Origin of the sequence: Candidatus Rhodobacter oscarellae (assembly GCF_001078595.1) — a bacterium.
Lineage (GTDB): Bacteria > Pseudomonadota > Alphaproteobacteria > Rhodobacterales > Rhodobacteraceae > Rhodobacter_B > Rhodobacter_B oscarellae.
In genome coordinates this window covers 2,891,882-3,118,708 of record NZ_LFTY01000002.1, presented here as the reverse complement: position 1 = coordinate 3,118,708, position 226,827 = coordinate 2,891,882, and the positions used below count along the sequence as shown (strand labels likewise).

Genomic DNA, 226,827 nt, shown 5'->3' with positions numbered 1-226,827 from the left:
AAGGCGCCCAAAGGCGTCAACGCGGCCCGAACAGAGACGATCGCGGCGGGCGAGGCCCTGACCCGCGACCTGATCAACACGCCGGCCGCTGACATGGGGCCGGGCGACCTAGAGGACGCCGCGCGCGCCCTGGCCAAGAGCCACGGCGCCAAGATGTCGGTAATCCGGGGCGAGGACCTGCTGGCGCAGAACTTCCCCATGATCCACGCCGTCGGGCGCGCCGCCGCGCGGGAGCCGCGCCTGATCGACATCACCTGGGGCGGCAGCGGCCCCGCGCTGACGCTGGTCGGCAAGGGCGTGTGCTTTGACACCGGCGGGCTGAACCTCAAACCGGGCGCCTCGATGGGGCTGATGAAAAAGGACATGGGCGGCGCCGCGGCTGTGCTGGGTCTTGCGCATATGATCATGGCGCTTGCGTTGCCGCTGCGGCTGCGGGTGCTGATCCCCGCGGTCGAGAACGCGGTCAGCGGCGGGGCGTTCCGCCCCGGTGACGTGCTGGCCTCGCGCAAGGGCCTGAGCGTCGAGATCAACAACACCGACGCCGAGGGTCGGCTGGTGCTGGCCGACGCCCTGGCGCTGGCGGACGAGACGCCGCCGGATCTGATGATCTCGATGGCCACGCTGACGGGCGCGGCGCGGGTGGCTGTGGGGCCGGATCTGGCGCCGTTTTACGCCTCGGAACCCGGGCTGGCCGATGCTATACGCGCGGGCGGCCGCGCCGCCGCCGATCCGGTCTGGGAGATGCCCTTTCACGCGCCCTATGAGCCCATGATCGAGCCCGCCATCGCCGATCTCGACAACGCCCCCAAGGGCGGCTTTGCCGGGTCGATCACCGCGGCGCTGTTTCTAAAGCGTTTCGTCTCTGACTCGGCGCAATACGCCCATTTCGACATCTACGGCTGGCAGCCCAAACCCGCCCCCGCGCGCCCGCTGGGGGGCGTTGGCCAGGGCGCACGCGCGGTGCTCGAGGCGCTGCCGCAGCTTCTGGACCTCTAGGTGGACCCGCGCACCACACCGGCCAATGGCCGCGTCGCGGCCAGCCACCTGCGCGGCCTGGTAGAGGCCGAGCACTTCACCGACGGCGTGCCGCGCCAAGTGGCCGTGCCGGTGGTTGATCTGCTGCGCGCACCCGGCGGGCCCCGCGACCGGCAGCTTGTGCAGGGCGACGCCGTCACCGTGTATGACGAGCTGGAGGGCATGCGCTTTGTGCAGGCCGCCAAAGACGGCTATGTTGGCTATCTCCCGGCCGAGGCGCTTGCCGGCCCGGCCCAGGCGACCCATTGGGTCGGAGCACTCGCGGGCCATGCCTACACAGAGCCCGACATTAAGGCCCCGCAGGCGCATCCGCTTTACTTTGGCGCCCAGCTGCAAACCGTCAGCCACATGCCAAAATTCTACGAGACCGCGCAGGGCACCTACGTGCCCAAGCCACATCTGCGCCCGCTGGAGCGCCGCTTTTCCGACCCGGTGACCGTGGCGCAGCTTTTCTTCGGCGCGCCGTATCTTTGGGGCGGCAACACCGTGGCGGGGATAGATTGCTCTGGTCTGGTGCAGGCAGCGTGCCTGGGGTGCGGCATAGACTGCCCCGGCGACAGCGATCTGCAAGAGAACGCCTTCCCGGAGGCCGGAGGCGACCTGGCCCGCGGGGATGCGCTGTTCTGGAAGGGGCATGTGGCGATTGCGGTGGACGAACAGACCCTAATCCATGCCAATGCGCACCATATGGCCGTGGCCTATGAGCCCGCCGAGCAGGCCATCCACCGCATCGAGGCACAAGGCGACGGGCCGGTGACGTCGCGGCGCAGATTGGTTGCGCCATAGAGCGCGCGCTCGATCCTACGTATGAACTCATTGGCTTGGCGGAACCAAATCTCTTGTAAGAGATTTGCCACTTTCCTTTCAAGGAAAGTGCGCCGCGCGCGGTGCAGATCAAAGCGCATTAGGGCGTTGTGGTCGGTGTCGACCCGAAACTCTTGGAAGAGTTTCGCAAATCTCTTGCAAGAGATTTGCCTGCGTACCCCAGCAATGTCTCATTGCAATATATTGAACCGCCGCGCGATCTCGGCCTCCTGTGCGGCGCGCAGATAGCGCGGGTCATGTTGCATAAGAATCTCCCGCGCCTTCGCCTTGGCACGGTCGCGCGCGTCCAATGCCCCGGCCTCCTCCCAGGTGCGCGGCGCCTCCCGGTCGGCCAGGGCGGGGTAGTAATAGTCCCGCTCCATCGCGGCCATCGTGTCCGGCCCGCCCAGGAAATGCCCCTCGCCCAGCACCGCGTCGCGGATCGCGCCAAAATCCAACGCCTCCATCTCGATCCCGCGCAGCACGCGGTAGAGATGCCCGATCATGTCGTTGTCCAGCACGAAGGCCTCAAAGCTGGCGCCCATCAGCGCCGCCATCATGCCCGCGCTCTCATAGATCATGTTGCCGCCCGCCAGCCCCGCGGCCAGCGCCGTCACGCCTTTTTCCATACCGAACTGCGCGTCCGGCACCTTGGCGTCGGTCATCGACGCCGCCACGCCCGAGGGCAGGCCCAACCAGTTGCTGAGCTGCGCCGAGGCAGCATTCATCAAAGCGGTCTCGGCCCCGCCGCCCACGAAGGCCCCGGTGCGCAGGTCGATCACGAAGGGCCAGTTGCCAAAGATCATCGGGTGGCCCGGCCCCATGCACTGGATCATCACCAGGCCCGCCAGGGTCTCGGCCAGGGAATGCGCCAGAAAGTTCGCCAAGGGCGCGGGGCCCGTCGCCCCCGCCTGCGCCGCGATCAGGCAGGCGATGGGCACGCCATGCGCGACACAGGCAAAGGCCACCTCCACCGCGTCCTCGCCGTACCTAAGCGGTGAGATGATCGGCGAGACATGCGCCGTCACAAAGGGCCGCGCCGCGTAGGACCCCTTGCCGCCGCCCGCGATGTCGAACATCTCCACGATGGGCGCCACGTAGTCGCCCATTGTGAACGACATCGCCACGGGTTTCGTCGTGTTGCGCAGCAGGGCGTTGGCGGTGTTCACCTCCAGCTCGAAGTTATCCGCCACATCCGTAGCGATGCAGCAGCGGGTGAACCAGGCGATGTTCTCCAGCTTGTCCTGCAGGCGCGTGAAGTCATGCAGGTCGCGCAGCGTCGAGGGCCTGTACTGCCCGGTCTCCAAGTCCAGCACCTGCACCGCTGCGCCTCCCGTGCCGTAATGCACCGCGTCGCCGCCGATAGTGACCGAGCGCGCGGCGTCTCTGCCATGCAGGGTCACCTTGCGCGAAGTTAGGGCGATACAGTCTCGAACTAGGGCCTCTGGCAGCAGGATCCGGTCGCCCTGCGACCGCGCCCCCTTCGAGATGAGAAGATCGGCCAGCCTATCCGGCACCTCGCCCATGCCCAGCTCTGCCAAGAGCCGCAGGGCCATGTCCAGAACCGCCTGGCAGTCGGCCTCGGACAAAGGCCGGTACTGGCCGCCGATCGGTCCGGGCGGCGCGGGATTGATCACCGGCGGTGCCGCCCGCTGCGCGACCCGCGCCGCGCGCCCGCCGCCCCGCTTTGAAGTTGCTCGTGCCATAGGCCCAGCAACCAGATCGTGGGGCGCGCCGCTATCTCAATTGCGACCTCCCCCTGCCGCAGCCGCGCAGGCCTGGGCATAGGCGGCAGGCGCCTCGTCCCAGACGCATCCTTGGTGATTGCCCTTGGGCGGGTGTGATAACTTGTATGCCGGTCAAGCCGTTGAGGCCGGCGCCGATTTCTTACGAAGAAATCGGAGCGGAAGCTTTCAAAGCTTCCGCCACGCCCAGGCGCCACCCGCACCTTTCCCAAACCCGCTTTTCGCGAAACATGAAACTCGCGCCACGCGTCGCGAACGCGCTTGACCGGGGCGCGAAATTGCAACGTTCTAGGGCGCAGATACGGAGGCTAACGCGATGAAATCCACCACCCGCGCGGTTGTCATTGGCGGCGGAATCGCTGGCTGTTCGACCCTATATCACCTGACTCAGGAGGGCTGGACCGATGTGGTCCTGATCGAGCGGGACGAGCTGACCTCGGGCACCACCTGGCACTCCGCCGCGCAGGTGACCAATTTCGGCATGAACCAGACGATGGTGGGGCTCAAGAGCCACTCTATCGCGCTCTACAAAGAGCTGCGCGACGACCCCGATTACCCGGTGGGCTACAACCACGGCGATGGCGGCATCCGGCTGGCCAATGACGCGCGCACCATGGAGGGGTACCGGCACTTCGCGTCGATGGCCCGCGGCATGGGCGTGGAATACGAGGTGCTTGACGCCGCCGAATGCCAGCGCCGCAACCCTCTGATCTCGACCGAGAACCTCATCGGCGGGCTTTGGGACGGCGAGGACGGGCATATCGACCCCGCGCAGCTCTGCGCCGCGCTGACCCGCCGGGCGCGCAAGGCGGGCGCCGAAGTGGTGCGCCACAACCCGGTAACGGGTCTAACCCAGCACAAGGACCACTCCTGGACGGTGCATACCGAGCAGGGCGATATCGACGCCGAGGTCGTGGTGAACGCCGGCGGCTACCGCTGCAACGAGATCGGCGCGCTGATGGGCGTGCATCACCCCGTCGCCTCGATGGAGCATCAGTATTTCATCACCGACGCCATCCCAGCCGTGCGCGATGCCGGGCATCGCATCCCCCTGCTGCGCTGCCCGATCAGCGATTACTACTGCCGCCAGGAGAAGGACGGGCTGCTGATTGGGTTCTACGAGCAGGACTGCAAGACCTGGGGGATGGATGGCATATCGCCGAGCTTCACGATGGACCTCTGCCCGGACGATTTAGAGCGGGTTAGTGACGTTCTAGAGGGCGCGATTGCGCGGATGCCGGTGCTGGCGGAGACTGGGATAAAGACCATCGTGAACGGCCCGATCACCTACACAATCGACGGCGCGCCTTTGGTTGGCCCCGTGCCGGGCAAGCGCAATGCCTTTTGCATCATCGGGCTGCGCGCCGGGCTGGGCGAGGGCGGCGGGCATGGCTGGCTGCTGGCGCAGCAGATCGTGCATGGCGAGGCGGTCTACGACACCTGGTGCCTCGATCCGCGGCGCTTCACCGGGCATGGCAATCACGAGCTGACCGCGCTGAAGGCGATCGAGGATTATCAGAACGAGTTCCGGTTCCACTTCCCGCATGAGCACCGCCCCGCGGGCCGCCCCGTAAAGACCACGCCCCTGACCCCGGTGCTTGCCGCCGAGGGGGCCGCGTTCACCACCGTGAACGGCTGGGAGAGGGTCGATTACATCAAGCCCAGCGCCGAGTTCTCCGAGACTCACAGCTTCCGCTTTACCGAGGCCTTCGACGTGGTCGCCGCCGAGGTCGCAAACGTGCAGACCAATGTCGGGCTTACCGAGGTGAACGGCTTTAACAGGATCGAGGTCGGCGGGCCTGCGGCGCGCGATTACCTTGAGTATATGATCTGCGGGCGCGTTCAGCACCGCCCCGGACGTGTCGGGCTGGGTTACATGCTGAATGACCAGGGCTGTTTGAAGTCCGAGGTCACGGTCGCGAACCTGCCGGATGGGCGCATCTGGCTTGGCTCTGCCGCCGCCGCCGAGTGGCACGACATGGACTGGCTAAGGGCGCATGCGCCCGAGGGCGTGACGCTTTCCAGCCTGACCAACGACTACACGATCCTATTGCTCGCCGGTCCAGGATCGCGACAGGTCCTGTCGCGCGCCTCTCGCGGGGATTGGTCGGCCGATGCCTTCCCCTGGCTCAGCATCCGCGAGGCCTTCATCGGGATCGCCCCGGCGGTTGTCATGGCGGTCAGCTTTTCGGGTGAGCTGGCCTATGAGATCCACGTGCCCAACAACCAGCTTTACGCCGCCTATCTTGCGCTGCGCGCGGCGGGCAAACCGCTTGGGATGCAGCTCTTCGGTGCCCGCGCGGTGGAGTCGATGCGCCTTGAGAAGGGCTACCTGCATTGGAAGGCCGACATCCTCACCGAGTTCGACCCGTTCGAGACAGGGCTGGAGCGCTTCGTGAAAATGGACAAGGAGTTTCACGGGAAACAGGCTCTAACCAGGCGTGAGAGGGGGAAAAAGCTGGTCACCCTGTCCCTGGACACGCGCGCAGCTCCGGCGCATCCCGGCGCATCCGTGGTGCTGGACGGCAAGGTCGTGGGCACCGTCACCTCCGGTGATTGGGGGCACCGCACGGGGCTGAACCTGGCTTATGCTTTCGTTGAACCGGCCCTTGCGGCGGAGGGCACCGCACTATCCGTGGATGTGATCGGCAGGCAGGTCCCTGCCAAGATCATCGCCGCCGGGCCCTATGATCCGAACGGTATGCTTACCAAATCGTAACCACGAATTGCGATAACCCAGCCCGCGCGCAAAATGACTTTCCGGCCCAAAGACCACCTGATGAAGGTGCAGGGCGGGTAGCGATACGGGGAAAACCACCCCGGACCCATTCAAGGGGCAAGGGCGACCATACCCGGGCCCCCGCGGAGATCTGGCGGCGCCGCCACTTTCAACCAGCAGCGCTTAGTCGACCACCCGCAGCGTGAGATTGATCCGCCCGCCGCCCTGCAACAGGGACGACGAGCCCGGGCGTGTGCGGTCGAGCCCGTGATAGGTCAGCCGCGCCTCCCCACCCATCACCATCACATCGCCAGAGCGCAGCCAGATCGACTCGGTCTTGCCGCCGCGCTCCGTGTTGCCGATGCGGAACAGCCCGTCATCGCCCAGCGAGACCGAGACCACGGGGAAGGAGAAATCCGCCTCGTCGCGGTCCTGGTGCAGGCCCATCTTGGCGGCGCCCCGGTAGAGGTTCAGCAGGCAGCAATCCGGCGCGCGGTCGAGCCCGGTCACTTGGTGCCAAAGCTCCAGGATCGCCGCCGGGATCGGCGGCCACGCGCTGCCCGAGGGGTGGCGCCGCTCATAGCGGTACCCGCGCCGGTCCGAGTACCAGCCGTATTTCCCCGCGCTGGTCATCTGGACGGACATCTTCTTGCCCCAGCGCGTCTCGGGCGAGAAAAGCGGCGCGGCGGCAACCAGCTCTCGCAGGTCCTTGGCCATCGCCGCCTGCGCGTCCGGCAAGATCAGCTCCTGATACAGCGCGAAGCCGCGGATCGTTAGGCTGGGCTTGGGAGTATGTGGGACAAAGGCCATAGAGAGTGATCTAGCGCGCCGCGCCGCGCGTACCAAGGGCAACCTCCGAAACGGGAAGAGCGATATGAAAACATGGGTCACGGTGTTTCTGATCACGGGTGCCGCCGCTCAGGCCCAGGCGGATCCCGCGCGGGTCGGGCTCGGCGCCGCGCTCGTTCCGCAATACGCGGGCGCCGAGGACTACCGCGTCATCGTCACGCCCTCCTTTGCCTTCAGCCTGGGCGAGGTGGAGGTGCAAAGCCGCGGCCCTGCAGTGCAGGTCGATCTGGTGTCACGGCGCGGTTTGGACGCAGGGCCCGTGCTGCGCTGGGATGGCGGTCGGGATCCATCGCGGATTGACAGCGCCGCGGTGAGCGCGCTGCCAGAGGTGGACGGCACGTTGATGCTCGGCGGTTTCGTTGAGCTGGGGTTCCCTGTGGCCGAGGGCACGTTTCTCGGGCCGCGACTGGAGGCGCTGCAAGGCGTCTCCGGCGGGCATGACGGATTGCTGGTCGAGGCATCCTTGGGCCTCACCCGGCTGAGCGGCGACTGGGTGACCGGCGCGCGCGCCTCGGTCGTCTATGCCGACGACGCGCTGATGGACAGCGCGTTCTTTGTGGGGGCTGGCAGCCCCTCTGGCCTTGCGGCCTATAACCCAGGCGGCGGCCTGCGAGACATAGGCCTGTCGGTGTTTGCCAGCTATCAATTGAGCGATGAATGGTCCGTGTCAGGCGCCTTAGGCATCACGCAGCTTGTCGGAGAGGCCGCGGACAGTCCGATCGTGTCCAGCAAGACCCAGGGGGTTTTGAGCTTTGGGCTGAGCTACACGTTCCAGTAGGCAGCGCACCTGTCGGCTGCGATGAGTGGCGGAGGGCTTTGAGACACCCGGCCCGGATCTGATCCGGGGCCTCGCGGTGTAAGCAACAAGCGGGTCCTGCCCGGCCGACGCGCCGCCTCTATCGACGCATAGCTGCAATCGAAACGCGTGATTTGGCGCTCCACGATTTACGCGGTTTTTGCGGCGGGTTTTATTGCAGTGTTTCTTTTTGCTGTGTTTCTTAGGGAAATCTTAGCCCGAATCGGAACACCATAAATGGGCGGTGGTTGGGGAACCGTCTCAAAGAAACGCACCTTCGGTGCCCACCCATTTTCATCTGTCGCGCTCCCCGGTTAATGGTTCGTTAAAATCCACGCAAAACATGTCCTTTCGCGACAATCCGCCCCAGCCCGGTCAGCCGCGCCGCAGCAAAAGCACGTCCCTCAGGATCGACTCGCTCATCCGATGCGCGACCGCGACGGGCACCTCTTCCAGGCCCAGCCCCGAGAAGGCCTCCAGCAGCGCCACGCGCTTTGGCTGGTAGCTGTTGAACGCAATCGCCATGGCCCCGCCGGGTGCCAGGCTCTCCGCCCAGCCCGGCGCGGCCTCGCACAACACCTCCAAAGCGCTGCGCTGGCCCCGCCCCTGATGCTGCACCCCGTAAGGCACATCCGTTGCGATCACGTCGAACCGCTTGCGTTGCAAGAGGTCGCGCGCCGCCACCGTGTCACCGGTGATGAACCGCGCCGAGACGCCCTCGGCCGCGAATTCCAGGTACTTGCCCGCGCCGCGCTTATTCACCTTTTGCACCCAGCCCTCGCTCAGCTTGTGCTTCTGCCGGTGCAGCTTGGTCCATTTCTTCAGCCCGCGCTGGATGTCCACCGGCGCCTGCTTGTCCTGCTCGATCCCAACAGAGCGCATCCCATAGCGCATCGCCCAGAGGCAGGTCGTGCCGCGCCCGCTCATAGGATCGAGGAGCGTCAGCTCCTCCGCCGGGCGGTCCACCTGCTGCAGCGCGAGATTGATCAAGAGCTGCGTGAGCGTCTCGTTGGTTTTGCCGCGATACTTCTCACCCCAGACGAAATCGGGGTGCAGGTGGAAACCGGGCGTCTGCGCCACGGGCAGCATCGCATCGCCTTCGATCGCGAAGGCGCCCTGGGCAAAGGACAGCCGCAGCAGTCCCGGCAGCGCGCCCTCGGCGACGTCCACCACCAAAAAGCGCATGTCACCATGGCTCAGCACCTCCGGCGCCACATCCACGGCCCCGGACAGCTCTGCGAACGCAACCTCGGCGGCCTGGTGGAAGTAAGCGGCCTCGGCGCGCGGCGAGATCAAGAGGGCGTATTTCGGCACGATTCCTTCATCCTTTCTTAATCCTTACTCTTCCAACCCTTAGCGTGCCGTTTCACACATCGCGCTGCGGCGCAAGAACGCCCAAAAAAACACGCCTTTTGCGCCCCCGTGCGGCTTGCAGGGGGTATTTTGCCTCCCTATATACGCCGAGAAGCCTCGCGGGGATGTGATCCTCGCGTAATTGTTGGGATAGGGGCTGGGTGCCGCAACGGGCCGCGCCCCAATGTATCGCCGTTAAGAGAGGACTATACGAATGGCCAAAGTCATCGGGATTGACCTGGGGACCACCAATAGCTGCGTCGCCATTATGGACGGCTCGCAGCCCCGCGTTATCGAGAACGCCGAGGGCGCGCGCACGACCCCTTCCATCGTGGGTTTCACGGATAACGAGCGCCTGGTCGGCCAGCCCGCCAAGCGCCAGGCCGTCACCAACCCAGAGAACACCGTCTTCGCGGTGAAGCGCCTGATCGGGCGCCGCTCGGACGACCCGGCGGTTCTGAAAGACAAAAAGCACGTGCCCTACGAGATCGTAGACGGCGGCAATGGCGACGCCTGGGTCGAGGTGAACGCCGACAAGTATTCGCCCAGCCAGATCAGCGCCTTCATCCTGGGCAAGATGAAAGAGACCGCCGAGAGCTACCTGGGCGAGGACGTCACCCAGGCCGTGATCACCGTGCCGGCCTATTTCAACGACGCCCAGCGCCAAGCCACCAAGGACGCGGGCAAGATCGCCGGCCTGGAAGTGCTGCGCATCATCAACGAGCCCACCGCGGCGGCCCTGGCCTACGGCCTGGACAAGAAAGAGACCAAGACCATCGCGGTCTACGACCTCGGCGGCGGCACCTTCGACATCACCATCCTTGAGATCGACGACGGCCTGTTTGAGGTGAAATCCACCAACGGGGACACGTTCCTGGGTGGTGAGGACTTTGACATGCGCATCGTCCAGTACCTGGCCGACGCGTTCAAGAAAGAGCACCAGGTCGACCTGTCCAAGGACAAGATGGCCCTGCAGCGCCTCAAGGAGGCCGCCGAGAAGGCCAAGATCGAGCTGTCCAGCTCGTCCCAGACCGAGATCAACCAGCCGTTCATCTCGATGGACCCCAACTCGGGCACCCCGATGCACATGGTCATGAAGCTGACCCGCGCCAAGCTGGAAAGCCTGGTGGGCGACCTGATCAAGAACTCGATCAAGCCTTGCAAGGCCGCTTTGAAGGACGCAGGGCTGTCCACCGGCGACATCGACGAGGTCGTGCTGGTCGGCGGGATGACCCGGATGCCGAAGGTGATCGAAGAGGTCACCAACTTCTTCGGCAAAGAGCCGCATAAGGGCGTGAACCCGGACGAGGTCGTGGCCATGGGCGCTGCGATCCAGGCCGGCGTGCTGCAGGGCGACGTCAAGGACGTGGTGCTGCTGGACGTGACCCCGCTGAGCCTCGGCATCGAGACCCTGGGCGGCGTCTTCACCCGCCTGATCGACCGCAACACCACGATCCCGACCAAGAAGTCGCAGATCTTCTCGACCGCCGAGGACAACCAGAACGCAGTGACGATCCGGGTCTTCCAGGGCGAGCGCGAGATGGCCGCGGACAACAAGATCCTGGGCCAGTTCAACCTGGAAGAAATCCCGCCCGCGCCGCGCGGCCTGCCGCAGATCGAGGTCACCTTTGACATCGACGCCAACGGCATCGTGTCGGTCAGCGCCAAGGACAAGGGCACCGGCAAAGAGCAGGTGATCACCATCCAGGCCTCCGGCGGTCTCAGCGACGACGAGATCGACCAGATGGTCAAGGACGCCGAGGCGAATGCCGAGGCCGACAAGGACCGCAAAGAGCTCGTCGAGGCCAAGAACCAGGCCGAGAGCCTCATCCACGGCACCGAGAAGTCCATGGAAGAGCATAACGACAAGGTCGACCCGACCACGATCGAGGCCATCGAGCTGGCCATCGCCGCGCTGAAGGACCAGCTTGAGACCGAGGACGCTGGCAAGATCAAATCCGGCATCCAGAACGTCACCGAGGCCGCGATGAAGCTGGGCGAGGCGATCTATAAATCCGAGCAGGAGAAATCCGGCGCGGCTGAGCCCGAAGACTTCGACGGCGGTGAAGAGCCGCGCGGCGTGGATGACGACATCGTGGACGCCGATTTCGAGGACCTGGACGAAAACAAGCGTGACTAGACGCTGTGAAACAGCCATGGGCCGGTGTGGGGAAATCCGCGCCGGCCTCATGCGTTCCGAAAGGAGCTGACAGTGGCAAAACGCGATTACTACGAGGTCCTGGGCGCCCAAAAGGGTGCCACAGCCGAAGAGCTGAAGAAGGCCTACCGCCGCAAGGCGAAAGAGCTGCACCCGGACCGCAACTCGGACAACCCCAACGCCGAAAGCCAGTTCAAAGAGGTCAACGAGGCCTATGACGCGCTGAAGGACCCCGACAAGAAGGCCGCCTATGACCGCTATGGGCACGCGGCGTTCGAGGGCGGTATGGGCGGCGGGCCAAGGCCCGGCGGGCCCGGGCATGGTGATTTCGCCAGCGCGTTCTCGGATGTGTTTGACGACCTATTCGGCGACTTCATGGGCGCGCGCCCGGGCGGCGGCGGCGGGCGGCAGCGCGCCACGCGCGGCTCGGACCTGCGCTATAACATGCGCGTGTCGCTGGAGGATGCCTACCAGGGCGTCCAGAAGACCATCAACGTGCCGACCTCTGTGTCCTGCGGCACCTGCGACGGGACCGGCGCGGAAGGCGGCGCCGAGCCGACCACCTGCCCGACCTGCTCTGGCATGGGCAAGGTGCGCGCGCAGCAGGGCTTCTTTACGGTCGAGCGGACCTGCCCGACCTGCGCGGGCGCGGGGCAGATCATCTCGAACCCCTGCGCTGCCTGCGGCGGCTCGGGGCGCGTGAACAAAGACCGCGCGCTGAGCGTGAACATCCCCGCGGGCGTCGAGACCGGCACCCGCATCCGCCTCGCCGGGGAAGGCGAGGCCGGGCTGCGCGGCGGGCCAAACGGCGATCTCTACATCTTCATCGAGGTGCAGGAGCACGCGCTGTTCCAGCGCGACGGGCAGGACCTGTTCTGTCATGTGCCGGTCAGCATGGCTTCGGCGGCGCTCGGCGGGGACATCGAAGTCCCGACGATGGATGGCGGTCGCAGCCGCGTGAAGGTCCCCGCGGGCAGCCAATCCGGCCGCCAGATGCGCCTGCGCGGCAAGGGCATGCCCGGCCTGCGCGGCAGCGGGCATGGCGATATGTTCATCGAGCTCGCGGTGGAGACCCCGGTGAACCTGACCACACGGCAGAAGGAAATCCTGCGCGAATTCGAGAAGCTCAGCGAGGAGAACAACCCCGAAAGCTCGACCTTCTTCTCGAAGGTGCGCAGCTTCTTTGACGGGATGACAAGCTAGGCTTTTGGAGGGTTTGTTGCGCCGGGTTTTGTCACCCGGCGCCGCGCCCGCCCTGCGTGAGTGTTCGCCGCGAATCGCCAAGATTCCATTAATTCTCGCGGCGCCTCGCACCCCATCCTGAGAATTTTACCCCCGATTAACCAATTCGGGCGAGGATCGCGGCATGGCACGCCCGCCCGCCTTCAACGAAGCCCCCCTGCCCCTGTTCGAGGGCGAGGAAGCCGTGCGGGCGGTGAACTCCGACCGCCTGCCCTCATACATCAAGGGTCATCGCAAGCGCCTGCGCGAGCGCTTCCTGCAGCGCGGGTCAGAGGCGCTGGCCGATTACGAACTGTTAGAGCTGCTGCTGTTCCGCACGTTCAAGAACGGCGACGTGAAGCCCCTGGCGAACCGGCTGATGCAGCGGTTTGGCAACCTGGATCGCGTCATCTCCGCCCCCCGCGCGCTGTTGCAGGACGTGGACGGCGTGGGCCCCGAGGCCGCAACAGATTTCAAGGTGCTCGAGGCGCTGGCCCGGCGCATGGCCCGCGCGCAGGTGATGCACCGCCCGGTCCTGTCGGGCTGGGACGCGCTGCTTGACTACTGCCACACGGCGATGGCGCATCGCGCGACCGAGCAGTTCCGCGTGCTCTACCTGGACCGCAAGAACGTGCTGATCGCCGACGAGGAGCAGGCCGAGGGCACGGTGGATCACGTGCCGGTCTACCCGCGCGAGGTGGTCAAGCGCGCGCTGGAGCTAAACGCCTCAGCGCTGATCCTGGTGCACAACCACCCCTCTGGGGATCCCACGCCGTCGGATTCCGACATCCAGATGACCATCCAGATCGAGGACGCCGCGCGGGTACTGGGCGTGACGCTGCACGATCATTTGATCATCGGCAAGGAGACCGAGCTGAGCATGCGCAGCGCTGGGTATCTATGACGGAGAGATGCACGCCCAAGGGCTTAGACTGTCTTAAACAGGCCCCCCGTCTGTTGGCGGCGAAAACAATGCAACAACGAAGTTCCGCAACCCCGCCTCAATCGCACCTGCATTGGATCGCAAGAACTTGGATCAGGTTTTTAAACGAAACGCGGCAGAAGCTACTGAAGTTGCGGGCGGTTGCTTTCGACGACAGCGCATTGCCAAAAACTTGCGTCACCACTTTTGGCAGTGCGCCCGCACGATCCAGAGGTCGCGCATGCCCTGGCTCCGGTCTCCGGTCTCCGGTCTCCGGTCTCCGGTCAAAGACGGGACACTTGGATGTTTCAATGCAAACCCGAAACGCTCTGTTTGGCGCGACAAACTGGCCCTGGGCGCGAATTTCTGAACGAAAATTAACCGCCCATTAGAGCGAATCGGCGGACAATATGGGCGGGTGGACGGTGGCATCCCTCGTGGAAAAAACTGAATGCACCGCGCGCTCATTTAACCCAAACTTCAACCCGCCGATTGATCTCTTTGCCCCAGGGATCCTCGTCGCAGGCCATGGGCATGGCTTCTCCATAGGCCTGTGCCATGATCTCTAACCTCTCGCGATCCGCCGCCGGCGCGGCGCGAAGCACGGCGCGCTGCACGGTCACAGCGCGGCGCCGCGCCAGGCGCAGGTTGCCACGCGCGGCGCCGTCACCATCGCTGAACCCCACAAAGAAAAGCTGCCTCTGGTCGAAACGGCCTCTCTCTAACTCGGCGGCGAGAATATCCACGTTCGAGCGCGACTGCGCATCCAGGACCGGTCCGCCCGGTTTGAACCGAAAGCTCAGCGTCAACCGCGAGGTGCCATCCATCGCGGCGACCATCCTCTGCAGCTCTACCAGCGGGACCTCTTTGCCCGCCGCCTGCACCGCATTCGCAAGGCGCTGCCCCTGCTCTGCCAGCGCCACCTGGCCCACGCGAAGGTCAACGAAACCGGCGCGTAGCACCACGGGTTGCGCGGCTGCAGACCGGATATAGGCGCCGAACTCGCGCGCGATGGGTGAGGGTCGCCCGCGCGGTGAATAGACAAATAGCGGCATCGTCAGCGGGTAGTCCTCTGTCTTCAGGCTCGCGGCGCGGGCGGGCAAGCGCTTGCCGCAACTGCCGACGATGTCCACCGGCTTGGCGTTGCCGATATCCGAGAACGCAGCGATCCCCAGCGCATGAGGGTCCCGCTCTACCGCGCTGGCCAGGCTCGCATTGTCGGGGTGCAAAGTGACCCCGGCCGAAAGCAACTCGCGCGCAGGAAAAATCACCCGGCGCAGGAACTCGGCAGCATACCCTGAATCACCGTCCCGCAGATGAAGCTTCAGCGGCGCGGGCGGCTGGCCCAGCGCCTCCCAGCTAATGATCTTGCCCGCGAACACGGCGGCAAGGTCATCCATCGTGATCGCATCCAGCGGGTTGCGCCGCGCCACGATGGGCACAAGCCCATCCAAGCCGACGATCCGCGAGCGCTGCGGCGCGCCCAGATCGCCCAGCCCCGCGGCGCGGCCAAGCCGGCGCTCCTCCTCGGTGACCTCACGCGTCGATAGAACCAGGTCGGCCTCATCTGCGATGAGGTCGGCAAAGCCCTCGGCGGTCGAGGTCACGTTGAACATGACGCGGGTGATCTCTACGCCGGTCTCGCGGTCCTTCAATTCATAGGTAAACGCGGTGTCGCTGGAGACAAGCCGCGCGACGGCGTAGCCCTTGCGCGCCGCGAAGGTCTCGACCAGCGCCGGCATCAGCACCGCGCCCATGGCCTGCGAGCCGGCGATCCGCAGCTCTGACACGAAGCTGGTCAGGTCGGGACAGCCCGGCCCATCGCACAGCACCCCGGCGCCATCCATGGTCAGCGGGCCATGTGCGGTGTCGATGCGGTAAAGCTCGCCGTCGAAGCTCAGCAAGGTCCCCGAGACGGCGACGCTGCCATCACGCGACGTCAAGGTGACGTCCTGCGCAACCGACGCACCCGGGCTGATCGAAACGAGAAGTGCGGCGATGAACGCCGCACAGAGATGTCGCATCAAATGCTGATCCTTGCGCCGTCAGTTTGACGCGATTCTCAGGTCTCTGATCAGATTTTTCAACACCAGAAATTCACCCACCGCATCGCAATCCGGAACAAACAGCGTCACGGCAACGGTTTTGGGCTGGCCGTCAATGCCAGGCTCTACGGTGTGACCGGCAACCTCCGCGCCGCAGTTCTGCGCGGTGACCTCGGCCTCGACGCTGATGCGCACCGTCCCGGCGGCGTCAGCGGTGCTGGCGGGGAAGGTGTAAACCTCGGACATCTGCGCGCCCTCGATGCTCGGGTCGCCCAGGCGCATCAGATAACCAGAGCCCTCGAGCCCTGCCAGAACCGGATCGCCGGGGGCCTCGGCCCAGATATGCCCGGCGGCGCCATATTCGGCACCGAATTCAAGCGCGTGAAGCTGCAGACCTGATTGCGCAGCGGACACGATGGCCACGCGCTCGAGCCCAGAGAAGTTCTCGGCGTCGATGGCGGTGGCGGCCTCGGTTCCGTCCTCGAAGACAACGCTCAGCTCAGTGGCGCCGACCATGGCCGGGACCATCTGCTGGGCGAGGCCCAATTCGTCGGTGCGGATGGAGAATTCCAGCGGGCCATAGCGCACAGCCACGACCGCGTCGCCGCGGCAGGGGGCCATCATCGTCATTGTGAACTTGCCGGTCTCGGTCACGGGCGACGCGGAAAGGGTCGGGCCGCAGCTAATGCCGAACTGGTTGCGCGCGGTATTGTCGATGGAGGGCGCGGCGGGGGGCTCTTGCGTGGCCATGCGAGCCTTCAGGTCCGCGCCGGGATTCGGCAGCGGTGCGGGCATCAGCACATCGGCGGGCGGCGGCGGGAACTCGGCCTCCGCCGCCAGGCTTTCCTGCGCGCGCAGCGTCTCGAGCGGCACGTCAAGCTCGGCCTTGGCCAGCACGGGGCCCGGCGCAGGCGCGGCGCTCCCATCAGCGGGGATTTCAAGGGCGTCGGCGGGCGCGCTTGGTGCGGGCGTCGCCACAGCGATCAGCGTGACGTCATTCTTATCCGCGGCGACAACCGCGGCACCAACGGGTTCCGCGCCCTCGGGCGCGCTGGCAGAAGCGGCGTTGGCCGCGGCCAGGGATGCCACGGACCCAGCATTCACGCCCGGCGTCGCCCCATTGTCACGCTGCATCAAATGCGCGGTCACGGCTGCGGCGGCGATGGTCACGCCCGCGGTTAAAAATCTTTTTTTGCTCGGCATTCGCCCACTCCGTCCAAAGGCGGTTCAGGCGAGGTATCCCGGAAAATTAAGGTAAAGGTATGACCAAGACGCTAAATAGCGCCGCTTTCAGAAAGCAGATTGCGGCCATTTTGCCACAGTAAAGCCATTCGCATCAGAACCTGACACAGGTTTATCGCGATCCGTAGCAGAGACGCGCTGGCCCCTAGGCCAGGCGCCCATGGCAGTGCTTGAACTTCTTGCCGGACCCGCAGGGGCACAGGTCGTTGCGGCCGGGATTGCCCCAGGTCGTCGGGTCGCTTTCGTTGAAACCGGCGATGGCGTTGGGGAAGCCCGGGTTCTCGCCCTCTGCGGCGGCGTCCGCATTTGGCGTCGCCGTGGCCTGCGCCTGTTGCAGCGCGCGTTGCTGGGCGATCATCTGCTCCATCATCGCCTTCTGCTCTTCCTCGGACATCGGGCGGACTTGGCTGAGCTTTTGCGTCACATCCTCGCGCAGCCCGTTCAGCATCGTCTCAAAAAGCTGGAACGACTCGGTCTTGTATTCGTTCAGCGGATCGCGCTGTGCGTAGCCGCGAAAGCCCACGACCGAGCGCAGATGTTCGAGCATCAGCAGGTGCTCGCGCCATTTCGCGTCGATGGTCTGCAGCAGGAACTGCTTTTCGATCGTGCGCATGTTCTCGGGACCGAACTGCACCGCCTTCTGCGCCATCATCTCGTCCGCGGCCTGGCAGAGCCGCTCGCGGATGGTCTCGTCGTCGACGCCTTCCTCTTCGGTCCAGCCGATCACGCCGGTCTCAACGCCGGCCTTCTCGAGCACGGCGGCATAGAGCCCCTCGCCGTCCCATTGGTCGGCATAGGTCTTGGGCGGGATGTAGGTGTCGACCAGATCGTCGATCACCTGGTGGCGCATATCCTCGACCACATCCGACAGGTCCTCGGCCTCCATCACGTCGCGGCGCTGCGAGAAGATCACCTTGCGCTGATCGTTCATCACGTCGTCGAACTTCAGAAGCTGCTTACGGATGTCAAAGTTGCGCCCCTCGACCTTGGCCTGGGCGCGCTCCAGCGACTTGTTCACCCAGGGGTGCACAATCGCCTCGCCTTCTTGCATGCCCAGCGTGGTCAGCATCTTTTCCAGCCGCTCGGAGCCGAAGATGCGCATCAGATCGTCCTCGAGGGACAAAAAGAACGAGGACTTGCCCGGGTCGCCCTGCCGCCCGGAACGGCCGCGCAGCTGGTTGTCGATGCGGCGGCTCTCGTGCCGCTCGGTGGCCAGCACGAACAGCCCGCCGGCGTCCTTGACGGCCTGCTCATCCGCGGCGTGGGCCTCTTCGATCCGTTGCCGGATCTCATCGGGGTTCCCCTCTGGATCGGCGGCAATCGCCTCCATCACCGTGAACTCGACATTGCCGCCCAGTTTGATGTCGGTGCCGCGCCCGGCCATGTTCGTGGCGATGGTGATCGCGCCCAGCTTGCCCGCATTGGCGACGATCTGCGCCTCTTGCTCGTGCTGGCGCGCGTTCAGCACGTTATGCGGCAGGCCGCCCTTGTTCTCGGCGACCTGTTCCAGCGCCTCGGCATCGGCGATCAGCACGGCCTTTTCCTCGGGCTTCTTGATGCCCTCGGCGACGGCGCGCCGCGCGGCGGCGATCCGTTTCAGGCCCTGCACGTCGCCCAGAAGCTGCGACAGGAACTCTGACTTCTCAATCGAGGTCGTGCCGACCAGCACCGGCTGGCCCTTGATATGCGCCTTGGCGATCTCTTGCACGATGGCGTCGAATTTCTCCTGCGCGGTGCGATAGACGGCGTCGTGGTCGTCCTGGCGCGCGATGGGCAGGTTGGTGGGCACCTCGACCACGCCGAGCCCGTAGATATCGGCGAATTCCTCGGCCTCGGTCAAAGCGGTGCCGGTCATCCCCGAGAGCTTGTCATAGAGGCGGAAGTAGTTCTGGAAGGTCACGCTGGCCAGGGTCACGTTCTCGGGCTGGATCTTGCAGCCCTCCTTGGCCTCAATCGCCTGGTGCAGCCCGTCCGACAGGCGCCGCCCGGACATCATGCGCCCGGTGAACTCGTCGATCAGCACGACCTCGTTGTCGCGGACGATATAGTCCTTGTCCTTGGTGAACAGCTTATGCGCGCGCAGGCCCTGGTTGATGTGGTGCACGATGGTGGTGCTTTCGGGGTCGTAGAGCGTGTGCTCCTCGGGCAGGATGCCCGCCACCTTCAGCCGCTCTTCGAGGAACTCGTTGCCCTCGTCGGTGAAGGTCACGTTCCGGGTCTTCTCGTCCAGCGTGTAGTGCTCGTCGGTGACCTCGGGGATGATCCCGTCGATGGTGATGTAGAGGTCAGAGCGGTCCTGCGCCGGGCCAGAGATGATCAGCGGCGTGCGCGCCTCGTCGACCAGGATGCTGTCCACCTCGTCCACAATCGCGTAATGGTGGTCGCGCTGATACATGTCCGACAGCTCGGACTTCATGTTGTCGCGCAGGTAGTCGAACCCAAGCTCGTTATTGGTGGCGTAGGTGATATCGCTGGCATAGGCGGCCTGCTTCTCGGCGTCGGGCTGCTGCGGGTAGACCACCCCGGTGGTCATGCCCAGCGCGCCGAACACCTTGCCCATCCACTCGGCGTCGCGCCGCGCCAGGTAATCGTTCACGGTGACGATATGCACGCCGCGCTTGGTCAGCGCGTTCAGATAGGCCGGGAAGGTCGCCACAAGGGTCTTGCCCTCGCCGGTCTTCATTTCCGAGATATTGCCCTCGTGCAAAAAGATCCCGCCCATCAGCTGCACGTCAAAGGCGCGCAGGCCCAGCGCCCGCTTGGCGCCCTCGCGGCAGTTGGCGAAGGCCTCTGGCAGCAGCTTGTCCAAGCTCTCGCCGCCCGCCACGCGCTCGACGAACTCGGCGGTCTTGGCGATCAGCTCTTCGTCAGAGAGTTTCTCGAACTCGGGCTCCAGCGCGTTGATCTTTTCGACTGTTGGTCGGGTCGCCTTGATCTTGCGGTCGTTCGGCGTGCCGAAGACCTTTTTGGCAAGTGTTCCGAATCCCAGCATCTGCTCTCCGCGCTGTTGCGTCTTCAATAAACATGAGAGACAACTTGTTGCCCCAGGCGGCCTGGCCCCGAATGGGAGGACAGCATCACCTGCGCCCCGTTGCGCCCTTTCGCGATGTAAGGGCCGCCTGGATTAGTGTCAACGTTACCTGGCTGCTTTCGCGCCGGACCGCGCGGGGAATGGCGTGGTTAAAGGCCCGGCGCGGGCCGGCGCGCCTTAGGGCAATGTAAGGAGATAGGCGTGTAGGGTCCCCGCGTGCCGGAATGCGGCACCACAGTGGATAGGAGGACCCTATGGTTTCCATTATTGCAAGCGCGCGCGGGCTGACATTGGGGCTGGCGGCCGCGCTGGCCCTCGCGGGGGCGTCCTGGGCGGCCGACGACGCGCATAAGGACGCGCATGCGCATGACGCCGAGGCGATGACCGAGGCGCCCATGGAAAAGCATGAGATGGCCGGGGCGGAACATGAGATGGCCAAGCCCGGCACGGCGGCCGACACGGTCATGGCCCGGGTCGGGGCCACCGAGATCACCCTCGGTCACATGATCGCGATGGCCATGACAATCCCGCAAGAGCAGACGCAGATCCCGCCGGAACAGCTGTTCGAGGGCATCCTGCAGCGCCTGATCCAGCAAGAGGCCGTGGCGCAGCAGCTTGCGCCCATGCCGCGCATCCTGCAGCTGCAATCCGAGAACGAGCGGCGCTCGCTTCTGGCCAGCGCCGTTGTCGAAGAGATCGGCGCCCGGGTGACCGTCACCGAGGAGGACCTGCGGGCCGCCTACCAGGACCGCTTTGGCGACTTTAAGCCCGCCACCGAGTACAACGCCTCGCATATCCTGGTCGACAGCAAGGACGCCGCGATGGAGGTCGCCGAGGAACTTGCGAACGGCGTGCTGTTTGAGGACCTGGCGCGCGCGCGCTCCACGGGGCCGTCCGGTCCCAATGGCGGCAATCTGGGCTGGTTCGGGCCCGGTTTCATGGTGCCGCCCTTCGAGAACGCCGTGATGGGCCTGAAAAAAGGTGAGGTCTCGGCGCCCGTGCAAACCGATTTCGGCTGGCACGTGATCATGCTTAACGATATCCGTCTACCGAACGTGCCCACCCTGGAAGAGCTGCGCCCCGCGTTGGAGCAGGAAGTCATGAACGAACGCTTTCGCGCCGAGCTGATGGAGATGGTCAACCGGGTGCCCATCGAGCGGGCAAGCCTGGGCGCGGTCGACCCGATGGTGATCTTTGACAGCGAACTGGTGCAATAAAGCAATGACGACCCCGATCTCTCCCCTGGCGCCCGCCGCCTTCCCGGACCTGCCCGAAATCGCCGGCGTGCGCTTTGCGACCGCCGCAGCGGGGGTGTCGGCGGGAGTGAAATACCAAGGCCGCGATGACGTGATGCTGGCGCTGCTGGACGAGGGCACCACGATTGCCGGGGTGTTCACCCAATCCGCGACGCGGTCGGCCCCGGTGTTGGATTGTCAGGCAAAGCTGGCCAAGGCCGGACCAGATGACGACATCGAGCCCGCCGCGATCCTGGTGAATTCAGGCAACGCGAACGCCTTCACCGGGCGCGCCGGGGACGAGAGCGTCGCGCGCCTGTGCCAGGCTGTCTCTGAGGCGGCCGGAGTGCCCGCGGATCGGGTATATACCGCCTCAACGGGCGTGATCGGCGAGCGCCTGCCGGACGAGCGCATCGCGGGCGTGATGGGCGATCTTGTGGCCCGCGCGGGTCAAGACGATGCCGAGGCAGCCGCGCGTGCGATCATGACCACCGACACCTTTGCAAAGGGCGCCAGCACCGAGGTGGACGGGGTTAAGATCATCGGCATCGCCAAAGGATCTGGCATGATCGCGCCCGATATGGCCACGATGCTGGTCTATATCTTCACCGATGCCGCGGTGGAGCAATCGGCGCTGCAGGATATGGTCTCTCGGCTCAACACGGGGACCTTCAACTGCATCACCGTGGACAGCGACACCTCGACCTCTGACTCGCTGATGGTGGCCGCTACGGGCAAGGCCGGTCCCGCGGGCCCGGGGTTCGAGGACGCGCTGCATGGCGTGATGCTGGACCTGGCGCATCAAGTGGTGCGTGACGGCGAGGGCGCAACCAAGTTCGTCGAGATCAACATTACAGGCGCGGCGACCGTTCAGGACGGGCAACGCGCGGCGATGGCCGTGGCGAACTCTCCCCTGGTGAAGACCGCCATCGCGGGCGAGGACCCCAATTGGGGCCGCGTCGTCATGGCGGTGGGCAAATCCGGCGCGGCGGCGGATCGCGACAAGCTTTCGATCCGGTTCGGCGACATCCTTGTGGCCGAGAATGGCTGGGTCGCCGAGAGCTATACTGAGGAGGCCGGGGCGGCCTATATGAAGCGCGACGAGATCACCATCTCGATCGACCTCGGCATCGGCACGGGAACGGGCACGGCCTGGACCTGCGACCTGACGCATCAGTACATCTCGATCAACGCGGATTACCGCTCTTGAGGGGTGGCCGGAAAATTGGAATTTTCCGGACCAGTTTTTTTAAAAAAACTGGCACCCGGCCATGAAGACGGTGCTTGTATCCGCGGTCGCGCTGATCGACCGGGACGGTCGGGTGCTCTTGGCGCAGCGGCCCGAGGGCAAATCCATGGCGGGGCTCTGGGAGTTCCCTGGCGGCAAGGTGGAGCCGGGCGAGACGCCCGAGGTCGCGCTGATCCGCGAGCTTGAGGAAGAGCTGGGCATCAACACCTGGCAGAGCTGCCTGGCGCCGCTGACCTTCGCCAGCCACAGCTATGAGGACTTCCACCTGCTGATGCCGCTGTTCGCCTGCCGCAAATGGGAGGGCGTGGTGCAATCGCGCGAGGGGCAAGCCTTGAAATGGGTGCGCGCGCAGGACCTGCGCGACTATCCCATGCCCGCGGCGGACGTGCCGCTGATCCCCATCCTGCGGGACTGGCTGTAAGGCGATCCCAGGCAACGTGGTTGCCGGTTCTCCGTCCGGCACTGCGCATAGGCAGATGAGCGCGCCAGCGTTGCCTGCAAACGCCCCTGCCGCGCGCAGGTTTAGGAGATTCTAAATCAATGTGAGCGTTAATCCGGGCACGGCATCATCCAATTTCTGGGGAGGGCCACCATGCTCCGTACCATACTTTTAGGAAGTTGCGTCTCTGTGCAGGGGACGTTTGTTAGACAGTTCAGCGATGGGAAAATCGCGGTGCAGGTCGGCAATAAGGTCTTTTCGGGCTACCCGATAGGCGCCCGCGCGGCGTAGCCGCGGCGAGCCGCCCAAGGTAATCTCGACAGACCGACCGCCGCGTGCAGGCCGCGCGCGCCAGCCTTAGGCCAGCGTGCGCTCTACTTCCTCGCGCTCGAAGATCTCGATCACGTCGCCCTGGCGGATGTCGTCGTAGTTCTCGAACGCCATGCCGCATTCCTGGCCGGACTGCACCTCGGGCACCTCGTCCTTGAAGCGCTTCAGCGTCTTCAGCGTGCCCTCGTGGATCACCACGTTGTCGCGCAGCAGGCGCACGCCCGCCGAGCGGCGCGCCACGCCTTCGGTGACCAGGCAGCCCGCCACGTTGCCGACCTTGGTGACGCGGAAGACCTCTTTGATCTGGGCGTAGCCGATGAAGTTCTCGCGCACCTCCGCCGACAGCAGGCCAGAGGCCGCCGCCTTCACATCGTCCACCAGGTCGTAGATCACCGAGTAGTAGCGGATCTCGACGCCCTTCTGGTTGGCGCTGTTGCGCGCCGGCGCGTTGGCCCGCACGTTGAAGCCAAAGACCGGCGCCCGCGACGCCTCGGCCAGGCCGATGTCGGATTCGGTGATCGCGCCCACCCCCGAGTGCAGCACGCGCACGCGCACCTCGTCGTTGCCGATCTTCTCCATCGCTTGCACGATGGCCTCGGCAGAGCCCTGCACGTCGGCCTTCACCAGGATCGGCAGCTCGGCCACGGTCTCGTCGGCCTTGGCGTTCGCCATGAGCTGTTCCAGCGTGGTCGCAGCGCCAGCCGCGGCGCGCTTGTCCTTGGCGGCGTCCTGGCGGTACTCGGCGATCTCGCGGGCCTGCGCCTCGGTGTCGACCACGTTCAGCACATCGCCCGCCTCGGGCGTGCCGTTCAGGCCCAGCACCTCGACCGGCACCGACGGCCCGGCCTCTTTCACGCGGTCGCCCTTGTCGTTGACCAGCGCGCGGACCTTGCCCCACTGTTCGCCCACCACAAAGATGTCGCCCTGCTTCAGCGTGCCGTTCTGCACCAGAACGGTGGCCACGGGGCCGCGGCCCACGTCCAGCTGCGCCTCGATCACGGCGCCAGAGGCGGCGCGGTTCGGGTTCGCCTTCAGCTCGAGGATCTCCGCCTGAAGCGCGATCGCCTCGAGCAGCTCGTTCAGGCCCGTGCCCTTGATGGCCGAGACCTCGACGTCCTGCACCTCGCCGGACATCTTCTCGACCATGACCTCGTGCTGCAGCAGATCGGTCCGCACCTTGTCGGGCTGCGCCGCGGGCAGGTCGATTTTGTTGATCGCCACGATCATCGGCACCTCGGCCGCCTTGGCGTGGTTGATCGCCTCGATGGTCTGCGGCATCACCGCGTCATCGGCGGCCACGACCAGCACCACGATATCCGTCACCTGGGCGCCGCGCGCCCGCATCGAGGTGAAGGCCGCGTGGCCCGGCGTGTCGAGGAAGGTAAGAAGGTCGCCGCCCTGATCCACCTGGTAGGCGCCGATATGCTGGGTGATCCCGCCGGCCTCGCCCGACACGACCTTGGCGTTCCGGATCGCGTCCAGCACCGAGGTCTTGCCGTGGTCCACATGGCCCATGACCGTGATGACCGGGGGCCGCGCGATCAGATCGTCATCGGCGTCCTCGACCGTGTCGATCACGTCCTCGACATCGGCGTCAGACACCCGCTGCACGCGGTGGCCGAACTCCTCGACGATCAGCTCTGCGGTGTCCGCGTCGATCGACTGGTTCTGCGTCAGCATCATGCCGTTGTTCATCAGCGCCTTGACCACGTCGGCCACGCGCTCTGCCATGCGGTTGGCAAGCTCGGAGACCACGATGGACTCGGGCACCTGCACGTCGCGCACGACCTTCTCGCGGTTCTCGGCCCCGCCCATCGCCTTTTGGCGCATGCGCTCTTGCTTACGCTTCATCGCGGCAACCGAGCGATGCCGGCCGTCACCGCCGGTCAGCGCCTGGTTCAGCGTCAGCTTGCCAGAGCGGCGGCCGCCGTCGTCGCCGCGGCCACGGTTGTTGCGGTTGCGGTCGTCGCGCTCGCGCTCGGGGCGCTTGGGCGGCGAGGACGGCTTGTTGGGGCTGCCGCCACCGGCGGGCCCGCGCTTTTCTTCGACCGGCGCCGGGCCGGCCTTTGCTTTGGCAGCGGCCTCTGCGGCGGCGGCCTTTTCGGCGGCCTCGGCCTCTAGCCGGCGCTTGTCCTCGTCGGCCTTGGCCTGGGCGCGCTCTTCACGCTCGCGCTCTTCACGCTCCTTGGCCTCGACCTCGGCGCGGCGGCGGTTGCGCTCTTCTTCGCGCGCGCGCTCGTCGGCGGCGCGTTTCTCGGCCTCTTCGCTTTCGCGCGCCTTCGCAGCGGCGAGCGCCTTTTTGCGGCGCTCCAGCTCGGCCTCGCTAAGCCCGGCGGGGCGCTTGGACGGATCCCCGCCCGACGACGCACCGCCAGATTTCGAAGGGGCACCCGGCTTGGGCACCACAACGCGCTTGCGCTTGGTCTCAACAACGACGTTCTTCGTGCGTCCGTGCGAGAAGCTCTGCTTCACCTGCCCCGAACGGGCGCTGCCACGGAGGCCGAGAGTCTTTTTGCCGTCTGTATCGCTCATGTGGTCTTTCAACCCTTCCCGGCGGTGGGCCCACCGCCATTTTCACGCAAGCCCTTTAGCCGCGTGGCATCCTCTATAACACGTTTGCTGAGTCCACCAGGGCCAAGAGCGCTATGTATCACATGATCGCGCCCGAATGCCAAACCCAATTCATTTGCAGTCAAGCAACCAATGAACTTGCCGTTTTCCGGCGTACTCAGCTTCGATTTTCCTCGACCCGAGCCGTCGATGGCTTGGATCAGAACCTTGGCTTCGCCCTTATCCAGCCAGGACTTTACTTTTTCGTAACCGGCCACCGCGCGGCCCGCCTTTCGGGCCATGGCGATGCCCTCGATCACCCGCTTGGTCAGCTGGCGCTCGATCTCATCGACCAGCGTTTCCGGAACCTGTACGGACTGTTTCGCGGACCGAGAGAATAGCCCCTTCTGCACGGCCTTGTCCAGGGCGGCCCGATCCGCGGCCACCCAGATCCCGCGCCCGGGCAGCTTGCCCAGCACGTCCGGCACGACCGAGTTATCCGGCCCCACAACAAAGCGGATCAGGCCCGCCTTTGGCTGGCTCTCCCCGGTGGCGATGCAACGCCGCTCCGGTTCGGTTCGATCTTTAGGCCTGCCCCCACGGGTCATTGGCACATGCGAGGCCCATCAGGCCTCGCCCTCCTCAGCAGTAGCGGCGGTGGTGGCGGTGGTGGAGTCTTCGACCTGTTCCTCTTCCTCGGCCTCGGCCTCGGCCTCTTCTTCCTCGGTGACCAGATCGTCGGGGTCGACCCAGCCCAGCTGGATCCGGGCGGTCATGACCATGCTCTGCGCCTCTTCCAGCGAGACCTCGAACTTCTCTAGCACGCCGTCATCCTTGTGCCGCTCGCCGTCCACGGTGGTCCAGCCTCCGGCCAGCTCCCAGTCGGCGCAGGTGGCGAAGTCCTCCAGCGATTTGATGTCGTCCAGCGCCAGCGCCTCGACCATCTGCGGGGTGAGGCCCTCGAAGGTGACCAGGCTGTCCTCGACGCCCAGCTCACGGGCATGCTCCAGCGCCTTGCGGTTCAACTCTTCGATGTAGTCGCGGGCGCGGGCCTGAAGCTCTTGCGCGGTGCCCTCGTCGACGCCCTCGATCACGGTCAGCTCGTCCAGCTCCACATAGGCCACCTCTTCGAGGTTGGTGAAGCCCTCCGAGACCAGCAGCTGGGCGAAGAACTCGTCCAGGTCCAGCGCTTCCATGAACAGCTTGGTGCGCTCTTCGAACTCGGCCTGGCGGCGCTGGCTCTCTTCCTCTTCGGTCATGATGTCGATGTCGAGACCGGTGAGCTGGCTGGCCAGGCGCACGTTCTGGCCGCGGCGGCCGATGGCGAGCGAAAGCTGCTCGTCCGGCACCACGACCTCGATGCGCTCGGCCTCTTCGTCAAGCACCACCTTGGTGACCTCGGCGGGCTGCAGCGCGTTCACCAGGAAGGTCGGCGCGTCCTCGTTCCAGGGGATGATGTCGATCTTCTCGCCCTGCAGCTCGTTCACCACGGCCTGCACGCGGCTGCCGCGCATGCCCACGCAGGCGCCGACCGGATCGATCGAGCCGTCATAGCTGATCACGGCGATCTTGGCGCGGCTGCCCGGGTCGCGGGCCACGGCCTTGATGTCGATGATGCCGTCATAGATCTCGGGCACCTCCATCTTGAACAGCTCGGCCATGAACTCTGGCGCGGTGCGCGACAGGAAGATCTGCGGGCCGCGCGGCTCGCGGCGCACGTCCTTGATGAACACGCGGATGCGGTCGTTGGGGCGGTAGCTCTCGCGGCCGATCTTCTCGTTGCGGCGCAGCACGGCCTCGCCGCGGCCGATATCCACGATGACGTTGCCGTATTCCTCGCGCTTGACCAGCCCGTTGATGATGGTGCCGGCGCGGTCCTTGAATTCCTCGTACTGGCGGTCGCGCTCGGCCTCGCGGACCTTCTGCAGGATCACCTGCTTGGCGGATTGCGCGGCGATGCGGCCCATCTCGACCGGCGGGACCTCTTCCTCGAAGAGGTCGCCGACCTTAGGGTCGTCCAGGTACTGCTTGGCCTGCTCGACGGTGAACTCGGCCTGGTAGTTCTCTAGCTCTTCCTCCTCGACCACGGTGCGCACGCGGGTGAAGGTCGCCTTGCCGGTCTTGCGGTCGATGGTGACGCGGATGTCCATCTCGGCGCCGTAGCGGCTCTTGGCGGCGCGGGCGAGGCTTTCTTCCATCGCCTCAACCACCAGGCCGGGGTCGATCATCTTCTCGCGGGCCACGGCCTCGGCGGTCTGGAGCAGCTCCAGCTGGTTGGCGGATGTGATTGCCATGTCTTAGTCCTCCTCGGAGACCGCTTCCTCGGTCTCGATGTCGTCAAATTCCTGCTCGTCGATGATGCCGGCCGCCTTGCGCTGGCGCAGCATCTCCTTGATCAGATCGTCGGTCAGCACCAGCTTGGCCTCGGCCAGCCAGTCGAATTTCAGCCCCACGGTGCCCTCGTCGATATTGACCAGCACCTCGTCGCCCTCGACCCCGGCCAGCACGCCCTTGAAGCGCTTGCGCCCGTCGATCAGCTCTTGCGTCTCCAGCTTGGCGTCGTAGCCCTCGAAGGTCGCGAAATCCTTGAGCCGCGTCAGCGGCCGGTCGATGCCGGGCGAGGAGACCTCTAGGTTATAAGCGTCCTCGATCGGGTCCTCGACGTCCAGCGTGGCGGAAACGGCGGTGGAGATCGCGGCGCATTCATCCACCTCGATCCCGCCCTCGGGCCGCTCGGCCATGATCTGGATCGTGGGGGTGTTGCCGCCCATGTAACGCACGCGGACCAGCTCGAACCCCATGCCCTCGAGCACGGGGGTGATGATCTCGGCCAGGCGGCGGTCGATCTGGGCTTTGGCGATCAGGTCACTCATAGGGTCGGTAGGTCCAAGCACAAAAAAACGGGCGCGCGGCCCGTTGATATTTCCCGGTGGAGCCTTGGGGGTGGAAGCCGAGGCGCCGCTGTTGAGGGGGATATACGTAACATGGGGCGGAACTACAAGGGGTAGATTTGGCTCTTCGCACACCACATATTGTGTTATTAGAAGTTACCCTATCCCACCAATCGAACGCTTCGTCAGAAGTTGTGGACAATATACTTGACTCACACAACAGCACGCGGAATCCTGAAGTGTGGTGACAAAAACGAAATGGACCGCCTAGCGCCAACCAGAACGGTCCAAACTCGTAATCCGCGCCATAGCACGAGGGCCATGCGGATCCCGAAGGTAGTTCGAGTGGAATCCAATTCGAACGGGTTGTCAACGGTCCTCCTAACATAGGAGCCGTTTAGTTATGGCAAACTTTCAAGGTACCTGCGCCTGGCAGGGGAACTCAGGCACAAACTACACATATTGGGTGTATCCGATCCGGACAAGGTTCACCAAAGATCCTGGCAATTACATCTATACAAAGAAAGATCACCTCGGACGTTGGGTCAATGTCTACACTGGGCAAACCCAAGACCTGAGCACACGGTTTGATGATCACCACGCGATGCCCTGCATACTCCGTTGTGGAGCTACGCACATCCACGTTCATCAAAACACGGGCGGCAAGCAGGCTAGGCTGGACGAAGAAACCGACATTCGAAAATATTACGACCCGACTTGCAACAAGCAATAGCCCGGCACGGTCCGCGAAAACAAGTAGGATGGGGTTCAACCCCATCCTACCCCCGTCCCTACCGTTGCATGCAAACTGGCGAGCTGCAGGGCCTCGGGCTGTCGGCGGATGCCTCCGCGGCAAAGGGCAACTGAGCGGGCAGGTTCCGCGCGGCGCTGCTAATCCACGGCCCGGATCAACTTGCGCTCCAGCACGCGCAGCACGGTCTTCAGGTCATGCCCGCGCTTCAGGATCTGCCCATCCATCGCCACCACAGAATAAAGCCCCTGGCGATTTCGAAGCCGGGGGCGTTTTTCGATGCGATAAAGCGGCTGCTCCGCGGTGCGCCGGAACACCGCGAACACGGCGACCTCGCGCAGGCTAGAGATCCCATAGTCGCGCCACTCTCCGGCGGCGACCATGCGACCGTAGAGGCCCAGGATCACGCCCAGCTCTTTGCGGTCGAAATGCACCTGCTCTGGTGCGGCGTTCGGGCGGGGAAATGGGGTCGGCGTATGAACCGTCATGGGGGTAGCTTGGCCGCATCCTTGGCCAAAATCAAGCGCCGCCGCAATTCCGCCCCGAAAAGACCCCGCAACAGACGCGGGCGCTCCCACATCCCGCCGCACGGCAACGCGATAACCGGACCTGTAGCGAAGAAGCTAACTCGGCGCCGCGGTATCATAGCCCCCACCCAGTCCGCGGCGCCGAGATTTTCGCCTCCCCCCCCAAACAGCCAGAGCATCGCGCCTCGGATGCGCGCTTTGCACGGCCTTTGGGCCGCTCTTGGCCCGTCAGGGTTGCGCGCGGCGCGCCAAGCAAGATATGGCGTTCCCGTCCTGCCCTGGCCCGCGCAAGGAGGCTAACGAACGTGACCCGCACCGATTGGATGGCCTCCGGCGGCGTCCTGCTTTTGCTGCTGGTCGTGGCGCTGGCCGTGGGCTTTATGCACGACTATTCGCTTTATCTGCATCAATGGCGCGCGATTCTGGCCGGCGGCGATCCCTGGGCCGCGCAGTTCCAGGGGCGCGAGATCCCGTTCAACGCCTATGGCCCGCTGCACGCGGCGTTCGCCTTGCCCTATGGGCTGCATCCGCTTGCGCCAAAGGCGATCTTTGCCTGCCTGTGCGCGGTGGTGTTCGCGCTGTGCCTAGTCGAGGCGCGCGGTGGCCGCCCCGGCGCGCAGGTCGATCACCGGCGGCTCGCGCTGCTGTTCCCGCTGGCGCCCGCGGTGATCATCGCCATCCCGGCCTTCGGCAATAACGACATCGTCCCCGCCAGCCTTACCTTCCTCGCCCTGATGGCCCATAGCCGCGGGCTGCGGACCGTGGCGGGGCTCTGCATCGGGCTGGGCGCCTTGGTGAAGTTCTATCCGCTGCTGTTTGCGGCCTTCTTCGCGCTGAACCGGGGGCGGCTTGACCTGCGCGTGCCGCTGGTGGCGCTGGGGGTGTTCCTGGCCGGGATGGGTCTGGCCTATGCCGTCTGGGGCGACAGCGTGCTGGCGCCGTTCCTGTTCGGCTCGGGCCGCGAGGCCAAGATGCTGTCCGTGCTGCGGTTCCTGCGCTCTGTCGAGGTCGTCGAGGCCTCGGCGCTCTACGCGCATCTGCTGGACCGCAACGCGCTCTACGCGCTGGGGGCGGTGGCGCTGGTGGGCCTGCACGCCTGGCGCGCGCGCTGGCCGTGGGAGCTGGCGGTGCTGCTGGGCACGCTGAGCGTCTTCGTGACCTATAAGGTCGGGCACCCGCAGTTCTTCGTGTCCTGGCTGGCGGTGCAGGCCTGGATCCTGGCGCGGCGGCCCGACCCAGAGGCGGTGCTTGCGGCGCGGGCCCTGCTGCCGGTATCGGTGTATCTCTCGCTGTTCCAGGTCACCTACCTGGTGAGCCGCCTGGTCGACGGCGCCTATCTGGCGAACGGCTGGTTCTTCGTGCGCGAATACGGGTCGCTACCGTTCCTGGCCTGCGTGGCCTGGGGGCTTTGGCGCGCGCGGGCGGTGGTGTTTCGCCGCTGGCGGCGCCCGGCGGGGTGGTCGCTTTAGGCGCGATGCTTATGCGGCGGCCGGTGGTGGCCCATGCGGGGGCATCAGGGCCTTGAATTTTAGGGAAATCTTAGAGCGAATCAGGGGATAATCGACCCAGGGTGGGCGCCGCGGCGCGCGCGTTCTAGGAAAACGAGCCGTGGCAGAACCAGCCCGACGACAGGGCGCCGCCATGCGCGTAATACAGCCAAAGCCGATCGCCATGCCCCGTTGTCACCTGGTAATAGTCCCGCACGCCGGAGCGCCAGTCCGGCTCGTCCAGCCACCATTCGGGCGAGATCCGCTCTGGCCCGCGCGCCGTCACCACCTCATGCGCGCGCCCGCGCCAGCGGAAGGAGAGCGGCAGGGCGGGCATGTCAGGGCCCTGCACCGGCTCGGGCCGCCAGATCAGCAGCGGGCGCGGCGTGGGCGCGCGCGGCCAGGGCGCCGCGGCGGGCTCTGACCAGGCCGCGGCGAGGCGTTTCGAGGTCTTCTCGGGGATATGGCTGTCGGCGGGGTGCATCCGGGTGATCGCGTCCAGCCCGATCCGGGCGCCCAGCCGCCCGATCAGGTCATCCAGCGCCGTGTTCGCCGAGAGCCGCGCGTTCACCTGCGCCGCCGCGTCCAGATGGCCGCGATGCTGCCGGTCGTGCAGCGGCTCGGTCACATGCGCCTCGATCCGCACGCAGTCGATGCCAAAGCCCGCGTCGATATCGGGCAGCTTCATCAGCAGCAGCGGCTTTATCCGATCCGGGCTGGCCGAGGCGCGCGCCATACCGACCTCGAGCGTCTGCATGGTGCTGTCGGCCCGAAACAACTGGAACTTGACCCGGCGCGCGCCGCGCCCCTTGGCCTTCAGGCGCGCCTCTAGCTCTGGCAGCAGCCGGTCCACCGCCGCGATGATATCCGTGTCGAGCCCGATGGGCTCTGGCAGGGTCAGCCGCACCGCGAAATGCAAGGGCGGCTTGGCGGGCGAAACCGGCTCTGGCTCCATCCCCAGGGCCTGATCCAGCCGCTGCACCAGCGCGCGCCCAAAGCGCCGGGCCAGGGCGGCGCGGGGCGTGCCGCTAAGGTCCCCGATGCGCCGAAGCCCCAGCCGCACCAGGTTTTCCGCCGTGTCAGGGTCGATCCGAAGCGCCGAGACCGGCAGCGGCGCCAGCACCGAATGCGCCTTGCCCGGCGGGGCGATCCGGTTGAGATCCGCCGCCTCCACGCCCGGCTTGGGCGCGGCCCCACCCTTGGTCCAGTGCCGCCGCTTGGCGGCGCGGGCGCGGGTGGCATAGGCCTCTTGGTCGATGGCGTCCCCGGTGCGGCTCATCGCCACCGGCTGCCCGGCATAGCGCGCCAGGGCCCAGGCGGCCCCCACCGTGTCGGCGACCCCCGTTTGCACCGTCAGCCCCAGATCGGCGCAGTCCTCGGCCACCTGGTGCAGCAGCGGCTCCTCGCCGCCGAAGAGATGCGCGCAGCCGGTCAGATCCACCACAAGCGAGGCGGGGGCTTCTTCGGAGACCCAGGGGCTGAACTTGCCCGCCCAGCGCCGCAGCACCGCCAAAAACTGCGCCTCGGCCTGGGGGTTGGCCAGACGCGTCAAGAGCTCGGGGCACATCGCCTGGGCATCCCGCAAGGGCTGGCCGGCTGTCAGCCCCGCCGCGCTGGCCTCGACCGAGAGCGAGGCCAGCACCTGCGTGTTGCGCCGGTCCTCAACCACGGCGAAGGGCTGCGCCAGCATACCGCGATCCAGGCGCAAGAGACGCTCGGCGGCGAGGCGCGGGAACCACAGCGAGAGGATACGACGATTGGGCATACAGACAGCAGATGTTCACACTATGTTCTCATTCCTACTGCGAGTCGCCCAAGCGAGTCGAGTCCTTGCGGGCCCGCCAAACGCGGTTAGACTGCCGGCATGAAACGACTTGCCCTGCTCCTCTGCCTCGCCGCCACCGCCGCCCTCGCCCATCAAGGCGTGCAGAACCCCGCCGTCATGGCGCGCATGCATGCGATGAAGGACATCGCCGGGCAGATGAAGCTGCTGGGCGGGATGGCCAAGGGCGCGACCGCATTCGACGCCAGCGCCGCCCAGGCCGCCGCGGCGGTCATCACCCAGAAGGCCGCGGCCACAAAGGATCTCTTCCGCGCCCAGGAGGACGACCCCAAGTCCGAGGCCCTGCCCGCGATCTGGGCCGACTACGCCGATTTCGAGGCCAAGGCCGACGCGCTCACCCAAGCCGCTCAGGCCGCGACCACCGTGGCCACGGCCGAGGAGCTCGCCGCCGCGATGTCGGCGCTCGGCGCCACCTGCCGGGACTGCCACCGCGCCTATCGCGAGTAGCCGTTATCCAAATGTGCGCTGCCGCGCGCTCTTTTCTCAGCAAGCCCAGAGGCGACGCGAAACGGGACCGCCCGCATGGCGCCAGGGTCGCGCCGCCCGTATTTTTGGCCAAGAAGAAGCAGGGGCTTGATCGGGCAACACATTTGCTGCGAAGAATGCCGCAACAGAATGTTTTCCTCGGGAGGGATAGATTATGAGAACACGCGCCGCTGTTGCCGTCGCCGCCGGCAAGCCACTTGAGATCATGGACGTGAACCTGGACGGCCCCAAGGCGGGCGAGGTCCTGGTGGAGATCAAGGCCACCGGCATCTGCCACACCGACGAGTTCACCCTATCGGGCGCCGATCCCGAGGGCCTGTTCCCCGCGATCCTCGGCCATGAGGGCGCGGGCGTGGTGGTTGAATGCGGGCCGGGCGTCACCGGCCTGAAGCCCGGCGACCACGTGATCCCGCTTTACACCCCCGAATGCCGCGAGTGCGATTACTGCCTGAACCCCAAGACCAACCTCTGCCAGGCGATCCGCACCACCCAGGGCGCGGGCCTGATGCCCGACGGCACCAGCCGCTTTAGCACGCTCGATGGCGACCCCATCCTGCATTACATGGGCTGCTCGACCTTCTCCAACCACACGGTGCTGCCCGAGATCGCCCTGGCCAAGGTCCGCGAGGACGCGCCGTTCGACAAGATCTGCTATATCGGCTGCGGCGTGACCACCGGCATCGGCGCGGTGATGAACACCGCCAAGGTCGAGATCGGCAGCCGCTGCGTGGTCTTCGGGCTGGGCGGCATCGGGCTCAACGTGATCCAGGGCCTGCGGCTGGCGGGCTGCGACCAGATCGTGGGCGTTGACCTCAACGACAGCAAGAAGCCCATGGCCGAGCGTTTCGGTATGACCGACTTTGTGAACCCCTCCGAGGTGGAGGGCGATCTTGTCCCCTATCTTGTTGATTTAACAGGCGGCGGGGCGGATTACACCTTTGACGCCACCGGCAATGTGAAGGTGATGCGCGACGCGCTGGAATGCGCCCATAAGGGCTGGGGCGAGAGCGTGATCATCGGCGTGGCGCCCGCGGGGGCCGAGATCTCCACCCGGCCGTTCCAGCTGGTCACCGGGCGGGTCTGGCGCGGCACCGCCTTTGGCGGCGCGCGGGGCCGGACGGACGTGCCCAAGATCGTGGACTGGTACATGGAGGGCAAGATCGAGATCGACCCCATGATCACCCACACGATGGGGCTGGATGACATCAACAAGGGCTTTGACCTGATGCATGCGGGCGAGTCGATCCGGGCGGTCGTGACCTACTAAGCGGTGCACGGCGGTCCTCTGTCGGGGGGGCCGCCGGACGGTGCCTGGCCACCGAGGCGGGCGGCGGGACAAGTCCCGCCCTACGAATGTGTTAACCCGCCGCGCGGGCTGTGACCGCGAATCGGTCGGTTAACCCCTATTTTCATGGCGAAACCGGTGTCGGCGAAGCGTCGGCAAAACGTCGGACTTCTGTCGGGCACGGGTATGGCAAAGCCCATGGTTAATAGGCCGCGCGGTGGGGTGTTGGGGCGGGCGGTGCGTGCAAGCACTCGCCCGACTTGCGGCTGGAAATCTCGCCAAAGTCTTTACATTCGTTCAGCGTAATTCTTCCACTGAATGCAGAATCCGGACGTTCGTCTCTCTATTCGTGAACCGACAGTCTGTGGGACATTGCTGACATTTAGATCTGAAATCCCAATATCCGCTTCCGATCAACATGGCATGTGGGTCGGCGGGGTCTTATGTTTCTAGTCTCAGCCTTGGAAAAAAGACAACTTTTCCACTCCATTTGCCAAACTTAAGACTTGCACCGTTAGGTGGTGTCGGTTTCAAAAACCTCTAGCTATTTAGACAAAACCAAATCATTTCCGCCCGACGACGCCCGGGCAAATGGCGGTGCGAACCGCGCATAGAGGCGACCTGGCTCAGGAGTCTCTCTACATCGCGATTGCTTCTAATCAATCCTAAAGCGTTTCGACAAAAGTTTGAATCGGTTGGATTCCCACAGAGCTTGAACTGTGATTCACCTTAATAGGGAGGATCACATCATGCCAGCACCATTGTCGACAGAACTGCGCGACCGCTTTGCGCGTTTGATCAGGGAAGGACTGTCCGGGAGAGAAGCCTCACGCCGCCTTCAGGTTTCTGCCGCCACTGGCGCTCGATGGGCCGGTCGAATCCGGAGTACCGGGGCTGCCACTGTTGCACTGATGGGACGTCCTGCGGGATCGGGCAAGCTGGCCGACCATATAGAGTTCTTTAGGGAGTTGGTGACGCAGGACCCGGACATCACGTTATTCGAACTGCGTGATGCACTCGCTGATGCGGAAGGGGTTGCGGTCCATCATTCCGCCATTGCGGGGTTGCTCAAGCGCCTCGGCTTCACGCACAAAAAAAGTCGTTGGTGGCCTCCGAGCGCCGCCATGCCAAGGTAAGGCGACGGCGGGCTGATTGGTTTGCTCATCGCATTCCGGCCGTCGGGGCCTCACCGGATCGTGTTGTCTTCATTGACGAAACCGCCGTGAAGACGAACCTCACGCGGCTACGGGGCTGGGCGTCACGCGGCGAGCGCCTGACCATGGACGCGCCCTTCGGCAGTTGGGGGACGCAGACACTGATTGCCGGTCTGAGCTATGATGCGCTGATCGCACCCTGGGTCATCAAAGGCGCAATGGACGGTCCTGCTTTTGCCGCCTACATCCGCGAAGTGCTGGTGCCCGAAATCACACCCGGCACGGTGGTGATTCTCGACAACCTGGCCACGCATCGCAACAAGGAAGCAGCAGCCGCGCTAAAGGCGCATGGCTGCTGGTTTCTGTACCTGCCGCCACACTCCCCAGACCTCAACCCGATTGAACAAGCTTTCTCGAAGCTCAAGGCCCATCTCCGACGGATCGGAGCACGCTCGTTCACATCCGTCTTCAAAGCCATCGGTGAAATCTGTGACCTGTACGATCCGGAAGAATGCTCGAACTACTTCAAGGCCGCTGGATATGTCTCAAACTAATGTCGAAACGCTCTAAGTTCCTCAGGTTGCGGACCGCAAAGCAGTCCGCCTCTGTCTCGTCTCCACCTACGACTTGATGCGCGCACTCGTGAAGAAACCAGAATTGAGCTGTCAATGGCGGGATCTGGTTAAAAAAAATCGGGTCGATTTGGATCGACGGATTTGGTCCAGTGGTCGATAGTCCAATCATTCCGTGCACGCTCGGATCAATCCAAATTGGCACCTGCTGGCCGAACCTCGAGGTACAATACATCGGAACTCCACCGATGTTGACTGAAGCATACGGGCCCTGCTGCGCCAAAGCTTCATCTGGTTCACCGCCCAAAACCACAGCTACCAACGTACCCAGAAAAATCTTCGAAAACCGTGAAGTGAATGCTACCGAGATACCACTAATATACATCAAAAAAACTCCCTATTCTAGCTATACTTCTTGCAATTTGATTTGACTGGGTTTCCTACCGTAAATAAACAGGTCCGATAACTTCATCTTTAGGCTAGTACGATCTCCTGCACTTGAGAACTATCAAGCTTCCACCTTTATGCGTTTCAGCAGCAGCCTTTCTGAGCCAAACCGTACTACCCTTGTAGGAAGATCTGTTGTCGCCCTCCCAAACAATTTCACCATCTGTGGTTTCGGCATAGAAGTATAGCTCATGATCGCGCCGATGGCAGATAGGGTTTCCACTCGAGAGGAGACGTGTGGTCCTGTCAGTATCGACTGTCCACCATCCACGCGCGCGCCATTCGTCGTAGGATGCGGCATGTTCTATCATTATTCGTATCTCATAGTAGCAGTCATTTCTGACATATACAGCCTCACATCCAAATGACTTGCCTGCAAAGGCAATAAAAAAAGACAGTAAAATCAATTTCATGTAAATTTACCCCCAAAATCCGCCGGTAAAGTAGCCGTTATGTAACTAAATGGAATATAGGGTTCGCACTGCTTTACAGTCAACATTGCTACATCGGTCGTTCCCCTTTGGACAGTCAAAGAGGTTATCGGGCTCACTACCGCCAAACGACGTTATTTGCGGTAGCGTCTGGTGTTGGAGGAGACGTTACAAACTTCGCTGTGCAAGACACAGGGTGAACGATTAGCGGCCCATCAAGAGCGTCCGCACTGTGTGATTTGATCTGCGCGATGGTAATCGGGCAACGCAACGCGCTAGCGATTGGCGGCGTAGCGGGCCAGGAACGTCTCGACGGCGCCGCGGACGATGTGGTCGGTCTCGGCCTCGGTCCAGTCGGTTTTCACGCCCAGCAGGGACTGCACGTGGTGGCCCGCCTTGCACATCTCGATGAACTGATCCGCCGCGAGGTCCACGTCCTGCATCACCAAAGCGCCGGCCTCGGCCTGCTCGACCAGGTAGGACACCAAGGCGTTCCGGGCGATCGTGGGCCCGCCCTCGTAGAAGGCCCGCCCGATCTCGGGGAAGCGCGCGCTTTCGGCCACGGCCATGCGGTAGGTCTGCCGCCCCAGCTGCGACATGAAGAACCGCGCCATGGTGGAGGCCGCCTTGAACAGCACCTCGTCCAGGGGGCCGTTCATCTGCACCTGCTGCACCGCGAGCTCCGCCTGGCGGGCGCATTCCTGCTTGGCCACCTCGATGAACAACAGCCGCTTGTCGGGGAAGTAGCTATAGAGCGTCGCCTTCGAGACCCGCGCCGCGCGGGCGATGTCGTCGACGCTGGCGCCCTCGTAGCCGTCGGCCAGGAACACCTCGCGGGCGCCCTCGAGCACCTGGTCGAACTTGCGTCCGCGCTTGATCTGGGCCTCAACGTTCATGGATGTCCTGCTGCTGCCATAGGCTGACAATATAAACTGTTCAGTTCAGTTTCGGCAAGCCGGGTGATCACGCCCTCCAGGTGTAGAGCGCCGTGACCGCATAGTTCCACGCCGCGCCCACTATGATCCCGGCGATCGCCGACAGGTACCAGACCGTGCTGAGCGACGTGAACAGGTAGACCGCGATGCCCACATTCGCCAGCGCCCCCACCGAGGACGCCGCGCAGAACGACAGCCAGCCCGGCAGCAGCCGCCAGCCCGTCAGCCGCCGGTCGAAATAGGTGAACACGTTGTTGACGAAGAAGTTCGCCGTCATCGCCACCAGCGTCGCCAGCACCTGCGCCCGGGCGAACCCCACCTCCAGCGGCCCGAAGAGCAGCGCCAGCACCGCCATATGCACCACGATGCCCAGCCCGCCCACCAGCGAGAACATCACGAACTTGGTCGGCACGTAGCGACCCAGGGTCTTGGCGATCAGCAGCTCTAGGAACTCCAGCACCACGCGGCTGTCGAGCTTGCTTTCGCCATGCGCGCGCGGCCGGAACGTATAGGGCAGCTCGACGACGCCAAGCTTGGGGCCGCCGGTGGCCAGGATGTCCAGCAGGATCTTATAGCCCGTGCCGGTCAGATCGGCGACGCGGTCGCGCAGCACCTGGGCGCGCAGCGCGAAGAAGCCGCTCATCGGGTCGGTCAGGTCCCCGGCCCTCAAAAGGCGGCTCAATCGGGTCGCGAGTCGAGACTGTTTCAGCCGAGACGCGTCCCAATCGCCGGTGCCGCCCCCCGCGATATAGCGCGAGCCCACCACCAGGTCCGCGCCGTCGCGCAGTGCGGCCAACATCGGCGCGGCCAGCGCCTCGTCATGCTGCAAATCGGCGTCCATGACGATCACGTATTCGGCAGAGGTCGCCTGGATGCCCTCGATCACCGCGGTGGAAAGCCCGCGCCGCCCGACGCGCTCGACACAGCGGATGCGGCCATCGGCCTGGCCCAGCGCGCGCACCGCATCGGCGGTGCCGTCGGGGCTATGATCGTCCACAAAGATGACCTCGTAGGCCTCGCCCGCGAGGGCCTCGCCCAGTCGCTGGGCAAGCTCGCCAACATTCTCGACCTCGTTGAAGGTCGGCACCACAACCGCGACGGCGGGCGCGCCGATAGTGCTGGCGGTATTGATGATAGCCCCTCCGGATCCTCGCAGAAAATGGGTAGAATATTCGCCCTGTCTCGTCCAGAGCGGCTTTCTCTTGCCGGCAATCCGGTGCTAAGGCGTGAATATGGTTGAAATCTTTCTGCAGACGCTGCCCTTCTTCCTGCTGATCGGCGTGGGCTTTGCCGCCGCCGCGACCGGGTTCTTCAGCGAAGAGGCCACCGCCGCGCTGACCAAGTTCGTCTTCTACTTCGCGCTGTCGGCCATGCTGTTCCGGTTCTCGGCGAACCTGAAATTCGAGGAGGTCTTCGACCCGCAATTCATGCTGGTCTATCTCTGGGCCACGGCCTTTGTTTACCTGGTCACCACCGCCGCGGCGCAGCTCAGGGGCATCCCGGTGGCCGAGGCCGCCATCGAGGCGCAATGCGGCGTGATCGGCAATATCGGCTTTCTGGGCATCCCAATGCTGGCGCTGATCATGGGCGAGGCCGCGGTGGGCTATATCATGATGATGCTGGCGGTGGACCTTTTGGTCTTCGGCGTGTTGGCGGTGGCGCTGATAACAGGCTCTAAGCGAGCCGAAGACGGCCCCGGCATGGTGGCGACCGTGCTGAAGGGCATCCTTACCAACCCGATGCTGATCGCGATCTTCCTGGGCTTCTCCTGGTCGGCGCTAGAGCTGCCCATCCCCGGCCCGATCAACGCCTTCGTCTTCTACCTGGGCGCGGCGGCCACCCCTGGCGCGCTCTTCGCCATCGGCGCCTCGCTGGCCAGCAAGTCCGCCGAGCGCATGGCCGTCGCCGGGTGGCTGAGCTTTGTAAAGCTCATCCTGCATCCCGCCGCCATCGCCCTGGCCGCCCTGGTGATCTGGCCCATCCAGCCCTACGCCGCCGCCGTTATGATCGCATCGAGCGCCCTGCCGACCGCCGGGAATATCTACATGGTCGCCGCGCATTACGGCGTCGCACCCCAGCGCGTCTCTGCGACGATCCTGATCTCGACCATTTGCTCGATCGTAACGGTTTCTCTGGTACTGGCTTGGCTTGCCGAGCGGGTCGCCTTCCAGTAGCGCTGGGGGCGACTCAAATTCGGGAGGGACGGCGATGGAAACGGTAGCAGAGAACGCGTGCTTTGGCGGGGTGCAGGGCGTGTACAAGCACGCGTCTAAGGCGACGGGCTGTGACATGACCTTTGGGCTGTTCCTGCCAGAGGACGCAAGCCACGGCCCGGTGCCGGTGCTGTGGTACCTGTCGGGGCTGACCTGCACCCATGAGAACGCCATGACCAAGGCCGGGGCGCAGGCCTGGGCCGCCGAGGCGGGCATCGCGCTGGTCTTCCCCGACACCTCGCCACGGGGCGAGGGCGTGGCCGATGACGACGCATACGATCTGGGCCAGGGCGCGGGGTTCTATGTGAACGCCACGCAAGCCCCCTGGGCGCCGCATTACCGCATGTGGGACTACGTGACCGAGGACCTGCCCGCGCTGGTGTTCAAGAACTTCGCCTGCGACCCCGAGGCCCAGGGCATCACCGGGCATTCCATGGGCGGGCATGGCGCGCTGACCATCGCCATGAGCCTGCCGGGGCGGTACAAGTCCGTCTCGGCCTTCTCGCCCATCTGCAACCCCACCGGGTCGGATTGGGGGCGCAAGCAGCTGGGCGCCTATCTGGGCGATGACCAGGCCACCTGGGCGGCGCATGATTCGAGCCTACTCATGCAGGATGCGGGCTTTGACGGGCCAGTTCTGATCGACACCGGCACCAAGGACCAGTTCGTTGACCTGCTGCGGCCCGAGACGCTGAGCCACGCCATGGCCGCGCGCCGCCAGCAGGGCGCGTTCCGCATGCAGACGGGCTACGACCACAGCTATTTCTTCGTCTCCAGTTTCATGGAGGACCATGTGGGCTTTCATGCCGAGGCAATGAGTAAAGGGTAATACATGGCCGACTACGATCTTATCATCATCGGGTCCGGCCCGGCGGGGCGCTCGGCGGGCATCCAGGCGGGCAAGCTCAGGCGCAAGGTCCTGGTGGTGGATCGGCGCGACCAGCTGGGCGGGGTGTCGGTGCATACCGGCACGATCCCGTCCAAGACGCTGTGCGAGACGGTGCTGAACCTGTCGGGCTGGCGCGAGCGGTCGTTCTACGGCCGCTCCTACCGGGTGAAGGACGACATCGACGCCGAGGACCTGCGCATGCGCCTGCACAAGACGCTCGATTACGAGGTCGATGTGCTGGAGCATCAGTTCAACCGCAACCATGTGGACACGCTGCACGGCGCGGCGAAGTTCGTCAGCGCGACCGAGATCGAGGTCGCCACCGACGCCGGCGACGTCCAGACCCTGACGGCGGATAAGTTCCTGATCGCCACGGGCACCAAGACCTACCGCCCCGACAACGTGCCGTTCAACGGGCGCAGCATCCTCGACAGCGACGAGTTCCTGGCGATGGGGCAGATCCCGCGCTCGCTGGTCGTGGTGGGCGCCGGGGTGATCGGGGTGGAATACGCCACCATGTTCTCGGCCCTGGACGTGCGAGTGACGCTGATCGAGCCGCGCGAGACCTTCCTGGATTTCATCGACAAGGCGCTGATCGGCGACTTCACCCATCAGATCCTGGAGAACGGCGTGGACCTGCGCCTGGGCGCGGCCATCGACAAGATCGAGGACGCGAATGGCCATGTCGAGGTCACGCTGGAGAACGGGCGGCATGTGCGCGCCGAGATGCTGTTATTCGCCGCCGGGCGCATGGGGGCGACGGATAAGCTGAACGTGCAGGCCGCCGGGCTGGAGGTCGACCATCGCGGGCGGCTGAGCGTGGACCGCAAGAGCTATCAGACCAACGTGCCGCATATCTATGCGGCGGGGGACGTGATCGGGCACCCCTCGCTGGCCTCGACCTCGCTGCAGCAGGGGCGGGTGGCCGCCTGCCACGCCCTGGACACGCCGACGCTGAAGGAATCGCCCTGGTTCCCCTACGGCATCTACTCGGTGCCCGAGATCTCGACCTGCGGCATGTCCGAGGAAGAGCTGCAAGAGCGCGGCATCAACTACGAGGTCGGCGTGGCGCGGTTCCGCGAGACCAGCCGCGGGCATATCATGGGGCTCGAACACGGCATGCTGAAGATGCTGGTCAGCCTCAAGACCCGGCGCCTCTTGGGCGTGCAGATCGTCGGCGAGGGCGCCACAGAGCTGATCCACATCGCCCAGGCGGTGCTGAACCTGAAGGGCACGGTGGACTACTTCGTCGAGAACACGTTCAACTACCCGACCCTGGCGGAGGCCTATAAGATCGCCGGGCTGGACGCGTTCAACCGCATGCCGATCCCGCGGGAATTCAAAGCCCCGCCGCCCGCCGAGTGATCTATGTGGACGCAGACGCCTGCCCGGTGAAGGCCGAGGTGGAACGCGTGGCCACGCGCACCAAGACGCAAGTGGCGATGGTGTCGAATGGCGGGCTACGGCTGTCGCAGAACCCGCTGATCGAGATGGTCTATGTGGATCAGGGCGCGGATGAGGCGGATATGTGGATCGCCGAGCGCTGCGGCGCCGGGGACGTGGTGATCACGGGTGACATCCCGCTGGCGGCGAAATGCGTGGGGGCGGGGGCGGTGGTGCTGAAGCCCAACGGAGAGACCCTGAACGCGCGGAATGTGGGCCAGGCGCTGGCCACGCGGGACCTGATGGCGGATCTGCGCGCGGCGGACCCGTTCCGGCAGGGCGGCGGGAAGCCGTTCTCTAAGGCAGACCGCTCGCGCTTCCTGAACGCGCTGGACCGGCTGGTCGCGGCGGCGGCGCGTGCGACATGAAGGCCTGCGATTCTTAACGAAATCTTGGTGATTCCCCCAGGACAATAGTCCTGGGTGGGAGCCGCGGCTTTGCCCCGGGGGGCTCCCACCCACATTTAGGTTGGCGCCAAATTTCACAAAAATTCCTTAAGAACTTCAGCGCTGCGACAATTCGCAACACGGCAGGTCTCCAGGCCCCATCGCGCCGTTTACCGGTTGCACATCAAACCCAGTCTGACACTCTCGCCGCAACGCAAAACCGGAGTGCAAACATGACAATCAAGGCGGTGGTCTTCGACATCGGCAACGTGCTGGTCGAGTGGTATCCCGAGCGGCCCTTTGACCGCATCCTGGGCGAGGCCCGGCGAAAGGAGCTTTTCGCGCAGATCGATTTCGACACGATGAACCTGGAGTCCGACCGCGGCATCCCGATGGCCGAGGGGCTGGAGCGCTTGGTCGACGCGCATCCCGAGCACGCCGCCGAGATCCGCCTTTGGGGAGTGCATTGGCTTGAGATGCTGGCGCCCGATCTGCCGCATTCCGCCAAGCTGCTGCGCGCGCTGCGTGCCAAGGGCATGCCGGTCTACGCGCTGTCCAATTTCGGCGACATGACCTTTGCCATGGCCGAGGAGCGCTATCCGATCCTTAAGGAATTCGACAAGCGCTTTGTCTCCGCCCGCATGGGCGTGATCAAGCCCGACCCGGCGATCTACCAAATGCTGGAGGAGGGCGTCGACGAGGCGCCAGAGGCGCTGTTGTTCATTGATGACCGCGCCGAGAATATCGACGCGGCGCAGGCGCGCGGCTGGCACGGGCATCTCTTTGAGACCGAGCAGGGCCTGGCGGATCGCCTGATGGCGGAGGGCCTCTTGACCGAGGCCGAAGCTGCGCCGTGACAGCCGCGCATCCGCAGGCTAACGTAAGTTAACACCGTTAAGCGCAACAGACCGCGGGCGTAGATGCTCTGGATCCTTCTCCTTCTCATTATGGCGGCCGCTGCGGCGCCATTTGTGTTGGAACGGCGCAAACCGGATATGGACGACATGGTGCGCGGCACCGCGCCCGGGGCCTTCGCGAACCTGTCGGACGGGCACACGCATTATCAGTGGCACGGGCCCGACGACGGCCCGGTGCTGGTCTGCGTGCACGGGCTGACCACGCCCAGCTATGTCTGGGAGCCGCTGCTGCCGGGGCTGACCGAGGCCGGGTTCCGCGTGCTGACATACGACCTCTATGGGCGCGGCTTCTCTGATCGCCCGCGCGGCGCGCAGACCCGCAGCTTTTTCATCCGGCAGATGCGCGACCTTCTGGCCGACCAGGGCGTTGCGGATGGTTTCACGCTGATGGGCTACTCGATGGGCGGCTCGATCGCCGCGGTCTTCACCGCCGAGGAGCCGCAGCGCGCCCAGCGCCTGATCCTGCTGGCCCCGGCGGGGATGGTCCACAGCCCGTCGCGCGTCGCAGATTTCGCCCGGCGCACCCCGGTTCTGGGGGATTGGGTGATGCTGGCCTTTGGCGGCCGCGAGCTGCGTCAGATCGCCAAGCAGATGCCCGCCCCGCAATCCATCCGCAACCGGCTGGGCGCAGAGACGGACTGGCGCGGCTACCTTCCCGCCGTGCTCTCCAGCCAGCGCGATCTTCTGGCCGAGGAGCTGGAAGAGGAGCACCGCGCCATCGCGCAGGCGCAGATCCCCGTATCCGCGATTTGGGGCGCGTTAGACACTGTTATCCCGCCCGCGGCCATCGGCAAGCTTACCGAATGGAACCGCAACACGCACCAGATCTCGGTCCCCGACGCCGACCACGCTCTGGTCATGTCGCACCCCGATGAGGTGCTCGCCGCGATGGCGGAAACGCTGGGCTAGGCCGCCAGAGCGCGCTCGGATAGCGGCTTTTCGCGCACCGGCAGATGCACGATGGCGCTGAACGCCCCCACCGCCACGCCGACCCACCACACCGCCGTGTAGTCGCCATAGGCGTCATACATCCGCCCGCCCAGCCAGACCCCCACGAAGGCGCCCAGCTGGTGGCTGAAGAAGATGATCCCATAGAGCGTGCCCATATAGCGCAGCCCGTAGATATGCGCGACCAGCCCGCTGGTCAGCGGCACCGTCGCCAGCCAAAGCGAGCCCATCACCACCGAGAACAGCACCACCGTTGTGGGCGTGATCGGGAACAGGATGAACATCGCCGCCGCGATGGTCCGCCCGGTATAGATCCAAGCGAGCAGGTACTTCTTGGGGTAGTACTTGCCCAGCCAGCCCGCCGTCAGCGTGCCCGCGATATTGGCCAGCCCGATGATCGAGATCGCCACCGCGCCCAGCGCCGAGGTCGTGGTGATCCCGATCGCCGCCAGGTTGCCCGCGGGGTCCACCGGCCCGCACATCTCGGTGATCAGCGCCGGGAAATGCGCGACCACAAAGCTTAGCTGATAGCCGCAGGAAAAGAAGCCCAGGAAGATCAGCGTGTAGGACGGATCGCGGAAGGCCTTCTTTAGGATGCCGCCCAGCGATTCCTCCAGCTCTGCCTTCGAGGCCGCAGGCGGCGTTTTGATCATCGGCAGGAACAATAGGGCCGCCAGGATCATTGCGGCGAAGACCAGGAAGACCTGCTGCCAGGTCATGATGGTCAGGAGCCACTCCGCGAGGGGCGGCCCCAGGATCTGACCGCCCGACCCCGCGGCGGTGAGGATCGCCAGCGACATAGAGCGATTCTCGTCACTAGAGGTCCGCCCCACCACGGCCAGCAGCACGCCAAAGCCCGTGCCCGCGATGCCAAAGCCCACCAGGACCTCCAGCGCCCAGTGTTGCTCTGGCGTCCAGGCCAGGGACGACACCGCCAGGCCCACCGCGTACATCACCGCCCCGATGAGCAGCGCCTTGCGGTCGCCGATTTTCTCGGCCATCGCGCCAAAGATCGGCTGCCCGATGCCCCAGGCGAGGTTCTGGATCGCGATCGCCATCGAAAATTCGGCTCTAAGCCAGCCGAACTCGTCCGATATCGGGATCTGGAACACCCCAAAGGAGGACCGGATCAAGAAGCTCAGGAGGATGATGAAACAGCCGCCTATCAGGACCGGCGTGATCAGCGAGGCGCGGGTGTCGGGCATGGGTCAGCATTCCTGTCTTACCGCGCCACGGTGTTGCAAATCCCCCGCCACGTCAAATTGATAATTGAGCCCATGCGCATCAGCTTTCCTTATACATTTCGACGCATTATCTCGGCATGGTGAGCAAGACCGTGCAGATGATATACGAGGCGCTGATCGCCGATGGGGCCATCACGCCCGACCCGGCGCAGCGCCGCGTGCTGCCCCTGCTGGAGGAGATCCGCGCGCATTTCGCGAACCCGCCCCCGCCGGGCGGTTTCCTGGCGAATTTCTTCAACAAGCCGCCGGAACCCCCCAAGGGCGCCTATATCTGGGGTGGGGTCGGGCGCGGCAAGTCCTTCCTGATGGACCTGTTCTATGACGCCGTGCCCATAGAGGCGAAGCGGCGGGTGCATTTCCACGCCTTCATGCAAGAGATCCACAGCGGCATGGCAGAGGCCCGCAAGACCGGGGTGGACGACGCGCTAAAGCCCGTGGCTGACAGGGTCGCGTCCGAGGTCGACCTTCTGTGCTTTGACGAGATGCAGATCTCGGACATCACCGACGCGATGATCGTCGGCCGCCTGTTCGAGGCGCTGTTTGAGGCGCGCGTGGTGGTCGTGACGACCTCTAACCGGGTGCCGGACGACCTTTACAAGGACGGGCTGAACCGGCAGCTGTTCTTGCCCTTCATCGCGCTGATCAAGGACAGGATGGTCGTGCACGAGCTGGTCTCGGACACCGACTACCGCCAGCACCAGCTTGAGGGCTCCGAGAGCTACTTTACGCCCGTGAACGAGGCCAGCCGCGCCGAGGTCGAGGCGATCTGGCAAGAGCTGAGCGGCGGGCGCTCGGACCGGCTGTTCTTGACGGTGCAAGGGCGCGAGGTGGAGCTGGCGCGGTTCATGAATGGCGTGGCGCGCGTGCCGTTCTGGGAGCTCTGCGGGAGGCCCCTGGGGGCGGCGGATTACCTGGCCGTCGCCGATGCCGTGAAAGTCTTGATCCTCGAAGACGTGCCGCATCTCAGCCAGTACAACTACAACGAGGCAAAGCGCTTTGTGACGCTGATCGACACGCTATACGAGTCGAAGACTAGGCTGATCGTGACCGCGGCGGATACGCCAGAGCGGCTCTACCTTGAGGGCGCCGGGAATTTCGAGTTCGAAAGGACCGCCAGCCGGCTGCGAGAGATGCAGTCCGAAGGGTGGGGCACATGATCCGGGCCTTTGTGGCGATCCCGCTGCCAGAGGAGGCGCGCGATCAATTAGAGGACGCGCAGATCGGATTGCGGGTCGGACGCCACGTGCCGTCAGAGAACTTCCACATCACGCTGGCCTATCTCGACAAGCAGACCGAGCAGACGCTCGCGCGCGTGGACGAGGTGCTGGGGCAGATCGACCTGCCGGGCTTTTATGTCTCAATCAAGGGCGTGGACGTGTTCGGCGGCGCCAAACCAAGGCTGCTTTGGGCGGGTGTAGAGCCGAATGACGCGCTGTCCACACTTCGAGAACGCGTCCGGCGCGCCGCCATGCGTTCGGGCGTTGAATTGTCGCGCGAGCGCTTCCGCCCGCATGTGACTTTGGCGCGTTTCAAGGAGTCGCGGCGCGGGTCAGAGATCGCCAATGTGCAAGAGTTTTTGACCAGCCAGGCCGGGCTTTGCCTGCCGCCGTTTCGCGCGACTGAATTCCGTCTCTATCGCTCGACCCTGCACCAAAATGGCGCGACCTATGACCCGCTGGTGTCTTATGGGCTGACATAGATGAGGGCGGGACGGGCCCAGCTCGATCACGGAACAGAAAATTCTGCCACTCGGTCAAAAAATTAGCGAAACCTTAGCGATTCGGGCGGAACAATCGAGCTGGGTGGGCTCGCAAGGGCCGCGCCTTTCGGCGCCCACCCAATTTCATGTCACATGAAATTTCTTAACGTTCCGCTAAATTCTAACGTCGTCACAAAATTTGAACCGAGCATGCATGCCCCAAAAACGCGAAACGATCACAAAGCGGCGCCGGACTCCGTGTCGAATAGATGCACAAGCGATGGGTCGACGGAGAAAAACAGGCTCTGTCCCACCTGAAACTCCTCTCTTTCGCGGATCACGGCGACGATCTCTTGCCCGCCGCTGCGCAGCGCCAGGTGGGTCTCGGACCCGGTGGGCTCGATCACAGCGATGCTTGCCGGCAGGCCCGCATCGGAGACCCGCATATGCTCTGGGCGCAGCCCCACGGTCACCTTTTGACCATCCGCCAGCCCCGTCGTCGCGACCTCAACGCGCGTGTCGCCAATCATCACCGCGCCGTCCCGCGCGACGCCCTCGAACATGTTCATCGACGGCGAGCCAATGAACCCCGCCACGAAGGTGTTTGCGGGGCGGTCATAGACCTCCAAAGGCGAGCCGATCTGGCGGATATGCCCGTCCTGCATCACCACCATCTTGTCGGCCATGGTCATCGCCTCGATCTGGTCATGCGTGACGTAAACCGTGGTGGTCGCCAGGCGCTGGTGCAGCTCGCGGATCTCGGTGCGCATCTGCACGCGCAGTTTCGCGTCCAGGTTCGACAGCGGCTCGTCGAACAGAAAAACCTGCGGGTTGCGCACGATGGCGCGGCCCATGGCAACGCGCTGGCGCTGCCCGCCGGACAGGGCGCGGGGGTAGCGGTTCAGGTAGGGCGTCAGGCCGAGTATCTCGGCCGCCTCACGCACGCGCGTCTCAATCTCTGCCCGCGGCATCCGCTGCATCCGCAGCGCGAAAGCCATGTTCGAGGCCACGGTCTTGTGCGGGTAAAGCGCATAGTTCTGGAACACCATGGCGATGTCGCGCTCGCTGGGTGGCTTGTTGTTCACCACGCGGTCCCCTATAGAGATCGTGCCGCTGGTGATGCCCTCTAGCCCCGCGATCATCCGCAATAGGGTCGATTTCCCGCAGCCCGAGGGCCCGACCAGCACCACGAACTCGCCATCCGCGATCTCGACATCCACGCCATGGATCACCTCGGTGGACCCATAGGCTTTGCGAATGTCGCTAATGCTTACTTCGGCCATCATCCCCCCTAAGATTGAATTGGTAGCGAAGCGCCCCTGGCCTGTCCATGCCCTTGGCAAGCGCGAAATTCGATTTTGTTGACTCGTGCACAGCTTCATCCATACTCGGCCCGGTACGGTGTCACATAGCGGCCCGCATGTCATAAGCGATTGAATTCACGGCGCCGCTGTTAGGCCGTTGCATTGATAACAAAATTCTAAGGGAGGAAAGTCGATGAGAGTCGATGTGTTTAATGCGATGAAGCGCGCGGGCAAGATTAACCGCCGCTCGATGCTTAAAGGTATGACCGCCGCCAGCGCTGTTGCTGCAACCGGCGGGGTTTTCACCGGTGCCTCAGTCCGCCCGGCCTATGCGGGCGGGCACGCGGCGCTGCGCGCCGAGATCCTCAAGATCCCCGGCGTGGGGCAGGGCTCGCCCGGCGACGCCGAATGGCAGAAGGTCGGCGAGATGTGCCTGGGGCCGACCAAGGAGGTCGTCCAGGAAGGCGAGTTCGCGGGCGTCGAGCTGACCTTTATGGGTCTAAACAACCAGAACCTACACAATTTCCTGTTCCGCGGCTTCCTAAAGCCCTGGGAGGCCTATACCGGCGCCAAGATCAACTGGATCGACCTCGCCCAAGCCGACTATAACGCCCGGCTGCAGCAGAGCATCGCCACCGGCACCGTCGATTTCGACATCATCGAGATGGGCGCGCCCTTCGAGGGCGACGTGCTGGGCCGCGGCATGGCGTCAGAGATGCCCGACTGGGTCAAGAGCTCGATCGATATGGACGACTATGTCGATTACCTAAAGGCCCCCGTGGGCACCTGGGACGGCAAGACCTACCGGATCTCGATCGACGGCGACTGCCACACCTTCGCCTACCGCACGGATTACTTCCCGGACGGCGCGCCGAAGACCTGGCAGGAGATCAACCAGATCTCGAAGGACCTGATCGGCACCGAGGACCCGCTGACCGGGCTGCCCGCGCATGGCTATTTGGACCCGCTGAAGGGCTGGGGCGGCTTTGGGTTCTACTTCCTGGAGAACCGCGCCGCGGCCTACGCCAAGCATCCCGGCGACATCGCCTGGCTGTTCGACCCGGACACGATGAAGCCGCGCGTCAACAACCCCGCCTGGGTGCAGGCGATCCAGGACGTGCTGGACCTGATCGAGGCCGGCGCCTACCCCGCCGACCAGATCAATGCCGATCCGGGCACCACCGGGTTCCAGCAGTTCCTGGCCGGCACCGGCTCGATGCTGATGTGGTGGGGCGATATCGGCTCTAACGCGCGCACGTCTGACACGTCTTTGGTCGGCGACGTCGTGGGCTTTGGCATCAACCCGGGCTCTGATCGGGTCTATAACGCCGCGGCGGGCGCCTGGGAGAACACCTATAACGAGGCGCCGAACATGGCCTATCTCGGCTGGGGTGTTTACGTGATGGCCACGGTGGACAGCGACAGCAAGCGCCAGAAGGCGGCCTGGTCCGCGGCGGCGCATCTGGGCGGCAAGGACCTGTCGCTTTGGGCCTCGGCCTATCCGTCCGGGTTCCAGCCCTACCGCAACACCCACTTCCAGTATGACGAGTGGGAGGCCGCTGGGTACGACCGCGCGTTCATCGAGGATTACCTCGGCTCGAACGCGGACAGCTACAACCACCCCAACGCGGCGCTGGAGCCCCGGATCCCGGGCATCTTCCAGTATTACTCGGTGGCTGAGGACGAGCTGGCCAAGGGCTATGCTGGCCAATACGCGGGCGCGCAGGAGACGGCGGATGCCATCGCCGCGGCCTGGGAGAACATCACCGACCAGATCGGGCGTGACCAGCAGATCGCGCTCTACAAGGCGTCGTTGGGTCTCTGACCGGAAAAACAAAGGTAGGATGGGGTTTAACCCCATCCTACGCATGTCTGGCTGCCCGGAATTCGCTTCCCTTTTGGCCTTGGCGGGGTAACATCTTTTCATGAGCGCGGAGGGGGATCTTTTGCATGTCGTGACGTCGGACCAGATCGGTCCGGCGCGGGAACGGCTGGGTCGTGGGCTGATCTGGGGCTCGTTCGGTGTGATGGTCCTGGCCTTCGTCTATTGCACCCTGGCGGATAATGGCGCGCTGGGGCTGGAGCTGACGAATTGGCGGCCCGCCTTATACGGCTATCTGATCTGGGCGACCTGTTTCTGCATCGCGCAGGTGGTTCTATATGGCGAGCAGGGCAAGCGGCGGCTGTTCTTGCTGCCCGCCACGCTTTTTGTAGTGGCCATGGTGATCTTTCCGCTGATCTTCGCCCTGGGGATCGCGTTTTCCAACTGGAACCTCAGCAGCCTAGAGGGCCGCAGTTTCAACGGCTGGGACAACGCGCGCCAGGCCTGGGGGGACCCGTTCTACTGGAACGCGCTGAAGAACATGGTCTACTACACGCTGGCGATCCTGGTGGAATACACCATCGCCTTCGGGCTGGCGCTGATCCTGGCCAGCCAGATCCGCGCGCGAAAACTCTTCCGCGTGGCGTTCCTGCTGCCGCTGATGCTGTCGCCCGTCGCCGTCAGCTGGATGGTGGGCAAGTCGATGATGGAGGCGCGGTTCGGCCCCCTGGCGCGCTTGGGGCGCGAATTGGGCTGGGATAGACCCTCTTTCTTCGGCGACCCAGAGATCGCGCGGGCCACGATCATGGTCATGGACGCCTGGACCTTCATCCCCTTCATGATGATCATGATCCTGGCCGGGCTTCAGGCGATCCCAAAGGAGGTGCAGGAGGCGGCGAAGGTCGATGGCGCCAATGGCTGGCGCGGCTTCTGGGAGGTCACCTTCCCCCTGATGCTGCCGGTCAGCCTGACCGCGATCCTGATCCGCATCATCTTTAAGCTCAAGCTTGCCGACATCATCATTAACGTCACCAGCGGCGGGCCGGGGGGCGCCACGGACAGCGTCACCAGTTTCATTTTCCGCGAGTATCGGGACCGGTCGAATGTCGGCTACGGCACCTTCCTGGCGATCCTCTACCTGGTGCTGATCGTGCTGGCGATCACGGCCTTCATGAAGGCCGTCGACCGCTGGATGAACCCGAGGTACTGACGTGGCAGAGCAGATCTTTCATGACCACGAGAGCGACCACGGACACCGCGCCAAGTGGTTCGCGGGGCGCGTCGCGGTCTATGGCATCCTGCTGCTGTGGACGGTGATCTGCCTCTTCCCGATCTACTGGACCATCACCACCAGCTTTAAACTGGCGCCGGACGTGATGAAGGGCAACATGGTGCCCTGGTGGGACTTCACGCCGAAATGGAAGGGCTGGGATTCGCTGGGCATCTCGCCGAAATACTGGGCGGTGGAAAGCACCGTGCGCGAGGAGTTCCTGAAACGCTTCACCAACTCGGCAATCGTCTCTGTTTCCGCCTCATTGCTGGCGGTGGTGCTGGGCAGCATGACTGCCTATGGGCTCAGCCGGTTCCGCTATAAGTTCGGGTTCATGCGCAACCCCGACATCTCGTTCTTCTTCCTCAGCCAGCTGATCCTGCCGCCGGTGGTTTTGGCCCTGCCGTTCCTGGTGCTCTACAAGGAATTGGCGTTGTTAGACACCAGAATCGGGCTGATCCTGCTTTATACGCTGACCGTCTTGCCCATCGTGATCTGGATCATGCGCGACCAGTTCCTGTCGATCCCGGTCGAGCTGGAGGAGGCCGCCCTGGTCGACGGGCTGTCCGTTTGGGGCGCCTTCGTGACGATCATCCTGCCCATCGCGCTGCCGGGCATGGTCGCGGCCTTCATCCTGTCGCTGGTGCTGACCTGGAACGAGTATTTCTTTGCCGCGCTGCTGACCTCGACCGACGCCAAGACCCTGCCGGTGATGGTCGCCTCGCAGACCGGTTCGCAGGGGATCAATTGGTGGTCGATGGCGGCGCTGTCGACGGCGGCGATCTTCCCGTTGGTGATCATCGGCGTGGTGCTAGAGCGCTACATCATCAAAGGCATGGCCGCCGGCGCGGTGAAGTGATCACAGCTCGGCCATAATGTCCTTGGTCTGGGCGTAGAGCCGTTTGAAAAGCGCGTATTGCTTGGCCTGGCTTTCGTGGTTTTCGGGCGAGACCGTGTCGATCGCAGGGTTCCAAACCGCGATGTCGCCGGGCTTGGCCAGCCCAACCGCGCAGGCCGCCAGGAACGCGTCGCCATAGCTGGCGCCCACGGTCTTTTCGCTGACAATCTGCGGCACCTCGGCATAGTCGGACGTCGCCTGAAGCCAAAGCGCGTTCTTGGTGCCACCGCCCACCGCGAGGATCCGCGACGGCGCGGCATCAACGTCGCGGAAGGTCTCGACCACATGCGCGGTGCCCATGGCGATGCCCTCGATCAGCGCGCGGTACATGTCGCCGCGCGTGTGGGTCAGGTTGAGCCCAAAGAAGGCGCCCTTGGCGTTAGGGTCATGGATCGGGGTGCGCTCACCGCTGAAATAGGGCAGCATCAGCAGACCCTTGGCGCCCGTTGGGCTTTCGGCGGCCTCGGCTGCAAGCGTCGGAAAGGCTTCCTCTCGGGTCAATTCCTGGGCGAACTGGTCTCTAAACCAATGCGTCAGCGTGCCGGAGGTCGCGAGCCCCGCCATCGAGGCGTGCTGGCCCTTGAAGAGCCACGGCGCATACCATAGGCGCGGATCGCCGACGCGGACGGCGGTGACCTGGATGATGAAAATGGTCGAGCCATACATCATCATCATGTCGCCGGGGCGTTGCACGCCGACGCTGATCGCCTCGGCCGCCGCGTCAATCGTGCCGCAGAGAACCGGCGTGCCCTCGGCCAAGCCAGTCACCGAGGCGGCCTGCTTGGTCACCTGGCCAGCTATCTCGTTGGACCACATCAGCTCTGGCAGCATATTCGGCGTCGCGATGTCATCGGCCAGGTCCGTGACCCAGTCCAGCCGGTCCACATCGTAGATCGGGCTGAAATTCGCGGCGGTGTAATGGTCGATCACGTAGCGCCCGGTAAGGCGATGGGTCAAAAGGCTGGTCGATGTTAGAATTTTGGCGGTCCTGGCCCAGATATCGGGTCTGTTTCGCCTTAACCATAGGATTTTGGGCCCAACGGATTGCGAGGTCAGGGCGTTTCCGCAGCGCTCGAAGATCACGTCCTCGCCAATCCGCGCGGTCAGCTCTTGGATCTCGGCGCTGGCGCGGGTGTCCACCCCGTAAAGCACGCCGTTCATCAAGGGGCGCCCAGCCGCATCCACGGGCAGCATGCACGGCCCGATGGCCGACGTTGCGACGGCCTTGATCTGGGCGGGATCGACTCCGGATTCCTGAAGGATCGCTTGGGTCACATGCACAAAATCGCCCCACCAATCCTCTTCCGGGCGATGCTCTGCCCAGCCGGGCTGCGGCACGATCATCTCATGCGGGCGGTTTGCTTGGGCGACGATTTCTCCGGCCATGTCGACCAGGACGCCCTTCGTCTCGAAAGTGCCAATATCAACGCCCAGCGTGTAGGTCATGTGTGTGCGTCCCGGTCCAATGTAAATTTGCTGTCAATCGAGGTGATCATCGCCTGCAGAAGCGCCAAAAGCGAGGCTAAGTCGCCCAAATCGGCCATCTCGAGGCTTGAATGGGTGTGGCGGGCCGGAAAGCCAAGATCCAGACAGGCCACGCCCTCGCCCAGCGTCTGCACATAGGACAGGTCCGTCAAAATGCCCGTCTGCGCGCTGCGTTGCAAATCTATGTCGGCGCGCTCCGCGGCGCTTTCAGCAAGCGCAACCATCGCCGGATGCGGAATGACCCCGTTCAGTGTTCCGCGCCCGTGGAATGAATAGAGGCTCATGCCCGGCCCTTGCCCAAGCTGCATGTTGCCGCGTTCCGCCATGTCAGGCGTGTCGCTGGCGAGCATCAAGTCAAGCTGGATCGCGCAATCCGGGTTTAGCCTCTGCGCCAGAGGCACGATGCCGCGCAGATTGAATTCCTCTTGCACCGACCAGGCGATATGCACGGTTGGACCCGAGTTCCCCTTGTTTAGACTCTGAACCAGCGCGATCAGAACCGCACAGGCCGCCCGATCATCCACGCTTGTGCCCGCGATCCGATCGCCAGCCAGCCGCATCGCCTGCGGCGCGTATACGACCGGCGCGCCAATTCTCACGCCGGCCTCTTTAGCCTCTGCCGCGCTGGTAAATCCCGCATCCAGCACCAGATCGCGATAGCTTGGCACCTGGTATTTCTCGGCCACCTGCGTGGCATGGTGGCTTTTGTTGCCAATGATGGCGGGGATGTCGCGCCCCTCGCCCAGCGCGATCACCATGCGCTGCGACAGCAAGGCGCGCTCTGGCACGCCACCAAGCCGTTCGAGCCGCATCGTGCCATCGGGCTCGATCTTGCGCAGGATGAACCCGAGTTGATCCATATGGGCGAATATCAGCAGGCTGGGCAGCGACGGGTCGCCTTCGATGGTCGTCCAGAGATTGCCAAGCCGGTCCGATTGTGTCGCACAGCTCAGCTCGGCGGCGATTGCGCGGCGCACCCGATCCTCATGCCCAGAGAGACCCGGAATCAGCATCAATCTGCGCGTGAGGTCCCAAAGGCGTTCTTTCATCGGGCGGCCCTGGCGCGGGACATGAACTCTTGCGCGCGGTCCGGGTCCACGGGCTTCCAGGTATCCCCGTCCACCTTCAGCGACGACCCGACGATGCAGCCATCCGCGATGCGCAGCACGTCGGCAACGGTGTCATGTTTCACCCCGGTATTCGCCAGCACGGGCGTGTCGGGCAGCGCCGCCTTCACAGCCTCTAGGTCCGACAATGCCGCCGCCTCGCCGGTTATCTGGCCCGAGACCAGCACCGCATCCGGCACCGAGGAGAACACCGCCGAGCGCGCGCGATCAGGCAGCGGGCGCTGGTCCAAGCTATGCGCGAATTCCGCCGAGACGTTATAGAGCAACACCAGGTCATCCCGCCCCAACCGCTTGCGATAGCGCAGCGCCTTGCCCGCATCGGGGGACCATGTCCCCATGTCGCTGGCATAGGTGCCGGTAAAGATCTCTCGGACAAAATGCGCGCCCGTCGCCGCGGCCAGCGCGATGGAACTCATCGGATCCCAAAGCACGTTGACACCGTAGGGCAGCGAGATTTCGTCTCTAACCTTGCCGATTACATAGGCCATTGCGGCGGTGGAGGCCGTGTCGACCTGGAACTCGTAGGGCCGGTCATTCTCGTTTCCGAACATGATCGCGTCGAACTTTGCGTCCTGAAGCGCGCGAATATCCGCGCGCACGCCGTCGACCAAACCCTCTAGCCCCGCGTCCTCGTCAAAGAGCGGCGTGCCCGGCAGCGCCCCGAAATGGACCATACCGATCACCGGCTTGCCGACCCCAAATGTCTTGCTGAATTTGCTCATCCCAATGCCCCATCCTTTGCGCCAGCCTAGCGCCTGGTCGCCCATCGGTGAAGCGCTTTGGTTAGCTGTGCGGCATCGCCTGCTTAACATCTTCCCTGGTCAGGTCGGACCGTTCCGCAATCGGCGTCGCCACAAAGCGAGACGCGGCGGTCTGCGCAAAGCTTAGCGCGTGCTTGAGCGCGGCGCCGGTCATCAACTCTGCCGCAAGCGCCCCGACAAAGGCGTCGCCCGCGCCATGGGTCGAGACGACCTGCACGGCTGGCGCGGGCATCCAGTCGTTCTCGCCATTCTTGGCAAAGGTGTAGCCCTGGTCCCCCAGCGTGACGACGAAGCCCCGCAGACGCAGGGTTTTCAGCGCGCGCACCGCGTCCCAGACGTCCTCTTTGCCGGTCATCTGGCAGGCCTCGACCCGGTTGAGGATCAAGAGGTCGACGCGTTCCAAGAGGTCTGTCGGCAACTCGCGAAAGGGCGCGCCATTTAGGATCAGTGTCGCGTCGTCCGGCAGCGACCTGGCCAAAGCCAGATTGGCGGACTCCGGGATCTCGTTTTGCAGCAGCACATGCGAGAACGTCTCTAACCCGGCACAAATGCCGTCATTGAGCAGGTTGGCGCCAGACACGATGACGGCGCCGTAGTCGCCATTCTTGTCGCTTATTGCCACGCTCATGCCCGTGGGGCTGTCCGTTTCAAGGACCCCGCCGCGCTGGACCCCGGCCCTGTCGAGCCGGTCAAGGATGAATGCTCCAGGCGCGTCCCGCCCGACGCGACCCGCCATGCTGACACGCGCACCGAACTGAGCCGCCATCACGGCCTGGTTGCCGCCCTTGCCGCCAAAGCGGTAATCGACGGCGCTGCCCACCAGGGTCTCGTCCAGGCCGGGCAGCCTGGGGGCGTCGACCACCACGTCATAATGCAGCGCGCCGAGAACGAGCAGCCGGTTCATGAGGCGTATAGCGCGCGGGCCACAATGCGCTGGCTTGCGGCGGCGTCTTGCATTTCGATCGCCCGGGCCAGGTCGGGGTCATTGCCAAGCCGGGCCGCGACCGCCCGCAGCCGCTCTGCCATCTCGACATTCGTACTGGCCTCGGCCACGGGATTGATCCCCGAGTGATCCGGAAATGTGTCGAAATAGATCGCGCCGTCATAGCCGATCCGATCCAGCGCGCAGAACAGCTCGACCGTTGCCACCGGATGCACCGTGCCCACCATCAGCCCGTCGTCGCGCTTGCCGTAGCCGTCGTTCAGATGCACGCCCATAAGGCGCGAGTGCCGGGCGATCAGCATTGCGGTATGCGCGGGCATCTCGTCCGCATAGAGCACATGGGCAAAATCCAGAGTTACGCCTATATTGGGTCGATCTACATCCCGCGTGGCGAGCAAGGTCGTGCCGATATCCGGCATCAGCGCATAGGCGCGGGGCTCGTTCGGCTTGTACTCGATAGCGACATCCACATCGGGGTTGTGATCCGCCACTTCGGCCATCGCGGCGATGGTGTCGTCCCAGGCGCGCGCGTAGTCCATTTGGAACGCGTAATCGAAGCCGTCCTGCCCCATCCACAGCGTCATAAGCGGCGCGTTCAGCGCGGCGCAGTGGTCGATGCCCCGCTTGGTCAGGTCGATCGCCTTGCGCCGCACCGCCCTGTCGGGATGGGTGAACGCGCCCAGCGCAAAGCCCGGGTCCGTGTAGTAGCGCATCGCGAGCCCGTTCAGCGAGATCCCAAGCCCATCCAAACACCGGCCCAGCTCGGCCGCGTTGGCGTCGGTTATCTGGTCTGGATAGTTCAGATCCGCCGCGTTCAGGCCCGGCACTTCGGCCACCTTTCGCAATAGATCCGCAGTGCTTGGCTTTTCGCCGGGAAAGCACGCCTTAAAGGCATTCAGGCGCGCGGCGTATCTTGGGGCGTTGGGTCGTTGGGTGCTCATGCAACCTCTATAGGCAGACCGGGGGTCGCTGTCACTCTTGGGGCCTAGACGCCGCGCGCGCGCCTGCTAAATTCGGGCAAAACCCCCAAACGCGAGGCCGCCATGCTTGTTGTCATATCCCCTGCGAAGCGCCTGGACTGGTCAGCGCGGCCTGAACCCATGACCGAGCCGGTCTTTCTCAAAGAAGCAAGCCGCCTGGCCGGTCACGCAAGACAGCTGACGCTTGCGGGGCTGAAGGGGCTGATGGGTCTGAGCGATGACCTTGCGCGGCTGAACCGTGACCGGTTCCGCGCCTATTCGGACGCGCCAGAGGCCGAGGCGCAGCGCCCCGCGATGTACGCCTTTGCCGGGGACACCTATCTTGGGCTTGATGCCGGCTCGATGGACGATGACACCAAGGCCTTTGCGCAGAACCACCTGCGCATCCTGTCCGGGCTTTATGGCGTTCTGCGCCCGCTGGACGCCATCCAACCCTACCGGCTTGAGATGGGCAGCAAGCTTAAGACCCGGCGCGGCACGAACCTTTACCAGTTCTGGGGGGACGCGCCCGCCAAGCTGCTGAACGCCGCCGCCGAGGAGAGCGGGTCCGACGTGCTGGTGAACTGCGCCAGCCAGGAATATTTCGGCGCGGTGGACCTTAAGCGGCTAAAGCCGCGCGTTGTCGAGCCCGCGTTCTTTGAGGTGAAGGGCGGCACGCCCAAGATGGTCAGCTTCTTTGCCAAGCGCGCGCGCGGCGCGATGGCGCGGTTCATCTGCGAGCAGCGCGTGACCAGCGTGGACGGGTTGAAGGATTTCGACCTTGGGGGATACGCCTATATCCCCAGCAAAAGCACCGATGATCGCCTGGTGTTCGAGCGGCCCGCCGAAGCTGCCATGGCCGCCGAGTAGCTAGGCCGCCTGCTCCGGGAAGACCGGCTCGCAGATGTCTGGCGTCTCGTCGGCGATGCGGGCGAAGATCGCCGCCTTGCGCAGCGGCTTGGTCAGGTAATAGTCGAGCCCGGCGGCGAGGATCCCGTGCTCATCCCCCTCCATCGCGTGGGCCGTCAGCGCGACGATGGTGGTGCGCGTTAGACCCTGTTCCGCCTCGATCTGCCTGATCTGCCGCGTCGCCTCCTTGCCGTCGACCTCTGGCATAGAGATGTCCATGAAGATCAGATCGGGCTGCTGTTCGCGAAAGGCCTCTACCGCCTCGCGCCCATCCTCGGCAAAGGTCAGCTCGATATTGAGCGACTTCACCAGCTTGCTGAACACAAGCCGGTTTGTCTTGTTATCCTCAGCAGCGAGGATGCGCATCGGGCGCGGGTCAGCGGGGCGCTGAGCCGCGACGGGTGTTGGCGCGGTGTCGGGCAGGGTGCAGATCGCCTCTAGCATATCCGCGCGGCGGAACGGCTTTTGCAGCTGCGACGCGACCAGCCCATCTTCAACCTCCCATGGATCCGAGGCGTTTCTGAGCATAATGACCGGCGCGGCGACACCGCTGCCGCGCAAACGCTGCACCAAGGCGACCCCGTCGATATCGGGCAGCATCTGGTCCAAGATCAGCACATCGCCGGGCCCGGGTTCAGCCGCCAGCACATCCGCAGAGTTGGTCGCCTGAACCACGGGCAGGTTCAGGGCCGCAAGCTGCTTGGCCACGATCTGGCGGTTGAGCATCTGGGCGTCCGCGACGATCACCCGCTTGATCCAATCTGGCGGTGGTTCCGGCCGAATTTCCTCGGCGAATGACACAGGCAAGGAAAGCTGAAAACCAAAGCTGGAGCCGCTGCCAAGCTCGCTATCAACCCAGACCTCGCCGCCCATGAGGTGGATCAGGCGCTGGGTGATGGCCAGGCCAAGCCCGGTGCCCTCGAATTTTCGGTTCGACTCGTCCTCGACCTGATTAAACTCGCCAAAGATATGCCCGATCTTGTCCTTGGGGATGCCGATCCCGGTGTCTTCCACCGCGATATTGAGGCGCTGCATCGTTTCGTTTTCATTCATCGACAGGCCGATGACCCGCACGACAACATGGCCCTCGCTGGTGAACTTGATCGCGTTGCCGATGAGATTGATCAGAACTTGCCGAATGCGACCCGGATCCGCCTCGAAATGCGTGGCCAGGAACATGTCGTAATCGACCATCAGATCCAGGTTCTTCTGGCGCACCGAGGGCAGCATCATCACGGCCACCTCATGCACCGTGCGTTCCAGATCGAAAATCTCTGGCCGGATGGTCAGCTTTTGCGCCTCGACCTTGGAGTAATCCAGCACGTCGTTGATCAGCACCAAAAGCGCCTCTCCAGAGGATTTGATCGTGTCGACATAGAGCCGCTGCTCTTCGTCCAGCTCGGTGTCAATCAACAGCTCGGCCATGCCGACCACGCCATTCATCGGGGTGCGGATTTCATGGCTCATATTCGCGAGAAAGGCCGATTTGGCGCGGTTCGCCGCCTCTGCCCTATAGCGCGCGTTCTTTAGCTTTGCCTCGTTGCGGATCGTGTCGGTGATGTTGAGCGCCAAAGACACGGTATCCCCATCGCGCGAGCGCTTGTCGATAAGCTTGACCGAGGTGCCATTCCAAAGCCGCAGCACGCAGGGTTGAATACGCTCGCCGCGCCAGCGCCAGAGCATCTGCTCGACCCAATCATCGCGCTGGCATCCCTCAGTATCGACCAGCCCCTCTTCGACGGCGAACTTAAGCATCGCCTCGTAGCCGATACCCGGCCTGACATCTGTCAGATCCTCGAACGGCAGCAGATAGGCAGAGTTGGCGGCGACCAGAACCTCTTCGGCGTCAAATACCGCAAAGCCGTCTTGGATCGTCTCAACCGAATCCCAAAGCCGCCGCTCGGCGATTTCCATGGCGGAGTTCGCGGTCTCAAGCTCTTCTCGGACCTGCTCTGTCTCGGTCCGTTTTTCGACGATCTCGTCGCTAAGACTGCGCGCGTGATGGGACAGCCTGCGGTTAGCTGTGCCCAGCTCCGCTTGCTTGACCTCCAAAAGGCGTTCGGCGGCCATCCTGGCCCGACGCTCTTTTGCCAGAAGGTCGTTTGGATCCATCGTGTGCTCTCCTAATCGGGGCGTTCATGACAAATGTTGCTGAAAATTGACTTAATCGCCGGGGGTATTCCGTTGCCGGAGCGCCGAAGACATGTCACCATAACGGCATTGATTTTTCAGGAGGCTCGCATGCGTTTCGCCCTTTGTTTTCTTGCTGTTTTTGCGACATTTTGCACCGGAGCGCTCGCAGAGGGCCTGATTCCGGAACGCCGGTTGGCCCTGGTTCGGGACGTGGATTTTCCCGGCGGGGACATTCAATCGATCTTCGACACGACCCTGAACGCCTGCGAGCAGGCCTGCCTGGCGAATTCCCGCTGCGCGGCCTTCACCTATAACACGCGGTCCAATTCCTGCTTTCCAAAGTCAGAGTATGGCGAAAGCGCGGCCTATGAGGGCGCGTTCTCTGGCATCGTTCTGGTCACCGACCCAGCAATCGTCGCGCGCGGCGCGCAGCGCGAAGGCGACCTGGATTTCTTGCGCGAAGGCGATCTGAACGCTGCGCGCGAAATGGCGCTGGACCTGACCAACAAGCACGTGCCGAACGACTGGACCGCCGCGCAGCTGCTGCAATCGGCGACCGAGGCGCGGACGAATGGCAACATCGTTGCCGCCTACCGGTTCACCGGCGCCGCCACGGTGCTGAGCGATGCGGCGGATCATTGGGTCGAATATGGCCGTCTGGCCTTGGCGATTGAGACGGAAAAGAGCTCTGAGCAGCGCAGCTATCAGGGCCGGGCTGTGTCGGCGGCGGTGAACGGCTATTTGCGGGCCGGGTCGCCAGCCATCCAGGCGAACGCGCTGCTGGTCCTCGCCGATGCCTTGCAAAAGCGCGGCCGCGGCGGGGATTCCATCCCGGCGCTGCGGCTGGCGCTGGACCTTGCCCCGCGCCAGGACACCGAGGAACAGCTGGACAAGGCCATCGGCAAGTTCGGCTTCCGGGTCACCAGCCATTCGGTGGACTACAACGCTGCGCGGCCCCGCATCTGCGCCGAATTCAATGAGAACCTGGTGCGGGTCGGCGTCGACTATGCGCCCTTCCTGCAGCTGCCCAGCGCCGAGCTGACCGTGGAGGCCGAGCAGCGCCGCCTGTGCATCGAGGGTGTCGAGCATGGCAAGCGCTATCAGGTGACCTTCCGCGAGGGGCTGCCCGCGGCCTCGGGTGAGACCCTGGCCAAGAACATCGAGTTGTCGATGTATGTCCGTGACCGCTCGCCATCCGTGCGCTTCCCCGGTCGCGCCTACGTGCTGCCCGCCATGGGCGAGGTCGCTTTGCCGATCGAGACGGTGAACGTGACCGAGGTGGAGCTGCTGCTGCGCCGGGTCAGCGACCGCTCGATCCTGCGCGCCATCCAAGATGACTATTTCGGGCGACCCTTGTCGAAATGGGAAGAGGACAACTTTGGCAATGACATCGCCACCGAAGTGTGGTCGGGCGTCGGAGAGGTGCAGCAGGAGCTGAACAAGGACGTCGCGACGCGCCTGCCGATGACCGAGGTCGTGGGCGCGCTTGAGCCCGGCATCTACGCGCTGCAGGCCAAGGTCCCCGGCGCCGACCCCTATGACAACCCCGCCGCCACGCAATGGTTCGTGGTCAGCGACCTTGGCCTGGCGACCATGCAGGGCGAGGATGGCCTGCATGTGTTCCTGCGCGCGCTCAGCAGCGCGGACCCGCTGGCGGGCACGGAAATCACGTTGCTGTCGCGGTCCAACGACGTGCTGGCCACCGCCACGACCGACGTCATGGGTTACGCCGTGTTCGAGCCCGGCCTAACGCGCGGCACCGGCGGCGCCTCGCCCGCGATGGTGCTGGCGCGCACCGAGAGCGATATTACCTTTCTTTCGCTGACCGATCCCGAGTTCGATCTGTCGGATCGCGGCGTCGAGGGGCGCGCGCCGGCGGGCGCAATTGACACCTTTATCACCACCGACCGCGGCGCCTACCGCGCCGGAGAGACGATCCACGCGACCGTCCTGACCCGCGACGCCACGACCGAGGCCATCGAGGGCCTGCCCCTGACCGCGATCCTGAAGCGGCCGGATGGGGTCGAATACTCCCGCGCGCTGTCCCAAAACGAGGTCGCGGGCGGGCATGTCTTTGCCTTCCGCACCACCGGCACCGCGCCGCGCGGGTCCTGGCGGCTGGACATTCACACCGATGTGGACGCGCCCTCCGTCGCCTCGGCGAAGGTTCTGGTCGAGGACTTCCTGCCCGAACGCATTGACTTCGACCTAGAGCTGCCGAAATCGACTCTAAAACAGGACGAAGTCGCGAATATCGGCGTCGATGTGCGCTATCTCTTCGGAGCGCCTGGCGGCGATTTGCCGGTCGAGGGCGAGCTTTTGCTGCGCGCGACGGACACTCTAGAGGCCTATCCCGGTTACCGGTTTGGGCGTTATGACAGCTCGGTGTCGCCCGAGGTCTATTACTTCCCCAGCGACATTCGCACGGACGCCAGCGGGCGGGCCACGATTGGCGCCGAGTTCCCGCAACTAGAGACGAACTTCCGCCCCTTGGAGGCGATCATCGCCGTGCGCGTCTCGGAAGGGTCCGGGCGGCCGGTCGAGCGCAAGATCACCGCGCCGGTGGCCCCGAATGGTCCCGTGATCGGGATCAAGCCGAACTTTGACGGCACATTGGCTGAGAGCACCGAGGCGTCGTTCAACCTGATCGCATTGGATGAGGCGCAACAGAAGACCGAAATGCCCGTGCGCTGGACGATCAACCGCGTGCAAACGCGCTACCAGTGGTACCAATATAGCGGCTACTGGAACTGGGAGCCGATCACCACCCGCCAGCGCATCGCCGAGGGCGACGCGATGCTGGGCAGCGATCCAGTGACCGTGGCCGCCCCCGTTGAATGGGGCCGCTACGAGATCAAGGTCGAGCGCACCGGCGGGGAATACATCGCCGCGTCGTCGGATTTCTATGCCGGCTGGTATGGCGGGACGGATGCCTCTGCGACGCCCGACCTCTTGGAGGTCTCGCTGGACGCCGAGGATTACCGCCCTGGCGACACCGCCAGGCTGCGCCTGGTGCCGCGCTATGCGGGTAAGGCGCTGGTCACCGTGATGTCGAACCGGTTGATCGCCATGAAGGCGGTCGAGGTCGCTGAGGGCGAGAACCTGGTCGAGCTGCCGGTGACCGATGAGTGGGGCGCCGGGGCTTATGTCACGGCCACCGTGATCCGCCCGATGGATGCCGCCGCGGGGCGCAACCCGGCGCGGTCCCTGGGCCTGAGCTATGCGCCCGTCGACCCCGGCGCGCGCAAGCTTTCGGCTGTGTTCGAGACTGAAACGGAGGTCGATCCGCGCGGACCGCTGCCTGTGGCCGTCAAGGTCGACGGCGTTGCCGAGGGCGAGGCGGCCTATGTCACCATCGCCGTCGTGGATGTCGGCATTCTGAACCTCACCGGCTTTGATGCGCCCGACCCCTCGAGTCACTATTTCGGCCAACGCAAGCTGGGTATGGGCATGCGCGACGTCTATGGTCGGCTGATCGACGGGCTGAACGGCGCGATGGGGCAGGTGCGGTCCGGCGGGGATGCCTCGCCCCAGGCCGGGCTGCAATCGCCGCCTCCGACCGAAGAGTTGGTGGCCTATTTCAGCGGGCCTATTCCCCTCGGTCCCGATGGCTATGCCCGCACAGAGTTCCAGCTGCCCTCGTTCAACGGCACGGTAAAGCTGATGGCGGTGGCCTGGTCCAAGACCGCCGTGGGTGAGGCGGCGGCGGACGTGCTCGTCCGCGATCCCGTTGTGTTGACCGCGAGCCTGCCGCGCTTCCTGGCGCCGGGCGATACCTCGCGGATGCTGCTGGAGATCGTGCACGCATCCGGCCCGGCGGGGCGGATTGGGCTTGATGTCCAGGCGCAGGGCGTGCGCTTAAACCGTGCGGTGCCCTCTGGGCTGAACCTGGCCGAGCAGGAAAAGCAGGTGCTGTCGATTCCCATCACCGCCGTGACGGCCGGGCTGCACAAGATCGACGTCACGCTGGCCACGCCGGGCGGCAAGGTCCTGACCAAGACCCTGAACCTGCCGGTGCAGGTAAACGACCCTATTACGGCCCGAACGAGCCGTTTCAGCCTTGCCGCGGGCGACACGTTCACCTTTGACAGCAACGTGTTCGCGGGTCTGCAAATGGGCACCGGGTCTGCCACCCTGGCCGCCGGTCCCATCGCGCGGCTCGACGCGCCGGGGCTACTAGAGGCGCTGGACCGCTACCCCTATGGCTGCACCGAGCAGATCACATCCCGGGCGATGCCCCTGCTCTATCTGGATGACATCGCTAGGGCGATGGGCCTTGCAGAGCGCGAGACCCTGGCCACGCGGATCGACCAATCCATCGAGCGCATTCTCACCAACCAGGCCTCGAATGGCGGGTTCGGTCTGTGGCGGGCCTCGTCCGGTGATCTGTGGCTGGACGCCTACGTCACGGACTTCTTGTCACGGGCCAAGGCGCAGGGCTACGCGGTGCCGGATATCGCGTTCCGTACTGCGCTGGATAACCTGCGCAATCGGGTGAACTACTCCGCCGACTTCGACATCGGCGGTGAGGACATTGCCTATGCGCTTTATGTACTGGCGCGCGAGGGCGCGGCCTCTATCGGTGACTTGCGCTACTATGCCGATGTGAAGGGCACGGGCTTTGGCTCGCCCTTGGCCTCGGCGCAGATTGGCGCCGCGCTGGCCGCTTATGGCGACCCGACGCGGGCGGATCGGATGTTCGGCATCGCCGGCAAACAGATCCGCGGAGAGCTGGCCCGCCCAAAGCGCGGCTCTGTCTGGCGGTCCGACTACGGCACGACACTGCGCGACCGCGCCGCTGTACTGACATTGGCGGTTGAGGCGGGCAGCAACGCCGTGGATCAATCCGCGCTGCTCGACAGCATTGCGCCGGTGCAGGGCGCCAATAGCCGCTCGACCCAAGAGCAGGTGTGGACGCTGCTTGCCGCGCACGCGATGCTGGATCGTGGCAGTTTCGGCAATCTCACGGTGAACGGTGCCGCCGCTGATGGGCCGCTTGTGCGGGTGGTCGAGGATGACACGGCCTTTAGCGCCTTGGCGATCCAGAACACCGGCACCCAGGCCGAGACGATCACGCTGACGACCTTTGGCGTGCCAGAGGTGCCGGAGCCCGCGGGCGGCAAGGGATACGCCATCGAGCGGCGCTATTTCACCCTAGAAGGCGACCCTGTTTCGCCCGAAAGCGTGAAACAGGGCGATCGGATGGTGACGGTCCTGACGGTGAAACCTTTTGGCAAGACCGAGGCGCGGTTGATGATCGACGACCCGCTGCCCGGCGGGTTCGAGATCGACAACCCCAACCTATTGCGCGGAGGCGATATCGGCGCGCTGGACTGGCTCGAACTGCACACCAACACACGCAACACCGAGTTCCGGCAAGAGCGATTCCTGGCCGCTGTCGACTGGCGCTCCGACAAGTCGTTCCGGCTTGGCTATATCGTGCGCGCGGTCAGCCCGGGCACGTTCCATCATCCCGCCGCGAGCGTCGAGGACATGTATCGGCCGGAATTCCGCGCGCAAACCGATGCCGCCCGGGTGACGATCACCGAATGAGGGCGCGCGGGCTCTTTCTAAGCGCGGCCCTGCTTTTTGCGGGCGCGTTGGGCCGCGACGCCTTCGACCGCTGGGTCGACGCGACGGTGGTGCCGCCCTTGGCCGTCGAAACCTCGGTCGAGATGCTGGACCGCAAGGGCGAGTTGCTGCGCGCCTATACCGTGGCGGATGGCAGGTGGCGCCTTGCCGTTAGCCTCGCCACGGTTGATCCCAGCTTTGTCGAGATGCTGATCGCCTATGAGGACAAGCGGTTCTACCGCCATAACGGCGTCGACTTGCGGGCGATGGCGCGTGCGTTTGGCCAGGCCGTCTTTCACGGCAAAGTGGTTTCGGGCGGATCGACCCTAACCATGCAGGTCGCGCGGCTCTTAGAGGACGGGCCCACCGGAACTGCGCAGGGCAAGCTGCGCCAAATCCGCCTAGCTCTGGCATTAGAAAGGCGTGCCGACAAGCGCCAGATCCTAGAGATCTACCTGAACCGCGCGCCCTATGGCGGCAATCTAGAGGGCATCCGCGCCGCAAGCCGCGCCTATTTCGGCAAGGACCCGCGCCGTCTGACCACTGCCGAAGCTGCGTTGCTGGTCGCCTTGCCGCAATCGCCCGAGGCGCGCCGCCCGGACCGCTACCGCGGCAATGCCGTCGAGGCGCGGGGGCGTGTATTGAACCGGATGGTCTTGGCCAGGATCATTGACGACGAAACGCGGGATTCTGCAGAATCAGAGCCTATCTCGCCCAAGCGCCGACCGTTTCCCAAGCGCGCCGCACATCTTACGGACCGCCTGCGAAATGGTGCCGGGGACGTGGCGCATCTGACCTTGGACGCAGAGCTTCAGGACCGCCTAGAGGGCTTGGCTGCCCGCGCGGCGCGTGAGGCTGGCAACAGGCTGTCCATTGGGGTCCTGGTCGCGGATCACCAGAATGGCGAGATCCTGGCCTCGGTCGGATCGGCCTCTTATCAAGCTGGCGCGCGGCAGGGGTTTGTCGACATGACCCAGGCCATTCGTTCGCCTGGGTCGACGCTGAAACCGCTGGTCTATGGTCTGGCCTTTGATCAGGGTCTTGCCCATCCCGAGACGCTGATTGACGACCGGCCCACCAGTTTTGGCACCTATGCGCCGCAGAATTTCGACAACATCTTTCGGGGCACGCTGCGGGTGCGCGACGCGCTGAAGCTGTCGCTGAATATCCCGGTTGTCTCGCTGACAGAGGCGCTTGGGCCGTCGCGGCTTGTGGCCCATTTGCGCCGCGCCGGAACGGAGACGACGATACCAAGGGGCAAGCCCGGCCTTGCCGTCGCTTTGGGGGGCGTTGGCGTCAGCCTTGAGGGGCTCGTGCGGCTCTATGCCGGGTTGGCCAACGGCGGGCGCTCCGTCGATCTGCATAGCCAATTGGGGCACATTCCGGGTGAGTCAGAGACTGTTCTAACGCCAGAGGCCGCCTGGATGGTAGGTGACATTCTTTCAGAGATACCGCCCCCGCCCGGGTCTGGTGTTGCGGGGCTGGCCTATAAGACCGGCACGAGCTATGGCCATCGGGACGCCTGGGCGATCGGGTATGACGGGTGGCATGTCATCGGCGTTTGGCTTGGACGGCCCGATGGCACGCCAGTGCCCGGCGCGTTCGGCGGCGATCTTGCCGCGCCCATCCTGTTCGAGAGCTTCGCGGTTCTCAAGCCAGAGCTTGATCGCCTACCGCCGCCGCCTCCGGGTGCGCTGCTTGTCAGCCATGCGCAGCTGCCCAGGCCGCTGAGGCAGTTTCGCAAGCGAGACGCGGTCTTTTCTGAAAACGGGGGGCCGGAGCTCGCCTTTCCACCGGATGGCGCTCGCATCGAGCGGGTCGTTGGCGGCATCGCCGTTAAGGTGCGCGAGGGCGCAGCGCCGTTTACCTGGCTCGCGGATGGCCGGCCGGTGCTGACGAAAAGCTATGAACGGTCCGCGGTTCTAGACCTTCCCGGCCGCGGTTTTGTCACGCTGTCTGTCATTGACGCCGAAGGGCGCTCTGCGCGCAGCAATATCCGGGTCGATTAGAGCCTTTAGCGCGCCGCGCAGCGGTTCTGCCCTGTCGCAAAGCTCGGTGACGATCTGCTGCTCGTATTGCTGGGCCAGCGGGATGATCTTGGCCACCAGGCCGCGCCCCTTCGTTGTCAGTTCCAGGATCAACAGGCGCGCGTCCGCCGGGTTCGTGGTCTTGGTGATGTAGCCACTGGATTCCAGGCGAGTCGCCGCGCGGCTGACCTTGGGCTTGTCCATGTCAACGCGCTCGTGGATTTCGCGAACGCTCACGCTGCCAGATTGGTTGAGATGAGCCAGAACGCGCCACTCGGCCACGGTTATGCCAAACTCGCGGCGATAGATGCTTGCCAGCTCGCGGCTTAGCCGTTCCGCGGCGACTGCCATTTGGTACGGCAGAAATTCGTTAAGATCAAAGTCACGGTCATCCATGGCAACAGATTACTTGACATCGTTGCAATTGCAACGATATTTGTCCCCATCGTCCCTGGAGGCTGAAAATGAATACTCAGACCGCCCCGCGCGACATGGTCCGCGCCGCGTCGAACATTGGCACGCATGACGGTTACATGCCCGGCTTTGGCAACGATTTTGAGACCGAGGCCCTGCCCGGCGCCCTGCCCCAAGGCATGAACTCGCCGCAGCGTTGTGAATACGGGCTTTATGCCGAGCAGCTCTCTGGCACCGCCTTCACCGCGCCCGGCCCTGAACGGACATGGTGCTACCGCATCCGGCCCAGCGTGAAGCACACGCACCGCTTCACCAAGATCGACCTGCCCTATTGGAAGAGCGCGCCATGCATTGACGACGAGATCATCTCGCTTGGTCAATACCGCTGGAACCCGATTGAGGCGAAACAGGGTCTAACCTGGCTGACCGGCATGCGCACGATGACCACTGCGGGCGACGTGAACACGCAAACCGGCATGGCCGCGCATATCTACCTGGTGACGCAGTCGATGGAGGACGAATATTTCTACTCTGCGGATAGCGAGATGCTGGTCGTGCCGCAGGAAGGCCGCCTGCGGTTCTATACCGAGCTGGGCATTATCGACCTGGAGCCGCAAGAGATCGCGATCTTGCCGCGCGGGCTGGTGTACCGCGTTGAGGTCGTCGAGGGCCCCTGCCGCGGGTTTATCTGCGAGAATTACGGCCAGAAGTTCGACCTGCCCGGCCGCGGCCCGATTGGCGCGAATTGCCTGGCCAATCCGCGCGATTTCAAGACCCCCGTCGCGGCGTTTGAGGACCGCGAGGTGCCCTCTACCGTCACCGTGAAATGGTGCGGCGGCTTCCACCAGACCCAAATCGGGCATTCGCCGCTGGACATCGTCGCCTGGCACGGCAATTACGCGCCCTGCAAATACGACCTGCGGACCTACTGCCCCGTGGGCTCGATCCTGTTCGATCACCCCGACCCGTCGATTTTTACCGTGCTCACCGCGCCCAGCGGGGTCGAGGGCACCGCCAATATCGACTTTGTGCTGTTCCGCGACCGCTGGATGGTGGCCGAGGACACGTTCCGCCCGCCCTGGTACCACAAGAACGTCATGTCCGAGCTGATGGGCAACATCTATGGCATCTACGACGCCAAGCCCGAGGGCTTTGTGCCCGGCGGGATGAGCCTGCACAACATGATGCTGCCGCATGGGCCGGACCGGGACGCTTTCGACAAGGCGACGACCTCGAACCTGGGGCCGGGCAAGCTGGAGAACACCATGTCCTTCATGTTCGAGACGCGGTTCCCGCAGCACCTAACCGAATTCGCCGCCAAAGAGGCCCCGCTGCAGGACGATTACATCGACTGTTGGGCGGATATAGAGAAGAAATTCGACGGCACGCCGGGGCGCAAATGAGGCTTTACACCTATTGGCGCTCGACCACATCGCTGCGGATCAGGGCCGCTTTGAACCTGAAAGGGATCGCCTATGAGCCCGTGCCCGTCGACCTGTTGAAGGGCGCGCAAAACACGGATGCCTTCGGCGAGATCAACCCGACCCACGGCGTGCCGGTGCTTGAGCTGGACGACGGCACCCGCCTGATGCAGAGCCACGCGATTGCCGAGTATCTCGACACTATCTCGCCTGAACCGCGCCTGTTTCCGGCCGATCCGCTGGAGCGCGCCAGGGTTCAGGCCGCGGCCCTCACCATCGCGATGGAGATCCATCCGGTGAACAACCTGCGCATTCTGGGCTACCTCAAGGGCAGGCTTGGGCATAGCCAGGACGAGGCCGTCACCTGGATGCAGCATTGGATGGCCGAGGGCTTTGCCGCGTTCCAAAGGATGATCGCGCCCGACACGCCATTCTGCTTTGGCGACGCGCCGACCTACGCCGATCTCTGCCTGGTGGGGCAAATGGTCAACGCGCGCCGCTGGGGCCTTGACCTTAGCCCCTTTGCGCGGCTTGCTGCCATCGACGCTCACGCGCAAACCTTGCCTGAAATTGCGGCTGCGATGCCCGAGAACCAACCGGATGCGACTTGAATGCCTTTGCTAAGATCCTGGATCGAGACGGCGAACTCCGCCGAGACTGAATTTCCGCTCAACAACCTGCCTTATGGCGTTTTCTCGGTAGGGGATGGTGATCTGCGCTGCGGCGTAGCCATCGGCGACCGCATCGTGGACGCCACGGGGCTGGAGGCCGCGGGTCTGCTGCGCGCGGACCCGGATGCGGACGTGCTGGACGCGCCCTTTTGGAACGACTTCATGGAGCTGGGGACGACCGTCTGGGCCAGCTACCGCGCCGCGCTGACCGAGATGCTGGCCGAGGGCGCCAGCGAGGACGCGCAGGACGCCATCACCACCTATTCGGTGCCAATGGCGGATGCGACCCTGCACATGCCCTTCCGCGTGGCCGAATACACCGACTTTTACGCGGGCCGGCATCACGCCACCAATGTCGGCACGATGTTCCGCGGCGCCGAGAACGCGCTGCCGCCGAACTGGCTGCATATTCCCATCGGGTACAACGGGCGGGCCTCGTCGGTGGTGGTCAGCGGCACCGAGGTGCGCCGCCCCTGGGGGCAGCTTAAGTCGCCCGACCACGAGGTGCCCGCCTTCCTGCCCTGCCGCCGCTTTGATATCGAGCTAGAGATGGGCGCGATTGTCGGCACCGGGTCGGATCGCCCGGTCAGCGTGGATGAGGCCGAGGATATGATCTTTGGCTACGTCCTGCTCAACGACTGGTCCGCGCGAGACATCCAGGCCTGGGAGTACCAGCCGCTTGGGCCGTTCCAGGCCAAGGCGACCGCGACCAGCATCAGCCCTTGGATCGTGACCAAGGCGGCGTTGGAGCCCTTCCGCACCTCGACGCCCGAGCGCGAGAAAGAGCTGCTGCCCTACCTAACCGAGAACAAGCCAGGACTTTACGACATCCCGCTTTCTGTCACGATTCAACCTGAAAACGGCTCTGAAACCGTGCTGGCGCAGACCAACTATTCCGAGATGTACTATTCCAGCGCCCAACAGCTTGCGCATCACACCACCGCCGGATCGCCGATGAACGCGGGCGACTTGCTTGGGTCCGGCACGATCTCTGGCCCGACCAAACCCGAGCGCGGCTCGCTGCTTGAACTCAGCTGGGGCGGCAAGGAACCCATCGAGATCGAAGGCGGAACACGGACTTTCATCGAGGACGGTGACACGCTGACCCTCAAAGGCGCCGCGCAAGGTGACGGCTTTCGGGTTGGTTTCGGTGACTGCACCGGCAAGGTGATCCCGGCGCTCGACGCATCAGACCTGCCCTACAAGACGGAAAGATAACATGGCCAAGGCATTCGCGTCCCAAGGGGACATGGCGGAAAAAGAGATCAGCTTTACCGAGATCGGCGAGGGGCTCTATGCCTTTACCGCCGAGGGCGACCCGAATTCGGGCGTGATCATCGGCGACGACTCGGTGATGATCATAGAGGGGCAAGCCACGCCGCGCCTGGCCCGCAAGGTGATCGAATGCGTGCGCTCGGTGACGGACAAGCCGATCACCCATCTGGTGCTGACGCATTACCACGCCGTGCGGGTGCTGGGGGCGAGCGCCTTTCAGGCGCCGCAGGTCATCATGTCGGAAAAGGCCCGCGCGATGGTCGTCGAGCGCGGGCAAGAGGACTGGGATAGCGAGTTCACCCGCTTCCCGCGCCTGTTCCAGGGGCACGAGGAAATCCCCGGGCTCACCTGGCCGACCACCACGTTCAACGGTCGCATGTCGGTCTATTTGGGGCAGCGTAGGGTCGATTTGATGCAAGTCGGGCGCGCGCATACGGCCGGTGACGCGGTGATCTATGTGCCGGATCAAAACGTGATGTTCACCGGCGATATCGTGGAATACAAATCCGCCTGCTATTGCGGCGACGGGCATTTCCACGACTGGCCGGGCACTCTGGACAATATCCGCAAATGGGATCTGGACGCGATCGCGCCGGGGCGGGGCGACGCTCTGGTCGGGACCGAGATGGTCAACGCCGCCCTGGATTCGACCGCCGATTTTGTGCGCTCGACCTATGCGCCCGCGGCGAAAGTTGCGCTTAAGGGCGGCTCGCTCAAGGACGCTTGGGACGCGGTGCGCGCGGAATGCGATCCGAAGTTCCACGACTACGCGATCTACGAGCACTGCCTGCCCTTCAACGTCGCCCGCGCCTATGACGAAGCCCGCGACATCGACACGCCGCGCATTTGGACCGCCGAGCGGGACGCGCAGATGTGGGAGGCGTTGCAGGGGTGAGAGCCATTCGCCTCATAGCGATCTGGTACGCGGTTTGGACGGTCGCGCCGACACCCATCATGCTGATCGGCTATCTGGTGACGTGATGCCCTATGACTACAAGCCCTTCCCCTATACCGCCCCGCCCGGCCTGACCGCGCCAGAGCCGCGCCACAAGGTGGTCATCGTCGGCGCCGGGCCAATTGGGCTGGCTTTGGCTTTGGAATTGGCGCAGCACGGCATGCGCTCGGTGGTGCTAGACGACAATGACGTGGTGAGCATCGGCAGCCGCGCGATCTGCTGGTCCAAACGCTCGCTGGAGATACTCGACCGGCTCGGCATCGGCGAGACATGCGCCGAAAAGGGTGTGACCTGGAAGATCGGGCGCACCTATCACGGCGACCGCGAGCTGTTTAACTTCGACCTGCTGCCGGAGGAGGGCCACAAGATGCCCGCCTTCGTGAACCTGCAGCAATATTATGTCGAGCAATTCCTGGCCGAGGCCGCTTTGGCGAGCGATCTGATCGAGCTGCGGTTCAAGAATAAAGTCTCTAACATTGCCCAAAACGGGGAATGCGTGACGGTTTCGGTGGACACGCCCGATGGGTCTTACCAAGTCGAGGCCGAGTATTTGGTCGCCTGCGACGGCGCGCGCTCTCCGATCCGGAATATGATGGGTCTGGATTTCGATGGCGAGCTGTTCGAAGAACGTTTTTTGATTGCCGATATCGAGATGCAGGCCGAGACCCCGCCCGAGCGGTGGTTCTGGTTCGAGCCCACGTTCCACCCCGGCCAATCCGCGCTGATGCACAAGCAGCCGGACAACATCTATCGCATTGACCTGCAGCTTGGCTGGGACGCCGATCCCGAGGCCGAGAAGCAGCCCGAGGTGGTGATCCCCCGCATCGAAAAGGTCGTAGGGCACGGTGATTTCCGGCTGGATTGGGTGAGCGTCTACAGTTTCCAATGCCGCCGCTTGGAGAGGTTCGTGCATAATAGGGTCGTTTTCGCCGGGGACAGCGCGCATGTGGTGTCGCCCTTCGGGGCTCGCGGCGGCAATGGCGGGATGCAGGATGTCGACGCCTTGGGCTGGCGGCTGGCGGGCTTAATGCGTGGCGACGCAGGCCTCGCGATCCTAGAGGATTACAACACCGAACGCGTGCACGGCGCCGATGAGAACATCTTTCACAGCGCCGGTGCGACCAAGTTCATGTCGCCCGCGGATGGTCCCGAGCGTGAAGAACGCGACCGCATCCTGGCACAGGCGGCGACCGATCCAGAGGCGCGCAGCCGGATCAACTCGGGGCGGTTATCGGTGCCCTGTGTCTACCCGCTGCAAGGCGCGCCGGATGGTGCAAATCTGCCCGATGCGACCCGTCCCGGCAGTGTCGCCCTGGATGCGCCGCAGGGCGACGGGTGGTTGCTGAACAGGCTGGGCGGCGGGATGAAGCTGCTGTGTATTGGGTGCTCGGTTGAGACTGATGTCGACACCGTATCGGCGGATCTCAACGATTTCGTCGCGCGGCGGTATCTTGGTGAGGCCAAGCAGGCCGTCTACCTCATCCGCCCGGATCAGGTGATCGCGGCGCGTTGGATCGACCCAAAACCAGCCGAGATCGACGCCGCCCTAGCCAGCATTTGGCGCTAGGGCGCGCCGCCCGGCCGCGTCCAGCACCCAACAATCGCGGCCCTCGAAGACTGCGACCGTCAGGGGCCGGCCGTAACCCGCGCCAGTGTCCAGGTTCACGCGGTTGCCGTAATGCGTCGCCCCATCCACCGGCGTGTGCCCGTGCACCACAAGCTTGCCGTGATCCATTGGGTCCACGTGAAAGGGCCCCCTGATCCACAGCAGGTCGTCTTCGGTTTGCTCCGCTAGAGCAAAGCCCGGGCGGATACCCGCATGGGCGAAGAACAGGTGCTCTGTCTCGATGGAGTTCTCCAGCATGCCTAGAAATGCCTGGTGATCCTCTGGGATCTTGCCGCGCTGCGCCCAGAGCTCATCCGGCGTCGCCTCATGCGGGTTCTCGAATCCATAGGAGGCCAGCGTGTCGCGGCCCCCCAAAGGCGCGTGTAGCCAGGTAAAATCCTTGCGCAAGACTGGATCCTGGACATGTGGGTCCGCCAGAAACATCGCGAACATGCGGTCATGGTTGCCGCGCACGCATCGCCAGGGCTGCCCCACCGCGATCCCCGCCATCAGATAGCGGATCACGCCCCGGCTGTCCGGGCCGCGATCCACGTAGTCGCCCAGATGCACCACCATGGCATCCGGGTCGCCGGTGCGGGCGCGGTCCTCTGCGATCCACGCATGGGCGGCACGAAGCATATCGAGCTGCCCATGGATGTCGCCGATCGCGTAGACGCGCATCTAGTTCACCTCGAACTGCAGCGTGCTGATCTGGGTAAAGAGGCCCGTCTTGGCCAGCTCGTCCAGCACCGGCGCGGGCGGCTCGTCATCGAGATACAGCAGCGCAATCGCCTCGCCACCCACATCCGCGCGGCCCAGGGTAAAGTTCGCGATGTTCACGCCGTTGCCCCCCATGGTCTGGCCCAGCGTGCCGATGATGCCCGGCACGTCCTCGTTCGTCGTATAGAGCATATGCGCGCCGATCTCTGCATCAATGTTGATGCCCTTGATCTGGATAAAGCGCGGCTTGCCGTCGCTGAACACGGTGCCGGCGATGGAGCGTTCGCGCTGATCCGTCACGACGGTGATCTTGATATAGGCGTCGAACACGCCGGTCTTGGGCTGCGTCGTGCGGCTGATCTTGATCCCGCGATCCGCGGCGATCACCGGCGCCGAGACCATGTTCACATCCGGGTTCACCGATTTCATCAGCCCTGCGATCACGGCGCAGTTCAAAGCGTCGAGGTTCATCTCGGCCACCGCGCCATCGTAGAGGATGTTCACGCCCTTCACCGGCTCGTCGGTGAGCTGGCCGACAAAGGCGCCCAGATGTCCGGCGAGCTTCACCCAGGGGCCCATAGTCTTGGCCTCTTCGGCGGTCACGGAGGGCATGTTGAGCGCGTTCTGCACCGCGCCGGTCAGCAGGTAGTCCGACATTTGCTCGGCCACCTGCAGCGCGACGTTCTCTTGCGCCTCGGTCGTGGCGGCACCCAGATGGGGCGTGCAGACGACGTTGGGAAGGTTGAACAGAGGGTTGTCGTTCGCGGGCTCGACGGCGAAGACGTCAAAGGCCGCACCCGCAACATGGCCGGATTGCAGCATCTCGGCGAGCGCTTCCTCGTCCACCAAGCCGCCACGGGCGCAGTTCACGATGCGCACGCCGGGCTTGGTCTTGGCCAGGTTCTCGCGGCTGAGGATGTTCCTGGTCGCGTCGATCAGCGGCACATGCAGCGAGATGAAATCGGCCCGCGCGAGCAATTCATCCAGCTCGACCTTCTGCACGCCCAGATCGTCGGCGCGCTCTTCGGACAGGAAGGGGTCATAGGCGACGACCTTCATCTCTAGCCCGCGGGCGCGGCGACAGACGATGCCGCCGATGTTGCCCGCGCCGATCACGCCAAGGGTCTTGCCCGTCAGCTCGACCCCCATAAACTTGGACTTCTCCCACTTTCCGGCATGTGTAGAGACGGAGGCCTCGGGGATTTGCCGCGCAACGGCGAACATCATCGCAATCGCATGCTCGGCGGTGGTGATCATGTTGCCGAAGGGCGTGTTCATCACGATCACGCCCTCTTTGGACGCCGCGACCTTGTCGACATTGTCGGTGCCGATCCCGGCGCGGCCGATCACCTTAAGGTTCGGGGCGTTTGCCAAGAGCTTTTCGGTGACCTTAGTGGCGGACCGGATGGCGAGACCGTCATAGTCGCCGATCACCTTGAGCAGCTCGACCTTGTCCTTGCCCAGCTCGGGGCGGAAATCGACGTCGATGCCGCGGTCGCGAAAGATCTGCACGGCGGTTTCGGAAAGCTTGTCAGAGACGAGTACTTTGGGGGCCATTTTGGCGCTCCTTCAAAGATGGAATTGGAATGTTTAGGCGGCTTGCGTTTGCGCGGCGATCTCGGCCTCAAAGGCCCATTCGATCCAGGGCATCAGAGCCTCAAGATCGCTGGCCTCGACCGTGCCGCCGCACCAAATGCGCAGGCCCGGAGGCGCGTCGCGATAGGCGCCGATGTCAAAGGCGACGCCCTCGGCCTCTAGCCGCTTGGCCACCGCCTTGGCGAAACCCGCGCCGTCCGCGATCCGCGCGTCGGTGAACTTCAGGCAGACGCCAGTGGTGGATTGCGTCGCCGGGTCCTCGGCGAGGTTTGCGATCCAGTCACGCGAAGCGACGAAGCGGTCGATCACCGCGGCATTCGCATCCGCGCGGGCGATCAGCCCCGGCAGCCCGCCGACGGACTGCGCCCAGGCGAGGCATTGCAAGTAATCCTCGACCGCCAGCATGGACGGGGTGTTGATCGTGGCGCCGGAAAAAACGCCGTCGATCAGCTTGCCGCCCTTGGTCAGGCGGAAGATCTTGGGCAGCGGCCAGAGCGGAGTGTAGCTTTCCAGCCGCTCCACCGCACGCGGGCTGAGGATCAGCATGCCATGCGCGGCCTCGCCGCCCAGCACCTTCTGCCAGCTGAACGTGGTCACATCCAGCTTGTCCCAGGGCAGGTCCATCGCGAAAGCCGCAGAGGTGGCATCGCAAAGCGTTAGGCCATCGCGATCCGCAGGGATCGCCGCCCCGTTCGGAAGGCGCACGCCGGAGGTGGTGCCGTTCCAGGTAAAGCAAACGTCAGAATCATAGTCTACACCGGCCATATCCACGATCTTGCCGTAGTCGGCGGTGGTCACCTTGGCGTCCAGCTTGAGCTGTTTCACCACATCGGTGACCCAGCCCGCACCGAAGCTTTCCCAAGCCAGCATCTCGACCGGGCGGTCGCCCAGCAGGTTCCACATCGCCATCTCGAACGCGCCGGTGTCCGAGGCCGGCACAATGCCGATCTTGTAATCCGCAGGCACGCCCAAGATCTCGCGCGTGGTCTCGATCGCGTCCTTGAGCTTGGCCTTACCAATCGCCGCGCGATGCGAACGGCCCAGCGCGGCATCCTTGAGCGTATCAAGCGTGAATGTGGGGGGTTTGGCACAGGGGCCAGAGGAAAAACGCGGATTAGCCGGCCGCGTCGCCGGAGTATTCGTTACCATCAGTGGTATCCTTACAGATATGCGCCCCTCGTTGGGGAGGGGTGTCCCACCACCGCGTTTACCAGACCCATTGGCTTTGACAACCGTCATTTTGTCGCTATAGCGCCGCTTGTTACCTCAAATGCGACCTGTCAGGATGCGTTCATGTTTGTGATCACACTCATTGCCGACCCGCAGCGGCGGAACCTTGACCCCGCGCTGCCGACGTCCCTGCGCAACGCCTGGGGCGGCGGGGACGTGACCTGGCTATCGCCGGACGAAGCGGCGGAGTTCCCAGTCGAACGACTTCCCGGCAACTTCTGGACCGCCTGGGAGGATTGCCGCGAGCTGGGCGTCGATATGGTGCCTGTTCCAGCCGAAAACCGGCGCAAGAGGCTTTTGCTCGCGGATATGGACTCGACCCTGATCCAGCAGGAATGCATTGACGAACTAGCAGCCGAAGCGGGGTTCGGCGAGCAAGTGAGCGCCATCACCGCGCGCGCCATGAACGGCGAGCTGGATTTCGAGCAGGCGATTGACGAAAGGGTCGGATTACTGGCGGGGTTGCCGGTGGATGTGATCACAAAGGTTCTGGCCGAGCGGATCACCTATATGCCCGGCGGCAAGACCCTGGTTGCAACCATGAAGGCCAGCGGCGCCTATTGCGCCTTGGTCTCTGGCGGGTTCACCGAGTTCACCGGCCCCGTGGCCACGCATCTAGGCATGGATGAGCATCGCGCGAACGTGCTTTTGCGGGACGGGGCTGTGCTGAGCGGGGCTGTGCAGCACCCGATTCTCGGGCGCGCGGCGAAGGTTGAGGCTCTGGACCAGATCTCGGCCAAACAAGGCATCACTGTGCAGGACGCCATCGCCGTTGGTGACGGCGCCAATGATCTGGGCATGCTGGGGCGCGCCGGAATGGGCGTGGCCTTGCACGCGAAACCCGCCGTCGCGGCGCAATGCGATATCCGCATCAACTACGGCGATCTGACGGCGCTCTTGTATCTACAGGGCTATAACAGAGACGAATTCTCCTAAAAACCCGCCGCGGGGTGCACGTAGCCGGTCATGATCCCGTTGCGGTTTCGGATCTCAGCATTGCGGCGTTTCAGCACAAGCGGGTCGTCAGGCTCCACCACGCCAAGCCGCACCAGGATCGACGCAATCGCGCATTCGCTGCCGCGCGAGGTGCCGTCTTCGATCTTCAGCGCCACGCCGAGCCGTTTCTCGGGCAGGATCGCAACATACATCGCCTCGGCCCCGCCCTTGATGGCGGCCTTGCCCTTGGCGGCGCGCATCAGCTCGGTGCAGGCGCGGCCCTCGCCGGCGACAAGCTCGGGGTGCAGCATCATCGCCTCGCGCAGGCGGCGCATCGCGCGGGACCGCGCGTCGTCGCCATCCGCGCTGGCAAAGCGCGCCGCGGCGCGGGCGAGACCATGCAAAGAGGTGGCAAAATTCGGGGCAGAGCAGCCATCGATGCCATAGCCGGGGCTTGTCTCGTCCGTGCACTCCTCAAAGGCGGCGCGGATCATTTTCTGCAGCGGGTGGTCCGCCTCGATATACTCGGGCCCGCCGCGAATATGCTGGTTTAGAGACAGAAACCCCGAGTGCTTGCCCGAGCAGTTATTGTGGATCTGGCAGGGCTCTTCGCCCGCGCGGACCATCGCCAATCGCGCATCCATATCGCCGGGGCTCTGCGGGCCGCAGCGGAAATCGTCATCGCTGAGCCCCAGGTCACGCAACCAGAGCGCCACGCGGTCCGTATGGATCGCCGCGGCGTTGTGCGAGGCGCAGGACAGCGCAAGTTGCTCGGCCGTCAGGCCCAGCGCATCCGCGGCTCCGCTTTCCACCAAGGGCAGCGCCTGGACCATCTTGCAGGACGACCGCGGCAGGATGATTTTCTGCGGATCGCCCCAGGCCTCGACGATCTCTCCGCGCTCGTCGCACACCACTGCGTGACCGCGATGCACGGATTCAAGGAACTCACCGCGCCATAGCTCGACCATTGGAATAGCATCTTGCATCCGCGTCTCCCTGAGTCTGCGCGATTTTCTGCCAAGAGGGCTTTGAAACATCGGCATAGTTCCGTTAAACTAGGTAAAGCTGATTGAAAACCGCAAGCTTGCTCGAAAAGGTCGCACGAGATTGACCGTGAGCAGGGAAGAGGCAGTGGCGACCGGAGGCCCAATAACGATGCAGATGTCAATTTTCCGCGGAGCGTTTGCCGCAGTATTCTGCCTCGCCGCTACGGCGGCGGGCGCGCAGGAATCCAACAATCGAGTGGCCGCGCACACCGATTGGAGCGTGTTTGAAGCAGGCGACCCGGCGCAATGCTGGTCCGTTTCAGCGCCCAAGGAAGTGGTGAACACACGCGAGGGGCGCCCCGTGGAGGTGAACCGCAGCGCGACGTTGCTTTTCGTGTCCTATATCCCAAGCTCCAGCGTGGCCGGCCAGGTGTCGTTCACCGGCGGCTACCCGTTCCGGCCGGATTCGACGGTGACGCTGGATGTGGGCGGAACCAAGTTCGAGTTGTTCACCGAAGGCGAGATGGCCTGGTCCGCATCGGATGCAGACGACGCAAAGATCATCACTGCGATGAAGCGCGGCTCTGAGGCGGTTCTTACGGGCATCTCCTCTCGCGGGACACAAACGCAAGACACGTTCTCGCTGTTTGGGTTCACCGCCGCGGTCGAAGAAGCCGAAAAAAGGTGCAGCAGCTAGCGCCCGTGCAACAGCTGACACGGCGGGTCACCTCTGCCCAAGAGACCACGGACATCGCGCAGCGGCTTGCGCCGCTTCTAGGGAATGGCGACACGATCTTGCTGTCGGGCGATTTGGGCGCCGGCAAGAGCCACTTTGCGCGCAGCCTCATTCAGGCGCGCATGGCCGCCATGGGTGCAATCGAAGACGTGCCGTCTCCGACTTTCACTTTGGTGCAGAGCTACGCGCTGCCTGACATTGAGATTTGGCATGCCGATCTCTACCGGCTTAGCGACCCCGATGAGGTGCTTGATCTGGGCCTGGAGGACGCTTTGATGACGGCGCTGTGCCTGATCGAGTGGCCGGACCGCCTGGATCCAGCGCTTGTTAAGGGCGCCGCGACGCTTGAGCTGCGGATGACAGAGCATCCCGGCGAAAGGGATATGCGCGTTTTGGCCGGGGACCCCAGATGGTTGGAAATGTTCCGGGTGGCCTTTGATGGATGAGCGACTGCAACGCGCTAAGTCGTTCCTAAATTCCACCGATTGGGCCGGTATAGAGCCTGTTTCCATGGCGGAAGACGCCTCTACCCGCCGGTATTTCCGGCTGACACACAAAAACGGCCAAACCGCGGTTTTGATGGATGCGGCACCGGAGGCCGGGCAAGACACAGCAATCTTCGCGCGCCTGGGCGCTGATCTGAACGGCAGGGGGCTAAGCGCCCCGCGCGTCTTGGCCGAGGACCATGCGCTGGGCTTTCTTCTGCTTGAGGATCTTGGCGACGGGCTGATCGCGCAGCTTGTCGAAGAGCGCCTGGAACAAGAGACACCTTTATACGCCGCGGCCGTCGACGTGCTGATCGCGCTCGATGGGCAAGCGCCGCCACCGGGGTTGCCTGCGCTGGACCCCGCGACGCTCGGCGACATGATAGAGCCCGCCTACACTTGGTACCGGCGCGCGGTCGCTGGCGCGCCCGGCGGCTTGCTAAGTGCCGCAAGTGGTGAGGTGAAGGCGGTTTTTCAGGATCTACCGAACGGGATCTTCGCGCTGCGCGACTATCACGCCGAGAACTTGATCTGGCTCCCGGATCGGACCGGCAATGCGCGCGTAGGACTGCTGGATTTTCAGGACGCCGTGTGTGGTCCGGTCGCCTATGACCTGGCGTCGCTGCTTTTGGATGCGCGGCGCGACGTCTCGCGCGCGGTCATCGAGGCGATGCTGGACCGCTTCGCAACCGGGACCAATCGGGACAAGGACACCGTGCGCACCGCCTTCGCGGCGGTCGGCGTGCAGCGGAACCTTCGAATCCTGGGCGTTTTCACGCGCCTAGCCCTGCTGCACGGCAAGCCGCGATATTTGGATTTTCTTCCACGCGTATGGCGATATGTTGAGAGCAACTTGCGACACCCGGCCCTGGCAGGACTAGCGGCGCGCGTCCTAGACGACCTGCCGGTCCCCACCGACACCGTGATAGAGGATCTCAAACGCCAATGCGACGCGGCCCGACAGGTGTGATGATTTTTGCCGCGGGGCGGGGCACCCGCATGGCACCGCTCACCGATACGCGCCCGAAGCCGTTGATCGAGGTTGCCGGGCAGGCGCTGCTGGACCACGCGCTGGCATTGACCACGCCGGGCGACCAGGTCGTGGTGAACACCCACTACCTTGCGCCCATGGTCGAGGCCCATCTGAACGGCAGCGGCGCAAGCACTGTCTTTGAGGAGGTCTTGCTTGAAACCGGGGGCGGGCTGCGCCACGCCTTGCCGCAATTCCCCAAGGGGCCTGTGATCACGCTGAACTCAGATGCCGTTTGGCAGGGGCCAAATGTGCTAGAGCTTCTGCGCGCGGCGTGGCAGCCGGACAAAATGGATGCGCTTTTGGCTGTGATAGAGCCTGAACGAGCGATGGGTCACCGCGGTGCCGGTGACTTTGGACTCGGCGCGGATGGGCGACTTAGGCGCGGGCCCGGGACGGTTTATGTCGGCGCTCAGATCCTTAAGACGGACAGTCTGGAGCTGGTCAAGGACGAGGTTTTCTCGCTGAACCTCATCTGGGACCGGATGCTGTCGGAGGATCGCCTTTATGGCATGAGCTATCCGGGGAAATGGTGCGATGTCGGCCAGCCCGAGAGCATCGCACTGGCAAAGGATATGCTGGGTGTTTGAGCCAACCGACACACCGCGCGTCTTTGGCGTACCGCCCGGCGAGGATTTCCCCGCCGCCCTCTTGAAGGGCCTGCGCGACCGGATGGTCGGCCTGCCGCCCGAGGCCTGGCCCGATGTCGAGATCTACGTCAACACGCGGCGCATGCAGCGCCGTTTGAAGGCGCTGTTTGACGCTGGCGGGGCCACCCTTTTGCCGCGCATCCGGCTGATCACCGATTTCGCCCGCGACGTGCGGTTCCCGGACATCCCGCCAATGGTGCCCGCGCTGCGACGTAAGCTTGAACTGGCACAGCTTGTCTCGAAACTGATCGAACGCGAGCCCGACCTGGCGCCGCGCACCGCAATCTACGACCTGGCGGACAGCCTGTCGGCCCTGATGGACGAGATGCAGTCGGAAGGCGTCGATGTCGGCGTTTTGGAGCGGCTGGATATCGCAGAGGTCTCTGGACATTGGCAGCGGAGCCTCAAATTCATCTCGCTGATTCAACCGCTCTTTGATGACGAGGCGCCCACGCCGGAGACACGGCAACGGATGGTGATCAAGGCGGTTAAGGCCCGCTGGTCAGCGGCGCCACCGTCGCATCCGGTCATTGTCGCGGGCTCTACCGGCTCGCGCGGGTCCACCGCAGAACTCATGCGCGCGGTCTGCGATCTGTCGCAGGGCGCGCTGGTTCTGCCGGGTTTCGACTTTGATATGCCGCATAGCGCCTGGTCGCAGCTGGACAGCGCCATCACCGGCGAGGATCACCCGCAGTTTCGCTTTGGGAAGCTGGCCCGTTCGATTGGGATCGACCCGAGGGCTATTGGGTGCTGGTCGGGCGAGGACGTCTCGACACCGCGAAGCAAGCTGGTTTCGCTTGCGCTGCGGCCCGCGCCGGTCACGGATCAATGGCTTGTCGAGGGGCCAAAGCTGGAACACCTGGACGCAGCGACCGCTGATGTGTCGCTGATCGAGGCGCCCTCTGCCCGGATCGAGGCGCTCTCGATCGCGCTGGCCCTGCGGGACGCCCATGAACGCGGCAAGACCGCGGCGCTGATCACGCCCGACCGCACGCTGACACGGCAGGTCACCGCCGCCCTGGATCGGTGGCGGATCGTACCCGATGACAGCGCCGGGCAGCCATTGGCCTTGTCTCCACCCGGGCGTTTGCTTCGGCAGGTTTCGTCTCTGATCCAGCGGAAAGTGACCGGGGACACGTTCCTGGCCTTGCTGAAGCATCCGCTTGTGGCGACCGGTGATGGCAGCCGCGGCGGGCATCTATTGCAGACGCGCGAGTTCGAGCTTTGGCTGCGTCGCCGCGGCCCGGCCTATATCACGCGGCGGGATCTTGAAGCATGGGCCGCGGGCGGTGACGAGGACAGGACCAATTGGGTCGCATGGATCGGCGGCGTGCTGGATGCGCTTCAGCAGCCGGATGGCAGCAGCCTGGACGCCCGCCTTGACCATCACATTGCGACGACCGAGCGCCTTTGCGCCGGGCCGGGCGCCATGGGGTCCGGCGCGCTATGGCTGGAGGCCGCGGGCGTCGCCGCCCTGGATCTGGTTGAATCGCTGCGGTCCGAGGCCGGCTATGGCGGCACCCTAGACGCCGACGAATACACCGCGCTGTTCCGGGGCGTCCTAAACCAAGGCGAGGTGCGCAGCGCAATCCTGGCGCATCCCGACCTGATGATCTGGGGCACGCTCGAGGCCCGGGTGCAGGGCGCCGACCTGGTCATCCTTGGCGGGCTGAACGAGGGAACATGGCCGCAGCCCGCGCGCCCGGATCCCTGGCTGAACCGCGTCCTGCGGCATCAGGCGGGCATGCTGCTGCCGGAACGCGAGATTGGCCTGTCGGCGCATGATTTTCAGCAGGCCGTGTGCGGCCAACGCGTGATCATAAGCCGATCAATCCGCGATGCCGAGGCGCAGACCGTGCCTTCGCGCTGGCTCAACCGGCTGATGAACCTGCTGAGCGGTCTTGGGGACACTGGCAAGTCCGCCCTGAAAGGCATGCAAGACCGCGGTTCGGAATGGGTCCGACTGGCCGAGAACCTCGGAACGCCCACGCAGCACGCCGTCGCGCCCGCGCCGCGTCCTTCGCCAAGGCCACCGGTGGAAGACCGCCCCAGCGAGATCTCTATCACCGAAGTCCAACGCCTGATCCGCGATCCATATGCCGTTTACGCCAGGCGCATCCTGGGGCTGCGGCCGCTGGATCCGCTGCGGCAATCCCCCGACGCGGCGATGCGCGGCACGGTTTTGCACGAGGTGTTCGAGCGTTTCATTTCCGCTCCGCTTTCCGGGTCGCTTGCGGATGACCGCGTCGCGCTTTTGTCCATCGCCGGCGCGGTGCTTGAGAAACGGGTCGGATGGCCCGCGGCCCGACGGCTATGGATGGCGCGGGTGGCCGGCTTGGCAGACTGGTTCGTCGCGGGCGAGTACCAGCGCCGCACACAGCGGGACCCGATTGCCCTAGAGAAAGACGGGCATTTCGACCTGGCAGACATCGGCATGCGCCTCTATGGCAAGATTGACCGGATTGATCGCGGGGCGAGCGGCGATCTTGCGGCCTATGACTACAAGACCGGCCAGATCCCCACGGCGAAAGTGCAGGAGCATTTTGACAAGCAGCTGCTTTTGTCCGCGCTGATCGCCGAGCGCGGAGAGATCATGGACGTCCCCAGAGGCCCCGTTTGCGAAGTCGGGTATATCGGGTTGGGGACAAGCCCCAAATTCGACCCCGTAGAGGCGAATTCGGGCGACTTAGACACTGTTCTGATCGGGCTGCGGCGGCTTTTGGCAGCCTTCCAGGACCGGTCGCGGGGGTACAGCTCTCGCCGCGCCGTGAACCGCCAATCCGTGCAGGGCGACTACGATCACCTTGCGCGGTTCGGTGAGTGGGACGAAAGCCACCCGCCGCAAAACGAGGATGTCGGGTGATGGACGCAGCGACCCTCAGACAAGTGCAGGCGGCCGAGCCCGCCACCTCGACCTGGCTTTCGGCCAACGCGGGATCCGGCAAAACGCGGGTGCTGACCGACCGGGTTGCGCGGCTCTTGTTAGAGGGCGTTCAACCGCAGAACATCCTGTGCCTGACCTATACCAAGGCCGCCGCGTCAGAGATGCAGAACCGTCTGTTCAAGCGTCTTGGCGATTGGTCCATGCGCGACGATGACTCGCTGGCCGCAGAGCTGCAAACGCTGGGCGTTGCGGCGGATGGGCGTCTCAGCGATGCCCGCAGGCTTTTCGCGCGCGCCATTGAGACGCCCGGCGGGCTGCGCATTCAAACCATCCACTCTTTTTGCGCGGGGCTATTGCGGCGGTTTCCTCTGGAGGCCGAGATCTCGCCCAACTTCATGGAGATCGACGAGCGCACCGCGCGTTTGCTGCAAGACAAGGTCGCGGAAGACCTCGCCGAGCGATCCGGCCAGGCGTTCGACGACTTGGCGCGGCACCTGGGCGGCGGCGAGCTTGGCGGTATTCTGCAGGCGATCCTGAACGATCGCGAGATGTTTCACACCCCAGCGGAGCTTGGCGATCTTTTGCAGGCCGTCGGCCTGCCGCGCGATTTCTCTGATGCAGCGCTTTTGAGGGAATGCTTCACCGGGCAAGAACCTCTCTTCATGCCCAAGGTCATGCGCGCTCTGTCCGAGGGCAGCAGCACAGACATCAAGGCGGGGCAGAAGCTGGCGGGGATCGACTGGGCGCAGCCGGGCATCGACGACATCAAAATGCTGGCGGGTGTCTTCCTTTACGGGGAATCGGCCAAGTCCCCGTTTGGCGCGAAACTGGACCGGTTTCCGACCAAGGCCTGTCGCGAAGGCCTTGGCGCCGCGCTAGAGCCATTGCAGCAGTTCATGCAGCGGATCGAAGCGGCCAGGGATCGGCGGAACTGTCTCTATTCCGCCCAAAAGTCCGCCTGCTTGCACCGCTTCGCGGCGCAGTTCCTGGGGCTATATTCCGCCGAAAAGCAGCGGATGGGCTGGCTCGATTTCGACGATCTCATCCTCAAATGCCGCGCCTTGTTGTCAAATGACGCGGTGGCCTCGTGGGTGCTCTACCGGTTGGACGGCGGGTTGGATCACATCCTGGTGGACGAGGCCCAGGATACCAGCCCGGCGCAGTGGCAGGTCATCGAGCGCCTGGCACAAGAGTTCACCGCCGGGCTTGGCGCCCGCGACGATGTGCTTCGCACGATCTTTGTGGTGGGCGACAAAAAGCAGTCGATCTATTCCTTCCAAGGCGCCGATCCGCGCGAATTCGACCGCATGCAGGCCCAGTTTGGCGAGAAACTGGCGCAGATCGAGGCCCCGTTTCAGCCGCTGGAGCTAGAGCATTCCTTCCGCTCGTCGGACGCGATCCTGCGGTTTGTCGACCGGGCCGTCACGATTGACGGGATGCGCCACCGCGCCTTCCACCAATCGCATGCCGGGCGCGTGGACCTGTGGCCGGTGGTGCCCAAGACCGAAGAGCCCGAAAAGAAGGAATGGTACGACCCGGTTGATATCGTCGCCGAGAACCATCACGACGTGATCCTCGCCCAGCGCGTGGCCGAGTTCATGGCCCAGCAGATCGGCAAGCAGACGCTGCCGACACGCGAGGGCGGGCAGAGGCTCATCAGGGCCTCGGACTTTTTGATCCTGGTCCGGCGGCGGTCCAACCTGTTCGAAGAGGTCATCCGCGCCTGCAAGCGCTATGACCTGCCCGTGGCGGGCGCGGATCGGCTAAAGCTTGGCGCCGAGATGGCCGTGAAAGACCTGTCGGCGCTGATGGCCTTTCTCGCCACGCCAGAGGATGACCTGTCCCTGGCCGCCGCGCTAAAGTCTCCGCTTTTTGGCTGGGACGAGGCGACGCTTTATGAGCTCGCCGCAAATCGGGGCCAAACCTATCTGTGGCAAGAGCTGCGCAGCCGCCGCGAGGATTTTGCCGATACCGTCGCGATGCTGGACGATCTACGCGGCGCGGCGGATTTCTTGCGGCCATACGATCTGATCGAGCGCATCCTGACGCGGCACGAGGGCCGCAGGAAGCTTCTTGGTCGGCTCGGGCAAGAGGCAGAGGACGGCATTGACGCCCTTCTATCGCAATCGCTTTTCTACGAACAGGCCGAGGTCCCAAGCCTGACCGGGTTCATCAGTTGGATGCAGACCGACGAGGTCGAAGTCAAACGGCAGCTCGACACCGCCGGGGATCAGATACGCGTGATGACCGTGCATGGTGCGAAGGGGCTTGAATCGCCCATCGTCATCCTGCCCGACACCAACAAGCGGGACCTTCAGGCGCGCGACCAGATCGTGCCGGTCGAGGGTCACGCCTTTTGGAAAGTACCCGCACCGGAACGCCCGGACGGCATGAATTCGGCTCTAACGCGGCGGAAAGCGCGCGAGTTGGAAGAGCAGGAGAGGTTGTTTTATGTGGCCGCCACCCGCGCGGAAACCTGGCTGGTGATTGCTGCGGCCGGGGAAGTGGGCGAGGCGGCGGAGTCTTGGTACGCCAAGTCCAAGGAGTGCCTGTCAGACCTCGGGGCGGTCGATACCGAGCACGGGCTAAGATACGAGCCGCTGGGCTGGGCGCAAGGCGAACTTGAGCAGCCCAAACAGCCCGCAGATCTGGACACCACCATCCCAATTTGGGCATCGCAGGTCGCGGACACCCCTGCGCGACCAGAGGAACCCCTTGCGCCCTCGGGGCTGGGCGGCGCCAAAGCAATCGGCGGGCTGGGCGGCCAAGACGAGGAAACCGCGCTGCGCCACGGTTCCATGGTCCACCGCTTGCTAGAGGTCCTGCCTGAATGCGAGCCGGGGCATTCAGAGGCCGTGGCGCAACAGCTTTTGTCCGCAGAATTCGCCGACGCGCCCCAAACGGACGCGATTCGTGAGGCTATGGCCGTGCTGCAAGATCCCGCGCTTTCTCATCTCTTTGTCGCCGGAACCCAGTCCGAAGTTGACCTGACGGCGTCAATTGCCGCTTTGAACGGCAGGCGCGTTGCAGGTGTGGTGGATAAGCTGGTCGTCACCGGCAGCAAAGTTCTGGCCGTCGATTACAAGACCAACGCGGTTGTGCCGGGCAGCCCCGCCGAAGTGCCAGAGGGCATCTTGCGCCAGATGGGCGCCTACCTTGCTGCTTTGGAACAGATTTTCCCCGACAAACCGGTGGAGCTGGCGATCCTGTGGACGCGCAACGCATGCCTCATGCCGCTCTCACACGACATCGTGAGGAATGCTTTGTCCAGAGCGACTACATCTTGACGCGCCAGCATGGCGCACATAGCTTCGCAACCCAAACGCTTTGCCCAAGGAGAGCAGACATGGCCACCGTCGCCGTCACCGATGAGACTTTCGAAGCAGAAGTTGTGAACTCTGATATCCCCGTCGTCGTCGACTTCTGGGCAGAGTGGTGCGGCCCGTGCAAACAGATCGGCCCCGCGCTTGAGGAACTGTCCGAAGAGATGAGCGGCAAGATCAAGATCGCCAAGATCAACGTGGATGAGAACCCGGATTCGCCCGCCAAGATGGGCGTGCGCGGCATCCCGGCCCTGTTCATGTTCAAGGACGGCCAGCCCATTTCCAACAAGACCGGCGCCGCACCGAAGGGCGCGTTGCAGGACTGGATCGAGTCGTCGATCAACGGCTGATCCTAATCGACGGATTGATTGAGGGCGCTTCGGCGCCCTTTTTCGTTTAAATCTTCCAGCCCCGACAGCGCACCGCCGCTAAAATCTGGGCCTCTGCCTCAGGCGCGCCGCCATTGATCGTGGTTTTCTTCAGGAACCAGTGCAGGTATCCGGCGAAGTCCGGCCTTAGGTCGGGCGCAGACGCGATCGCGGCCTCCGCACCCAGCGCAGAGACATTCGCCGCGATGTGATGAAAGTCGATTTGCGCGAAGAGCACGGCGGGTTTTTCAAAGAAGTAACCGCTCAGCGCGACTGACGAGTTCTCGGTCACCACGTAATCGCAGCGCTGCAACAGTTTGACCATCGGCTCGGATGAAAGCGTTAGCCGCCGGTTCTGATCGGCCAAATCGCGCAGCGCATCGGTTTCCTCGGTCGTGTAGGCCTCATTGGGATGTAACCCGACGACGATCTCTCGATCCTGTTCATGCGCCAAAACGGATCGGATCATGTCCAGCGGGCTTTGCGTTTGGAAAGAGCGGCGGTCCAACAGGCGGCCCTGCAGCGGGATGTAGACCGTGCTGTCGGTTTCGACCTCCGAGATCTCACCAAAGAGACGCTTGCGTGTATTTGCCACAAACCGGTCCGCGGCTTTTCGGTTCACCGCCTCTGGGTCGAATTTTGTCTTCGCGATCTGCCACTCCCAGCGCTTGGCCGAGGACTCGATCCGCCAGAAGGGGTAGAAATAGGCGCGCCGCAGGGTCAGCGCGCGGGAGTGGAACGGATCCTCCATATGAAACAGCGCGTAGCCGCCGCACGCGGCGGATTTGGCGCGCTCGACCGCTGTGCTCTTAACGAATTCCACGCGATACCCGGCGCCCTCGAAGGCAGAGCGTATCTTGTTCATGATATTGAAAGACCCGTCCACCGCGCGGGCAAGGTCGGTCTCGTCAAGATAAACGCGCAGGACTTGGGCATCGGCCATGCGCCTAGCTATGTGCGGCGATTGAAGAGAAGTCAAAGCGGGTTGTTCCGCAGGTCCGAGATAGCCATATAGGCGGTCAATGTAAGGAGAGTTCGATGTCGGAAGAATTCCCAGGCTGGCACGGCACCACCATTATCGGCGTCAAGAAGGGCGGCGAGGTGGTGATCGCGGGCGACGGGCAGGTCAGCCTCGGCCAAACCGTGATCAAGGGCACCGCGCGCAAGGTGCGGCGGCTCAGCCCGGGCGGGTTCGACGTGGTCTGCGGCTTCGCGGGTTCGACGGCGGACGCCTTCACCCTGCTAGAGCGGCTGGAGACCAAGCTGGAGGCCACCCCAGGGCAGCTGCAACGCGCCGCGGTGGAGCTGGCCAAGGACTGGCGCACCGACAAGTACCTGCAAAAGCTCGAGGCGATGCTGATCGTCAGCGACGGCAAGGAGATCTACGTGATCACCGGCGCGGGCGACGTGCTGGAGCCAGAGCATGACGTGACCGCGATTGGGTCAGGCGGGAACTACGCCCTGGCCGCCGCACGGGCATTGATGGACGGCGACCTATCCGCCGAGGAGGTCGCCCGCCGCGCCATGGCGATCGCTGCGGATATCTGCGTTTACACCAACGGCAACCTGACCGTGGAAACCATCGCCGGATGATTGAGCGCAAGGACCTCCAAGCGGCGGTTTCGGCTGGAATCGTGACGGAATCGCAGGCGGCGTCCTTGGCGGCGCTGGCCGATAGCCGCCGCGGCGCGCGCGAGAACCTTGCGCCGGGGGACGAACCCTTTGAGCTGTTCAAGGGCTTTAACGAGATCTTCATCGTCGTTGGCCTGGTGATCCTGGCCATGGGCTGGATCGCCGTGACCGGCGTGTCGATTGGCACCAATCTGGGCGGTACGATGGGGCGCATCACGCTTTATGCGGTGATCGGGGCAGGGGTCCTGTGGGCGCTGGCAGAGTACTTTATCCGCCGCCGCCGCATGGTCGCGCCCGCGATTGCCCTGACCGTGCTCTTTGCCGGGAATGCCGCGGCGGGGCTCAACGCCTGGCTCGCGCAGCCCTTCATGGTCATGCAGAATGACCTGACCAGCATCCCATTGCCTTTGCTGCTGACGACCGCAGCGGTCTTTGTCTTTTGGTTCCGGTTCCGGGTGCCCGTTGCGCTGGCCTTCGTTGCACTCGGGCTTTTTGCCGCCGCTGTGGTACAGTCGGCGGCGGGCGGGGAAGCGCCTGGTGACCTGCGGGACTTCTTTCTGCTGTCTGCGGGCAGCAACTTTGCTTGGCTGACGCTCGCGCTGGGCGTGGCGACCTTTGCCGTGGCGATGATGTTCGACATGAGCGACCCGCATCGCGTGACCCGGCGCGCGGCGAACGGGTTCTGGCTGCATGTGATCGCCGCACCCGCCATCGTGAACACCATCGCGCTGACCTTGCTGTCCTCGGACAGCGCGGGCGCGATGGGGCTTTTGATCGCGTTCTTGGGGCTGATCGCCCTGATTGCCATGATCATCGACCGGCGGTCCTTCCTGATCACCGGCGTGGGCTATGTCGTGGCGGTTGCGACCACCGTGGGCGACGCTGGCGGCACCGCCATGGCGATCCTGATCCTTGGCATCACGCTGCTTATGCTGGGGGCGTTCTGGGAACGCATTCGCGCCGTGCTCTTGCGCGGGCTCGCCCCGTTCCTACCTTTGTCGAAATTGCCTCCTACGGCTTGAATAGAGACTGATATGACCGATCTTACCCCCCGCGAAATCGTCAGCGAGCTGGACCGCTTTATCATCGGCCAGAAGGACGCCAAGCGCGCCGTGGCCGTGGCCCTGCGCAACCGCTGGCGGCGCAAGAACCTGCCCGACGACATCCGCGACGAGGTCTACCCCAAGAACATCCTGATGATCGGGCCCACCGGGGTCGGCAAGACAGAGATCAGCCGCCGCCTGGCGCGGCTTGCCAAGGCGCCGTTCCTAAAGGTCGAGGCCACGAAGTTCACCGAGGTCGGCTATGTCGGCCGCGATGTCGAGCAGATCGTGCGCGACCTGGTGGACGCCGCGATCATCATGACCCGCGAGAACATGCGCGAAGAGGTCAAGGCCGCCGCGCATCAGGCCGCCGAGGAGCGCGTGATCGAGGCCATCGCGGGCAAAGACGCCCGCGAGCAGACCCGCGAGATGTTCCGCCGCAAGCTGAAGACCGGCGAGCTGGACGACCATGAGATCGAGCTAGAGCTAACGGATAGCTCCAACCCGATGCCAATGTTCGAGATCCCGGGCCAGCCTGGCTCGAACATGGGGATGATGAATCTCGGCGACATGCTGGGCAAGGCAATGGGCGGGCGCATGGTGACGCGCAAACTGACCGTGGCCGAAAGCTATGCCGTTCTAATCGGCGAGGAGGCGGATAAGCTTCTGGACGACGAGACCGTGACCCGCGCCGCCATCAGTGCCGTCGAAGAGAACGGGATCGTCTTTCTCGACGAGATCGACAAGGTCTGCGCCCGGCAGGAACATAAGGGCGGCGATGTCAGCCGCGAAGGCGTGCAGCGCGACCTGCTGCCGCTGATCGAGGGCACCACCGTCTCGACCAAACACGGCCCGGTGAAGACCGACCATATCCTGTTCATCGCCTCGGGCGCCTTCCACATCGCCAAGCCCTCGGACCTTCTGCCCGAGCTGCAGGGGCGCCTGCCGATCCGGGTGGAGCTGCGCGCGCTGACCGAGGAGGACTTTGTGCGCATCCTGACCGAGACGGACAATGCTTTGACCCTGCAATACACCGCCTTGATGGGCACCGAGGAGGTCACGGTCTCCTTCACCGAGGACGGCATCGCGGCGCTGGCCAAGATCGCCGCAGAGGTGAACCAATCGGTCGAGAATATCGGCGCGCGGCGGCTCTATACGGTGATGGAGCGCGTGTTCGAAGAGCTCTCGTTCACCGCACCGGACCGCGCGGGCGAGGAGATCACCGTGGATGCGGGTTTTGTCGACGCGAACCTGGGCGAGCTGACCAAGTCCGTGGATGTAAGCCGCTACGTACTCTAAGCGCTTTTCATTCCTGGCATGCTCCGTCACTGATGGCGCATGTCGTTCCCGCAGTTTCTCCGTCAGAACGCGCCATTCCTTGCGGCGGGGGCGCTGCTGACATTTTGCTCCAGCTTTGGGCAGACCTTCCTGATCTCGGTCTTTGCGGGCGAGATCCGCGCCGAGTTCGGGCTAACGGACGGCGATTGGGGGCGGCTCTACGGTATCGGCACCCTGGCGAGCGGATTGGTGATGATCTGGGCGGGGGTGCTGACGGACCACTTCCGCGCGCGCTACCTGGGCGCGGTTGTCTTGGTGCTGCTCGCGCTGGCCTGCCTGGCGATGGCTCTGGCCCCGGCGGCCTGGGCGCTGCCCTTCGTGATCTTCGCGCTGCGCTTTACCGGGCAGGGCATGATCAGCCACATCGCCGTCGTGGCCATGGCGCGCTGGTTCGTGGGCTCGCGGGGCAAGGCGCTGGCCATCGCGTCGCTGGGCTACGCCGTGGGCGAGGCGTTCTTGCCGCTCTTCATCGTCTTCATGTTCGACATCGTGGACTGGTGGGTGCTGTGGTTTGGCTTCGCGGTCTTCGTTTTGCTGATGATACCGCTACTTTCGACCCTACTTCGCCTGGAAAGGACGCCGCAATCGGTGGCAGAGGACAGCCAATCGACCGGCATGCACGGCCGGCATTGGTCCCGGCGGGACACGATCCGACATTGGCTGTTTTGGCTGATGGTGCCCGCGATCCTGGGGCCGTCCGCCTGGATCACGGCGCTCTTCTTCCAGCAGGTGCACCTGGCAGAGACCAAGGGCTGGAGCCACGCCGCGTTGGTCACGCTCTTCCCGCTCTATACCGGGGTCGCTTTGGTCGCGACCCTTGCGACGGGCGCTCTGGTGGACCGGCTGGGATCTGCGCGCCTCATTGCTTTCGCCGGGCTGCCGATCGCGGCGGGGTTCGTGGTGCTCGGGGCAACCAGTTCTTTAGGCGCCGCGGCCATCGGGCTGGCTTTGGTCGCCATCGGGCATGGCGCGAACGCGACAATCCCGAATGTTTTTTGGGCGGAGTTCTACGGCACCCGAAGCATTGGCTCGATCAAGGCGCTGGCGACGGCGGTCATGGTGCTGGGATCGGCGGCGGGGCCATGGATCACCGGCGCCATCATTGATGCGGGTTTGGCGTTTGAGGGCCAGATGTTCTGGATCGCGGGGTATTTTGTGGCCGTTGTGGTGCTCGTCTGGGCGGGTGTGCGGCGTGCGGCTAGGGCGCTGGGCTAAGGTCTTGGCGCGGCCCCATGTCCATTGGAAATTCGGGATATCTTAACGCGAATCGGCGGAAAATGGACATGGGCGGGCAGCGCGCTGCATCTACGTTACTCCGGGCGCAGAACCGGTACCCATAGTCGCAGGAAATTAGCGCCGCCGCTTTAGATACACATAATACGCCCCGCCACCGCCGTGGCGCTGATGTGCGTCGGACACTTGCAGCACCATCAGCGACAACGGGGGCAGACCAAGCCATTGCGGCACGTTGTGCCGCAGCACCCCGCGCGGCGTCGGAATCGGTCCGCCATCGTCGCGGTCTTTGCCTTTTCCGGTGATCACCAGGACCAGCCGCAGCCCACGCGCATGCGCATCCTGGATAAATGTGCTCAACACACCATGCGCCCGCGCCTGGGTCATCCCATGCAGATCGACCCGGGCCTCTGGCTTAAGCTTACCGCGCTTCAGCTTGTCAAAGGACTTCTGATCCATACGCAGCTCTGAGCTGTTTGCCTTCTTTATCGGCGGCACGGCGGTAGCGGTCGAAGGTCCGCTGGACCTGAACTTTGGCTTGGGCATTTTCGGAGGCGGCGGGATTTCTTCCGGCTCAAACATCTCGGGCAACGGCTTAGGTTTGGGGGCACTCGTATGCAGAGGGTTTGCGCTTTGCGCCACTCGGTTCCAGAGCGCGCGGTCGTCCTCTGAGAGACCGCGACGACCGCGTTTCTTGCTCACCCGTCCTGGCCCTCAAAGGCCAAGGCATAGGCGCGCTGGATCGGCATCAGCACGACCATACGCCCCGGGTCGCGGGTCTCACCGGCGCGGCGCCCGGCATAGTCACCCGTCCCATAGAAGATGTCGGCCCGCTGCGCGCCCTTGATGGCGGAACCGGTATCCTGCGCGATCATCAGCCGTCGCATCGGCGTGCTGCCACCCTTCTCGATCCAAACAGGCGCGCCAAGCGGCGTGAATTTCGGGTCGACCGCAATCGACCGTAAGGTCGTGATCGAGCGATTCATGGCCCCAAGCGGACCCTGATCCGCTGGCACGCGGCTCACCTCGCGAAAGAACACATAGGATGGGTTCGTCTGCAAAAGCCTTCGGCCTGCCACTGGGTTCCGCTTCACCCAATTCCGGATCACCTGCGCGGATACCTGGTGCGGCTGGTACACGCCGCGCCGCACAAGCTCTTGGCCCACGGACTTGTAATCATGCCCGTTCTTTCCGCCATAGCCGACGCGCAGGTAGTTTCCGTCCGGCAGCTTCACCCGGCCAGAACCCTGGATCTGCAGGAAAAACACATCAACAGGATCATCAATCCAGGCAATCTCTAGCCCGCGCCCGCTGAGCGCGTCTCCGTTCTCGATCTGTGCCCGGCTTAGCCACTGGATGCCGTTCCTCACCTCCGGCGGCTTTTTATAGAGAGGGTAGCGATAGGTCGCGGTGCGCTGCAGCGAACCGTTCAACTCTGGCTCGAAATACCCGGTAAAAAGCATCGGGTCGCCGTCTTCTACGAGAACCGGCTTAAAGAAGAGCTCGAAGAACGTGCGCGCAGATGTTTGCTCTTGGGCCAAGGAGCACAGCGAGGACCAATCCGGGTCCTTCATATCCATGCAGGTGTTCAGGAAGACCTTCAGCGCGGCGTCGTGATCGTCGCTGCGCCATCCTTTGAGGTCTTCGAATTCCAGAACCTCATAGGACAGGGATTGTCCTGATGCGGCGCCCGACACGCTTAGGCCAATCGCTGCCGCCAACGCATAGACAAGCCGCCTCATTCCCCGGTCGCGACAAGCTTCCAGTTGGGATCGTCGGTTCCCATTTCACGCGCGAAGGTCCAGATATCCTTCTGGCGCTTCACCTCTGTTGCATCGCCTTCGATGATCTCGCCGGCGGCATCGCGAACGACCGAGGTCAGCTCGCCCACAAAACGAACCGTCACTTCGCCCACCGCACTGGAGGGGTCAAAATGCGCGCCCACCAGCGTCAGCTCTCGCACGCCAACAAAATTCGCCTCGATCGTAAGGCCCTGATCTTCGCGGGCGCCGACAACGTCCACAAAGGTCTGATGCACATCCTCGCCCAAGAAGGCCGCGATATCATCGATGTCGCCGCGCTCGAAGCTCATCAGGATCATTTCATACGCCCCGCGCGCGCCCTGCAGGAACTCGCCCACGGCAAAGCTTGGCTCGGCGCGCTTCATTTCGGCCAGGGCTTCGGCCTCTGGCGAGCCCTCTTCGACGTGATCCGTGATGTCCAGATCCGGCCCACCCTCGATCACCTCAAAGCCGCGGCGCATGGGCGCATCGCTGGTCGGAGCCTCGGCGCGCGGCTTCTCGAACCCCTCGCGCGTACCCAAGACGCTGCGCAGTCTTAGGATCAGGAACACGGCGATTCCAGCAAGCACCAAAAGTTGGATGATGGACGAGTTCATTGAGGTCTCTTTTCAGGCGTAAGGTGGCATCAGTGGTCTACCGCGCATATGTAGGGTGCACATGCCGGTGAGTCCACCTTACCACAGCTACGAATAACGAGGATATCATGTGGCTTTTCGCCCTATTTGTCGCAGTTCCGCTGATCGAGATCGCGCTTTTCATCCAGATCGGTGGCGCCATTGGTCTGGGCTGGACTCTTTTGATCGTCGTAATCACCGCCATTCTTGGCACTTGGCTGGTGCGTGCGCAGGGGTTGCGCGCGCTTGCGGACCTGCAAAATTCGTTCCAGCAGCTCAATGATCCGACCGAACATCTGGCCCACGGGGCGATGATCCTTTTCTCGGGCGCGCTGCTGCTAACGCCCGGATTTTTCACCGACACTGTCGGCTTTCTATTGCTGGTTCCGCAGGTGCGGCTGGCGGTGTTCGGCTATGTCCGCGCGAGGGTAAAGGTCGCTCAATTCTCAATGGGATCGGCGCCTCGCCCTGGCACAGGCGCGACGCGGGACGATGTCATTGATGGTGAATTCGAGGAAGTTGCGACGAAACCAGAGGAAGTCGACCGGCCAAAATCTCCAACGCATGGGACTTCTGGCTGGACTCGGCATTGAGGCCCCCTAAGCGACCTGCTAGAGGGGCCCGAACCCAAAATTCCATGCGAGGAAGAGATTAATGGCAGAGAATGGTGGCACCACGCCCGAAGCAACCGAGGCGCAGCCCACGCCGCAACCGCCCAAGATGCAAGTCATGGCGCAGTTCATTCGCGATCTGTCCTTCGAGAACATCATGGTTCAAAAGGGCGTTACCGGTGGCGATGTTACGCCTGAATTCAACGTTCAGGTCGGCCTTGACGCCAAAAAGCGCCCCTCTGGTGACAACCATTACGAGGTGGTCTCGAAATACTCGATCACGTCCAAGAATAAGAACGGTGGCGAGACGCTGTTTGTGATCGAGCTGGATTATGCCGGCCTGTTCATGATCGACAATATCCCCGAAGAGCAGCTTCATCCGTTTCTGATGATCGAATGCCCGCGGATGCTGTTCCCGTTCGTGCGCCGCCTGGTTTCCGATCTGACGCGCGAAGGCGGCTTCCCTCCGCTGAACATGGATGTGGTGGATTTCGTTGCGATCTACCGCCAGCTGGTTCAGCAAAAGGTCGCCGAGGCGCAGCAGCAGCCCAAGAACTAGGGCTTAAGCGTCCAGTTTTTTCCAAATCGCATCGTCGCCCAGCGCCTCGACAAAGGCGTCATGGGCGGCGCTTTCGGCTGGCGTGACCAGCGAGGATAACGGTTCCGGACGCGGCTTTGGTCGCCAGGCATTGCCGTCCGCATTGCCGCCGGAATCCGCCGTTCCGCCCGCCAGCCCGAAATCCGGCTGACGCCCGCCGATCAATTCCAGATAGACCTCTGCCAGAATTTCGCTGTCCAGCAGCGCGCCGTGCAGCGTGCGCGAGGAGTTGTCGATGCTAAAGCGACGACAAAGCGCATCCAAAGACGCGGGCGACCCAGGAAACTTGCGCCGCGCGATGGCCAGAGTGTCAATCGCCTGGTCCATGGGCAGCTTTGGATAGTTCAGCCAGCCAAGCTCGGCATTCAGAAACTTCATGTCAAAGGACGCGTTGTGGATCACCAGCTTGGCGTCGCCGATGAAATCGATAAAGCCCTGGGCGATGTCCTTGAACAGGGGCTTGTCCCGTAGCGTGACCTCGCCCGGTTTCGCCGCGCGTGGCTCGGACAGCAAGTCCGGACCAATCCCGTGCACGCCAAACGCCTCGTCCGGCATACCCCGTTCGGGGTTCACGTAGACATGAAAGGTGCGCCCCGTGGGGATATGGCCCGAAAGTTCGATCGCGCCGATCTCGACGATGCGGTCACCGGTTTCGGGCTCGAACCCGGTGGTTTCGGTGTCTAGAACGATCTCACGCATTGGCGATCCTGCGGCGAATATCAGCAAGGCAAGCTTGCACCGCCGAACGCGCGCCCTCAAGTGTTTGCGTATCGATGATGTAATCCGCGCGCGCGCGTTTCTCGGCATCCGGCGTCTGTTTGGCTAGAATCGTCTCGAAATGCTCTGGCGTCATTCCAGGTCGAGCCAGCACGCGGGCGCGCTGAACCTCGGGCGGTGCACTGGCCACGACAATAGCGTTCATCCCAACATCGCCTCCGGTCTCAAAGAGCAGCGGTATGTCGAACAACAAGATCGCGGCGTCTGAATCGGCAATGAACGCAGCGCGGTCCTGCGCAACAAGCGGGTGCACCGCGGCCTCGATCCTTTTGAGCGCTGTGTCATCTGCCGAGATCCAACGTTTCAGGGCCTCGCGGTCGACCACACCATTGACGACGGCCTTTGGGTAAAGCTCTCCAATCGGGACAACGGCAGCCCCGCCGGAGCCATAAAGCCGATGCACAGCCGCGTCGGCATCCCAAACCGGAACACCTTCGTCGGCGAACATCTGGGCAGTCGTAGTCTTGCCCATGCCGATGGAACCTGTCAGCCCGATCAGGAATGGCGGCTTGCTCACCTCAGCATGACCTGCCGGACCGCGTCATCAACGACCGGGCGCTTGCCGAACCAGCGTTCGAAAGCCGGGGCAGCTTGGTTCAAAAGCATGCCCAACCCGTCCACCACCGTGCACCCGATGTCAGACGCATGCCGCAATAGGTTGGTCTCTAGCGGTGTATAGACCAAATCGGTCACCACAGCGCTTGGCGACAACGCGTCCAAAGGCACACGAAGCTCTGGCTTGCCGGTCATTCCAAGCGAGCTTGAGTTCACGACAGTTGTCGCACCGTCGAGCATGTTGCCGGCCTGCACCCATTCATAGATCGTGACCTTGGCGCCGAATTCCGCGCGTAGGGCATCCGCGCGGGCGCGTGTCCGATTGCTCAGCCGGACCTCGGGAACACCGGTCTCTATCAGCGAAGCCACAACCGCGCGCGCCGCCCCGCCGCCGCCGATAACCGCGGCCGGTCCGGCCTTTGGGTCCCAATCCGGCGCGTTCTGGCGCAGGTTCTCTATGAACCCGTAGCCGTCGGTATTGTCCGCGTGCAGCTTGCCATCCTTGCGAAAAATCAGCGTGTTCGCCGCACCGATCAAAGCAGCGCGGTCGGTGACGAGATCCGCGATGGCCATAACATGCTCTTTATGCGGAATCGTAACGTTCAACCCCACAAAACCAGCCTTGGGCAGGACGCGGATCACCTCTGCCAGATCCGATTGTGACACGTCCATCGGGATATAGGCCCCGGCGATCCCATAGCGCTTCAACCAATAGCTATGGAGGGTCGGCGATCGGCTATGCGCGACCGGCGAGCCAATGACGCCAGCCAGCGGGATGCGTGGAAGTTCGCTCATCCGTCGATGACCCCTTTGAGAGTAAGATAGGACAGCACCTCCAATAGCGGCATCCCAAGCACATGGAAATAATCGCCGTGCACTTTTTGGAACAGCCGGCTGCCTTCTTCTTCGAGCTTGTAACCACCTACGGAGTGCCGGATGCTTTCCCAGTTCCGGGCCACATAAGCATCCAGATATTTGGCAGAGGCGGCGCGCATTGCCATCCGCACCGTGCCGATCTGCCGCCACACAGGTTCGCCATTCTCATAGATCACAGCGGCAGAGATCAGCTCGTGCGTTTGTCCGGATAGGGCGTCCAGCTGCGCGCGGGCTTCCTCTGCCGATTTCGGCTTTGAGAGGATCTGACCTTGAAAATTAAGAACCTGATCACAACCTAAGACCAGGCGGCTGGGGTGTTTGCCCGCGACCTTCCGGGTCTTGGCCTCGGCCAAATGGTCGGCCACGTCGCGCGGCTTTGCCATCTCAATTTCAAGCGCTTGGCGCATCGCGTCTTCGTCAACCCGCGCGACGACAACTTCGAAAGGCACACCCGCATTGCGCAAAAGATCCTGTCGGATCTGCGAGCCAGAGGCGAGGATGATCGGGTCGGGCATGTGGAGAACTTTGTGGGTGTGTGGCTGGGTAAACGTGTTCGTTAAATTTGGGTAAACGTGACCGTCGCGGCTGTCACGGGATAGATTGGCCATTTCACCGGATTTGTTAGAAGTTTTTCCGATGTGGGTATTTCCTCAGATCGGCTGTGAGAAATCGGAAAACCACGAGGATCGCGGCGGAACGCCTTGGTTTACGCACAAGAAATAACCGTATAAGTTTCTGTTTTTAAAAGCATATTTATAGATTTTCACATATGTGGATAAAATTCCCGCGGTTTTTTCACAGGCTGCAAAACCCATTGGATAAAAATTTAATCCCCGTTATCCACAGGACCTACATATTCATCATCCTTTTCTTAATTTAATTATTTTTTAAGAAGGGTTTCTAGAAAGGTCCGGTATGATCACTGAATGGCTCTTAAACGCGTATCCTTGGATAAAGGCCGGGCACATCATCTCGGTGGTCGCGTGGATGGCTGGGATCTTTTATCTGCCAAGGCTGTTTGTCTATCACGTGGAATCCGTCGAGGCGGGTAGCGCGACCGATGAGATGTTCCAGACGATGGAACGCCGTCTGCTGCGGGCCATTATGAACCCTGCGATGATTGCGACCTGGGTGTTTGGGCTGTGCTTGGTCTTTACGCCCGGCGTGGTGGACTGGGGCGCGCTGTGGCCTTGGACAAAGGCCGCGAGCATTATCGCGATGACTTGGTTCCATCATTGGCTGGCGAAACGGCGCAAGGATTTCATTTCTGGCACCAACAGCGTGACCGGGCGTCAGTACCGCATGATGAACGAGCTGCCGACGCTGCTGCTGGTGATTATCGTGGTCTCGGTGGTGGTTCGCCCGTTTTGATTGACTTATCGCAGCCAAGCCCCTAAATGAGCGCCGCGGCCGTCCGGTCGTGAGCTTTCCAGACTTAACACTGACAGAGCGGCGCCGCGCGCCTCTGCAAATGGATATTCCCATGAGCGAAGAACGTTTGAACCTATCTGAACTCAAAGCCACGAGCCCTAAGGACCTTCTGTCCATGGCTGAGGAGCTGGAGATCGAGAACGCCTCGACCATGCGTAAGGGCGAGATGATGTTCCAGATCCTGCGCGAGCAGGCGGAAGAGGGCTGGGTGATCGGTGGCGACGGGGTGCTGGAAGTGCTCCAGGACGGCTTTGGGTTCCTGCGCTCGCCGGAAGCGAACTATCTTCCCGGCCCGGACGATATCTATGTCTCGCCTGAGATGATACGCCAGTACAGCCTGCGCACCGGCGACACCGTCTCTGGCGTGATCCGCGCGCCCAGCGAGAGCGAGCGGTACTTTGCCTTGACCAAGGCGGAATCGATCAACTTCGAGGAACCGGAAAAGGCCAAGCACAAGGTTGCCTTTGACAACCTGACGCCGCTTTACCCCGATGAGCGCCTGAAGATGGAGATCGAGGATCCGACGATCAAGGATCGCTCGGCCCGCATCATCGACCTTGTGGCGCCTATCGGGAAGGGGCAGCGTTCACTGATCGTGGCGCCGCCGCGGACCGGTAAGACGGTGCTGCTGCAGAACATTGCGCATTCCGTTGAGGCCAACCATCCGGAATGCTACCTTATCGTGCTGCTGATCGACGAGCGCCCGGAAGAGGTTACGGACATGCAGCGGTCCGTTAAGGGCGAGGTTGTCTCCTCGACCTTTGACGAGCTGGCGACGCGGCACGTGGCGGTCTCTGACATGGTGATCGAAAAGGCCAAGCGTCTGGTCGAGCACAAGCGCGACATTGTGATTCTGCTGGATTCGATCACCCGCCTGGGCCGGGCCTTCAACACCGTTGTGCCGTCCTCGGGCAAGGTGCTGACCGGTGGTGTGGATGCGAACGCCCTGCAGCGCCCCAAGCGCTTCTTTGGTGCCGCCCGGAACATCGAGGAAGGCGGTTCGTTGACCATTATCGCGACGGCGCTGATCGACACCGGTAGCCGTATGGACGAGGTGATCTTTGAGGAATTCAAAGGCACGGGTAACTCTGAGATCGTGCTGGACCGTAAGGTCGCCGACAAGCGCGTGTATCCGGCGATGGATATCCTTAAATCCGGCACCCGGAAGGAAGACTTGTTGGTCGACAAGATTGATCTGCAAAAGACCTTTGTGCTGCGCCGCATCCTGAACCCGATGGGGACGACGGACGCGATCGAGTTCCTGCTGTCGAAGCTCAAGCAGACAAAAACCAACTCAGAGTTCTTCGATTCGATGAACACCTGAGGTCCAATGGACACGATCTTTGCATTGGCGTCAGCGCGCGGGAAATCGGGCGTTGCGGTGCTGCGGATATCAGGGCCCCAAGCGTTTACGGCTAGTGAGCGGCTGATGGGGTCTTTGCCTGATCCGCATATGGCGCGTGTTCGGTCTATCCGTTCGGCCTCTGGCGATCTAATTGATAAGGCCCTGGCTATCCGGTTCCCGCAAGATGCGAGCTTTACCGGCGAAGAAAGTGTTGAAATTCAATGCCATGGCAGCCCTGCGGTGGTATCGTCAATCCTAAGGGAGCTGTCGGATATGGACGGTCTTCGCCTGGCTGAGCCGGGCGAATTCTCGCGTCGTGCGCTGGAAAACGAGCGTATGGATATCGCTCAGATCGAGGGTCTCGGCGATCTGATCGAAGCCGAGACAGAGGCGCAGCGGCGCCAGGCCTTGCGTGTTATGACGGGCAAGCTTGGTCAGAAGGTTGAGCGTTGGCGAGAGCAGCTCATTCGCGCGATGGCATTGCTCGAGGCCACCATAGACTTTGCCGATGAGGACGTCCCGGTAGACGTGGTGCCAGAGGTGACCCGGCTGTTGACGACCTGCCTTGAAGAGCTGCGCGCTGAAGCAGAGGGTTCTAAGACAGCGGAACGCGTCAGGGATGGCTTTCAGGTTGCCATTCTTGGGGCGCCAAATGTCGGCAAGTCTACGTTGCTGAACCATCTGGCGGGGCGCGAGGTGGCCATTACGTCGGATATAGAAGGTACGACGCGCGATGTGATTTCGGCCAAGCTGGACCTGAATGGATTGCCAGTGGAGTTTCTTGATACCGCCGGGCTACGCGAATCCTCTGATGTGATCGAGAGTATTGGGATCAAACGGGCGCGCCGCGCCGCGGAAGAGGCGGATCTGCGTGTGGTTTTGGTGGAGCGTGAGGGCGAGGAACCTGATGTTGTGTTGGGCCCGGACGACTTGGTTCTGATCGCGAAATCGGATGTTTCCGCACCTAATGGGATTTCTGGGCAGACCGGGGTAGGTGTCAGGCAGATGTTGTCCCATATCACAGAGGTGCTGGAAAAGAGCGTCTCTGGCGTCGGCGTCGCAATAAAAGAACGCCATAGGGTTGCCATCGAAGCTGGTATTTCGTCGATTGATGGTGCTTTGACCGTGCTTAACTCTGGTGAGTTGCGGGCGGAGCTTGCCGCAGAGGAACTTCGAAGCGCGGTTATGGTTGTGGAGTCGCTTGTTGGACGAGTCGATGTAGAGCATATACTAGACGAAGTATTTTCTCGATTCTGTATCGGTAAGTGAGGAATGTTTCACGTGAAACATCGCGACTTTGATATCATCGTGGTGGGGGCGGGCCACGCAGGCGTTGAGGCAGCTCATGTCGCGCATCGTATGGGTGCGCGGGTTGCGTTGATCACTTTGACCCCGGAAAGCGTGGGCGTGATGTCCTGTAATCCCGCGATTGGGGGATTGGGCAAGGGTCACCTCGTTCGCGAAATCGATGCGATGGGCGGCGTGATGGGCGACGCTGCGGATCACGCGGGCATTCAATTTCGGCTGCTGAATCGCCGCAAGGGCCCGGCGGTGCGCGGGCCCAGAACCCAAGCTGACCGGAAGCTTTATAAGGGTGCAATCCAGAGCTGGGTTGAGAAAGCTCAGAAGCTGTCTGTCATCTATGCGGAGGTTTCTGATTTTCTTTTGGACGGCAACACGGTCGTTGGTGTTGCCCTTGGCGACGGATCTGAGGTTAAGGCCGGTGCGGTTGTTTTGACGACGGGCACATTCTTGCGCGGTGTGATCCATGTCGGCGACAAAAGTCACAGCGGCGGACGCTGGGGCGAAAACCCGTCAATTAAGCTCGCCGAGCGATTGACCAGCTTTGAGCTTCCCATGGGGCGTCTAAAGACGGGGACCCCGCCGCGGCTCGATGGGCGCACGATCCGTTGGGATGTTCTCGAAGAGCAACCGGGTGACGAAGCCCCATTCATGTTCTCGTATAGAAACCACGCGCCGATCGCCCGGCAAGTCGCTTGTGGTATTACGCATACGAACACAAGGACCCATGACATCATTCGCGAGAACCTGGGGCGTTCCGCGATGTATGGCGGTATGATCGACGGTGTGGGGCCTCGGTATTGCCCTTCGATTGAAGACAAGATCACGCGGTTTGAGGACAAGGATTCTCACCAGGTGTTCCTAGAGCCAGAGGGTTTGGAGGATCACACGGTCTATCCGAACGGGATTTCGACGTCTTTGCCGGTGGATGTCCAGGAAGCGTATGTGCATTCGATGTTGGGCTTGGAGGAGGCGAAGATCCTGCAGCCTGGCTATGCGATTGAGTATGATTATGTGGATCCGCGTTCGCTGACGTCGGCGCTGATGGTCCGCGACGTCCCCGGGCTATATCTGGCCGGGCAGATCAACGGTACCACGGGATACGAAGAGGCCGGGGCTCAGGGTTTGGTCGCGGGGATCAACGCTGTGCGGTCTGTGCGTTCCGAGGAAGAAGTGATCTTTGGTCGGCGCGATAGCTATATCGGTGTTCTGGTCGATGATCTTGTGACGCGCGGGGTGAATGAGCCATATCGGATGTTCACGTCCCGCGCTGAATACCGGCTGTCCTTGCGTGCAGATAACGCGGATCAGCGGCTTACGCCTTTGGGGATTGAGCTTGGCACCGTGGAGGCGCAGCAAAAGGTGGTCTTCGAAGAGAAAACAAGCTTGTTGGAAGAGGCAACCACGCTGTTCAAGGCCAAAAGCTACACCCCAAAAGAGCTGCGAGGGGCAGGGGTGAATGTGAAAGAAGACGGAAAACGCCGGAGCGCCTACGATCTTTTTGCCTTCCCGGACGTGGACCTACAGACAGTGGTGTCTCTTACCCCCGAAGCGGCTCAGTTCCCGGATAGCGTTCTAGAGCAGGTGAGTTATGACGGGCTTTATGCCAGCTACGTTGCCCGGCAGAACAGCGATGTCGCGGCGCTTAAAAAGGACGAACAAGTTCGCATCCCCGCTGATTTTGACTATCGTCACCTTTCAGGGCTTTCAAACGAGTTGACCGAGAAGCTTCAACGCGCGAAGCCGGAAACATTGTCCCAGGCGGGTCGGATCGAGGGTATGACCGCGGCGGGACTGACTTTGATCTTGGCTCATATTCGCAAACTAGACGGTAAAAAGTCGGCATGAACGAAGAACAGGCGCGCTTTTGCGAGCAGTTCAGTGTTTCACGTGAAACATCCGAGAAGCTGCAGATCTATGACGACCTTCTGAATAAGTGGAACCGCACAATAAATCTGGTTTCCGGAAGCACCTTAGACGCCGCGTGGCATCGCCATATGACCGATAGCGCGGCGGCCTATGCCAGAATTCCGCTGGACGCAAAGAGTTTGGTCGATCTGGGCGCGGGTGGCGGTTTCCCGGGTATGGTGCTTGCCATCATGGCGGCTGGGGAGCACAGGGATATCAGGCTTACCTGCATCGAGGCCGATTTGCGCAAGTGTGAATTTCTTCGCACCGTCGCGCGTGCCACCGAATTAAAGGCCGGTGTCCTGACGCGCCGCATCGAGGACGCGCCGCCACAGAACGCAGATGTTGTCGTCGCGCGCGCACTTTCATCTTTGACAAAACTTCTGACCCACGCGGAAAGGCATCTACACCCGTCCGGGTTTGCGATTTTTCACAAAGGTGAGGGTTGGAAAACCGAGCTTGAAGAGGCACAAGAACACTGGAAGTTCTCTTACGAAACGTCGCCAAGCATGACCCATCCAGAAGCCGTTCTTCTTAGCATCGGAGACATCACGCGTGTCTGACTTAAGCCGCCCACGCCAACCCAAAATAATCGCGGTCGCCAATCAGAAAGGCGGGGTTGGAAAGACGACGACGACCGTCAATCTCGGGGCCGCGCTGGCGAAACTTGGCAATAACGTTCTGATTGTTGATCTTGATCCGCAAGGCAACGCGTCAACCGGGCTGGGCATTGCGCGCCAGGACAGAAACCTGACCACATATGATCTGCTGTTGGACGACGCACCGATCCAAGACGTGTTGTACCGGACTAAGACTGAGGGGCTTTGGCTCGCGCCTTCCACAACGGATCTGTCGTCAGCGGACTTAGAGCTTATCTCCAACGAAAAGCGCACCTTCCTGCTAAGGGATGCGCTGCGTCAGGTGGATATCGACTCCTACGAGCTGGATTTCATCCTCATTGACTGCCCGCCATCGCTTAGCCTGCTTACCGTGAACGCCATGGTTGCGGCGGATAGCATTCTGGTGCCGCTACAGTCTGAATTCTACGCGCTGGAAGGCCTGTCGCAGCTTCTGCTGTCCGTCAGAGAGGTGCGACAAGCCGCGAATCCCGCCCTAAGGATCGAAGGTATCGTCCTGACCATGTATGACGCCAGGAATAACCTTTCGGTTCAGGTCGAAGCGGACGCAAGAGAAAACCTAGGAGATCTGGTCTTTAAGACCATAATCCCCAGAAACGTGCGCATCAGCGAGGCGCCATCCTTTGCGCAATCGGTCTTGGACTATGACCCGATGTCGAAAGGCGCCATTTCCTATACGGGCCTTGCCGAGGAGTTGATCTCGCGGTCCAAGATCTCAAGGGAGAAGTCGATTGGCTGAGAATAAACGGGATAAAAGAGGCCTGGGCCGCGGCCTTTCTGCGCTTATGGCGGATGTTGCCCCGGTCGAAGACCCAAGCACGGATGTGCCAGCCGGGGGTCACGAAACTGTAGTTGCGGTCGAGCTGATTACACCGAACGAAGACCAGCCACGCCGAACTTTCGATGATGAGCAACTCAACGATCTGGCGAACTCGATCCGAGAGAAGGGCATTATCCAGCCGCTGATCCTGAGGCCGCATCCCAGAAAGGCCAACCAGTATCAGATCGTTGCGGGGGAACGTCGCTGGCGTGCCGCACAGATTGCCAATCTGCACGAGCTACCGGCAATCGTTCGGGATTACTCGGAAACCGAGATGCTCGAGATCGCGATCATCGAGAACATCCAACGCGCCGAGCTTAACTCGATCGAAGAAGCGGCCGGATACCGCCAGTTGATGGACCGCTTTGGGCATACGCAAGAGAAGATCTCGGAAGCTTTGGGGAAGAGCCGGAGCCACATCGCGAATTTGTTGCGGTTGCTTAACCTGCCTGATGATGTGCAGGAGATGGTGAAAGGCGGATCGCTGAGCGCGGGGCATGCGCGCGCATTGGTGACCGCGGATAACGCGTCAGAGCTCGCCAGAAAGATCGTCAAAGGCGGGCTGTCTGTGCGGGCGACAGAGGCTTTGGTGAAATCCGGTGGCGGGGCGCGGAAATCTGCACCGAAAGCTGCTCGGGGCAAGGATGCCGATACGACTGCGCTAGAGAATGACCTTTCCGCCGCGACTGGACTGAAGATATCCATTGATCATGGGAAATCAGGCGAATCCGGGCGGGTTAGTATCGATTACCCAAACTTGGATGACCTGGACCGCATCTGTCAGCTGCTGTCTGCATCGCGCTAAAACCCGCTAACCGTCTGTCAAAATATCGCGCAAGATCCGGTTTAGAACGGGGCGCCCGTCAGGGGTTACCCGTAAGCGGTCATGTTCAAGTGAAACCAGACCTATATCCGATAACTCATTGATTTTAATGTGATTAATGCGAGGATCCTTAGTCGCCGAGACCTCAACCCCCTCATCAAGCCTTAGACCCATAAGCATCTTTTCCTGAAAAACCTCTTCAGCACTAAGTGTCTCGCGCTTGGATTCACCGATCCCCGTCAACGCGCTTTCGAGCCAAAGACTGGGCATTAGAGCCGTTTCTGTGGAAATACGTTGTTGATCCACGGTAATGCGACCATGCGCACCCGGCCCAATGCCAATCCAGTCGCCGCTTCGCCAATAGATCTGGTTATGACGGCTTTCTTGTCCTGTTTTTGCGTGATTAGACACTTCATAGGTTGGCAGTCCATGCGCGTTGCAGATCTCCTGCGTGGCAAAGTAGAGATCAGCGCCGAGGTCCTCATCTGGAAGACCCTTTAGCAATCCGCGCGCGTAGCGATCCCCAAAGGCGGTGCCGTTCTCGATGGTAAGCTGATAGAGCGATAGGTGATCAGGTTCCATCGCCAGAGCGCGGTGTAGTTCGTCCTGCCAATCCGAAAGGGACTGATGCTGGCGCGCATAGATCAGGTCGAAACTGACGCGGTCAAAGACGTCTCGTGCCAGTTTAATGGCGGACAAGGCCTCTGACATGCTGTGCAGGCGACCCAATGCCCGCAGGTCAGTGTCATTGAGCGCCTGCACGCCAACAGAGACCCTGTTAACACCCGCATCCCGATAGCCAGAGAACCGGCCAGCCTCGACAGATGTCGGATTGGCCTCCAGCGTGACTTCGACGTCATTGGCCAGCGTCCATTGCGCAGAGATGGCCTCTAGAATAGCGCCGACAAGCTGGGGCTCCATCAAGCTGGGCGTGCCGCCGCCGAAGAAAACCGAACTTACGACGCGACCGGGCAGCTCGGCACCATAGCGCTTTATCTCGGACAGAAATGCGGTCTGCCAGTCAGATTGATCGACCGAGTCCACGACATGGCTGTTGAAATCGCAATATGGACATTTCGCGGCGCAGAACGGCCAATGGATGTAGATGCCGAACCCGGCGCGCTGCCAATTCTCAGGCAAGGCAGCCTTCGACGAGCTTTGCGAAGGCGACCGCACGATGGCTCATGGCGTGTTTCTCTGCGGGGTCCATCTCGCCAAATGTTTGCGATTTGCCCAAAGGCGTGAATATCGGGTCAAAGCCGAAGCCAAACTGGCCGCTCATCGGCCAGGTGAAATGGCCCTCGACCTTGCCCTCGAATATCTCGTCATGGCCATCAGGCCACGCAAGGCAAAGCGTGCAGCAAAACCGGCAAGTGCGCGGGTGCGCAGCGTCAAGTGCCTCCAACTCGTCCCAGGCCCGCGTCATCGCCAGGGTAAAGTCGCGCCCATCCGGCGTTTCGGCCCAATCGGCCGTGTACACACCCGGTGCGCCGCCCAGTGCGTCAATCTCGATCCCACTATCGTCAGAAAGCGCGGGTAGGCCGGTCGCCTTGGCGGCAAAATGCGCCTTAATGCGGGCGTTTCCGATGAATGTGTCTTCGGTCTCCTCGGGTTCTTCTAAGTTGAACTCCGCAGCCGATTTCACAGAATAACCATAGGGCCTTAGCAGCTCGTCCGTCTCGCGCAGCTTGCCCGCGTTATGCGAGGCAAGCACCAGATCCGGACCCGCGAATTTACGCATCTGCGGCGGCCTTTTGCGCGGCGACCAGCTCTTGCACGCCCTTATCCGCAAGCCCGACAAGCTGCGACAGTTCATCGGTCGAGAAGGTCGCGCCCTCGGCGGTCATCTGCACTTCGACCAAGCGCCCGCTGCCGGTCATCACGAAATTGCCATCGACCCCGGCTTCGCTATCCTCGGGATAGTCGAGATCAAGAACCGGCTGGCCCGCGTAGATGCCACAGCTTACCGCGGCGATATGGTCGGTCAGGGGGTCGCTGATAATGTCGCCCGCCTTCATCAGCTTGTTGACAGCCAAGCGCAACGCGACCCAACCGCCGGTGATCGAGGCGCAGCGCGTGCCGCCATCGGCCTGGATTACATCGCAGTCGATGGTGATCTGGCGTTCGCCCAAGGCTACGCGATCCACGCCAGCGCGCAGCGCACGCCCGATAAGCCTTTGAATTTCTTGGGTTCTTCCGGATTGTCCGTTCTTGGCCTCGCGCCGCATCCGCGTGTTCGTCGCCCGCGGCAGCATGCCGTATTCAGCGGTGACCCAGCCCAGCCCAGAATTTTTGAGAAAAGGCGGCACGCGCTCTTCCAGCGTGGCCGTGCAAAGAACATGGGTGTCGCCGCATTTGATCATGCAGGATCCCTCCGCATGTCGCGTGACATTGGGTTCGATCACCACGGGGCGCATTTCGTCTAGGTTTCTGCCGGAGGGTCGCATTTCGGTCCTTTCTAAGGCTTTATTCACTTACCCATCGCCACTAAAGCTGCGCAACCCCGATTGACGCGGCAGGCGCAAAGTCTTTAATACACGCTGCCTTCGCGAGTCTCATCTGATGCCTGACGCAACCAAGATCATGTCCGAAATGAACGAACGCAGCCGCGAGGTTTTCCGCCGCGTGGTCGAGGGCTATCTGGCGAACGGCGAACCGGTGGGCTCGCGCACCCTGACGCGGACGCTAAGCGAGCAGGTCTCTGCCGCGACGATCCGCAACGTCATGCAGGATCTCGAGCATCGGGGGCTGATCGATTCGCCGCATGTCTCGGCTGGGCGCGTGCCGACCGAGCATGGCTTGCGGATGTTCGTGGACAGCATTCTTGAGGTCGAGGATCTCAACACGGACGATCGCGAAAAGATCGATTCGACCCTGGGCCCGAACGACCAGGACGTGACCGCGCGGCTCGATCACCTTGGCTCCGCGCTTTCTATGATTACGTTCGGCGCCAGCCTTGTTCTGACGCCTAAGCATGAGGCCCCGATCAAGCATATCGAGTTTGTCTCTTTGGCGCCGGATAGGGCGTTGGTTGTGCTGGTTTTTGCGGATGGGCATGTCGAGAACCGCGTGTTCGAACCGCCGGTGGGGCAGACGCCCAGCTCGATGCGAGAGGCCGCGAATTTCCTCAACGCGCTGGCCGAGGGCCGCACGCTGTCGGAGCTTCGTGCCGCGTTCGACCGCGAGATCGCCGAGCGGCGCCAAGAGCTTAATCTGCTTGCCAGGGAATTGGTGGAATCGGGCTTCGTGATCTGGGAAAATCAGGGCGAGCCGCAAGAGCGCCTTATCGTGCGCGGCCGGGCCAATTTATTGGACACGGATGCGCAAGACCAGGACATAGAACGCGTGCGCACGCTGTTCGACGATCTAGAGCGAAAGAGGGACATAGCGGATTTCTTGGAGCTCACCGACGAGGGTGAAGGAGTGCGCATTTTTATTGGCTCCGAGAACAAGCTTTTTTCACTTTCGGGTAGCTCTTTGGTGGTCTCTCCCTATATGAACGCTGATCGAAAGATCATAGGCGCCGTTGGGGTCATCGGACCCACGCGCCTGAACTATGGACGAATAGTGCCAATCGTGGATTACACGGCGCAACTTGTCGGGCGGCTGATCGCCGACCGAGGGTAATGAGGACGGATATGTCGGACGAGCAGAAGAAACCAAGCATGCCGGATGTGGACCTTTCGGCTCTGGACGATGGCGAGACCATCGACATCACACAAGAGATCGAAGAGGCCGCCGAAACGGCTGCCATCGACGCCACGATTGAGGCGCTGGTCTCGGAGCGGGACGACCTGCGCGACAAGTTCATGCGTGCACTCGCTGATGCCGAAAACTCGCGCAAACGGTCCGAGCGGGACCGGCGTGAGGCCGAGCAATACGGCGGATCAAAACTCGCGCGCGATATGCTGCCCGTCTATGATAACCTCTCCCGCGCCATTGACGCGGCCAATGATGAACAAAAGGCTGCGGCTGGCGCGATCATGGAAGGTGTCGAACTGACGCTGCGCGAGCTTCTGAATGTCTTCAAGAAGCACGGAATCGAGCCGATTCATCCCGAAGTGGGCGAGCGCTTTGATCCGCAACAGCATCAGGCCATGTTCGAAGCACCGCTGCCAGAGACCAAAGCCGGCGATATCATCCAGGTTAGCCAAACGGGCTTTATGCTGCATGATCGGTTGCTGCGGCCTGCGCAGGTTGGCGTCAGCTCGACGCCTGGGTGACGTTTTGTCTTGGTGGATCTTCACCAAATATTTGTGATTCGGTCGAGATAATGAACCTGGGTGGGAGCCCCCAAAGACGCACCTTCGGTGCCCACCCAGTTTTATCCTTCGAATAAAACCCTAACGTTTCGCTAAATTTTTTCGGGCTGCGTCAATTTCGCGCGTCAGAAAGAGCCTTCAACTCGTAGATCAGCTCAAGCGCATCCCGAGGCGTCAACTCGTCCGGAAGAATCTCGCTCATGCGTTTCTCAACCACATTCTCCGACATATCGGGGGCGGTGGGAGCATTCGGTACGGAAGAGAACAACGGCAAGTCATCCAGAACGGCCAAAGGCGCGGCGCGGCCCTCGCGCGCCCCTGATTCCAACTGCGCAAGGATGTCCCGCGCCCGCTCGATCACCGCGCTTGGCAGGCCCGCTAGACGCGCCACCTGCACGCCATAGCTGCGGTCCGCCGCGCCTTTGCGGACCTCGTGCAGGAACACCACTTCGCCTTCCCACTCTTTGACCGCGACGGTGGCATTGCTGACCCCGTCCAGCCGTTCGGAAAGCTGCGTCAGCTCGTGATAATGCGTGGCGAACAGCACCCGGCAGCGGTTCGCCTCGTGCAGATGCTCTAGCGTGGCCCAGGCGATGGATAGCCCATCATAGGTCGCTGTCCCGCGCCCGATCTCGTCCAGGATCACCAGCGCCGTCTCGTCAGCCTGGTTTAGGATTGCGGCCGTTTCGACCATCTCGACCATGAAGGTCGACCGCCCGCGCGCCAGATCATCAGAGGCCCCAACACGGCTAAAGAGTTGACTGACCAGACCGATATGCGCCGCCCGCGCCGGAACAAAACTGCCCATCTGCGCCAGCACGGCAATCAACGCGTTCTGGCGCAGGAAGGTCGATTTACCGGCCATGTTCGGACCAGTAAGCAGCCAAATGTCAGCGCCGGCGGTGCCCTCGGCCAGATCGCAATCATTGGCGATGAAACCATCGCCCGCGCGCCTCAAGGCGGCCTCGACCACGGGGTGACGCCCGCCGCTGACCTCAAACGCACGGCTCTCGTCGACATTGGGCCGGGCCCAGTCCTCTGTGCGTGCAAGATCAGCAAGACCCGCCATCAGATCAATCTCGGCCAAGGACTGCGCGAGGTTGGTCAGCGCGGCGGCGGCCTCTAAAATCGCCCCAGTTAGGGTTGAATAGAGCCGTTTCTCGATATCAAGGGCATGATTTCCCGCGTTCAAGATCTTGGTCTCAATTTCGCTCAACTCAACGGTTGTGAACCGCACGGCATTCGCCGTGGTTTGGCGGTGAATGAACGTCTCGTTCTGCGGTGCGGACATCATTTTGTCGGCATGGGTCGCGGGTGTCTCGATGAAGTAGCCCAGCACGTTGTTGTGCTTGATCTTCAGGGCGTTGACGCCCGCCAGCTCCGAGTATTGCGCCTGCATCGTTGCGATGACCCCGCGCCCTTCGTCCCGCAGCCGCCGAGTCTCATCCAATTCGGCATCGTATTCCGGCGCGATAAAGCCGCCGTCCCGCGCCAAAAGAGGGGGTTCCGCCACCAGAGATTGCTCTAACAGCTCCAAAAGGGCGTCGTGCCCGATAAGGTCCTTGCTGGCGCGGGCCACGATCTCCGGCGTGTCTGTCGATGCGAGAAGCTCGTGCATTTCCGTCGCCGCGCCCAGTGCGTTGCGGATTGCGGCCAGATCCCGCGGTCCGCCCCGATCCAAGGCCAGCCGCGACAGCGCGCGCGAGACGTCGGGGCATTTTCGCAAGCAATCGCGCAGGCTTTCGGAAAGATCGCGCCGTTCCAAAGCAAATGCCACGGAATCCAGGCGGGCTTGGATCGTATCGACTTGCCGCGAGGGGCTGGACAAGCGCCGTTCTAACAAGCGCGCGCCACCGGCGGTCACTGTGCGGTCAATCACCGACAGCAGCGACCCGTCGCGACCACCGCTAAGCGCATGGGTCAGCTCTAGGTTCCGCCGTGTTGCGGCGTCGATCTGCATGCTGTCCTGGCTGGCCTCGCGGACTGGCCGCTGCAAGAGCGGCAGCTTGCCCTTCTGCGTGATGTCCAGATAGTCGACAAGCGCACCCATGGCGCCCATCTCGGCACGGTCAAAACTGCCAAACGCCTCTGTTGTACCGACCTTAAAAAGCTCACGCAGCCTGGTCTCTGCCGCCGACGAGTCAAAGCTTGCGCGCGACAGCGGCGTGGACGAGGCCCCAAGTTCAGAGACTATTTCGTCCAAAACCGGCTCTCCGGCCTCTGACAGGATGACCTCACTTGGGGCAATCCGGGCAAGCTCGGGCGAAAGCCGCGCCCGCAGACAGGGCATCACTCGGAACGCGCCGGTCGAGATATCGACCCAGGCCAAAGCGCCCTCGTCGCGCACCTCTACGAAGGCCGCAAGGAAGTTGTGCCGCCGCGCCTCGAGCAGCGATTCCTCGGTCAGCGTCCCGGGTGTGACCAGCCGCACGACGTCGCGTTTCACGACGGATTTAGAGCCGCGTTTCTTGGCCTCAGCCGGGTTTTCCATCTGCTCGCAAACGGCGACGCGGAACCCCTTGCGGATTAGCGTCAAAAGATAGCCTTCGGCCGAATGCACAGGGACGCCGCACATCGGAATGTCTTCGCCCAGATGCTTGCCGCGCTTGGTCAGCGCGATATCCAGCGCCGCGGCGGCGGCCACCGCGTCGTCAAAGAACATCTCGTAGAAATCGCCCATCCGATAAAACAGCAGGGCATCAGAATACTGGGCTTTGATCTCCAGAAACTGCGCCATCATGGGCGTTACAGCGGCGTTGGCAGCAGTCACAAAATTCCCCCGGATTTCTCCGGGCGGACAGTACCGATACGGATTTGCGTGTTAAAGCAGGAAAATGCCGGGCCGGAGGATTAGCTGCCCGCGAAAGGCGCGGCGCTGCCCCAAAGAGTTTTGACGCGTGCGTCGCGGCCGCAAGCTTTGCGATAGCGCTTATAGGCGTTTGCCTTGGTCTTTGGGCCAAACCGGGTCAGCACCAGATCCTGCTGCTTGTAGTAATCCTGGTGATAGGCCTCGGCTGGGTAGAACGTGCTGGCCTCGCGCACCACGGTGGCAATGTCCTTGCCCAGCACCAGCATCGCCTCGGCAATCGCGACCTCAGCCGCAGCCTGTTCGGCCTTATTAGAGACGAAAATCGCGGTCGTATAGGTGTGCCCACGGTCGCAGAACTGCCCGCCCGCATCCGTGGGGTCAATCGAGCGCATGAACATATGCAAGAGCTGATCATAGCTCAGCTTGGAGGGATCATATGTGATCTCGACCGCCTCAATATGCCCCGTCCCGCCGCGCACCACCTGCTTGTAGGTCGGGTTCACCACCTCGCCGCCCGCAAAACCAGAGACAACCTCGATCACGCCCGATACGCTTTCGAAATCCTTCTCGACGCACCAAAAGCATCCGCCCGCGACCACCGCCTTGGCGGTCTGCCCGGCCTTCGCCTGCCCGCAGTACACGGCAAACCCCAACAGGATCGCGACGCCTAAGAGCACGGGTTTGATTGATTGGAATGTGATCTGCATAGGTTCAACCTCCGTTCGTAAGGACGTTGCAGATCGCAGCGTGATGGGGCAAGTCACCGGCGCGTGAGCTCACAAAAGGGTGACCGATGCGAGAGGGGAATTCATGAGAATCGCGATGTGGTCCGGACCGCGCAATCTGTCGACGGCGATGATGTATGCCTTCGCCCAGCGCGCGGACTGCGAGGCCGTGGACGAGCCTTTCTATGCGGCTTACCTGGCCGAGACCGGCCTGGACCATCCCATGCGCGCCGAGATCCTGGACAGCCAGCCCAATGATCGGGGCGAGGTTGTCGCCGCGCTTGCCGAGGCGCCAAAGGGCATCCGCTATGAAAAGCACATGACCCATCACATGCTGCCCGGCTGGGACCTTGGCTGGCTGGCGGACGTTGTGAACGTGTTCCTCATTCGCCACCCCGCGCGGGTCATCGCCAGCTACGCGGCCAAGCGCGAGAACCCAACGCTGAACGACATCGGGTTTCGGCAGCAGTTCGAGCTGTTTGAGCATGTGAAATCGCTCGGCCAGACACCCGTGGTGATCGACAGCGCGGATGTTCGAGCGGACCCAGAACAGTCTCTAACCCGCCTTTGCTCCGCTCTGGGGCTTGAATTCGATCCCGCGATGCTGCGTTGGGAAGCGGGCCCAAAACCATATGACGGAGCCTGGGCGCCGCATTGGTACGGTGCGGTCTGGAACTCAACGGGGTTTGCCAGCGTAGAGGGTCCGCTGCCTGACCTTTCCAGTGCGTCAGCGGCGTTGGTAGAGCAAGCGTTGCCCTATTACGAACCGCTGGCCGCGCTAAAGCTCTAGGCGCAGTTCGACCTCGCCGTCGATGATCTGCCCGGTGCGCGCGTAGCCGATGGATTCGTACAGCTTCAGCGCAACAGTGTTCTTCGGAACCGCGGTGATAAGCATCCGCTTGAGACCGCGATCCCGTGCGATCTGGTGGATGCAGGCCATGGCCGCGCGGCCATAGCCCTCGGCCTGATGGTCCGCCCCGATCACCAACCGCCAGACATAACCAGCCTCTGGGTCGTCGTGCTCTTCCAGATGCGGGTAGTCGCGGAAGTCGATCCAGGCGAGCAGGCCCACGCGGGTGTCGCCCGCCCAAATCGCATAGGCCTCGGCATTTGGCTCATAGGCCACCTGCGCCAGCGTTTTTTCGTTCCGCGCTACGAAATCCATCTGATCCTCGGCCACCGTCAGCCGGAAGAGCGGGCCAAGGTCGTCCCGCGTGATGGGTTTGAGCGCGACGCTCACTTCGTGCGGCGGTCCCGCGCGGCGAGCAGCTTGAGGCGCAGCGCGTTCAACTGGATGAACCCGGCGGCGTCCTTCTGGTCATAGGCGCCGGCGTCCTCCTCGAAGGTCACATGAGCCTCGGAGTAGAGCGAGTGGTCCGACCAGCGGCCCACGCAATCCACCGAGCCTTTGTAGAGCTTCAACCGAACAGTGCCGGTCACGTGCTCCTGCGACTTGTCGATGGCGGCTTGCAGCATCTCGCGCTCGGGCGAGAACCAGAAGCCGTTATAGATCAACTCGGCGTAACGCGGCATCAACGAATCCTTGAGATGCCCCGCGCCGCTGTCCAGCGTGATCTGCTCGATCCCGCGATGGGCCTCCAGCAGGACGGTGCCGCCGGGGGTCTCGTAAATGCCGCGGGACTTCATGCCGACAAAGCGGTTCTCGACGAAATCGAGCCGCCCGACGCCGTGTTTGCCGCCGATCTCGTTCAGCGCGGTCAGGATCGTTGCCGGAGACATCGCCTCGCCATTGATGCTAACGGCATCGCCGCGTTCGAACCCGATTTCGATGAATTCGGGCGTGTCTGGCGCCTCTTCTGGGCTGACGGTGCGCTGATAGACATAATCGGGGGCGGCCACAGCCGGGTCTTCCAGAACTTTGCCCTCGGAGGAAGTGTGCAAGAGGTTGGCGTCCACGCTGAACGGCGCCTCGCCGCGCTTGTCCTTGGCGATCGGAATCTGGTGCTCTTCGGCGAAGCCGATCAGCCGGGTGCGGCTGGTCAGATCCCATTCGCGCCATGGGGCAATCACCTTGATGTCGGGGTTCAGCGCATAGGCGCTCAGCTCAAAGCGAACCTGGTCGTTGCCCTTGCCGGTGGCGCCGTGGGCCACGGCATCCGCGCCGGTCTCGGCGGCGATCTCGACCAGGCGCTTGCTGATCAGGGGCCGCGCGATGGAGGTGCCCAGCAGGTACAGCCCCTCATACACCGCGTTCGCCCGGAACATCGGGAACACAAAGTCGCGCACGAATTCTTCGCGCACATCTTCGATATAGATGTTGTCGGGGCTGATCCCGAGAAGTTCCGCCTTGGCGCGCGCGGGCTCAAGCTCTTCACCTTGGCCCAGATCGGCGGTGAAGGTCACGACCTCGCAGCCATATTCGGTCTGCAGCCATTTCAGAATGATCGAGGTGTCAAGGCCGCCGGAATAGGCCAGGACGACTTTCTTGGGCGCGGACATGGGGCTTCCTCGTATGCGTTTGCTATCGCGCGGCGGATAGCGAGAAACGCCAAGGAGGGCAATGGGGTGGTGGGTTTTGGCCTAGTCTAGGCTGCGGCCCCAGTTTCAAGGAACCCCAGCAAAGCGGACTTGGAGTCTGCGTAGATCAAGATCGGATCGGCGACGCAGATCGTTTCTGCTTTGCCGGATGCGGCCAGTTTCTCGGCCTCTGAACAGGCGCGGGCGAATTCGGCGAGCCCCAAGTTCAGCGCCGAGCCTTTAAGAAAGTGAAACTCCGCCTCATAATTCTCTGGGTTGGCGTTGGCGGTTAGCCTTTCGACCACCTCGTCCACCTCTGCCAGGAAAAGCTCTACGACCTCCAGGAAATCCTCTTGTCCGACCTCAGAGCGCAGTTCTTCGATTCGGTCCCAGTCCATCATGGCATTTCCAGTTCTTTAAGCGTTTCGCTTGAAAACCTGATTCAGGTTTTTTGCGACCTGCTTTAGGCCGCGCGGATGAAAGCACGATTTAGAGAAGGCCGGGTAAACGCGCATCGAAGCGGTAGAATAATTCCATAAAAGTTTAGGCTTAGAGACACTTTAACCACTGGATCCTACTAACTAATGATTGTGCCTCCTGAATGAGTTTTGATGCGTTGAGCCAGTTCGCCAAACACCCTTTGCCGCCTCGTTTAGACGAGGCGCAACAAGAGACAATTCTTGTTGTTGATGACAGCCGCGCGCAGCGTCGGCTTGTCAGCGCTCAGCTGGGGCGCTGGGGGTATCACGTTGTCGAGGCCGCGAGCGGTGAAGAGGCGCTGGAGATTTGCCAGGCGGACTGCCCCGATTTTGTGGTCAGCGACTGGATGATGCCCGGGATGTCGGGGCTCGAGCTTTGCCGCCGCTACCGCGCGCTTCGCGGTGATCGCTACGGCTATTTCATTCTACTGACCTCCAAGAGTGAAAAGGGCGAGGTGGCGGAGGGGCTGGATGTCGGCGCCGACGATTTTCTTACCAAGCCGTTCAACGCGGCGGAGCTGCGATCGCGTATCCGCGCCGGGCAGCGCATCCTAGAGATGGAGCGCGAGCTGACAGAGAAGAAACGGCTTGTCACGACAACGCTTGAGGAACTGCGCGTTCTTTATGACGCGATAGATCGCGACCTGGTCGAGGCGCGCAAACTGCAGCAGTCCTTGGTGCCGGATCGTCACTGTGCCTTTAGCGGTGCTGACGTGTCCATGCTGCTGAAGCCCGCCGGGCATGTCGGCGGTGATCTGGTCGGTGTCTTTCCGGTAAGCGAGACAGAGATCGGCATCTATTCACTGGATGTCTCTGGTCACGGGATCGCCTCTGCGCTGATCACGGCGCGCCTGGCGGGCCAGCTTTCGGGGTCCTCGCCAAAGCAGAATGCGGCCATCAAGAGGGGCGCGGACGGCGCGCTGGTGATGCGCTCGCCAGCGGCGGTTTGCGAGACGCTGAACAAGCTGATCCTCGATGAGATCGAGACCGAGCATTACTTTACGATTCTGTTGGGCCGGGTGAACCTGGCCACCGGTGAAGTGACCTTGGCGCAGGCCGGGCATCCGCACCCGGTGATACAGCGCGTTGACGGCTCGATTGAGTTTCTGGGGCAGGGCGGATTGCCAATCGGATTGGTCCCGGGCGCGGAATTCACAGAGTTCGAGGTGACGCTTAATCCCGGAGACCGGCTGCTGCTGGGTTCAGACGGGATAACGGAATGCGAATCCGTGTCGGGTCAAATGCTTGAAGACGAAGGGCTAGAGAGGTTGCTTCGCGCGAACCGCAATCTCAGCGGGCTCAAGTTCTTTGAGGCCCTAATGTGGGATCTTTCCAGCTACGCTGGCGATCAGGATTTTGCAGATGACGTGTCGGCGGTTCTTTTGGAGTATCGGGGTTTGTAACGCCCGGTTTCACAGGCGCCTCGGCGCCCACCCGGCGCCAGTGTCCACCGATTCGCTGAAGAATTCGCAAATTTTCAAAGCCCAGCGCCCTAAAGGCCAAACAGACCCCGCACAAAGTCGCGATCCCCCTCGTTGTGCAGCTTCGTCGCGGCATCCAAGGGGGACATCCAGACCGCAACATGCCCCTCTTCGCTGGGCGGACCGTAGGCGCGAACCGGCCAGGCGCAGTAGATGTGGCAAAGCTTCTCGGCCCACATGTCGTATTCCGGCATGTAAACGAACCGGCGATATGCGCCCAGGCGCTGGGCGCGCCCAATGCGCCAGCCGGTTTCCTCGAAAACTTCGCGGTGCAGGGCCTCAAGCGGGGTCTCGCCGGGGTCGATCCCGCCGCCAGGCAGCTGCAGCTCGAAATGCGGATCCCCCTGGTAGGTCAGCAGCACTTGATCCCCGCGGGGCAGAACCGCATATATGCCTGGCCGATGTTGGTACCGCTGCCCCGCAACAACTGCTTCGCCATAACGCCTGATCATGCCCTGCTCCCGTTGCCCCAGCGCCTGGGGCGCGGTATGCCAGGGCGTCGCCCGTAAAGGAAGACTATGTCGCTCGGAACTCAGATCGCCTGGGATGATACCGTCCTGCCGTTTCAGCTCGATCACGCGGATATTCGCGGTCGGTTCGTGCGGCTGACCCGCAGCCTGGACGAGATCCTGGCGCAGCATGCGTATCCGCCGCAGATCGAAGCACTGCTGACCGAGATGACCCTGCTGACGGCGCTGATTGGCCAGACGATGAGCCTGCGATGGAAGCTGTCGCTGCAGGTCCGGGGCGACGGCCCGGTCAAGCTGATCGCGACGGATTACTTTGCGCCGGCCTCCGAGGGCGAGGCGGCGCGCCTGCGCGCCTATGCCAGCTTTGATGCACAGGAGGTGCAGGATGGTGCGCAGCCCTTCGACCTGCTGGGAGAGGGCTATTTTGGAATCCTGATCGACCAAGGCAGCGGCACCGCGCCTTATCAGGGCATCACGCCGCTTAGCGGCGGATCGCTATCGGCCAGCGCCGAGACCTATTTCGCCCAATCAGAGCAGCTGCCGACGCGGTTTGCGCTCTCCTTTGGGTCGTCGACCCTGCCCGGCCAGAAGGCGGGTTGGCGCGCGGGGGGCATGATGATCCAGCATATGCCGAAACAATCCCCGTTTGCCGCCGGCGCATCTGAGGGCGCCGAGACTTTGCTGACGGCCAAAGATCTGGTCGAAGGGGAGGACGGTGAGAATTGGGACCGCGTGAACATTCTGCTCGATACCATCGACGAGACCGAGTTGGTGGGACCGATTCTGCAGCCAACGGATGTCTTGGTGCGCCTGTTTCATGAGGAACAGCCGCGGATCTTCGACACGCAGCCGGTGAGCTTTGGATGCACCTGCTCGGAGCAGCGCGTGAAAGACAGCCTGGCGGGCACGCCGGTTGACGAGCTGCGGGAGCTGGTAACAGAGACCGGTATGATCACCGCGGATTGCCAATTTTGCGGGGCGCAATATGCGTTCTCGCCCGAATCCGTGGGGGGTGCCTAGCTTGGATTTGCATGCGCCTCTTGCGGCCATTCTGGAGGCGCTTGAAAGGCCAAGCTCTGGGTCATCCGATTTCGATCTGAACCCCGGGGTGGTTCTGCCGGAGGGGCGCAAGTTGCGCCCAGCGGCGGTGCTTGTGGCGTTGATGGAACGGCATGGCGAATTGCAGGTGATCTTGACCAAGCGCTCGTCGGCGCTCAAGCACCATCCGGGGCAGATCGCGTTCCCGGGCGGCAAGGTCGATGCCAGCGACAAGGACGTGGCCGCCGCTGCACTGCGCGAAGCGCGCGAAGAGATCGGGCTGGACCCCGCCAATGTCGAGATACTTGGCGCTTTGCCCAGCCATGAGACCGTGACAGGTTTTGCCGTCACACCAGTTTTGGGGCGCGTTAGAGACGATTTTATCCCAATTCCAGAGCCGGGCGAAGTGGCAGAGATGTTCTTTGTGCCCTTCGCGCATGTCTCTGACCCGGCCAATTTCTCGGTGCAGTCGCGCCGCTGGCGCGGGCAGAGACGGCGCTACTACACCGTGCCCTACGGGCCGTATTACATCTGGGGCGCCACGGCGCGCATCCTACGGGGCCTCGCGGACCGGCTGCCGTGACGCGCGTGTCGGCAGATTGGTTGACCCGACCAGAGGCCCAGGCGGTCTTCAACGCCCTGGACAAGTATCAAGTTTTTGCCGTTGGCGGATGCGTGCGCAACACGCTGCTAGGGGTTCCGGTCGCGGATGTGGATCTCAGCACGTCCGCCAGACCGGACCAGGTGACCGCGGCGGCAGAGCTGGTAGGGCTGAAGGCCATCCCCACCGGCATAGACCACGGCACGATCACGGTCGTCTCGGGCGGCATCCCGCACGAGGTCACAACCTTTCGACGCGACGTGGCCACGGATGGGCGCCGCGCCGTGGTGGCCTTTGCTGACACCATCAAGGAGGATGCGCTGCGTCGGGATTTCACCATGAACGCGCTTTACGCGCAACCCGATGGCACGGTCGAGGACCCCCTTGGCGGGCTACCGGACCTGCAGGCGCGGCGCGTGCGGTTCATCGAGGACGCGGCTCAGCGGATCCGCGAGGATTATCTGCGCATCCTGCGCTTCTTTCGGTTTCATGCCTGGTATGGCGATCAAAGCGCCGGGCTAGACGTCGACGGGCTCGCCGCATGTGCCGCGAATTCCGACGGGTTAGAGACGCTTTCCAAGGAGCGCGTCGGCACCGAGATGCTCAAGCTATTGGCCGCGCCCGATCCCGCGCCCGCCGTGGCGGCGATGGCGCAGGCGGGCAACCTGACGCGCATCCTTCCAGGCGCGGATACCAGCGCCCTGGCGCCATTGGTGCATCTGGAGGACAGGTTTGCGCCGGACCCGATCCGGCGCCTCGCCGCAATTGGTGGCCAGGCTGTGCCAGAAAATCTGCGGCTCTCGAAGGCGGACGCGCGAAAACTGGCCCAGCTGCGCGAGGCGGCCACCAATACCGACCCGCCCGCCATTCTGGGCTACCGGCTTGGGGCTGAGGCGGCGACAGATGCCATATTGGTGCGGCACGCGCTTTTGTCCGAACCTTTGCCCAACAATCTAACCGATCAGATCAAGCGCGGAGCGCAGGCAGTATTCCCCATAAAAGCGGCGGATTTGCACGAAGAAGGGCCCGCGTTGGGCGCGAAACTGCGCGCGCTGGAGGCAAGCTGGATCGCTTCGGATTTTACGCAATCGAAGGCTGAATTGCTTGGTGAATCAAAAGATTAGGGTCCCGCAATCCTCTTGATGCGATTCTCACCCGTGACATTCCCAGCCAGTTCGCGTAGAACGCGACTCATCCAGATGACGGAGGTGCAAATGAAGTATGGGATTCGTGTCCGCTTAGGCTGAGACCGCGCCCGTACTCGCGCGCGGTTTTGCCGATCAAACGCGTGATCATTTGCAACTTTTTCTCTCTCTTAAAGAGCTTCGTCATGTTCCGATTCTTTGAAAATCTCGTCGACCCTTACACGCCGTACAAGCCAACCGATACGCCGCCGACCAAGCTGTTTGCGTTCCTTTGGGACTACTCGCAGCCGTTCAAGCGCGTGTTCATCTACGCTGGGATCATGTCTGTGATCGTGGCGGCGGTCGAGATCGGGCTGATCTTCTACATGGGCCGCATCGTCGACGTGCTGAACGCCGGCGACGCGGCAGAGGTCTGGGCGCAATATGGCACAGAGATCATCCTTGCCGCGCTGTTCATCCTTCTGGTCAGGCCGGTTCTGCAGGTGGTGGACGTGGCGATTCTGAACCAATCGCTGCTGCCGAATTTCGGCACGCTGATTCGCTGGCGCGCGCATGGGCAGGTCATGCGGCAGTCGGTGGGTTGGTTCGAGAATGACTTCGCCGGGCGCATCGCCAACCGCGTCACGCAGACCCCGCCCGCCGCGGGCGAGGCCATCTTTCAGGTCTTCGACGCGATCACCTTTGCGATTGCCTATGTCGTCGGCGCGGCGGTGCTGTTGTGGAATGCCGATGTGCGGCTGATGCTGCCAATGCTCGGCTGGCTGGTGCTTTATGGCTGGTTGCTGCGCTGGACGATCAAGCGCGTGGGCCCGGCCAGTCAGGCCGCGGCGGACGCGCGGTCGAAGGTCACCGGGCGGATCGTGGACAGCTACACCAACATCCACTCGGTCAAGCTCTTCGCGCATCACGACCGCGAAATGGCCTATGCGAAGGAGGCGATCGACGAAACCCGCGAGACCTTCCTCAAAGAGATGCGCATCTACACGGTGATGGACATCTCTTTGGTGACGCTGAACGGGCTCTTGATTGTCGGCGTGGTGGGCTGGGCCATCGCGCTTTGGATGAACGCGGGGGCTTCCGTGGGCGTGGTGGCGGCGGCGACCGCGCTGACGCTGCGGCTGAACGCCATGACCGGCTGGATCATGTGGGCGGTGACGTCCTTCTTCCGCAACCTCGGGATCGTGCAGGAAGGGATGCAGACCATCACGCGCCCCATCGCGTTGGTGGACGCGCCGGATGCCAAGCCGCTAGAGCTGTCGACCGGCACGATTGAGATCGACGAATTGACCCACCATTATGGGCGTGATGTCGGCGGGTTAGACTCTGTTTCGCTCAACATCCGGCCAGGTGAGAAGGTCGGGATCGTTGGGCGGTCGGGCGCGGGCAAGTCCACGCTGGTGAAGCTGCTTTTGCGGTTCTACGACGCGGAATCCGGAACCATTCGCATCGACGGGCAGGACATCGCGCGCGTCACCCAAGACAGCCTGCGCGGGGCGATTGCCATGGTGCAGCAGGACAGCTCTCTGATGCACCGCTCGGTGCGGGACAACATCCTCTATGGCCGCCCCGATGCCACGGAAGAAGAGATGATCCGCGCCGCGCGCCAGGCCGAGGCGCATGCGTTCATCCTGGATCTTGAGGACCCGGAGGGCCGCAAAGGCTATGAGGCCCAGGTGGGCGAGCGCGGCGTCAAGCTGTCCGGCGGGCAGCGCCAGCGCGTGGCGCTTGCGCGGGTGATCCTCAAGGACGCGCCAATCCTGGTGCTCGACGAGGCGACGAGCGCCTTGGATAGCGAGGTCGAGGCCGCGATCCAGGAAACGCTTTATGGCATGATGGCGGGCAAGACGGTCATCGCCATCGCGCACCGCCTGTCCACCATCGCGCAGCTTGACCGGATCGTGGTGCTCGACGCGGGTCGCGTGGTCGAGGACGGCACCCATTCCGAGCTCTTGGCCCAAGGCGGGCTATATGCCAGTTTCTGGAACAGGCAATCTGGCGGGTTCATAGGCATCGAGGAGGCTGCGGAATGAAGCAGACCATGTCGCGGTTCATCGAGGCCGCGGGCAATCAGATCGACACGGAACAGCCCGCGGATGGCCCGCCGCCCGTCGAGCTGCGCCCGTTCATTCTGTGGTGCCTGCGCGGCGGCTGGCGCGTGGTCTGGCTGGGCACCGCGATCTCGGTGATCGCGGGCCTGACCGAAGTGCTGGCGATGTACTTTCTGGGCGCTTTGGTGGATGCGGTCGACCAGACCCCGAACGAGACCTTCCTGGCCGAGCATTGGGGTCTTATCCTGATGTCGATCTTCATCCTGCTGGTGATGCGGCCGCTGTTCTTCGGCGGGTTGGCGCTGACGCAATCGGTGATGATCGGGCCGAATATTGGCAAGCTGATTATGGCGCGGCTCTACCGCTGGACCATCGGGCAATCGGTCACCTATTTCGACAATGATTTCGCCGGGCGGATCGCGCAGAAAAAGATGCAGGCCGCGAACTCGCTGACCGAGATCGTGATCGAAAGCGTGAACGCGATCACCTTTGGGCTGGCGACGGTCATCGGCGCGGCTTGGGTCCTGGGGGCGATGAGCCCTTGGATGGTTTTGCTGCTTTTAGGCTGGTTTTGTGTCTATCTCGCGTTCCTTCGGGTGATGCTGCCGATCATCCGGGTCCGTTCCTCGGCGCGGGCCGAAGCGCGGGCCGGTGTGACCGGGCAGGTGGTCGATACGATCAGCAACGTCAAAACGGTCAAGCTCTTTGCCGGCTCTGCGCATGAGGACCGCATGGTGCTCAACGCCATAACCTCGCTACGCGACAGAGCCTTGCGGTTTGGCGAGGCGCAGACGCTGTTCCGCTTTGGCCTGATCTTCATCGCGGGGCTCTTGCCGGTTGGTATGGTGGCGATGGCGATTGTGTTGCGCGGCAACGGGATCACGCCGGGCGATATCGCCGCCGCGGGCGCGATCACGATCCGGCTCAGCCAGATGACCGGGTGGATCAGCTTCACGCTGATGGCGATCTACAGCCATGTCGGCGAGGTCGAGAATGGGATGCAGACCATCGCGCCCGCGAACCGGATCGAGGACGCGCCGGTTGCAGGCACGCTGGAAGTCAGCCAAGGGGCGATCCACTTTGACAACGTCACCTTCGCCTATGGGCGCGAAACCGGTGGGGTGGACGGCATCAACCTGGCGATTCAACCCGGCGAGAAGGTCGCGATTGTCGGCGCCTCCGGTGCCGGGAAATCGACCCTGCTCAGCCTGCTTTTGCGACTTTATGACACCAAGGCGGGGCGCGTCTTGATTGACGGCCAGGATGTTGCGGGCGTGCGGCAGGAAAGCCTGCGCGCGCAGATCGGCATGGTCACGCAAGAGACCGCCATGTTCAACCGCACCGCCATGGACAACATCCGCTATGGCCGCACCGAGGCCAGCGACGAAGAGGTCATCGCCGCCGCGCGCCGCGCCGAGGCGCATGACTTTATTCTAGAGCTGGCCGACCATCGCGGGCGCAGCGGCTATCAGGCCTTCCTGGGCGAGCGCGGCGTGAAGCTTTCCGGCGGGCAGCGGCAGCGCATCGCTTTGGCGCGGGCGATCTTAAAGGACGCGCCGATCCTGGTGCTGGACGAGGCGACCTCTGCCTTGGACAGCGAGGTCGAGGCTGAAATCCAGGCCGCGCTGGTCGATGTGATGCAGGGCAAGACCGTGCTGGCCATCGCGCATCGCCTGTCCACGATTGCCCGCATGGATCGCATCATTGTGCTGGATCAGGGTCGCATTGCCGAGGAAGGCACCCATGACGATCTGATCGCCAAGGGCGGGTTTTATGCGCGGTTCTGGAACCGGCAGTCGGGCGGGTTCATCGGGCTCACCGAAGCGGCGGAATGAAACGCGTGATGATCATCGGGCAGCCGGGCAGCGGCAAGTCCACCCTTGCCCGCGCGCTGGGCGAGATCACCGGTTTGCCGGTGGTGCATGTGGATCTGATCCACTGGATGCCTGGGTGGGAGGAACGCCCAAAGCCGGAGAAGATCGAGATGGCCCTGGCGGAAGAGGCCAAGCCGGAATGGATCTTCGAGGGCGGGCTGTCGGCGACCTGGGACAACCGGCTGGCGCGCGCAGACACGCTGATCGTGCTGGACATGCCGTTTCTGTTGCGGGTTTGGCGGGTCTTCAAGCGCACGATCCGCGATTATGGCCGCTCTCGCGCAGATCTGCCGGAGGATTGCCCAGAGCAATTCGACCCAGAGTTTTGGGCCTGGATCTGGAACACCCGCAACACAGCACGCGCGCGGATCCGCGCCATGGCAACTGCTGCGTTAGAGACTAAGGACGTGTATCATCTGCGCTCGCCCGCGGATGTTCGCGGGTTTTTGCACGAGTTAGAGACTGTTTATGCCTGAATACACCATCGAACGCCTCGGCCATCACGGCGACGGGATCGCGCCGGGGCCTGTCTTTGCGCCGCTGACCCTACCCGGAGAGGTGGTGACAGGCGACCTGGACAAAGACCGTATCGCCGCGCCCAAGATCGTGACGCCCTCGCCGGATCGTGTCTCGCCGCCCTGCACCCATTTCAAGCGGTGCGGCGGGTGCGCTTTGCAGCACGCCCGCGATCCTTTTGTCGAGAGCTGGAAGCGCCAAGTGCTGACCGAAGCGCTGGCCGCGCACGGGCTGCCCGCGCCGATCCGCGCAGTGCATAGCTCGCCTCGGCAAACCCGCCGCCGCGCCACGTTCTCGGGCCGCCGCACGAAATCCGGCGCCTTGGTGGGCTTCCATGGCCGCGGCTCTGACGTGATCCATGAGGTGCCTGGCTGCCAAACATTGCTGCCAGAGATCACCGCAATGATCCCGGCACTAGACGAGCTGGTCCGCTTCGGTGCCTCGCGCAAGGGCGAGCTGTCCCTGTCGGTGACCTGGTCCGAGGCGGGGGCGGACGTCTCCATCCGCGATGCCAAGGACCTGACCCCGCCGCAGATCCCCGAGGCCACCGCATTGGCGCAGCGCCATAGCCTGGCGCGGCTGACCTGGAACGGCGAGACATTGCTAGAGCGTCACGCGCCGGTGCAGGTCTTTGACGGGATCGCCGTGACCCCGCCGCCGGACAGCTTCTTGCAGGCGACCGCCGAGGGGCAAGATGCGCTCATACAGGCCGTGTTAGAGACTGTTTCCGGTGCCAAACGCATTGTCGACCTCTTTGCTGGGTGCGGTACCTTTGCCCTACCGCTGTCACGGCACGCTGATGTGCTGGCGGTCGAAGGCGAGGCCGAGATGCTGTACGTGCTCGACCGTGCCTGGCGCGCCGCGCCGAACCTGCACCAAGTTACCACCGAGAAGCGCGACCTCTTCCGCCGCCCGCTGGTGCCGCAGGACCTGAATCGCTTTGACGCCGCGGTGATCGACCCGCCCCGTGCGGGTGCCGCGGCGCAGATCGCGGAGATCGCCCAATCTGACCTCGCGACCCTCGCGATGGTGTCCTGCAACCCGGTCACATTCGCGCGCGATGCGAAAACGCTCACCGCCGCCGGATTTGCGATCAATTGGATCGATCTTGTGGACCAGTTCCGCTGGTCGCCCCATATCGAACTTGCCGCAAGCTTTTCCAGGTAGCATAAGGCGCGCAAAACAAGGGGCACGCCCATGCAGGACCGTTTGACCAGCTTTATCGAGCACGACCGAGTGCGCAGCTTCATCATGGCGGTGATCGTGTTCAACGCAGTCATCCTGGGGCTGGAGACATCAAAGTCGGCGATGGCGCAGTACGGCGAGCTGATCCATCTGCTGGACCAGGTTTGTCTGGCGATCTTTGTGATCGAGCTGCTGATCAAATTCGCCGCCTATAGGCTGCGGTTCTTCCGCGACGGCTGGAACATCTTTGACTTCATCATCGTGGGGATCTCTCTGGCCCCGACGGCGCAGGGGCTCTCGGTCTTGCGGGCGCTGCGGATCCTGCGGGTGCTGCGGGTGATCTCGGTGGCGCCGCGGCTGCGTCGCGTGGTCGAGGGGTTCGTGACCGCGCTGCCGGGCATGGCCTCGGTGTTCCTGCTGATGGCGATCATCTTTTACATCGGCGCGGTGATGGCGACGAAGTTGTTCGGCCTGGGCTGCGCGCATTGCACGCCGGAGCAGAACGTTCTGTTCACCGAGTGGTTCGGCACGCTGGGCAAGTCCGCCTACTCATTGTTCCAGATCATGACGCTAGAGAGCTGGTCCATGGGCATCGTGCGCCCGGTGATGGAGGCCTTCCCCTATGCCTGGGCGTTCTTCGTGCCCTTCATCATGGTTACGACCTTCGCGGTGGTGAACCTGCTGGTGGGTTTGATCGTGAACTCGATGCAGGACGCCCATGCCGAGGAAACCAACGCCGCCACCGACAGCTATCGCGACGAGGTGCTGCAGCGATTGGCGGCGATCGAGACGCAGTTGAGAGAGCGGCAACAGTAACGCGCCCGTGAGCGCGGGGCACTTTGTCCACAGGCTGTAATGCGCTAAGGTGTCCGCGAGAGGCAGGACGGTGTAACGAATGAAAATGCTTAAGATACTTGCGCTTCTGGCGTTGGTGCTTGGTGTGTCGGCCTGCTCGTCGAGCAAGTTCAAGACCTATAACGGGCCCGAGGTGACGCGCGTCGTCGTGTGGAAGGACGCGCGGAAGATGCGGCTCTACCACCACGACAAGGTGCTCGAGGAATACGAGATCAACCTCGGCTTCGCGCCTTCAGGGCACAAAAACTTTGAAGGCGACGGCAGGACGCCCGAAGGTCGGTATCTGATCGACCGCCGCAACCCGAACAGCAGGTTCCACCTGTCGCTGGGGATCTCCTATCCGAATGTCCGCGACATCGCCGCGGCACGCGTCGCCGGGAAGGACCCGGGCGGTGACATCTTTATCCACGGGCGACCGAATCCGCTGAAGCGGGACGAGGATTGGAACTGGGGCTGCATCGCGGTTTCGAACCGCGAGATGGAGTGGATCTATGCGATGGTGCGCAACGGCACGGTAATCGACATCTACCCCTAAACGTTGCCCTCTTGCTCGGTGGCGGGGGGGATCACGCCTGGGATGTCCGGTTCCAGCGAGGCCGACGGGGCGGCTTGCGGGATCTGCGCCGGTCCGCCGCCGCCTATGATCAGGGTCCACCAGATCTTACCGCCCGGTTCCTGGAACCAGGAAAAGCCCATATCCCGGCCCTCTCGATCCAGGATGACCTGACGCGTGTCGGGCTGCGCCATCCATGCGGCCAGCGTTTGAAGCTCGGTTTCGAACGTCTCCGAGATGTTCTCCCCCAAAAGGGTCAACTCGTAGCCCGCGCGCTGGACGCGCTCTACCGGCGACGAGCCGTCCGAGCCGAAATGCCAGGGCCGGTTCTGCACGGACATGTCCCGCGAATGGGTCGCGGCGGCGGCGTTAAGCGACGCGTTCAGCTGCAAGGCGGGGGCGCCAGAGGCCTGGCGCAGCGCGTTCACCGAGTCCAGCATCCGGATCTGGATGCGCGATTCATTCGACTTCGAAATGCGGTAGAGCCGCGGCAATGGCTTGCCATCAGCGCCAAGCGGCGCCTCAATGGGCGTGGCTGTGCAGGCGACAAGCGCGAACAACGCGGTGATCAACAGGGCAATGGAACGCATATCTGGTCGCCTATCCTCTTTATTCTCAATTGCCATACCGTCTTGGTGTAGCGTAATCAAATCGTTGCCAGCGGGATACTGCGCGTTGACATTTGTTTGAATTGCGACTGCGGCTTTCTCGCAATAATGTGTAGCCAGGCTGATTATCAGCAGATGGAGAATTTCATGGCTGACGGACTTGAGAATAAAATGAACCGCAGGCTGTTTCTGGGCACCGCGGCGGCAAGCGGACTGGCCGCGCCCGCACTGGCCCAGACCATCGGCGATACCGTCGACATCCAGGGCGAAGAAACAGCGATCGTGCGCCGCAACATCTCTAGCTTCCGCGCGCTGGACTGGCGACCGTATTTCTCGAATACGAAGGGTGGCGCGGTCTTGGTCGATGTCACCTCGCGCGCCTTGCATTACTGGTCCGAGGACCAGTCTGTTTACAAGCTGTACCCGACCAGTGTGCCGTTGAGCGAAGAGCTAACCAAGCGCGGCCGCACCAGGGTTATTCAGAAGGTTGAGGGCCCGTCCTGGCGCCCCACGCCGTCAATGCTCAAGCGCAATCCAGAATGGCCAAGCTTCATCGGGCCCGGCCCGGACAACCCGCTGGGATCCCACGCGCTCTACTTGTCGTGGACCTATTACCGCATCCACGGCACGCATGACACGCGCAAGATCGGTCGGAAATCATCCAATGGTTGCATAGGGTTATACAACGAGCACATCGCCGAGCTGTTCGGCATGACCAAAGTCGGTACGCAAGTGTTGCTTATTTGACGAGATACCAGGGTCGAACGTGCCGCGTTGCAAAACTTGCATTCGCCTTTAACGGTTAATGGTGGTTAGTGAGAATCCTACGGGCGTATGAGTGCGTCCTGTGTCTATTCGATTTACATACCAGAACAAGATACCTGGAGGACCACATGAAGAAAGTCGCAATCGCTGCTCTCATCGCAGCCGCCGCGTCCACAGCAGCCTACGCTGGCACCATTGACCCTGTTGTCATCGAGCCCGAAGTAATCATTGAAGAAGCAGCGTCGTCCTCGTCGGCAGGTCTTGTTGTTCTTCTTCTGTTGGTTGCTGTCGTCGCAGCTGCCAGCTCGTAAGCCGAGCGCCTGGCCGCTTCAGCGGCCTTACACAGAGATAGAAGCAGCGGTGCCGATCCGGCGCCGCTGTTTTTTTGTGGGCTTTCCGTAACCCGCGCGGAACCTACTTGATCCAGCCGCTCAAGTTGTCCTCGATCACCTTGCCCAGCGCTTCGATATGGGCGGGCGCGTCGTTCAGGCATGGGATATAGGTGAATTTCTCGCCGCCGGCCTCTTCGAAGCTTTCGCAGATCTCTTCCTGGATCTCCTCCAAGGTCTCGATGCAGTCCGCCGAGAAGGCGGGCGCGATCACCGCGATGTTCTTTTTGCCTTCCTCGGCGGCCACGCGGGCAACTTCCTCGACCGTATAGGGCTTTAGCCATTCTTCGGGCCCAAAAACCGACTGGAATGTGGTGCGGATCGCGCTGTCTTCCCAGCCCAGGCGTTCCTTCAGCAGGCGCGTCGTTTTCTGGCACTGGCAGTGGTAGGGGTCGCCCTGCATCAGGTAGCGCTTGGGCATGCCGTGATAGCTGACGATCAGAAGGTCTGGCTTGGCATCCAGCTTGGCGTAGCCGGCCTCGACCGATTGCGCCAAGGCGTCGATATAGGCGGGCTCGTCGAAATAGGGCGCGGCGACGCGGGCCACGGGCTGCCAGGTTTCCTTCATCAGGGCGCGAAAGAACTGGTCGTTGGCGGTGGCAGAGGTGGCGCCCGCGTAATGCGGGTAGAGCGGGAAGAACAGGACCCGGTCGCAGCCCTGCTCGACCAGCGCCCGCACCTTTGATTCGGTGGACGGGTTCCCATAGCGCATGCAGAAATCCACGATCACCTCGCCGCCGTAGCGCGCGGTCGCCCACTCGGAAAGGGCGGCGGTCTGGTCTTTGGTGATCGTCATCAGCGGGCTCTCGCCCTGCGCGTGGTTCCAGATGCTTTTGTAAGCCGCACCGCTGGTGAAGGGGCGCTTTGTCAGGATGATGAGCTGCAGCAGGGGCTGCCACTTCCAGGGCGCATAGTCGATCACGCGTCGGTCGCTGAGGAACTCGTTCAGATAGCGCCGCATGGACCAGTAGTCGTAATTGTCCGGGGTGCCCAGATTGGCCAGCAGCACGCCGACCTTGCGCGGCTTCACCCCGGGGTGTTCCGCGGGCAGGTGCGTATTCGCGGTCGCGTTTGTGTCGAGCATGTCTGGGGCCCCATCAATCTGTTCTGTGTTCGACATAAATCCCAATCCTTTCCCGTCAATTGCCCTTGGGCAATTCGGTCTCTTCGGTCCCAAGCGCATCCGCTAGGCGCGCCTTGGCAGAACCGGGTCTCAAGGGCTGCGGCTGGCTGTCGTCCGGCGCCCAACCCGTCAGCGTGATAAGCTCGAAAGTTGCGGTGATCCGCCCGCCATCTGTCGCGTATGCAGCCGCGTAGCGCTGGGCGGCGTCCAGGAAAACGCCCCGCCGCGTGGGGCGCCGCAGACGGGCGGCCAGCGCGTTGGCCTCACCCATCCCGCGCAGCTCCGCCATCAGACGGAACAAGTCGGTATAGGACACGGATAGGCTGTCGGTGTCGGCTACGGGCAGCGCAAAGCCCGCCCGCTGCAACAGCGCGCCGAGGTCGCGGATCTCGGCCATGGGCGCGACGCGCGGGCTCAGCCCGCCGGTCAATTCAGTCTCTGACTCGGCCAAAACGGCCCGCAGCTCGTGCAGGGTCTGGCCCCCCAGGAGGATGCATAGAAAGAGCCCATCGGGCTTCAAGGCACGGCGGCATTGGATCAGCTGCCCAACGGGATCGCTCGCCCAATGCAGGGACATGGCGTGGATCACCAGGTCATGCGACCGCTCTTGCAGGTCCAGCACATCGTCATCCGCGACCACTAAGGCGTTGGGGACCACGGGCGCCCAAATCTGTGGCCATCCGGTCACAACAGCGGGTGCCGTAAATGATTTGTTAACCAACGTGAGTCTTTCCTGAACACTGGAAGCTGCCTCTTCCTGCAAAAACACTACCGGCTCCGCCATCCGCATCGCGCGGGCGCGGTTCCGGTTCAATGCCGTTCGGTCGGTCAGATCGGGTTGGCGCTGCATGGGCTCCTGCCTGTGTCGGCGCCCGTCTTAGGGGGGATATCTCGGAATGCAAAGCCTGCTGCGCCTCGCCTTTCCACCGACATGCCTAAGTTGCGATGAGATGGTGGACAGCAGTTTCGGTCTGTGCGGTCTGTGCTGGCGGGACACGCCCTTTGTCACCGGGCTGACATGCGATGCCTGCGGGGTGCCGCTGCCGGGGGAGAAAACCGACCAGCCGGTGCATTGCGACGACTGTATCGCGATTGCGCGCCCCTGGACTCGCGGCCGCTCGGCGCTGATCTACAAGGGCAACGCGCGCAGGATGGTCCTGGCGCTGAAGCATGGCGACCGGCTGGACCTCGCGCGCCCGCTCTCGGCCTGGATGGCGGGGGTCGGCACGGAGCTGCTCTTTGAGGACACGGTGCTGGTGCCCGTGCCCGCGCATTCGCTGCGGCTGATCAAGCGGCGCTACAACCAGGCCGCGGTCCTGGCCAATGCATTGTCCAAGCATCTCGCGCGCAACACGATCCCGGACCTTCTGACGCGCACGCGCCAGACCAAGTTGCAGGACGGCATGTCCCGAGACGAGCGTTTTGCCAACCTCGCCGACGCCATCCGGCCCGCCAAGCACGCGGCGCTCAAGCTCGCGGGGCGGCCCGTGCTGCTGGTGGATGACGTGATGACCTCTGGCGCGACGCTGGCCGTGGCGGCCGAGGCCTGCCGGGCCATTGGCTCACGCCGGGTTGATATATTGACACTGGCGCGGGTCGCCAAGGATGCCTAAGTTCCCTCGGAACACGTGACCAAGGACATCCCACCCATGCAGCCCGTTGAACTCTACACCTCTCCGCTTTGCGGGTTTTGCCATGCCGCCAAGCGTTTGCTGGACCAGAAGGGCGTCAGCTATGCCGAAGTCGACGTGCTGGCGCAGCCGCATCGCCGGCAAGAGATGATGAAGCGCGCGGGCGGGCGGCACACGGTGCCGCAGATCTTCATCGGGCCCAAGCATGTGGGCGGCTATGATGACCTGGCCGCATTAGAGCGCGCCGGGCGGCTGGACGCGATGCTGGCCGGGTGACGGGGTGACCCGCGCGGCCCTGATCCAGCTTTCCTCCTCGGACGACCCGGCGGCGAACCTGGTCAAAACCCGCGAATACGTCTCTAACGCGGCGCAAATTGCCGATTTGATCGTCACGCCAGAGGTGACGAACTGCGTCTCCACCAGCCGCACAAGGCAGATCGAGGTGCTGCGCCCCGAGGCGGAGGACCCAACGCTGGCGGCGCTGCGCGACGACGCGGCCCGGCTGGGCAAATGGGTGCTGATCGGCTCGCTGGCGCTGAAGACCGACGACCCGCAGGGGCGGTTCGCGAACCGCTCCTTCCTGATCAACCCGGCTGGCGACATCGCGGCACGCTACGACAAGATCCACATGTTCGATGTGACGATCTCGGACACCGAGCAGTACCACGAATCGAAGGGCTATCGCCCCGGTGACCAGATCACCGTGGTCGACACGCCGCTGGGCAAGATCGGGCTGACGATCTGCTACGACATGCGCTTTCCGGCGCTCTACCGCGCGCTGGGCCAGGCCGGGGCGCAGATCATCACCGTGCCGTCGGCCTTCTCGCCTGTGACGGGCGCGGCGCATTGGGAGGTGCTCTTGCGGTCCCGCGCCATCGAGACCGGCGCCTATATCCTGGCGCCCGCCCAGACCGGTCAGCACGCGCTGACGCGCGGTCGGCCGCGCGCCACCTTCGGGCATTCCGTGGCGATAGACCCCTGGGGCGGCATCGAGGCCAAGGCAGGCGCCGCGCCCGGCGTGACGCTGGTCGCGCTTGATCTGGCCCAGGTAACGCTTGCGCGCACCCGCATTCCGGCGCTAAGCCATGACCGCCCCTTCAGCGGTCCTTAAATGAGCGAACAGAACGACAACCTATCGGTCGCGCTTTTCAGCGAGATCTTCATGGCCGATCAGCTTGCGCGCAATCGGCTGAGCAAGGCGTTGCCCAAGGGCATGGAACTTAGCCACTTTTCGGTGTTGAACCACCTGGCGCGCACGAATGGCGAGAAAAGCCCGGGGCAACTGGCCGATGTATTCCACGTCACCCGCGGGGCGATGACCAACACCCTGGCGAAACTCGAGCGCGCGGGGCATGTCCACATCCGGCCCGATTGGGACGACGCGCGGCGCAAATTCGTGGCGATCAGCCCCTCGGGGCGGCAGGCCTGCGAGACCGCGTTCCAAGTGATCGCGCCGATCGTGGCCGAGGTCGTGGCGGCAATCGGCTCGGATAAGGTGCGCGCTGCGTTACCGGTGCTGCGCGAGGTCCGCACGCGGCTCGGAGGCACGTGATGTTCCGCTCGCTAGGGCTGCGGTCCGAGGCGCTGGTGATGGCGGGGCGCAGCACGTTTGAGGACAAGGGCGGTTTCATCGTGCAGCGCACGCCCGCCGAGCCGAGCTTTTGGTATGGAAATCAGCTGATCTACCGCGCCCATCCGCGCGATTCTGATGCGATGCTGCACGCCTTCGCGACGGCCTTCCCCGAGGCAGAGCATATCGTGATCAGTTTCGACACGCCGGGCGAGGACCCGCCCGAAGCGATGCTAGGCCTGGCGGGCATGACCCTGGACCACACGGATATCCTGGCCGCGAATGGCGGCATCGTGGGGCCAGAGCTTCCCCCTGGTCTGACGTTTCGGAGGATAGACTCGGATACAGATTGGGCCGGGTTAGTCTCGCTCCAATGCGAAACCGGGGTGGAGCAGGGCCATGATAGTCCGCGCCACTTGCCCTACCTAGAGGCGAAGTTCGCGCAGGTCCGTCAGGCTTGCGAGCAGGGTCGCGCGGCCTGGTTCGGGGTCTATGAGAGCGACCTTCTGGTCGCGGATATGGGCATATTTTGGGGCGATGGGCTCGCCCGGTTCCAATCGGTGGAGACGCGCAAAAGTCACCGAGGCCGGGGCATATGCGCGGCTCTGCTCGCTAAGGTCAGCGCCTTTGCCCGTGCGCAGCTGCCCGGCTGCATTTTGGTGATCGTCGCCGAAACAGGCTCGCCCGCTGGGCGCATCTATCGCCGCGCGGGGTTCGTTCTAAAAGAGACCCTGGTGAGCCTGCTAAAGCCCGCCTATTAGCCGCAAACCGGGCCGCGGCACATTCGCGCGCTATGGAGATTTCAACGAAATCTTAATGCGTAGGCTGAAACCTAAAACTGGGTGGGTAACCTCCGGTTACGAGCGGCCGCTCCCACCCGGATCTATGATCCGGGCCGAATCACCAAGATTTCGCTAACAGAATCACCTCGGCTGCGGTTTTTTCCCGAAGGCGGCGACCTAAGCCCGGTCCCCGCTGGCCTCATTGGCCGCGCTGATCCATTCCGAACCGAAGTCCACTAGGTCTGGCGCGCTGCACAGCCGCGCCTCGGCCTTGCCGACCGGACCCGTCCGCACTGCACCGGTGTCCTCGAACGCGGCCCCAACCGACGGGAACAGCCGCCCCAAATCATCCGCGACCTCTGGGGATTCGACCCATTTGCCTTCGTGCTTCACACGCCGCGTCTTCACGCGCCGCGGATCGGCCAGCGTTTCAGCGGTGTGCAGCAAGGAGCAGCGGTTCCAGCCCACATTGATCAGCAGCACTTTGGCGTTCGGGCGCCTCAGAAACGCACCAAAGGGCGTGTCCGGCCCGCAGGCCCAATCCAAGGGATGCTGCGCGACGACCTGCTCGGCTCCGGCGCCATGCGCGCAGACCGAGATCGTGGGGTGGCCAGATCGCAGCGTGCCGGGCCAGGTACGGAACCGCTCTGCCAGCACACCCATGCCGTCCGTGGGGCTGGTCTTGGGGTCAAACCCGGGCACGTCGGCCTCGGCCTTTGCGATCTCTGCGGCGGTCATCGCTTCGCGACTTAGGTGTGCCGGAAAATAGGCATCGGTGCTGAAACCAGGCATGGCGACCAGGCCCGCGTCACCGACAGCGGCAAGAAGCGCCTGAATGATATCATCAGGGCCCGCGCCCAGCCCCTTAATCCCGGCATGCACAAAGAGGGCGTCCCCGTCTTTTACGCCAAGCGCGTCAAGATCCTTTTGGATGTTCATGCGCCCGGCTTAACACTCGCGGTCACGTAGTTCACCGACAAATCGCGGTCCGAGATCGACCAGGACCAGCCCAGCGGGTTGAACACGAACCCCTTGCGGTCCACCGGGTCCAGCCCGGCCTGGCGCAGCAGGTCGAAAAGCTCGTCCGGGGTGATGAATTTGGACCAATCATGCGTGCCCTTGGGCAGCCAGCGCATCACGTGCTCGGCGCCGATGATGGCCATCAGAAAGCTCTTGGGGTTCCGGTTCAGGGTCGAGCAGGTCATGATCCCGCCGGGCTTTAGAAGCTGCTGGCAGGCGGTCAGGAACCCCAGCGGGTCGGCCACGTGCTCGACCACTTCCATGTTCAGGATGGCGTCGAATTGCTCGCCATCGGCGGCCAGCGCCTCGGCGCTGGTGTGGCGGTAATCGATCTTTAGCCCCATCTGCTCGGCATGGACCTGGGCCACGGGGATGTTGCCCGCGGCGGCGTCGGCGCCCACGACCGTGGCGCCCAGCCGCGCCATGGGCTCTGACAACAGCCCGCCGCCACAGCCGATGTCCAGGATCCGCAGCCCCTCGAAAGCCCCGCGCTTGGTCAGGTCGCGGTCGAACTCGGAGGCGATCTGAGCGGTAATGTAGTCCAACCGGCAGGGATTCAGCATATGAAGCGGCTTGAACTTGCCGTCGGGGTCCCACCACTCGGCGGCCATGGCCTCGAATTTGGCGACCTCGGCGGGGTCAATCGTGCTTTGCATATCGGCGCCTCGCGGATTTTCATGCGCCCCCCATGGCAGGGACGGCCTGGGCACTATATAGGGCAGATATGGACAAGTCGGCAGATAGACGAAACAGCGCACCCTACCTGCACCCGCCCATCGACCCGTTCGATCAGCGGGTTATGGAGGTCGGCGACGGGCACCGCATTTATGTCGAGCAATGCGGCAACCGCGACGGCATCCCGGTGGTCGTGCTGCATGGCGGGCCCGGCGGCGGCTGCAGCCCGGCGATGCGGCGCTACTTTGACCCTTCTGTCTATCGCATCGTGCTGTTCGATCAGCGCGGCTGCGGGCGCTCGCGGCCCCATGCCAGCGTCGAGGCGAACACGACCTGGCACCTGGTCCGCGACATCGAGGCGATCCGCGAGGCGCTGGACATCGAGCAATGGTGCGTCTTTGGCGGGTCTTGGGGCGCCACGCTGGCGCTGGTTTACGCCGAGACGCATCCCGACCGCGCCGCCTATCTGATCCTGCGCGGTGTGTTCCTGGCGACACAGGCCGAGCTGGATTGGTTCTACGGCGGAGGGGCCGGGCAGTTCTGGCCCGATATGTGGGCGCGCTTTTCGGGCCTGATCCCCGAGGAAGAGCACGGCGACATGATCGCGGCCTATCACAAGCGGCTTTTTTCCGACGATCTGATGCTTGAGACGCGGTTCGCCCGGGCCTGGGCCAGCTGGGAGAACACGCTGGCCAGCATAGAAAACGAGGGCCCCAGCGGCGAGAGCCCCGCCGACTACGCCCGTGCCTTTGCGCGGATCGAGAACCACTACTTCACAAACAGGGCTTTCCTTGAAGAAGATGGGCAGATTCTAAAGCAGGTGGACCGCCTAAAGGGCATCCGCGGCACCATCGTGCAGGGCCGCTATGACATGATCTGCCCGCCCGTCTCGGCGTATCGGCTGCACAAGGCCTGGCCCGGATCGGATCTGCGCATGGTGGGCAAGGCCGGGCACGCGCTGTCCGAGGCGGGCATCAGCGCCGAGCTTATCCGCACGATGCAGCGCATCGCGCGCGAGCCTGCGATCAAGGCGCTGGCCAAATCCTAAACGCGCGAGCTGATAGTGCCAGATTATCGTGCGTTTACGTCCAGCGCGCCCATAAAAAGGAGTCCAACCAATCTCAACGCTTTACATGTGCCCTGAGGCAGGTAGTTTTTTGATGCAGATGGGTAGTGACGCGGGGGGCTCCACGGTTTGAATTCTGTACTCCGAATTATCGGGCAACGGTTATTGCTCGGTTTGGTGACGTTGATCGTAGTTTCTCTGGTGATCTTCATCGCTGTGAACGCGCTACCGGGCGACTTCGCCCAGGCGGTGCTTGGACAGGGCGCGACAGACGAGGCGGTCGCTGCGATCCGTAAGGACCTCGGCCTCGATCAGCCCTATTTCTACCGATACTTCACCTGGCTGGGCGGCATGTTGACCGGCGATCTGGGCGTCAGCTTCGCGCAGATGAACTTTGCCTCCAACATGGGCGGCACGCAGCTTAAGGGCGTGCTAGAGCAGATCGCGCCCCGGTTCATGAACACGATGTTCCTGGCGGGTGTGACCGCGGCGATTGCGGTGCCCTTCGCGGTGATCCTCGGGGTCCTGGCGGCGCTCTACCGCAACTCGGTCTTCGACCGCGCGACGAACATCACCACGCTGACCTCAATCTCATCGCCGGAATTCTTCCTGGCCTACATCCTGATCCTGTTCCTGGCCGTGCTGAACCCGGTCTTCCCATCGCTGTCGAACATCTTCGAGGGCATGGGCTTTGGCGAGCGGCTGGAGAAGACCATGCTGCCCGCGCTGACGCTGACGCTGGTGGTGACGGCGCATATGATGCGCATGACCCGCGCGGCGATCATCAACTTGCTCGCGAGCCCCTATATCGAGATGGCGCGGCTCAAGGGCATCTCGCCGATGCGGGTCATCGTGGTGCACGCGCTGCCCAACGCGCTGGCGCCGATCATCAACGTGATCGCGCTGAACCTGGCCTACCTGATCACCGGCGTGGTCGTGGTCGAGGTGGTGTTCGTCTACCCGGGCATCGGGCAGCTCTTTGTGGATAGCGTCAAGATCCGCGACATCCCCGTGGTGCAGGCCTGCTGCCTGATCTTCGCGGCGGCCTATATCCTTCTGAATCTCACGGCGGACGTGCTTTCGATCCTGTCGAACCCAAGACTGAGGCATCCAAAATGACCTGGTGGCTATGGATCATATTGGGCGCCGTCGTCATTGGCGCCGCGGCCTGGGCCTTCCGCATGGCGGGGCAGCAGGCAACGGGCAACAAGCCGTTCTTTCGCGACATGCCGTTCGGGGTGGCCTTTGGCTATGTGCTGGCCGCGGTCTTGTTGGTGTTCTTCGTGTGGTTCTACTTCCAACCGGCAGAGCTGAACGGCGCCCCGCGGGCCTCGGTGATGTTCTTCCGTTGGGCGATGAACTTCTTTTTGATCTCCGCGGCGGCGGCCTTGGCGTTCAAGTTTCTGGGCAGTTTTGTGGGCACCGAGGGGTCGCGCAAGCTGTTCCGGTCGATGCCGCTTACGGCGAGCTTCGGCCTCTTGGTCATTCTGATCTACACGGTGCTGGCGATCTTCGCGGGCATCATCGCGCCGCATGGCCAGGAAGAGATCTTTGCCCAGGCCAATGTCGTGCCAGGTGGCAACCCCGCGATGGGCGGCAACCCGGACTTCCCGTTGGGCACGGACCAGATCGGCCGCGACATCTATAGCCGGCTGATCTATGGCGCGCAGAACACGGTGGGGATCGCCTTTGCGACGACCTGCCTGGCGTTCTTTCTGGGCGGCTCGCTTGGGTTCCTGGCGGCGACGCTGGGCGGCTGGCTGGACCAGATCCTGTCGCGCCTGGTGGATGTGCTGATGGCGATCCCGGCGCTGATCTTTGCGCTCTTGCTCATGACCATCGCGTCGGTCTGGGCGCCCACGCTGGGCATCCCGCTGACCGTGTTCATGGTGCTGATCATCGCGGTGATCGACAGCACGCGGGTGTTCCGACTGGCGCGCGCCGTGGCGATGAACATCGTTGTGATGGATTACATCGAGGCCGCCAAGCTGCGCGGAGAGGGTCTGAGCTATCTGATTTTCCGAGAGATCCTGCCCAATGCGACCGCGCCCTTGCTGGCCGAGTTCGGGCTGCGGTTCTGCTTTGTGTTCCTGACCATCGCCTCGCTGAGCTTCCTCGGCGTGGGCATCCAGCCGCCGCTGGCGGACTGGGGCACCATGGTGCGCGACCTGGCGCAGTTCATCAACTTCGCCGCCTTCGCGCCGCTTGTGGCCACCGCGCCTCTGCTGGCGGCGGGCGCCATCGCGCTGCTGACAGTGGCGGTGAATTTCGTGGTGGATTGGATGCTTCACAAGTCGTCAGGTCTTAAGGAATGATGAAGGCGCCGATCCAAAATAGCCCTCTCCCTACCGCCCTTTATGGTAAGGCGATTCGGATAACATTCGGTAAAGCGTTGAGAAATGACTGCGGCACCGAACTGTGGAGTGACCGATGAGCGACAGTGACGTCCTTGTAGAAATCAAAGATCTCTGGATCGAGGGCCGCTCGGACGAGACCTGGAACCCGATCATCAACGGCGCCTCGATGACGCTCAAGCGCGGCGAGGTGCTGGGGCTGATCGGGGAAAGCGGCGCGGGTAAATCCACGCTGGGCCTGGCCGCGATGGGCTTTACCCGCGACGGGGTGCGGATCAGTTCGGGCGACGTCAAGTTCGACGGGATCGACCTGGTCAACGCCTCTGCCGCGGTGAAGCGCGAGCTTTTGGGCAAGCGCATCGCCTATGTGGCGCAGTCCGCGGCGGCGTCTTTTAACCCCGCGCATAAGCTGATCGACCAGCACACCGAGGCTCCGGTGCAGCACGGCGTCAGCTCGCGCAGCGACAGCCAGGCCGATGGTATCGAGCTTTATGACCGGCTGCGCCTGCCCAACCCCGACGAGATCGGGTTCCGCTATCCGCACCAGGTCTCTGGCGGGCAGCTGCAGCGTGCGATGACGGCCATGGCCATGGCCTGCCGCCCCGACCTGATCATCTTTGACGAGCCGACCACCGCGCTGGACGTGACCACGCAGATCGAGGTCCTGGCCTCGATCCGCGACATCGTCGAGCAGTTCGACACCGCCGCGATCTACATCACCCATGACCTGGCCGTGGTGGCCCAGATGGCCGACCGGATTAAGGTCCTGCTGAAGGGCGACGAGGTGGAAGAGAGCGACACGCGCTCGATGCTGTTGAACCCGCAGGAGGAATACACCAAGTCGCTTTGGGCGGTGCGCAGCTTTCAGCGCGACCAAAAGCCCGTGGCCGCCACTGACGCCACGCCGGTCATCAGCGTCAAGAACGTCACCGCCGCCTATGGCAAGGTGCCGGTGCTCTATGACGTCAGCTTTGACATCCATGCGGGCCGCACCGTGGCCGTGGTGGGCGAGAGCGGCTCGGGCAAGTCCACGACCGCGCGCTGCATCACCGGGCTGCTGCCGCCGCTGAAGGGGCATATCGAATTCAACGGCGAGACGCTGCCGCTGGACTACCGCAAGCGCAACAAGATGCAGCTGCGCCAGGCGCAGATGATCTACCAGATGGCCGACACCGCGCTGAACCCGCGCAAGAAGATCGGCGAGATCATCGGCCGCCCGGTGGAGTTCTACATGGGGCTCACCGGCGCCAAAAAGCGCGAGCGGGTGCGCGCGCTTCTGGACGAGATCGAGCTAGAGCCAGATCAGTTCATTGACCGCCTGCCCAGCGAATTGTCCGGCGGGCAGAAACAGCGCGTCGGCATCGCCCGCGCGTTGGCCGCCGAGCCGCAATTCATCATCTGCGACGAGGTCACCTCGGCGCTGGATCAGCTTGTGGCCGAGGGCATTCTCAAGCTCCTGGCCAAGCTGCAGGACGAGCTGGACCTGGCCTATATGTTCATCACACACGACCTGGCCACGGTGAAATCCATCGCCGACGAGGTGGTGGTGATGAAGGACGGGCGCGTCGTCGAGGCCGGCCCGAAAGAGGAAATGTTCCAGCCGCCGCACCATGCCTATACCGACCTATTGCTTAGCTCGGTGCCCGAAATGGACCCAGATTGGCTCACAAATCTGCTATCTGAGCGCGGAGTCGAGAACATCGGCGACGCGGCTGTTGATAAAATGTAAGCGAATCGCAATAACATTGATCACCACTTGGCGGGCTTGGCCTGCCGCAAACAAAGAACTTACTGGGAGGTAAGACATGTCAAGATTTACACGACGCGGACTTCTGAAGACCGGCGCCGCTGCCGGTGTTCTGGCCGCAACTGGTGTTCCCGCGGCGGCCATGGCCAAGCGCGGCGGCACACTGCGCCTTGGCATCGCCGGCGCGAACACGTCCGATAGCTGGGATGGTCGGACCCATTCCGACAGCTACATGATCATGCTGGGCCACGGCACGGTGTTTGACTGCCTGACCGAGGTGAACGCCGCGGGCGAGCTGGTCGGCGAGCTGGCCGAAAGCTGGGAGGCCTCTCCGGACGCCATTACCTGGACCTTCAACCTGCGCAAGGGCGTGACCTTCCACAACGGCAAGCCCTTTGGCGCCGATGACGTGATCGAGTCGCTGCAGATGCACACGGCCGAGGGCGCCAAATCCGCCGCCAAGCCGATCGTCGCCTCGATCACCGAGATGAAGAAACTGGGCGAGCACCAGGTGCAGTTCACCCTGGCGGCCGGCAACGCGGACTTCCCGTACCTGCTGTCCGACTACCACATCCTGATGTTCCCGGCCGGCCAGATCGAAGAGGCCATCGCCAAGGGCATCGGCACCGGCATGTACAAGGTCGAGAGCTTTGACCCCGGCGTGCGCGCCGTGGTGAGCCGCGTGGACGGCCACTACAAGGACGGCAAGGCGGGCTGGTTCGACAGCATCGAGCAGATCGCGATCAATGATTCTTCCGCGCGTATGAACGCGCTGATGACCGGCCAGGTCGACGCCGTGAACCGCGTGGACTTCAAGACCGAGGCGCTGCTGAAGGCGAACCCGGGCGTGGAGATCTTCGAAGTGACGGGCAACCAGCACTTCACCTTCCCGATGCTGACCAACACCGATCCGTATTCCAACGTGAACGTCCGCAAGGCGCTCAAGTACGGCATCAACCGTCAGGAAATGGTCGACAAGATCCTGCTGGGCCACGGCGCGATCGGCAACGACCACCCGATCGGGCCCGCGAACCAGTTCTACCACTCCGAGCTGGAGCAGCTGGAATACGATCCGGACAAGGCGTCGTTCTACCTCAAAGAGGCCGGGATGGATTCGATCAACGTCGATCTCTCGGCGGCCAACGCGGCCTTCCCGGGTGCTGTCGACGCGGCACAGCTCTACCAGGCCTCGGCCTCGGCGGCGGGCATCAACATCAACGTGACGCAAGAGCCCGATGACGGCTACTGGTCCAACGTCTGGCTCAAGAAGCCGTGGTGCGCCTGCTACTGGTCTGGCCGCGCCACCGAGGACTGGATGTTCTCGACCGCGTATGAATCCGGTGTGCCGTGGAACGACTCCCATTGGGAGAACGCGCGCTTCCAGGAGCTGCTGATCACCGGCCGCGCCGAGCTGGACACCGACAAGCGTCGCGAGATCTACCACGAGATGCAGGCGCTTATGTCGGCAGAGGGTGGCACGATCGTTCCGATGTACGCCAACTACGTGGACGCGCATTCCACCAAGCTGGCCAACTCGGGCACCATCGGCAACCTGTGGCAGATGGACGGCTCGCGCATCTCCGAGCGTTGGTGGTTCGCGTAAGCGACCCGTCTACGGACCTACCGAAAACAAAGGCGCCCCGGGATCACCCGGGGCGTTTTTCATTGGGCCGGGGCTTCGTGCACAGGGTCTGAGCGCCCATACACTGTCAAAACCCTGGCCTGACGCGCCCCGCGCGCTAAGATCGTCTCCATAGCCAGCGAGGAGACATGATATGTCCAAGCCAGTGATTGAAGAGCGCGAAAACGGCCCCCTTGTGATCAAGGGGCTGACCTCGATGACCGATGCCGCGGGCAACGCGGTAGAGGTCAAACCCGTCATGGCGCTATGCCGCTGCGGTGCGTCCAAGAACAAGCCGTTCTGCGACGGCTCGCATAGCGAGATCGGCTTCGAGAGCCGCGGCGGCGAGGCCTCGGGCAAGGACATTCTCCTGTCCTATCAGGGCGATGACGTCACGGTGATGTATAATCCGCGGGTCTGCTCGCACGCCGCGCATTGCGCCACGCAATTGCCCGACGTGTTCGATCCGCAGTCCAAGCCCTGGTGCAATCCCAACGGCGCGCCCGCCGACAAGGTCCGCGAGATCGTGCGCTCTTGCCCCTCCGGCGCGCTGAGCCTCAAAGAGGACGGCCATCTGATGCCCGGGGACCGGGCCGAGATCACGGTGGAAAAGAACGGCCCCTACTGGGCGCTGGGCGTCGACGTAGATGTCGATCCGGCGGGCGAGGGCGCCACGGCGGACAAGAAGGTTCTGTGCCGCTGCGGCCTGTCTGGCAACAAGCCCTATTGCGACGGCACGCATTACAACCAGGGCTGGAAGGACAGCTGACGCGCTCGAATTCAGCGTAGGATGGGTTTAAAACCCATCCTACTCTTCGCGGCGCGCGGCGTTTACCTAATCCGCTTGCGATAGACGGCCCTGCCACCGGGGCGCTGCCCGCTCTGCTCTGTGGCCCGGGTCTCATGCGTTTCATAGCTCATTTCAATTCCTTACCTGTTGTCGAGTTGCGCACGGACGCAGGTCACGCCCAACCGCGTGGCGCGGTAGGGGCGTCCGTTCTTAGAGTGGATGAACCGGCGCTTCTTGAGCCGGGTGAAGACGTCCAACGTGCAGTCCAGCAGCACGTAGCCTTCGCGGGTGAAGCATTGCACGGCACGTATTTTGCCATTGGGCGTGCGCTCAAAGTGAATCGCGCCGCCCTGCGCCAACGCGTGCAACACGCGCTGCTCCCGTTTAGAGATGTTCATTGGGTTTTCCGAGATATCTACGTCAACGCAACAGTCCGTCCGGCGTCACGCGCGGTCGGTCTGGTGGGTTAGGTCGGCCCAATCACAATGGGCCTCAGTGGCGTGCCACAATCTCTGACATAAAATCTCCATCGCCGGGCACCGGCCCAGCCCGGCCCGGATACCGCAAGCGCGGCCTTAAAACAAGACCGTCGCCCGCAAGGCGCGCGTCCTCTGGCTGCGGGGCTAAGGCCGGATGCACTCCGCGGGCGTGCGGTAAAAGCTGAACGGGTGGCCGCGATAGGCGCCGGTCGTTGGCGCGACCTCGGCGATCTGGACGGATGCGGCGCAAGGCGGCGCCTGTGCCGAGTGCAGCACCAACAGAACCTCGCCGTCCTGACCCTCAAACGCAAATCTCTGCGCGTAATGATGCGGCGGGCGTCCCGCGACGGGCATGGCAAAGACCTGCGCGGGGTGGTCCCGGCCGGTGTAGAAGAGATCGGCCAGAAGGTCTCGATCCCCCGCCACGACCCGGTCCAGCCCGGCATCCTCCGCGGCCTGCAGGATCTGTTGGCTCAGCGCGTGACGCCCCAGATAGCGGTTCAGCAAGGGTTGCCCGTCGCGCGCCAGAAACTCCGGCGCCGTGGTCGCCAAGGGGAATAACAGGCACAGGAACCCGTTCACGGCGAAGCTGGCGATCAGCCAGGGCCGCGTCAGCCGCGGGATCACCACCAAGAGCCCGGCCAGATACGCCGCCGCCGCCCAGTTCGCATAGGCGCGGCTCAGCAAGGCCTGCACGCAAACGATGGCCACGATGGGCAGCGCGAAAAGCAGCAGCATCCGCAGCGGCGGCGACAGCCGCGACCAGCGCAGCGCGGCCCATAGCAGCGCCCCGAACAGCACCGGGCCGAAGACCGCGAATTGCGCAAAGAAGAACTCGGCCAGCCCGCCCGGGTTCAGCCCCGCCCGGGCCGAGGGGTCGCGCACCCAATCGGCGTTGTCCAGCGTGTGCTGCACCGTGGTCAGCCCGTTGGCGATGTTCCAGATCAGGTTCGGCGAAGCGGTCACCAGGAACGCGACCAGGATGGTCGCCGCCCCCCGCCAGGAGGGCCGCGCGCTGGGCACCACCAGGGCCAGCACCGCGCAAAGCACGTAATAGATCGCGGCATATTTCGACAGAAAGGCCAGCCCCAACGCCGCCCCGGTGAGGATCGCGGCGCGCGCGCCGTCGCCCTCCAGCACGCGCAGGTAGCCCAGCAGGGCCAGGGCCAGGAAGGGGAACATGATCGTGTCGGTCGAGATCAACAGGCTGCCCACCGCGACCATCGGCAGCGTCACATAGGCCATCGCGGTCAGGATGGCCGCCGTCCGCCCAAACAGACGCGCCGCCACCGCGCCCAGGATCAGCGCCGTCGCGCCATGGAACAGCGGCCCCGGCAGGCGCACCCAGAACTGCGCGTCCGAGCCGCCCAGCTCGGTGAAGGCCCGGATCACCCAGCCGATCATCGGCGGCTTGGAGTAGTAACCAAAGGCCAGCTCTTGCCCCCAGAGCCAGTATTGCGCCTCGTCGACGAAGAGATCCGTGCGGTTGAGCGCCAGCAGGACCACGCGGGCCAGCGTCACCAGCCCCACGCCCAGCAAAGCGGGCGCCAGCCAGGACCTATCCGTCACGCTGCGCGCCATAGATGAACCAAAGGTTGCGCGCATAGACCACCACGCCCAGCGACTGGCCGAGGATGATCACCAGATCCTGCCGCCAGATCCCATAGGCGAACAGCATCAGCCCGCCCACAATCGACAGCCACCAGAAGGCCACCGGCACCACGGATTTCTTCTCGCGCTCGCTGGCGAACCATTGCACCAGCATCCGCCCGGCGAAAAGCAACTGCGCGGTGAGGCCGAAAAGGACCCAGGCCGCTTCGGTCCCGCTCTCGACCAGCAGCACAGAGAATAAGAGCTCCTGCACCTACAGCTCCTCGGGGTCCAAGGGGCGGGCCTTCTTGCGGCGCCGGATCAGCCAGGCCACGCCTATGAGGTCGTAAAGGCCAACCAGGGCGCGCTGGAGGTTAGAGTAGTTCGACCGCCCGGCCTGGCGCTCACGGTGGCTGACATCGACCAGGGCGATCTCCCAGCCGTCGCGCTTGAACAGGGCGGGGAGATAGCGGTGCATGTGATCGAAATAGGGCAGGTCCAGGAAGCCCTCGCGCCGGAAGCCCTTTAGGCCGCACCCGGTGTCGCGGGTGCCGTCCTGTAACAGCCAGCCGCGCAGCCCGTTGGCGACGCGCGAGGCCAGGCGCTTTGACAGGGTGTCCTGCCGCGCCACGCGCTGCCCGGCGACCAGCCCAAGCTGCCCGGCTTTGTCGGCCAGCAAGGGCCCAAAGAGCTTGGGCAGCTCGGCGGGCGGGTTCTGCCCGTCGCCGTCCAGGGTACAGATGATTTCGGCGTTGGCGGCGCGCACGCCGCTATGGACCGCGGCGCTCTGCCCGCCGGACTGGCCGTGGCGGATGACGCGCAGTGCGGGATGCTCGGACATCAGCGCGAAACCGCGCGCCGCGGTGTCATCGGTAGAGCCGTCATCGACCACGATGATCTCATAGGCGTCCAGCCCGGCGCAGGCCGCGGCGACCTCTGCCAGAAGCGGGCCGATATTGTCGGCCTCGTTCTTCATTGGGATGACAATGGAAACGTCGGTCATGGGCCCTCACACCGGGGGCTGCGTATCCAAACCCTGCGGGCTTGTCTACCGCCGCCTTGGTCCGCGCTTTAGCGTGTCGCCCAGCGCCAGGGTCGGTTTCAGCACGTGGCGCTCGGCCTCGGCGCTGGGATGCCCGGCGTGGCGGGCGATGATCTGCGCCGCCTCGCGCCCGATATCGGCGCGGCAGGCGTCCATGGTGGCCAGGGTCTTGGGCAGGCCCTCCAGCAGGCGCAGCCCGTTGAACCCGGCCAGGCCAATCTGACCGGGCACGTCGATGTCCTGATCCAGGCAGTAAAGCAGCCCGCCCGCGCCGACCATGTCGTTGGAGTAGTACAGGAAATCCAGGTCCGGCGAGCGCGTAAGCAGCGCCTGCGTCATCTCGCGGCCCTTCATGATCGACGACCCGCCCTCGTAGAACTCCTGGTCGGCGACCTCCAGCCCCTCCTTGGCCAGGGCCTCGGTGAAGCCCTCAAAGCGTTTGCGCGCGCGGTGGTCCAGGGGCATCTTGGTGCCCAGGAAGCCGATCTTGCGGTACCCGGCCTCGACGATGGCCTGCGCCATGTGCCGCCCGGCACGGCGGTGCGAGATGCCCACCATGGCGTCCACCGGCGTGCCGTCGCTGTCCATGATCTCGACGATGGGGATCCCGGCGCTGCGCAGCATGGCGCGGCTGGCGTCGGTATGCTCCAGCCCGGCGAGGATCAGCCCGGCGGGGCGCCAGGACAGCATGTCATAAAGGACCTTCTCCTCGCGCTCGGGCTCGTAATTCGTCACGCCATAGACGGGCTGCAGCTCGGTCTCGTCCAGGACCTCGGTGATGCCAGAGAGGACCTCGGGGAAGACCAGGTTGCCCAGGCTGGGCACGATCACCGCCACCAGGTTCACCCGCTGCGAGGCCAGGGCGCCGGCGATCTTGTTGGGCACGTAGCCCAGCGTCTTGGCCGCCTCCAGCACCTTGTCGCGGGTCTTCTCGCTGACGTCGCCGCGGTTGCGCAGCACCCGGCTTACGGTCATCTCGGAAACGCCAGAGGCCTCTGAGACGTCGCGCAGCGTCAGCGGGCGGTTGAGATTGGCAGAGGCATCACTGGTCACGACGGGCCCTCAATTGGCGGCTGTTATGTCTCTGTTACAGGGTCTTGGGCCAAGGTCCAAGGGGCATGGCGGCGTCGCAGCCTGCCGCGCGCTTAGGCACCTGTGCCCAATTCTTGGGCGAGGTGCGGATGGGATTGCGCGCATGCCCAGATTACCGCACTCTTCTATGACACCGATTAGCATCGTGACTAAAGATTCGCCCGTGACGAAGCACCAGACATTCGACGCCCTCGCGGCGCAGCCCCGGGCGGTTGGCGCGGTGGCGCTCTCGATGGGCGCGGGCGGTCTAAAGCACCTGCGGCAACAGGGCGCGATGAAGGCGCTGTTCCCGCGGGTCGATGAGGCGCCGCAGGTGGTGCTGGTGAACTCGGCGGGCGGGGCGACGGGGGGCGACCGCTTCTCGGTCGACATTACGGCGCAGGCGGGCGCGCGGCTGACCGTGACCACGCAAGCGGCAGAGCGCGCCTACCGCGCGCAGCCCGGCGAAACGGCGGTGATCCGCAACCATCTGAGCGTCGCGGACAGCGCGCGGCTGGACTGGCTCCCGCAAGAGATGCTGCTCTATGACCGCTCGGCTTTGGACCGGCGCCTGAGTGTGGATCTGGCGCCCAGCGCCCAGCTGGTGCTGGCCGAGACGCTGGTCTTTGGTCGCGCGGCGATGGGCGAGACGGTGCGCGAGATCAGGATCGCGGACCGCATCGAGATCCGCCGCGACGGCGCGCCGCTCTTTCTCGACCAAACCCGGTTTCAGGGCGATTTAGAGACGCATATGGCGCAGCCCTTCACCGCAAACGGCGCCGGGGCGATGAGCCTTGTCCTGGTGGCGGCGCCTTGGGCCGCGGCGCAGATCGAGCCGATCCGCGCGATCCTTCCCGCCTCTGCCGGGGTGTCCCTGATCCGCGACGACCTGCTCGCCCTCCGCATCCTGGCCGAGGACAGCTTTGCCCTGCGCCAAACCCTTGTTCCGATCCTGCAGCGCCTCTCCGGCACGCTGCCCAAACCCTGGAAGATCTAGACGATGCAACTGACCCCCCGTGAGAAAGACAAGCTCTTGGTCGCCATGGCCGCCGAGGTCGCCCGCAAGCGCCTGGCCCGCGGCGTGAAGCTGAACCACCCCGAGGCGATCGCGCTGATCACCGACGCGGTGGTGGAGGGCGCCCGTGACGGGCGCTCGGTGGCGGATATGATGGAGGCAGGCGGCCACATCGTGACCCGCGACCAGGTGATGGAGGGCGTCGCCGAGATGATCCACGAGGTCCAGGTCGAGGCGACCTTTCCCGACGGCACCAAGCTGGTCACCGTCCACAACCCGATCCGGTAGGATGGGTTTCAAACCCATCCTACGCACAGACGCATCAGGAGCGCATTATGATCCCAGGTGAGTACTTCGTCGCAGAAGGCGACATCACTTTGAACGCGGACCGCGAGGCCGTGACCGTGATGGTGGCCAATACCGGCGACCGCCCGGTGCAGGTCGGCTCGCATTACCATTTCGGCGAAGCGAATACGGCGCTGGTGTTCGACCGCGACACCGCCATGGGCATGCGCCTGGACATCGCCGCCGGCACCGCCGTGCGGTTCGAACCCGGCCAGCGCCGCGAGGTCCAACTGATCCCCATCGCAGGCAAGCGCGAGATCTATGGGTTCAACCAAAAGGTCATGGGGGCGTTGTGAGGATGGAATGGACAGCCGCGACCGACCCTCGGGGTGGGCGCCGCAACATTTCCTTAGGTCGCTTCGACCGTCGCGCGCGGATCGTCGGTTCGGGGCGTGCCCTTGAGAATGCGCCCTCCCCGTGGGGGAGGGTCGGGCGCGGCCCGTCGTTCCTCCGGGAAACCTTCGCTCAACCCGTGTCACCACCAGCCGCGGTATTGACCCAGAATGACGATAATGAAGGTCGTATAGGCAATTGCCTGCAGCCAGAATGCGGTGCTCGACATCTTTCCTACCCCAAAGGTAATTGCTTCTGGCATTTCAATGACAACAAACTGAGTTGTAGGAAAAAGTACTGAATCTGTAGGAAATTCAGGAAAGCCATCGACTGCTGCTCCCAGAACACAGCCAAGAGACATAGACATGCCAGCCACAATCAAACGCACCGACTACGCCGCCATGTTCGGGCCCACCACGGGCGACAAGGTGCGGCTCGCCGACACGGACCTGATCATCGAGGTCGAGCGCGACCTGACCGCCGAGGCCGTGGGCAGCGCGCAGACCGGCGGCGCGGGCCAGAACGCCGCGATCTACGGCGAGGAGGTCAAGTTCGGCGGCGGCAAGGTGATCCGCGACGGCATGGGCCAGGCCCAGACCACCCGCGCGGCGGGCGCCGTGGACACGGTGATCACCAACGCGCTGATCCTGGACCACACGGGCATCTACAAGGCGGATGTGGGCCTCAAGGACGGGCGCATCCACGCCATCGGCAAGGCGGGCAACCCCGACACGCAACCCGGCGTGGATATCATCGTTGGCCCCGGCACCGAGGCCATCGCGGGCGAGGGCCGCATCCTCACCGCGGGCGGGTTCGACAGCCACATCCACTTCATCTGCCCGCAGCAGATCGAGGACGCGCTGCATAGCGGGCTGACCACGATGCTGGGCGGCGGCACCGGCCCGGCGCATGGCACGCTGGCAACCACGGTCACCCCCGGCCCCTGGCATATCGGGCGCATGCTGCAGGCGGCGGATGCCTTCCCGATGAACCTGGCATTCGCGGGCAAGGGCAACGCCTCGCTGCCCGCCGCGCTAGAGGAGCAGGTGAAATCCGGCGCCTGCGCGCTGAAGCTGCACGAGGATTGGGGCACCACGCCCGGCGCGATTGATTGCTGCCTGTCCGTGGCCGACGCGATGGACGTGCAGGTGATGATCCACACCGACACGCTGAACGAGAGCGGCTTTGTCGAGAACACCGTGGCCGCCATGAAGGGCCGCACCATCCACGCCTTCCACACCGAGGGTGCGGGCGGCGGGCACGCCCCGGACATCATTAAGATCTGCGGCGAGGAGCACGTGCTGCCCTCCTCGACCAACCCCACGCGCCCCTTCACGGTGAACACCCTGGAGGAGCACCTGGATATGCTCATGGTCTGCCACCACCTCGACAAGTCGATCCCCGAGGACGTGGCCTTTGCCGAGAGCCGCATCCGGCGCGAGACCATCGCCGCCGAGGACATCCTGCACGACATGGGCGCGTTCTCGATCATCGCATCCGACAGCCAGGCCATGGGCCGGGTCGGCGAGGTGATCATCCGCACCTGGCAGACGGCGGATAAGATGAAGAAGCAGCGCGGGCGCCTGGCCGATGAGACCGGCGCGAACGACAACCTGCGGGCGCGGCGCTACGTGGCGAAATATACGATCAACCCGGCCATCGCGCATGGGATTTCGGGCGAGATAGGGTCGATTGAGCCGGGCAAGCGCGCCGATCTGGTGCTCTGGCACCCGGCCTTCTTTGGGGTGAAGCCAGAGATGGTCTTGCTGGGCGGCTCGATCGCCTGCGCGCAGATGGGCGACCCGAACGCGTCGATCCCGACGCCGCAGCCGGTCTACTCGCGGCCGATGTTCGGCGCTTATGGCCGCGCGGTGGAGCGCTCGGCGGTCACCTTCGTCAGCGCCGCGGCGCAGGCCGAGGGGATCGGTGACGCGCTGGGCCTGGCCAAGGACACTGTGGCGGTGGCCAATACCCGCGGCATCGGCAAGAAGGACCTGATCCTCAACGACGCCACGCCGCATGTCGAGGTGAACCCCGAGACCTACGAGGTGCGCGCCGATGGCGAGCTGCTCACCTGCCAACCCGCCGAGGTGCTGCCCATGGCGCAGCGCTACTTCCTGTTTTGATGCGGCCGCTGGCGATATTGGCCGCCCTGGCGGGAACCCCTGCCCTGGCGACCTGCCCGACCGCTGCGGATATGACGGGCGGTGTGGTGTTCACGCTGCAGGGCGGCGGCACCGAATTGCACAAGGTGATCCGCAAGGACTGGGTGCAGATCCGCGCCACATTCCCGGATGGCGACGCAAGCCAGCTAGAGCTGTTCCACGGGCTATATCTCAGCGCCAGCGTGGCCATCGCGAATGGGATTCCGCAACTTAGCGAGGCCTTCACCTACGCCACCGAGACCGAGCTGCAGCAATGGCAACCGCCGCGGCCAGACGGTGCCTGGGACAACGCGACGGCGGGCGGGGGAACCGCCAAATCTGGTCCGATCCAACCGGTGCAGCTTGGCGACTGCGTATACAATAGCTTCGACGTCGTCCTCACCTACACAAACGACGAGGGCTATGTAGAGACATACCGCTACCTCCCTGCGCTACGGACCGGGCTTCTTGTTGCGGCAAAGGATGAGAGCGGCACGCAGAACTATACCTATACAGACCTGCGCGTGAGCCAATAAACGAGGAACGAATTGTGCGTTCGAGCAGCCGGGAATTACAGCGGATCGTGAAAAACCTGAACCAGGTTTTGAAGCGGAACGCTTTCAGGATGGATAGATCGGAGACCCCCATGCGCCTCGCCTATGGTTTTTGCCTCGCCCTTTGCCCCTCGCTGGCCCTGGCCTGCCCGACGGCGGCTGACCTTGATGCCGGGATTCTTCTGACCGCCAAGACCGGCGATACCGAGACGTTCACCCGCTTCTCCGAAGACGTTGTGCAGTCGATCTACAGCGACGGTGACGGGTTCCAGAACCGGGCGCTGCTGGGACAGGGGGTTTATCTGCTGGAGCTGATGGACCTGGAGGACGGCAAGCTCGTTCCCGATACGCGCATCACCTATGCGTTCCCAGTTGTGCCAGGCGAATTGCCAGAACCGGTCGCTGGCGGGCTCTACAGCGCCGAGATCGCGGTGCAGGATGCCGGTGATGTGCAGCGCGAAGCGCAGCGCTACGAATTCAGCGAGATCACCCAGGCGACATATGCGGACTGCACCTATGATCTGATCAAAGTTGCCGTATCCTACGGCGATTCCGACAACACAATCGACCGGGTGCACTACTTTCCAACGCTGGGCATATCCTACCTGGCGGGGTCAAGCTATGGCATTGGCGCCGACCGGAAGGAGGACCTTTACGAATACGTCGCGATCAAGGCCCTCGCGCCCGCCGCCGCGAAGGGGGACGTCGGCAAGACCGACGCGTCGGGGAATTGATGCGCAAACCGTCTCTAAAACGGCTCAACAAGCACGATATCGTCCTCCCTTTCGGCTTTACCGGCGCGCTCGCGGATCAGCACGGTGCAGGACGCGGTTTCCTTCCAATAGCGCGGGTCGTCCCGGATCGCGGCGGGCAGGCTCTTGGCGTCAAAGCTGCGCCGCGTGCCGCGTCGTATTGTTGCAACGAACCGCTCGCCTTGGATCGGGGCGTTGGCGCGCGCCTCCAACAGCGCCTCGCGCAGGGCCTCCTCGCGCGCCTTCAGTGCCTTCATCTCGGCGCGCACCTGGCCAAGTGCGTCGGCGAGGTATTGGGCTTTGGCGCTGGGCAGGGTCATGGCCCCAGACTTCATACGTAGGGTTGATAAATCATGAACACGGACGCGGGTATTAGGGTGCGGGCGGGAGAAATCCGCCACAAGGACCAATGGTCCAACGCCGCCGACAGCATCGCGCTGGACTACGACGCGCGGTTCCTGCGCCGCAAGGTGCTGAGCACCTCGGGCGGGCTCTCGGTGCTGCTCGACCTGGCGCAGACGACCTCGCTAGAGCATGGCGACGCGCTGGCGCTAGAGGACGGGCGGCTGGTCGAGGTCATCGCCGCGCCCGAGCCCGTGCTGCGCATCACCGGCGACCTGCCCCGGCTGGCCTGGCATATCGGCAACCGGCACACGCCCTGCCAGATCGAGCCCGACCACCTGGTGATCCGCGACGACCCGGTGATCCGGCACATGCTGGAGCATCTCGGCGCCGGCATCACCAGCGTCAACGCGCCGTTCACGCCCGAGGGCGGGGCCTATGGGCACGGGCGCACCCATAGCCACGAGCACGGGCACACCGCGCATGACCATGACCACTGACCTCTTGACCCTGGCGCAGTGGCTCTCGCCCGCCTACCCGGTGGGGGCCTTCGCCTATAGCCATGGGCTGGAGGAGGCTATTTCGGCCGGAACAGTCTCTGACGCGCAGAGTTTGAGCGATTGGGTCACCACCGTGCTGCAGCATGGCAGCGGTTGGAATGACGCGCTTCTGCTGGCGGCGGCGTTCCATGCCGCGATGCCTGACGAGGTCGACGCCACCGCCCGGGCCCTGGCCGCCTCAAAGGAGCGCCTGCAGGAGACCGACCAGCAGGGCGCGGCCTTCGCCGCAACGACAAGCGAGGTCTGGGGCATCGACCTGCCGGACCTGACCTACCCGGTGGCGGTGGGGCGGGCCGCGTCGCTGATGCGGCTGCCCTTGCCGGAAACCTCCGCGCTTTACCTGCAGGCCTTCGCCAGCACGCTGGTCTCGGTGGGCGTGCGGCTGATCCCCCTGGGCCAGACCGCGGGCGCGCGGATCACGCAGCGCGCGGCGGCGCTCTGCGCCGGGATCGCCTCTGACACGCAGTCCGGCGACCTCGACCGGCTGACATCCACCGCGTTTTTGGCCGATATAGGGTCGATGCGCCACGAAACCCTCTATTCCAGGACCTTCCGCACATGAGCATGAACGGCCCCCTGCGCGTGGGCATCGGCGGCCCCGTCGGCGCGGGCAAGACCACCCTGACCGCGCGGCTCTCCGAGGCGCTGAAGCAGACGCACTCCATCGGGGTGATCACCAACGACATCTACACGCAGGAGGACGCCGAGGCGCTGATGCGGATGCAGATCCTGCCGCAGGACCGCATCATCGGGGTCGAGACCGGCGGCTGCCCGCACACGGCGATCCGCGAGGACGCCTCGATCAACATCCGCGCCGTGGCGCAGATGGTCGAGCGGCACCCCGAGGTCGAGCTGGTGCTGATCGAGAGCGGCGGGGATAACCTCAGCGCCACCTTCTCGCCCGAGCTGGCGGATGTGACGATCTATGTGATCGACGTGGCCGCGGGCGAGGAGATCCCGCGCAAGGGCGGCCCCGCGATCACCAAGTCGGACATCCTGGTGATCAACAAGACCGACCTCGCGCCGCATGTGGGCGCCAGCCTGGAGGTGATGGAGCGCGACGCCACCCGCATGCGCGACGGTCGCCCGTTCGTGTTCACCGCCTTGCGCCATGGCGAGGGCGTGGACGCGGTGCAGAAACTCCTGGCCGAGATCGGCGGGCTGTAGGCGCGCGCCAAGAGCATCGCTGTCGCCACATGCACGCGGCGAACGAGGCGCGCTCCGCGGATGACCGCTCCGAGCCCGGACCGGCCACTCCCGACCCCGTAGGATGCTGCGGGCGCAGTTGGCCTCTACCAGCCCGAAGCGGACATGGAGAGATTCGTTGCTTGGTGCTCATTGATCTGTTTCTCTGAGGTGGACAACGATACCTCAGCGGGGAGAATGCTTGTGTTGGTACAGAAAGATGTCCTGGCTTTTTTGATTGAAAAATGCCCTGGGCGCAGCGAGCAACAGCTTTCGGAGGCAATATTCGGCAGTGGCGATAAAGCCTATCAGCAACGAGTAAATCAAGACTGCCGAATGCTTGCTGACCAAGGTGAAGTCGAGAGGCGCGGAAAAGGAGGTTCCGGGGACCCATTTCGCTATTTCCCAGTGACTAGATAGTGACTTGTCTCAAAGCCTCAGGATCACATTTTTTAGCCCTTTTAAGACATTCAAACCATGTGCAGAGGGCATTCCTCTGCGGGGGCAAAAGATCCCGCCGGATTTTCCCGAAAGCGGACATTCCTCTCGACACGGACCATCACGAGCGTGCTAGGTATGAACAACCTATTGAGGCTCTGCAGCTAGGGCGTCTACTCAGGATTATCACTATTTTGTTTAAGGGGTTCGCCATCTGACTGTGGCTCTATCATCTTGAACGTGAAGTTTTTGTTCATTCCGAACACCATAGCTAGTGCACCAAAGTTTATGACGGCCGTTGCTAACAGCAGAAACCACTTCGCGTAAGCATTCCAATCAGAGCTGTAGACCTGCCATGATGCCGAACCTATCAAGGCCAAATGTGTAATTGGCAGAAGCAAAACAACTACAATAGTGATTGTAGTCATGAGGCCAGAAAACACGCTGAAACCCTTTTTGTGTTGGTAAAAGTCTTCCCCCCAAATGTTCAACTTGGGTCGGTATAGCTTGAGAAAAAAATCATAGTGTTTACGAGAAGCGTTGAAGAAGTCAGGATCGATCAGATTGCTATCAACGATACGGTTGCCGAACTGGTCGATGATGCCTCCATAACACTGGCTTGTTACGAAGGCTGCGCACATGAAATAAAATGCCATAGAGGCGCTGAACAAAAGAATTTCTTGGATCGCAGGAATGTCAGATATTTGCACCCCAATGATAGGAATCGTCCAATTTTGACCGTTTAGGATGAGAAACAGCAAAGCGTTTTGGGTGAACAGGGCACGAATTAGTTGGTCTTGCTTCTGCACAGCCTCTCTGTGCCGCTCGATGTATTTTTCGTATGTTTCCCGCCCAAACACTCCGTTTTTGTCTAAATTTAACTCTGCATCGAAGGTCATGTTCATACGAGCAATGGGGGATAAGCGAATTTCGTTATCTTTCAAATCTGACGCTCCTCTATCTCTCGCACTGTTCTGCTGCTCTTGCATGATGTCACGAGTTGAACGGCGTTGACACGCTCAATCGGCATCCTGGGGTTGTTTGCGGGACGGGGCGAAATGACACGCTAAGCCCAGTGCGGATAACATTGCAAACTCCGCTTCCTGCGCGGTTGCGACCTTTGTCGCATGCAAATCGCCGATGTGATGGCGTCAGGCCAGACCAAAGAGCGGGCGTCTGAGTGCTGTTTCGCTGCAGACCTGCTGCCGCACCGCCGCTAGGCAGCTCCGGGCCCCAAGCCGACGGGCAAGCGCCGTTGTCTGAATGGCGTGTCACCGGTGTTTCGGTCGACTTAGGCAGGGCCATGCGTAACGGGCGGCGTCATGCTTGCGTTTGTATCGATCAGTGGCATCCGACGTCACAGAAGAATGCAACATGTGGCAGTCCGCCGGATAGCCGAGCGACTGCTCCACGAACGGACCACGGGATGCGTTCTTGACTTCTACACCGCCCTTGGGCACCCAACCCATTCATACTGCACGGAGTTTGCCATGATAATCAGAGACGCCGTTGTCGGTGACGTGGAACAGATGAGCGCGTTCCTCAAGGAGCTAACCGCGTCCGGAAAGCGCAAGAGCCCGGACGACGAGGCGTTCGTCGCGGCGCACTACATTGATGCCCCCGGAAAGATACGATGCTCAGTTGCTGATGACGAAGGGAGCGTGCTTGGCTTCCAGTCACTGCAGCGCGCCGAGGATGGCAACAAGTGGGGGGTCGAACCTGGCTGGGGCGTCATCGGCACCCACATACGGCCCTCTGCGGCCCGCCGGGGCGTGGGGCGCGCGCTTTTCGCTGTCAGTCGCAAGGCTGCTGAGGTTGCCTCGATTACGGCCATTGACGCGACTATTGCGGCAGACAACCCTGAAGCACTGGCCTACTACGAAGCGATGGGTTTCAGGACCTATCGAACGTCCAGCGGGCTAATCTGCAAGTGTTTCGAAATCACGTGACTGCCGTTCTAGAAGACGAATGGTTCATATCGTCGAGTGGGACGCCGCGCGTGAAATCGGTCGTTGGGTGTTGTCCTCATGGAGCCTCAAGAGATCTTGCGACCGCGCGATTGTGAGTTGTCTTAGAGGGCGAACAAAGCTTTCTGCCTGTAGATCTCAAGTATCGCTGGGCTGAGAAGCTTTTTGTGAGATTGGCCCAAGCTGACATGGACGCAAACCGCGGCGAAATCACCCAATGAGCCCAGAACAACCGTTACTGCGCTTTGCGTGAACGACGGCTTTTTGAGATTACGGCATAACAACTCTCGCGCGAACGAGCTTCGTGCAACAAACACCGTACGTCACACAACGGGCGTTATGTGTTGAACGTTGGGGTTGAAACGGAATTTGACCAAGGGGATGAGCTAAATGTGACAGAAGCTGCATTTTTCACGAGTATTGCCTATTTGGACATCAGACTTTGGACCATTTTTAAAAAATATTTCTAGTGTCTTTACACAGGCCCAGGGCGACGTCATGTTTGTCTCATTGCATGTCAAAATCTTAGAAGCTCTGGTCTTATGGAAGCGATTGCCGAATATGTAATTTCGATCCAAGGCATTATCGGACTTGGCGCGGTTTTGTTTTTGCTTTTGGCTGTGATTTGGTTCCTTCGAGGCAAGTCGCGCTTTGACGCTATCGTTGGCACATCGATTTGGCTTGGCGGTATGGTTTTCGCATTAGTTTTTTATGTATATTACTATGCGGCCAGTTGGCCTCCAAACGCGCAAGACTGCATCGGTCGCGACGACTGCTCTGTGATTGTTAACGGCGGTACGATGGTGGGGGGGTCTTCTTCAGTGTATAAATTTGAAGGTAATTCAACGGACCTTCAAAGTCTTTATCCTGCGGGAACACGTTGCCAAGACATCTCTCCTGGTGCTGGGCAGGTCAAGCTGTCACACCCTTTGCCAGTAATGCTTGTTCGGACGACAAATCCAGGGAGCGTCGAGAATCAAGCAACGTTCTGTGAGTCCAGTGGCCTTAGCGAAAGCTGCGGTTCTGACACGCTCGCGCCAGGCGTTCGTGTCTACTTAATCGCGTGTCATGATTTTTCCGGTACAAGCGGGCAAGGACCAGTTCTACTCGAGTTATTCAATGTGGAGGAAGGCTAAGATGAAGCTAAGTCAATCACTTGTTTTCTTTTTTTGTTCAATAATTCCTGTTTCCGCTCAGTCTCAAGAAGAAAAAATTTCAAATTTTACGATGTGTTCGAGTGCTAGGTTGCTAGACGATCGAAAGACAATCAGACATGATTTTGATTTTAGGTTCGTCACTCCATTCGACACACCGAAACGTGTAGCCCTGATCAGTCTTGACAACAATGACCGTATGTGGCCGCAAGGTGAAGGTGCGCTCGCCTTGAGAAGCTATGTTGAATCGAGACCTTGGCACGTATTCAATACAGCGTCATTTCCATTGAGGCTTTTTTTCGTCCTACCAAACGAAGAGCTGCGCGAGCAATTGGTGTTTATGGGAGCCACGAGTACCGCCATTTCTAGGAGCACCGAGTTGAACGGCTCTAACCTTTACGATGTCATTACCGAAAACCGTATTAGCAATGAGTGTAAGGTGGATCTGGTTGCGTTTGGGGTTACGCGGGTAACCTGCGATAGTGTTGAAACAAGCTGCTAAAGCCTAGAAATCATTCACCATCTGTTAGGCAAGCGCGCTATCTGAATTTTCATTTTCGAATTGTGCGCGTTACTGGCCTCAAAATCCGATAAGGCCTGATATGTTAAGCTTGCGTTCGCGACGCGCCGAAGCTGCTGTTGGCGCAGCCTCAGCGAAACGACAGTTTGTCCGCAAAGCACCATTCGCTCGCCTATCCCCGCTCCGCGCGCATCTCGTCGACCTTCGCCAGCTCCTCGGCCAGCATGTCGTCCAGGCGGCGCAGCTCGGCTATGCGCATCTGTGCGAAGGTCGCCAGGATGCGGTTCATGCGCGCCTGATAGCCGTTGCCCATGGCGCGATAGAATTTCGCCACGCTCTCATCCAGCCGCAGCGTGATCTTCACCTTCTTCTCCTCGACGTCCACGTCCTGCTCTAGCGTGTCCCAGGCCTCGGGCACCTGCGCCTGCACGTGGTACTCGAACACGTCCTCGGATTTCAGATGCGCGGCGTTCAGCAGCAACCGCTCGAAGTATAGGCGCTGGGTCCGGGTCTTGGCGCGGCGCGTGATGCCGGAACGGTGCGGGTTGGTGGGCATGGCAATCTCCTGGGTCAAATCGCCGATATGCTAAACCAGCGGGGTTAAGCGACCCCTGCGGCACCGCGCGGGCGTGCCCGACACAAGTCCGACGTTTTGCCGACGCCTGCCCGACCGCGGTTTTGGCATGAAAACAAGGGCGTTTCGCGGGCGGCGACCGCCAGCGGTCGCGATCCTGCGCGCGCATCGTTAACCCGTTGGAAACGCCACCGTGCGGTCGCATCTGGCCGCGCCGATTGCAAGACGGGCCTTAGGGCAACGCGCTCACGCGGTATGCCGCCGTTTGCTGCTCTAGCCGCTCGACACCGTTCGCGAAGGCGTCCGGCCCGACGAGGCGGTATAGCAATCCGCTTGTGGCCGCTTTGGAAACAAGGCCTTGCGCCATGCCAAGCCCGGCAGGATCGGTCCCGCAGAGCCGCGCGAAACGCAGCGCCATCTCGGCCTGGTTATGCGGCCTGCGGTGGTGCCCCTCCGCGCGGCACAGTTCGAGCCCCGCGCGCATCTCCGCCTCCGACCGTGGGATCTCGCCGGACCAGGTATAGGCCAGAAATCGCGCCTGCTGCTCGAGGGGCGTCGGGTAGCTGCCCGCTTGCGCCCAGAGCCCCATAAAGGCGAGCCCCGGCAGCTCAGGATGCAGGGTAAACGCGTCCAGCTCGATATAGTCTTCGCTGAGCGCGACACGCCCCGTGATGTCGTCGGACAGGAACGGCAAATCCAAGCGGAACCCGGTGCCCGCCACGATGCCGTCGACCTCGATGCCGCTACCGTCCTCAAATTGCACCATAAAGCCGTCGATCCGCGCCGGCCAGGGCGCGGGCGTGACACGGCCTTCAGCGACGAGGTTCAGGTAATGCTGCGAGCCCGTGGCGCCCGCCTTGGCGAAGTCCGAATGCGGCTTGGGCGTGCCGTATCGGCTGGGATCGCCCGCGTGCTCCATGATCTTGGCCTCGCTATCGGCCAGCAAACCGGCCGGGTCATCCAGCGCCAGCCGCCCGCGCTCATGCGTGAACAAGCGGTACTCGATCGGCGTGCCCAGGAACATCTTGGGGTTCACATAGCGCTGGCGGCGCTGGCACAGATGCACCGAACCCGCCCCAAGCATAGAAAGATCCGAGGCGATCTCGAGGGACGAGATTGACCCGCCCAGAACGGCGACCCGCTTGCCTTGATAGGCCATCGGATCCTTGTAGTCGAAGGAGTGGATGACCCCCATCTCGCCGGTGAAACCCTCGGCGCCGGGGATCATGGGGGTCACCGGATCATTGAACCGCCCGGTGGCGATAACGACATGCTCCGCGCGGTCTTGAAACGTCTCTCCATCGGCCTTTAGGGTCAGTTCCCAGCCGGTTGCAGCGCGTTCCAGATGGGTCAGGCGGGTGCCGAAGCGGATCGCATCCAATAGGCCGAACTGGCGCGCGAAATCCTCGAAATACTGCCGTACCATGGCATTATGCGGAAAGAGCGGCGTGCCCGCGGGGAAGTCGAGATCGGAGAACCGCGTGGCCTCAATGAAGGTGTTTGTGACCATCTGAGGCCACACGCCGCTCATCGAATTGGTCCAGGACCATTGCCCGCCGACTTCTGAATGCGCCTCGTAGATCCGCGGCGCGAACCCCCGCGACTTCAGCCAGCGCGCCGCGGCCAGCCCACCGGGCCCGGCGCCGACAATGATCACGTCTGCGGTCATGCCATGGGCGCGCTATGGCACGGCGCGCTTGTCCTGCGACGAATGGCGCGGGGCTGCGTTAGAGGAATATTGTGATTCGGGGCGTCACAATGAGATTGGGTGGGCGGGCGCCTGTGCCTTTCGAAAACGCAGAAGGCGCGCGGGAGCCTGCGGCTCCCACCCATGTTCATTCTCTGGGGCGAATCGCTAATTTTCTTTGAAGTTTTTCGAGCCGGGACGATCCGTCGCAAAGAGTGATTGATCATCGCGACACCCCCTAGTGAAAGTACAACCCGCCGCAGACGTTCAGCGCTTGCCCGGTCACGTAATCCGCCAGGTCTGAGGCAAAATAGACCGCCGCGCCCGCCACGTCGCCCGGATCGCCAAGGCGCTTGAGAGATGTCGCATTCGTCCAGTATTCACGATCCGCGCCGACCAATTTATTCTGCGCCATTTCCGTTAGAATGATGCCCGGGCAGATCGCGTTGACCGTGATCCCATCTTCGCCCACCTCCTGCGCGTAGACCCGGGTCAGCGTCACCACCGTGGCCTTGGTCGCGGCGTAATGCCCCTCGGTCGGGATGCCCTGCCGGGCGGCCAGCGAGGCGATATTGATCACGCGCCCGAACTTGCGTTCCCGCATCTGCGGCAGGAAGGCGTTCGTGCACAGCAGCACGCCCTTGGCGTTGATATCGAAGTGCTTTTGCCAGCTGGCCTCGTCAAGGTCCTCAAGCCGGGATGGCACCAGGATGCCCGCATTGTTGACCAGCACGTCGATCTGTCCGGCCGCCTCGACGGCCGCCTCGACGCTTGCTTTGTCGGTCACATCAATCTCGACGAACTCGGCGCGTTGGCCGAGCTCTGTGATCTTAGTCATGAGCGCCTCGGCGGTGCCGCTCTGCGCTGCGAGGTCGGCGATCACGATGTCCGCGCCGGCCTTGGCCAGGCCCAGGGCGATCGCGGCGCCAATGCCTTGCGCGCCACCGGTCACCAGCACACGTCTTTCGCTCAGCATAGTCATATCTCCTTCACCGGCCAGGCGCCCATCGCCGCATAGGTGCTGTCAAAATCCTTGAGCACGCCCTGCGAGCCCAGCCCCGAGGCCACATGCGCCGCAACCGTATTGGCAAAGCGCGCGGTTTGCCGGATGTCCCAGCCCTTGGCGATCCCGGTGATCACGCCCGCGGTAAAGCTGTCGCCGCAGCCCGTCGTGTCGACCACGTCGATCTGATGCGCGGGCAGATGGAACGCATCGCCCTGGGCCGGGTCCACCCAGACCCCGTCGCCCTCTAGCGTGATCAGCGCGTTCTTCACCCCGCGGGCCTTGAACCATGCGGCGACCTCGGCGGGGGAGCCGCCCCCGGCCATCGCCCGCGCCTCTTCGATGGAGGGCACGAAATAGTCGATATAGGGCAGCAGCGGCTCGACCAGCCGCACGGTCTCGTCATTGGCGAGGATCAGGTCGAACACGGTTGTGCGCCCAAGCGCCTTGGCGCGCTGCAGTAAAGCCAGGGAGGGCGCGCCGTCGAACGCAGCCAAAAGCCCGGTCCCGCCCAGATGCACGATACGCGCGTCGCAGGCCGCCTCGATCCCGGCATCGTCCAGCGTGAATGTGTTCGAGGTGCCCGGCACGAAGAAGGCGCGCCGCGCGCCATCCGGCCCGATAGGCAGCATCGACATGGGCGATTGCACCGCGTCGTTCCGGCTGACCAGGCCGCAGTCGATCCCCGCGGCTTCCATCGCAGAGACCAGCCAGTCGCCCATAGGATCGCGCCCCATCTGGGTCGCCACCCGCACACTTAGCCCCAGCATGGCGCAGTCCAAAGCGGTGGCCCCGGCGGTGCCCGCCACGGTCATGGTCATTTGATCCACAAATGTGGCCCCGCCGCGCGGCGGCATCTGGTCGGCATGGGCGCACAGCGTGTCCAGCACCACAAAGCCGACCGCGGATAGGTCAAACTGCGTCATTCCTCGTCCTCCGGCGTGCCCAAGCCATAGGCGGCATTCTTGTCGATGACCTCTTGCACCTGCGCCTCTGACAGCGGGACCGGCGTGCCGATCTGCAAGCAGCCATGGTAGAGCCGCGCCAGGGTCTCCATCTCTTCGGCGCGCCAGAACGCCTGCTCCACCGAGGAGCCCACTGCGATCATCCCGTGATTGGCCAGCAGCACGCCGTGGCGCCCCTTCATGGCGGCGATTGCCACGTCAGAGAGCTCTTGCGTGCCGTAAAGCGCGTAGGGTGCGATGCGGATATTCGGCCCGCCAAAGATGTTGATCATGTAGCTCATCGCCGGGATCTCATACCCCATCGCGCCCAGCACCGTGCAGAAATTCGGGTGCGCGTGCACAACGGCGTTCACGTCGCGCCGCCGGGCGATGATGTCGCGGTGGAACCGCCATTCCGAGGACGGCGCGAACGGCCCGCTGGCCGCGCCATCGCCGAGCCGCACGAACGCGATCGCCTCGGGCGTCAGCGCGTCATAGGGCACCGATGTGGGCGAGATCAGCATCCCGTCGCCATGCCGGATCGAGATGTTCCCCGACACGCCCTGGTTCAGCCCAGAGCTGTTCATCTTGCGGCAATGGTCGATGATCGACTGCCGCTTTTCGAGTTCTGTGGGCTCTTGCATGGGCTACTCTGCGGCGATTGGCAGGACATCCAGGCCCAGCCGCTCGAATTGCTCGGGCGGGCTGCCCTCGGCCTGCATGCGCTCGACCAGCAGCGCCAGCATCCGGGCGCGCTGATCGGGATGGCTGTGCCAAAGGTTCTGGGTCTGGCCGGGGTCGCTGGCGCGGTGATAGAGGTGGTCCTCGCAGGTGCGCGGGTCGATGGTGATCGGCGTCTTCCACAGCGGGTAGGGCACCGAAGGGTCGAACGGCCCCTGGTCCGCAGGCGCGGTGGGGGCCTTGCCCACGCGCCCGTCCACCGGGTTGTCCACGATCAGCGGCGTGGTGATCATGGTGGAGTACGTATAGAGCGGCTTGCCCTCGACCGGTGACTTGAACAGCGTCCATTCCCCATCCGTGAGGCATATGCCCTGGCCGAACGTGCCGTAGGTGATGGCGTCGCGGGCCCCGGCCGCCTCTGTGATCACCGGCAGGAAGCTTTGCGAGTGGCGCGTCGCCTCGGGCGGGGTGCCGCCGGAGGCATCGATCAGCGTCGAGAACAGATCGACATTCTGCACCAGCGCATCGACCCGGCGGCCATCGCCTGCGTGTTCCGGATGCCAGACCATCAGCGGGATGTTCGCGTGGCTGTCGTAATGCGGGTACTGCTTGCCGAAGCCGCCGCGCTCGCCCAGGTCATGCCCGTGATCGGTGGTGAACACGACCATCGTGTTCTTCCACAGGTCCAGCGCGGTGAGCCTGTCAAAGAGCTTGCCGATCCAGGTGTCGACCATGGTGGTCTTGCCGTAATACTGCGCCCGCAGATAGGCCAGCTCCTCGGGCGAGGTCTGGGCAAAGAACGCGTCCTGGTCGGCATAGACCTGGTAGGGCGGCCAGATGTTGTAATCGCCCGCATCCCCGGGCAGATCGCCGGTATACATGGTGTCGTAGGGCGCGGGCACGTGGAACGGCTCGTGCACGTCAAAGCTTTCGACCTGCAAGAAGAACGGCCCGCGCTCGGCGTATTTCTCCAGCCATTCGCCGGCGGCGGTAAAGGTCTTGGCCGGAAAGAAATCCGCTTCGGTCTCAAAGCCCTTCACGTTCTCGTAATACTGCCGCATGTGATAGGCAGAGCGGAACTCGCTCATCTTCTCGACCCAGGCGGGCACGTCGCCTTCGGGCGGCAGCGTGTGATAGTCGGTCTCGTGACCGCGGATCATCTCTAGGGACATGAAGCCCTGCATGTAGCCGTTCGCCGTCTCTTCCCAATAGTGGTAGTGATCGGTCACCAGCCCGGTATTGTAGCCCTGCTTTTGGATCTCGCGCGGCAGGCGCGGGTCAAAGATCTCCAGCGGGCCCCAGGGCCGCCACAGGAAGTCTTTGCGCCCGGCAGAAATCTCGCGCCGCGCGGGCATGCAGGGCAGGCTTGAGATGAAGTAGTTGTCGAACACATGGGACTTTGCGGCGAAGCCCGCCAGGTTCGGGGTGCGGCAGGGGGTGTCGGGGTTGTAGACCGACAGCGCCTCTTTGTTCAGGCTATCGACCAGGACGAAGATGATGTTCATGATGATCCTCCCACGGGCCGCGCTCGCCGGATCCTCTCGCGACGGGCTGGCCTTTCTTTGGATATAATCAAAAATCTGTCAAGCGTGTTCATATTTTGTGCAGTATGTTGACCGATGTAGGTTCTGGTAGTACCCAGAAATAAAGAGATTCGACCGGGGACCGCCCTGACCCAGCTTAAAGGAGCGCAACCCCGAGTCTGATATGCCCAATGGAGGAGGAGACCATGGCAAATTCGAAAACAAGCTATGTGAATCGCCGCGCGGTTCTACGCGGTGGCGTGGCGGGGGCAGCGGCGCTTGCGGCGCCGACATTCTTCGTTGGCAAGGCCCATGCCGCGAATGAGAAGCTGCGCGTTGGCATTATCCCGGCTTACTCGTTTGGTCTTTACTGGCTGATCCAGGACCAGGGCTTTGCGCCCGGCGTCGAGATGGAGTTCAGCGTGTTCCCCTCTGGCCCCCCGGCCATCGAGGCGATGGTGGGCGGCTCGGTCGACACGATCACCGTGGGCTCGGTCCCGCCGCTGGCGGCGATGCATCGCCAGGTGGCGAACTTCCGCGAGATCTCGATCTGCGGCGACGCGTCCGGCCTGTTCCAGATCGTCGGCCGGCCGGGCATGTCCTCGCTGGCTGACCTAGAGGGCAAGAAGATCGCCGTGACCTCGGGCTCGAATTTCGACTTCTTCCTGGGCGTGGCGCTGGAGAACGAGGGCCTGTCGGATATGCCGCTGACCCGCGTGAACATGGAGCCGATCGACGGCCAATCCGCGTTCATCGCCGGCGCCGTGGACGCGACCGTGCCGCTGGCGACCTCGCGCAAGCTGATCTACGATGCCCTGCCCGATGCCGCCTTGCTGGCCGATGGGTCGCAGATGCCAATCGAAGCGCGCCCCTCGATCATGGACGTGTTCATGTCCACGCAAGAGAATGTCGACGCCAACGAGGCCGCCTATATCGAGATCGTGCGCGCCTTCCACGAGAAAGCCGTGCCGCTGCTGCGCAGCGACAACGCCTTTGTGGTTGAGCGGATGATCGAGTGGCAGTCCGGTATGGGCCGCGCCGCGGTCACCGCCGCGGATGTCGAGCCCCTGCTGAACGGCTACTTCTACTTTGATGCCGCCGAGATCAAGGACGTCTACGCCAAGGGGCAACTGACCGCCGCGCTGCGCGTGCAGTCCGAGTTCCTGGTCGCCAATAAGCGCATCGGCGGCCTGCCGGACCTCAACGCTCTTGTTTCGGACCAGATTGTCGCGCAAATCTAGCGGGCATGGAACGCATTCAAAAAATACTAAGGGGGCGCTTTGTACTGGGCGCCCTCTCTATCGCGGTGGTGCTGGCGGCCTATCAATGGATCACCATGCAGCCGGACAACAACCCCGCGCTGCTGCCGCCGATCCCGAACATCATCGCCAGCTTCTTCACCAATATCGAGGCCGGTTCGCTGCAGACCACGCTGGGCGCAAGCCTTTACCGCATCTTCCTGGGCTTCTTCATCGGCACGACCCTGGCCGTGATCATCGGCTGCCTGGTCGGCTGGTATAAGACAATCGAGTACCTGGTGGACCCGCTGATCGAGGCGATCCGCCCGATCCCGCCGCTGGCCTATATCCCGATCATCATCATCTGGTTCGGCATTGAGGAATTCAGCCGCGTGCTGCTGATCACGATCGCCTGCTTCATGGTCTGCGTGGTGAACGTGATCGCGGGCATGAAGAACGTGCCGCAGGTCTATGTGGACGCGGCCTCGACCATGGGCGCCTCGCGGTTCCAGGTCTTCCGCACCGTGGCGGTCCCGGCGGCCACGCCGTTCATCATCACCGGCTACCGCATCGCGCTGGCGGCGGCCTGGACGACGCTGGTGGCGGCAGAGCTGATCGCCGCGCCAAGCGGCCTGGGCTACATGCTGCAAGAGGGCCGGCGGTACTTCCTGACGGATCAGGTCATGATGATCATCGTGATCATCGGCGCCTGCGCCTTCATCATGGACCGCACCTTCCGCGCGATCCAGAAACGCCTGATGGTCTGGTCTGAGGCGCGCGAGTGATGTCGGAAATCAAAGTAAACAACCTGACCCACACCTTCAGCAAGGGCACGCCAGAGGCGCTGACCGTGCTGGAGGATATCAACCTGAGCTTCCCCTCCGGCAGCTTCACCTCGATCGTGGGCACCTCGGGCTGCGGCAAGTCCACGCTGCTCAAGATGATGGCGGGGCTGTTTGACCCCACCGATGGCGAGATGACCCTGGACGGCGCGGTGATCCGCGGCACCGACCGCAAGCGCGGCATGGTGTTCCAGCAGGACGCGGTGTTCCCCTGGATGACCGTGGCCAAGAACATCAGCTACGGCCCGCGCATCCATGGCGCCAGCAAGGCCGAGCAGCAGGCCGCCGAGACGAAATGGATCGAGGCCGTGGGCCTTAAGGGGTTCGAAGACCGCTGGCCGCGCGAGCTGTCAGGCGGGATGCGCAAGCGCGTCGATATCGGGCGGGTCTACGCCAACGACCCGGACGTTCTGCTGATGGACGAGCCTTTCGGTGCGCTGGACGCGCAGACCAAAGAGCGCTTGCAATCGGACCTGCTGGAGACCTGGCGCCAGACCCAGAAGACCGTGATCTTCGTCACCCATGACCTGGAAGAGGCGATCTTTCTGTCCGACCAGATCGTGGTGATGTCCGCCCGCCCCGGGCGCATCCGGCATATCGAGGAAGTGGCCCTGCCGCGCCCGCGCAGCAACGAGATGCGCCTGACCTCGGAGTTCCTGGATATCAAGCGCAAGCTTTGGAACATGCTGGACCACTAGGGAGGGGGCTGCGCGTTCGTGAACCGGATCAGTGGAAAGCGCAGGTTTGCGGGGCGGCCAAGTTTCGAGGCGTCCGAAGGGCTTGCGCTTGAGAACTTCCGCCGCGAATGCAGCCATGTGTTCCTGTCGCGCGAGGCGCCGCTGCCGCTGTGGGAACAGCTCTATCAGCATCTCGAGAACCTGATCCTCAGCGGCAAGCTGGCCGTGAACAGCCGCATCCCGCCCGAGCCGATCCTATGCGATCTGTTTCGTGTGTCAAAGCCGGTGGTGCGGCACGCGATCTCTGCGCTGGCCGCGAAGGGCCTGGTGCTGAAGCTGCCGCGAAAGGGCATGTTCGTCGCCGAACGGCCCAAAGAGAGCGGGTTCATCACCTCTAACATCAGCCTCTTTGACGACATGCTGGCGCGCGGCGCCACGATCGACACCCGCACATTCGATTTCGTCACCTGCCCCGCGGATGCGCAAGAGCAAGCGGGCCTTGGCCTTTTGGAGACGGACCAGGTGATCCGGATCACCCGCGTGTTCCGGATCGACGGCCAGGCGATCACCCATTCGGTGATGTCGTTCCCGGCCGCCGCGCTGCCGGGCTTCACGCGCGACAGCTTTCGGGGCACGTCGATCCAGGGCGTCATCCGCAGGGAATACGGGCTCAATATCGTGCGGGCTGATCGCTGGTTGAACGCCGAGATCCCGCCGGGCCTGGTGCTCGACCGTATGGGCATCGCCGAGAAACGCTCGATGATCTTCATCGAATCAACGGGCTATGCCGAAACTGGCGAGCGGTTGGAGTATTATCGCGCCTATTACGACTCTTCGGTCGCGCGCATACGCCTGTCGGTTTCCGATTAGTTATATGCGACCGTTCGGCGGTCTCGATCTTTCAAGCCGAGCCTCAAGAACCAGAACCGAGCGCCCGCGCCGCCCGCCTCCAGGGCCTGCCGGCGCGTCGTAAGCTTGTTGGAAACTCTCCTGCGCGCGCAGCGATCAGGGTGTGGCCTCTGCCCCGGACTATGGTATTCATCACCGCAAGGGCCCCGTAGCTCAGCTGGATAGAGCGACCGCCTCCTAAGCGGTAGGTCGCAGGTTCGAATCCTGCCGGGGTCGCCATTGACTGAGGCTGAAAGGGGTCAGGGCAGGCGTGTCGATACTGGGTAGGTTGCTTGGACGGCGCGCGCGGCGCGACGCGGCCTATGTTTCGCGCTTTTCGGCGCCCATTAAGCCGGAGGCGCCCTTCTTTGCCATCGGCGATATCCACGGGTGCTTTGATCAGATCCAGCGCGCGATTGCCCGCATCGATGCCGAGCATCCGAGCTCTACAATCCTATGCGTCGGAGATTTCGTGGACCGTGGCGAGCAATCGGCAGAGGTGTTGACCTACTTGCATGGCCTTCAGGCAGAGCGCGGTGCGCGTTTGATCTGCTTGATGGGCAATCACGAGGAGATGCTGCTGAAATTCCTTGATGACCCCGAAGCTCGCGGGCCGGGGTGGATGCGCCATGGCGGGCTGCAGACCTTGGCCAGCTACCGCGTGGCTTTGGACAGATCCGATTTTACCGTGACGAGGGATGCCTTGGCCGAGGCGATGGGGCCGACGCTTGTAGCCTGGCTCCGCGCATTGCCGACCTCCTGGCATAGCGGCAATGTCTGGGCCGTCCATGCCGGTGCCGACCCCGCGTTACCAATGGAGCATCAGGGACGCGACACGTTGCTTTGGGGGCATCGCGACTTCGGCCGGGTGGCGCGGAGCGACGGGCAGTGGGTCTTGCACGGGCACACGATCCGCGACGCGCCCCAGGTCGAGGCCGGCGTGATCAGCATTGACACCGGGGCCTATGCGACCGGGCGCCTGACGGTTGCTCATATCCAGGCGGGTGACGTCGAGTTTTTCATGGCTTAACCCCGTCCGAACCGCGCGCAGCCTGGCGCAGGCTTAGCCTATGCGCGGCGATGTAAAGCACCGCGCCGCAGCCTGCTAAAACGACCAGGCAGGCCAGCATCATCGCATAGCCTCCCAGGGACCATAGCAGCGCTCCCAGGAAGGCCGACAGGGCCGAGGCCGCCTGGTACATCGCGGCCAATCCCCCTGACTTTGCTCCGAAATCGGCCTCTCCCATGAAATCGCGCGCGATCACCGGTCGCAGGATGCTGACCGTGCCATAGGCGCTGCCGAAGAGCAGTATGAAGAGCGCAATGATCGCGACCGACCCGCCCGCCACCAGCAGCGCCAGGACGGATCCGCCCATGCAGACAAAGGCGATCAGCGCGAAGGCATGTGTGCTGAGCCGATGCTGGGTGGCGACCATGCCCAGACGGCCAACAATCTGCATCGGCCCGATACAGGCCGCCAGCACAACCGCCGTTGCATCCGTGACGCCGCGCTCTGCCAGTAGCGGCAGGAAGTGGTGCAGCGAGGCACCGTGCACGATCGCGCTCAGGGCAAAGCCCAGGCCAAGCAGCCAGTAGACCGGCTGGCGCAGAAACCCGTAATCCGGCTGCGCCATCCCCTCGGCAGGCCCTGCGGTCTCGCCAAGAGCCTTGGCTCCGGCCCATAGCAGCGGCGCGACGATCAGCGCCACGAAAGCGCCGATCAGGGCCGTGCCCATCCGCCAGCCAAAGGCCTCGGCCAGCAGATGCACGGTGGGGAAGCTCACCGTCCCCGCGAAGCCCGCCACAAGCGTCACCCATATGATCGCGCTCTTGGCTTTTGTGCCCCGCGCGCGGGTGATCATGGCAAAGCAGGGCTCGTAGAGGCAACCGGCAAAGCAGGCGCCAATCCCCAGCCACAAGAGGTAGAACTGCCAGAGATGCGCGACCTGGCTGACGCCGATCACGCAGAGCCCCGCCAATGCCGTCGCACCCGCCATCTGAGCCGCGCCATGCCCCCGGTCGATCAGCCGCCCAGCAAAGGGCGCCGCCACGGCAGAGGCGAGAACGGCGATCGTGATCCCCAGCGTGAGCTCTGCCTTCGACCAGCCCAGAGCGGCTTCCCACCGCACCAAAGACGCAGGAAAGAGATAGAACGCCCCCGCCCAGACCAGTGTCTGACCGATAGCCAGCAGGAGTATGGCGTTGTCCCGTAGCATCTAGCGGCCCAAAACGCTTTCAAGCGTTTTGCAAGGCTCTTTCAAGAGCCTTGGTTTCGCGCGCAACAAGCGACGCACCATGGCGCCGCACTTAATGCTCGCGGAACAAACTCGCTTGGAAGCGAGTTGCAAATCTCTTGCAAGAGATTTGCTTGCACCAAGATCAGCCGCCCAGGAACAGTCGCCCGACGTCCGGGTTCTCCAAGAGCTCATCGCCAGGCCCTGCAATCGCCAATTCGCCCGACACCAGCACATAGCCGATATCGGCAAACTCCAGGCCCTTCTTAGCATTTTGCTCCACCATGAGGATCGTCTTGCCCTCGTTGTGCTGCAGATCGTGCAGGATGTCGAACACCATGTCGATGAACCGCGGCTCTAGCCCGATGGAGGGTTCATCCACCAGGAGAATCTCGGGGTTCATCACGAGGGCGCGCGAGATCTCCAGCAGGCGGCGTTCACCGCCGGACAGCACCTTGGCCTGGTGCTTGCGGCGCGCGGCCAGGCGCGGGTATTTGTCAAAGACCTTCTCGGCGGCCTCTTTGGCTTGCTTGGGCTCGTCTTTCAGGAACCCGCCCATCCAGAGGTTTTCCTCGACGGTCATGCCGGGGAAGACCGATTTGTCCTGAAGGATATAGGCGATCCCGGCCTCTTTGAGCTTCATCTGCGCGCTGAGCTTGGTGATGTCGCGCTTGGTGTCGCCGTCGCCCACCTTCACCGATCCCGAGAAGACGTTGTTAAAGCCAAAGATCGCGTGCAGGATGGTCGACTTGCCCGCGCCGTTCGGACCGATCAGACACAGCGATTGCTGCCGCGCCACGGCCAGATTGATGCCGTGCAGGATCTCCATCTGGCCGTAGCCGGCGCGCAGGTCCTCTAGCACGATATAGGGGTCGTTCTTGGCCAGCGCCATCAGGTCGCTGGTGGCCACCTGGCCGCCGATGGCCTTGGCCTGGGCGTTCACTGCCTCGACGGAGATCACCGTGTCGACGGACCCGCCGTGATAGCCCGTGGAGCGTTGCTTTTCGTCAGCCATCAATGTGCCCCCAAATATGCGTCGATCACGCGCTGGTCGTCCTGGATCTCGGCCGGGGTGCCCTCGGCCAGCATCTGCCCATGCGCCAGGCAATAGATGTGGTCGGCCATGTTCATGATCACCCGCATGTTATGCTCGATAATGAAGAGCGTGATCCCGAACTCGGTATTCGCGCGCTTCAGCCGGTCGATCAGCCCATTGATCAGCGTCGGGTTGATCCCCGCCGTCGGCTCGTCGAGCAGCAGCACCGTCGGCTCGTTCATCAGCGCCATGGCGAACTCCAAGAGCTTCTGCTGGCCGAAGGACAGCGACCCCGCCTGCAGATAGCGCTTCTCGTAGAGCCCGACGAATTCCAGCAGATGCTCGGCCTTGTCGGTGTCCGCCTTGGTGTTGCGCCGGAACGCGTCCATCAGCGACATCTTGCGGTGCGGCATGCTGATCAGCATGTTCTCGACACAGTTCATCTGGCTGTAGATCCGCGTTTGCTGAAACGTGCGCAGCAGGCCCAGGCGGGCGATCTCTGGCACCAGCATCTTGCTGATCTCCTGGCCCTCGAACTTGATCGAGCCCTCGTCAATCGGGTGGTAGCCCACGATCGAGTTGAACATGGTGGTCTTGCCGGACCCGTTCGGGCCGATCAGCCCAGTGATACCGCCCTTCTTGACCGTCAGCGAGATGTCGGTATTCGCCTTCACCCCGCCATAGGATTTCGAGACGCCGTGGGCTTCGATGATATTGCTCATGCCGCGGCCTCCTTGTCCTTAGATTCGACCTTTATGCCGAACCACTCCGGCCTGCGGTGCTTGAGGTAGCCCATCAGCCCGTCCTGGAAGAACACCACGATGATCACGATCAAAAGCCCCAGCGCGACCCATTGCCCGCCCAGGAAGTAGTTCCAGGTGACCTCTTTGAAGACGTGGAACAGGATCGCCCCGATCACCGGCCCCCAGAGCGTGCCCTTGCCGCCCAGCAGCACGCAGACCACCATGAAGATGCCGAGGTTGATCGTCTGATAGGCGGTCTCCAGCGGCTCGAAATGGATCAGCTGAAACGCCGACACCGCCCCCGCCGCGCCCACGAACACCGCGCTGATCGCCCAGGTGATCGTCTTGTAGCGCAGGGTGTGGATGCCCATCGCCTCGGCCTTCTCCTCATCGTCGCGGATCGCGTTGATCGCGGCGCCAAAGCGGGTCGAGTAGAACCACTTGCAGAAGATAAACAGGACCACGCCCAGCCCGGCGAAGAGGAAGTAGATCAGCACCTTCTCGAAATCCGGGTGCAGCGGCGAATGCGGCATCGAAATGCCCTGACCGCCGCCCAGCCATTCGATGTTGGACACGATCTCGCCCGCCGCAATCGCCAGGCCCAGCGTGCCAATGGCAAAGTAGGGCCCGCGCAGCCCGAAGAACAAAGGCCCGATGATCAGCGCGCAAAGCCCGCAGAACAGCCCCGCGCCGATGATGCCCACCACCATGCCGGTATAGTACTGCCCGGCGGTGAAGCTGAAGATCTCGGACCGCGAGGCGTCGGTCCACTCGCCCACGTTATAGTAAAGCCCGATGGCGAACACCGCGCCCGCATACATGCCTGTCCCGTAAAAGAAGATGTTGCCCAGCGAGTTGTACCCCATCTGCCCGCCGGTCATGTCCCAGGCCTGGGCCACAACGATGAACAGCCACAGCGTTGCCAGGAACGCCGTGTAGCTGGGAAAAAGGAATGGCGCGGCGACCGTGATCGCCAGCAGCGCGATGTAAAGGATCCAGTTCTTTGACATATCCCCGCCCCCCTTAATTCAAGGCCTGCCGCTTCCGGCGCTGCTGGAGCAGGCGGAAGAACAGAACGATCAGAAGAAGCGTCACGGCGATGGCCTGTTGGTAGCCAATGCCGAAGATATGCGCGCCGTATTGCTCGGCGGCGCCGATGCCCAGCCCCGCCGCGATCACGCCCGGCAGGTTGCCCAGCCCGGCGGCGGTGACGATCACGAAGGCGCGGACCGAGTAGGTGATGCCGTAGAAGGGCTGGATCACCCAGACCATCACGATGATGGCGCCCGCGGCACCGCAGATGGCGGCGTTCAGGCTGAAGGTGAAGGCATAGACCTTCTCGGTGTCGATCCCCATCACCCGTGCGGCGCGGCTGTCCTGCGCGGTTGCGCGGATCGCCTGCCCCATGCGCGAGCGCTTCATGAAGATGATCACTGCGACGGCGAGCCCCGCGGCCATGCAGGTGCCGATCACCTTCGCCATTGGCAGGTTGATGAACCCGCCAGCGAAACTGTAGGTCTTGTAGTCAAGCTGCAGCGACTGCGTGTCCGAGCCGAACATGAGGTTCAGGATCTGCGCCATCATGATCGCCAGGCCGAACGTGGCCAGCAGCGAGGTGAAGAGGTCGCGCTCGATCACCCGCGTGATGATCAACTTGTAGGTCATCCAACCGATCCCCCACATGACGACAAACGCGATGGGCACCCCCAGCAGCGCGACGGCGTTGTCTGATAGCCCGATGGATTGCAGCCAGCCGGTTTTTACCAGCCACCAGCTGCAATAGCCGCCGGCGATCACGAAATCGCCCTGCGCGAGGTTCTTGACGTTCATCACGCCCCAGACCAGGGCCAGCCCATAGGCGGCCAACGCAAAAAGCGACCCGATCATAATGCCGTCGATGATGAAGGCCAAATTCAGGACCGGATACTGAAACAAGTAACCGGTGTTCGTTAAAATCTGATCCATGTAACCCTGGACGCTCCCCTGCGTCGCCGGATGAAACCGGTATTCTCTGTGCTGTTTGGAAAAAACGCCGGGCGGTCTGATCGCGCCCGGCGTAGGATCTGTAGGATGGGTTTCTAACCCATCATCCGCTTAGTTCCGCGGCCAGTTCACTTCGTGGCTCGCAAACGCGCTTGGCGCGACCACGTTGTACTTGCCGTCCTGGATCTGGCGCAGCACCATCGGCTTGGCGATGTTGTTGCCAGCCTCCGAGAACTTGATGTCACCGTAGAAGGTCTTCAGGTCGGTCTCGGCGATGGCGTCGCGCACGGCGTCCTTGTCCAGCGTACCGGCGCGCTCGAACGCGTCCTTAAAGACATACACAGCGGCCGAGGCCTGTGCGGTCTGATAGGGCACGGTCTTTTCAGCGTACTCGGTGTAGTTGGCCTTGAACTCCTGCTCGTAATTCGCGGCGGAGCCAAAGATCGGATCCTCGTAGGTCAGCGTCTCGGCCCATTGCGTCGAGCACAGGAAGTCCTCGGCGTTCTCGCCAAAGTTGCCAACCACATCGGCGGCTTCGCAGTGGGTGATCGCGATCATCGGAACCTTAACGCCCTGCTCGCCGATCTGGCGCACAGCGGTCGCGGCGCCCTTGGAGTGGCCGGACACCACCAGCACGTCGGGCTTAACCAGCTTCACCTTGGTCAGGATCGAGGTCATGTCCGAGAGGTCGCGCGGCAGCTTCTCGTCCACGACGATCTTCATGCCATAGCGCTCGGCGTCCTCCATCACACCCGCGCGGATGTCGAGCGAGAACGGGTCGTTCTCTACCGCGATGGCCACCGTCACGTCAGAGGCGGCTCTGCCTTGTGCTTCGGCCTTCTCAGCGGCCAGGGTGATGGCGGATGCCAGGTACTGCTCGGACGTGGACAGCACCGCAAAGAGGTACTTGTAGCCCTGGTTGAACAGCGAGCGTGACGCGCCCTCGGCTTCGACCATTGGGATCTGGTACTTCTCAGTCACCGGCGCGATCGCCTTGGTCAGGCCCGACGAGTACGGCCCAAGCATATACTGGACGCCGTCCTGCTGGATCAGCCGCTCTGCCAATGTCGCACCGCGGTCGCCCTTGCTCTCGTCGTCGTAGTAGATGACGTTGAAATTGTAGCACTGGTCGTCGACCATGATGCCGCCGTTTTCCTTGATCTTGGTGATTGCGAATTCATAGCCGTTCTGCGCGTGCACGCCGTTCGTGGCGTATTTTCCCGTCAACGAGATGGCCGCGCCAAGTGTAATCGTTTCGCAGTCCATCGCAGCGGCCGAGGTGCCCATAGCGACCCCCGCCACAGCTGCCATCGAAAGCATAGTGGTCTTGATATTCATAATTTCCTCCCAATCGAACGCATCGTTTTCGACCTTGTTCGTTCGAGAAGTGAAACATAGGACCCTTGATAGATCAAGCTTGCTGAATCGGCGTGTGGATAGGCGTTCTACAAGCGCAGATTTTGCCCTGGACCGGATTGCGTTTTTTTTCGCGCGCGCTACTTTTCTAGAAACTGAAACGATCCTTTGCATTGTTTAATGGTCTAAGTCTTTATTTTTGATCGTTTTTCGATGAAGGAAACCATGTGGAAATATTACACGCGGCAGAGATATTAGATCGCACCAACACCAAGCCTGAACTTGTTCCGGCCGCCCATCAACTAGATATGGACGGCATCATTGCACAACTCACCCCTGAGGGCTTTCTCGCTTTACCCGCAGGAGATGAAACAGAGGGCCTGGCGCGAGCCCTTGATAGCGGCGAAGTGACCCGCGGGGCGAGCGGCCGAATCTGGCACACAGAGATCTATGAGCACGCGCGCAAGATCTATGACTTTGCCGCCAAGCATCAGCCCCGGATGTTAATCGGTCACGGTTTGGGCGCGGGCGCCGCGCAGATCTTGTCCACGTCCCTCGACATCCCGGCGATATGCTTTGGCTCGCCGATGTCACTGCGCGGGCGAAGGTGGGTGAAGGGCGAGAACAAGGTGCTGAACATCTGCCGAAGAGACGACCTTATCACGCGCTTCCCACCGGTTTGGCTAAAGTTCCGCCATGTTGGAAAGGTGCATTGGATCAGCACGGGCAACCCAAAGCCCAAGACAGGCCATGAGATATCCGACTACGTGCATGCGATAGAAACCGGGCGGGTCAGGCCCTCGCTGCCGGTGTCCTGGATATAGCCTAAACCGTTCCGATTTTGATCTGATAGAGCAGCCAAGGGCTGGTCGCGCGCGACCTCTGGATCGTGCGGGCGCACTGCCAAAAGTGGTCACGCTTGTCTTGGGCAGTGCGCTGTCGTGGAAAGCAACCGCCCGCAACTTCAATAGGTTCTGCCGCGCCTCCCCTTGAAAACCCATACAGGTTTTTGCGATCCGCCTTAGGCGGCAATTGCTCGGGTAAGGTATTCCATAATCGGCGGAAAAACCCTTGCGGGAATCGCGGTTGCAGGATTACCCTTCTTCACGAAATGTTTACGTTTGGGCAACTTGCCCTTTTGATTGCCTAATTCCGAGCTTTGTTTGCCAGGGGAAAATAAATTGCTTGATGACACCGGCCCGACCTCGCCCAATAGCGACCACACCCACGAAGACAACGCAGACGTCATCTTTAACCCGCTGACATTCCGAAGCGGGCTGGGCGAACTCAAGAACCGCATCATCCGGTCGAACATCTCTGGGATGTTTGACGACTATAACGGGCATGGCGGCAATGCGCGGGTGAACTGGGAGACGAAGTTCGCAAAGGGCGGCTGCGGGGCGATCATTTCCAGCTACACGCCGGTGACGGTGAAGGGCCGCATCCTGACGCGCTACGCGATGATCGACGACGACGACAAGATCCCCTTCTGGGAGATGGTCGGCAAGTCGGTCCACCACCACGGCTCAAAGTTCATCATGCAGCTCAGCCATTCCGGGCGGCAGCAGGATCTGTCGGGGTTCGAGAACATCCACCACAAGGTGCTGAGTTCCACCAACCACAAGGACTACTTCCACGGCATCCTCTGCAAGGCCGCCACGCAGGACGAGATCAAAGATCTGGTGCAGCTCTTTGCGAACGGCGCGCGCCGGGCGCAGCAGGCCGGACTGGACGGCGTCGAGCTGCACGGGGCGAACGGCTATCTGATCACCCAGTTCCTGTCGTCGGGCATCAACGACCGCACCGACCGCTACGGCGGCGACTGGGAGGCCCGCGCGCAGTTCGTGCTAGAGATCATCCGGGCGATCCGCGAGAAATGCGGCCAGGAATTCCACGTGCAGATGAAGATCAACGCCGTGGACTTCAACTCTTGGCTCTATCCCTGGCAGAAACCGGGCAACACGCTGGATGAGACGGTCAATATCTGCAAGCTCTTGATGGATGGCGGCAAGGGGTTTGACGCGTTCCACGTCTCGATGGGCTCGACCTTCCCGCATCCCACCAACCCGCCGGGCGATCTGCCGATGCAGGACGTGGTGCGCTGGTATGACGTGATGCTGAACCAGGGCGTGCGCGCCAAGATGAACTATCGCATCTTCTCGAACTGGTTCGGGCGCTGGTTCTTCCACCGCTATTGGCTTTGGCGGCGCGGGCCCAAGGTTGAGGGCATCGGCGAGGATTACTCGGCGGTCATCAAGAAGGCGGTGCAGGAGGTCGACAAGGACATCCCGGTGATGGTCACCGGCGGCTGGCAGCACGCGCACCGGATCGCCGACGCCATCCGCAGCGGGCGCTGCGACGCGGTCACCATCGCCCGCGCGCTGATCGCAAACAACGACCTGCCGCAGATCCTGCAGCGCCAGAACGCCCCGGACAAAGGCAAGGAATGCACCCACTGCAACAAGTGCCTGCTGAACGACCTAGAGAACCCGCTCGGCTGCTACGAGATGAGCCGCTACGACGGCACAACCTTCGAGCAGAAGTACGAGGCGATGATCAAAGAGGTGAACTCGGTCTACTACCCGCCGACCTACCCGTACCACGATGTGAGTGAAGTCTGATGTCAAACGACGAATTCGACTATGACCGGCCCACACCCATAGAGGCCTACGAGAACACGCGGCGGTGGTGGTGGCGCCTGGTGTGGTTCCTGCTGATCGCCCTGCTGCTGATCTGGTTCTTCAGCAAGGAATGGGTGATCGCCTATGACGACGAGGTGGAGCATTTCAAGTATGGCTCCATCGGGTCCGAGGGCAACCAGGGCCTGCCGACGCCGATCCTGCAAGCCCTGCCGGTGATCTATAAGGACGAGCTGGGCGATCAGGGTTTCGCCAAGTTCGGCCTGATCCAGGAAGAGGGCCACGACCTGCCCATCGGCTTCTCTAAGCGGATCGTGGGCGGGATCGAGCGCGCTTGGCTGAACTGCTCGGTCTGCCATTACGGCACCTACACCCTGCCGGGTGAGACGACGGTGCACACCCTGCCCGGCGGTGCCTCCAACGACCTCGACCTCTTCGCCTTCATTGAGTTCTTCACGCGTGTCGGCAAGGACCCCGGGTTCAACACCAACACCGTGATTGCGGCCATCAACTCTGACGAGGTGCCCGGAAACCTAAATTTTCTTGAGCGCCAGCTCTACCGCTTCGCCGTGATGCCACTGGTGAAGAAAGAGATGCTGGCGCTATCCAATCAGCTGGAATTCGTGGCCCGGCAAGAGCCCTATGGCCCCGGGCGCGTGGACACGTTCAACAGCTACAAGGTCTTGCAGTTCGGCTTCCCGATGGGGCCGCATGACATCTCGGATGTCGCTTTGAATGGCTCGTCCGACTACCCGTCCATCTGGATGCAGCGGCCCCGGGCGGGGATGAACTTGCATTGGGACGGCAACAACGCCAGCGTGACAGAGCGCAACTTTTCCGCAGCACTTGGCGCGGGCGTGTCGCCGGTTACGGTGGATGCCGAGAGCCTGTTTCGCATCCGCGATTGGATCGACACGCTAGAAGCGCCCAAATTCCCCGGCGAGATCAACATGGCCTTGGCCGAGACCGGCGCGCCGCTTTTTGAGACGCATTGCGCCGCCTGCCACGGAATGGGCAACGCGGATTACGACGAGCAGCTTGCGGCCTACGAGGTGGCGATGGCGGCGAAGGAGACTGGCGAGGACCACGCCGCCGAGGCCCTGATCAAGCCGACGCGCTATGACTATGACACCGGCAAGTACCCCTATCTGGGCCAGGTTGTCGGGCTGGAAGAGATCGGCACTGATGTGGGGCGCTGGGCGTCCTATGACCAGGATTTTGCGGCCGCGCAGATGGGGCTTTATGCGGGCACGCCCTATCGCTTCAGGCATTTCAAGAAGACCGACGGCTATGCCAACCACCCGCTGGACGGGATCTGGGCGCGCTCGCCCTACCTGCACAATGGCTCGGTCCCGACGCTGCGCGACCTGATGAACACCGCCGCCGAGCGCCCCAAGACCTGGCTGCGCGGCGCGCGCGAGCTCGACCTGGTCAAGGTCGGCTACCGCAGCGACGCCAGGTCCGGCGGCACCTTCACCTATGACACCAATGTCCTGGGCAACGGCAATGCGGGCCACGAATACGGCACCTCGCTAAGCGACGCCGAAAAAGACGCCATTGTTGAGTATATGAAAACGCTATGACCCAAGCCTCCAAAGCCCTTGTGAACTGGAAGTATCGCCACGCGGTGGTGACCTGGATCGGCATCGGGTTGAACCTGATCGTGGCGATCCCGTTCTTTATCGCGCCGCTGTGGTGCCTGGAGATCCTGAACATCCCGGCGGTGGACCCGATCTGGCCGCGCGTGGGGGCGGGGCTGTTGCTGATCATCACCACGTTCTACGTGCCGATGACGCTGGACATCGACCGCTTTCGCATCTTCTGCTGGCTGTCGATCCTGCCGTCGCGGACCTTTGGCTCGACCTATTTCATCACCATGGTGGTGGTGTTCGGCTACGCGCCGGGATTCCTGAGCATCGCGCTGATTGACGCCGCCATCGCCATCGCCTGGCTCTATTGCATGATCAACATCGTGCGGATCGAGCAGGCCATCGCAACCGGGCAGGTGGCGGCATGATCAGGTTCTGGATATGGCTGCGCAACATTCTGATCGCCGTGGTGGTGCTGGGGGTCGGCGGGTGGCTCTTGCTGCTGCGCGAGGTGCCGCAGCCGATCAACAACGATCCGGCCTTCGCGTTCAACCACGGCTCGATTGGCAATGAGGCGGCCCAAGGCCTGCCCGAATGGATCTGGCGCGTGCTGCCGATCGTCTTCCCCGAGCATCTGCCGGGCGATCAAAAGGGCTGGTCGGCGCTGGGCGTGGCCTGGCGGTCGGGCGACGAGCTGCCGATTGGGTTCTCGAACAAAACGCTGGGGGTGATCCCGCGCATCGCGCCGAACTGCGCGTTCTGCCATCAGGGCACCTACCGGTTGAACGCTGAGGACCCCGAGACCATCGTCAGCGCCGGCGCGGGCACCCGCGTGGACGTGCAGGGCTTTATCAAGTTCCTGATCGCCGTGGGCCAGGACGACAAGTTCAACGCGCGCAATATCATGCCCGCGATCAAGTCTCGCGTGGACATGCCGCTGTGGGAGCGGGTGATGTATCGCTTTGTGCTGATCCCCGGCGTGCGCTTTGCGCTGAAAGGCCAGGCCGAGACATTCGCCTGGATGCAGGACAATCCGACCTGGGGCATTGGCCGGATCGACCCGTTCAACCCGGTGAAATACACCGCGTTGGAGCTGCCGGATGACGGCACCATCGGGAACTCTGACATGATGCCGCTGTGGGATCTGCAGGCCGCGCAGCCCACCACGCATCGCCGCTTCTCGGTGCATTGGGACGGCTTGCTGAGCGACGTTCACGAGACCGTCGTTGCGGGCGCGATTGGCGACGGGATGACTTACAAGTCCTTCCCCGGTGCCGAGGAGAACCTGAAGGTGATCGAGGATTTCTCGAACGTCGCGATGCCGCCGAAATCGCCTTTCTCCAGTGACCTGGACCCGGGCGATCCCTTCTATGTATCCGCCGAGGCGGTGGCGCAGGGGGCAGAGATCTATGCGGGCCTCTGCGCGGATTGCCACGAGCCCAGCGGTACGCGGTTCCGCACGCCCATCCCGATGGTCGAGATCGGCACCGACCGGCACCGCCTGGACATGTGGACGGCTGAGGCCGCGCGGCGCTATGGCAACTACCAAGAGGACTACGCCTGGAACTTTGAGTTCTTCCACAAGACTGATGGCTACAACGCCGTGCCGCTGGTTGGGCTCTGGCTGAAGGGACCGTACCTGCATAACGGCTCGGTGCCGAACCTGGCCGCGCTGCTGGAGGCGCCAAAGGATCGGCCGACCGAGTTCTGGCGCGGCTCTGACCTGGTGGACCCGGTGAATGGCGGGTTCGTGAGCGGCGAGGATGACGACCCGCTGCGCCGCAGCTGGAAGGTGGACACCAGCGTGCCGGGCAACGCCAATACCGGACATACTTGGGGCACCGATCTCGGCCAGGCCGAGAAGGGCGCCCTGCTTGCATATCTAAAAACGCTTTGATCGGAGACTGAAGAACATGGCCTTGTCGTATTTCGTGCGCTTGCTGGGGCGGCTGATCAAATGGGTGATCTATGTCGGCCTCGCGCTGACGGTGGTTGTCGCCGTTGTGGGCTTTTTCGTGATCCGAGCCCTGATCTTGCCGGATGCGGATAAGTTCGGGAATGTGGATGACGAGGCCAAGCTTGCGGGCATGACGGTCGATGACATGCCCGGCGCCGACGAGGCCTATTTTCAGGACATGGACCACGGGCTGCTCAAGAAGCCCGCCAATGGCGCGCCCTATCCCGACGAGATCCTGCAGGTCGCCAATGATCTGGGCATGGACCCCGAAGAGGTCCGCACCCGCGCCATCAAGGGCCAGAACATGTGGATCGTCTGGACCGGCGGCAACGACAAGTTCTGGGACTTCGCGGCGCTGAACACCATTGGCGCGTTTGATTTGCTCAAGCTGATCTCGAACGACCCGAACGCGGCCTATGGGCGGCACAACCGCTTTCGCTATAACGGCATGATCAACGAGCCCTGCTTTGAGAAAAGCGAAGAGCCGGATCCGGATCGCTTTGGCCTCATGCTGGACCGCCGGATCGAGGGCTGCGGAGGCGGGGACTACACCGCAGATCCGTTTGCGGATGATCAGAAATACAAGGGTGCCGCCTATGGCAGCCGCGGCGACACGATCGAGGTGGGCAGCTACTACGGCGAGCCGAGCGGCGTGATCGGGCTGCGCCTGCTGCCGAACCCGGATTTCGACGACGCCGCGGCCAAGCGCTGGGACGCCGAGAAGTACTATAACGACCCCGATTACTACAACGATGCGGACCTTGTGCGGCCCTATCGCGTGGGCATGTCCTGCGCCTTCTGCCATGTGGGGCCGAACCCGCTGAACCCGCCGGAGAATGTCGAGGAGCCGAAATTCTCGGAACTCACCTCGAACCCCGGCGCGCAGTATTACTGGGTGGATCGCATCTTTGTCTGGGATACCGAGCCGCGCCCGGACCCAAGCACCCCTGCCAAGCAAGAGCGCAACTTCCTCTACCAGCTCTTCCACACGAACCCGATGGGGACGCTGGACACCTCGCTGGTCTCTACCGACTATATGAACAACCCGCGGACCATGAATGCGGTGTACGAGACCCGCTCGCGCTTCATGCAATCGCTTCAGACCGGCTGGGAGACGCTGGAGGGCGGCGAGCGCGACAACAAGCAGTTCAACGACTATCCGGCCTTTGCGGCGCTGAACGCTGCCTATGACCCCGAAACGGGCGCAAGCGCGTCCATGCGGGTGCTTAAGGACGGCGCGGACAGCGTCGGCGCGCTGGGCGCGCTGAACCGGGTGTATCTGAACATTGGCCTCTTCTCCGAGGAGTGGTTGCTGCATTTCCGGCCTTTCGCGGGCGGGCAAAAGATCAGCCCGATCAAGATCGCGGATGCGCAGAAGAACTCTGTCTATTGGCAGGCGACTGAGGCGCAGAGCATCGACATGGCGGTGTTCTTCCTGGTGACCACGCGGGCCGATAAGCTGGAGGATGCGCGCGGGGGCGAAGAGATCCTGGCCGCCGATGACAGCGCCACGGTGGAACGCGGCATGGAGGTCTTTGCCGAGACCTGCGCCGCCTGCCATTCCGATGGTGAACACCAGCCGCCGATCCCAGATTCCTATGGCGTCGACATGGGCATCTGCGAAGGCGGCGGCGCTGGACCGAACTACCTGGAGTGCTGGGCCCGCTATTGGCAATGGGCGCAATCGGATGAGTTCAAATCCGCGATGACCGACAAGGTGAAGGACCCGGACTTCTTGCAGGGCAACTACCTGTCCACCGAGCGGCGCGTACCGATGGACCTGCTGGGCGTGAATGCCTGCTCGCCCACGGCCACCAACGCGCTGAAGGGTGACATCTGGGACAACTTCTCGTCCACGACCTACAAAGAGCTGCCGCCGGTCGGTCCGGTCACGGTCGAGCACCCGGTCTCGGGCGGCGACAGCACCTGGCAGGCGCTGGGCAATGGCCGCGGATACCTGCGGCCCGCCTCCCTGGTCAGCCTCTGGACCAGCGCGCCCTACATGCTGAACAACTCGGTTGGGTATGAAAAGCACTATTACGGCCCGGACTATTACGCGGCGGTGGACCCGGCGCAGGCGGCCACGGACGATTACGCCAGCGACGGGGACGCGACAGAGACCGCGGCCACCGAGGGCGATGAGGGTGCCGCGCAAGAGCCAGCCGCGCCCAGCTATGACTACGCGAGCTACGAGGACCGCTATTCCAGCGGCTACGCGTACCCCGCGCATGTCTCCTGCCCGTCGGCCTATCCGGATGATCCGTATATGCCCTGCGTCGAGAACCGCGTGGTCAATTTCGAGCGCTCGATCCGCAAGATGCTGAACCCAGAGACGCGGTATAAGGACCAGCTGACCCAGGCGCCGGTCGCGGGGCAGATCTATCGCACCTCGGCGCCCGCCTGCCTGATCGTGCCGCCGGGCTTCTCGCCGCCGATCGTGCAGGGCTGGAAGGGCCTGCTGCATCGCATAGCGCCCTGGGCAGTGACCGAGGAGGGCGGGATCGAGGTCGGTCCCTTCCCCGCGGACTTCCCGATCAACGCCCTGCTGAACACCAAGCTTCTGCCGGATAATGACGAGGACGTCTCGCTCTTGTCCCACGGCTGGCAGTTGGCCAAGGCCGGGCCGACGCTGATCAGCGCGGTCAAGCAGCTCGGCGGGCAATGCTCGCCCGAGGAGGTCGCCGACCCGTCCGTGCAGGCCCTTGCGCAAGAGGTCGTCACCGATACCGGTCTGGTGGACACGCTGGTGGGGCTGTCGAAATGCCCTGACTATGTGGTGAACAAGGGCCACCATTTCGGGTCCGACCTGAGCGACGCCGACAAGGACGCGCTGATCTCGTATCTCAAGCGGTTCTAGGCGGGTGCGGACTACGCGGTCATATGACGTGATCGTCGTCGGCGGCGGGGCTGCCGGCGGCGTGCTGGCCGCGCGGCTGGGCGAGCAGGGCAAGCGGGTGCTGGTGCTGGAGGCCGGGGGCGACCCGCTGGAGAAGTCCAGCCAGGTGCCCGGCACGCGCGATCTGGAGGTGGATTACCAGGTGCCCGCCTTTCAGGCCTTCGCCAGCGAGAACCCCGGCATGACCGATGACATCTGGGTGCGGCACTACGAGGACGACACTCAGCAAGAGCGCGACTGGAAGTACCGCAAAGAGCATGACGGCGTGCTTTATCCCCGCGTGAAGGGGCTGGGCGGCTGTTCCAGCCACAACGCGATGATCATCATCAAGCCCAACGACCGCGATTGGAACCACATCGCGCAAATCACCGGCGACACATCCTGGGCCGCGGCGAAGATGCAGAACTATTGGGAGCGGATCGAGCGCTGTCGGCATCGCATGCCGTTCTGGCGCTGGCTGCAAAAGCTGACCGGGTGGAACCCGCTTGGCCATGGCTGGTGGGGCTGGATGCAGACCGAGATCGCCGTGCCCTTGTCCGTGGTGCGCGACCGGGTGCTGCGCCGCGATATCATCAAGTCGATGGGCGCCGCCGCGGCTGCCTATCCCGGCAATGCGCGGGATTTCGAGATGACGCGGCTCGATCCGAATGACCGCGACCTGTGGAGCCCGAACGGCTCTGGCGTGCGCATCCCGCCGATGTCCACGAAGAACAGCACGCGGGTGGGCGCGCGCGACCGCCTGCGCGCGGCGATGCGCAACGGGGCCAGCGATATCGACCTGATCCTGCACGCCTCGGTCGAGCGCGTGGAGGTCGACGAGACCAAACGCGCCCGCGCTGTGCATTACCGCGACAAGACGGGCGCTGTGCATCGGGTGGAGGGGCGCGAGATTGTGCTGTGTGGCGGGACGTTTCGCACGCCGCAGATCATGATGCTCTCGGGGCTTGGGCCGCGGGACCACCTGGACGCGATGGGCATCGAGACCAAGCTGGACCTGCCCAATGTGGGTGCCAACCTGCAGGACCGCTACGAGCTGGGCGTCTCAAACCGGATGCGCGACGACTGGCGCGCGCTGAAGGGCGTGGAATTCTCGATCCACGACAAGCCCTACCGGCGTTGGAAGAACTGGCGAATGGGCACCTACAAGAGCAACGGCACGATCTTTTCGGTCGAGCTGAAGTCGAAGCCCGAGCTGCAGGTGCCGGACCTGTTCCTGTTCTCTCTGCTGGTGGATTTCCAGGGTTATTATCCGGGCTATTCCGAGGACACGCGCCCGCCGAACTACCTCACCTGGGCGATTCTCAAGGCCTATACCAAGAACAGCGCCGGCACGGTGCGGCTGCGCTCTGCCGACCCGGCGGCGCCTTTGGATGTGAATTTCCGCTACTTTGACGAGGGCAATGGCGACTGGGAGGACGACCTGGACGCGGTGGTCACCGCGGTGCGGTTCGTGCGCCAGATGGGCGAGGCGATGGGCGCGCAGATCGAGCGCGAGATGGCCCCCGGGCGGCAGCTTTCGAGCGACGCGGATCTGCGGCAATACGTCAAGGACAACGCCTGGGGGCATCATGCCTGCGGGACCTGCGCGATGATGCCGAAGGATGAGGGCGGCGTGGTGGACAGCCGGTTCAATGTGTACGGCGTGGCGGGGCTGCGGGTGGTGGACGCATCAGTGTTCCCGCGCATCCCGGGCTATTTTCTGGTAAGTGCGGTCTATATGATCGCCGAGAAGGCCGCGGACACGATCCTTGAGGATTTGCACGCCTAGGCGGCCCGGCGCCGGTGCCGTAGATGTTTATGACAATTGTAGGTTAAATTGACGCAGGTTTCGGTGTATGCAAGGCAGAAAGCCGAACCAGGTAATCGGGGCAGAGCATGAAGATCGCAGTAATTGGTACGGGCTATGTGGGCCTTGTCTCCGGGGTGTGTTTCTCGGATTTCGGGCATGACGTGGTGTGCGTGGACAAGGATCCGGGCAAAGTCGCGATGCTAGAGCGGGGCGAGGTTCCGATTTACGAGCATGGTCTGGACACGCTCATGGCCAAGAATGTCGAGGCCGAGCGGCTGACCTTCACCGGTGACCTGCCCGCGGCGATGGAGGGGGCCGAGGCGGTGTTCATCGCGGTGGGCACGCCCACCCGGCGCGGTGATGGGCATGCGGACCTGACCTATGTGATGGCCGCCGCCGAAGAGATTGCCGCAAACCTGACCGGCTACGCCGTGGTGGTCACCAAGTCGACGGTGCCCGTGGGCACCAACCGCCAGGTCAAGCAGGTGATCCGCAAGGCGAACCCAAAGGCCGAGTTCGACGTGGCCTCGAATCCCGAATTCCTGCGCGAGGGGGCCGCGATCGACGACTTCATGCGCCCCGACCGCGTGGTGGTGGGCGTGCAGAACGACCGTGCGGCGGATGTGATGAACGAGATCTACCGCCCGCTCTTCCTGCGTGAGTTCCCCGTTGTGGTGACTGACCTGGAAAGCGCCGAGATGATCAAATACGCCGCCAACGCGTTCCTGGCTACCAAGATCACCTTCATAAACGAGATCGCCGCGCTCTGCGAGCGCGTAGGCGCCGACATCAAGCAGGTCAGCAAGGGGATGGGGCTGGATGGCCGCATCGGCAACAAGTTCCTGCATGCCGGGCCCGGCTATGGCGGCTCGTGCTTTCCCAAGGACACCAAGGCGCTGGCGCGCATCGGGCAGGACCACGCCATGCCGATGCAGATCACCGAGACGGTGATCAAGGTGAACGAAGAGATCAAGCGGCGCATGATCGACAAAATTGTGGACCTCTGTGATGGCTCGCTGAACGGCAAGACCGTGGCGGTGCTTGGCGTGACGTTCAAGCCCAACACAGATGACATGCGCGACGCACCGGCGCTGACCGTGGTGCCCGCGCTGGTCGGCGGTGGCGCGAAGGTGCGCGTCTGCGACCCGCAGGGGCGGCACGAGGGCGAGGCGCTGCTGCCGGGCGTGCATTGGGTCGAGGACCCCTATAAGGCCGCGCAGAAGGCGGACGTGCTGGTGATCCTGACGGAGTGGAATGAGTTCCGCGCGCTGGACCTAAAGCGCATGGCGCGCCGGATGGAAACGCCGCGTATGGCGGACCTGCGCAACATCTACTCGGCCAAGGATGCCAAGCGGGCGGGGTTCGAGGCCTACGAGGCCGTGGGTCGCGCCTCGCAGATCAAGCTGTTCGACGCGGTGGACACGGCCGCTGAGTAGGAGAAAACGCGCGCCGGATCACAAACGCGCCCTCTTGTGATTTACTGAATTGTCAGGGACGTTTCCGCGGAAAGATCACCCACGAAGCGGGTCAATAATGTTCAAATCTCAAGACCGTTGGACGTCCGTGTTTCACATCGGGGCGGGGAAATGCGGAAGCAGCAGCCTTCAACGAGCTCTGTCTTTGTCACCGCGATTTTCGTCCAAGGATCGACGAAGGTGGTACCGCTACTGTGTGATAACACCAAATTCCATCCATGCACCGTGGTGGGTTTCGCGCGAAATGGCGACGGGGCGCCACAAAGGTATTCCCTCGCATGCGTTCAAAGACATATTCTTCGACGCCGTGGACGGAACGCAGACAGCACTCAAAGCTGAACGTGTCAAAGAAACCCGCAGATTCATCGCTTCTCGAGTAAGGTTCAATTTCACCCCGGTGTTTTCCAGCGAAAGCACGGTGAATTTGTTGACGCAGGACAGTGGCGCGCGCCTATTCAAAGCTCTAGGTGTTCGTCCGCTGCTCATGTTTTATGTGCGCCCACAGGTCGAGTTTATCAACAGCTCTTGGTGGCAATGGGGTGTCTGGGGCAATATGCCATTCGAGCAATGGTACAAACACAGACTTCGAGAGAGCAAATGGGACGAGATGCTGGTGGCGATGTCCGCCCTCCCGGTTGAACACGAACTTCACATCGGAACCTGCTCAGAGAACGTAGTTGCGGATTTTTACGCCAAGCTGGGCGTCGATCCCAAACCCGAATTGTTGAATGCGCGGACCAATGAAACCCTAAGCACCGCGGCCATTTCCTTTTTGCTTCGAAACCGCAAGTACCGCCCAACGCCGCACGCCAACAAAGCGGACGTCATTCTGGAAGATTTCGCGCCGTTCAAAGCTGCCCCGAAACCCTGGTGCCTTCAGCCGCACCTGGTCGAGGAGGTCATCGAGAGAAATAGAGAGAGCAATCTGCGGCTACTTGAGCTTGTTCCAGCGCATGTCGCCGAGCAGATCGCCGCGGACCCGCATTGGTGGGACCCCAATGCTTACGCCGACAAACGGCACTGGGATTGGACGGATCCCGGCATCCTTGCCGAAGGGCACAATGACGCTGATGCGCTCAGGCGTCTAAGCGAAAAAGGGATGGCGTAGCTGGTCCCGAGGACATTCCGCGCGCGCGCCCTTTTTGATCTTTTGAGCACCGCCAAAAGTAGTGAGTCAGGCTCTTTGGCCCTCGCGCCGGCAGAACGGATCAATTGATCTCCGGCTCGGGCACAGGCGCGCCAAACTCGGTGCGCAGGAAGTCAAAGTCACAGCCCTTATCCGCCTGCTCGATATGCTTTGAGAACATGAAGCCATAGCCGCGTTCATAGCGCGGCGCGGGCGCGACCCAACCAGCGCGGCGCTGGGCAAGCTCCTCATCCGTGAGGCGCACGTTCAGCGACCGATTCGGGATATCGACCTCGATCACATCCCCCGTCTCGATCAGCGCCAGCGGCCCGCCGATGAACGCCTCCGGCGCGACATGCAGGATGCAGGCGCCGTAACTGGTGCCCGACATCCGCGCATCCGAGAGCCGCAGCATGTCGCGGTGACCCTGCTTCAGCAACGCCTTGGGCATCGGGATCATCCCCCATTCGGGCATGCCCGGCCCGCCCTGCGGCCCCGCATTGCGCAGAACCAGCACATGGTCGGGGGTCATGGGGTAATCCTCGTCGTTGATGATCTCCTTCAGCGCGGCATAGCTGTCGGCCACAATCGCTGGCCCGGAATGCGTCTGATACCGCGGGTCCATCGCCGCGGGCTTGATCACCGCCCCGTCCGGCGCGAGGTTGCCGCGCAGCACCGCCAGGGAGCCCTCATGATAGACAGGGTTCGCGAGCGGCCGGATCACGTCGTCCTGATAGTTCTTCGCCTCCGCGATCTCTTCGCCCATGGTCTTGCCACTGACCGTTAGCGTGGACAGATCCAGCTTGTCGCCAAGCTCCACCATCAGCGCGCGCAGGCCGCCCGCGTAGAAAAAATCCTCCATCAGATAGTCTTTGCCCGAGGGCCGGATGTTGGCGATCACCGGTGTGGTGCGCCCGATGACGTCCAGGTCGTCCAGCCCCAGCGGGATGCCCGCGCGCCGCGCCATGGCGATCAGATGGATGATCGCGTTGGTCGAGCATCCCGTTGCCATGGCCACGGTCACCGCGTTGCGGGTGGAGGCCTCGGTCATGATCTTGTCGGGCGTCAGGTCATCCCAGACCATGTCCACAATGCGCCGCCCGCTCGCCGCAGCCATGCGTTTATGCGCGGCGTCCGGCGCGGGGATCGAGGACGCCCCCGTCAGGCAGAGCCCCCAGCCGTCCGCGATGCTCATCATCGTGGACGCGGTGCCCATCGTCATGCAGGTTCCATAGCTGCGGGCGATCCCGCCCTGCACGCCGTCCCATTCCGCCTTGCCAATGGTGCCCGCGCGCCGCTCGTCCCAGTATTTCCAGACATCCGTGCCCGAGCCCAGCTTTTCGCCCGCATAATTCCCGCGCAGCATAGCGCCCGCGGGCACATAGATGAACGGCAGCCCCATGCTGACCGCGCCCATGATCAGGGCAGGCGTGGATTTATCGCAGCCGCCTAACAAAACGGCGCCGTCCACGGGATGCGAGCGCAGGGCCTCCTCGACCTCGATCGCGCCCAGGTTGCGGTAGAGCATCGAGGTCGGCTTTAGCATCTGCTCGGCGAAGTCGCTCACCGGCAGCTCGGCGGGGGTACCTCCGGCTTGCAGGATGCCGCGTTTGACCCATTCAGCCCGGTCGCGCAGATGATGGTGGCAGGGCGACAGGTCCGACCAGGTGTTGATGACCGCGATGATCGGCTTGCCGTGCCAGTCCTCGTCGGTCCAGCCCATCTGCATCGCCCGCGAACGGTGCCCCATCGAGCGCAGATCATCCGGCGCGAACCACCGCGCGCTGCGCAGGTCTTCATAGCTTTTTTTCATGTCTGTGGCCTCCCGCCGGAACGATACGCAGATTTCCGGCGCGCCTTGCCGTCTGTGTCGCTGCTTATCGAGAATTACACGAAATCTTCACCGAATCGGCAAACAATAAAGGGCGGTTGGGAGAGGGATGTTAACGCATCGACGCGTTAAGGTCTCATTCATCCATTTCGACCCCGTGCCAGAAACTTTTGCGCCCTGGATGTTTGCTGCGCAACCGGCGGGCATAGGCCTCGTGGCTGGGCAGTCCTTGATAATCCGTGATCTCTAGATCGGCGCGCGCGCAGGCCTGAAAATGCCCAATCGCATAGGGCATGCGTTTGGTTTTGTTGTTCTCGAGGATGAAAGAAATCATGGCGCGCCAGCACAGAACCGCGGCGAGCGGCTGATCCGCTTGCAGCGCCTGCGCGGCAGGGGTCAGGAAATAATACATGTCCCCATCCAGCTCATCGTGGCGCTCCACGATCAGCCGCGCGGCCTGCGCGTGGGCCGGCCAATCCAAGAAGAATTGAAGCGCCGCGTCTATGTCACGATGGGTGCGGGCGATTTTCATGCCCTGCTCTTCGGCCTCCATGTCATCGAAATCTGGCAGTGCCTTGACGATGTCGCGCAGCGGCTTGGCCTGAAGGGTGTTGCGGAAATGCGCCCAGCGGAAGGCCTGTAGCGCCCTGGTCCATCCTAACGCCTCGAGTGCGGCGCAATACGCCGCGTTCCATTCCTCTGGGATATAGCGCGTGGTTGGCGCGTCGCGTGCGGCCTCCAGGCGCAGGATCGCCTCCTTTGCGCGGCCATCGGCGATCAGTCGCGTCGCCAATTGGGCGGCAACGGCAGGGACCAAAAGCTGTTCTTGGTCAAGTTCGGCGCGATACGCATCCGCGTCGCCACGCAAATCAGCGATGGCTTTGCGCCAGGCCTTGATCTGCATCGCTTTCTGTTCTTTCGGCCAATCGCGATCAAGGGAATAGCCATACCGCCCATCGCCGAGGCGGATGGCGTAGGCGTCGGAATCGGATGCGGGCGGAAGCGGCTCCGCCTCGAACGTATCAACAAGCGCGGACAACCGATCAACGGCTTCCTCGGTCAGGACCGGCGCCAGCGCGTCAAGAAGACCGTCCCATTCCCCATAGCCGTTTTCAGAGAGCGCCTCGTATATCCGCTCCGCCAGCGGTTCTGGGCGCAACTCTGCGCGCGGCGCGATCTCGCCCAGCTGTTCCAACGCACCTTCAAACGTGGCGTTCAGATCGCCACTGCGGTCATAGAGCCGCTCATGTACGCCGGGTGCAAGCTCGATGAACTGCCAGGTCAGTTCGAAGGCTTCGGCGGGATCCTCCGGTGCGATCCTCTCAACAATCATCTCTAGCTGTGTTTCGAGGTCCTTCAGAAAAGTCTTCTTGCGCCGCCAGCTGACATTGCCCTTCGCGCGCCGGATCGCCGCGAAACGCTTGCGGACCTCGTGGGCAAGGGCTGCAACACCCGCTTCTTGTGTAAGCTCCAATCGAAGGCGCCGCTTTAGATCAGCGCTGCCGGCTGCAAGCTCGAGGCAAAGCGCGGCGAGACGTTCGGCGCCCAGCGCGGCAAGGTTCTTTTGATTGAGCGTGTTGCGTGCCATCGGTGCACAGAAAACCCTAGTTTAAACAGAACTGCCAGAGCGCGATTACGCGATATTCACAGGAGACGCTCTTTGGCCGGGGCTTAGGCTCAAGCTGCTCGGCTGCTGCAGCGGCCTGGTCGCCTCTTCATTAGATCTTCACCGAATCGCCGAACAATAAAGGGCGGTTGGGAGAGGGAAAATACTCGGTGCGCGCGATTAATGACTTGTTAAGTTGGTGGGCCGGAAACAAGCCGTTCTAATTCTCCGAAAGATGCTGAAAACTGTTGGCTTGCGGCCACTCAGGCAAGGTTAAGACGTCCGCGCCTCGTCGCCCCCGGCGAACCCATCCAGCAGCACCGCGACGTTGGCGGCAAGCCAAGCGTCGGCGAAGCTCTCGTCATTCAAGACATTGGGTTCGTCGTCCGAGGAGGTGGCGGCATACATCACCTGATTGCCCAGGCGGTCGAGCACCAACCCGGTGATCAGTTCCACTTTCAGCGCCGGGTTCAGGTACCCGGCCTCCTGGCCCGCCCTTAGATACGCCGCTAGCCCTTCGTGGAACCGCGACATGCTGACAAAGCTTTTACTCTCGCGAACCATGATGCGAAAGACCGGCGCCTGGCCGAGCAGCGCCCGGAATGTCTCAGAGATGAACATCTCCAACCGAAGGCGGTATTCCTCCGCCGTCTTGGGGGGCTTGGCGATCAGTCGCAGTGGCACATCGAAGGTCGTCGAGGAGAACTCGTTGAGGATCGCATCCAACAGCCCCTCTTTGTTGCCGAAGTAGTGGTGGATCATCGTCGCGCTGGCATCCGCGGCCTTGCAAATGTCGCGCACCGAGGCCCCGGCATAGCCCCGGTCCGCAAACAGTGTCTTGCCGGCCTCGATCAGACGGGTCTTGATGGATGCGTCCGTGATGATCGGCCCCCCAACACTCATGCCGCGGCGAGCGCCGCCTCGGACTTGATCTTTTCGATCTTGCGCGGATGCGGCTCGCCCGTCTCCAGCATGTGCTGGATTTCTTCTAGACTGCGGATAAAGCCCGCATCAAGACCTTTGGTAAGCTGCCCCCGCATCAGCTTGCCGAACCATTTCGGGGTGGCGTCGCCGATCCAAGTGACAGTGCAGTTTGCCGCATCAATGGTCTTGATGATCACCGTGGCCGTGTAGCCGCGCATCGGCACCAGACGGCCGAGGTTGTGCAAGGTGACGTCGACGCTGATGGTCGTGTTCGCGGGGTCGTAGGAGGTCAGGACCTCTTCCTGATAGATCGGCTCGAACTTTTTGATCAGGTAAGAGTATCGCCCGCGCGCCGGAGCACCGGGCAGGGCGGGACCAGGGATAGGCTCGGCCCTTGGGATCGCGGCCATCCAGCGGTCCACGCGAACGAAGTCCTCGCCAATCAATTTCCAAGCGGCTTCGGCAGAGGCTTTCACGGTTACAGTGTTCTTAGAGGTCATGGTATGTTCCATCCGATATGTATTATCTAGCGAATGTTAGATAAGGGGAAGCGCTCGATTTGTAAAGGGCCCGATGCGAAATTGCGGCTTGGGCGCTGGCCTGACGCTATGTCTGGGCGCACAAAAAAGCCCGCGCCGGATCCCGGCGCGGGTGAATTCTCATCAAAGTTTCAGACGGTTAGATCTCGGCAAGCTCCTGCTTGAGATCGCCCAGCTCGGCGCCGCCGGACATCAGGCGGCGCATCTCTTTGTCGGAGATATCCGCAGCCACGCCAGAGCCGATCACCTTGCCCAATGCCAGGAAGGTGAAGCGGTCACCCACAAGACGCGAGTGGATCTCGTTATGCGTGATGAAGATGATCGCGATATCGCCACGCGCACGCACCCGTTTAACCGTCTTCAATACGCCCATCTGCTGGACCTGACCCAGTGCCGAGGTCGGCTCGTCCAGGATCAGGACCTTGGCGCCAAAGTAGATCGCGCGGGCAATCGCCAGCGTCTGGCGCTGACCGCCCGACATGGTGCCCACCGCCTGCGTCGGGTCGGAGAAGTCGATCCCGATCTTGAGCATCTCGTCATGGGCGATCTGGTTCATCTCGTCCATGCGCAGGGTGCCTAGGGGCCCCTTCAGCTCGCGGCCCATGAAGAAGTTGCGCGTCACCGACATCAGTTGGTTCAGCGCGAGGTCCTGATACACCGTGCCGATGCCCGCCGCCGAGGCGTCGCGGGGCGAGCGGAAGTTCACCGGAGTGCCCTCCATGTAAAGCTGCCCCTCGGTGGGTTGGTGCACCCCCGCGAGCGTCTTGATCAGCGTCGACTTGCCCGCACCGTTATCGCCCAGCAGGGCGTGGACCTCGCCGGGATAGACCTCTAGATCCACCCCGCCCAGGGCCGTGAACGGGCCAAAGCGCTTAACGAGGCCTTCAACCTTTAGATATGGCTGTACCATTTAGATGCCCCCCGTAATGCGTTTACGGATGCGCTCGTTGGCGAATACCGCGGCCAGAAGGATCGCGCCCACGAAGACACGGAACCAGGCGCCGTCGATGGTCGGGATGAAGAACACCGCGTTCGACACAAGGCCCACGGTGACCGCGCCGAACGCGACCCCCACGACCGAGCCGAACCCGCCCGTCATAAGCGTGCCCCCGACCACCGCGATGGCGATGGCGAAGAGCTCCATCAGGTTGCCCTTGGCCGCGTCCGCCGTGTTGGTGTCGAACACCTGGCAGGCGGCAAACATGGTCGCGCAGAAGGCGGTGAACATGAACAGGCCGATCTTGACGCGGTTCACGGGAACGCCGTTGGCGCGCGCGGCGTCCTTGTTGTCGCCGGTCGCGTAGATCCAGTTGCCCAGCTGCGTGCGGCTCAGCACGAAATAGGCCACGGCAGAGATCACCAGGAACCACAGGAACCGCGCGTCAAAGCCGTCGACCCACTGCGTGCCGCGGCGGTTCAGGTTGCCGCCCAGGGTGAACCACTGGTCGGTGCGATCAATGCCCTGATCCACGAAGAACTGCCCAATCGCGAACCAGATGTCATAGAACCAACCAAAGACCTTGCCGCCGAGCAGGTCGGCAAACCAGCTCTCTTGTTTGAAGTCCTGCAGGCCAGAGACCTGCGTGGACTTGTTGATCAGGCGGAACCCGACCTCGGTCGCGCCGCGCAGGAAGAACAGGAACGCCAGGGTCACGATAAAACTCGAGAGCCCGGATCGGACCACCACCGTGCCGATGAACCAGCCCAGCGTCAGCGTCATCGCCAGCGTTATGATGAAGGCCAGGAACGGCGTGGCCTCGCCCAGCCCAAAGGGCAGCCCCCATTTCAGCATGAGCGCCATGGACATGCCCGCAAAGCCGATCATCGACCCTATGGAGAGATCGAACTCCCCGGCGATCATCAGCAGGGCCGCGCCCATGGCGATGATCCCGAATTGCGAGATAATCTTGATGTTATTCTTAAGGCCCAGCGCGTTGAACGCCTTGCCATTGGACATGATCAGCAGCGCGAAAATAATCACGATCATCACGACAAAGGCCCCGATCTCGGGCCTGCGTATCGTACGTTGGAACCATGTTTCTTGCTGAAGTCTGTCAGACTCGCTGAGATCGGCCATTACCGCTCATTTCTCCTACCAAAACCCTAGTTGTGAAACAGGCGGGGACGAACCCCGCCTGCTTCCGCGTGTTATGCTATAGCAGCGACCTTACCGGTCAACACCTGCCAGCGCTTTGACATCTGCGGCGTTGGACGCATCCACAAAGCCAGGGCCCGATGGGATGTTCGCGCCAGGCAGTAGGCCAGCGTGGTTGTTGTACAGGTGCAGCACGATGACGGGCATGTAGCCCTGCAGGCGCTGCTGCTGGTCGATGGTGAAGGCGGCGTCGCCGGCTTCGATCATGTCCATCACGCCAGGCGAGAGGTCAAAGCAAGCCAGGTGCACTTCGGCGCCCACGGCCTTGATTGCCTTGCTGGCGGCCTCACAGACGTGGGGACCAACAGCCAGAACGCCGTCGATGCTCTCGTCAGCTTCCAGGGCGGCGGCGGTACGGGTCTCGATCTGAGCCACGTCGTTGGAGACGTCGATCATGTTGAGATCGCCACCGAGGCCCGAGAAGTAACCCTCGCAACGGTCAACAAGCGCGGTGTTGAAGGCTTCCTGGTTCAGGCAGAGACCGTTGGTCACGCCTTCTGCCTTCGCACGACCACCAGCAGCTTCACCGGCCAGACGCTCGGGCTGACCCACATGCATCAGGGCGCCAAGCTCTGCCGAGGACTCAAGGCCAGAGTTCATGGTGATGACCGGGATACCATCCGCAACCGCCGACTTGATCGCCGGGCCAAGCGCCGCCGCGTCAGGAAGCGATACGATGATGCCATCGGGCTCGGAGGCCGCGGCGGTCTCGATCAGAGCGGCCATCGCTGCCATGTCGCCGGAGACGTCAAAGTTGTACTCCAGCGTTGCGCCAACAGCGGCGGCGGCGTCGCGGCCACCCTTCTCAACCACCGGCCAGAATGGGTCGGTGCCCTGAGTGTGGGTGATCATGACGTAGCGCTCGCCATGCCCATCGGCATAAGCAGCGCCGGCCACCATCGATGCAGCCATGGCCGCTATAATTGTCTTCTTCATCTTCATCCTCCCATTGGATTTATGAAATGCGCCGCATCATGCGGCAAATCGATCCGATCTTATGACCGGATTCCCAGCATTGCGTTTGGTTAACCGTTGCACGGTTTGCGCCCCGCAATTGCATCTTTTCGAAATCCCTCCCCCTCGTCGGTTGATTTCGATGTCTCCTCTGTGCCCGCCATCATTGCCCATCCAACCCTATACGCGTCAAGCCGCAGCACGTTGTGTTGGAACATTTCCGGGGTCTGGGGAAAACTCAACAGACAGCTTCTCGCATTTATGATGTAATTTGCTGGCAGCCCCAGCCAGGCAAGCCAATTTATGCAGGAAATGATAGCATTCCCCGCATCAATCTCATCATTGATGTGATGTTTTTGGTGCCTCCGAACGAGACTGTGGGCGGAACGGGCTGGCCGAAAAATGTGTAACTTGCGACGATTCTCTGCGCGCGTGGTTCGCGTGCTTGGGCTCCGGCTTGCCGCAAAGACCATAAAATCTTCCCTGGTGACTAATTACACGTGGCTTCCCGGTTATGCTGGCGCAATTCTCTTCGGAATCAAAGGGATTTCCTGCCCCCGGCGCCAAAATGGGTTCTTAAAGACCAATCGCGTAGGCTTGCATTAAGCGTGGCGTCGCCGCGGCCGATACAGTCCCACCCTGACCGCAGCGCACGGCGCTCAACCGCTTCAATGCGTCGAGGCGACCATGCCAAACGTGCCGGTCAGCTCGGGGCGGGTGGTACAGCTCACGCGGATTTCGCAAGCGCCACCGGCTGCCCCGTCATGGCAAGCGTGCTGACCCGCAGCGTTTGCAGCCGCGCCATGAAGGCGTCGCGGGAGGGCGCGTTATATTTGGCGGATTTTGCCGTGGCATAGAAGAATTCTGCAAAGGCCTCTGGCGTGGAGCCGTTTGAAAGGATGGCCGCACGGTGGGGCTCTAGCGCCGCGGCGATCAACGCGCCCCATTTCGAGGCCAACTCTTCCAGCTCTGCCTTGGCGGCGCCTGTGAAGCCCTCCAGCAGGCCCTCAGCGTCCGGCGCGGCCTCGATCATGTCGTACCAGGTGATGGGCCCATGGGCGTAGAAGATGTCGATTTTCGTGGGCAGGTCGGCCGCGTTTTCCCAGGCCGCGCGCACCTGCTCAAGCGTTTCATTGCCGCCCAGACGCACCACCGCACGGAATACTTCGTCTTTTCCGGCATAAGCGTTATAAAGGGTCTGACGCGCAACCCCGGCCTCGCGCGCGATGTCGTTCATCGTGGTCTTCGAAATCCCGTAGCGAGAGAAGACGCGCCACGCGGCTTCAAGGATCTGTCGGTTGCGGTCGTTCATTTGGGCACTGTTTTCGTACTTGCGTTCCGTTGTCAATTTGGACATATTGACCAAAATAGTCTAAAAGTCCAGAGCATACCCACTAAGGAGGTCGCCATGGAATTCACCGTAAACGGAGAAAAGCGAGAGGCAGACGTCGAATACGACATGCCGCTTCTTTGGGTTCTCAGAGACGAACTTGGCCTAAAGGGAACGAAATACGGCTGCGGGGTCGCGCAATGCGGCGCCTGCACTGTGCATGTGGACGGGGTCGCCGTGCGCTCCTGCCAGCTGGCCGCCGGCGAGGCCGAGGGCAGCGATATCACCACGATCGAGGGGCTGGGCACGCCAGAGACCCTGCACGCGGTGCAAGAGGCCTGGGTCGAGCATCAGGTCGCGCAATGCGGCTACTGCCAGTCCGGTCAGATCATGCAGGCCGCGGCGCTGCTGGACCAGGACCCCGAGCCCAGCGACGAGGTGATCGACATCGTGATGAGTGGCAACCTCTGCCGCTGCGGGACCTACCCGCGCATCCGGGCCGCGGTGCACACCGCCGCCAAGAAACTGCAGGAGGCTTGATCCATGGGACGTTTGCGTACAATCGGTCGCCGCTCTTTCCTAATCGGGTCCGCCGCCGTCATGGGCGGGGTCGCCTTTGGCACCTACATGGTGCAGGCGCCGCATGATAACCCGCTGGCCAAGGATCTGGCCGAGGGCTCTGCCACCTTCAACCCCTGGGTCCTGATCAGCCCCGAGAAGATCACTCTGATCGCGCCGCATGCCGACAAGGGCCAGGGCGTAAGTTCGGCCCAGGCGGCGCTGATCGCCGAGGAGCTGGACGTGGAGTTCGGGCAGTTCGAGGTGAGCTTTGGCAAGCCTGACCCGGCCTATTGGAACCACGCCATGTCCGAGGAGGGGCTGCCCTTTAAGTCCACCGACGATCGCTGGGCCGTGGAGCGCGCGCGCGCCACGATGGGCGGGGCGCTAAAGGTCATGGGCATGCAGGGCACCGGCGGCTCGACCGCCATGGCCGACAGCTTTCACAAGCTGCGCGAGGCCGGCGCCGCCGCCCGTGAGACGCTCAAGCTGGCAGCATCGAACCGCACCGGCGTGCCGGTCAGCGAGTTGAAGACCGCAAACGCCGCCGTTCAGCTGCCCGACGGCACCGAGATCAAATACACCGAGCTGGCCGGCGAGGCCGCGCAGATCGAGCCGGTGCGCTTCGTCAAGCTGCGCGATCCGTCCGAGTGGCGCCTGATCGGCAAGCCGATGCAGCGGCTGGATATCCTGGGCAAGTCCACCGGCACGCTCGACTACGGCATCGACGTAGAGATCGAGGGCATGGTGCACGCGACGATCTGCGTGAACCCGCGCCAAGGCGGCGTGATGAAGGGCTACAAAGAGAACGGCGCGCGCGAGATGCGCGGCGTGATCGACATCGTCGAGATCACCAACGGCGTGGCCGTGGTGGCCGACAACACCTGGCGCGCCTTCCAGGCCATCAACGCCATCGAGTGCGACTGGGGCGACGCGCCCTATCCGCATGAGCAGGCCGACCATTGGACCGCCATCGAGGACAGCTTTGTCGAGGCGCAGCTGGATGACGAGTGGCGCAACGATGGTGACGTCGACGCGGCCAGCGGCGAAGAGATCACCGCCGAGTACCGCTCGCCCTACGTGGCGCACGCGCCGATGGAGCCGCTCAACGCCATCGTGCAGGTGACGGACGCGCGCGTGGACATCTGGACCGGCCACCAGATGCCGATCATCCTGGAACAGCAGATCGCGGCGCTCACCGAGCATGACGTCGAGAACGTGCATTTCCACAACCAGTGGATCGGCGGCAGCTTTGGCCACCGGCTGGAGCTGGACTACATCAAGCAGGCGGCCGAGATCGCCAACCAGATGCGCGGTACGCCGGTCAAGATGACCTACACCCGCGAAGAGGACTTTGCCCACGACTTCCCGCGCCACATCGCGATGGGTCGCGCTTCGGGCAAGGTCGCGGATGGCAAGGTCGTGTCGATGTCGCTGGACATCGCCGCGCCCTCGGTGCTCGGGTCTCAGATGAGCCGCGTGGGCATAACGGTTCCGGGCGCGGACGCGCAGATCCCCGCCGGGTCCTGGAACAACCCCTATGCGCTGGCCAACTTCCGCATGCGGTCCTACCGCGCGCCAGAGCTTGCGCCGGTGTCCTCCTGGCGGGCCGTGGGCGCGCCCGGGGCCGGGTTCTTCTTTGACAGCTTCCTGGACGAGCTGATCCACGCGGCGGGCGCCGACCCGATGGAAGAGCGCCTGCGGCTGATCAACCACAAGCCGTCGCGCAAGGTGCTGGAAGAGGTCGCCGCGCTGTCGAACTGGGGCTCTGAGATGGGCGAGAACCAGGGCCGCGGCGTGGCCTTCATCGAAAGCTTCGGCGCGCCCGTTGCCGAGGTGATCGAGGTCACCCAATCCGATGCGGGCATCAAGATCGACAAGGCCTTTGTCGTGGCGGATGTCGGCACGGTCGTGGACCCGATAAACTTCGAGAACCTGGTGATGGGCGGCGCGATCTTTGGCATGGGCCACGCGATGAACTGCGAGATCACCTATTCCGACGGGATGGCCGAGCAGTCCAACTATCACGCGCACGAGGCGATGCGGATGTATCAATGCCCCGAGATCGTGATTAAGGGGCTCGAGAACGGCCACAAGATCCGCGGCATGGGCGAGCCGACCGTGCCGCCCGCCGCGCCCGCGCTAGGCAACGCGATCTTCGCGGCGACGGGGCAGCGCATCCGCGAAATGCCGTTCCACAAGCATATCGACTTCGTTTAGGGGCGAGGAATTATGAAGCTAACATTCGTAAGCCTGAGCCTCGCCTTAGGGTTGGTTCTGACGGGGCCGGTTTTAGGCGCCGGTGACAATGTAGAGATCAACCCGCCCGCGGAGGGTTCGGTTAACCGCGAGGACGGCCTGGCCGCCTGGGATCGGATCTACGAGGTCGCCTCGCATCCGCGCTGCGCGAACTGCCATACCGGGGCGGACAACCGGCCCATGTGGTCGGGGCCCAGCTATGGCCGCGCCCGCAAGCACGGGATGAATGTCAACGCGGGCGAAAGCCGGATCGGGGCCGAGTTCGTGCTCTGCTCCACCTGCCACGCCTATCGCGAGAACCTGCATGACGTGCCCCACGCGGCGCCGCAGGTGGCGATGAACTGGCAGCTTGCGCCGGTAGAGGCGGAGTGGTTCGGCAAGAGCTCGGAATATATCTGCAACCAGCTGCGGGACCCCGAGCGCAACGACGGGCGCGACTACCTGGCCCTGGCAGAGCACCTGGACCACGACCTGATCCTGCACTGGGCCTGGAACCCCGGCGGTGGGCGCGAACCCGCGCCCTATGACCTGCAGTCCCATGTGAACGACATTCTGGTGTGGGGCGTCGCGGGCTACCCCTGCGTGAACGACTAAGGAGCGGCGAAATGCGTGGAATCAACTCTCTGGTCGATGTCTCGGGCTATCTCTTGATGCTCTCGGGGCTGATGCATTTGGTGGCCTTTGCCTGGTCGGGGCTCTCCTACGGGGTCTATGGGTTTCTGCCGGTGGGCGTGGCGCTGGTGGTGATCGGCTACGCGCTGCAGCGCACCGAATGGCGCTGGCTGGCCTGGATCGCCTACCTGGTGATCGGCATCGCGGTGTCCTTTGTGATCCGCGATTTCTACGTCACCTCCGGGGCACCAAGCTGGTGGTTCTCGGCGATGCTGGTGGTAGACGCTTTGGCCGTGCTGGTGCTGTTCATGTTCCTCTGGCGGTCGCCGAGACCACAGGCGGCCTAGCGTCGGCTACGGGGCGCGTTGCTTTGGGATGACGAGCGACGGCCTCTGCGGCACTTCCCCGCGGCGATGGAAATCTTTGCGGTTTCTTAACCTGGGAGCGAAACGCTAAATTTGGGTGGGAAACCTCAGGTTTCGAGCCGCGGCTCCCACCCGGATCTATGATCCGGGACGAATCACCAAGATTTTCCTAACAAATCAGAACACCGCGGTGGTTTGTCGCAAACAAAGACCTAGGCGCGTTATCGGGTCATCGTCGCCAGCAGACGATCCATAAACTGATCGCAGGCCACGAGCTGGGACAGGTCTATGCCCTCGTCCGGCTTATGGCCGTCGCGCTCCATCGAGCCGGGGCCACAGACCACCGTGGGGATGCCCAGACCATCAAAGAACCCCGCCTCGGTGCCATAGGCGACTTTGCAGGTGTCGGTGTGGGCTAGGTCCTGCGCGATGCGGGTTATCTCGGCGTCTAATGGCGTGGAAAGGCCTGGGTAAGCGAACGCGTTTTCGATCTGAATGGAGCCTATGTCAGCCGAAATCGCTTCTATCGCGGCGCGAAGCTCTGCGGGATCGTCGCCCGCCAGATGGCGGAATTCGAACAAGAGCTCGGCCCGCTCTGGCACCATGTTCAAGGCGGTTCCGCCGCTCATCGTGCCGACATGCAAGGTGGTGTACGGGATGTCATATGCGGCGTTTCGGGCGCCGGTCTTGGCCAGTCGATCCTGCATTGCTCGCAGGCCGGCGATAAAATCCGCCGCCAAGTGCAACGCGTTGCGAAACCGCGGCGCCAGCGCGGAATGCCCGGCCTCGCCCTGGCAGACCGCGCGGAACGCGGCCTTGCCCTTGTGGCCGATGGCGACGCGCATTTCCGTGGGTTCGCCGACGATACAGGCACGGGGTTGCCCCAAGAGGGGCGTAAGCCAGGGCAGCATCTCGGCGATCCCGATGCAGCCGACCTCCTCGTCATAGCTGAACACCAGCTTAAGCGGCTCTTTAAGGTCATCCGCCTCCACGCGATCCGCCAGGGCCAAAACCGAGGCCACAAACCCCTTCATGTCGGTCGTGCCGCGTCCAAACACGCGGTCGCCCGCGCGGCGCAGCTTGAACGGATCCCCGGTCCAGGGCTGACCTTCGACGGGCACCACATCCGTGTGGCCTGACAGCAGCACGCCGCCCTCGCCCTTGCCGATCTGCGCGAATAGCCCGGCCTTGTCACCAGATGCGTTGGGGAGGCGCTGGGTCTGGAAGCCACGCGCCCGAAGATAGGCTTCGACCCAGTCTATCAACGCAATATTGCTCTCGGCGCTGACGGTCGGGAAGGCAACGAGCCGCTCTAGGATGTCCAGTGTCTTCACGTGAGCGTCTCTAACACGGCCAAGATCTCCTTTGGATCTGTTGTCGGGTTGACGATGCAAAGCCGGAACACCTTGCGCCCGCGCCAGGTCGTTGGCAGGCACAAAAGCGCGCCAGAGCGGCGATGCGTCTCGGCCCAGACCTCCATCTCGGCGTCGCTCATCGCATGGGGACGGAACAAGATCACGGTCAATTGCGGCCCCAGGGTCAGCTCCAGCCCCGGCATCGCGTCGATGCCTTCCGCAATGTCGCGGGCAATCCTGAGCGTGGTGGCGATGGCCTCGCCATAGGCGCGCGACCCGTGCGTGGCCAGCGAGAACCACAAGGGCAGCCCGCGCGCCCGCCGCGTCAGATGCAGCGCGTAATCCGAGGGGTTCCAGGCCGCCTGGTCGACCGCATCGAGATAGGCCGCACGCTGCCCATGCGCCGCCGCACCCCAACGCGCGTCCCGATAGACCAGCGCGCAGCTGTCATAGGGCGCAAACAGCCATTTATGCGGGTCCACGATAAAGCTATGCGCGCGCTCGATGCCCTCGAAGATCGCGCGCGCCTCTGGGTCGGCTATCGCCGCCAGCCCATAGGCGCCGTCGAGATGCAGCCATAGACCCTGCTCTTCAGCCAGATCCGCCAGACCCAAGATGTCATCAACAGAGCCGCAATTCGTGGCCCCCGCATTGGCGACAATCGCGCATTCCCGCCCGGTTAGAGCCTGTTTTGCGGCCTCCGCTGACATCCGGCCGTTTGTGTCCGTCTCAACCAGGATCAGATCGACATCCATCACATCGGCGACCGCCTTGATGCTGGAATGCGCCTCGACCGAGGCAAGGATCGCCCAGCGTTCGGGGCGCTCGCGTTGGGCGGCGGCCCAGTTCCGCGCGGCATGCAAGGCCGACAGGTTGCCCAGAGTGCCGCCGGCAACGAAAACGCCCCCGGCCTTGCCATCCCAACCGGCCAGCCCGGCCAGCCAGGCGAGGGCCTGGTTCTCGGCATGGACCGCCCCGGCGCCGCCATCCCAGTTGCCGGCAAAGATCTCGGCTGCGCCTAGCACGGCGTCAAAGCTCAGCGAGGCGGTGCTGGGTGCGGCCGCCACAAAGGACAGGCTCGCCGGGTGATCATAGGGCCGCGTCGTGGGCACGATAGCGTCGGTAAAAAGTCGGAACGCGGCCTCTGCGCCAATGCCATTCTCGGTGACCGAGCCGCCAAGAACAGGCTCTAACGTGGCGAAATCGCGGGCACCGGCCTTGGGGTCGGGCCCGTCCTCGATACGCGCGCGGGCCCAGTCCAGCATCCGCGTGGTCTGCGCGGCATCAAAGGGAAACGGGCGTGGCGTTTTGGGGCGATCCGTCATTGTGGCGCAAGCCCCGCAATTTCGCGCCGGAAGGGCAGCGCGTCGCCAAGGTCTGGCGCGTCCAGCTCGCGGGCATAGCGGTGCCCGGCATAGGTGGCCCAGGCGATCGGGCCGGGCGCGTTGGCGTCGCCGATGATCTTGACCGAGCGGATGCCTGAATCCGCCCAGCTCTCTTCCTGTGACTTCAGGTCACGGAAAACGCCGCTGTTCTCTAGTTTCGAGTCCACCATGACGACAGCATCGCATCCGATGCTCTCACGCCGATCCGTGTAGCTGCAATTCATCTCTATATCGCCCGAATTCACCTTGATAAGACCCGCATTCGCCCGCACCGCGACACCCATCTCCAGCAAACGCCGCTGTATCTCGTGTTGCTCCAACGTGTTCACCGCCCATTGACTGACCATCGGCGCCGGGGTCACCAGAGTGACCTGGCAGCCCTGCTGCACCAAAAGCTCTGCCAGCACCCCGCCCATATAGTAATGATCGTCGTCATAGAGCACGACATGCCCGCTGGGCAGGCGCCCGTCCATCAGATCATCCGGCGTGAAAACGGACATGTTGGGGTCGATTTCAACAGGCGTTACATGCTGACGGGCCACCCCGTCACCGCGCCAACGCGCGCCGGTGGCGATGCAAATGTTCTGGAACCCGAACTCGAGGATCTGAGAGGCGTCCAGAGCGCTGTCGAAATAGGTCTCTACATTGGGTTTCTGGCTGAGCTGGTATTCGCGGTAATCGGCGACGCGTCCCCAGGCGCTGAGGCCCGGCAGATTGCGTTCGCGCGCCACGCGCCCGCCTATGCTGGTCCCCGCCTCGGCCAGGGCAACGTCATAGCCACGATTGGCGCAGGCCAGCGCGGCCTCCAGCCCCGCCGGGCCGCTGCCGACGACCAGAACAGTATCTGAATCGCCTCGTTTAGAGATCTTCTCCGGGTGCCAGCCCTTGCGCCATTCCTCCATAAAGGTCGGATTCTGCGTGCAACGGCTCAACGACATGGTCATGTCGCCGGTGATGCAGATATTGCAGCCGATGCATTCGCGGATGTCCTCGATGCGGCCCTGTTCCACCTTCGCGGGCAGGAAAGGATCAGCGATCGAGGGCCGCGCGGCGCCGATGAAATCCAGCGTGCCCGCGCGCACCAGCCGCGCCATCACATCGGGCGAGGTGAACCGCCCCACGCCCACCACGGGCCGGTCGGTCATCTCGCGGATGCCCTGCACCAAAGCCTCCTGCGCGGCCTCTTCCTTGAATCGTGACGGGCCCGAGCAATCCTCCCACGTGCCATGCGCCAAGTCCCACAGATCGGGCAGGTTGCGGTTCATCTCGATGAATTCGCGCAGCTCGGCGTTCGAGAACCCCAGCGCGCCCAGGCTCTCATCCAGCGAGACGCGCATCGTCAGCCCCATCGTGTCACCCACCGCGTCGCGGATATCGGCCACGACCTCATTCGCGAAACGCGCGCGGTTCTCAAGGCTGCCGCCGTATTCGTCAGAGCGGTGATTGGTGATCGAGGACAGGAAGTGCTGGAAGATCCCGAACCCATGCGCGCCGTAGAGGCAGATCAGGTCGAACCCGGCGAGTTTGGCACGCTTGGCGGCGTTCACGAACCAGCGCCGCAGGTCGCGGATGTCGGATTTGTCCATGCCGCGGGCCTGCACCGGGTCGGGGGTGAATGTCCGCACCGGCTGCGGGCTGACCGCCAGCGGCACCTCGCGCGTGTAGAGGTTCGGCCCGTTCACGCCGGAATAGGCCAGCTGGATGCCCGCCAAGGCGCCGTGCGATTTCATCGCCTCGGCCATGCGGGCAAACATCGGGATGTCCTGATCCTCCCACAGGCGCAGCTCGATATAGGGCGTGATCTCGGAGCTATGGTGCATCTCGGTCTGCTCGGTAAAGATCACACCCCAGCCGCCCTCGGCCTTCATGCCGCGCATCGCCGCCGCGGCAGAGGGGTCGCGGTATCCGCCACCGTTGCAGTGGGGCACCTGGTAGAACCGGTTCTTGGCCGTGACCGGACCGATCTGCACCGGCTCGAACAGGATATCATAGCGCGGGTCACGCATTTTAGGTCGTCCTTGAATTGGTCGTTTCTGGCTTGGTTTGGCTCGAATCTGGCGGGATGGGCAGGCCGGGATAGCCCCATTCGCCCATCACCGCCTCGACATGGCGCGCGAAGGCCTGGACGGTCTGCACCGTCTCGGCGCCCTGCGGCAGCACAAGGCCCAAACGCATCGGTCGCACGCCGCCTTTCAGCGGCACGAAATGGATCCTGCGCCCGTCTGGGGCCACGTCAGCGCGCGGGCGGATATTGGCGATGCCATACCCGAACCCGTTCGCCACCAGCGAGCGCATCACGGCGATGTCCTTGGTGCGCTCGGCGATGACGGGGCGCAGCCCGCGCTGCTCGAAGACGCCGAGGAAGTAGTCGGTGGACAGCGGCAGGTCGAGCAGCACCATGTCGTGATCGGCCAGCTCTTCAAGCGTGACCTGAACGCGGTTGGCCAGGGGGTGCCCCTCGCCCACCATCGCATAGGGCGGCAGCTCTCGAAGCGGCTGGAACTCCAGCTCGGGCGGCAGAGCGAGGTCGTAGGACAAGGCGAGGTCGATCTGCGCGCGGCTTAGCCGGTCGATGATCGCGGCATGATCAAGCTCGTGTTGCAACACCCGCACATCGGGGAACTGGTCCTCGAAGCCGCGGCGCAGGGCGGGCAGGATCAGCTGCGCAAAGCTCACCAGGCAACCGATGCGCAAAGGGCCCTGCACCTGGTCTGAGATCGCCCCGCCAAGCCGGTTCAACTCGGCGGCCTCGGCCAGGACGCGCTGCGCCTGCGCCATGAATTGCTGCCCGGCGAGGCTCAGCGCCAGCCCATGGGCGTGTTTGCGCATGAACAGAGCCTGTCCGAACTCCTTCTCAAGCTGCGTGATCGCGCTAGAGATCGACGGCGACGAGACATTCACCCGGTCCGAGGCGCGCGAGATGCTGCCCTCTTCGCCCACAGCAACGAAGTATTCCAACTGGCGCAGGGTGAAGCGCAGCGTCATGGCGCCGCGCGGTCCTGCTCGGCCAGCCAGAGGTGGAAGTCGCGGATCGTGCCCTCCATGTCCGGCCCGGCCAAAGGCCCGGGTTTGGCATGCACAGAGCCGAGCCCGATATGCTGTCGTTCTAGCTTTTCGCGGTCCTCGGCGTTCACCTGCTCCCAGAGGCCGATGCGCTGCCGGATCGTGTGCTCGTCCAGGTCGTCGCCATAGGTCGAGAGGGTCCATTTCACCCGAATGCGACCCGAATCCACCGGAAAGATGCACAAGGACGCCAGCAGGGTGGCCGCCTGGCTGGCCACATGGGTGGGGAAGTTGGCGAAAAGGGTGGACCGCTGCCGCTCTGCCGCGCTGAGCCCAGGCGCGCCTTGCCCCCGCGCCGTGCCATTGGGGTAGTTCGCGGCGTAACTGGTGTACCCGCCGCCGCCTCCCAGCTTGCGCGACAGGCCCGTGGGCGTATAGCTGTGCAGGGTCTGCGGATGCACCACGGATAGGTGGTAGCCCTCCATGAAATTCTCAACGAGGCTCTTCCAGTTGCAGGCCCAGTCCTCCTCGGCGACATGCACCAAGCGGAAGCGCTCGGTCTCATAAGGCGCGAGCAGCGCGTCCAGCTCTGGGTGGTGGAAGGGTGCGGCATCGCCCGTAAGGTTCACATAGATGAAGCCGTTCCAAAGCTGCACCAGATGTTCGGGCAATCGGCATGATTTAGGGTCGAATCCGGCGTTCTTCATGCGCGGCGCGCGCATCAGCGCGCCGTCCAGCCCGTAGGTCCATGCGTGGTAAGAACAGACGAAACGCTTGGCGTTGCCGCTGCCCTCGGCCAGGGGCATCCCGCGATGCTGGCAGACATTCGCAAGCGCATGAATGCCGCTCTGACCGCGCACCACCAAGAGCGGCTCGTTCAGAAGCTGGATGGTGAAGTAGTCGCCCGTGTCTGGGATCTCATCCACCCGCCCAACGCAATGCCAGCCGCGCCTGAGAACGGTGGCGGATTCATGGGCGAATTGCTCTGCCGCGGTGTAGAACCCGCCGGTCAAGCCCATGGGCCGATCCTCGGGCAGAGCCGCGACGGATTGCAGGGTGTCGCGCAAGGTGGTCATTCGTCCCCCGGCACGCCGTAGCTGGGGGCGGCGGATGGGTCGAGCGCGCGGGTGACGTAATCCATCATCTGGGGCTCGTATTCCGTCCAGAGCATCCGCAGCCGCGTGACGGGCGCGTCGTCCCAGTCCACGCGTAGATCCACCAAGGGCCAGGGGGTCTTGTCCGCCACCAAAAGGCACGCGGAATGCACCGGGCCCTCCTCGCCGCCGCCCTCCGTCAAACCGGATTCCAGCGCGCCCAAGAGTCGCTCCGCCAGGTGCAGATCGGGCGTGGATTGAAAGCGGTCGACCATGACGCTGGGCAGGCGCTCTTCGGCCAGAAGGTTGCCGGCGGCGATGCAGTCGTCCCCAACCGCCTCGGCGTGACGGCCCAGGGTGCTTTGGCCCGAGAAGATCGCACAGCCCTTGTGGCTGACCACGGCGACCTGGCGGAAATCGGGATGCTTCTCGGTGGCCATGACGGCGGCCAGGGCGGTTTCGGCATCTGCGCCGCGCGCGATCTGGTCCAGCACGTCATTGCCGATGGAGGGCATGGTGACATTCTGCGTGGCCACCGCGCCGACGCCCGCGCGCACCCAGGGGCAGCGCGCGCCCACCGCGATAGAGGAGGTGGTGATGGCGACGCCAAACATGCCAGTGCGGTTGCAGCGCCCGGTGATCGAGAAGGTCATGGCATTGGCCCCCAATGCGCCGCCGGGGCGGCAAAAAATTTGCTGGTTGTTAAGGCGAATCGTGCGACCCTCGAGGGTGGGTTCGGGGCCCGTATCGGGAAAAATTTTGCGGCCATTGCCCCGCGCAGCTTCTCCTGCGCGGGGCCCCAAACCCTCCCACGATTGTGGTGCGATTCGGATTTCGGATTTCTTAATTTCAGGCGATTTAGTCTCGATTTTGTCGCCGCCCGAGCCATTCCCAACGCCTCACACCTCATCCGGGATCACCGCCGTCGCCTCGATCTCCACAAGCCATTCCGGTCGGGCCAGCGCGGGCACCACGAGCCCCGTGGACACCGGGAACACGCCCTTGAGCCAGCCGCCCATCTCGCGATAGACCGCCTCGCGGTGCCGGATGTCCGTCAGGTACACCACCACGCGGCAGACATGCGCCATCTCGCCCCCGGCCTCCCGCATCAGCAGCGCGATGTTCTCCATCGCCTTGCCCGCCTGGGCGCCGGGATCGCCCACATGCAGGCTCTCTCGGGTCTCCAGGTCCTGGCTGACCTGCCCGCGCAGGAACACCGTCTGCCCGCGTGCGACAACCGCCTGGCAGAGGTCGTTGTCCAGGTTCTGCTCGGGGTAGGTTTCCTTGGTGTTGAACTTGCGGATGCGGGTATGGGCCATGGGCGGTCTCTCAGTGGTGAAGGTCGAAGTAATCGCGGCAGAACCAGATGAACTGTTCGGCGGCGCGGGAGGGCGGCAGGCCCGTCCGGGTGGCCAGCACCACGCGGGACGGCTCTGTTTCGGCCAAAAGCGGGCGCTCCACCAGGGCGGCGCCATCATAGGCGACCTGCGCGGCGGGGCGCGTCGCCAGGATCGAATAGCCCAGGCCCTGCCCGACCATGCCGCGCACCATCTCGAGGTTCGAGGTGCGGTAGACCACGCGGGGCTCGACCCCCGCCTCGCGCATGATGCCAAGGAAGTAGTCCCGGCTGGGCGGGGCGTGCAGCAGGATCATCTGCTCTTCGGCCAGGTCCTCGGGCCGTAGCGCCTCTTGCGCGGCCAGCGGGTGATCCGCGGCCAAGAGCACATAGGGCTGCAGCCGGGTCAGCACCACCTTGTCCAAACCATCCGCCAAAGCGATGTCATAGAGCAGGCCCACATCCGCCTCGCCCGCTAGTAGGCTCTCCTGCACGCGGCGCTGGTCGCCCTCGATTAGGTCGATCTGCAGCTCCGGCGCCTCGTCGCGCATCCGCCGCATCATCGCAGGCAGGATATACGGCCCGAACGTGTGAAAGCAGGCGACACAGAGCCTGTTCTGGGCAATCCGCTGCCCGGCGGCGACGCTTTCGGCCCCCTCAATCCGCGCGGTCGCGCCATAGCCGCGGTTGGCATAAACCAGGGCCGAGCCGCGCCCATGCACATAGACGTCCTCCACCTCGCCGATGAAGACGTGATGGGTGCCGATGCGCCGCGCCTCTTGTATGGTGCAGTCAAACGCCACCAGAGGATCGCGCACCCGTGGTGCGCCGCTGGTCATCGCTTCCCACTCGGCGCAGTCGAACTTATCCGCCAACTGGTCCTTGAACCGCCCCGCGAAGCTGTCCGAGATATAGCTCTGGTCGTCGCGCAGCACGTTCACGCAGAATACGCCGTTCTCGATCATCTTCTCAGCGGCGGGCGACATGTGGTGCACGCAGACCAGCAAGGTGGGCTTTGGCCCGTCCGCCGAGACCGACGACATCGCTGACACCGTCACGCCGGCGCGCCCCGCCGCGCCATCCGTGGTGATCACATTCACCGTGGCCGCGGCGTGGCTCATGCCCGCGATGAACTTGTCGCGGAGCTCCATCGTCATGCGCATCCAGCCTCGATCCGCCGCATCAGATACTGCGCGAAATCGTAGTTCGGCCGCTCCAGGTGGCTCAGGTGCCCAGGCGTCGCCGCGTCCGAGCACAAACCGGCATAAACCTTCTCTGTGCAACCCCGATCCTCGATATTCACCCGGTCCAGCAGGTCCTTGAGATCGACGAAATTCTGCTGCGCGTCGGGATCCTGGGCATAGTCATCCGACATGCCGCCGCCGTATCGGATATGCACTTGGCCCGGCGCCACAGGATGCAATGAGAGGTACCAGAAATACCCCGGCGTCAGCGTGATCAGCAGGCTGGGATAGATCGCCAAGAGGAAAGTCGTGCGCCGCTCCTCGCCCTGCAACCGGTCATTCGACGGATGCGCCAAAGCGATGCGCAGCGTGTCGTCCTTTAGGATCGTGTGGTAGTTGAATGCGGGCAGCCCGGGCGGGCAGATCATGTCCTCCAAGCGGCTAAGCCCCCCCACCGTCGCCGCGTGGCAGACCGGCAGATGGTAGCTCTCCATGAAGTTCTCGGCCAAGACCTTCCAATTCGTGTCCCAGACATGTTCTTCATAGAAGGTCTCGGTGTAGTTGGTCATGTCATAGCCGCTGACCAGCTTTGCCACGCCAGACAGCTCCTCGGCCACGGGGCGCGCTTCGGGGTTCAGCGTCACAAAGACCCAACCGAGCCACTCCTCGCAGCGCACCGCGGGCAGGCAGTAATCGCCCCTGTCGAAATCCTCGTTCAGCCCCATCGCGGGGGCGCCGCGCAGCCGCCCGTCGGTGGCATATGTCCAGGCGTGATAGGGGCAGACGATGGTCTTGGTGTTGCCGCGCCCATGCAGCAGGGTCGACATGCGATGCAGGCAGACGTTGGACATCGCGCGCAGCCCGTCCTCGGCCCGGATCACCAGGATTGGCTGGCCGGCGAGCTTCGCCGTGGTGTAGTCGCCCGGCTTGGCCAGCGCGCTGGCCCGCCCGACGCAGTACCAGTCCTGCGCGAAGATATGGCGCAGCTCCTCCTGCATGAACGCATCCGTGGTGTAGACCTCCGGCGGCATCGCCTTGGCGCGCTCGAAGGGCACCGCCGTGTTCTGGCGCAGGGCCTCGACCGGATCGACAAAATCCTTCATTCAGCGGCCTCTTTCGTCTCTACAGCGCCTGAAAACCACGTATTGATAGCACCATCGCCCAAGGCGAGGTCCTTGCCGCCGGTGACGCGGTCCGACAGGTTCGCGCCCTCCTTGACGAAGGCCATCGGCCCGTCGAAGTCAAAGTTGCGGTAGACGGCGGCCAGATGCGCAAAGGGCGGCGACTGGGCGAAAAGCTGAAAGGTCAGCCGGTGCCCCGCATAGTCACTGTTCAAAAGGTCGCGGCCATAAGCCAAGAGCTTGCGGCGATCCTCGGCCACCCAATCCTCGTTGATGGAATAGAACTTATCCATCCAGGGCTTGGTGTCCGGGGCCTCGAACTCGGCGACGTTCGGCGTCACACAGATCTGCCCGCCGCAGAGCTCGCGCGCCAGATGCACCATCTCTGGCAGATTGCTGATCGCGTGGACCCGACCGGTCATCAACAGGCTCTGATTAGGCATTAAAAGCCCCGCGGGGGACTTCTCGGCCAGCGCAATCGCGGCCGTTAGATGCGCGTTGATCCCCTCGCGCCAGACCGCCAGGGTCGACAGCTTTTCCTGCACGGCGGGCTGCTTGTCCAATCCGGTCTGGCGGGCGTTGAACAGCGCGGTGCCGATCATCTGGTCGGCCTGTTTCAGGGTGCGCTGCACATAGGCGAAGGCCGAATACCGATGCAGGGTCGCCCGGATGAACGTCGCCGCTTTGGTGTGGCGGTAGAACAGCACGTTCTCCCAGGGGATCAGCACGTTGTCGAAGATCACCAGCGTGTCGACCTCGTCGAACCGGCTCGCCAACGGATAGTCCCGCGCGTCCGAGCGCGGGCAGCCGCCGCGCGCGCCCGCAAAACCGGCGCGGCAGATGAACTTCATCCCCGGCGAGTTCAGATCGCAGATGAACCCCACCGCGTAATCGCTCAGCGCCTCGTTCCCCCAATTCGCAATCGTGGGCTTGGTGAAAGCCTGATTGGCATAGGCGGCGGCGGTCTCGTACTTGGCGCCGCGCACCACGATGCCCGCGTCGGTCTCTTTGACCACATGCAACAGCATGTCTGGGTCTTGGTCCTGCGGCGCCTTCGACCGATCCCCCTTGGGGTCGGTATTGGCCGAGACATGGAAGGGGTCGCCCTGCAGCACCTGATGGATATGCGTCTCTATATTGGCCGAAAACTGCGGATCGACCTCGTTCAGCACGTCTTGGCCGTCAAACAGAGACCACATCTCGCCCACGGTCTCGTCGCCCACGCGGGTGACCACCCCGCCGATCTCGTTCATCATGTGGTCGGTGGCGCGGCGCTTGGCCCACCAGTCGTCCTGGGTGTAGGGCAGGGCGTTGCCGATGGCGTTGACCTCGTCGCCGTCGCGCACGGTCATCACCGGCGCGTGCTCGGCCTCGTGCTGCATGTCGTAGATGCGGGCGCGGATATCCACCAAGGGCTTGAACGCCGGGTGGGCGGTGACGTCCGTCACCTTCTCGCCATTCATATAGACGTCGCGCGTGCCGCGGATGCTGTCGCGGTATTGATCGCCGGTGCGGATCATGTTGGGCCTCCCATGGGTGCTGCGCGCAGATTAGCCAGTGCCTAATCCCTAGGCCATATGGCTTAGCGTAGACTTTTTCGAAGCCAATGATAGGGTTTTTCGAATTTTGCCGCTCTGCTGCACATCATAAGCTTTCCTTGCGGTCTGGAATGCGTAAGCTGCCGTGGAATATCCTAGGGGGCACTGCGTGAACGACGTGGCAAGAAAGAGCTTTTAATGGCCGGGGGCGCGACCACCGGCGGCGCCGCGCGGGCCGAGACCTATGCGGGCGTGCGAAACTGGCTGCTGCTGCCGTCCTGGCTGGTCCTGTGCATCCTGGTGCTGGCCCCCATCGGGATCATGCTGGTCTATTCCTTCCTGACCAAGGAGTTCCGCGGCGGCGTGATCTGGGAGTTCTCGCTGGCCGCCTATGATCAGTTCTTCTGCGACCGGGGGCTCTTTGGCGACGAGCCCTGCTCGATCGAGTGGACCTATATCACGATCTTCTGGCGCTCGATCTGGCAGGCGGGGGCGGCAACGCTGCTGGCGTTGCTAATCGGCTTCCCAACGGCGTTCTTCATAGCAACGCGACCGGAACGGTCGCGCCCGCTTTGGGTGTTCCTGATCACGGTGCCCTATTGGGTGAACCTGCTGATCCGGACGGTGTCGATGAAGTTCCTCTTGCGCGACAACGGCCCGATGAATGACGCGCTGATCGGGATGGGGGTGATCGCCGAGCCGATCACGATCATCAACACCAATCTCGCGGTGCAGATCGGGCTGTTCTACAGCTACCTGCCCTTCATGGTGCTGCCGATCTATGCCGCGGTGGAGCGCTTTGACTTCCGCCTCAGCGAGGCCGCCGCCGATCTTTATGCCTCCAAATGGGTGACTCTGCGCCGCGTGGTCCTGCCCGCGGTGCGGCCGGGTGTGATCGCGGGCTGCATTCTGGTCTTCGTGCCCTCGCTGGGGGCGTTCCTGGCGCCGGACCTGCTGGGCGGGGCCAAGAATTTCATGATCGGCTCGTTGATCGAGGAGCAGTTCAAGGGCAGCGCGGGCAACTGGCCCTTCGGGGCGGCGGCGGCGATGATCCTGCTGTCGATGGTGCTGGTAATCCTGCTGATATCGGCGCGGCAATCGCAAAGGTCCTCGGCATGAGGCGGGGCTTCGACATACGCGCCTATCCGGGCTTTGGCGCGCTGACGGCGCTCTGCCTGGTGATCCTTTACGCGCCGCTGCTGGTGGTGACGGTCTATTCCTTCAACGCCTCGCAATCGATCACGATCTGGGAGGGGCTCAGCCTGCGCTGGTACGCCGATGTCTTCACCGGGCCGGAATCGGCCACGTTCAAGAAGGCGGCTTGGAACAGCTTCACCATCGCGATCATGGCGGCGACCGTGGCGACGGCGATCGCGACCTCGGCGGCCACGGCGATTGTGCGCGGCGGGCGCTACCGGCTGCGCACGCTCAGCTTCGGCCTGATCAGCCTGCCGCTGATGGTGCCAGAGATCGTGACCGCGGTGGCCACGCTGATCTTCTTCTCGGCCATCGGGTTCACGCGCGGCTATATGACGATACTGCTGGCGCATACGGCCTTTTGCATCCCCTTCGCCTATATGCCCATCGCGGCGCGGATGCAGGGGATCGGCCCGGCCTTCGAGGAGGCCGCGTTGGACCTTTATGCCACCCGCGTGCAGGCCTTCCGGCGGATCCTCTTGCCGCTGATGATGCCGGGGATCATCTCGGGCTTCCTATTGGCGTTCATTATCTCGCTGGACGACTTCATCATCACCAATTTCTTGAAGGGCGGGGGGGTGGAAACGCTGCCCACGGCGATCTTCGGCGCGGTCAAGCAGGGCATAAAGCCCAACATCATGGCGATCTCGACGATGCTCCTGGTGGTCTCTATCGTGATCGTCACGCTCAGCTACTTTGTGAGTAAATCAGACAAAACAGACTAACCAACTGGGAGAATACAAATGAAACGACTAATGACGACGGCGGCTGCGTTCGCGGTTTCCGCCACGGGCGCGATGGCTGAAGGCGAGTTGGTGATCTATCACTGGTTCGAATACATCCCGCAGGACCTGCTGGAAAAGTTCACCGCCGAGACCGGCATCAACGTCACCATGGACACCTATGACAGCAACGAATCGATGCTGGCCGCGCTGAAGGCCGGCGGTATGGGGACCTATGACGTTGCGGTGCCCAGCGACTACATGGTCGACATCATGATCGGCGGGGGCATGCTGGGCGAGATCGCCGAGGGCGAGTTGGCCAATGCGGGCAACATGCAGGCCGCCTGGGCCGACCCCAGCTTTGACCCGGGCCGCAAGCATTCGATCCCCTATCAGTGGGGCTCGACCAGCTTCTCGGTGAACCGCGACGTCTATCAGGGCGAGATCAACACGACCGATATCCTGTTCAACCCGCCTGCGGAGCTTTCCGGCAAGATCAACATGCTCGACAGCCAGGGCGAGGTTCTGGCGATGGCCTCGATCCATCTCGGCATCCCGCAATGCTCGACGGATCGCGAGCAGCTCAAGGCGCTCAACGACATGCTGCAGGGCGCCAAGGCGCATTGGGCCTCGTTCAACTCGGACAACTCCAAGGACATCCTGGTCAGCGGCGATGCCGCGGTCAGCCAGATCTGGAACGGATTTGGCGCCAAGGCGCGCAACGAGGGCGCGAATATCGAATACGCCTACCCGAAAGAGGGCTACGTGGTTTGGATGGACAGCGTGGTGCTGCTGAAGGACGCACCGAACCGCGACAGCGCGATCAAGTTCATGGACTTCCTGCTGGAGCCCGAGAACATCGCCGCGGTGACGAACTTTGCGCAATATTCGGCGGGGGTCGAGGGCGTCTCGGATCTGCTCGAGGGCGACTTGGCCACCCAGCGCGAAAGCAACCCGCCCGCCGATGCGGGGCCGGGCGTTTTCGTGCAGGTCTGCTCGGAAGAGGTGCAGGTGGTCTACGACCAGATCTGGACGAACCTTAAGAAATAAGCGCTTCAGGATCGCCGGGGGCCCTCGGCGATCCACCCCGCCCATCGGCAATCGCACGCCGCCGCGCATCTGCGGGCTTGCCGAAGCCACCCCCGTTCCCGATATAAGTAAGGCAGAACAATAAGCCCAGAACGGGTCCGAGCGCATGGTTTTCGATGACAACAGCTATTCCCGCCTGGTGGCGTGGCTCAAGGTGGTGCTGCCGCTCGCCGCGCTGGGGCTGTTGTCGACGCTGTTCCTGGTGGCGCGCACCGTGGACCCGGCGCAGCAGCTTCCCTTCGCCGATGTGGACGTGGACGAGATCGCGCGCGAGCAGCGGATCGGAAAGCCCAAATATAGCGGCATGACCTCCGAGGGCGCCTCGGTGTCGCTGGCCGCGCAATCCGCCTCTCCGGCGCCGGATGACGCCAATCGGATCAGCGGAGAGACCGTGGATGCCGAGGTGGCCCTGCCAAATGGCGAGGTGATCGACATCCAGGCGGATCACATGCAGCTGGACTATGCGGCCGGGCTTGCCAGCTTGCGCGACAGGGTGCGCATCCGCACCACCAGCGGTCTCGAGATGCAGACCGGGAGCTTAGATGTAAGGCTGGACCGAACCTCGGTGCGCTCTGACAGCGTGACGACCGTCACCGGCGGGCTGGGAGAGCTGGTTGCAAATAGTTTCGAGCTTAAACCTCAAAATGATGAGGCTTCGCACTATGTGTTGGTTTTCAAAGGCGACGTAAAGCTGGTATATCGGCCAGGAAGATAAGGATCTGGTATGACGTTTTCAAAATCCCTTCCGGCGATTGTGCTGGGGCTGTTTCTTTCTGGGGCGCTCGGCGCGGCGGGCGCCATGGCGCAGACCACCGCTGTTTCGATGGGGCTGCAGAACCATAACAGCGACAGCCCGATGGAGATCACATCCGAAGAGCTGTCCATCGACCAGGAGGAAAGCGTCGCGGTCTTCGAGGGCAACGTGCTGGTGCGCCAGGGCGAGCTGACGATGACCTGCGCGCGTATGGTGGTCGAGTACGGGCCCGACGAGAACGGTAAGGACGAGATCAAGATCGTGCGCATGTTCGGCGGCGTGACCCTGGCCTCGCCAGAGGAAACGGCCGAGTCGGATCGCGCGGTCTACACATTGGCAGTCGAGAAGATCGTGATGCTGGGCGACGTGTTGGTGACCCAGGGGGCGACCGCGATTTCGTCCAATCAGCTGACCTATGATCTCGACACCGGCGACGGCCTCTTGGAAGGCGACGTCAAGACCGTGCTGCAATAGGGGGGCGGTCGCAGATGGAAATCGAACCACGCCTCACGCTGACCCAAAGCCAGTCCGGCCTGCGGGTCTTCAACATCCGCAAGAGCTACCGCAAGAAGACGGTGATCCGCGACGTGTCGCTTGACCTTGGGCGGGGCGAGGTCGTGGCCCTGCTTGGGCCGAACGGCTCGGGCAAGACGACGACCTTCTACGCGGTGGCCGGGCTTGTCAGCCCCGAGGGCGGGCAGGTCCTGATCGACGGCAAGGACGCGACGTTCCTGCCGATGTATCGCCGCGCCAAGCTGGGCATCGGCTATCTGCCGCAGGAGGTCTCGATCTTCCGCGGGCTCAGCGTCGAAGAGAACATCTCTGCGATCCTCGAGATCTCGGTGCCCAACAAGGTCCGGCGGCGCGAGCGGCTGGAGGAGCTGCTCAGCGAGTTCTCCATCAGCCACCTGCGGCGCGCCTCGGCCCTGTCGCTTTCGGGCGGCGAGCGGCGGCGTGTCGAGATCGCGCGCTGCCTGGCCGCGGACCCGAAATACCTGCTTCTGGACGAGCCCTTCGCGGGGGTGGACCCGATCGCCGTGGGCGAGATCCGCGCGCTGGTGGCGGACCTCAAGAACCGCGGCATCGGCGTTCTGATCACCGACCATAATGTGCGCGAGACGCTCGAGATCGTGGACCGCGCCTATATCCTGCATGACGGCCAGGTCCTGATGAGCGGCACGACCGAGCAGGTGATCGAGGACGAGAACGTGCGCCGCGTTTACCTGGGCGAGACGTTCCGCATCTCCTGACCGGCGCGGGCCGGTCACACGCGAACGTGGCGCGACGTGACCGCGCAACCCCGCGCCTAGCTGTTGACAGAACGCCCCTTGATGCCGCCAAATGGGGGCAATGCTGATGCAAGTACTTGGCGCGCCCGCGCCGTCCAGCTTTTACCCGTTATCAATCCCGCCAGGGCATGACCGCTGGCGACGCAGATTCGCAGGCGATCTGTAGGGATTTCTGTATTTTCTTTGTGTCTTCGTGAAAGGAGCCTCGATGCACTACCAGATCACCGGCAAGCAGATAGATATCGGCGAATCACTGCAGGAGCGAACGCGCGTGCAGCTGGATGCGACGCTGGAGAAATACCCAGGTCGCCCAACCGACGTCACGGCAACCTACTCGCGCAACGGGCACGTGTATGCCTGCGAGGTTGTGGTGCATCTATCGACTGGCTTGACGGTGAACGCGCGGGGCCAAGACTCTGAAATCTATAGCGCTTTGGACAATGCGGTCGAGAAAGTCGACAAGCAACTACGGCGCTACAAGAGGCGGCTAAAGGACCACCATCGCGTGCGCGAGACCCCGGTTGCACTCTCTGGCGGTAGCACCTATATCCTCGCCGCACGCAAGGAAGAGCAAGAGCCAGAGCCGGACACATTACAGCCGATGATCGTGGCAGAGATGGAGACTAAGATCCCGTCGCTGTCGGTCGGAGAGGCGGTAATGCAGATGGAACTCGCGGGCGCTCCGGTACTGGTGTTTCGTAAAGAGGGCGATGACCGCTTGAATGTTGTCTACCATCGTGAGGATGGCAACATCGGCTGGATTGACCCTGGACATTGATTTAGATCGCCGGCCGCGCCCCGTGGCCACGCCGGCGAAACGAGGAAAACGAGCTTAATGGAGCTTTCGTCTATTCTGAGCGCTGAGGCCATTCGGTCGATCAGCGCGGTCTCCAGCAAAAAGCGCCTGCTTCAAGAAGTTGGCGAGCTTACGGCAGCAACCTACAATCTAGAGGCCGACATCGCGGTCGAGGCCCTGCTCGAGCGCGAGGCGCTTGGTCCCACCGGCGTCGGCAAAGGCATCGCGCTGCCGCATGCGCGCCTGCAGGGCCTTGAGAGCGTGATTGGCGTCTTCCTGCGCCTGGAAAAGCCCATCGACTTTGATAGCGTGGACCGCCAGCCGGTTGACCTGGTATTCGCCCTGTTCGCGCCGCCCGATACCGGCGTCGAGCACCTCAAGGCCCTGGCCCTGGTGTCGCGCACGCTGCGGGATGCGAATGTCTGCGCCAAGCTGCGCAGTTCGGCGGACGCGGCGACGTTGCACGCCGTCCTGACCGAGGCGACGACGTCAGAGGCCGCCTAGCGCGCCCCGAGGCGCGGCGGCAATGTCAAAGCCGCAGCGCCTTGAAACCAAACATCATATAGTCTTTCTGATAGGCGCTGCGCACGGCGTCCTCGATCTCGCGGTCATAGATATCGGCCAGCGTCACGGGTCCTTTGTCGGGCGCGGGGGCAAAGTCTGGCGCCGCGACACCGGCCTGCGCGGC

207 protein-coding genes, 1 tRNA gene and 1 pseudogene (2 of these 209 only partly in view) are annotated in these 226,827 nt (G+C 63.2%); 119 read left to right on the top strand and 90 right to left on the bottom strand.

The window, feature by feature from the left end; translation table 11 throughout:
* On the top strand, positions 1 to 996 hold the 3' portion of the coding sequence (locus AIOL_RS19590; protein WP_049644529.1) for a leucyl aminopeptidase family protein. 390 nt of this gene lie to the left of the window's left edge; the window shows 996 of its 1,386 coding nt (coding positions 391-1,386); the start codon falls outside the window, past its left edge; the stop codon is at positions 994 to 996.
* On the top strand, positions 997 to 1,821 hold the full coding sequence (locus AIOL_RS19585; protein ID WP_049644528.1) for a C40 family peptidase: 825 nt from the start codon (positions 997 to 999) through the stop codon (positions 1,819 to 1,821).
* A gap of 209 nt (positions 1,822 to 2,030) precedes the next feature.
* Here the strand turns inward: AIOL_RS19585 and AIOL_RS19580 are convergent, their stop codons facing one another.
* Positions 2,031 to 3,545 (bottom strand): trimethylamine methyltransferase family protein, encoded by a 1,515-nt coding sequence (locus AIOL_RS19580; RefSeq protein WP_049644527.1) that lies wholly within the window; start codon positions 3,543 to 3,545, stop codon positions 2,031 to 2,033.
* A gap of 355 nt (positions 3,546 to 3,900) precedes the next feature.
* Here AIOL_RS19580 and AIOL_RS19575 point away from each other — a divergent pair, with 355 nt between their 5' ends.
* Positions 3,901 to 6,303 (top strand): GcvT family protein, encoded by a 2,403-nt coding sequence (locus tag AIOL_RS19575; protein ID WP_049644526.1) that lies wholly within the window; start codon positions 3,901 to 3,903, stop codon positions 6,301 to 6,303.
* A 183-nt stretch (positions 6,304 to 6,486) separates the two neighbouring features.
* Here the strand turns inward: AIOL_RS19575 and AIOL_RS19570 are convergent, their stop codons facing one another.
* Entirely contained in the window at positions 6,487 to 7,113 is a 627-nt protein-coding gene (locus AIOL_RS19570) for an alpha-ketoglutarate-dependent dioxygenase AlkB family protein (RefSeq protein ID WP_049644525.1), read from the bottom strand.
* A gap of 64 nt (positions 7,114 to 7,177) precedes the next feature.
* Here AIOL_RS19570 and AIOL_RS19565 point away from each other — a divergent pair, with 64 nt between their 5' ends.
* Positions 7,178 to 7,930, top strand: coding sequence for a MipA/OmpV family protein (locus AIOL_RS19565; RefSeq protein ID WP_082152696.1), 753 nt, complete (start codon positions 7,178 to 7,180; stop codon positions 7,928 to 7,930).
* Positions 7,931 to 8,323: 393 nt separating this feature from the next.
* On the opposite strand, the gene AIOL_RS19560 is transcribed toward AIOL_RS19565, so the two are convergent.
* Complete coding sequence (locus tag AIOL_RS19560) at positions 8,324 to 9,262, bottom strand: TRM11 family SAM-dependent methyltransferase (protein ID WP_152912604.1); 939 nt, start codon at positions 9,260 to 9,262, stop codon at positions 8,324 to 8,326.
* Between the two features lie 253 nt (positions 9,263 to 9,515).
* Here AIOL_RS19560 and dnaK point away from each other — a divergent pair, with 253 nt between their 5' ends.
* The 3 genes from dnaK to radC all read left to right on the top strand — a co-directional run bounded on the left by dnaK (position 9,516) and on the right by radC (position 13,584).
* The gene (dnaK, locus tag AIOL_RS19555) at positions 9,516 to 11,441 is read left to right on the top strand and encodes a molecular chaperone DnaK (RefSeq protein WP_049644522.1); all 1,926 of its coding nucleotides are present in this window, start codon (positions 9,516 to 9,518) and stop codon (positions 11,439 to 11,441) included.
* Positions 11,442 to 11,513: 72 nt separating this feature from the next.
* Positions 11,514 to 12,662: a molecular chaperone DnaJ gene (gene dnaJ / locus AIOL_RS19550; protein WP_049644521.1), complete on the top strand. Its 1,149-nt coding sequence runs from the start codon at positions 11,514 to 11,516 to the stop codon at positions 12,660 to 12,662.
* 163 nt (positions 12,663 to 12,825) lie between these two features.
* Positions 12,826 to 13,584, top strand: coding sequence for a RadC family protein (gene radC / locus AIOL_RS19545; protein ID WP_049644520.1), 759 nt, complete (start codon positions 12,826 to 12,828; stop codon positions 13,582 to 13,584).
* 482 nt (positions 13,585 to 14,066) lie between these two features.
* On the opposite strand, the gene AIOL_RS19540 is transcribed toward radC, so the two are convergent.
* From AIOL_RS19540 to secA, 4 genes and pseudogenes are all read right to left on the bottom strand, one after another.
* Positions 14,067 to 15,626, bottom strand: a complete 1,560-nt coding sequence (locus tag AIOL_RS19540) for a phosphate ABC transporter substrate-binding/OmpA family protein (RefSeq protein ID WP_049644519.1) — start codon at positions 15,624 to 15,626, stop codon at positions 14,067 to 14,069.
* A 21-nt stretch (positions 15,627 to 15,647) separates the two neighbouring features.
* Complete coding sequence (locus tag AIOL_RS24010; RefSeq protein WP_053101315.1) at positions 15,648 to 16,850, bottom strand: hypothetical protein; 1,203 nt, start codon at positions 16,848 to 16,850, stop codon at positions 15,648 to 15,650.
* A gap of 184 nt (positions 16,851 to 17,034) precedes the next feature.
* Complete coding sequence (locus tag AIOL_RS26450; RefSeq protein WP_449240104.1) at positions 17,035 to 17,247, bottom strand: SEC-C metal-binding domain-containing protein; 213 nt, start codon at positions 17,245 to 17,247, stop codon at positions 17,035 to 17,037.
* Positions 17,248 to 17,252: 5 nt separating this feature from the next.
* Positions 17,253 to 19,881 (bottom strand): annotated as a pseudogene (gene secA / locus AIOL_RS19530) (preprotein translocase subunit SecA); the annotation flags it as partial.
* A gap of 293 nt (positions 19,882 to 20,174) precedes the next feature.
* Between secA and AIOL_RS19525 the strand changes: the two are divergent.
* The 3 genes from AIOL_RS19525 (at position 20,175) to mutT (ending at position 22,825) form a co-directional block, all read left to right on the top strand.
* Positions 20,175 to 21,137: a peptidylprolyl isomerase gene (locus AIOL_RS19525; protein WP_049644517.1), complete on the top strand. Its 963-nt coding sequence runs from the start codon at positions 20,175 to 20,177 to the stop codon at positions 21,135 to 21,137.
* A 4-nt stretch (positions 21,138 to 21,141) separates the two neighbouring features.
* A complete protein-coding gene (gene argJ, locus AIOL_RS19520; RefSeq protein ID WP_049644516.1) occupies positions 21,142 to 22,365 on the top strand; it encodes a bifunctional glutamate N-acetyltransferase/amino-acid acetyltransferase ArgJ in 1,224 nt (407 codons plus the stop codon).
* Positions 22,366 to 22,426: 61 nt separating this feature from the next.
* Positions 22,427 to 22,825, top strand: coding sequence for an 8-oxo-dGTP diphosphatase MutT (gene mutT, locus AIOL_RS19515; protein WP_049644515.1), 399 nt, complete (start codon positions 22,427 to 22,429; stop codon positions 22,823 to 22,825).
* A gap of 375 nt (positions 22,826 to 23,200) precedes the next feature.
* Here the strand turns inward: mutT and infB are convergent, their stop codons facing one another.
* The 5 genes from infB to AIOL_RS19490 form a co-directional block, all read right to left on the bottom strand.
* Positions 23,201 to 25,705 carry a translation initiation factor IF-2 gene (gene infB / locus AIOL_RS19510; RefSeq protein WP_049645560.1) on the bottom strand — a complete coding sequence of 835 codons (2,505 nt, stop codon included), beginning with the start codon at positions 25,703 to 25,705 and terminating at the stop codon, positions 23,201 to 23,203.
* Positions 25,706 to 25,713: 8 nt separating this feature from the next.
* Complete coding sequence (locus AIOL_RS19505; protein ID WP_049644514.1) at positions 25,714 to 26,331, bottom strand: RNA-binding protein; 618 nt, start codon at positions 26,329 to 26,331, stop codon at positions 25,714 to 25,716.
* An 18-nt stretch (positions 26,332 to 26,349) separates the two neighbouring features.
* Entirely contained in the window at positions 26,350 to 28,017 is a 1,668-nt protein-coding gene (nusA, locus tag AIOL_RS19500) for a transcription termination factor NusA (protein WP_049644513.1), read from the bottom strand.
* A gap of 3 nt (positions 28,018 to 28,020) precedes the next feature.
* The gene (gene rimP / locus AIOL_RS19495; protein WP_049644512.1) at positions 28,021 to 28,596 is read right to left on the bottom strand and encodes a ribosome maturation factor RimP; all 576 of its coding nucleotides are present in this window, start codon (positions 28,594 to 28,596) and stop codon (positions 28,021 to 28,023) included.
* 909 nt (positions 28,597 to 29,505) lie between these two features.
* Complete coding sequence (locus AIOL_RS19490; protein WP_049644511.1) at positions 29,506 to 29,853, bottom strand: DUF2794 domain-containing protein; 348 nt, start codon at positions 29,851 to 29,853, stop codon at positions 29,506 to 29,508.
* 344 nt (positions 29,854 to 30,197) lie between these two features.
* Here AIOL_RS19490 and AIOL_RS19480 point away from each other — a divergent pair, with 344 nt between their 5' ends.
* A complete protein-coding gene (locus tag AIOL_RS19480) occupies positions 30,198 to 31,361 on the top strand; it encodes a glycosyltransferase family 87 protein (RefSeq protein ID WP_049644509.1) in 1,164 nt (387 codons plus the stop codon).
* Between the two features lie 124 nt (positions 31,362 to 31,485).
* Here the strand turns inward: AIOL_RS19480 and AIOL_RS19475 are convergent, their stop codons facing one another.
* Positions 31,486 to 33,144, bottom strand: coding sequence for a Y-family DNA polymerase (locus AIOL_RS19475; RefSeq protein ID WP_049644508.1), 1,659 nt, complete (start codon positions 33,142 to 33,144; stop codon positions 31,486 to 31,488).
* Between the two features lie 99 nt (positions 33,145 to 33,243).
* Here AIOL_RS19475 and AIOL_RS19470 point away from each other — a divergent pair, with 99 nt between their 5' ends.
* The 3 genes from AIOL_RS19470 (at position 33,244) to AIOL_RS24610 (ending at position 36,701) form a co-directional block, all read left to right on the top strand.
* A complete protein-coding gene (locus AIOL_RS19470; RefSeq protein WP_049644507.1) occupies positions 33,244 to 33,669 on the top strand; it encodes a cytochrome c in 426 nt (141 codons plus the stop codon).
* 193 nt (positions 33,670 to 33,862) lie between these two features.
* Positions 33,863 to 34,975: an S-(hydroxymethyl)glutathione dehydrogenase/class III alcohol dehydrogenase gene (locus AIOL_RS19465; RefSeq protein ID WP_049644506.1), complete on the top strand. Its 1,113-nt coding sequence runs from the start codon at positions 33,863 to 33,865 to the stop codon at positions 34,973 to 34,975.
* Between the two features lie 767 nt (positions 34,976 to 35,742).
* Positions 35,743 to 36,701 (top strand): IS630 family transposase gene (locus AIOL_RS24610; protein WP_152912289.1). Its coding sequence is split into 2 segments (ribosomal slippage): positions 35,743 to 36,084 and positions 36,087 to 36,701, totalling 957 coding nucleotides; the frame shifts between segments, so codons are not numbered across the junction.
* Here AIOL_RS24610 and AIOL_RS26015 read toward each other — a convergent pair.
* The 3 genes from AIOL_RS26015 to AIOL_RS19445 all read right to left on the bottom strand — a co-directional run bounded on the left by AIOL_RS26015 (position 36,673) and on the right by AIOL_RS19445 (position 39,646).
* On the bottom strand, positions 36,673 to 37,104 hold the full coding sequence (locus AIOL_RS26015; protein WP_235439101.1) for a hypothetical protein: 432 nt from the start codon (positions 37,102 to 37,104) through the stop codon (positions 36,673 to 36,675). The two genes, AIOL_RS24610 and AIOL_RS26015, sit on opposite strands and share 29 nt — an antisense overlap.
* 768 nt (positions 37,105 to 37,872) lie before the next feature.
* Complete coding sequence (locus AIOL_RS19450) at positions 37,873 to 38,493, bottom strand: TetR/AcrR family transcriptional regulator (RefSeq protein ID WP_049644505.1); 621 nt, start codon at positions 38,491 to 38,493, stop codon at positions 37,873 to 37,875.
* Positions 38,494 to 38,560: 67 nt separating this feature from the next.
* Entirely contained in the window at positions 38,561 to 39,646 is a 1,086-nt protein-coding gene (locus tag AIOL_RS19445; RefSeq protein WP_268760237.1) for a glycosyltransferase family 2 protein, read from the bottom strand.
* 118 nt (positions 39,647 to 39,764) lie between these two features.
* Between AIOL_RS19445 and AIOL_RS19440 the strand changes: the two genes are divergently transcribed.
* The 6 genes from AIOL_RS19440 (at position 39,765) to AIOL_RS19415 (ending at position 45,289) form a co-directional block, all read left to right on the top strand.
* On the top strand, positions 39,765 to 40,706 hold the full coding sequence (locus AIOL_RS19440) for an AEC family transporter (protein ID WP_049644503.1): 942 nt from the start codon (positions 39,765 to 39,767) through the stop codon (positions 40,704 to 40,706).
* A gap of 34 nt (positions 40,707 to 40,740) precedes the next feature.
* A complete protein-coding gene (fghA, locus tag AIOL_RS19435; RefSeq protein ID WP_049644502.1) occupies positions 40,741 to 41,574 on the top strand; it encodes an S-formylglutathione hydrolase in 834 nt (277 codons plus the stop codon).
* Positions 41,575 to 41,577: 3 nt separating this feature from the next.
* Complete coding sequence (sthA, locus tag AIOL_RS19430) at positions 41,578 to 42,999, top strand: Si-specific NAD(P)(+) transhydrogenase (RefSeq protein WP_049644501.1); 1,422 nt, start codon at positions 41,578 to 41,580, stop codon at positions 42,997 to 42,999.
* Complete coding sequence (locus AIOL_RS19425) at positions 42,996 to 43,445, top strand: YaiI/YqxD family protein (RefSeq protein WP_049644500.1); 450 nt, start codon at positions 42,996 to 42,998, stop codon at positions 43,443 to 43,445. The genes sthA and AIOL_RS19425 overlap by 4 nt, the downstream gene beginning before the upstream one ends.
* 251 nt (positions 43,446 to 43,696) lie before the next feature.
* Positions 43,697 to 44,320, top strand: coding sequence for an HAD family hydrolase (locus AIOL_RS19420; protein ID WP_049644499.1), 624 nt, complete (start codon positions 43,697 to 43,699; stop codon positions 44,318 to 44,320).
* Positions 44,321 to 44,434: 114 nt separating this feature from the next.
* Complete coding sequence (locus AIOL_RS19415; protein ID WP_235439097.1) at positions 44,435 to 45,289, top strand: alpha/beta fold hydrolase; 855 nt, start codon at positions 44,435 to 44,437, stop codon at positions 45,287 to 45,289.
* On the opposite strand, the gene AIOL_RS19410 is transcribed toward AIOL_RS19415, so the two are convergent.
* Complete coding sequence (locus AIOL_RS19410; protein ID WP_049644497.1) at positions 45,286 to 46,533, bottom strand: MFS transporter; 1,248 nt, start codon at positions 46,531 to 46,533, stop codon at positions 45,286 to 45,288. The genes AIOL_RS19415 and AIOL_RS19410 overlap by 4 nt on opposite strands.
* A 116-nt stretch (positions 46,534 to 46,649) precedes the next feature.
* On the opposite strand from AIOL_RS19410, the gene zapE reads away from it, so the two are divergent.
* Positions 46,650 to 47,729 carry a cell division protein ZapE gene (gene zapE, locus AIOL_RS19405; protein ID WP_049644496.1) on the top strand — a complete coding sequence of 360 codons (1,080 nt, stop codon included), beginning with the start codon at positions 46,650 to 46,652 and terminating at the stop codon, positions 47,727 to 47,729.
* Positions 47,726 to 48,271, top strand: a complete 546-nt coding sequence (gene thpR / locus AIOL_RS19400; RefSeq protein ID WP_049645559.1) for an RNA 2',3'-cyclic phosphodiesterase — start codon at positions 47,726 to 47,728, stop codon at positions 48,269 to 48,271. The genes zapE and thpR overlap by 4 nt, the downstream gene beginning before the upstream one ends.
* 236 nt (positions 48,272 to 48,507) lie before the next feature.
* Here thpR and AIOL_RS19395 read toward each other — a convergent pair whose 3' ends face one another.
* Positions 48,508 to 49,554: an ABC transporter ATP-binding protein gene (locus tag AIOL_RS19395; RefSeq protein WP_049645558.1), complete on the bottom strand. Its 1,047-nt coding sequence runs from the start codon at positions 49,552 to 49,554 to the stop codon at positions 48,508 to 48,510.
* Positions 49,555 to 49,768: 214 nt separating this feature from the next.
* Between AIOL_RS19395 and AIOL_RS19390 the strand changes: the two genes are divergently transcribed.
* From AIOL_RS19390 to AIOL_RS19380, 3 genes are all read left to right on the top strand, one after another.
* A complete protein-coding gene (locus AIOL_RS19390) occupies positions 49,769 to 51,400 on the top strand; it encodes a substrate-binding domain-containing protein (RefSeq protein ID WP_049644495.1) in 1,632 nt (543 codons plus the stop codon).
* A 100-nt stretch (positions 51,401 to 51,500) separates the two neighbouring features.
* Complete coding sequence (locus AIOL_RS19385) at positions 51,501 to 52,607, top strand: carbohydrate ABC transporter permease (RefSeq protein WP_049644494.1); 1,107 nt, start codon at positions 51,501 to 51,503, stop codon at positions 52,605 to 52,607.
* 1 nt (position 52,608) lies between these two features.
* The gene (locus AIOL_RS19380; RefSeq protein ID WP_082152693.1) at positions 52,609 to 53,526 is read left to right on the top strand and encodes a carbohydrate ABC transporter permease; all 918 of its coding nucleotides are present in this window, start codon (positions 52,609 to 52,611) and stop codon (positions 53,524 to 53,526) included.
* Here the strand turns inward: AIOL_RS19380 and AIOL_RS19375 are convergent, their stop codons facing one another.
* The 5 genes from AIOL_RS19375 to AIOL_RS19355 all read right to left on the bottom strand — a co-directional run bounded on the left by AIOL_RS19375 (position 53,527) and on the right by AIOL_RS19355 (position 58,822).
* Entirely contained in the window at positions 53,527 to 55,011 is a 1,485-nt protein-coding gene (locus AIOL_RS19375; RefSeq protein ID WP_049644493.1) for an FGGY-family carbohydrate kinase, read from the bottom strand.
* Entirely contained in the window at positions 55,008 to 56,063 is a 1,056-nt protein-coding gene (locus AIOL_RS19370) for a M20/M25/M40 family metallo-hydrolase (RefSeq protein WP_235439095.1), read from the bottom strand. The genes AIOL_RS19375 and AIOL_RS19370 overlap by 4 nt, the downstream gene beginning before the upstream one ends.
* A 32-nt stretch (positions 56,064 to 56,095) precedes the next feature.
* Positions 56,096 to 56,899, bottom strand: coding sequence for a BtpA/SgcQ family protein (locus AIOL_RS19365; RefSeq protein ID WP_049645556.1), 804 nt, complete (start codon positions 56,897 to 56,899; stop codon positions 56,096 to 56,098).
* Positions 56,900 to 56,960: 61 nt separating this feature from the next.
* Complete coding sequence (locus AIOL_RS19360) at positions 56,961 to 57,842, bottom strand: PfkB family carbohydrate kinase (RefSeq protein ID WP_049644491.1); 882 nt, start codon at positions 57,840 to 57,842, stop codon at positions 56,961 to 56,963.
* Entirely contained in the window at positions 57,839 to 58,822 is a 984-nt protein-coding gene (locus tag AIOL_RS19355) for a sugar phosphate isomerase/epimerase family protein (RefSeq protein ID WP_049644490.1), read from the bottom strand. The genes AIOL_RS19360 and AIOL_RS19355 overlap by 4 nt, the downstream gene beginning before the upstream one ends.
* Before the next feature lie 102 nt (positions 58,823 to 58,924).
* On the opposite strand from AIOL_RS19355, the gene yaaA reads away from it, so the two are divergent.
* Entirely contained in the window at positions 58,925 to 59,710 is a 786-nt protein-coding gene (gene yaaA, locus AIOL_RS19350; RefSeq protein ID WP_049644489.1) for a peroxide stress protein YaaA, read from the top strand.
* Here yaaA and AIOL_RS19345 read toward each other — a convergent pair whose 3' ends face one another.
* Entirely contained in the window at positions 59,711 to 61,861 is a 2,151-nt protein-coding gene (locus AIOL_RS19345; RefSeq protein WP_049644488.1) for a response regulator, read from the bottom strand.
* 129 nt (positions 61,862 to 61,990) lie between these two features.
* Here AIOL_RS19345 and AIOL_RS19340 point away from each other — a divergent pair, with 129 nt between their 5' ends.
* Both AIOL_RS19340 and pbpC read left to right on the top strand, forming a co-directional pair.
* Positions 61,991 to 67,435 (top strand): alpha-2-macroglobulin family protein, encoded by a 5,445-nt coding sequence (locus tag AIOL_RS19340; RefSeq protein WP_049644487.1) that lies wholly within the window; start codon positions 61,991 to 61,993, stop codon positions 67,433 to 67,435.
* Positions 67,432 to 69,462 carry a penicillin-binding protein 1C gene (gene pbpC / locus AIOL_RS19335; RefSeq protein ID WP_049644486.1) on the top strand — a complete coding sequence of 677 codons (2,031 nt, stop codon included), beginning with the start codon at positions 67,432 to 67,434 and terminating at the stop codon, positions 69,460 to 69,462. Before AIOL_RS19340 ends, pbpC begins: the two co-directional genes overlap by 4 nt.
* Here the strand turns inward: pbpC and AIOL_RS19330 are convergent.
* Positions 69,376 to 69,831 carry a MarR family winged helix-turn-helix transcriptional regulator gene (locus tag AIOL_RS19330; RefSeq protein ID WP_235439093.1) on the bottom strand — a complete coding sequence of 152 codons (456 nt, stop codon included), beginning with the start codon at positions 69,829 to 69,831 and terminating at the stop codon, positions 69,376 to 69,378. The two genes, pbpC and AIOL_RS19330, sit on opposite strands and share 87 nt — an antisense overlap.
* Positions 69,832 to 69,944: 113 nt before the next feature.
* Between AIOL_RS19330 and hmgA the strand changes: the two genes are divergently transcribed.
* The 5 genes from hmgA (at position 69,945) to AIOL_RS19305 (ending at position 75,783) form a co-directional block, all read left to right on the top strand.
* Positions 69,945 to 71,297, top strand: coding sequence for a homogentisate 1,2-dioxygenase (hmgA, locus tag AIOL_RS19325; RefSeq protein ID WP_049644485.1), 1,353 nt, complete (start codon positions 69,945 to 69,947; stop codon positions 71,295 to 71,297).
* The gene (maiA, locus tag AIOL_RS19320; RefSeq protein ID WP_049644484.1) at positions 71,294 to 71,926 is read left to right on the top strand and encodes a maleylacetoacetate isomerase; all 633 of its coding nucleotides are present in this window, start codon (positions 71,294 to 71,296) and stop codon (positions 71,924 to 71,926) included. Before hmgA ends, maiA begins: the two co-directional genes overlap by 4 nt.
* The gene (gene fahA, locus AIOL_RS19315) at positions 71,927 to 73,204 is read left to right on the top strand and encodes a fumarylacetoacetase (RefSeq protein WP_049644483.1); all 1,278 of its coding nucleotides are present in this window, start codon (positions 71,927 to 71,929) and stop codon (positions 73,202 to 73,204) included. It begins immediately after the preceding gene.
* Between the two features lies 1 nt (position 73,205).
* Positions 73,206 to 74,156 (top strand): MBL fold metallo-hydrolase, encoded by a 951-nt coding sequence (locus tag AIOL_RS19310; protein WP_049644482.1) that lies wholly within the window; start codon positions 73,206 to 73,208, stop codon positions 74,154 to 74,156.
* Positions 74,157 to 74,241: 85 nt separating this feature from the next.
* Positions 74,242 to 75,783: an FAD-dependent oxidoreductase gene (locus AIOL_RS19305; protein ID WP_049644481.1), complete on the top strand. Its 1,542-nt coding sequence runs from the start codon at positions 74,242 to 74,244 to the stop codon at positions 75,781 to 75,783.
* Here the strand turns inward: AIOL_RS19305 and AIOL_RS19300 are convergent.
* The 3 genes from AIOL_RS19300 to AIOL_RS19290 are packed head-to-tail and all read right to left on the bottom strand — an operon-like array spanning position 75,763 to position 79,287.
* A complete protein-coding gene (locus AIOL_RS19300) occupies positions 75,763 to 76,503 on the bottom strand; it encodes a metallophosphoesterase family protein (RefSeq protein WP_049644480.1) in 741 nt (246 codons plus the stop codon). The two genes, AIOL_RS19305 and AIOL_RS19300, sit on opposite strands and share 21 nt — an antisense overlap.
* Complete coding sequence (gene serA / locus AIOL_RS19295; protein WP_049644479.1) at positions 76,504 to 78,099, bottom strand: phosphoglycerate dehydrogenase; 1,596 nt, start codon at positions 78,097 to 78,099, stop codon at positions 76,504 to 76,506.
* Between the two features lie 33 nt (positions 78,100 to 78,132).
* Entirely contained in the window at positions 78,133 to 79,287 is a 1,155-nt protein-coding gene (locus AIOL_RS19290; protein WP_049644478.1) for a phosphoserine transaminase, read from the bottom strand.
* Between the two features lie 144 nt (positions 79,288 to 79,431).
* On the opposite strand from AIOL_RS19290, the gene serB reads away from it, so the two are divergent.
* Positions 79,432 to 80,304, top strand: coding sequence for a phosphoserine phosphatase SerB (serB, locus tag AIOL_RS19285; RefSeq protein WP_049644477.1), 873 nt, complete (start codon positions 79,432 to 79,434; stop codon positions 80,302 to 80,304).
* Here the strand turns inward: serB and AIOL_RS19280 are convergent.
* Entirely contained in the window at positions 80,301 to 81,290 is a 990-nt protein-coding gene (locus AIOL_RS19280) for an asparaginase (protein WP_049644476.1), read from the bottom strand. The two genes, serB and AIOL_RS19280, sit on opposite strands and share 4 nt — an antisense overlap.
* A 169-nt stretch (positions 81,291 to 81,459) precedes the next feature.
* Between AIOL_RS19280 and AIOL_RS19275 the strand changes: the two genes are divergently transcribed.
* The 7 genes from AIOL_RS19275 (at position 81,460) to trxA (ending at position 90,748) form a co-directional block, all read left to right on the top strand.
* Entirely contained in the window at positions 81,460 to 81,987 is a 528-nt protein-coding gene (locus AIOL_RS19275; RefSeq protein WP_049644475.1) for an invasion associated locus B family protein, read from the top strand.
* Between the two features lie 5 nt (positions 81,988 to 81,992).
* Positions 81,993 to 82,472 (top strand): tRNA (adenosine(37)-N6)-threonylcarbamoyltransferase complex ATPase subunit type 1 TsaE, encoded by a 480-nt coding sequence (gene tsaE / locus AIOL_RS19270; RefSeq protein WP_049645554.1) that lies wholly within the window; start codon positions 81,993 to 81,995, stop codon positions 82,470 to 82,472.
* A gap of 64 nt (positions 82,473 to 82,536) precedes the next feature.
* The gene (locus AIOL_RS19265; protein WP_049644474.1) at positions 82,537 to 83,481 is read left to right on the top strand and encodes an aminoglycoside phosphotransferase family protein; all 945 of its coding nucleotides are present in this window, start codon (positions 82,537 to 82,539) and stop codon (positions 83,479 to 83,481) included.
* Positions 83,457 to 84,131 (top strand): nucleotidyltransferase family protein, encoded by a 675-nt coding sequence (locus tag AIOL_RS19260; protein WP_049644473.1) that lies wholly within the window; start codon positions 83,457 to 83,459, stop codon positions 84,129 to 84,131. Before AIOL_RS19265 ends, AIOL_RS19260 begins: the two co-directional genes overlap by 25 nt.
* Positions 84,124 to 87,054, top strand: a complete 2,931-nt coding sequence (gene addB, locus AIOL_RS19255) for a double-strand break repair protein AddB (protein ID WP_049644472.1) — start codon at positions 84,124 to 84,126, stop codon at positions 87,052 to 87,054. Before AIOL_RS19260 ends, addB begins: the two co-directional genes overlap by 8 nt.
* Positions 87,054 to 90,362, top strand: a complete 3,309-nt coding sequence (gene addA / locus AIOL_RS19250) for a double-strand break repair helicase AddA (protein WP_049644471.1) — start codon at positions 87,054 to 87,056, stop codon at positions 90,360 to 90,362. Before addB ends, addA begins: the two co-directional genes overlap by 1 nt.
* 59 nt (positions 90,363 to 90,421) lie before the next feature.
* Positions 90,422 to 90,748, top strand: coding sequence for a thioredoxin (gene trxA / locus AIOL_RS19245; protein ID WP_049644470.1), 327 nt, complete (start codon positions 90,422 to 90,424; stop codon positions 90,746 to 90,748).
* Between the two features lie 46 nt (positions 90,749 to 90,794).
* Here trxA and AIOL_RS19240 read toward each other — a convergent pair whose 3' ends face one another.
* Positions 90,795 to 91,709 (bottom strand): capsular polysaccharide export protein, LipB/KpsS family, encoded by a 915-nt coding sequence (locus AIOL_RS19240; protein ID WP_049644469.1) that lies wholly within the window; start codon positions 91,707 to 91,709, stop codon positions 90,795 to 90,797.
* Between the two features lie 95 nt (positions 91,710 to 91,804).
* Between AIOL_RS19240 and hslV the strand changes: the two genes are divergently transcribed.
* The 4 genes from hslV to AIOL_RS19220 are packed head-to-tail and all read left to right on the top strand — an operon-like array spanning position 91,805 to position 95,994.
* Positions 91,805 to 92,359, top strand: coding sequence for an ATP-dependent protease subunit HslV (gene hslV, locus AIOL_RS19235; RefSeq protein WP_049644468.1), 555 nt, complete (start codon positions 91,805 to 91,807; stop codon positions 92,357 to 92,359).
* Positions 92,356 to 93,420 carry a hypothetical protein gene (locus AIOL_RS19230; protein ID WP_049644467.1) on the top strand — a complete coding sequence of 355 codons (1,065 nt, stop codon included), beginning with the start codon at positions 92,356 to 92,358 and terminating at the stop codon, positions 93,418 to 93,420. Before hslV ends, AIOL_RS19230 begins: the two co-directional genes overlap by 4 nt.
* 12 nt (positions 93,421 to 93,432) lie before the next feature.
* Positions 93,433 to 94,740 carry an ATP-dependent protease ATPase subunit HslU gene (hslU, locus tag AIOL_RS19225; protein ID WP_049644466.1) on the top strand — a complete coding sequence of 436 codons (1,308 nt, stop codon included), beginning with the start codon at positions 93,433 to 93,435 and terminating at the stop codon, positions 94,738 to 94,740.
* A gap of 39 nt (positions 94,741 to 94,779) precedes the next feature.
* Positions 94,780 to 95,994: an MFS transporter gene (locus AIOL_RS19220; protein ID WP_049644465.1), complete on the top strand. Its 1,215-nt coding sequence runs from the start codon at positions 94,780 to 94,782 to the stop codon at positions 95,992 to 95,994.
* Between the two features lie 135 nt (positions 95,995 to 96,129).
* On the opposite strand, the gene AIOL_RS26260 is transcribed toward AIOL_RS19220, so the two are convergent.
* From AIOL_RS26260 to AIOL_RS19205, 3 genes are all read right to left on the bottom strand, one after another.
* Positions 96,130 to 96,471, bottom strand: coding sequence for a Smr/MutS family protein (locus tag AIOL_RS26260; RefSeq protein ID WP_326973157.1), 342 nt, complete (start codon positions 96,469 to 96,471; stop codon positions 96,130 to 96,132).
* A gap of 239 nt (positions 96,472 to 96,710) precedes the next feature.
* On the bottom strand, positions 96,711 to 97,754 hold the full coding sequence (gene mltA, locus AIOL_RS19210) for a murein transglycosylase A (protein WP_049644463.1): 1,044 nt from the start codon (positions 97,752 to 97,754) through the stop codon (positions 96,711 to 96,713).
* Positions 97,751 to 98,410: a Tim44/TimA family putative adaptor protein gene (locus AIOL_RS19205; protein WP_049644462.1), complete on the bottom strand. Its 660-nt coding sequence runs from the start codon at positions 98,408 to 98,410 to the stop codon at positions 97,751 to 97,753. The genes mltA and AIOL_RS19205 overlap by 4 nt, the downstream gene beginning before the upstream one ends.
* 107 nt (positions 98,411 to 98,517) lie before the next feature.
* Here AIOL_RS19205 and AIOL_RS19200 point away from each other — a divergent pair, with 107 nt between their 5' ends.
* Together AIOL_RS19200 and secB are read left to right on the top strand one after the other, a co-directional pair.
* A complete protein-coding gene (locus tag AIOL_RS19200) occupies positions 98,518 to 99,021 on the top strand; it encodes an FxsA family protein (protein ID WP_049644461.1) in 504 nt (167 codons plus the stop codon).
* A gap of 61 nt (positions 99,022 to 99,082) precedes the next feature.
* Positions 99,083 to 99,598, top strand: coding sequence for a protein-export chaperone SecB (gene secB / locus AIOL_RS19195; RefSeq protein WP_049644460.1), 516 nt, complete (start codon positions 99,083 to 99,085; stop codon positions 99,596 to 99,598).
* A 3-nt stretch (positions 99,599 to 99,601) separates the two neighbouring features.
* Here the strand turns inward: secB and dnaQ are convergent, their stop codons facing one another.
* From dnaQ to AIOL_RS19175, 4 genes are read right to left on the bottom strand one after another with little or no spacing between them, the layout of a single operon-like run.
* Positions 99,602 to 100,336 carry a DNA polymerase III subunit epsilon gene (gene dnaQ / locus AIOL_RS19190; protein ID WP_049644459.1) on the bottom strand — a complete coding sequence of 245 codons (735 nt, stop codon included), beginning with the start codon at positions 100,334 to 100,336 and terminating at the stop codon, positions 99,602 to 99,604.
* The gene (gene coaE, locus AIOL_RS19185; protein WP_082152690.1) at positions 100,329 to 100,931 is read right to left on the bottom strand and encodes a dephospho-CoA kinase; all 603 of its coding nucleotides are present in this window, start codon (positions 100,929 to 100,931) and stop codon (positions 100,329 to 100,331) included. The genes dnaQ and coaE overlap by 8 nt, the downstream gene beginning before the upstream one ends.
* Positions 100,928 to 101,764, bottom strand: coding sequence for a shikimate dehydrogenase (locus AIOL_RS19180; RefSeq protein WP_049644457.1), 837 nt, complete (start codon positions 101,762 to 101,764; stop codon positions 100,928 to 100,930). Before AIOL_RS19180 ends, coaE begins: the two co-directional genes overlap by 4 nt.
* The gene (locus tag AIOL_RS19175) at positions 101,761 to 102,360 is read right to left on the bottom strand and encodes a Maf family protein (protein ID WP_049644456.1); all 600 of its coding nucleotides are present in this window, start codon (positions 102,358 to 102,360) and stop codon (positions 101,761 to 101,763) included. The genes AIOL_RS19180 and AIOL_RS19175 overlap by 4 nt, the downstream gene beginning before the upstream one ends.
* 400 nt (positions 102,361 to 102,760) lie before the next feature.
* Between AIOL_RS19175 and hemJ the strand changes: the two genes are divergently transcribed.
* The 7 genes from hemJ to AIOL_RS19140 all read left to right on the top strand — a co-directional run bounded on the left by hemJ (position 102,761) and on the right by AIOL_RS19140 (position 110,094).
* Complete coding sequence (gene hemJ / locus AIOL_RS19170; protein WP_049644455.1) at positions 102,761 to 103,216, top strand: protoporphyrinogen oxidase HemJ; 456 nt, start codon at positions 102,761 to 102,763, stop codon at positions 103,214 to 103,216.
* Positions 103,217 to 103,328: 112 nt separating this feature from the next.
* The gene (gene rho, locus AIOL_RS19165) at positions 103,329 to 104,600 is read left to right on the top strand and encodes a transcription termination factor Rho (RefSeq protein ID WP_049644454.1); all 1,272 of its coding nucleotides are present in this window, start codon (positions 103,329 to 103,331) and stop codon (positions 104,598 to 104,600) included.
* Positions 104,601 to 104,606: 6 nt separating this feature from the next.
* The gene (mnmE, locus tag AIOL_RS19160) at positions 104,607 to 105,890 is read left to right on the top strand and encodes a tRNA uridine-5-carboxymethylaminomethyl(34) synthesis GTPase MnmE (RefSeq protein ID WP_049644453.1); all 1,284 of its coding nucleotides are present in this window, start codon (positions 104,607 to 104,609) and stop codon (positions 105,888 to 105,890) included.
* Positions 105,891 to 105,893: 3 nt separating this feature from the next.
* Entirely contained in the window at positions 105,894 to 107,771 is a 1,878-nt protein-coding gene (gene mnmG / locus AIOL_RS19155; protein ID WP_049644452.1) for a tRNA uridine-5-carboxymethylaminomethyl(34) synthesis enzyme MnmG, read from the top strand.
* The gene (rsmG, locus tag AIOL_RS19150; RefSeq protein ID WP_049644451.1) at positions 107,768 to 108,394 is read left to right on the top strand and encodes a 16S rRNA (guanine(527)-N(7))-methyltransferase RsmG; all 627 of its coding nucleotides are present in this window, start codon (positions 107,768 to 107,770) and stop codon (positions 108,392 to 108,394) included. The genes mnmG and rsmG overlap by 4 nt, the downstream gene beginning before the upstream one ends.
* Positions 108,387 to 109,208, top strand: coding sequence for a ParA family protein (locus AIOL_RS19145; RefSeq protein ID WP_049644450.1), 822 nt, complete (start codon positions 108,387 to 108,389; stop codon positions 109,206 to 109,208). Before rsmG ends, AIOL_RS19145 begins: the two co-directional genes overlap by 8 nt.
* Positions 109,201 to 110,094 carry a ParB/RepB/Spo0J family partition protein gene (locus AIOL_RS19140; protein WP_049644449.1) on the top strand — a complete coding sequence of 298 codons (894 nt, stop codon included), beginning with the start codon at positions 109,201 to 109,203 and terminating at the stop codon, positions 110,092 to 110,094. The genes AIOL_RS19145 and AIOL_RS19140 overlap by 8 nt, the downstream gene beginning before the upstream one ends.
* A gap of 6 nt (positions 110,095 to 110,100) precedes the next feature.
* On the opposite strand, the gene hemW is transcribed toward AIOL_RS19140, so the two are convergent.
* From hemW to rph, 3 genes are read right to left on the bottom strand one after another with little or no spacing between them, the layout of a single operon-like run.
* Positions 110,101 to 111,252 (bottom strand): radical SAM family heme chaperone HemW, encoded by a 1,152-nt coding sequence (hemW, locus tag AIOL_RS19135; RefSeq protein ID WP_049644448.1) that lies wholly within the window; start codon positions 111,250 to 111,252, stop codon positions 110,101 to 110,103.
* Positions 111,245 to 111,853 carry an RdgB/HAM1 family non-canonical purine NTP pyrophosphatase gene (rdgB, locus tag AIOL_RS19130; RefSeq protein WP_049644447.1) on the bottom strand — a complete coding sequence of 203 codons (609 nt, stop codon included), beginning with the start codon at positions 111,851 to 111,853 and terminating at the stop codon, positions 111,245 to 111,247. Before rdgB ends, hemW begins: the two co-directional genes overlap by 8 nt.
* Positions 111,846 to 112,559 (bottom strand): ribonuclease PH, encoded by a 714-nt coding sequence (gene rph / locus AIOL_RS19125; protein ID WP_049644446.1) that lies wholly within the window; start codon positions 112,557 to 112,559, stop codon positions 111,846 to 111,848. The genes rdgB and rph overlap by 8 nt, the downstream gene beginning before the upstream one ends.
* Before the next feature lie 115 nt (positions 112,560 to 112,674).
* On the opposite strand from rph, the gene hrcA reads away from it, so the two are divergent.
* Together hrcA and AIOL_RS19115 are read left to right on the top strand one after the other, a co-directional pair.
* Positions 112,675 to 113,739, top strand: coding sequence for a heat-inducible transcriptional repressor HrcA (gene hrcA / locus AIOL_RS19120; protein WP_049644445.1), 1,065 nt, complete (start codon positions 112,675 to 112,677; stop codon positions 113,737 to 113,739).
* Positions 113,740 to 113,750: 11 nt separating this feature from the next.
* Complete coding sequence (locus tag AIOL_RS19115) at positions 113,751 to 114,335, top strand: nucleotide exchange factor GrpE (protein ID WP_049644444.1); 585 nt, start codon at positions 113,751 to 113,753, stop codon at positions 114,333 to 114,335.
* A gap of 151 nt (positions 114,336 to 114,486) precedes the next feature.
* Here AIOL_RS19115 and mutS read toward each other — a convergent pair whose 3' ends face one another.
* Positions 114,487 to 117,114, bottom strand: coding sequence for a DNA mismatch repair protein MutS (gene mutS / locus AIOL_RS19110; RefSeq protein WP_049644443.1), 2,628 nt, complete (start codon positions 117,112 to 117,114; stop codon positions 114,487 to 114,489).
* 110 nt (positions 117,115 to 117,224) lie between these two features.
* The gene (gene msrA, locus AIOL_RS19105; RefSeq protein ID WP_049644442.1) at positions 117,225 to 117,890 is read right to left on the bottom strand and encodes a peptide-methionine (S)-S-oxide reductase MsrA; all 666 of its coding nucleotides are present in this window, start codon (positions 117,888 to 117,890) and stop codon (positions 117,225 to 117,227) included.
* 103 nt (positions 117,891 to 117,993) lie between these two features.
* Here msrA and AIOL_RS19100 point away from each other — a divergent pair, with 103 nt between their 5' ends.
* Complete coding sequence (locus tag AIOL_RS19100) at positions 117,994 to 118,698, top strand: sulfotransferase-like domain-containing protein (protein WP_049644441.1); 705 nt, start codon at positions 117,994 to 117,996, stop codon at positions 118,696 to 118,698.
* Here AIOL_RS19100 and AIOL_RS19095 read toward each other — a convergent pair.
* The 3 genes from AIOL_RS19095 to AIOL_RS19085 form a co-directional block, all read right to left on the bottom strand.
* On the bottom strand, positions 118,687 to 119,148 hold the full coding sequence (locus AIOL_RS19095) for a GNAT family N-acetyltransferase (protein ID WP_049644440.1): 462 nt from the start codon (positions 119,146 to 119,148) through the stop codon (positions 118,687 to 118,689). The genes AIOL_RS19100 and AIOL_RS19095 overlap by 12 nt on opposite strands.
* On the bottom strand, positions 119,145 to 120,368 hold the full coding sequence (locus AIOL_RS19090; protein ID WP_049644439.1) for an argininosuccinate synthase: 1,224 nt from the start codon (positions 120,366 to 120,368) through the stop codon (positions 119,145 to 119,147). The genes AIOL_RS19095 and AIOL_RS19090 overlap by 4 nt, the downstream gene beginning before the upstream one ends.
* Positions 120,369 to 120,454: 86 nt before the next feature.
* Complete coding sequence (locus AIOL_RS19085) at positions 120,455 to 120,784, bottom strand: Hpt domain-containing protein (RefSeq protein WP_160314534.1); 330 nt, start codon at positions 120,782 to 120,784, stop codon at positions 120,455 to 120,457.
* Between the two features lie 242 nt (positions 120,785 to 121,026).
* Here AIOL_RS19085 and AIOL_RS19080 point away from each other — a divergent pair, with 242 nt between their 5' ends.
* The gene (locus AIOL_RS19080) at positions 121,027 to 122,268 is read left to right on the top strand and encodes a PP2C family protein-serine/threonine phosphatase (RefSeq protein WP_049645552.1); all 1,242 of its coding nucleotides are present in this window, start codon (positions 121,027 to 121,029) and stop codon (positions 122,266 to 122,268) included.
* An 89-nt stretch (positions 122,269 to 122,357) separates the two neighbouring features.
* Here AIOL_RS19080 and AIOL_RS19075 read toward each other — a convergent pair whose 3' ends face one another.
* Entirely contained in the window at positions 122,358 to 122,798 is a 441-nt protein-coding gene (locus AIOL_RS19075) for an NUDIX hydrolase (RefSeq protein WP_049644438.1), read from the bottom strand.
* A gap of 66 nt (positions 122,799 to 122,864) precedes the next feature.
* On the opposite strand from AIOL_RS19075, the gene hslO reads away from it, so the two are divergent.
* The 9 genes from hslO (at position 122,865) to AIOL_RS19030 (ending at position 132,613) form a co-directional block, all read left to right on the top strand.
* On the top strand, positions 122,865 to 123,836 hold the full coding sequence (gene hslO, locus AIOL_RS19070; RefSeq protein WP_049644437.1) for an Hsp33 family molecular chaperone HslO: 972 nt from the start codon (positions 122,865 to 122,867) through the stop codon (positions 123,834 to 123,836).
* The gene (locus AIOL_RS19065; protein ID WP_049644436.1) at positions 123,802 to 124,437 is read left to right on the top strand and encodes a CoA pyrophosphatase; all 636 of its coding nucleotides are present in this window, start codon (positions 123,802 to 123,804) and stop codon (positions 124,435 to 124,437) included. The genes hslO and AIOL_RS19065 overlap by 35 nt, the downstream gene beginning before the upstream one ends.
* Entirely contained in the window at positions 124,434 to 125,579 is a 1,146-nt protein-coding gene (locus AIOL_RS19060; RefSeq protein WP_049644435.1) for a CCA tRNA nucleotidyltransferase, read from the top strand. The genes AIOL_RS19065 and AIOL_RS19060 overlap by 4 nt, the downstream gene beginning before the upstream one ends.
* A gap of 206 nt (positions 125,580 to 125,785) precedes the next feature.
* Positions 125,786 to 127,630 (top strand): ABC transporter ATP-binding protein, encoded by a 1,845-nt coding sequence (locus AIOL_RS19055; protein ID WP_049644434.1) that lies wholly within the window; start codon positions 125,786 to 125,788, stop codon positions 127,628 to 127,630.
* Positions 127,627 to 129,483 (top strand): ABC transporter ATP-binding protein, encoded by a 1,857-nt coding sequence (locus AIOL_RS19050; RefSeq protein ID WP_049644433.1) that lies wholly within the window; start codon positions 127,627 to 127,629, stop codon positions 129,481 to 129,483. Before AIOL_RS19055 ends, AIOL_RS19050 begins: the two co-directional genes overlap by 4 nt.
* Positions 129,480 to 129,998, top strand: a complete 519-nt coding sequence (locus AIOL_RS19045) for an ATPase AAA (RefSeq protein ID WP_049644432.1) — start codon at positions 129,480 to 129,482, stop codon at positions 129,996 to 129,998. The genes AIOL_RS19050 and AIOL_RS19045 overlap by 4 nt, the downstream gene beginning before the upstream one ends.
* Positions 129,991 to 131,205: a class I SAM-dependent RNA methyltransferase gene (locus AIOL_RS19040; RefSeq protein ID WP_049644431.1), complete on the top strand. Its 1,215-nt coding sequence runs from the start codon at positions 129,991 to 129,993 to the stop codon at positions 131,203 to 131,205. Before AIOL_RS19045 ends, AIOL_RS19040 begins: the two co-directional genes overlap by 8 nt.
* 30 nt (positions 131,206 to 131,235) lie before the next feature.
* A complete protein-coding gene (locus AIOL_RS19035) occupies positions 131,236 to 132,039 on the top strand; it encodes an ion transporter (RefSeq protein ID WP_049644430.1) in 804 nt (267 codons plus the stop codon).
* Positions 132,040 to 132,118: 79 nt separating this feature from the next.
* Positions 132,119 to 132,613: a L,D-transpeptidase family protein gene (locus AIOL_RS19030; RefSeq protein ID WP_049644429.1), complete on the top strand. Its 495-nt coding sequence runs from the start codon at positions 132,119 to 132,121 to the stop codon at positions 132,611 to 132,613.
* On the opposite strand, the gene AIOL_RS19025 is transcribed toward AIOL_RS19030, so the two are convergent.
* Complete coding sequence (locus AIOL_RS19025; protein WP_152912602.1) at positions 132,610 to 133,221, bottom strand: CAP domain-containing protein; 612 nt, start codon at positions 133,219 to 133,221, stop codon at positions 132,610 to 132,612. The two genes, AIOL_RS19030 and AIOL_RS19025, sit on opposite strands and share 4 nt — an antisense overlap.
* A 165-nt stretch (positions 133,222 to 133,386) precedes the next feature.
* Between AIOL_RS19025 and AIOL_RS19020 the strand changes: the two genes are divergently transcribed.
* Complete coding sequence (locus AIOL_RS19020; protein WP_049645550.1) at positions 133,387 to 133,986, top strand: L,D-transpeptidase; 600 nt, start codon at positions 133,387 to 133,389, stop codon at positions 133,984 to 133,986.
* A gap of 146 nt (positions 133,987 to 134,132) precedes the next feature.
* Entirely contained in the window at positions 134,133 to 134,315 is a 183-nt protein-coding gene (locus tag AIOL_RS19015) for a hypothetical protein (protein ID WP_049645549.1), read from the top strand.
* Positions 134,316 to 134,418: 103 nt separating this feature from the next.
* On the opposite strand, the gene hemH is transcribed toward AIOL_RS19015, so the two are convergent.
* Both hemH and AIOL_RS19005 read right to left on the bottom strand, forming a co-directional pair.
* Positions 134,419 to 135,477: a ferrochelatase gene (gene hemH, locus AIOL_RS19010; RefSeq protein ID WP_049645548.1), complete on the bottom strand. Its 1,059-nt coding sequence runs from the start codon at positions 135,475 to 135,477 to the stop codon at positions 134,419 to 134,421.
* Between the two features lie 55 nt (positions 135,478 to 135,532).
* Positions 135,533 to 136,204, bottom strand: coding sequence for a methyltransferase domain-containing protein (locus tag AIOL_RS19005; RefSeq protein ID WP_326973156.1), 672 nt, complete (start codon positions 136,202 to 136,204; stop codon positions 135,533 to 135,535).
* Positions 136,205 to 136,412: 208 nt separating this feature from the next.
* On the opposite strand from AIOL_RS19005, the gene AIOL_RS19000 reads away from it, so the two are divergent.
* The 5 genes from AIOL_RS19000 to AIOL_RS18980 are packed head-to-tail and all read left to right on the top strand — an operon-like array spanning position 136,413 to position 139,478.
* A complete protein-coding gene (locus AIOL_RS19000; RefSeq protein WP_049644427.1) occupies positions 136,413 to 137,129 on the top strand; it encodes a ComF family protein in 717 nt (238 codons plus the stop codon).
* Between the two features lie 36 nt (positions 137,130 to 137,165).
* Positions 137,166 to 137,423: a glutaredoxin 3 gene (gene grxC / locus AIOL_RS18995; RefSeq protein WP_049644426.1), complete on the top strand. Its 258-nt coding sequence runs from the start codon at positions 137,166 to 137,168 to the stop codon at positions 137,421 to 137,423.
* A 4-nt stretch (positions 137,424 to 137,427) separates the two neighbouring features.
* A complete protein-coding gene (locus AIOL_RS18990) occupies positions 137,428 to 138,258 on the top strand; it encodes a carbon-nitrogen hydrolase family protein (protein ID WP_049644425.1) in 831 nt (276 codons plus the stop codon).
* Positions 138,259 to 138,699, top strand: coding sequence for a MarR family winged helix-turn-helix transcriptional regulator (locus AIOL_RS18985; RefSeq protein WP_049644424.1), 441 nt, complete (start codon positions 138,259 to 138,261; stop codon positions 138,697 to 138,699).
* Positions 138,699 to 139,478, top strand: a complete 780-nt coding sequence (locus AIOL_RS18980; protein WP_049644423.1) for a GNAT family N-acetyltransferase — start codon at positions 138,699 to 138,701, stop codon at positions 139,476 to 139,478. Before AIOL_RS18985 ends, AIOL_RS18980 begins: the two co-directional genes overlap by 1 nt.
* 198 nt (positions 139,479 to 139,676) lie before the next feature.
* Here the strand turns inward: AIOL_RS18980 and AIOL_RS18975 are convergent, their stop codons facing one another.
* Both AIOL_RS18975 and ubiG read right to left on the bottom strand, forming a co-directional pair.
* The gene (locus AIOL_RS18975) at positions 139,677 to 140,438 is read right to left on the bottom strand and encodes an aminoglycoside N(3)-acetyltransferase (RefSeq protein WP_049644422.1); all 762 of its coding nucleotides are present in this window, start codon (positions 140,436 to 140,438) and stop codon (positions 139,677 to 139,679) included.
* Complete coding sequence (gene ubiG, locus AIOL_RS18970; RefSeq protein ID WP_049644421.1) at positions 140,435 to 141,175, bottom strand: bifunctional 2-polyprenyl-6-hydroxyphenol methylase/3-demethylubiquinol 3-O-methyltransferase UbiG; 741 nt, start codon at positions 141,173 to 141,175, stop codon at positions 140,435 to 140,437. Before ubiG ends, AIOL_RS18975 begins: the two co-directional genes overlap by 4 nt.
* Before the next feature lie 68 nt (positions 141,176 to 141,243).
* On the opposite strand from ubiG, the gene pip reads away from it, so the two are divergent.
* The 6 genes from pip to AIOL_RS18940 all read left to right on the top strand — a co-directional run bounded on the left by pip (position 141,244) and on the right by AIOL_RS18940 (position 148,751).
* Positions 141,244 to 142,242, top strand: coding sequence for a prolyl aminopeptidase (gene pip / locus AIOL_RS18965; protein WP_049644420.1), 999 nt, complete (start codon positions 141,244 to 141,246; stop codon positions 142,240 to 142,242).
* 147 nt (positions 142,243 to 142,389) lie between these two features.
* Positions 142,390 to 143,379: an ABC transporter permease gene (locus tag AIOL_RS18960; RefSeq protein WP_049644419.1), complete on the top strand. Its 990-nt coding sequence runs from the start codon at positions 142,390 to 142,392 to the stop codon at positions 143,377 to 143,379.
* Positions 143,376 to 144,575: an ABC transporter permease gene (locus AIOL_RS18955; RefSeq protein WP_049644418.1), complete on the top strand. Its 1,200-nt coding sequence runs from the start codon at positions 143,376 to 143,378 to the stop codon at positions 144,573 to 144,575. Before AIOL_RS18960 ends, AIOL_RS18955 begins: the two co-directional genes overlap by 4 nt.
* Before the next feature lie 115 nt (positions 144,576 to 144,690).
* The gene (locus AIOL_RS18950; RefSeq protein ID WP_049644417.1) at positions 144,691 to 146,343 is read left to right on the top strand and encodes an ABC transporter ATP-binding protein; all 1,653 of its coding nucleotides are present in this window, start codon (positions 144,691 to 144,693) and stop codon (positions 146,341 to 146,343) included.
* Between the two features lie 76 nt (positions 146,344 to 146,419).
* On the top strand, positions 146,420 to 147,964 hold the full coding sequence (locus AIOL_RS18945) for an ABC transporter substrate-binding protein (RefSeq protein ID WP_049644416.1): 1,545 nt from the start codon (positions 146,420 to 146,422) through the stop codon (positions 147,962 to 147,964).
* Between the two features lie 172 nt (positions 147,965 to 148,136).
* A complete protein-coding gene (locus AIOL_RS18940) occupies positions 148,137 to 148,751 on the top strand; it encodes a CDGSH iron-sulfur domain-containing protein (RefSeq protein WP_049644415.1) in 615 nt (204 codons plus the stop codon).
* A 161-nt stretch (positions 148,752 to 148,912) separates the two neighbouring features.
* On the opposite strand, the gene AIOL_RS18935 is transcribed toward AIOL_RS18940, so the two are convergent.
* The 5 genes from AIOL_RS18935 to AIOL_RS18915 form a co-directional block, all read right to left on the bottom strand.
* A complete protein-coding gene (locus AIOL_RS18935; RefSeq protein WP_049644414.1) occupies positions 148,913 to 149,170 on the bottom strand; it encodes a YjhX family toxin in 258 nt (85 codons plus the stop codon).
* Between the two features lie 225 nt (positions 149,171 to 149,395).
* Entirely contained in the window at positions 149,396 to 150,820 is a 1,425-nt protein-coding gene (locus AIOL_RS18930; protein WP_049644413.1) for an ArnT family glycosyltransferase, read from the bottom strand.
* Complete coding sequence (locus AIOL_RS18925; protein ID WP_152912601.1) at positions 150,810 to 151,115, bottom strand: lipid-A-disaccharide synthase N-terminal domain-containing protein; 306 nt, start codon at positions 151,113 to 151,115, stop codon at positions 150,810 to 150,812. The genes AIOL_RS18930 and AIOL_RS18925 overlap by 11 nt, the downstream gene beginning before the upstream one ends.
* The gene (locus AIOL_RS18920; RefSeq protein WP_082152686.1) at positions 151,116 to 151,844 is read right to left on the bottom strand and encodes a glycosyltransferase family 2 protein; all 729 of its coding nucleotides are present in this window, start codon (positions 151,842 to 151,844) and stop codon (positions 151,116 to 151,118) included. It lies immediately after the preceding gene.
* Between the two features lie 45 nt (positions 151,845 to 151,889).
* Positions 151,890 to 152,936, bottom strand: coding sequence for a LacI family DNA-binding transcriptional regulator (locus tag AIOL_RS18915; protein WP_049644411.1), 1,047 nt, complete (start codon positions 152,934 to 152,936; stop codon positions 151,890 to 151,892).
* A 202-nt stretch (positions 152,937 to 153,138) separates the two neighbouring features.
* Between AIOL_RS18915 and AIOL_RS18910 the strand changes: the two genes are divergently transcribed.
* The 3 genes from AIOL_RS18910 to AIOL_RS18900 are packed head-to-tail and all read left to right on the top strand — an operon-like array spanning position 153,139 to position 154,610.
* Positions 153,139 to 153,951, top strand: a complete 813-nt coding sequence (locus AIOL_RS18910) for an urease accessory protein UreD (protein WP_235439090.1) — start codon at positions 153,139 to 153,141, stop codon at positions 153,949 to 153,951.
* Between the two features lie 3 nt (positions 153,952 to 153,954).
* Positions 153,955 to 154,257 carry an urease subunit gamma gene (locus AIOL_RS18905; RefSeq protein WP_049644410.1) on the top strand — a complete coding sequence of 101 codons (303 nt, stop codon included), beginning with the start codon at positions 153,955 to 153,957 and terminating at the stop codon, positions 154,255 to 154,257.
* Positions 154,258 to 154,304: 47 nt separating this feature from the next.
* On the top strand, positions 154,305 to 154,610 hold the full coding sequence (locus AIOL_RS18900; RefSeq protein ID WP_049644409.1) for an urease subunit beta: 306 nt from the start codon (positions 154,305 to 154,307) through the stop codon (positions 154,608 to 154,610).
* A 179-nt stretch (positions 154,611 to 154,789) separates the two neighbouring features.
* Here AIOL_RS18900 and AIOL_RS25235 read toward each other — a convergent pair whose 3' ends face one another.
* A complete protein-coding gene (locus tag AIOL_RS25235; RefSeq protein WP_152912600.1) occupies positions 154,790 to 155,014 on the bottom strand; it encodes a hypothetical protein in 225 nt (74 codons plus the stop codon).
* Here AIOL_RS25235 and ureC point away from each other — a divergent pair.
* The 3 genes from ureC to AIOL_RS18885 all read left to right on the top strand — a co-directional run bounded on the left by ureC (position 155,013) and on the right by AIOL_RS18885 (position 158,079).
* Positions 155,013 to 156,773: an urease subunit alpha gene (gene ureC, locus AIOL_RS18895; protein WP_049644408.1), complete on the top strand. Its 1,761-nt coding sequence runs from the start codon at positions 155,013 to 155,015 to the stop codon at positions 156,771 to 156,773. The genes AIOL_RS25235 and ureC overlap by 2 nt on opposite strands.
* Complete coding sequence (locus AIOL_RS18890) at positions 156,770 to 157,327, top strand: hypothetical protein (RefSeq protein ID WP_235439089.1); 558 nt, start codon at positions 156,770 to 156,772, stop codon at positions 157,325 to 157,327. The genes ureC and AIOL_RS18890 overlap by 4 nt, the downstream gene beginning before the upstream one ends.
* Before the next feature lie 89 nt (positions 157,328 to 157,416).
* The gene (locus AIOL_RS18885; RefSeq protein WP_152912599.1) at positions 157,417 to 158,079 is read left to right on the top strand and encodes a hypothetical protein; all 663 of its coding nucleotides are present in this window, start codon (positions 157,417 to 157,419) and stop codon (positions 158,077 to 158,079) included.
* A 14-nt stretch (positions 158,080 to 158,093) separates the two neighbouring features.
* Here AIOL_RS18885 and AIOL_RS18880 read toward each other — a convergent pair whose 3' ends face one another.
* Complete coding sequence (locus AIOL_RS18880) at positions 158,094 to 158,432, bottom strand: hypothetical protein (RefSeq protein ID WP_049644405.1); 339 nt, start codon at positions 158,430 to 158,432, stop codon at positions 158,094 to 158,096.
* Positions 158,433 to 158,450: 18 nt separating this feature from the next.
* Between AIOL_RS18880 and AIOL_RS18875 the strand changes: the two genes are divergently transcribed.
* Genes AIOL_RS18875 through ureG form a run of 3 tightly spaced genes read left to right on the top strand, consistent with a single transcriptional unit; the run spans position 158,451 to position 160,166 of the window.
* Entirely contained in the window at positions 158,451 to 158,939 is a 489-nt protein-coding gene (locus AIOL_RS18875) for an urease accessory protein UreE (RefSeq protein ID WP_049644404.1), read from the top strand.
* Entirely contained in the window at positions 158,929 to 159,561 is a 633-nt protein-coding gene (locus AIOL_RS18870; protein WP_049645545.1) for an urease accessory protein UreF, read from the top strand. The genes AIOL_RS18875 and AIOL_RS18870 overlap by 11 nt, the downstream gene beginning before the upstream one ends.
* Positions 159,558 to 160,166, top strand: a complete 609-nt coding sequence (ureG, locus tag AIOL_RS18865; RefSeq protein ID WP_049644403.1) for an urease accessory protein UreG — start codon at positions 159,558 to 159,560, stop codon at positions 160,164 to 160,166. The genes AIOL_RS18870 and ureG overlap by 4 nt, the downstream gene beginning before the upstream one ends.
* A gap of 629 nt (positions 160,167 to 160,795) precedes the next feature.
* Here ureG and AIOL_RS18860 read toward each other — a convergent pair.
* Positions 160,796 to 161,566, bottom strand: a complete 771-nt coding sequence (locus AIOL_RS18860) for a hypothetical protein (RefSeq protein ID WP_152912597.1) — start codon at positions 161,564 to 161,566, stop codon at positions 160,796 to 160,798.
* A gap of 546 nt (positions 161,567 to 162,112) precedes the next feature.
* Here AIOL_RS18860 and AIOL_RS18855 point away from each other — a divergent pair.
* The 3 genes from AIOL_RS18855 to AIOL_RS25225 all read left to right on the top strand — a co-directional run bounded on the left by AIOL_RS18855 (position 162,113) and on the right by AIOL_RS25225 (position 164,245).
* Complete coding sequence (locus AIOL_RS18855) at positions 162,113 to 162,571, top strand: GNAT family N-acetyltransferase (RefSeq protein ID WP_049644401.1); 459 nt, start codon at positions 162,113 to 162,115, stop codon at positions 162,569 to 162,571.
* Between the two features lie 560 nt (positions 162,572 to 163,131).
* On the top strand, positions 163,132 to 163,725 hold the full coding sequence (locus tag AIOL_RS25230; protein WP_152912596.1) for a hypothetical protein: 594 nt from the start codon (positions 163,132 to 163,134) through the stop codon (positions 163,723 to 163,725).
* Between the two features lies 1 nt (position 163,726).
* The gene (locus AIOL_RS25225) at positions 163,727 to 164,245 is read left to right on the top strand and encodes a hypothetical protein (RefSeq protein WP_152912595.1); all 519 of its coding nucleotides are present in this window, start codon (positions 163,727 to 163,729) and stop codon (positions 164,243 to 164,245) included.
* A 190-nt stretch (positions 164,246 to 164,435) separates the two neighbouring features.
* Here AIOL_RS25225 and AIOL_RS18850 read toward each other — a convergent pair whose 3' ends face one another.
* The 6 genes from AIOL_RS18850 to AIOL_RS18825 all read right to left on the bottom strand — a co-directional run bounded on the left by AIOL_RS18850 (position 164,436) and on the right by AIOL_RS18825 (position 170,657).
* A complete protein-coding gene (locus AIOL_RS18850; RefSeq protein WP_049644400.1) occupies positions 164,436 to 164,819 on the bottom strand; it encodes a BrnA antitoxin family protein in 384 nt (127 codons plus the stop codon).
* A gap of 250 nt (positions 164,820 to 165,069) precedes the next feature.
* Positions 165,070 to 166,506, bottom strand: coding sequence for a flavin-containing monooxygenase (locus tag AIOL_RS18845; RefSeq protein ID WP_049644399.1), 1,437 nt, complete (start codon positions 166,504 to 166,506; stop codon positions 165,070 to 165,072).
* A 256-nt stretch (positions 166,507 to 166,762) separates the two neighbouring features.
* Entirely contained in the window at positions 166,763 to 167,500 is a 738-nt protein-coding gene (locus AIOL_RS18840; RefSeq protein WP_200898770.1) for an SDR family NAD(P)-dependent oxidoreductase, read from the bottom strand.
* Between the two features lie 2 nt (positions 167,501 to 167,502).
* Positions 167,503 to 168,453 carry a carbohydrate kinase family protein gene (locus AIOL_RS18835; protein ID WP_049644397.1) on the bottom strand — a complete coding sequence of 317 codons (951 nt, stop codon included), beginning with the start codon at positions 168,451 to 168,453 and terminating at the stop codon, positions 167,503 to 167,505.
* Positions 168,450 to 169,115: a class II aldolase/adducin family protein gene (locus AIOL_RS18830; RefSeq protein ID WP_049644396.1), complete on the bottom strand. Its 666-nt coding sequence runs from the start codon at positions 169,113 to 169,115 to the stop codon at positions 168,450 to 168,452. Before AIOL_RS18830 ends, AIOL_RS18835 begins: the two co-directional genes overlap by 4 nt.
* Before the next feature lie 3 nt (positions 169,116 to 169,118).
* Positions 169,119 to 170,657: a sulfatase gene (locus tag AIOL_RS18825; protein WP_049644395.1), complete on the bottom strand. Its 1,539-nt coding sequence runs from the start codon at positions 170,655 to 170,657 to the stop codon at positions 169,119 to 169,121.
* Positions 170,658 to 170,881: 224 nt separating this feature from the next.
* Between AIOL_RS18825 and AIOL_RS18820 the strand changes: the two genes are divergently transcribed.
* From AIOL_RS18820 to AIOL_RS18795, 6 genes are all read left to right on the top strand, one after another.
* Positions 170,882 to 171,916 (top strand): ABC transporter substrate-binding protein, encoded by a 1,035-nt coding sequence (locus tag AIOL_RS18820; protein ID WP_160314531.1) that lies wholly within the window; start codon positions 170,882 to 170,884, stop codon positions 171,914 to 171,916.
* 5 nt (positions 171,917 to 171,921) lie between these two features.
* Positions 171,922 to 172,698 carry an ABC transporter permease gene (locus tag AIOL_RS18815; RefSeq protein ID WP_082152684.1) on the top strand — a complete coding sequence of 259 codons (777 nt, stop codon included), beginning with the start codon at positions 171,922 to 171,924 and terminating at the stop codon, positions 172,696 to 172,698.
* Entirely contained in the window at positions 172,698 to 173,453 is a 756-nt protein-coding gene (locus AIOL_RS18810; protein ID WP_049644392.1) for an ABC transporter ATP-binding protein, read from the top strand. The genes AIOL_RS18815 and AIOL_RS18810 overlap by 1 nt, the downstream gene beginning before the upstream one ends.
* A gap of 18 nt (positions 173,454 to 173,471) precedes the next feature.
* Positions 173,472 to 174,302 carry a GntR family transcriptional regulator gene (locus tag AIOL_RS18805; protein WP_049644391.1) on the top strand — a complete coding sequence of 277 codons (831 nt, stop codon included), beginning with the start codon at positions 173,472 to 173,474 and terminating at the stop codon, positions 174,300 to 174,302.
* A 181-nt stretch (positions 174,303 to 174,483) separates the two neighbouring features.
* A tRNA-Arg gene (locus AIOL_RS18800) sits at positions 174,484 to 174,560 on the top strand.
* A gap of 31 nt (positions 174,561 to 174,591) precedes the next feature.
* Positions 174,592 to 175,350, top strand: a complete 759-nt coding sequence (locus AIOL_RS18795) for a metallophosphoesterase family protein (RefSeq protein ID WP_326973154.1) — start codon at positions 174,592 to 174,594, stop codon at positions 175,348 to 175,350.
* Here AIOL_RS18795 and AIOL_RS18790 read toward each other — a convergent pair.
* The 6 genes from AIOL_RS18790 to AIOL_RS18765 all read right to left on the bottom strand — a co-directional run bounded on the left by AIOL_RS18790 (position 175,340) and on the right by AIOL_RS18765 (position 181,654).
* Positions 175,340 to 176,536: an MFS transporter gene (locus tag AIOL_RS18790; RefSeq protein ID WP_049644389.1), complete on the bottom strand. Its 1,197-nt coding sequence runs from the start codon at positions 176,534 to 176,536 to the stop codon at positions 175,340 to 175,342. The genes AIOL_RS18795 and AIOL_RS18790 overlap by 11 nt on opposite strands.
* Before the next feature lie 163 nt (positions 176,537 to 176,699).
* Positions 176,700 to 177,569 carry an ABC transporter ATP-binding protein gene (locus AIOL_RS18785; protein WP_049644388.1) on the bottom strand — a complete coding sequence of 290 codons (870 nt, stop codon included), beginning with the start codon at positions 177,567 to 177,569 and terminating at the stop codon, positions 176,700 to 176,702.
* Positions 177,569 to 178,312 carry an ABC transporter ATP-binding protein gene (locus AIOL_RS18780; RefSeq protein ID WP_049644387.1) on the bottom strand — a complete coding sequence of 248 codons (744 nt, stop codon included), beginning with the start codon at positions 178,310 to 178,312 and terminating at the stop codon, positions 177,569 to 177,571. The genes AIOL_RS18785 and AIOL_RS18780 overlap by 1 nt, the downstream gene beginning before the upstream one ends.
* Positions 178,309 to 179,343 carry a branched-chain amino acid ABC transporter permease gene (locus tag AIOL_RS18775; protein ID WP_049644386.1) on the bottom strand — a complete coding sequence of 345 codons (1,035 nt, stop codon included), beginning with the start codon at positions 179,341 to 179,343 and terminating at the stop codon, positions 178,309 to 178,311. Before AIOL_RS18775 ends, AIOL_RS18780 begins: the two co-directional genes overlap by 4 nt.
* 13 nt (positions 179,344 to 179,356) lie before the next feature.
* Entirely contained in the window at positions 179,357 to 180,298 is a 942-nt protein-coding gene (locus tag AIOL_RS18770) for a branched-chain amino acid ABC transporter permease (RefSeq protein WP_152912594.1), read from the bottom strand.
* A gap of 129 nt (positions 180,299 to 180,427) precedes the next feature.
* Positions 180,428 to 181,654, bottom strand: coding sequence for an amino acid ABC transporter substrate-binding protein (locus AIOL_RS18765; protein ID WP_049644385.1), 1,227 nt, complete (start codon positions 181,652 to 181,654; stop codon positions 180,428 to 180,430).
* 425 nt (positions 181,655 to 182,079) lie between these two features.
* On the opposite strand from AIOL_RS18765, the gene AIOL_RS18760 reads away from it, so the two are divergent.
* The 9 genes from AIOL_RS18760 to AIOL_RS18720 all read left to right on the top strand — a co-directional run bounded on the left by AIOL_RS18760 (position 182,080) and on the right by AIOL_RS18720 (position 195,125).
* On the top strand, positions 182,080 to 182,496 hold the full coding sequence (locus AIOL_RS18760; protein WP_049644384.1) for a lipase family protein: 417 nt from the start codon (positions 182,080 to 182,082) through the stop codon (positions 182,494 to 182,496).
* Between the two features lie 357 nt (positions 182,497 to 182,853).
* Positions 182,854 to 184,293: an NADH:flavin oxidoreductase gene (locus AIOL_RS18755; protein ID WP_049644383.1), complete on the top strand. Its 1,440-nt coding sequence runs from the start codon at positions 182,854 to 182,856 to the stop codon at positions 184,291 to 184,293.
* On the top strand, positions 184,293 to 185,894 hold the full coding sequence (locus tag AIOL_RS18750) for a di-heme-cytochrome C peroxidase (protein ID WP_049644382.1): 1,602 nt from the start codon (positions 184,293 to 184,295) through the stop codon (positions 185,892 to 185,894). The genes AIOL_RS18755 and AIOL_RS18750 overlap by 1 nt, the downstream gene beginning before the upstream one ends.
* Entirely contained in the window at positions 185,891 to 186,328 is a 438-nt protein-coding gene (locus AIOL_RS18745; protein WP_053101311.1) for a hypothetical protein, read from the top strand. The genes AIOL_RS18750 and AIOL_RS18745 overlap by 4 nt, the downstream gene beginning before the upstream one ends.
* Positions 186,325 to 187,797 carry a c-type cytochrome gene (locus tag AIOL_RS18740; protein ID WP_049644381.1) on the top strand — a complete coding sequence of 491 codons (1,473 nt, stop codon included), beginning with the start codon at positions 186,325 to 186,327 and terminating at the stop codon, positions 187,795 to 187,797. Before AIOL_RS18745 ends, AIOL_RS18740 begins: the two co-directional genes overlap by 4 nt.
* 16 nt (positions 187,798 to 187,813) lie before the next feature.
* Complete coding sequence (locus tag AIOL_RS18735) at positions 187,814 to 190,714, top strand: cytochrome c (RefSeq protein WP_082152683.1); 2,901 nt, start codon at positions 187,814 to 187,816, stop codon at positions 190,712 to 190,714.
* A gap of 4 nt (positions 190,715 to 190,718) precedes the next feature.
* On the top strand, positions 190,719 to 192,521 hold the full coding sequence (locus tag AIOL_RS18730) for a GMC family oxidoreductase (protein WP_049644380.1): 1,803 nt from the start codon (positions 190,719 to 190,721) through the stop codon (positions 192,519 to 192,521).
* Positions 192,522 to 192,628: 107 nt separating this feature from the next.
* Complete coding sequence (locus tag AIOL_RS18725) at positions 192,629 to 193,978, top strand: UDP-glucose dehydrogenase family protein (RefSeq protein WP_049644379.1); 1,350 nt, start codon at positions 192,629 to 192,631, stop codon at positions 193,976 to 193,978.
* 283 nt (positions 193,979 to 194,261) lie between these two features.
* A complete protein-coding gene (locus tag AIOL_RS18720) occupies positions 194,262 to 195,125 on the top strand; it encodes a hypothetical protein (protein WP_049644378.1) in 864 nt (287 codons plus the stop codon).
* Positions 195,126 to 195,225: 100 nt separating this feature from the next.
* Here the strand turns inward: AIOL_RS18720 and araD are convergent, their stop codons facing one another.
* From araD to AIOL_RS18680, 8 genes are all read right to left on the bottom strand, one after another.
* A complete protein-coding gene (gene araD, locus AIOL_RS18715; protein ID WP_049644377.1) occupies positions 195,226 to 196,956 on the bottom strand; it encodes an L-arabinonate dehydratase in 1,731 nt (576 codons plus the stop codon).
* 154 nt (positions 196,957 to 197,110) lie between these two features.
* The gene (locus tag AIOL_RS18710; protein ID WP_049644376.1) at positions 197,111 to 198,562 is read right to left on the bottom strand and encodes a DUF6880 family protein; all 1,452 of its coding nucleotides are present in this window, start codon (positions 198,560 to 198,562) and stop codon (positions 197,111 to 197,113) included.
* Between the two features lie 291 nt (positions 198,563 to 198,853).
* The gene (locus AIOL_RS18705) at positions 198,854 to 199,483 is read right to left on the bottom strand and encodes a TetR/AcrR family transcriptional regulator (protein ID WP_049644375.1); all 630 of its coding nucleotides are present in this window, start codon (positions 199,481 to 199,483) and stop codon (positions 198,854 to 198,856) included.
* A complete protein-coding gene (locus AIOL_RS18700) occupies positions 199,480 to 200,004 on the bottom strand; it encodes an SRPBCC family protein (protein ID WP_160314530.1) in 525 nt (174 codons plus the stop codon). The genes AIOL_RS18705 and AIOL_RS18700 overlap by 4 nt, the downstream gene beginning before the upstream one ends.
* Positions 200,005 to 200,182: 178 nt before the next feature.
* Positions 200,183 to 200,953: an ATP-binding cassette domain-containing protein gene (locus AIOL_RS18695; RefSeq protein ID WP_049644373.1), complete on the bottom strand. Its 771-nt coding sequence runs from the start codon at positions 200,951 to 200,953 to the stop codon at positions 200,183 to 200,185.
* The gene (locus AIOL_RS18690; RefSeq protein WP_235439088.1) at positions 200,954 to 202,030 is read right to left on the bottom strand and encodes an ABC transporter permease; all 1,077 of its coding nucleotides are present in this window, start codon (positions 202,028 to 202,030) and stop codon (positions 200,954 to 200,956) included.
* A gap of 180 nt (positions 202,031 to 202,210) precedes the next feature.
* Positions 202,211 to 203,134: a sugar ABC transporter substrate-binding protein gene (locus AIOL_RS18685; RefSeq protein WP_049645541.1), complete on the bottom strand. Its 924-nt coding sequence runs from the start codon at positions 203,132 to 203,134 to the stop codon at positions 202,211 to 202,213.
* 745 nt (positions 203,135 to 203,879) lie between these two features.
* On the bottom strand, positions 203,880 to 204,464 hold the full coding sequence (locus AIOL_RS18680; RefSeq protein ID WP_049644371.1) for a TetR/AcrR family transcriptional regulator: 585 nt from the start codon (positions 204,462 to 204,464) through the stop codon (positions 203,880 to 203,882).
* A gap of 96 nt (positions 204,465 to 204,560) precedes the next feature.
* On the opposite strand from AIOL_RS18680, the gene AIOL_RS18675 reads away from it, so the two are divergent.
* The 4 genes from AIOL_RS18675 to AIOL_RS18660 are packed head-to-tail and all read left to right on the top strand — an operon-like array spanning position 204,561 to position 208,258.
* Positions 204,561 to 205,022 (top strand): (2Fe-2S)-binding protein, encoded by a 462-nt coding sequence (locus AIOL_RS18675; RefSeq protein ID WP_049644370.1) that lies wholly within the window; start codon positions 204,561 to 204,563, stop codon positions 205,020 to 205,022.
* Between the two features lie 3 nt (positions 205,023 to 205,025).
* Entirely contained in the window at positions 205,026 to 207,260 is a 2,235-nt protein-coding gene (locus AIOL_RS18670) for a xanthine dehydrogenase family protein molybdopterin-binding subunit (protein WP_049644369.1), read from the top strand.
* A gap of 12 nt (positions 207,261 to 207,272) precedes the next feature.
* Positions 207,273 to 207,893 (top strand): hypothetical protein, encoded by a 621-nt coding sequence (locus AIOL_RS18665; protein ID WP_049644368.1) that lies wholly within the window; start codon positions 207,273 to 207,275, stop codon positions 207,891 to 207,893.
* A gap of 11 nt (positions 207,894 to 207,904) precedes the next feature.
* Entirely contained in the window at positions 207,905 to 208,258 is a 354-nt protein-coding gene (locus AIOL_RS18660; protein ID WP_049644367.1) for a hypothetical protein, read from the top strand.
* Between the two features lie 239 nt (positions 208,259 to 208,497).
* Here the strand turns inward: AIOL_RS18660 and argE are convergent, their stop codons facing one another.
* From argE to AIOL_RS18610, 10 genes are all read right to left on the bottom strand, one after another.
* The gene (argE, locus tag AIOL_RS18655; RefSeq protein ID WP_049644366.1) at positions 208,498 to 209,610 is read right to left on the bottom strand and encodes an acetylornithine deacetylase; all 1,113 of its coding nucleotides are present in this window, start codon (positions 209,608 to 209,610) and stop codon (positions 208,498 to 208,500) included.
* Entirely contained in the window at positions 209,607 to 210,956 is a 1,350-nt protein-coding gene (locus AIOL_RS18650; protein ID WP_053101309.1) for a pyridoxal phosphate-dependent decarboxylase family protein, read from the bottom strand. The genes argE and AIOL_RS18650 overlap by 4 nt, the downstream gene beginning before the upstream one ends.
* Positions 210,953 to 213,022 (bottom strand): oxidoreductase, encoded by a 2,070-nt coding sequence (locus AIOL_RS18645; protein WP_049644365.1) that lies wholly within the window; start codon positions 213,020 to 213,022, stop codon positions 210,953 to 210,955. The genes AIOL_RS18650 and AIOL_RS18645 overlap by 4 nt, the downstream gene beginning before the upstream one ends.
* A gap of 1 nt (position 213,023) precedes the next feature.
* The gene (locus tag AIOL_RS18640) at positions 213,024 to 214,001 is read right to left on the bottom strand and encodes a LysR family transcriptional regulator (protein ID WP_049644364.1); all 978 of its coding nucleotides are present in this window, start codon (positions 213,999 to 214,001) and stop codon (positions 213,024 to 213,026) included.
* The gene (locus AIOL_RS18635) at positions 213,998 to 215,095 is read right to left on the bottom strand and encodes an aromatic ring-hydroxylating oxygenase subunit alpha (protein WP_082152681.1); all 1,098 of its coding nucleotides are present in this window, start codon (positions 215,093 to 215,095) and stop codon (positions 213,998 to 214,000) included. Before AIOL_RS18635 ends, AIOL_RS18640 begins: the two co-directional genes overlap by 4 nt.
* Entirely contained in the window at positions 215,092 to 215,766 is a 675-nt protein-coding gene (locus tag AIOL_RS18630) for a DUF1028 domain-containing protein (protein ID WP_049644363.1), read from the bottom strand. The genes AIOL_RS18635 and AIOL_RS18630 overlap by 4 nt, the downstream gene beginning before the upstream one ends.
* A gap of 246 nt (positions 215,767 to 216,012) precedes the next feature.
* Positions 216,013 to 216,432: a RidA family protein gene (locus AIOL_RS18625; protein WP_049644362.1), complete on the bottom strand. Its 420-nt coding sequence runs from the start codon at positions 216,430 to 216,432 to the stop codon at positions 216,013 to 216,015.
* Positions 216,433 to 216,442: 10 nt separating this feature from the next.
* Positions 216,443 to 217,606 carry a LysR substrate-binding domain-containing protein gene (locus tag AIOL_RS25600; RefSeq protein WP_200898769.1) on the bottom strand — a complete coding sequence of 388 codons (1,164 nt, stop codon included), beginning with the start codon at positions 217,604 to 217,606 and terminating at the stop codon, positions 216,443 to 216,445.
* Positions 217,603 to 218,736 carry an aromatic ring-hydroxylating oxygenase subunit alpha gene (locus AIOL_RS18615; protein ID WP_049644361.1) on the bottom strand — a complete coding sequence of 378 codons (1,134 nt, stop codon included), beginning with the start codon at positions 218,734 to 218,736 and terminating at the stop codon, positions 217,603 to 217,605. The genes AIOL_RS25600 and AIOL_RS18615 overlap by 4 nt, the downstream gene beginning before the upstream one ends.
* On the bottom strand, positions 218,733 to 220,274 hold the full coding sequence (locus AIOL_RS18610; RefSeq protein ID WP_049644360.1) for a 4-hydroxyphenylacetate 3-hydroxylase family protein: 1,542 nt from the start codon (positions 220,272 to 220,274) through the stop codon (positions 218,733 to 218,735). The genes AIOL_RS18615 and AIOL_RS18610 overlap by 4 nt, the downstream gene beginning before the upstream one ends.
* A gap of 216 nt (positions 220,275 to 220,490) precedes the next feature.
* Between AIOL_RS18610 and AIOL_RS18605 the strand changes: the two genes are divergently transcribed.
* The 8 genes from AIOL_RS18605 to AIOL_RS18570 all read left to right on the top strand — a co-directional run bounded on the left by AIOL_RS18605 (position 220,491) and on the right by AIOL_RS18570 (position 226,643).
* Positions 220,491 to 221,411, top strand: a complete 921-nt coding sequence (locus tag AIOL_RS18605; protein ID WP_049644359.1) for an ABC transporter permease — start codon at positions 220,491 to 220,493, stop codon at positions 221,409 to 221,411.
* Positions 221,408 to 222,214, top strand: a complete 807-nt coding sequence (locus AIOL_RS18600) for an ABC transporter permease (RefSeq protein ID WP_049644358.1) — start codon at positions 221,408 to 221,410, stop codon at positions 222,212 to 222,214. Before AIOL_RS18605 ends, AIOL_RS18600 begins: the two co-directional genes overlap by 4 nt.
* Positions 222,215 to 222,232: 18 nt before the next feature.
* Positions 222,233 to 223,261: an extracellular solute-binding protein gene (locus tag AIOL_RS18595; protein ID WP_049644357.1), complete on the top strand. Its 1,029-nt coding sequence runs from the start codon at positions 222,233 to 222,235 to the stop codon at positions 223,259 to 223,261.
* A gap of 145 nt (positions 223,262 to 223,406) precedes the next feature.
* Complete coding sequence (locus AIOL_RS18590) at positions 223,407 to 224,015, top strand: hypothetical protein (protein WP_049644356.1); 609 nt, start codon at positions 223,407 to 223,409, stop codon at positions 224,013 to 224,015.
* A gap of 9 nt (positions 224,016 to 224,024) precedes the next feature.
* Positions 224,025 to 224,528 (top strand): LptA/OstA family protein, encoded by a 504-nt coding sequence (locus AIOL_RS18585; RefSeq protein WP_049644355.1) that lies wholly within the window; start codon positions 224,025 to 224,027, stop codon positions 224,526 to 224,528.
* 14 nt (positions 224,529 to 224,542) lie between these two features.
* On the top strand, positions 224,543 to 225,304 hold the full coding sequence (gene lptB, locus AIOL_RS18580) for an LPS export ABC transporter ATP-binding protein (RefSeq protein WP_049644354.1): 762 nt from the start codon (positions 224,543 to 224,545) through the stop codon (positions 225,302 to 225,304).
* Positions 225,305 to 225,551: 247 nt separating this feature from the next.
* Positions 225,552 to 226,121: a ribosome hibernation-promoting factor, HPF/YfiA family gene (gene hpf / locus AIOL_RS18575; protein ID WP_049644353.1), complete on the top strand. Its 570-nt coding sequence runs from the start codon at positions 225,552 to 225,554 to the stop codon at positions 226,119 to 226,121.
* Positions 226,122 to 226,178: 57 nt separating this feature from the next.
* Complete coding sequence (locus AIOL_RS18570; RefSeq protein ID WP_049644352.1) at positions 226,179 to 226,643, top strand: PTS sugar transporter subunit IIA; 465 nt, start codon at positions 226,179 to 226,181, stop codon at positions 226,641 to 226,643.
* 25 nt (positions 226,644 to 226,668) lie between these two features.
* Here AIOL_RS18570 and AIOL_RS18565 read toward each other — a convergent pair whose 3' ends face one another.
* On the bottom strand, positions 226,669 to 226,827 hold the final stretch of the coding sequence (locus AIOL_RS18565) for a sulfotransferase family 2 domain-containing protein (protein WP_049644351.1). Its footprint extends 1,269 nt past the window's final position; the window shows 159 of its 1,428 coding nt (coding positions 1,270-1,428); its start codon lies off the right edge, out of view — the gene reads right to left on this strand; the stop codon is at positions 226,669 to 226,671.

Excerpts from the sequence above, each read along its gene's own strand:
- AIOL_RS19580 (WP_049644527.1), bottom strand. The coding sequence starts at position 3,545 with ATGGCACGAGCAACTTCAAAGCGGGGCGGCGGGCGCGCGGCGCGGGTC.
- AIOL_RS19575 (WP_049644526.1), top strand. The coding sequence starts at position 3,901 with ATGAAATCCACCACCCGCGCGGTTGTCATTGGCGGCGGAATCGCTGGC.
- AIOL_RS19570 (WP_049644525.1), bottom strand. The coding sequence starts at position 7,113 with ATGGCCTTTGTCCCACATACTCCCAAGCCCAGCCTAACGATCCGCGGC.
- AIOL_RS19565 (WP_082152696.1), top strand. The coding sequence starts at position 7,178 with ATGAAAACATGGGTCACGGTGTTTCTGATCACGGGTGCCGCCGCTCAG.
- dnaK (WP_049644522.1), top strand. The coding sequence starts at position 9,516 with ATGGCCAAAGTCATCGGGATTGACCTGGGGACCACCAATAGCTGCGTC.
- radC (WP_049644520.1), top strand. The coding sequence starts at position 12,826 with ATGGCACGCCCGCCCGCCTTCAACGAAGCCCCCCTGCCCCTGTTCGAG.
- AIOL_RS19540 (WP_049644519.1), bottom strand. The coding sequence starts at position 15,626 with ATGCGACATCTCTGTGCGGCGTTCATCGCCGCACTTCTCGTTTCGATC.
- AIOL_RS24010 (WP_053101315.1), bottom strand. The coding sequence starts at position 16,850 with ATGCCGAGCAAAAAAAGATTTTTAACCGCGGGCGTGACCATCGCCGCC.
- AIOL_RS26450 (WP_449240104.1), bottom strand. The coding sequence starts at position 17,247 with ATGATCGCCCAGCAACGCGCGCTGCAACAGGCGCAGGCCACGGCGACG.
- AIOL_RS19525 (WP_049644517.1), top strand. The coding sequence starts at position 20,175 with ATGGTTTCCATTATTGCAAGCGCGCGCGGGCTGACATTGGGGCTGGCG.
- argJ (WP_049644516.1), top strand. The coding sequence starts at position 21,142 with ATGACGACCCCGATCTCTCCCCTGGCGCCCGCCGCCTTCCCGGACCTG.
- mutT (WP_049644515.1), top strand. The coding sequence starts at position 22,427 with ATGAAGACGGTGCTTGTATCCGCGGTCGCGCTGATCGACCGGGACGGT.
- infB (WP_049645560.1), bottom strand. The coding sequence starts at position 25,705 with ATGAGCGATACAGACGGCAAAAAGACTCTCGGCCTCCGTGGCAGCGCC.
- AIOL_RS19505 (WP_049644514.1), bottom strand. The coding sequence starts at position 26,331 with ATGACCCGTGGGGGCAGGCCTAAAGATCGAACCGAACCGGAGCGGCGT.
- nusA (WP_049644513.1), bottom strand. The coding sequence starts at position 28,017 with ATGGCAATCACATCCGCCAACCAGCTGGAGCTGCTCCAGACCGCCGAG.
- rimP (WP_049644512.1), bottom strand. The coding sequence starts at position 28,596 with ATGAGTGACCTGATCGCCAAAGCCCAGATCGACCGCCGCCTGGCCGAG.
- AIOL_RS19490 (WP_049644511.1), bottom strand. The coding sequence starts at position 29,853 with ATGACGGTTCATACGCCGACCCCATTTCCCCGCCCGAACGCCGCACCA.
- AIOL_RS19475 (WP_049644508.1), bottom strand. The coding sequence starts at position 33,144 with ATGCCCAATCGTCGTATCCTCTCGCTGTGGTTCCCGCGCCTCGCCGCC.
- AIOL_RS19470 (WP_049644507.1), top strand. The coding sequence starts at position 33,244 with ATGAAACGACTTGCCCTGCTCCTCTGCCTCGCCGCCACCGCCGCCCTC.
- AIOL_RS19465 (WP_049644506.1), top strand. The coding sequence starts at position 33,863 with ATGAGAACACGCGCCGCTGTTGCCGTCGCCGCCGGCAAGCCACTTGAG.
- AIOL_RS26015 (WP_235439101.1), bottom strand. The coding sequence starts at position 37,104 with ATGTATATTAGTGGTATCTCGGTAGCATTCACTTCACGGTTTTCGAAG.
- AIOL_RS19450 (WP_049644505.1), bottom strand. The coding sequence starts at position 38,493 with ATGAACGTTGAGGCCCAGATCAAGCGCGGACGCAAGTTCGACCAGGTG.
- AIOL_RS19440 (WP_049644503.1), top strand. The coding sequence starts at position 39,765 with ATGGTTGAAATCTTTCTGCAGACGCTGCCCTTCTTCCTGCTGATCGGC.
- fghA (WP_049644502.1), top strand. The coding sequence starts at position 40,741 with ATGGAAACGGTAGCAGAGAACGCGTGCTTTGGCGGGGTGCAGGGCGTG.
- sthA (WP_049644501.1), top strand. The coding sequence starts at position 41,578 with ATGGCCGACTACGATCTTATCATCATCGGGTCCGGCCCGGCGGGGCGC.
- AIOL_RS19420 (WP_049644499.1), top strand. The coding sequence starts at position 43,697 with ATGACAATCAAGGCGGTGGTCTTCGACATCGGCAACGTGCTGGTCGAG.
- AIOL_RS19410 (WP_049644497.1), bottom strand. The coding sequence starts at position 46,533 with ATGCCCGACACCCGCGCCTCGCTGATCACGCCGGTCCTGATAGGCGGC.
- zapE (WP_049644496.1), top strand. The coding sequence starts at position 46,650 with ATGGTGAGCAAGACCGTGCAGATGATATACGAGGCGCTGATCGCCGAT.
- thpR (WP_049645559.1), top strand. The coding sequence starts at position 47,726 with ATGATCCGGGCCTTTGTGGCGATCCCGCTGCCAGAGGAGGCGCGCGAT.
- AIOL_RS19395 (WP_049645558.1), bottom strand. The coding sequence starts at position 49,554 with ATGGCCGAAGTAAGCATTAGCGACATTCGCAAAGCCTATGGGTCCACC.
- AIOL_RS19390 (WP_049644495.1), top strand. The coding sequence starts at position 49,769 with ATGAGAGTCGATGTGTTTAATGCGATGAAGCGCGCGGGCAAGATTAAC.
- AIOL_RS19385 (WP_049644494.1), top strand. The coding sequence starts at position 51,501 with ATGAGCGCGGAGGGGGATCTTTTGCATGTCGTGACGTCGGACCAGATC.
- AIOL_RS19375 (WP_049644493.1), bottom strand. The coding sequence starts at position 55,011 with ATGACCTACACGCTGGGCGTTGATATTGGCACTTTCGAGACGAAGGGC.
- AIOL_RS19370 (WP_235439095.1), bottom strand. The coding sequence starts at position 56,063 with ATGCTGATTCCGGGTCTCTCTGGGCATGAGGATCGGGTGCGCCGCGCA.
- AIOL_RS19365 (WP_049645556.1), bottom strand. The coding sequence starts at position 56,899 with ATGAGCAAATTCAGCAAGACATTTGGGGTCGGCAAGCCGGTGATCGGT.
- AIOL_RS19360 (WP_049644491.1), bottom strand. The coding sequence starts at position 57,842 with ATGAACCGGCTGCTCGTTCTCGGCGCGCTGCATTATGACGTGGTGGTC.
- AIOL_RS19355 (WP_049644490.1), bottom strand. The coding sequence starts at position 58,822 with ATGAGCACCCAACGACCCAACGCCCCAAGATACGCCGCGCGCCTGAAT.
- yaaA (WP_049644489.1), top strand. The coding sequence starts at position 58,925 with ATGCTTGTTGTCATATCCCCTGCGAAGCGCCTGGACTGGTCAGCGCGG.
- AIOL_RS19345 (WP_049644488.1), bottom strand. The coding sequence starts at position 61,861 with ATGGATCCAAACGACCTTCTGGCAAAAGAGCGTCGGGCCAGGATGGCC.
- AIOL_RS19340 (WP_049644487.1), top strand. The coding sequence starts at position 61,991 with ATGCGTTTCGCCCTTTGTTTTCTTGCTGTTTTTGCGACATTTTGCACC.
- pbpC (WP_049644486.1), top strand. The coding sequence starts at position 67,432 with ATGAGGGCGCGCGGGCTCTTTCTAAGCGCGGCCCTGCTTTTTGCGGGC.
- AIOL_RS19330 (WP_235439093.1), bottom strand. The coding sequence starts at position 69,831 with ATGGCAGTCGCCGCGGAACGGCTAAGCCGCGAGCTGGCAAGCATCTAT.
- hmgA (WP_049644485.1), top strand. The coding sequence starts at position 69,945 with ATGAATACTCAGACCGCCCCGCGCGACATGGTCCGCGCCGCGTCGAAC.
- maiA (WP_049644484.1), top strand. The coding sequence starts at position 71,294 with ATGAGGCTTTACACCTATTGGCGCTCGACCACATCGCTGCGGATCAGG.
- fahA (WP_049644483.1), top strand. The coding sequence starts at position 71,927 with ATGCCTTTGCTAAGATCCTGGATCGAGACGGCGAACTCCGCCGAGACT.
- AIOL_RS19310 (WP_049644482.1), top strand. The coding sequence starts at position 73,206 with ATGGCCAAGGCATTCGCGTCCCAAGGGGACATGGCGGAAAAAGAGATC.
- AIOL_RS19305 (WP_049644481.1), top strand. The coding sequence starts at position 74,242 with ATGCCCTATGACTACAAGCCCTTCCCCTATACCGCCCCGCCCGGCCTG.
- AIOL_RS19300 (WP_049644480.1), bottom strand. The coding sequence starts at position 76,503 with ATGCGCGTCTACGCGATCGGCGACATCCATGGGCAGCTCGATATGCTT.
- serA (WP_049644479.1), bottom strand. The coding sequence starts at position 78,099 with ATGGCCCCCAAAGTACTCGTCTCTGACAAGCTTTCCGAAACCGCCGTG.
- AIOL_RS19290 (WP_049644478.1), bottom strand. The coding sequence starts at position 79,287 with ATGGTAACGAATACTCCGGCGACGCGGCCGGCTAATCCGCGTTTTTCC.
- serB (WP_049644477.1), top strand. The coding sequence starts at position 79,432 with ATGTTTGTGATCACACTCATTGCCGACCCGCAGCGGCGGAACCTTGAC.
- AIOL_RS19280 (WP_049644476.1), bottom strand. The coding sequence starts at position 81,290 with ATGCAAGATGCTATTCCAATGGTCGAGCTATGGCGCGGTGAGTTCCTT.
- AIOL_RS19275 (WP_049644475.1), top strand. The coding sequence starts at position 81,460 with ATGCAGATGTCAATTTTCCGCGGAGCGTTTGCCGCAGTATTCTGCCTC.
- AIOL_RS19265 (WP_049644474.1), top strand. The coding sequence starts at position 82,537 with ATGGCGGAAGACGCCTCTACCCGCCGGTATTTCCGGCTGACACACAAA.
- AIOL_RS19260 (WP_049644473.1), top strand. The coding sequence starts at position 83,457 with ATGCGACGCGGCCCGACAGGTGTGATGATTTTTGCCGCGGGGCGGGGC.
- addA (WP_049644471.1), top strand. The coding sequence starts at position 87,054 with ATGGACGCAGCGACCCTCAGACAAGTGCAGGCGGCCGAGCCCGCCACC.
- trxA (WP_049644470.1), top strand. The coding sequence starts at position 90,422 with ATGGCCACCGTCGCCGTCACCGATGAGACTTTCGAAGCAGAAGTTGTG.
- AIOL_RS19240 (WP_049644469.1), bottom strand. The coding sequence starts at position 91,709 with ATGGCCGATGCCCAAGTCCTGCGCGTTTATCTTGACGAGACCGACCTT.
- hslV (WP_049644468.1), top strand. The coding sequence starts at position 91,805 with ATGTCGGAAGAATTCCCAGGCTGGCACGGCACCACCATTATCGGCGTC.
- AIOL_RS19230 (WP_049644467.1), top strand. The coding sequence starts at position 92,356 with ATGATTGAGCGCAAGGACCTCCAAGCGGCGGTTTCGGCTGGAATCGTG.
- hslU (WP_049644466.1), top strand. The coding sequence starts at position 93,433 with ATGACCGATCTTACCCCCCGCGAAATCGTCAGCGAGCTGGACCGCTTT.
- AIOL_RS19220 (WP_049644465.1), top strand. The coding sequence starts at position 94,780 with ATGTCGTTCCCGCAGTTTCTCCGTCAGAACGCGCCATTCCTTGCGGCG.
- AIOL_RS26260 (WP_326973157.1), bottom strand. The coding sequence starts at position 96,471 with ATGGATCAGAAGTCCTTTGACAAGCTGAAGCGCGGTAAGCTTAAGCCA.
- mltA (WP_049644463.1), bottom strand. The coding sequence starts at position 97,754 with ATGAGGCGGCTTGTCTATGCGTTGGCGGCAGCGATTGGCCTAAGCGTG.
- AIOL_RS19205 (WP_049644462.1), bottom strand. The coding sequence starts at position 98,410 with ATGAACTCGTCCATCATCCAACTTTTGGTGCTTGCTGGAATCGCCGTG.
- AIOL_RS19200 (WP_049644461.1), top strand. The coding sequence starts at position 98,518 with ATGTGGCTTTTCGCCCTATTTGTCGCAGTTCCGCTGATCGAGATCGCG.
- secB (WP_049644460.1), top strand. The coding sequence starts at position 99,083 with ATGGCAGAGAATGGTGGCACCACGCCCGAAGCAACCGAGGCGCAGCCC.
- dnaQ (WP_049644459.1), bottom strand. The coding sequence starts at position 100,336 with ATGCGTGAGATCGTTCTAGACACCGAAACCACCGGGTTCGAGCCCGAA.
- AIOL_RS19180 (WP_049644457.1), bottom strand. The coding sequence starts at position 101,764 with ATGAGCGAACTTCCACGCATCCCGCTGGCTGGCGTCATTGGCTCGCCG.
- AIOL_RS19175 (WP_049644456.1), bottom strand. The coding sequence starts at position 102,360 with ATGCCCGACCCGATCATCCTCGCCTCTGGCTCGCAGATCCGACAGGAT.
- hemJ (WP_049644455.1), top strand. The coding sequence starts at position 102,761 with ATGATCACTGAATGGCTCTTAAACGCGTATCCTTGGATAAAGGCCGGG.
- rho (WP_049644454.1), top strand. The coding sequence starts at position 103,329 with ATGAGCGAAGAACGTTTGAACCTATCTGAACTCAAAGCCACGAGCCCT.
- mnmE (WP_049644453.1), top strand. The coding sequence starts at position 104,607 with ATGGACACGATCTTTGCATTGGCGTCAGCGCGCGGGAAATCGGGCGTT.
- mnmG (WP_049644452.1), top strand. The coding sequence starts at position 105,894 with ATGTTTCACGTGAAACATCGCGACTTTGATATCATCGTGGTGGGGGCG.
- rsmG (WP_049644451.1), top strand. The coding sequence starts at position 107,768 with ATGAACGAAGAACAGGCGCGCTTTTGCGAGCAGTTCAGTGTTTCACGT.
- rdgB (WP_049644447.1), bottom strand. The coding sequence starts at position 111,853 with ATGCGTAAATTCGCGGGTCCGGATCTGGTGCTTGCCTCGCATAACGCG.
- rph (WP_049644446.1), bottom strand. The coding sequence starts at position 112,559 with ATGCGACCCTCCGGCAGAAACCTAGACGAAATGCGCCCCGTGGTGATC.
- hrcA (WP_049644445.1), top strand. The coding sequence starts at position 112,675 with ATGCCTGACGCAACCAAGATCATGTCCGAAATGAACGAACGCAGCCGC.
- AIOL_RS19115 (WP_049644444.1), top strand. The coding sequence starts at position 113,751 with ATGTCGGACGAGCAGAAGAAACCAAGCATGCCGGATGTGGACCTTTCG.
- mutS (WP_049644443.1), bottom strand. The coding sequence starts at position 117,114 with ATGATGGCGCAGTTTCTGGAGATCAAAGCCCAGTATTCTGATGCCCTG.
- msrA (WP_049644442.1), bottom strand. The coding sequence starts at position 117,890 with ATGCAGATCACATTCCAATCAATCAAACCCGTGCTCTTAGGCGTCGCG.
- AIOL_RS19100 (WP_049644441.1), top strand. The coding sequence starts at position 117,994 with ATGAGAATCGCGATGTGGTCCGGACCGCGCAATCTGTCGACGGCGATG.
- AIOL_RS19090 (WP_049644439.1), bottom strand. The coding sequence starts at position 120,368 with ATGTCCGCGCCCAAGAAAGTCGTCCTGGCCTATTCCGGCGGCCTTGAC.
- AIOL_RS19085 (WP_160314534.1), bottom strand. The coding sequence starts at position 120,784 with ATGGACTGGGACCGAATCGAAGAACTGCGCTCTGAGGTCGGACAAGAG.
- AIOL_RS19075 (WP_049644438.1), bottom strand. The coding sequence starts at position 122,798 with ATGATCAGGCGTTATGGCGAAGCAGTTGTTGCGGGGCAGCGGTACCAA.
- hslO (WP_049644437.1), top strand. The coding sequence starts at position 122,865 with ATGTCGCTCGGAACTCAGATCGCCTGGGATGATACCGTCCTGCCGTTT.
- AIOL_RS19065 (WP_049644436.1), top strand. The coding sequence starts at position 123,802 with ATGCGTTCTCGCCCGAATCCGTGGGGGGTGCCTAGCTTGGATTTGCAT.
- AIOL_RS19055 (WP_049644434.1), top strand. The coding sequence starts at position 125,786 with ATGTTCCGATTCTTTGAAAATCTCGTCGACCCTTACACGCCGTACAAG.
- AIOL_RS19050 (WP_049644433.1), top strand. The coding sequence starts at position 127,627 with ATGAAGCAGACCATGTCGCGGTTCATCGAGGCCGCGGGCAATCAGATC.
- AIOL_RS19045 (WP_049644432.1), top strand. The coding sequence starts at position 129,480 with ATGAAACGCGTGATGATCATCGGGCAGCCGGGCAGCGGCAAGTCCACC.
- AIOL_RS19040 (WP_049644431.1), top strand. The coding sequence starts at position 129,991 with ATGCCTGAATACACCATCGAACGCCTCGGCCATCACGGCGACGGGATC.
- AIOL_RS19035 (WP_049644430.1), top strand. The coding sequence starts at position 131,236 with ATGCAGGACCGTTTGACCAGCTTTATCGAGCACGACCGAGTGCGCAGC.
- AIOL_RS19030 (WP_049644429.1), top strand. The coding sequence starts at position 132,119 with ATGAAAATGCTTAAGATACTTGCGCTTCTGGCGTTGGTGCTTGGTGTG.
- AIOL_RS19025 (WP_152912602.1), bottom strand. The coding sequence starts at position 133,221 with ATGCGTTCCATTGCCCTGTTGATCACCGCGTTGTTCGCGCTTGTCGCC.
- AIOL_RS19020 (WP_049645550.1), top strand. The coding sequence starts at position 133,387 with ATGGCTGACGGACTTGAGAATAAAATGAACCGCAGGCTGTTTCTGGGC.
- AIOL_RS19015 (WP_049645549.1), top strand. The coding sequence starts at position 134,133 with ATGAAGAAAGTCGCAATCGCTGCTCTCATCGCAGCCGCCGCGTCCACA.
- hemH (WP_049645548.1), bottom strand. The coding sequence starts at position 135,477 with ATGCTCGACACAAACGCGACCGCGAATACGCACCTGCCCGCGGAACAC.
- AIOL_RS19000 (WP_049644427.1), top strand. The coding sequence starts at position 136,413 with ATGCAAAGCCTGCTGCGCCTCGCCTTTCCACCGACATGCCTAAGTTGC.
- grxC (WP_049644426.1), top strand. The coding sequence starts at position 137,166 with ATGCAGCCCGTTGAACTCTACACCTCTCCGCTTTGCGGGTTTTGCCAT.
- AIOL_RS18985 (WP_049644424.1), top strand. The coding sequence starts at position 138,259 with ATGAGCGAACAGAACGACAACCTATCGGTCGCGCTTTTCAGCGAGATC.
- AIOL_RS18980 (WP_049644423.1), top strand. The coding sequence starts at position 138,699 with ATGTTCCGCTCGCTAGGGCTGCGGTCCGAGGCGCTGGTGATGGCGGGG.
- AIOL_RS18975 (WP_049644422.1), bottom strand. The coding sequence starts at position 140,438 with ATGAACATCCAAAAGGATCTTGACGCGCTTGGCGTAAAAGACGGGGAC.
- ubiG (WP_049644421.1), bottom strand. The coding sequence starts at position 141,175 with ATGCAAAGCACGATTGACCCCGCCGAGGTCGCCAAATTCGAGGCCATG.
- pip (WP_049644420.1), top strand. The coding sequence starts at position 141,244 with ATGGACAAGTCGGCAGATAGACGAAACAGCGCACCCTACCTGCACCCG.
- AIOL_RS18955 (WP_049644418.1), top strand. The coding sequence starts at position 143,376 with ATGACCTGGTGGCTATGGATCATATTGGGCGCCGTCGTCATTGGCGCC.
- AIOL_RS18950 (WP_049644417.1), top strand. The coding sequence starts at position 144,691 with ATGAGCGACAGTGACGTCCTTGTAGAAATCAAAGATCTCTGGATCGAG.
- AIOL_RS18945 (WP_049644416.1), top strand. The coding sequence starts at position 146,420 with ATGTCAAGATTTACACGACGCGGACTTCTGAAGACCGGCGCCGCTGCC.
- AIOL_RS18940 (WP_049644415.1), top strand. The coding sequence starts at position 148,137 with ATGTCCAAGCCAGTGATTGAAGAGCGCGAAAACGGCCCCCTTGTGATC.
- AIOL_RS18935 (WP_049644414.1), bottom strand. The coding sequence starts at position 149,170 with ATGAACATCTCTAAACGGGAGCAGCGCGTGTTGCACGCGTTGGCGCAG.
- AIOL_RS18920 (WP_082152686.1), bottom strand. The coding sequence starts at position 151,844 with ATGACCGACGTTTCCATTGTCATCCCAATGAAGAACGAGGCCGACAAT.
- AIOL_RS18905 (WP_049644410.1), top strand. The coding sequence starts at position 153,955 with ATGCAACTGACCCCCCGTGAGAAAGACAAGCTCTTGGTCGCCATGGCC.
- AIOL_RS18900 (WP_049644409.1), top strand. The coding sequence starts at position 154,305 with ATGATCCCAGGTGAGTACTTCGTCGCAGAAGGCGACATCACTTTGAAC.
- ureC (WP_049644408.1), top strand. The coding sequence starts at position 155,013 with ATGCCAGCCACAATCAAACGCACCGACTACGCCGCCATGTTCGGGCCC.
- AIOL_RS25235 (WP_152912600.1), bottom strand. The coding sequence starts at position 155,014 with ATGTCTATGTCTCTTGGCTGTGTTCTGGGAGCAGCAGTCGATGGCTTT.
- AIOL_RS18885 (WP_152912599.1), top strand. The coding sequence starts at position 157,417 with ATGGATAGATCGGAGACCCCCATGCGCCTCGCCTATGGTTTTTGCCTC.
- AIOL_RS18880 (WP_049644405.1), bottom strand. The coding sequence starts at position 158,432 with ATGAAGTCTGGGGCCATGACCCTGCCCAGCGCCAAAGCCCAATACCTC.
- AIOL_RS18875 (WP_049644404.1), top strand. The coding sequence starts at position 158,451 with ATGAACACGGACGCGGGTATTAGGGTGCGGGCGGGAGAAATCCGCCAC.
- AIOL_RS18870 (WP_049645545.1), top strand. The coding sequence starts at position 158,929 with ATGACCACTGACCTCTTGACCCTGGCGCAGTGGCTCTCGCCCGCCTAC.
- ureG (WP_049644403.1), top strand. The coding sequence starts at position 159,558 with ATGAGCATGAACGGCCCCCTGCGCGTGGGCATCGGCGGCCCCGTCGGC.
- AIOL_RS18855 (WP_049644401.1), top strand. The coding sequence starts at position 162,113 with ATGATAATCAGAGACGCCGTTGTCGGTGACGTGGAACAGATGAGCGCG.
- AIOL_RS25230 (WP_152912596.1), top strand. The coding sequence starts at position 163,132 with ATGGAAGCGATTGCCGAATATGTAATTTCGATCCAAGGCATTATCGGA.
- AIOL_RS25225 (WP_152912595.1), top strand. The coding sequence starts at position 163,727 with ATGAAGCTAAGTCAATCACTTGTTTTCTTTTTTTGTTCAATAATTCCT.
- AIOL_RS18850 (WP_049644400.1), bottom strand. The coding sequence starts at position 164,819 with ATGCCCACCAACCCGCACCGTTCCGGCATCACGCGCCGCGCCAAGACC.
- AIOL_RS18845 (WP_049644399.1), bottom strand. The coding sequence starts at position 166,506 with ATGACCGCAGACGTGATCATTGTCGGCGCCGGGCCCGGTGGGCTGGCC.
- AIOL_RS18840 (WP_200898770.1), bottom strand. The coding sequence starts at position 167,500 with ATGCTGAGCGAAAGACGTGTGCTGGTGACCGGTGGCGCGCAAGGCATT.
- AIOL_RS18835 (WP_049644397.1), bottom strand. The coding sequence starts at position 168,453 with ATGACGCAGTTTGACCTATCCGCGGTCGGCTTTGTGGTGCTGGACACG.
- AIOL_RS18830 (WP_049644396.1), bottom strand. The coding sequence starts at position 169,115 with ATGCAAGAGCCCACAGAACTCGAAAAGCGGCAGTCGATCATCGACCAT.
- AIOL_RS18825 (WP_049644395.1), bottom strand. The coding sequence starts at position 170,657 with ATGAACATCATCTTCGTCCTGGTCGATAGCCTGAACAAAGAGGCGCTG.
- AIOL_RS18820 (WP_160314531.1), top strand. The coding sequence starts at position 170,882 with ATGGCAAATTCGAAAACAAGCTATGTGAATCGCCGCGCGGTTCTACGC.
- AIOL_RS18815 (WP_082152684.1), top strand. The coding sequence starts at position 171,922 with ATGGAACGCATTCAAAAAATACTAAGGGGGCGCTTTGTACTGGGCGCC.
- AIOL_RS18810 (WP_049644392.1), top strand. The coding sequence starts at position 172,698 with ATGTCGGAAATCAAAGTAAACAACCTGACCCACACCTTCAGCAAGGGC.
- AIOL_RS18790 (WP_049644389.1), bottom strand. The coding sequence starts at position 176,536 with ATGCTACGGGACAACGCCATACTCCTGCTGGCTATCGGTCAGACACTG.
- AIOL_RS18785 (WP_049644388.1), bottom strand. The coding sequence starts at position 177,569 with ATGGCTGACGAAAAGCAACGCTCCACGGGCTATCACGGCGGGTCCGTC.
- AIOL_RS18780 (WP_049644387.1), bottom strand. The coding sequence starts at position 178,312 with ATGAGCAATATCATCGAAGCCCACGGCGTCTCGAAATCCTATGGCGGG.
- AIOL_RS18775 (WP_049644386.1), bottom strand. The coding sequence starts at position 179,343 with ATGTCAAAGAACTGGATCCTTTACATCGCGCTGCTGGCGATCACGGTC.
- AIOL_RS18770 (WP_152912594.1), bottom strand. The coding sequence starts at position 180,298 with ATGGATCAGATTTTAACGAACACCGGTTACTTGTTTCAGTATCCGGTC.
- AIOL_RS18765 (WP_049644385.1), bottom strand. The coding sequence starts at position 181,654 with ATGAATATCAAGACCACTATGCTTTCGATGGCAGCTGTGGCGGGGGTC.
- AIOL_RS18750 (WP_049644382.1), top strand. The coding sequence starts at position 184,293 with ATGTCAAACGACGAATTCGACTATGACCGGCCCACACCCATAGAGGCC.
- AIOL_RS18745 (WP_053101311.1), top strand. The coding sequence starts at position 185,891 with ATGACCCAAGCCTCCAAAGCCCTTGTGAACTGGAAGTATCGCCACGCG.
- AIOL_RS18740 (WP_049644381.1), top strand. The coding sequence starts at position 186,325 with ATGATCAGGTTCTGGATATGGCTGCGCAACATTCTGATCGCCGTGGTG.
- AIOL_RS18735 (WP_082152683.1), top strand. The coding sequence starts at position 187,814 with ATGGCCTTGTCGTATTTCGTGCGCTTGCTGGGGCGGCTGATCAAATGG.
- AIOL_RS18725 (WP_049644379.1), top strand. The coding sequence starts at position 192,629 with ATGAAGATCGCAGTAATTGGTACGGGCTATGTGGGCCTTGTCTCCGGG.
- AIOL_RS18720 (WP_049644378.1), top strand. The coding sequence starts at position 194,262 with ATGGCGACGGGGCGCCACAAAGGTATTCCCTCGCATGCGTTCAAAGAC.
- araD (WP_049644377.1), bottom strand. The coding sequence starts at position 196,956 with ATGAAAAAAAGCTATGAAGACCTGCGCAGCGCGCGGTGGTTCGCGCCG.
- AIOL_RS18710 (WP_049644376.1), bottom strand. The coding sequence starts at position 198,562 with ATGGCACGCAACACGCTCAATCAAAAGAACCTTGCCGCGCTGGGCGCC.
- AIOL_RS18705 (WP_049644375.1), bottom strand. The coding sequence starts at position 199,483 with ATGAGTGTTGGGGGGCCGATCATCACGGACGCATCCATCAAGACCCGT.
- AIOL_RS18700 (WP_160314530.1), bottom strand. The coding sequence starts at position 200,004 with ATGACCTCTAAGAACACTGTAACCGTGAAAGCCTCTGCCGAAGCCGCT.
- AIOL_RS18695 (WP_049644373.1), bottom strand. The coding sequence starts at position 200,953 with ATGGTACAGCCATATCTAAAGGTTGAAGGCCTCGTTAAGCGCTTTGGC.
- AIOL_RS18690 (WP_235439088.1), bottom strand. The coding sequence starts at position 202,030 with ATGATCGTGATTATTTTCGCGCTGCTGATCATGTCCAATGGCAAGGCG.
- AIOL_RS18685 (WP_049645541.1), bottom strand. The coding sequence starts at position 203,134 with ATGAAGAAGACAATTATAGCGGCCATGGCTGCATCGATGGTGGCCGGC.
- AIOL_RS18680 (WP_049644371.1), bottom strand. The coding sequence starts at position 204,464 with ATGAACGACCGCAACCGACAGATCCTTGAAGCCGCGTGGCGCGTCTTC.
- AIOL_RS18675 (WP_049644370.1), top strand. The coding sequence starts at position 204,561 with ATGGAATTCACCGTAAACGGAGAAAAGCGAGAGGCAGACGTCGAATAC.
- AIOL_RS18670 (WP_049644369.1), top strand. The coding sequence starts at position 205,026 with ATGGGACGTTTGCGTACAATCGGTCGCCGCTCTTTCCTAATCGGGTCC.
- AIOL_RS18665 (WP_049644368.1), top strand. The coding sequence starts at position 207,273 with ATGAAGCTAACATTCGTAAGCCTGAGCCTCGCCTTAGGGTTGGTTCTG.
- AIOL_RS18660 (WP_049644367.1), top strand. The coding sequence starts at position 207,905 with ATGCGTGGAATCAACTCTCTGGTCGATGTCTCGGGCTATCTCTTGATG.
- AIOL_RS18650 (WP_053101309.1), bottom strand. The coding sequence starts at position 210,956 with ATGACGGATCGCCCCAAAACGCCACGCCCGTTTCCCTTTGATGCCGCG.
- AIOL_RS18645 (WP_049644365.1), bottom strand. The coding sequence starts at position 213,022 with ATGCGTGACCCGCGCTATGATATCCTGTTCGAGCCGGTGCAGATCGGT.
- AIOL_RS18640 (WP_049644364.1), bottom strand. The coding sequence starts at position 214,001 with ATGACGCTGCGCTTCACCCTGCGCCAGTTGGAATACTTCGTTGCTGTG.
- AIOL_RS18635 (WP_082152681.1), bottom strand. The coding sequence starts at position 215,095 with ATGACCACCTTGCGCGACACCCTGCAATCCGTCGCGGCTCTGCCCGAG.
- AIOL_RS18630 (WP_049644363.1), bottom strand. The coding sequence starts at position 215,766 with ATGACCTTCTCGATCACCGGGCGCTGCAACCGCACTGGCATGTTTGGC.
- AIOL_RS18625 (WP_049644362.1), bottom strand. The coding sequence starts at position 216,432 with ATGGCCCATACCCGCATCCGCAAGTTCAACACCAAGGAAACCTACCCC.
- AIOL_RS25600 (WP_200898769.1), bottom strand. The coding sequence starts at position 217,606 with ATGACGATGGAGCTCCGCGACAAGTTCATCGCGGGCATGAGCCACGCC.
- AIOL_RS18615 (WP_049644361.1), bottom strand. The coding sequence starts at position 218,736 with ATGAAGGATTTTGTCGATCCGGTCGAGGCCCTGCGCCAGAACACGGCG.
- AIOL_RS18610 (WP_049644360.1), bottom strand. The coding sequence starts at position 220,274 with ATGATCCGCACCGGCGATCAATACCGCGACAGCATCCGCGGCACGCGC.
- AIOL_RS18605 (WP_049644359.1), top strand. The coding sequence starts at position 220,491 with ATGGCCGGGGGCGCGACCACCGGCGGCGCCGCGCGGGCCGAGACCTAT.
- AIOL_RS18600 (WP_049644358.1), top strand. The coding sequence starts at position 221,408 with ATGAGGCGGGGCTTCGACATACGCGCCTATCCGGGCTTTGGCGCGCTG.
- AIOL_RS18595 (WP_049644357.1), top strand. The coding sequence starts at position 222,233 with ATGAAACGACTAATGACGACGGCGGCTGCGTTCGCGGTTTCCGCCACG.
- AIOL_RS18590 (WP_049644356.1), top strand. The coding sequence starts at position 223,407 with ATGGTTTTCGATGACAACAGCTATTCCCGCCTGGTGGCGTGGCTCAAG.
- AIOL_RS18585 (WP_049644355.1), top strand. The coding sequence starts at position 224,025 with ATGACGTTTTCAAAATCCCTTCCGGCGATTGTGCTGGGGCTGTTTCTT.
- lptB (WP_049644354.1), top strand. The coding sequence starts at position 224,543 with ATGGAAATCGAACCACGCCTCACGCTGACCCAAAGCCAGTCCGGCCTG.
- hpf (WP_049644353.1), top strand. The coding sequence starts at position 225,552 with ATGCACTACCAGATCACCGGCAAGCAGATAGATATCGGCGAATCACTG.
- AIOL_RS18570 (WP_049644352.1), top strand. The coding sequence starts at position 226,179 with ATGGAGCTTTCGTCTATTCTGAGCGCTGAGGCCATTCGGTCGATCAGC.